Origin of the sequence: Pusillimonas sp. MFBS29 (genome assembly GCF_020687695.1) — a bacterium.
GTDB lineage: Bacteria > Pseudomonadota > Gammaproteobacteria > Burkholderiales > Burkholderiaceae_B > Pusillimonas_C.
On sequence record NZ_JAJEWL010000001.1, the window covers coordinates 280,990 to 511,675 of the forward strand.

Here is a 230,686-nt window from a genome sequence, read left to right on the forward strand (position 1 = left end):
TTCGATGCGCTGCACTTTCTGCGCATTGCAGACTTGTTTGGCAGTCACTCGGTATTTGATATCACCATCAGAGCTCCGGCTGCCGGCAGAACGGCAAGGCAGTCTGTATTGTGCCTGCGCAACCTTATTCCTGCCGGCTTTCTCGCACCGCGCTTTGATGCAGCCTGTTTCACGACGTTGTTTTCGGCCACGCTGACTCCAACACATTTCTACAGCGATACGCTGGGTATGCCGGCCGACAGCATCTGGATGGACGTGGAATCACCCTTCAAGCCCGAGCAGCTTCATGTTCAGGTAGCGCACAGCATCTCCACACGCTATCAGCACCGCAGCGCTTCCTTGCAGCCCATGGTCGATCTCATGGCCAGGCAATATGCTGCCAAGCCGGGCAATTATCTCGTCTTTCTCAGCAGCTTTGATTACCTGCAGCAGTTGGCGACCCTGTTCAAAAGCTGCCATCCGGAAGTCCCCGTCTGGGAACAGGCACGGCATATGCCTGAAGCCGGGCGCGACGCGTTCTTGGAGCGCTTTTCGGAAACCGGCAGCGGTTTGGGTTTTGCTGTGCTGGGTGGTGCCTTTGCTGAAGGTATTGATCTGCCAGGGCAGCGGTTGATAGGCGCCTTTATCGCTACCCTTGGCCTGCCGCAGCTCAATCCGTCCAACGAGCAGGTCAGGCAACGTATGGCCGCATCATTCGGCGGTGGCTATGAGTATGCCTATCTGTATCCAGGCATACGCAAGGTCGTTCAGGCTGCCGGACGCGTGATCCGCAGCACAGATGATCAAGGCGTCGTATTTCTCATGGACGAGCGCTACAACAGGCCGCAAGTGCGCAGGCTGTTGCCCAAATGGTGGCGTGTGACTTCTGCCTGAGCGGTAGAATTCATCTGATTACTGGCCCCCACCTGAGCTGGAAAGCCCACATGTCCTTGCCCCGCTTCAATTTCAATTATGTCGAGCCTGTCGTCATGCTGGCGACGATCATCCAGTGGCTGGTCCTTGCGACGATCGCAGGCGCGGTAGTGGGCAGCGGAACCAGCCTTTTTCTGCACGGACTGAATTTCTTTACTGACAAGACGGCTTCCATGCCTTTTTGGTTTCAGATGGTATTGCTGCCGGTGGGTGGGCTGTTGAATGGTCTGCTTCTGTATTATGGCTACCGCTTGAATAAAACCGGGCTGAAGGACTCGGGTATCGAGGCGGTGCACAGGCAAGCCGGACGCATGCCGTTCAAGACTATCGCCATCAAACCGGTTGCGGCGATCATCACCTTGGCGTCGGGCGGTTCGGCAGGAAGAGAAGGGCCGTGCTCCCATATCGGCGCGTCGCTGGCAGCGGGCATAGGCAGGGTATTCAAGTTGAATGGCGAGTTGCAGACCCGTCTGGTGGCATGCGGTGTCAGTGCCGGTTTTGCTGGCGTATTCGGTACACCGCTGGCGGGTGCCATCTATGGTGTTGAAGTGCTTACGATAGGGCGCATACGCCATGACTTCCTGTTTCCGGCCATCGTGGCAGGATTCGTGTCGTTCGAAATCAGCAAGTTTTGGGGCGTGCCGTACACCTACCTGACTGTACTTTCGCTACCCGAATTCTCCGAGATCCTGTTTCTCAAGACAATCGGCATAGGTATTGTGTGCGGTCTTGTCGCCTGGGTTTTTGTCGATATGATCACCTTCACGCGTACCGTCTTTTCGCGCATCGGAAACAGATTGCGGGTCTGGCCTCCGTTATTGCCGCTGATCGGGGGCTGTATGCTGTCTGTGCTGATTCTTGTCATACCCACTGATTATCTGGGGTTGAGCCTGCCGCTGATTACGCAGGCGCTGAACGGCGAGGCCATGCCGTATTTCGGGTTTCTGTGGAAAACGCTGTTGGTGGCAATTACCCTGGGCTCGGGCTTTTATGGTGGAGTGGCGACGCCGCAACTTGTTATTGGTGCGATCGCAGGCAACGCCTTCGCGCCGCTATTCGGGGTCAGTCCGTCGTTAGGGGCGGCAGTGGGGTTGGTCGCGGTAGTGGCTGCGGCATCGAATACGCCCATTGCCGCCATACTGATGAGTGTTGAGCTGTTTAGCGGAAATCTGGGTGCGGTATATGTGGCCGCGCCTTGCATTGCTGCTTACCTGATAATCGGACACCGCAGCATTTATCCGGACCAGGTCGTTGCTTATCCGAAAACTTCCTGGTTGCGCATGAGACAAGACATGCCATTGGGAGCCGAAAAGGTTTATTTGTCATACGGCCTGCTCAGATGGTGGAGCAGGTTTCGGCTAAGGCAAAGTGTGCGCCGCTGGTGGCAGTGGCTTGGAAGGCGCTGATCAGGCGGCGCTTGATGCAAAAAGGCCCAAACCGAAATTTGGGCCTTTTTCAATCATCTATGGACGTTGGTGGATACCCATAGACAAAAATTCTGGAGCGGGAAACCGGTCTCGAACCGGCGACCTCAACCTTGGCAAGGTTGCGCTCTACCAACTGAGCTATTCCCGCGAAAGAACAAGATATTAGCATGAAACCTATAGCTGTTGTCAAGTGGCCAAGGTTTTTCCATATCAGGCGGTGCAGGGCAGGGCATCACCTGAGCCGGCAGGGGTATGCTTATGCTTTTTCGCCGGCATATCGCCGGATAATTATTTCGGGCGGGGCTGCTTTTGCTGCAGGTAACTGATCAGGATCTGACTTCTTTCAACACGCTGGGCCTGCGCTCGCATGCTCGTGCTTTTGTGCGTTGCGAATCTGCGGACCAGGCGCCGGCATTGTCCGACCTGGCCGATCATTATCAGAATGTTTTCGTATTGGGCGGCGGCAGCAATGTGGTGTTGGCGCCCGAGCTTGATTGTCTGGTCATCAAGGTCGAGACATCTGGCGTACGGCTGCTTTCCGAAACAGACGATGCGTGGATTGTCGAGGCGCAGGCCGGAGAGCGATGGCATGATTTTGTTGAATACTGCATAACTCAGGGCTGGAACGGGCTGGAGAACCTGGCGTTGATTCCGGGAACTGTCGGTGCGGCACCGGTCCAGAATATCGGCGCTTATGGTGTGGAACTCGATCAGCGTTTTCACGGCCTGACCGCCTGGGACATGCGTGACAGACGACTGGTCGATATGTCAGTACAGGATTGCGGATTTTCTTATCGCAACAGTGTTTTCAAACAGGCGGAACCGGGCCGCTGGCTGATTCTGCAGGTGCGTTTCCGACTGCCCAAGGCATGGCGTCCTGTACTCGACTATCCCGACCTGCAGCGCCACGCAGTACTGCAGGCTGCAGGCGACAGGGTAACGGCGCGACAGATCTTCGATGCCGTATGCGAAATCCGGCAAAGCAAACTGCCTGACCCGGCGGTGCTGGGCAACGCCGGTAGCTTCTTCAAGAATCCGGTGGTCAGTGCTGCAGTCTATGAAAGGCTCAGGAAGGAACACCCCGACCTGGTGGCATATCGGCAGCCGGACGGCAGCTTCAAGCTGGCTGCCGGCTGGATGATAGACCGTGCCGGCTGGAAGGGCAGACACATGGGTGCTGCAGGCGTACACGAACGCCAGGCACTGGTATTGATAAATGGCGGCGGAGCAAATGCCAACGATATTGCCGCCCTGGCTGATATGATCAGGGCCGACATTCTCGCGCGCTTTGGTGTGCAGCTGGAGCAGGAGCCCGTTACGGTCGCTTAGGGCATGGAAGGCAGGCTGCCCCTATGGCCGGCCTGCCGGGCGGCGATCAGGTCGCCAGTACATCCTGCATGTCGAACAGACCGAACTCTTTGCGTGCAAGGTAGCGTGCCGCGCGCAGGCTGCCTTGTGCGTAGGTTGCACGGCTGCTGGAGCGATGGGTGATTTCTATACGTTCGCCGGTGCCACAGAAGTAGACAGTGTGGTCGCCCACAATGTCGCCGCCGCGCAGGACTGAAAAGCCGATCTTGCCGGTTTCCCGTGCACCGGTTTCGCCGTGTCGGGCCCAGTCGGCGATATCGTCAAGCTTTTTGCCCCACGCGTTTGCCACGGTTTCGCCCATGGCCAGAGCGGTGCCTGATGGCGCATCGACTTTATTGCGATGGTGGGCTTCGAAGACCTCGGCGTCGTAGCCGCTGTTAAGCAGCCTGGCCGCCATGTCCAGCAGCTTGAGCGTGGCATTTACACCGACGCTCATGTTGGGCGCGAATACCACAGCGATTTTCTGACTGGCGGCCTGTATTGCCTGCTTGCCTTGCTCGTCGAAGCCCGTGGTGCCGATGACGCACTTGGTACCGTGCCTGACGCAGGCCTGCAGATGGGCAAGCGTGCCTTCGGGCCTGGTGAAGTCGATCAGGCAGTCGGCGTTGGCCAGAGCGTCGAGGTCGTCTGTGATGAGCACGCCTGTGTCGCGACCCAGAAAGGCGCCGGCATCCTGACCCAGGCAGGCAGCGCCTGTGCGATCCAGTGCAACCGTAAGCTCCAGGTCCGGGCTCTCGGTAATGGCTTCAATCAGCATGCGGCCCATACGGCCGTCAGCGCCAGCGATGGCAATACGCATTTCTTCCCCCTAGCGTAGTGGTTCTGTAGTGTGTGTGCCGGGCACCTGTGCGCCCGGATTGGCAGGAGCAGACTCTTCAATATTGAGGAGGCGGCGGCGTCTGGTGCTGTTGGGCTCATCGGCCTCGGTGTCTTGCTGGCTGAGGCTTTCATCGTCGCTGTATGGCCCAGTGGCTCCTGCACCGCTGTCGGTTTTTTCATAGGGTTGACGATTGGGCTGGTCGTCGCCTTCCCAGCGCACCAGGCTGTCGCCCTCGAACCAGACGGTGAACTTGCGCTCTTCTTCGTCGCCGTACCCAGGCTTGTTATAGTAGGGATAGTCCCAGCGGTTGGTGCGGAATATGTCTTGCAGGGTAGGCGTACCCAGAATAAAGCGTACCTGTTCGCGCGTCATGCCTTGCTGCAGTTGGGCGACCTGTTCAGAAGTGATCCAGTTGCCTTGTTGGAGGTCTGCGCGGTATGGAAAGCCCCAATGCGTACCGCCGCACGCAGTCAGGGCGATGGCCAGCACACTTGCCGTCAAACCAGTGCGAAGCGTGGAAAGTCTTGGTTTTGCAGTAGTCAGCACTAAGCGCCCCTGTAATTCATCTTGGATAAAACCGTTATCATAAAGCCTGGATAATAAACGCATAATAGCGTTAGTCAGCGACAGGCGTATCGCAAGTCACCGATGCGCCTGATTCTCACCACTATTACTGCCAGAGATATTTTAGCTATGAACGATCAAAACGAATTGAAGAACATGGGTTTGAAGGCGACCTTTCCACGCCTGAAGATCCTTGATATTTTTCGACGAGCCGATCTTCGTCACCAAAGTGCCGAAGATGTATACCGCACACTCGTGGCTGAAGACGTCGATATCGGCCTGGCAACGGTTTATCGGGTGCTGACCCAATTCGAGCAGGCCGGCATTTTGGTGCGCAGCCAGTTTGATGGCGGCAAGGCGGTCTTTGAGCTGAACGACGGCGATCATCATGATCACCTGATCTGCACAAATTGCGGCACCGTTGTCGAGTTCTCGGATCAGGAAATCGAGAAGCGTCAGCACAAGATCGCCAAAGACCAGGGCTTTGTGCTTGAAAGCCATACCATGCTGCTGTATGGCATCTGCCCCGCTTGCAACCAGAAGGGCAGCCGCTAATATTTATCAGGGGGCGGTGCTTGTGAAAGCTGCCGCCCGCTTTTTTATTGTGAGCCCGACAGCATTTCGCGTGCGTGCCGGCGGGTAGTGTCGGTAATTTTCAGGCCGCCCAGCATGCGCGCAATTTCGTTGACACGATCTTCGGCATCAAGGGCTTCGATTTGCGACAGTGTTCCGGCATCAGAGCTGGACTTCCTGACTTCATAATGATGCGTGCCACGCGCAGCAACCTGCGGCAGATGCGTAACGCACAGCACCTGGTGACGATTGCCCAGCGTGCTTAACAGTTTGCCCACCACCTCGGCGACTGCACCCCCCACCCCGGTGTCAACTTCATCGAAGATTAGCGTTGGCACGCGTGCCGCCTGGCTGGCGATGACTGACAGGGCCAGCGATATGCGTGCGAGTTCACCGCCAGAGGCTACCTTGGCCAATGGTTTCGGGCTGGTGCCGGCATGCCCTGCGACCAGGAACTCGATGGACTCATTGCCATGGGATCCGGGCGGGCAGGACGACAGTTGAATTTCGAAACTGCCGCCGCTCATGGATAGATCCTGCATGGCGGTCGTGACCTGCTGCGAGATCTTCTTGCTGGCTTTCTGGCGAGCCTTGCTTAAAAGGCTGGCCTGGCTTTGATATTCGGCGGCGGCGGTGTCGCGCTGCCTGGCGAGTGCTTCGGTATCGGTCGCTGCCTGGCTATTGTTCAACTGATTGGTCAGGCTTTGGAAGAGGGCGTGCAGTTCTTCGGGTTCGGTCTTGAACTTGCGCGCGGCCTCGAAGAGTGTGGACAGGCGCTGCTCGGCCTGCGCCAGCCTTTCGGGCTCGAGTTCTAGCCTGTCGAGGTAGCTGTTCAGGTCGGAGACCGCCTCGGAGGCCGAGATGCGGGCCGATTCAATGGCGTCGTAGATGCCCTGCAGTTGCGGGTCGTGGCCAAGCTGCTGACTTATGGCGTGGGCGGCGCTGTTCAGGGCCTGCATGGCCGAGCCCTGATCGCTGTCGTGGTCAAGCGCGGCAAGAGCATGGTTGGCGCCGTCGAGCAAGGCCTGCGCATGAGCCAGCCGATTATGTTCGGCAGAGAGTGTTTCCCATTCGTTTTCCTGCATGCCGAGCTGTTCGAGTTCGGTTACCTGCCATTCCAGCTGCTCGCGGGCCGCCTGCAGCGAGGCAGCGTTGGTCAGGGCTGCTGCCAGGTTTTGTTCTGCCTGTTGCCATTGTTGCCAGGCTTGCTGTACCTGGCGTGCCAGGGGCAGGTGACCGCCTTGGGTATCGAGCAGTTCGCGCTGGCTGGCAGCTTTAAGCAGGCTTTGATGAGCATGCTGGCCATGAATGTCGACCAGGTGCTCGGCCAGTTCGCGCAACTGGCCAAGGGTAACCGGCAGGCCGTTAATGAAAGAGCGGCTGCGGCCTTGCGCATCGATAACCCGACGCAGGATAAGGTCGTCGTCGGTGGCGAACTCGTGCTCGTTGAGCCAGTCGTGCAGGCTGGCGGGCGGCTCGAAGACGGCGGAGATGTCGGCGCGCGGTGCTCCGTCGCGGATGACCGAGGTGTCGCCGCGCGCACCCAGCGCCAGCGACAGCGCGTCGATGAGTATGGATTTTCCGGCACCGGTTTCACCGGAAAACACGGTAAAGCCGCTGGTGAACGGTATTTCTGCCTGATCAACGATGACGAAGTCGCGTATATGCAGGGATCGCAGCATAGGGTTATTCGGCCTCGTCGGAAGGTTGAGGCATGTGATTCCAGTACAGTTTGCGGCGCAGTGTGGAGAAAAAGCTGTAGCCGGTGGGATGTATGAATCGAACGGTGTTCTGGGCCCGGCGCACGTCGATGCGATCGCCAGGCTGGCACTCGGACCAGGTCTGCATGTCGAAGTGGACGCTGGCTCCGGATTCGACCCGGCCCAGCGCCGTGATGGTCAGGCTGAGTGTGCCGTTATCGGGCAGCACAATAGGGCGGTTGGACAAGGTTTGCGGCGCAACCGGCACCAGCAGACAGGCGGCGAGCTTGGGGTGGACAATGGGCCCGTTGGCCGAAAGCGAATAGGCGGTGGAGCCGGTAGGGGTGGCTATGATGAGGCCGTCGGCACGCTGGCTGTACATGAATACGCCATCGAATTCGACCCGGACTTCTATCATGCCGCCGCGCCCCGCACGATTCAGCACGACGTCGTTCAGGGCCAGGCCCGAATACAGGGTTTCGTTGTCGCGTACCACGCGCCCTTCAAGCAATACGCGGTCTTCGGCATCGTAATTGCCCTGAATGACGCTGCTGATGGCATCACTGGCGCTGTGGAGCGGAATGTCGGTAATGAAACCCAGGCGGCCGTGGTTGATGCCTATCAGCGCGATATTGCTGTGTGCCAGCTGGCGGGCGGCACCGAGCATAGTGCCGTCGCCGCCCATGACGACGGCAAGATCTGCCTGCCGGCCGATTTCGTCGTAAGAGGCGATATTGTGTTCGGTGATGTCAGTGTTGCGGGCCGTATCGGCTTCGATCAGCACTCTGCACCCTTTTGCCTGCAGCATGTCGGCAAGCTTGCGCAGAGGGGCATCGAGACCGTTATCCTGGTATCGGCCTATAAGTGCGACAGTTTTGAAGTGCATAAAGCGCAACCTTGTTGATTGATGGAATAATACAGACTGATTGAGTAGATTGATTATATTGTCCCTGGGGTCGAATGACTGTAGGTAGAAAAACCCGGGTGTGCAACATTATTTGAAATTGCGTTATGGATGATCGTGCTAATGCGCTGTTGAAAGCGCTCATAGAGAAATACATTGACGATGGTCAGCCGGTAGGTTCCCGAACGCTTTCCAAAATGTTCGATTTGTCACCTGCGACCATACGCAACGTGATGGCTGACCTCGAAGACCTGGGCCTGATTCACAGCCCGCATACGTCGGCGGGGCGTATTCCTACGCCCAAGGGTTACCGGTTGTTTGCCGACCGCCTGCTGGCCGTGCAGCGCTTTCAGTCAGTACCTACCCAGATACGCCAGGCACTGCCGGCCGCCGAGCCAGGGCGTGCCGTAACTGCGGCAGCTACGCTGCTGTCTAATTTGTCCCAGTTCGCCGGCGTGGTGCTGGCTCCCAAGCGCGCCCAGATTTTCCGGCAGATTGAGTTCATCAGACTATCTGAAAAGCGCGTGCTGCTGATCATCGTTACGCCTGATGGCGACGTACAGAACCGGATTCTCTTTGTGGCGCGCGACTATCTGGAACAGGAACTGATCGAAGCCAGCAATTTCTTTAATCAGCATTTCGCGGGCATGTCGTTCGAGCAGGTCAAGATCGCGCTTGCCGACGAGCTCTCGTCATTGCAGGCTGACATTTCCCGACTCATGCAGGCCGCCGTTGAAGCCGGCACGGCTGCGGCTGATACCGATGAGTCACTGGTCATTTCGGGTGAAAGCAAGCTGCTCGATATCTCCGAGATTGCTTCCGACATGGATAAGCTGCGCCGCATGTTTTCCTTGTTCGAGAAAAAAACCGACCTGCTTCAGCTGCTCGATGTGTCCAGCCGGGCACAGGGAGTCCAAATCTATATTGGTGGCGATTCGCAACTGGTTCCCATGGACGATGTATCCGTCATTACTGCACCCTATGGCGTAGATGGCACGGTCGTCGGCACCCTGGGGGTCATTGGTCCTTCCCGCATGGCGTATGACCGGGTTATTCCCATCGTCGATATTACGGCACGCCTGCTTTCCAATGCCTTGAGCCACAATCAGTCCTGAGATCCATGTCCAAGCTGTTTGCTTCTTCTTATCTACCTGAACCCACGGATCCGCTTGCATTCAGCACCGAGCCGCCGCCCCGCGAGCCGGGTCCGGTCGGTGTGCTGCTGGTCAATCTGGGTACGCCCGACGAGCCAACCCCGAAATCCATACGCCGGTATCTGGGCGAGTTCCTGTCCGATCCACGTGTCATAGAAATCCCGCAGTGGCTCTGGCAGGTCATTCTCCGGGTTTTCATCCTGACGCGCCGCCCGGCTGCCCTTGCGCCGCGCTATAAGGAAATCTGGCTTGAGCAGGGCTCACCCTTGCTGGTCTGGAGTCAGCTCCAGGCGCAAGGCGTACAGGAGCATCTTCAGGCTGCAGGGCTGGATGCAAGGGTGGCGCTGGGCATGCGCTATGGCAATCCATCCATCGCCGCGGCCATCAATGAGCTCCGGGCCGCCGGCTGCGACCGCATCCTTACCGTACCCATGTATCCGCAATATGCGGCCAGTACCACCGCCACTGCCGTCGATTGCGTGGCTGCTCATGCTGCCAGGATGCGGGATCAGCCCGAGCTGCGTTTCATCAAGCGATTCCAGGATGACGACGCATACATCCAGGCACTGGCCCGCCAGGTGCGCACTTTCTGGGACCATAACGGCAAACCGCAGCGCCTGTTGCTCAGCTTCCATGGCTTGCCGCGCAAGTCGGTGGAGCAGGGCGATCCTTACTACCGCGACTGTATGGAGACGGCAGTATTGCTCAGGCAGGCTCTGGGCGATGACGGTGACCTCGTCCATGTTGCCTTCCAAAGCCGCTTTGGCGCCCAGCGCTGGCTGGAGCCCTACACCGAGCCTACCCTCCGGCAGTGGGCACGAGAAGGTATTACGCATGTCGACGTCATGTGCCCGGGTTTTCTGGCCGACTGCCTGGAAACCATGGAAGAGATTCAGATGCAATGCCGTGATGCCTTCCTGGGTGAGGGCGGGCAGCAGTTCCGCTACCTTCCTTGCCTGAATGACGACCCGGTCTGGGCCGCCGGTTTCGCTGTGCTGATACGAAAGTCGCTGGGGGGTTGGGTGTAAACTCGCTCCGGAGCATATTTGCTGTGCAAGAACTTGGTTTGCACAGGACTTGAAAATGGGGGCGGTCGCCCCCATTTTCATGACATTGGACAATTCAATTCAGATTTCAGAAGCGGAGATTTTTTATGTCGGCACCCCAAGAACCCCAGGATCCCAAGCAGCAGGACCCGGCGGTCGATACCCAGGAGCAGATGGAGGTCAATCAGGATCAGCAATCGGCTGACGATGCTGAGCAGGCCTTCCCGGCCCCCGAGGCGGAAGCACGCACCGATCTGGAGTGGGCAACGCTGTTGTCCGAAACACAGGAAAAGGTGGCCCAGTATCACGATGAGCTGCTGCGCGCCAAGGCCGAGGTCGAGAATATCCGTCGTCGCGCACAGGAAGACGTGGCCAAAGCCCGCAAGTTCGGTACCGAATCGTTTGCCGAAAGCCTGATTCCTGTAAAAGACAGCCTGGAAGCCGCATTGGCGCTGACCGAGCAAACGGCCGAGGCCTGGAAAGAAGGGGTCGAGGCCACCTTGCGTCAACTCAACACTGCCTTCGAGCGCAATGTTCTCAAGGATGTCGCACCGGCGCCGGGCGAGAAGTTCGACCCGCACCTGCACCAGGCCATTTCGGCTGTTCCTTCCGATTTGCCGGAAGGAACCGTCGCCCAGTTGCTGCAAAAGGGCTACACCCTGTCGGAGCGGGTCTTGCGCCCGGCACTGGTCATGGTGTCGTCAGGCCAGCCGGCCGCCTAGGTGCTTGCGCCGGATTCGTGTGGATTTGCGTGTTTTTTGCCGTTAAATGGCCTGGTTCTATGTGAAAAAACACAAAATTTCGAAAAAACAGGCTTGAAAACGCCGACGCGATCCCCACTTAACTACCATCGAGCAGTTTTCACACATTCAAAATTTTTAGCAGGGTTATAAGATTATGGGCAAGATTATTGGGATTGACCTGGGCACGACCAACAGCTGTGTGGCTGTTCTGGACGGCAGCAGCGTCAAGATCATTGAAAATGCTGAAGGCGCACGTACTACGCCTTCCATTGTTGCTTACATGCAAGACGGCGAAATTCTGGTCGGTGCACCGGCCAAACGTCAGGCGGTAACCAACCCGACCAACACACTCTATGCTGTCAAGCGCCTGATCGGCCGCAAGTTTGACGAAAAAGCCGTGCAGAAGGATATCGACCTGATGCCGTACAGCATCGTCAAGGCCGACAACGGCGACGCCTGGGTTGAAGCGCAGGGCAAAAAGCTCGCGCCTCCTCAAGTATCGGCCGATGTGCTGCGCAAGATGAAGAAAACGGCGGAAGATTACCTGGGTGAAGAAGTCACCGAGGCTGTGATCACCGTTCCTGCCTACTTCAACGACAGCCAGCGCCAGGCAACCAAAGACGCCGGCCGCATTGCAGGTCTGGACGTCAAGCGCATCATCAACGAGCCGACTGCGGCTGCGCTGGCCTTTGGCATGGACAAAACCGAAAAGGGCGACCGCAAGATCGTGGTTTATGACCTGGGCGGCGGTACTTTCGACGTCTCCATCATTGAAATCGCCGATGTCGATGGCGAAAAGCAGTTCGAAGTATTGTCGACCAACGGCGATACGTTCCTGGGCGGCGAAGACTTTGACCAGCGCATCATTGACTACATCATCAGCGAATTCCAGAAGGAAAGCGGTGTTGATCTGTCCAAAGACGTACTGGCGCTGCAACGCCTGAAAGAATCGGCCGAGAAAGCCAAGATCGAGCTGTCCTCGACCCAGCAAACCGAGATCAACCTGCCTTACATCACGGCAGATGCCTCCGGTCCCAAGCACCTGAATCTGAAGATTACCCGTGCCAAGCTGGAAGCGCTGGTCGAAGAGCTGATCGAACGCACTATTGCGCCGTGCCGTATCGCAATCAAGGATGCGGGCGTCAAGGTTTCCGAAATCGACGACGTGATTCTGGTCGGCGGTATGACCCGTATGCCCAAGGTGCAGGAAAAGGTCAAGGAATTCTTTGGCAAGGATCCTCGCAAAGACGTCAACCCCGACGAGGCTGTCGCCGCAGGCGCTGCCATTCAGGGTTCGGTACTTTCCGGTGATCGCAAAGACGTGCTGTTGCTGGACGTGACTCCCTTGTCCCTGGGTATTGAAACCCTGGGCGGCGTCATGACCAAGATGATCCAGAAGAACACCACGATTCCTACCCGGTTCTCGCAGGTGTTTTCTACGGCTGACGACAATCAGCCCGCAGTGACCATCAAGGTGTTCCAGGGCGAACGTGAAATTGCGGCCGGCAACAAGGCTTTGGGTGAATTCAACCTGGAAGGCATCCCGCCCGCAACGCGTGGTACGCCCCAGATTGAAGTTACCTTCGATATCGACGCCAACGGTATCTTGCACGTGTCGGCCAAAGACAAGGGTACCGGCAAGGAAAACAAGATCACCATCAAGGCCAATTCCGGTCTGAGCGACGAGGAAATCGAGCGCATGGTGAAGGATGCCGAGGTCAACGCCGAGGAAGATCACCGCATCGCCGAGCTGGCCCTGACACGCAACCAGGCCGACTCGCTGCTGCATTCCACGCGCAAGTCGCTGACCGAGTACGGTGACAAGCTTGAAGCGGCTGACAAGGAAGCCATCGAAGCTGCTTTGACAGAGCTCGAGGAAACCCTGAAGGACGGCGACAAGGCTGCCATCGAAGCCAAGGTCGAAGCGCTGTCCACGGCTTCGCAGAAACTGGGCGAAAAGATGTACGCCGACATGCAGGCCCAGCAGGCGGCTGAAGGCGGTGCCGACAAGCCCGCTGATGACGACGTGGTCGATGCCGACTTCAAGGAAGTCAAGCGCGATCAGTAAAAGTTGCCTGATGTGCAAATGAGCCCGGTTTCTGGTGTTTTACCGGAAATCGGGCCTTCTTATTCATAGCAAAAGAGCAGACGTCACAGACGCAAGCAATTCAAATGGCAAAACGCGACTATTACGAAATTCTGGGTGTGGCAAAGAACGCTACGGACGATGAGCTCAAGAAAGCCTATCGCAAGCTGGCGATGAAGTATCATCCGGACCGCAATCCGGACAGCAAGGAAGCCGAAGAGAAGTTCAAAGAGGTCAAAGAGGCCTACGAGATGCTGTCCGATGAGCAAAAGCGCGGCGCGTATGACCGGTTCGGCCATGCGGGCGTGGATCCTAACGCCGGCATGGGCGGCGGTGCCGGTGGCGCCGGGTTTGCCGATGCGTTTGGCGATATCTTCGGTGAAATATTCGGTGGCGCCGGTGGCGGCCGGCGCGGCGGCCCGCAAGTCTACCGCGGCGCCGACCTGAAATACACGCTGGACATCAGCCTTGAGCAGGCCGCCAATGGCTTCGATACCGAGATCCGGGTGCCCAGCTGGGAAACCTGCGATACCTGCCACGGCTCGGGCGCCAAGCCGGGTACCGAACCCAAGACCTGCCACACGTGTGACGGTGCGGGTACCGTGCGCATGCAGCAGGGTTTCTTCAGCGTACAGCAAACCTGCCCCACATGTCATGGCACCGGCAAGGAAATCACCGATCCCTGCAAAAGCTGCGACGGCGTCGGCCGCACGCGCCGAAACAAGACCCTGCAGGTCAAGATACCTGCCGGTATTGACGACGGCATGCGCATACGCTCGTCAGGCAATGGCGAGCCGGGTGTCAACGGCGGCCCTGCGGGCGACTTGTATGTGGAAATCCATCTCAAGCCCCATGGCATTTTCCAGCGTGACGGCGAAGACCTGCACTGCGAGCTGACCATCCCGTTTACCACGGCGGCATTGGGCGGCGAGCTTCAGGTGCCCACGCTTACGGGCAAGGGTGAAATAACCATACCCGAAGGCACGCAAACCGGAAAAACCTTCCGCTTGCGGGGCAAGGGCATACGCGGTCTGCGTGCCAGCTATCCGGGCGATCTGTATTGTCACGTTGTGGTCGAGACGCCGGTACGCCTGAGCGACGAGCAGAAGAAAATCCTGCGCGAGTTCGAGTCGTCGCTTGCCGATGGCGGTGAAAAACATTCGCCCAAGAGCGAATCCTGGACGGATCGCGTCAAGAACTTCTTTTCCTGACGAACTGATCTTTTTGCAAACAAAGCGCGGGCAGCGGTCAGGCCCGCGCTTTGTTTTGCCCGCGCCTTACTGCTTGCTTTGATCCGCTGCAATGGCGGTGCTGAAGCTGGCAGGGTCCAGCCATTTGCGCAGCGCCGCGTTCACCTTGTCGGCCGTGAGGGCCGACAGGGCCTTGTCGATATCGGCAGACCAGGTGAAGTCACGACCAAGCTGCATGTAATTGATCCAGGTCGATGCCAGCACACTGTCGCGCGTACGGGCCAGCTTGCGAAAGTTCAGCAAGGCCTGTACGCCTTCGCGCACTTCCTCTTCGGTAAAACCGTCCTGCAGTGCGCGCTGAAGCTCCTCGCTTATAGCCGCGCGCAGCTTTTCAGTATTCCCGGGGGCATGTATGGCGTAGATATCCCATTCACCCGACGGTTCGTAGGACGAGACGTCCAGGCTGCTGCGTACGTCGTACGACAAGCCCTCGCGGACGCGGATGCGCTCCCACAGGCGCGAGGTTTCGGTGCCACCCAGCAAGCGGTTTGCCATGTACAAGGCGGCATAATCCGGATCGGTGTCCTGCACTTCTACCCGTGCCGTCGACAAGTAGAACGCGTTAGCCTTGTCGGGTGCATTGATGTGGAAGGTTTCAGCAGGAACGGGGTGGTAGGGGTCGGGCACACGCTGATAGGCCGGGGCTTGTTTCCAGCCTTCCAGGCCATTGGTCAAGGCTGTCTTGACCGCGTCGGGATCGAAAGCGCCCACTGCCGAAAAGGCTATCGTGCCTGCACCGTAGTACTCATTGTGAAAGTCCAGCAGTTGCTCACGCGTCAGTGCGGCAACTTCATTGATGTCCTCTTCGAAACTCGGGGTATAGCGGATGTCGTCCTGGGGCCAGGGGTTGTCATGGCGTGCCAGCGCGCGAGATGCCAGGGCACTGGGCTCCGACATGGAATTCTTGATGGATGTGCTCACACGCGTCTGGTATTTGGTCAGCTCGTCCTCGGGGAAATTGGCCTCTCGTATCACATGCAGAACGAGTTCGACCAGAGCAGGCAGATTGTTACGGGTTGTAGACAAGCTGGCCACGACGATACCGGCGCCGCCGCCTATGCCGACATTGGCCTGCAGCTTGGTGTATTGATCCTGGATCTGCTGGCGGCTCATTGTAGTGGTGCCATGTTCAAGCAGATCAGCTACTGCACCCGAGACGCTGCGCTGGCCTTTCAGGCTTTCGACATCGCCAAACTGGATCAGCAGCTTGGCTTGCACCTGATCGCCACGGGTGGGTTTGGGCAGCAATGCAAGCTTGACGTCGCCATTGGGCAGGGCGAGCGAACTGCGTTGCGTCAGTTCGTTGATGCGCGCCGGAGTCGGATCGAAAGTGTCAATGGCCTGGTCAGCTTCCTTGCCTTTATAGTCCTTGAGCAGCGTGTCGAGCTGGCTGCTGCCGTCTTGTGGCGCGCGCACCGGCTGCTCGGTCGGTATATACATGCCGCTGGTGCGATTGTCGGCTACCAGGTAGGCGCGGGTAACGCGTCGGACGTCTTCAAGCTTGACCTGTTCGACCTGGTCGCGTTGCAGGAAGAATAGTCGCCAGTCACCATCGGCGACGCTTCCGGACAGTGCCGAGGCCAGATCTGCCGGGTCGGCCTGGATCTGAGACCAGTCAGTCAGCCACTGGTTACGTATGCGACCGAGTTCCTCTTCGGTGAACCCTTGCTGGCCGGCGGTATCGAGAGTCTCTTGCATGGCTTGCAGGGCCTGTTTCTGATTCATGCCTTCGTCAAGCTGTGCGGCGAAGAATGCATAGCCGGGCTGATTCAGACCCGCAGTAAAGCCAAGCACATTGGTGCTCAGGTGCTGGCCGACCAGCGACTTGTACAGTTGTCCCGAGGGCACGTCTGCCAGCATCGACACGCCCAGGTCAAGCGCAATGAAGTCGGGATGTCCGGCGGCGGGAGCATGGTACAGGGCGGCAATCAGGGGGCTGCCGCCTTGTCGGCGCAAGATGATCTGACGTTCGCCCTCCTGGACGGGCTCTATGGTGTACTCAGGCGGAAGCGGCCGGGTGGGGCGCGCGATAGGACCAAACGCGTCGGCAATGGTCTTCAGCGTTGCCTGGGTATCGAACTGGCCCGAGACGATCAGGACAGCATTGTCGGGCTGGTAATACTGTTGATAGAACGCCCGCAACTGCAAGATATCGACGTTCTCGACATCGGAGCGCGCCCCGATGGTGCTGTGGCCGTAATTGTGCCAGCGAAAGGCCGCGGACTGCATATTCTGCATCAGTACCTGTAGCGGACTGTTTTCACCGCGTTCCATTTCGTTGCGCACTACCGTCATTTCCGCATCCAGGTCTTCCTGGGCAATCAGCGAATTGACCATGGCGTCTGCCTGCCAGCGCAGATACCAGTCCAGTGTTTCGGGGTTGGCGGCAAAGCTGGCGTAGTAGTTCGTGCGATCGCTGGAGGTCGAGCCGTTGGCAGCCAGACCACGTCTGGAAAATTCTGCCAGGGCATTGCGCAGGCTGGGAGTGCCGCGGAACAAAAGGTGTTCCAGCAGGTGCGCCATACCGGTCTGGCCGTAGTTCTCGTGCCGTGAGCCAACCAGATAGGTCATGTTGACCGTGGTCATGGGTTTGGACGAGTCAGGGGCCAGCAATATGCGCAGCCCGTTGGGCATCACGTATTCGGTGACACCTTCCACGCTGTGTTGCTGCACCATGCCGGCGGGCAAGGTAACCCGCGCCGTTGGCTTGGCGCGGCCTATGGATGGAGACAGCAACAGAAGGCAGCTCAGCAGCAGAGCGTGAACCAGACGCAGACGGTACAGCATGTATTGTTCTCGAAAAGTAAGGTGACACCACATGATATCAGTGGCGTTACATAAGTTACATGAAAGAGTGGGTGAACGGCGGTGTCTGTGCGCTTTACTTGGACAGCATGCGCATGGCTTGTTCCAGACCGCTCACCGTAACGCCATACATGCGATTGTTCATGATGTTCTGGATCACAGCGATAGATTGGCGGTATTGCCAGTACGCCGAGGGCTCGGGATTCAGCCACACTGCCTTGGGCCAGTTATCCAGCAGGCGTTGCAGCCATGTGGCTCCGGTTTCCTTGTTGTAATGCTCGACGGAGCCCCCCGGCTGCAAAATTTCGTACGGACTCATGGTCGCATCTCCGACTATGATCAGTCGCCAGTCGTCGTTGTATTTGCGCAGAACGTCCCAGGTATCGAAGCGTTCTGAGTGCCGGCGGCGGTTATTGCGCCATAATGACTCGTACGGACAGTTATGAAAATAATAGACCTCGAGATGGCGGAATTCACTGCGTGCCGCGGAAAACAGCTCTTCGACACGAGTGATGTGATCGTCCATGCTGCCGCCCACATCGAGCAGCATGAGTACCTTAACGGTATTGTGCCGCTCAGGCACCATCTGCAGGTCCAGGAAGCCGGCATTTCTGGCTGTGCTGCTTATGGTGTGGTCCAGGTCCAGTTCCAGTTCGGCCCCTTCACGGGCGAACCGCCGCAGGCGGCGCAAAGCCATCTTGAAGTTGCGCGTGCCCAGTTCCTGCTGGTCATCGTAATCCTTGTACTCGCGCTTTTCCCATACCTTGACACCTGTCCGGTTTCCCGCAGACGGCCCGCCCAGACGTATGCCTTCGGGGTGGTAGCCGCCGTGACCGAAAGGCGAGGATCCTCCGGTACCTATCCATTTATTTCCACCGGCGTGGCGCTCCTGCTGTTCTTCCAGTCGCTCCTTGAACAGCTCCATCAGCTTGTCCCAACCGTGCTTTTCTATCGCGGCCTTTTCTTCCGGTGTAAGGTTCTTCTGAAACTGCTTGATCAGCCAGTCAAGAGGGATTTCCTTGGCGTCCGGCAAAGCGGCCTGCAGTGTGCGATAAAACTCGCCGAAAGCCTGGTCGTAGCGGTCGAACAGGGTCTCGTCCTTGATCAGCGTCATGCGGGCCAGGTGATAGAAGTCATCGACCGTGGGCGGCATGATGCGCGCCTGCAGCAGTTTGAGCAGGGTAAGGTACTCCTGTACTGAAACAGGGAGCTTGCGCGCGCGCAAATGATAGAAAAAATCAGTCAGCATGTCGGCTCAGCAGTTGATACTCCAGGTGTTTCTCGACCTCGGGCCATTCGCCCGCGAGCAAGCTGTACATGACGGTATCACGTACCGTGCCGTCACGACGCAATGCATGATGCCGCAACACCCCGTCTTTACGGGCACCCAGGCGCTCTATGGCTCGTTGCGATGCGATATTGAAATTATCGGTACGCCAGCCCACCACCTGCGCGCCCAGCGTGTCGAAGGCGTGGCGCAGCAGCAGTAATTTGCAGGCGGTATTGACATGGCTGCGCTGCCAGCGCTTTGCATACCACGTGTAGCCAATCTCAAGCCGGGCGACGGAAGGAATGATGTCGTGATATCTGCTGGTGCCGACCAGTTTTCCGGTACTTTCCTCAAATATTGCGAACGGCAGCATGTGGCCGTCTTGCTGACCTTGCAGTGCAGTGTCGATATAGGCGGCACTTGTTCCTGGCTCGGGGACCGATGTTACGCGCAGCTTCCATAATTCTCCGTCGGCGGCTGCCTGTTCCAGTGCTTCGGCGTGTGATTTCTGCAAAGGGAGCAGTCTTACCCCAAGGCCCTCAAGGGTGGTTGGGCTGGGCTGCTGACGAAAACCTTGTTTCGAACTCATTCAAAAACTCCGGGAGAGTCGGCTTTTGGCCGGGGCATGCGGCGTCTGGCCGGAAAATTCGGTGACTGGACCTTAGCGTCGCTGGCCGGCGCGAGTCATGGCGGCCAGGCGCTGCAGCAGCGTCAGGTCTTGTTCGTTCTTGAGCAGGGCGCCGGCCATCAGCGGCAGATCGCCCTGGGTTTTGCTGATTTGGTCGGCAGATACGGCTTCGTTGGTCAGCAGGCGCAGCCAGTCGAGGAATTCGGAAGTCGAGGGCTTCTTCTTGAGCCCTGGCGCATCGCGCAGGGCAAAGAAGGTATCGAGTGCAGCCCGCAACACGTCGGCCCGGATGTCGGGGTAATGGACTGCCACGATTTCCTTCATGGTCTCGGGCGTAGGGAAATTGATGTAATGAAAAAAGCAGCGCCGCAGGAAAGCGTCGGGCAGATCTTTTTCATTGTTGGATGTAATGATGATCAGCGGGCGGTGCCTGGCCTTGATGGTCTGGTGAGTTTCATAAACATGAAATTCCATGCGGTCCAGCTCGCGCAGCAGGTCATTGGGGAACTCGATGTCGGCCTTGTCGATTTCGTCGATCAGAACCACGGTGGGCTCATCGGATATGAACGCCTGCCACAGCACGCCCTTGACGATGTAGTTGCCAATGTCGCGTACCTTTTCGTCACCCAATTGCGAATCGCGCAGGCGTGAGACAGCATCATATTCATATAGCCCCTGGTGGGCTTTGGTCGTCGACTTGATATGCCACTGCAACAGTGGCCGGCCGAGTGCGGCGGCAACCTCTTCAGCCAGCATGGTCTTGCCGGTGCCGGGTTCGCCCTTGATCAGCAGCGGGCGCTCGAGTGCCAGGGCCGCGTTGACCGCCAGCTTCAGGTCGTCGGTGGCGACATAACGTTCGGTGCCTGTAAAACGTTCAGTAGAAAAATCGGGTGCCGCAGAAGTCATCGGGTGCTCCGGGTGTTGTATGTAATTGTGTAGTGGCCGTGCCATTCGTGTCTGGTTCATCACAATTATCGTACAATCTCAGTTTTTCGTTGGTCTGTTGATTTAGATCAACATCTATTCACCGCCAAATAAGAGCTATTATGAAGTTGCGAACTTACCTGACGCGCACCTTGTCTGCGCTAGCCGTTACGGCCTCCTGTGCAATTGCGGGCCAAGCCCATGCGGCCGACGCCGCGCCCGTGGGTGACGCTAAGGCCGCGCTATCTAAAACCTCCATGTGTATTGGGTGCCACGGGATTGAGGGCTATAAGTCCAGCTACCCCGAGATCTATCACGTGCCCATGATTGCAGGTCAGAATGCCGAGTACATCGTGGCAGCGCTGAAAGAGTACGCCAGTGGTGCACGCACTTTCCCCACTATGGAAGCCATCGCCCAAAGTCTTACCGAGCAAGACATGGCTGATTTGGCGGCTTATTACTCCAGTCTTAAATAATCGGGGGCCTGAATGAAAAAATTGATACTCGCCTTGGCAGGCTCCGCCGTTCTGACTATGGCTTCGGGCGTAAATGCCGCCGATCTGGAAGCAGGCAAAGCCGCATTTGAAAAATTCACCTGTGTGACTTGTCACGGCGCTGACGGCAAAACTTCCACATTGCCTTCCTACCCGATCCTGGCTGGTCAGCACCAAGACTACCTGGAGCACGCACTCAAGTCTTACAAGCGTGGCGCTGCCGGTGCTCCCGACACCGCCAACATTCGCAAGAATGCCATTATGGGTGCCATGGTGGCTCAATTGTCGCCAACCGACATCAAGAATATTTCGGCATGGCTTTCCAGCCTGCCGTCACCGCTGGCTGTGCGCAAGTAATACTTGGCTGCGGTAAAAAAATCCCTGTGCATCGTGCCAGGGATTTTTTTATGCGCGAGTTGCGTGCCTGCGGATCAGTTCCAGATATTTGTCGGTATCCAGGGGGGTGCCCAGGCGCTGGGATTCCCACACCGTTTCACCCAGCGCTTCCATAATCACGTGAGCGGCTTCATGCGCATCGCGCGTAGCCAGCAGGCCCTGAAATGCGGCCTTGATGCCCGGCGGCTGGTCTATCGACAGCTGTTCATTGATGGCCAGGTGCATCGACAAGTGCAAAAACGGATTGGTTTTGCCCTGCTCGACGGAAAAGTCGGCCTCTGCGGCATCCGGCCGCTCCAGATCAGCATGATACTCGGGATGTAATTCCATCAGGTCGACCGCCATGGTCTCAAGCGGCGTCAGAACCTTGGCGGTCTTGTGCTTGAGCCAGGCTTCGGTAAAGAAGGCACGAACCTGTTCCCGCGAGGGGTTAAACATAAAGCTTCCTGTAATAACAATCGCTGCGGCAATACGATGGCGTCGCGCTTGCCGCTAAAATACCCATTTTACCTGCTGCCATGCCTGGTTTCAGGCCGGAAAAGTGTGGCTGCCGTATCGGTGTCGTCAAATTTAGGATAAACTACTCTTATATAAGACTGAGCGTTTCTGCGCTGAGCGTTTATTCCCATTCGACAGATTTCTACTCCTTACGGAGCAAACTGGAGCATTCATGTCCTATCAGCATATCAAGGTCCCGGCTGCGGGCCAGAAGATCACGGTTAACGCCGATTTTTCGCTCAACGTACCCGACGAACCCATCATTCCTTACATTGAAGGCGACGGTACCGGCGGCGACATTACGCCCGTCATGCTCAAGGTTGTCGATGCGGCTGTTGCAAAAGCCTATGATGGCAAGCGCAAAATCCACTGGATGGAAGTTTATGCCGGCGAAAAATCCACCAAGGTTTACGGCCCTGACGTCTGGTTGCCCGAAGAAACCCTGGAAGCTGTCAAAGACTACGTTGTATCGATCAAGGGTCCCCTGACTACCCCCGTTGGCGGCGGTATTCGTTCCTTGAACGTTGCCCTGCGCCAGCAGCTCGACCTGTACGTCTGCCTGCGCCCCATCCAGTACTTCAAGGGCGTGCCTTCGCCTGTGAAAGAGCCCGAAAAAACCAATATGGTCATTTTCCGCGAGAACTCGGAAGACATCTACGCAGGTGTCGAGTTCGAAGCAGAAAGCGCCAATGCCAAGAAACTGATCGAGTTCCTGCAGAACGAGCTGGGCGTTACCAAGATCCGTTTCCCCGAAACGTCCGGTATCGGCGTCAAGCCCGTATCGCGCGAAGGTACACAGCGTCTGGTTCGCAAGGCCATCCAGTACGCCATCGATAACGACAGGTCGTCGGTTACCCTGGTGCACAAGGGCAACATCATGAAGTTCACCGAAGGTGGCTTCCGTGACTGGGGTTACGAGCTGGCTCAGAAAGAATTCGGTGCCGAACTGATCGACGGCGGCCCATGGTGCAAATTCAAGAATCCCAAAACCGGTCGTGAAATCACCGTCAAGGATTCCATCGCCGACGCCTTCCTGCAGCAAATCCTGCTGCGTCCCGCTGAATACGACGTCATCGCCACACTGAACCTGAACGGCGACTACGTCTCCGACGCCCTGGCTGCACAAGTTGGCGGTATTGGTATCGCCCCCGGTGCGAACTTGTCCGACTCCGTCGCCATGTTCGAAGCTACCCACGGTACTGCACCCAAGTACGCAGGCAAAGACTACGTGAACCCCGGTTCCGAGATCCTGTCCGCCGAAATGATGCTGCGTCACATGGGCTGGACCGAAGCCGCCGACCTGATCATCTCCAGCATGGAAAAATCCATCCTGTCGAAAAAGGTCACCTACGACTTCGCCCGCCTGATGGAAGGCGCTACCCAGGTATCGTGCTCGGGCTTTGGCCAGGTCATGATCGACAATATGTGAAATCACATTTCATTTATTAATGAAATGTGATTTTTAGGCCTCGGCTGAATTAGTCAGCCATGGTTTCTCAAACCCCGCTCCCAGAAGTTTGGCAGCGGGGTTTTTTGATGACGGCTTTGGATGAGGCTTGCATCTGGCTTACATGACATCCAGATTTTCGTGAATCCGCTGGATCAGGTCTGGAAAGGTCAGTTGTTCCTGGTAGTACAGACTGGATGTTCTCTGAAACTCCAGCGTGAAGCGTTGCAGCAAATCAGCATCAGTGAAGAGAAAAGCAGGGTTCTTGGCGATCATCTGTTCGTCATCGGTGCGAAAGCGCTGGGGGCCCTATAGGCAGGTTGCCGCATGAAGCTCTGAACCTCGTCCAGTACCAGCTTCCTGATGTCGCTTGACAGGGGTTGCCGCGGAGCCCTTGAGCGGCGGGCTGGAAGAGTAGGGCGCCGTCACCATATTGATTGCTGATGCATGAAATTCCATTGATATTTCATGAGTTTTATCATCCGGATCGGGGTTTTTGCTATGGTTTTGGTTATCTCAAGTGCGGCGGCCAAGCATTTTCCAATGGCACAGGCCCCCGACTTGCCTGTGTGGTTAAAGCCAGAGGCCTGCTCAACGCATGTTCATGCGTCCTTAGTGAGAAACATCAAAACTTTCCCAGTTCGGATGATTGAAATATGAACCGTAACTGTTCAGCGCCTGGGCCATCTTGATCAGCCCGTCTACCGGTTGCTCGCCCGACACCTTGCCCTCAATCACGTTAACGCCTTGACTGATATTGCCAAGCAGAATGTGAAGCTGAGCGTCGGCTTCAGGTTCCAGCTTGCAGTTTTCGACGATATAGGTGAATTGGGTCATAATTTCCCCGGACATTTTTTTATAGTCATCTGATTTCAATGCATTTGCGTGGGCACCGTCCAGACCTGCGGAAACGATCTGATGCAGCGCGCCCATGCCTTGGCGTAACGGTGCATCGGTCTCCCATTTCTGCCCCTGGTTCAGCTCCATAGTGCCATGGAGCTCATGGCCATGGCTATACGCAGATTCTGCAGCGATGGCCGTACCAGTCATAGTGGTCAGAGGAAGGGCCAACAGAGCGGCAAAAACTAGGTGTGCAGGTAATTTCATGATTAACTCCAGATTGAATTAAAGGATGTGTTCGTTCATGTGTGTTGCAACAACGCATTCGATCAACAGTAATCATGCTACTAAGCCTCGAGAAGAAAGAAATTGACGGTCGTCACTTTTTAACTAAAAGAAAGTTTTTATACGCCGGCCTCGCGATATGGATTCATATAACGCTGTCATAAATGAAATAGGCCTGTATCACCATCGGTTGCTTTCAATTCTGAAACTTGTCACCCGTCAATACTTGAAGTGTCTTGCTCGCTTAGGATGAAGTCATCAACTCATCAACCAGGAGCAAAAAATGAAAAAAGTCGTTTTCAACATGGAACCCTTCACCTGTCCTTCCTGTGTGAAGAAGATCGAGAATACGGTCGGAAAAGTCAATGGCGTAAGCGAGGTCAAGGTGATGTTCAACTCGGGGCGCGTACGGGCGGAATTCGATGAATCCAGGACGGATGCCGACACCTTAGAGAGCATGATCGTACGGCTCGGCTATCCGGTGTTGTCGAAGAAGGTCTTGTAAGCACGTTCGGATATGGGCCGTCATTGGCGACCCATATCCGGTCACCTTAACTTGGGTGCATTGGAGCATGACATGAATAAGCTTAAAAATTCCCATATTGCTGGCGTCACCGGCCTGATGCTGCTGATTGCTTTTGGTCTGCATTGGGCCGGGCTTGCGCAATGGAAGGACTATGTCCTGATCGCGTCCTCGCTGTTCGCGGGTTACTTTATTGCCATCAAGGCCTTCAAGGCACTGCGCATGAAGGCCTTCAGCATTGAGTTGCTAGTCACCATCGCCGTCATCGGCGCCTTGATCATCGGCGAGTATGTCGAATCGGCAGTAGTGACTTTTCTATTTATCTTCGGTGCCTACCTGGAATCACGCACGCTGGAGAAAACGCGCTCATCCCTGCGTAACCTCATCGATCAGACGCCGACCGAAGCCACGGTGATTCGTCCGGAAGGCCATGTCAAAGTTCCTGTCGAAGAAGTGATCAAAGGCGATAGGGTACTGATTCGCTCTGGCGAGAAGGTTGCCGTGGACGGCGCCATCGTTTCGGGCCGGGCGTTGATTGTCGAGGCGGCCATTACAGGTGAATCCGTCCCGGTCAGCAAGTCGATGGGCGACCGCGTGTTCAGCGGCACCATCATCGACAACGGCTACATCGAAGTCACCGCCGACCGTGTGGGCAATGACACCACTTTTGCCAAGATCATCGAGATGGTGGAAGAGGCTCAGGAATCCAAGACCACCACGCAAAAGTTCCTTGATCGTTTCGCCAATATCTACACACCGACCATCGTTGTGCTTTCCATTCTGGTGTACGTATTCTCGCGCAACGTGGAACTGGCACTTACTTTCCTGGTCATCGCCTGTCCTGGCGCGTTGGTCATATCGGCACCCGTTTCCATGGTGGCGGGCATAGGCAATGGAGCGCGTAACGGTGTATTGGTCAAGGGCGGCGAAATCATGGAGAAGCTCTCCAAGGTCGACCTCGTTATTTTCGACAAAACCGGCACCCTGACCAAGGGCAAGCCCGAAGTCACCGAAGTGAAAAGCTGGGGCATGGAAGAAAATACGCTGCTGCGCCTGGTGGCTGAGGCCGAGAGGCTTTCCGAACACCATCTGGGACAGACTATCGTGGCTGAAGCCAGAAAGCGTGAACTGGCCCTGAGCGAAGAACCACAAGATGTCGCCATCATCAAGGGTGGCGGCATGGTCGCCACTGTCGCGGGGCGGCATCTGGCTATTGGCAATCGCAAGCTCATGGCAGACCAGGGAGTATCTATTGCCGAGCAAGTCGATGCCTATGCCATCCAACGCGAGAAAGCAGGCAATACCGCCGTGCTGATCGCGGTAGACAAGCAACTGGCTGGCGTGATTTCGATTGCCGATCAGATCAAGCCGGAGGCCAAGAGCGCCATCCAGCAACTACGCCATGCGGGTGTGAAGCAGGCGATCATGCTGACGGGCGACAACCGCCATACGGCGCAATTGGTGGGTGATGAGCTGGGCCTGGATGCCGTGCACGCCGAACTGCTGCCGCAGGACAAAGTGAAGTGGGTCAACGAACTGAGAAGCCAAGGCTATCGCGTGGCCATGGTAGGAGACGGCATCAACGACGCGCCTGCACTCGCGACCGCTGATGTCGGTCTGGCCATGGGGGTCGGCGGTACCGATATTTCGATGGAAGCGGCCGATATCGTTCTGATGTCAGACCGGCTGGATCAGTTCGCACATGCCTATTCTCTTTCCAAGGCCACTGTGCGCAACATGCAGCAAAACACGATACTGGCCGTGGGCACTGTGATTCTGTTGCTCGCCGGCGTGCTGCTGGGCAAAATATTCCTGGCTTCGGGCATGCTCGTCCATGAACTGAGCGTACTGCTGGTGACGCTCAATGCCGTTAGACTCATACGTTACCGGGCACGTGGGAAATACGGAAACGAAACCCGCAGGCCCACAAGCCACAGCACGAGCAGCCAAACCGCCTGAAATTCAGCAAGACTGAACTGAAGTGAAACGAGACACTCCGGCCTATCGGGCCGGAGTGTCAGTTACAGCCCAATTGTCCAAGTGAGCACTAGCATGAACCTTACGCCCCGTTCTTCAACGTCTGACGCAAGCTGCGAACACATACCCGCGCTATGCGTGTCGCGTGTACCGATCTTCAACCATTTACCTTCCGAGGTGCTGGCTGTTGTTGCCGGTAAAGCAGCCATGCGTACCTATGAGCGCGGGCAGTTCATACATCGCGCCGGCGATCCATCCGATAAACTCTTTATCGTCCACAAAGGAAAGATTAAGGTGTATCGGCTTTCCGACACAGGTAAAGAGCAGCTTGTACGCATCCTGACTTCGGGCGATTTTGCCGGAGAGATGGCCTTGTTTTCATCCGCCGACCACGACGCTTACGCCGAAACCATGCAGTCATCAGAGGTCTGTACCATCTATCGGGCGGACTTGCGCGAGCTTTTGCTGCAATACCCTGACATCAGCCTGCACGTGCTGGCCGAACTGTCACGACGCCTGGCTACCAGCGAGAAGCAAACCGCAGCGATCGCCACGGCATCCATCAACGCCCGTCTTGCACAGTATTTGGCCGACCTGGCGGAACAAGAAAGCGCCGTCAACTTCAGCCTGCCCATGAGCCGCAGGCATCTTGCCTCGTTTCTGGGCACCACCCCAGAAACCGTCAGCCGCCGGCTTGGTGAATTTGAAGAGGCAGGATGGATTTTGCAGACCGGGCAGCGCAAGATCACCATCCTTGATCTTGATGCGCTCTTGCTTGTTGAATAAAGCATCTCGGAAGAACGACCATGAAACGACTTGAATTACTCATTCCGCCACCTTTAGTCATGCTGATTATCGGGCTGATCATGTGGTTGGTTTCCGAGATCTTTCCAACATTGACCGTAGCCTGGCTTCATAGCGTTGTGGCGGCAGTCGCCATAGCCCTGCTAGGTATTGCCGTCAGCCTGACAGGCATTGCCACATTCAGGCGTGCCCGCACCACCATAGATCCAAAAAACCCGGCAGAGGCGTCATCGCTGATCAATTCAGGCATCTATCGCTACAGCCGCAACCCCATGTATCTCGGTGTCCTGCTCGTGCTTGTTGGATGGGTGTTTTATTTAGGCAATCTCCTGTCGATACTCGGCATATTCATCTTTATTGCCTACATCACGCGCTTTCAGATCATTCCTGAAGAACGTCTGCTAGAGGAAAAATTCCAGGCGAAGTTCCTGTCTTACAAGAATAACGTTCGCAGGTGGCTATAGCACTAACCGAAAAATTACAAAATCCAGTTCCAGGCGGAACCGGTCAGTTGGTATGGCTTTAGCCGCGATTGCATGAAGCTGAGCCGCCTATTGATGCAGGGCTTTTATGACGGTTTTCGGTGCAGTTGCCATGACTTTCAGCAGAGAGGCTGCAGGTCCGGTAGGAGAGCGTTGGTGTTGTTCCCAGTTCTGAAGCGTACGCACACTGACGTTGATGGCCGCAGCAAACTCACCTTGCGAGCGCTTTGTGCGTTCGTGCACGGCTTTGACATCAATGGGATTGACTGTTGTGCGGCGACCTTCGAGCTTCCCGTCACGGATAGCCTTGGCTTGTCGCAAACTTTCTTTCAGGTTTTCAAAGAGTTCCGTGTCCATATCAGAGTTCCTTCACCAGCGACCGCAATTCCTCAATCTGTGCGGTTGTCGGATTCTCCTGCTTCGCCATTGGCGTACTTTAGCCAATGCCGGGTTGAGATGGGAGGAAAAGGGCTTTTCCGAGCGTAACATCAGCGCATGTTGGCGTTTTGCCATCTGCAGCTACGCCGTTACGTGGTGATTGAGCTCAAACGTGGCGACTTCAAACCGGAGTATGCCTGGAAAATAAATTTTTATTGCAGCGTGGTGGATGACCGAGTCTATTGGTGTATCAGCCTTTGAGTTAACGCAAGCGTTACCGCAGACCCTAGAAAGCAGCTTGCCCAGTATCGGAGGTACCGAACGTGAACTGGAGGGTGATAAGGAATCAAGCTCAATCACCTGTGAGACAGTGAGATCTGGCACCACTGAGCCTACAGCAACAGAGTGGGGCCATATTTGGGGCCATGATCTCAGTATCTAATTGTTATATTGTTGAAATTAAACAATTAAATCAGAGATCCCATATTTTGATCGACAATATGTAATCAGTTCTGAACTGATACATTGAAGTTCGGAAAGGCCCCGCTTTCATAGGAGAGCGGGGTTTTTTCTGTCCGGATCGTTCCGGTGAAAACTGGACTCTGAGAAGAGGTCCACAAGACTTGTTCGGAGCGCCCTTAGCCAATCAGCTTTTCGTACAGCACCCCGTGATCCAGCACTTTTTGATCGCTGTCCATGACGCGCATTGCATCTGCCGAGACTTCGTCGATCACCACGACCTGGCCGTCGATGAAGCCGATTTCGATTTTCATGTCGATCAGGCTCAGACCCTTGTCGGCCAGATTTGATTCGACGATGCGGCACACTTGGCGCGTAAGGTCTTTCGCCTGCTCCAGATGCTGCCGGGTGAGAAGACCAAGCGCAACAATGGTGTCGTCATTAATGAGAGGATCACCGCGCTCGTCGTCTTTGATCGTGATTTCGACGAGGTAGTCGAGCGTGCTTACGGTGTCGCCAATGTAGTTCTGGTAACGACGCCGGAAGCTGCCCCAGGGCCGGGTGCGGCAGATGAATTCGAAGCCGCCCTTGCCGTTGATATCCTTGCCCAGGGGTTCGGCCCGACGGACTTCCATGCTGGCTTGGTCGAGGTCAAGACGCACCAGGTGAGTAGGGATGCCTGCCGCATGAAGACACTTGAAGAAGTGGTCGGTCATGGCGAGCGACTTGCGGCCCTTGCCTTCGACCTGACCGATGACGGTGTTGGCACCCGGATCAATCACGCCGTTCTCGCCTGTGACATCGTCTTTGAAAACGAGGAGGATGTTGTCATTTGGCAAGGCGTACAGATCTTTGGTTTTGCCGGAATAGATTTTTTCGTTGGTCGTCATCAGTTTGCTCGCTGGTAGTTCCAGGTATCGTTGGGGGCGAAGAGCGGAGCATCCTGCTGCCCTTCATTTCCGGTAGATATCAATAGAACACTAAAGCCCTTATTTTACAGCGACCCAATCCTCACAAAAACTGAAACGCCCTAAATATCCTCCCGCTCGTCCGGCTACTTTGTGTTCAGCGCTTCAAACTATTTGTCTCGCTGAACAAGGCATTGAGTTCCGCGCCGGGCAGGGCGTTGGCAAAGCCGTCGAACCGGCCTTGGTCGGCGATGGCGCGTGCTGCTTGCATAAACCCTCCCCAGGCTGCGCGTGCCAATGCTCCACCCACACTGATGCGTCTGACGCCCAGGTCGGCAAGATCCTGTACCGTCAGGTCGCTAGCCCAGCCAATCAGCACATTCACCGGCGTAGGTGCAACGGCTGTCACAACTGCGGTGATCTGCTCGCGCGTCGTAATGCCAGGCGCGTAGACGCAATCCGCTCCGGCATCGGCATAGGCGTTCAAACGCTGGATCGTGTCGTCGAGGTCGGGGTGACCCACGATGAAGTTCTCGGCGCGCCCGATTAGCAAGGTGTCGCTGCCATGGGCATCAATCGCAGCTCGTGCTGCCTGCATCCGTTGAACCGATTCGGCTAATCCTCGCTGTGGCGCCTGTGGATTGCCGGTAGCGTCTTCAATTGAAATACCCGCCACGCCGGTGTCGACCGCCAGGCGCACACTTTCAGCTACCCCTTCCGGTGTATCGGCAAACCCGCTTTCGAAATCGGCGTTGATGGGTAAATCGGTGGCTTCGACCATTTGGCGCATGTGTGCCAGGACGGTCTCGCGCGATAGTTGCCCGTCGGCATGCGCTTGGGACCAGGCGTAGCCGGAGCTGGTCGTGGCCAAGGCTTTGAAGCCCAGCGCTGCCAGCATGCCGGCGCTGCCGGCGTCCCATGGATTCGGCAGCACAAAACAGCCCGATTGGTGCAGGTTGCGAAAGAGGGCACGCTTTTCGGAAACACTAGGCCTGGTCATGAAACCCCTCCAGAAACGAGGCAAGCTGTTTCCGATCTGCGTCTTGCAGAGCCAGCAATGGGGGTGGCAGGCAAGGGGAGGCTGTATGCCCGAGCAATTCCGCGGTGGTTGCTGCCACGCGCAGGCTACCGTACCGGCGGTACAGTGCCCAAAGAGGCTCCAGCCGTTCTGACCACTGCTGCACCTGTGCCGCATTGCCCGAATGCGCTGCCTGGGTGATCGCCAATGCAGTCTGGGGAAACAGCCCCGCGATCACCGAATACCAGCTGTCGCACCCTGCAAGCAGGCCGGTTGCTGCGACGGCATCGCCACTGATTCCGATGGTGACGTTAGAAGGGATGCGGGCGCGCAGGCGATCAACGCGTGCCGTAGCGGCATCGAGATCAGCAGGCACCGGCGGAATCTTGATTGAAGCAATATTGGGAAGTGCGGCGATACGACCATGCAGTTCATCACTGAACTCGAAGCGCGTGGTGCCGGGGTTGTCATAGACCACCAGCGGTACCGACAATGCCCCGGTGACCGTTTCATAGAGCTTGAAGACTTCCTGGGCCGATAGCGGCTGATAGGACATCGGTGCCAGAAGCACCGCCTTCGCCCCCACCTTTTGTGCGTGTTCAGCGTAGTCCAGCACGTCGCGCGTGCGCAGCGCACTGATGCCTATCATCACCGGCACATTGCCTGCGTGCCGCACTGCAAGTTCAGCTATCCGCTTGCGTTCTGCGTTATCGAGGTAAGCGTAGTTCCCGGTAGAACCCAGGGCGCAGATGGATCCAACGCCTGCTGCCGCGAGCCTTTCGGTCAGTTGCGCGAATGCGATTTCATCGAGATGTCCGTCACGCAGTGGGGACAGCGGAAATGCGCTAAGGCCGGTAAACATGATCTGGCACCATACAATTAAAAAGAATTGTTTGTTCCAGATCGTACCATCGCAGAACTGAAATCTGACGCTCCGGACTGTCTATTTTGCCTTCAAGTTTGCGTGTTTGATCACATCTCCCCATTTGTCCATTTCCGACTGGATAAATTGAGCAAACTGAGCGCTGGTGCCAGGACGGATATCCATGCCAAGGTCAACCAGCCGTTTCTTTATGGAGGGATCATCAAGCGCTTGCCCGACTTCATCATCCAGACGTTGCACGATGTCGTCTGGCGTACCGGAAGGAACCATGAAGCCATACCATCCTGCTGCCACAACGTTGGGCAACCCCTGGTCTTTCAAAGGCCGGGCATCTGGGTAAATGCCACTTGTGGTGTCTGAGGCCACGCCCAGCACACGTAGTTTGCCGGCCTGTATATGAGGAAGCGCGGCCGTAATGGCGGTTAAAGTTGCATCGACACGACCGGCAACCAAATCAGTGTATGCCGCGACATCCCCCTTATAGTGCACAACTATTCCTTTGGTACCCGCATCACGCAAGAAGAGTTCGGCGGCCAAATGTGGCAAGGAGCCGTGCCCGGGCGAACCAATTGTTAAACCGTCGCTATCGGATTTTCCATGCTTGATCAGCTCGTCGACGGTCTTGTAGGGGCTATTGGCATTGACGATAAGAAACAAAGGAACGGTTGCGACCATGGCAACAGCCTTGAGGTCTTTCTTGGGGTCATAGCTCAAGCTGCCGTGCAGGGCTTCCAGGGTGGAAAAAGGCGCTGCAGCATAAAGAATGGTGTAGCCATCAGGATCGGCTTTAGCGACAAAATTATTGGCCACGATGGTACCGGCCCCGGTCTTGTTTTCAACGACGAAGGTCTGTCCAAATTCGGTGCTCAAGCGGTCAGCCAGTACGCGGGCTGAGATGTCATTGGGTCCGCCCGCGCCGTAAGGTGAAATGATCTTGACCGACCGGTCAGGCCAGCTGTCCTGTGCCGCTGCGGTTGTCAGCGTCATGGCAAGCCCGGTCGCACCCGCAAACAATAGCAGTCTTTTCACTAGCTTCATATGTGTCTCCTGAGTGTGGTTCTTGGTTTGTTCTTGCTATAGGTTACGACCGGGAGTAAATTCGAACAAACTTTATTTAATTCATAATCTATCAGACATGCTTATAAGTAATAGCGTGCCAAAGATTGCGTAGGTGAAGATGGAAGTTACCTTAAGACAATTGCGGGCATTTATCGCTGTATTGGAATGCGGCAGCTTTTCCGATGCTGCCGACAGCATGCACTTATCGCAGGCAGCGCTTAGCGGTCTGATCAAAGAGCTGGAAAGCCGCCTGGGGGTGCGCTTGCTCGACAGAAGTACGCGTAAAGTATCTGTCTCTGTGGTGGGAGCGGCGTTCGAACCTTTAGTGCGTCGGGTGCTGGCCAATCTGGATGGTGCGCTTGAAAGCGTAGAGAACCTGAGGGAGCTCAGGCGTGGGGTGGTTCGTGTTGCTGCCCCCGAGACGCTTTCTTGCACCATGCTGCCGCAGTTGATTGCCAGCTACAGCAGTCGTTTTCCCGGCGTAGACGTGCGCTTTGAGGACGTTCCTATAGAGGAAGTGATCAGTGGCTTGTATAGCGGTAAATCTGATATAGGGTTTGGGCCCTCGGGGGTAGAGGTGGACGACAGCATAGAAGTACAAGGGCTGTTCACCGATCCGCTATGGGTGGCCTTGCGCCCTGACGACATACTGAGTTCGCAGGAGTCGGTCAGTTGGCGTGATCTGCATGACAAAACACTAATTAGCTATATGCCCAACTTAAGGGCAAACGTGCTTAGTCATATTCCGGCAAAAGTGCACCCGCATGACATTATGCCGGTGCATCGCGTTAATACGGCATTGGCGATGTTGCATGTAAGGCCGGGCTACGTGATTTGCCCTTCAATGGCGCGCAACCTCGTCCAGGGTTTTGGTCTGGTTTTTGTTCCTGTGACTCAGCCCACCGTGACCTGGCAGGTCACCATGTTTTTTCGTCACCGGGAGCTTCTGTCTCCCGCAGTAGAGAGTTTTCTTGATTTCACCTTGGGGTTGGGAGGTGATTGGCATACTGCAAGACCAGGATAAGGCATTTGGGCTGTGCCAAGATCATGAACTTATCGTTTAATCAGATAAATATATAGAAAATATCAGTTTGTTCGATTAACGGAAGGGCAAGTATATTCAATGACGTCTGCTGCAAACAGCGCGAACTTATCTCTTCCTGATGATGCTGCCCAACCTGGATTCCTTTCTCTCACCCGATGCCATTGCCATAGTCGGCGCCTCTTCCAAGCCGAACAAAATTGGAGCGGTCCCGATCCGTTATCTTATGGAGCACGGATACCAAGGGCGTATCTATCCTATCAATCCAGGCTCACAAGAGATTGCAGGCTTACGCAGCTACGCCAGCATGAAGACGGTGGGTGCTCCTATAGACATGGCGATTTTCGCGATTCCTGCGGATGCGGTCGACGCTGCGCTGGACGATGCCATTGCAGTCGGCGTGAAAAGCATCGTCATCTTTTCTGCCGGCTTCGCAGAAACAGGAGCCGCCGGCAAACAATTGCAAGACCAGATTGCTCAGCGTGCGAGCGAGGCAGGGATACGGATTCTGGGACCTAATTGCCTGGGTTTCATGAATATGGGACGGTCTGTTTATGCCACCTTCTCGCCGGTGGTTGCCATGGGGCTTGCTAAGCGAGGGCATATTGGGATGGTATGCCAGAGCGGTGCCTTTGGCGCATACGCGTATGCGATGGCGCGTGAACGCGGAGTCGGGCTTTCCAACTGGATTACCACGGGCAATGAAAGCGACATCAGTGTGTCTGACTGTATCGCATGGATGGCTGACGACCCTGAAACAAAAGTGATCATGGCTTATATCGAGGGCTGTCGGGACGGTTCCCTGTTGCGGCGTGCGCTGGATAAAGCCCGCATGGCAAACAAGCCGGTGGTTATCGTCAAGGTTGGCCGTACCGAGCTGGGAGCACTGACCGCATCGTCCCATACTGCGGCGTTGGCCGGCGAGGATGCTGTTTACGATGCACTGTTCAAGCAGCACGGCGCCTGGCGGGCGCGGAGTCTGGAAGAGTTTTTTGATATTGCTCATTGCCTGACGGTCTCTGGCATGCCCGAGAACGACACTGTAGGGATTCTGACCGTCTCTGGTGGTGTGGGGGTCATGATGGCGGACGATGCGGCGGAGGCAGGGCTGGCAGTCACGGAAATGCCGACCCAGGCCCAAGCCGGGATCAAGAGGCTGATTCCCTTTGCGTCTACGCACAATCCCATAGACCTGACGGGCCAGGTCACGGCTGACCCGGCTTTGCTGGATGTGGCATCACGACTGATGCTGGATCAGGCCGGCTATGGCAGCCTTTTGATTTTTCTGTCTGCATTTGGCATGGACCCTGTAATACGCTCCGCGCAAAGACGGTTGGCGCAGGATCTTCGCAGGGATTTCCCGGAACGCCTGGTTATATTCAGCACCTTGGCGGATGCAGAGCAGCAAGCCGAACTGGCAAAACACGGAAGTGTTTGCTTCGCAGATCCCGGTCGCGCTATCCGGGTTCTGGCAGCCATCACTTTCTTCCGCCGCCAGCACTCCCACGAACACGATCGCGGCGATCCTCCGGCCGCTCGCTACGTGGCCCTGGAGCACGGGGCCTATAACGAGGCTGAGGCCATGCAGGTGCTGGGTCAGGCAGGCCTTCCTATGGTGGCGACACGGCTTGCAGGCAACAGAGAGCAGGCCATCGCAAGTGCTAAAGAAATGGGCTTTCCGGTTGTCATGAAGGTGTTGTCCGGCCACATTGCACACAAAAGTGAGGTGGGTGGAGTGCGCTTGAATATTCAGAATGAGACCGAGGCGGGCCAGGCCTATGATGCGATCAAGCATGGTTTGTGTTCGGCCGGCATATGGGACAAGGCCGACGGCGTACTGCTGGCGCCTATGTGTGGCGGTGGCGTTGAAATGATAGTGGGTGCGCGCCAGGACCCCCACTTGGGCACCGTGCTTATGCTGGGTAGCGGTGGGGTCAACGTCGAGGTATGGGGTGACGTTGTCTTGCGGCTGGCCCCGGTCAACATGGAGCAGGCCCATGAAATGATCTCCGAGTTGCATAGCGTGGCGTTGTTGAATGGCTTCCGGGGTACGCCCAAGGCCGACATCCCGAGCCTGGCGCAGACGATAGTGCGGTTGTCCGAATTTGCCGTGGCGGCGGGTGGCGCACTGCAGTCGGTCGAGCTGAATCCTTTGCTTGTTTTGCCGGAAGGCCAGGGTGCGGTGGCTCTGGATGCGGTATTACTGACCCAGGATGCTGTCGCTTTACCGTCGCCAGGTCTGGAGCAGCAAGTTATACAGACGCTGCCTTTGTTCGAAATGGCTCGTATGCGTGCCGCCAACACGCAGCGCAAGCACGTGGAGCAAGGCTATGCGGGGGATCACCCGGCTTCCGGCATGCGATGGGTTAATCAGTTCACACATACCCGGGGCTTGCGCAGTCCAGCGGACACCGAGGTCGTCACCCCAAATAATGACACTTTGTTCACGAACGCCTGGCTGGATTTGTCGCAAGGCCCACTGGTCATTGATGTGCCGGCAATGGGAGAGCGCTATTGGGTATTGGGCTTTCTTGATGCGTGGACCAACCCATGGGCCTATGCCGGCCGCAGAACCACTGGGGGTGAGGCGCAGCGCTTGTTTGTGCATGGCCCGGCCTGGTCAGGTACCGTACCAGACGGCATGCACGTGATTAGTTCGCCCAGCCAGGATGTCTGGATCATTGGCCGTATCCTGGTAGATGCCGAGCCGGGCGATCTGGATCAAGTGCACACTTTGCAAGACCAATTCAAGATCTTGCGTCTTGACGGGACTCCAGCGCTGTCCCGGATCGACGCCTTGTTCAGCGAACCTCAAGCGGACGCCCCGGCAGCCGGGGAATACTTGCGTGTGCTGAACATTATGCTCCGGCGGAATCCGCCCGAGTCCCCCCTTGTGCACTGGCCGCCTTCGAAAGAAGCTTTGCAGCCAATGCTGAACCAGGTCTATGCGGATCTTCGCGACGTTGCGCAGAATTCGGAGCTGGGCGGGGGTTGGACGACCGCCGTTAAAGTGCGCGAGAGTTTCGGGTCGGATTTCTTGACGCGGGCTCGCGTTGCACGCAACTGGATCGGAACCCTGGGTATGGACGAAGCGATGTACATCATGGCGGAAGTCGATGCCGAAGGCCAGCCCTTGCGAGGCGAGCATTCCTATACGCTGCGTTTTCCCCAAGGCGGATTGCCTGATGTTGGTGCGTTCTGGTCAATTACCTTGTATGCGCGCAGCAATTGCTTATTGGTTGCCAACCCCATTGGTCGACATTCAATCGGCGACAGAACGCCCGGCTTGAGACTGGATGTAGATGGCGGGCTGACGATTGATATTGCGGCCGAAGACCCTGGCGAGGGAAAAAACTGGCTTCCAGCGCCGGCTGATGATGGCTTTTACCTGACCTTGCGCTTGTATCAGCCTGGCCCGGCTCACCTTGACGGCAGCTTCCAGTATCCCGCGGTCGACAGGAGCAACAGAAGGGACCGAGCGGAATAGGGTTATTGAACGCTGTCCGGCACGGCTGGCCTACACTGCAAAGACTTAACGCAAGGAATACAAGTGTCTGCAGATTTGAATCAAAAATATGGATTGAACCCGGCGCACAGCGAAGTGGTTGCCGCCTGTGAAGTGGTTAGCCCAGGCAAAGCCCTGGATATGGGATGCTCCAACGGGCGCAATGCGCTCTATCTTGCTCAGCGTGGTTTTGACGTTACCGCTGTCGACGTCAACCCGGCTGCGCTCGGGCAGCTGCAATCCATCGTCAGCCAGGAAGGTATCGCTACCGTTGCGCCCCAGGTTTATGACATCAGTCACGCAAACCTGGATGCCGACTACGATTTCATTGCATGCACGGTCACGCTCATGTTCATTCACCCGTCAAGGGTCGATGCCGTGCTGGCCGACATGCAGCAGCGCACCCGGGCGGGGGGCTATAACCTGATCGTTTGCGCCATGGATAGCCCCGACTATCCTTGCCCCATGAATTTTCCCTTTACCTTTCAGCCAGGCCTACTGAGTGCAGCCTACCAGGGTTGGGAACTGGTCAAGTACAACGAAGACGTCGGCACCATGCATAACGGGGCGCGGCTGCGGTTTGCCACAATGCTGGCGCGCAAGCCGGCGTAGAACTCGTTCGGCGCTGGCTCGCTTTCGAGGGAATTTCACCCGGGCAGATCGCCCGGAAGGGCGGTAAGTTGGCAACCCATAAATAATAATAAGAACGAATATCATTATGATGTATACTGCGAGCTTTCTTAAACTTCTCCAGTATCTATGCTGGAGTCACGCACGGAGCAGCAGTTGTCAGCCCCCCATTCCTTTTCTCGCGCAAGCCGTAGCCATGCCGCTGTCGGGTCGTCCTATTCGCTGAAAGCCATTCCGGCAGCCGCCTTGCTGATGCTGGCAGGTGTGGCCCAGGCCGATCCGCACTCTGCCGCAACAGAGCTGGACACCATTACCGTGACAGCAACCATGTCGCCGCATCAGACCCGCACGGCACCGGCATCGGTCACCATCGTGCCGCGCGAAGAACTTGAGATCCGTAATGCCAACAACGTTCTGGAAGCCGTGCGCGGACAGCCGGGGGTCACGATGACGGGGCAGGGTACGGCCGGGCGCAAGACGATTACTTTGCGCGGGATGGACGGCCGTCATGTTCTGACCATGGTCAATGGACGACGCATCGCGGCCAGTGACGATATCGTCGGCCACTCCGACTATCAGTACAACTGGACGCCGATGTCGTCGATCGAACGGATCGAGATTATCCGGGGGCCGATGTCCACGCTGTACGGTTCCGAGGCGCTGGGGGGCGTGGTCAATGTGATCACTCGCAGGCCCACGGACAAGTGGGAAGGCGAGCTGAGCCTGGGCGGTGCCACCCTGGCCAACAGTGCGGGCGGTGATCAAACGAATGCAGCCGTTTATCTGGGCGGTCCGGTAGGCGAGAAGCTGACGCTGCGTCTGACCGGTCAAACGGCCTATAACCAGTCCATTGCTTCTGAAAGCGATCCGGCTGTTTCCGGGATCGAGGGCAGCAAGATCAATATGGGAAGCATAGGTGCGACGATAGACCTGACCGCCAATCAGACCCTGGATCTGGACTACACAGGTGGGCTGGAGCGCCGCTTTTTCGATGCATCCTCTCGTGGCAAATACTATGAGAATCACTATGACATCCGTCGCGATCAGGGCAGCGTCGCCTGGAACGGTGATTTTGAAAAATGGAATGGCCAAATGCGGGCCTATCGCAGCGAAATCGATATCACCAACTATCGGACCAACGGCCAGTCGCCATCCGAACCGCAGAACATGAAGGAAGAAGTGGTCGACGGCTACGCCAGCACGACGTTCGGGCGCCATCGCCTGACCGGTGGCGGTGAGTTGCGTCGTGAAGAACTTACGCACGCCGAACTGGCGGGTGGCGACGACTCAGCACGCCATAACGCATTGTTTCTGCAGGATGAGATCGAGCTCGGTCACGGCCTGACGTTTACGGTGGGTGCTCGCTATGACGATCACGAGATCTTCGGCAACGAGATCAGCCCGCGAGCCTACCTGGTCTGGGAAGCGTCCGATGATCTGGTCGTCAAAGGGGGCTACGGCCACGCATTCAAGGCACCGACACTCAAGCAGATTTCGCCAAATTACCGTTACGAGGGTTCCAGCTATGATGTTCTGGGCAACCCCGATTTGCGTCCCGAATCGCTGGATTCATTCGAGCTGGGCGCCGACTGGCAAGTCGGCGATGTGGCATTGACCGGCACGGTTTTCTACAGCAAGGTGCGTGACCTGATCGCCAGTACCAAGATCAGTCCTGCCGGCCAGCGCAGCGTATACCAATACCAGAACGTTGATCGCGCCCGCATCATGGGGCTCGAAGCCGGTGCGGTGTGGGATATTTCACCGTCCTTCGCCTGGAGCACCAGCCTGACGCTGCTCAAGACCGAGGATCAGGATACCGGGGAGCAGCTCGAGTATCGTCCGAAACTGTCCGCGGCGTCCGCTCTGGATTGGTTTGGCCCGGCAGGGTGGTCCGCGCGCGTTGGGCTTGAATACACCGGCAAGCAATATACCGCGTCGGGAGATCTGCCTGATTACATCCTGTGGAATGCCAGCCTGGCCAAGGACTTCGGCAAGCAGGTGACACTGCGCATAGGCCTGGACAACATCGGTGACGTGAACCTTGAAGACAAGTCACCGGATTTTCAATATGCCGAGCGCGGCCGCACCGTGTTTGCCAACCTGCAGATGCGCTTCTAATCAATTACCGGATTCCTCTCATCATGCTTCAACTTTTTCCTGATGTACTTCAGCGCGCAAGGCAGATATGCCGCCCGGCGCTTTACACCGCTTTGATGGCGCTGGCCCTGGTGCAGTCGCCTGTGCACGCCACCGCGCCGAAAGACAAACCGGCTGATTACGCCTTGCGGGTCAACTATCTGGACGATGCCCAGGAAGGCCTGTATGAAGTGCAGTACAACCATGATCATGACCTGGTCATGACGGCAGTGATCAATCGTGTCCGGGCCAAGGATGACCTGGGTGCTGTGTATGCCTTCGATGCCGACACGCTGGAAAAGCGCTGGCGCCTGCCGGTACCGCAACAGGCTTTTGCGCTTGCCCAGGACCGAGCCCATGACAAGTTGTTTGTAACGCACGGAAAGAACAATGCCATCCGCATCAGTCGCATCGATATCGCCACGGGCAAGCTTGAAGCCACCAGTGAGCGCCTGACCAGGCAGCCGTCGACTTTCAAAGGCTTTGAGAGTCTGCGGCATATGGTGTTCGTGCCGGCCACCAATGAATTGTTCGTTGGCTACAGTGCCACGCGCCAATCCGGTGAAGAAGGTGAGCGTGACTATAAGCTGCTGGTCGTGAATGCGGATTCGCTGACGCTGCAGGGCGAAGTAGAAGGCGCTTTTCCCGGCACGGGATACGGGCTGATCTACGATGAAGAAAAGAATCTCATCTATACATCGGGCACCTACGTCAATGTCATCGATCCGGCCACGCGCAGCATAAGCCGATCGCTGAAGCTGGAAGGCGCCGATCCCAAGCCGGGGAATATCCTGAGTCTTGCCGTCGATAACACGCATGGCCGTATTTTCGCGGCGCAGAATATCTTCCGTTCCGAGGGCGACGACGATGGCGTTTACGTGTTTGACCTGGAAAGCGGCAAACAATTGGGTTTCGTACAAACTGGAATCGGAAGTATCAGCGTGACTTACAACCCTGAGCTGAACGAGGCCTATGTCAGCAACTTCCGTGTTGGCACGATCAGCGTCATTGATGGGCAGTCGTATGAAGTAAAACGTACGTTCAATGTGGGCGGCTTGCCCAACGAAATGGCCCTGGATGTTGCTGAACGCCGCTTGTATGTTGGGCTAAAAGACGTATACAGCGCCCGGTCTTCCACCGGAGATTTTCTGGCGGGCTCCAAAGAGCGGCTTCTGAAAATAGATCTTCCCGCACAACGCACGCAGAATTAAGCTCAACTGAGCGCGTGATGCGACGCGCCGAACCCTGATTGTGGCCCGGCACAAGTGCCAAGGTACTCCAGCACCGCCCGCTGATCGCCGCTGAATATCGTTCGTTCCCTGCTGCTTTTGCGCTGGTGCTCGTACATGGGATCGTAGTATTCGGAAAGCAGGGCTTCAATCCAGCCCACATGGGCCTGTACGCAGCCATTGCGCTTTTGCTGGTCCAGCGCCTGGTCCATGATGGCGGCCAGGCGCTGGTACCGCTCCATGCCCAGGCGCCTGGCGATATTTTTCAGGCTCTGTCGCAGCTGAGCGGCAAAGCGGGCGCTGCCCTGCTCATGCCCATCTACGGCAATGAATTCGGCGCACAGGTCGACCACATAGTCCTGCAGAATGCGTGCGGCGCGGTTGGCCAGGCTGTCGTGCAGCCATACCATTGGCGACTGTGACATGGTTTGCCGCAGTTCCAGAGGCAGGGCGCAGTGGCCTATCATGCGGCCTTCATCTTCCAGGATGAAAGTCTCATAACCCAGATCCCGCTTCTTCAGGAAATCAATGGCCAGTGTGTTCTCGAAGTTGATCTGTGTGGGCTGAGGAGTGGGATGCTTGCCGAAGCTTGAACCGCGATGGTGGGCGTGGCCTTCCAGATCGACGGCATTATCCAGCTGTCCAAGCAGGTCGGTCTTGCCGCAGCCGGTCAGGCCGCCGAGCACGATAAAGCGGGAGTCTGCCACGGCCGCCATGCGTGTTTCGATCAGGAAAGTGCGCATCGCCTTGTAGCCGCCCGGGACTAGCGGGTAGTGCAGGCCGGCTTCGTCCTTCAGCCATTGCTGGACTGTTTGAGAACGCAGGCCGCCGCGAAAGCAATACATATAGCCTTCGGGGTGTTTGCGGATAAAAGCTTCCCAGGCGGCAATGCGATCAGCCTTGACGCTACCCGACACGAGCTGCTGCCCCAGTGCGATTGCTGCCTGCTGGCCCTTTTGCTTAAAGCGAATGCCGACCAGATGCCGCTCTTCATCATTCATCAGGGGCAGGTTGCAAGCGCCCGGGAAGGCACCTTTATTGAATTCGACTGGCGCACGTACGTCGAGCAATGGCAGGTTGCCCAAAAAGATGGCTTCGTACTGATCGCGAGTGATGTGCATCAAATTTTCAATGGGTTGAAACAGCTTTAATGGGTTAAAACAGCCTGAACCTAGTGCATTCCCTAAGTGTTATATGAGTGATTATGGTGCACAATTCCGTTCATGCAGGTGAGGAGACAAGCCCTGCATGGGCAAAGCCGATAAATCGGTAATAAAAAAGTAGCAGGTCCCATAAAAAATAAAAACGCACAAAAGCCGACGACAAAATCGTCGGCTTTTGTCATTTCCAGGTTCGCCCATAATAATCACGATTCGTCGTGATTTCCAGAGGGCAGTTGCAGAAGAACCTGAACGGCGCCTGCTCCGCCGTCCTGTTCACTGCATTCGGCATAGGCCATTACAGCGTCTATCTGGCTCAGCCATCGCCTGGTGGTCTGACGCAGAACGGGCTCGCCATCTTTGGAACCATAGCCTTTGCCATGTACGACGCGCACGCACTTTATCTGATGGCTGATGCAGGTTTGCAGGAACCTGTCCAGCCGCGCACGGGCCTGTTCCAGTGTGCTGCCATGCAAATCCAGGCTGGCACCTATCGACCACTTTCCGCGTTTCAGGCCTTTGATCAGGTCTGGGCCGTATCCCCGGGCCAGATAAAAGGAATCGTCTGCGTCCATCCTGGCCGGGCTGTAGTGATCTGATGCTTGGGGCAGGGGGACCGGAGCGTTGCCTGCGGCATGCTCGCGCCGCTGGCGCAACAAATCACGTCCGGCAACAGGAGGCAGGGCCAGTGCGAGACGGTGACTATCCTTGATGGGCGTGACCGTTTTCATGGTGCGTCGAAAGAGCTGGATGTCTTCGCCGCTAAGTACGGGGGCTTCGGCTTTGGCTGCGCTGTGTGATGGCGAGGCAGCAGCGGCCGCTGCTGCCCGTTTGGCGGCAGCTTCTTTGGTTGCTTTTTTGCCGGCTTCTTTGCTCAGGCGCTTCAGGTCGGCCAAGCCGTGGGCTTGCCGGCCCGGGCGCCCGGGCTTATTCGCCGGCATTCTCCAGCCAGCGCTGTGCGTCGAGGGCAGCCATGCAGCCGGTGCCGGCGCTGGTGATGGCCTGACGGTATACGTGATCCTGTACATCGCCTGCTGCGAATACGCCGGGTACTGATGTCATGGTAGCCAGGCCGTTCAGACCGCTTTTGGTCACGATGTAGCCGTTTTCCATGGTGAGCTGGCCTTCGAAGATAGCAGTGTTGGGCTTGTGGCCGATCGCGATGAACACGCCCGTGACGGGCAGGTCTTCAGTGGTGTTCGTTTGATTGTTGCGCAAACGGGCACCGGTTACACCCGACTGGTCGCCCAGTACTTCTTCAAGCTCGTAAAAGAGCTTGAGCTTCATGTTGCCATTGGCCACCTTGTCCATCAGTTTGTCGGTCAGGATGGGCTCGGAGCGAAACTTGTCGCGGCGATGAACCAGGGTGACGGTACGGCAGATATTGGACAGATACAGGGCTTCCTCGACTGCTGTGTTGCCGCCGCCAACCACAATAACGTCTTGATTCTTATAGAAGAAACCGTCGCATGTGGCACAGCCTGAAACACCTTTTCCCATGAAATCCTGCTCGGAAGGCAAGCCCAGGTACTGTGCCGATGCGCCTGTGGCAATAATAAGCGCATCGCAAGTGTACTGAGCGCCCGTGTCGCCGGTCAGGGTGAAAGGGCGCCTGGACAAGTCTACGCTGGCGATATGGTCGAAGATCATTTCTGTATTGAAACGCTCGGCATGCGCCTGGAACCGCTGCATCAGGTCGGGCCCCTGGACGCCGTCGGCGTCTGCCGGCCAGTTGTCTACGTCGGTCGTGGTCATTAATTGACCACCTTGTTCCAGCCCGGTCACCAGCACAGGGTTCAGGTTGGCACGGGCCGCATAGACGGCGGCGCTGTATCCCGCCGGGCCGGAACCCAGAATCAGTACTTTGGCGTGTTTTGGAGTCGTCATTACAGAAAATCCGAAAATAGTGAACAGCCAATTATAATGAGTCCATGGCTAGATTACCTGCAACATCCCCTCGCTCTTCGCGCAACGTGCGTAACGGGCCTTCTCCCTTGCAGTCACGACTGTCGGGTTTGTTCCGTGAGGCACGCTGGATAGTGTTCGCCGCCCTGGCTGCATGGCTGGGTCTGGTGCTTGCCACCTGGAGCCCGGCAGATCCTGCCTGGTCGCATTCGGTGCACGCCACGACTACGCTGAATCGCGGCGGTACGCTGGGGGCATACATTTCTGATTTCCTGCTGTTTCTGTTCGGATACTCCGCCTGGCTCTGGGTGGTGTTGTTGGCCCAGCGCGTGGTTTTGGGCTTCTACCGACTGACGCACATCCTTCTGCCCAGCAAGGAAGATCCCTTGCCCCGGTTGCACTGGGAGGTCGCCATAGGGTTCTTCCTGCTGTTCATCGGAGTCATGGGTACCGAAGCGCTGCAAATGAAACAGCTGGGCGAGCACCTGCCGGCAGGCGCCGGAGGCCAATTAGGTCAATTGCTGGCCGGCGGCATGGCCATGGCCATGGGCAAAACAGGTTGCACCCTTTTGCTGCTCGTTTTTGTTGCGGTAGGCGCGAGCCTGTTCTTCGGGTTCTCCTGGTTGCACGTGTCCGAGCGGGTCGGGCTGGCCATCGAAAAAACCTTAAAGCGGCTTATCGACCTGAAAGCCGCCCGCGATGACCGCAAGGTTGGCCAGGCCAAGAAGGCCGAGCGCGACGAGACCGTGGTAGCCAAGCAGGAAAAGCTGGTGCACGAGCAACCGGTGCGCATTGAACCGGCCATTACTACCGTGCCCAAATCGGTAAGGGTAGAAAAAGAGAAGCAGAAAACGCTGTTTGCTGCCCCGCTGGAGTCTGGCTCAGCTGATCTGCCCGCAGTCAGCCTGCTTGACATGCCAATCGACAATCCCGAAACGGTTTCACCGGAAACCATTGAATATACCTCGCGCCTGATCGAGAAAAAGCTGTCGGATTTTGGCGTGAATGTGGTCGTAGTGGCGGCACAGGCCGGCCCTGTGATCACCCGTTACGAGATCGAGCCCGCCACAGGCGTGAAGGGTAGCCAGATCGTGAATCTGGCCAAAGACCTGGCCCGTGCGCTCAGTCTGGTCAGCATACGTGTGGTTGAAACCATACCAGGCAAGAATCTGATGGGTCTGGAATTGCCCAATCCCAAGCGTCAGATGGTCAAGCTGTCGGAAATTATCGGTTCGCAAACCTATCATGCCAGCAGTTCCGTGCTGACCATGGCGCTGGGCAAGGATATTGCGGGCAATCCGGTAGTCGCCGATCTGGCCAAGATGCCGCACTTGCTGGTGGCCGGTACCACGGGGTCGGGCAAGTCCGTGGGTATCAATGCCATGATCCTGTCGCTGCTGTACAAGGCCGATGCCAGCCAGGTCCGCCTTATCCTCATCGACCCCAAGATGCTGGAAATGAGCGTCTATGAAGGCATACCGCATCTGCTTGCGCCGGTGGTCACCGACATGCGTCACGCCGCCAACGCCCTGAACTGGTGTGTTGGCGAAATGGAAAAGCGTTATCGCCTCATGAGCAAAATGGGGGTGCGCAATCTGGCTGGCTATAACAACAAGATACGCGAGGCCATCAGGCGCGAAGAGCCCATACCCAATCCCTTTTCGCTTACACCTGATGCGCCCGAACCTTTGGCGCCATTGCCCATGATAGTGGTGGTCATCGACGAACTTGCCGACCTGATGATGGTGGTAGGCAAGAAAATCGAAGAGCTGATCGCACGTCTGGCACAAAAGGCCCGCGCCGCCGGCATACACCTGATCCTGGCCACTCAACGCCCCAGTGTCGATGTGATCACCGGCCTGATCAAGGCCAATATCCCCACGCGTATTGCGTTCCAGGTCTCATCGAAAATTGACTCACGCACGATACTTGACCAGATGGGTGCTGAAACCCTGCTGGGTCAGGGTGACATGTTGTATATGCCGCCAGGTACGGGTCTGCCGGTTCGTGTGCATGGCGCTTTTGTGCACGACGACGAGGTCCACCGTGTGGTCGAGTCGCTGAAGGAGCAAGGCGAACCCAACTATGTCGATGGTTTGCTGGAAGGTGCTCTGGAGGGTGAAACCGGCGACGGAGTGGGCAGTGTCACGGGCTTCGCCGATGCCGAGTCCGATCCGTTGTACGATCAGGCGGTCGAAGTTATTCTAAAGAATCGACGCGCGTCCATTTCGTCGGTACAGCGCCATCTGCGTATCGGCTACAACCGTGCGGCGCGTCTGTTGGAACAAATGGAACAAGCAGGGCTGGTGTCCGCCATGCAATCGAATGGCAATCGTGAGATCCTGGCGCCTGCGGGGGGTAGTTCAAATGAAGATTAAATCCGGTTTCAAGCAATTGGCGGCAACGCTGCTGCTGGCGCTAGGCCCTGTGGTGGCCTGGGCCTCGCAGGCACCCGAACAACTCGAGCATTTCATTTCTACCGTTAAGGCAGCTACCGGCGAGTTCACCCAGCAGCGGCTGGATCAGCAGGGCAGGCCGGCCCAGTCAGGGCAGTTCTCATTCAAGCGGCCAGGGCAGTTTAAATGGGCAGTCAAAAAACCCTACGAACAATTGATCATTTCAGATGGCAAACAGGTCTATCAATATGATCCCGACCTTGCCCAGGTCACCGAGCGCGGTGTCGATCAGTCCATAGGTGCGTCTCCCGCCGCCATACTGTTTGGTTCAGGCTCGCTGGAAGAAACCTTCACTGTTTCCAGTCTGCCGTCCAAAGACGGCTATGATTGGTTGCGTGCCTTGCCCAGGGCAGGCTCTGCCGGCTTCACCCATGTTGATATCGGCTTCAAGAATGCCATGCCGGCCCGGCTTGAGTTGCTGGATTCCTTCGGCCAGATCACGCGCATAGATTTAAGCAATATAGTTTCCAATCCCGATCTGCCTGCCGACGAATTCACCTTCACGCCGCCGGCCGACGTTGATGTCGTGAAAATGCAGTAGGTCTTGATGGCAACATCCGATCTGTTTTCCAACACATCTGCCACGCACGAGCATGCGCCACTGGCCGAGCGCATGCGGCCCAGAACGCTGGCTGACGTGGTGGGGCAGACTCATTTGCTGGGGCCAGGCAAGCCTTTGAAGGTGGCCTTCGACTCAGGGCGACCGCATTCCATGATTTTCTGGGGGCCGCCGGGCGTGGGCAAGACTACGCTTGCCCGCCTGATGGCCGACGGTTTCGATGCGCAGTTCCTGGCAATTTCAGCGGTGCTCGGCGGTGTCAAGGATATACGCGAGGCCGTTGTGTCGGCCCAGCTTGCGCAAGGGCAGGGGCGGCGCACCATACTGTTTGTCGATGAGGTACACCGCTTCAACAAGGCGCAGCAGGATGCTTTTCTGCCTTACGTCGAAAGCGGCCTGTTTACCTTTATTGGCGCCACCACTGAAAACCCGTCGTTTGAAGTCAATTCGGCCTTGTTGTCGCGCGCGCGCGTGTATGTGCTGCAGTCCTTGACGCTGGAAGAGCTGCTGCAACTGATAGAGCGAGCCATAGTTATCCTGAATCAGGATGACGAGCCGCTGGACTTTGATCCGGCCGCCTGCGAGAAGCTTGTCCGTTGGGCAGACGGCGATGCCCGCAGGGTGATCAATGCCATCGAAGTCGTGGCCGAATCGGCGCGCGGAGCAGGGCGTACGCTGGTCGACAGTGAATGGCTGGAAACGTCGCTGTCACAGGATTTGCGTCGTTTCGACAAGGGCGGCGATGCCTTTTATGACCAGATCAGCGCTTTGCACAAGGCGGTTCGTGGCTCGGATCCCGATGCGGCGCTGTACTGGTTTGCTCGCATGCTCGATGGCGGTGCCGATCCCAGGTATCTGTCGCGTCGCATCGTGCGCATGGCCATCGAGGACATAGGTCTGGCCGATCCACGGGCCACGGAACTTGCCTTGAATGGCGCCGATATCTACGAGCGACTGGGTTCGCCGGAAGGCGAGCTGGCACTGGCCCAGGCAGTGGTCTACCTGTCGTGCGCCGCCAAATCCAATGCGGTCTACAACGCGTACAAACAAGCCCGGCGTTTTGCAGAAGAGCATGGCAGTGCGCCCGTACCCATCCATTTGCGCAATGCGCCGACCAAGCTCATGAAAGAGCTGGGCCACGGGCGCGCATACCGTTATGCGCATGACGAACCACATGGTTACGCGGCGGGCGAGCAATATTTTCCCGATGGCCTGAAAGCCCGCTTTTACCAGCCCAGCGATCGTGGACTAGAGGGTAAAATCTCCGAGAAGCTTGCTTTCCTGCGAGAGCTCGACAAGCAACACCGCAAAGGCTGATAGCCTGTTCAATTCCTATTTTTTGGTTATTTATGCTAGATCCCAATCAGTTACGTAAAGATCTGCCTGCTGTCGTCAAGGCACTCGAGGTACGCGGTATCACTTTCGATGCCGAGCGGTTCAATCAGCTCGAGGCCCGGCGCAAATCGGTACAGGTTGAAACCGAGGCCTTGCAGGCGCGCCGCAATGCCGTGTCCAAGGCAATCGGCCAACTGAAATCCAGGGGTGAAGACGCCAGCGCGGAAATGGCCGAGTCCCAGCAGATACCGGCCCGCCTGAAAGAACTGGAAAATGACCTTGCCCAGGTGCAGGGCGAGCTGAACGGCTGGCTCATGACCATCCCCAATCTGCCGCATGCAAGCGTACCGGCCGGTAAAGACAGCGACGACAACATTGAAGTGCGTCGCTGGATCCCGCCCGGCGTCGCAACCGATGCCGATGGCAACCCGCAGCCTCTGGCCTTCGAGGCCAAAGATCACGTAACGCTGGGCGAGCCGCTGGGGCTGGATTTTGACACCGCGCGTAAATTGTCGGGTGCGCGATTCATGATGTTGCGTGGCCCCATTGCACGCCTGCACCGCGCGCTGGCGCAGTTCATGCTCGATCTGCAAACCACCAAACACGGCTACCAGGAATGCTACACCCCGTATATCGTCAATAGTTCGACGCTGTTTGGTACCGGTCAGCTTCCCAAGTTCAAGGACGACATGTTCTGGGTCACCAAGGGCGGTCAAGACGACGAGTCTGCGGCAGAACAGGACGATGACGCCGCCCAGGAAGACCTTTATCTGATTTCCACCTCGGAAATCACACTGGCCGGTTCCGTGCGGGACACGATCGTTGCCCACGACGAATTGCCTTTGAAAATGACGGCGCATACACCATGCTTTCGCTCCGAGGCAGGCAGCGGCGGGCGTGATACGCGCGGCATGATACGTCAGCACCAGTTCGACAAGGTCGAGATGGTGCAGATTGTTCATCCGGATCACTCCTACGATGCATTGGAAGAAATGGTCGGCCACGCCGAAGCCGTGCTGCAGCAACTGGGCGTTGCCTATCGCGTGGTCTTGCTGTGTGGCGGCGATATGGGTTTTGGCGCAGCCAAAACCTACGACCTGGAAGTCTGGCTGCCTGCTCAAAACACCTGGCGCGAAATTTCCTCGGTGTCCAACTGCGAAGCCTTCCAGGCCCGCCGCATGCAGGCACGCTATCGTCCTGAAAAAGGCAAGCCGGAATACCTGCATACCCTCAACGGTTCGGGGCTGGCCGTTGGTCGCGCTCTGGTCGCCGTGCTGGAAAATCATCAGCAGGCCGATGGCAGCATAGTTGTTCCCGAAGCCTTGCGGCCTTATATGGGCGGTGTGGAACTCATGACCGTGCAGGGCTAAGTTTCTGCACGCAGCGGCAATCCAAAAGCAAAAAAGGGCACACAGGCATGGATCTGGAACTTGGCGGTAAGGTTGTACTGATAACCGGTGGCAGCAAAGGCATTGGTCTGGCATGCGCCCATGTTTTTGCCCGAGAGGGGGCAAAAGTAGTCATTGCTTCGCGCAGTAACGACAATCTTGCTGCTGCCAGAGCCGAACTCGAGCAGGCAGGCCATCAGGTCCACACTTATGCAGCGAATCTGAGCGATGCGCCGGCAGCACAGGAACTGGTTGATTCCGTGGAAGCGCAGGTTGGGCCGATTGCCGTGCTGGTCAATTCTGCCGGAGCGGCCAAACGCTATGCGCCGGCATCATTAACTGCGCAAGCCTGGCGCGATGCCATGGACGCCAAATACTTCCCGTATATCAACGCCATGGATGCCGTCATCCGGAAAATGGTGCCGCGTGGAAACGGGGCCATCGTCAATATTATCGGCGCGGGCGGCAAGATGGCCAGCGCCTTTCATTTGCCGGGCGGTTCGGCCAATGCCGCCCTCATGCTCGCATCGGCCGGCCTGGCCAACGCCTGGGGCAGCAAGGGTCTGCGCATCAATGCGATCAATCCGGGTGCCACGCTCACAGGCCGCGTTCAGGGTGCCCTGGAGGCCGAATCCGAACTTACCGGCAAGTCGACGGATGAAGTGCTTAAGTCACGCGAGCAAAGCATTCCGCTGGGCCGTCTGGCCAGGCCCGAGGAAGTGGCGGATGCAGCGTTGTACCTTGCCTCTGCTCGCGCCAGCTATGTTACTGGCGCGTTGTTGACCATGAATGGCGGCATACATCCGATAGGCGGCTGATCACCAGAGTCGGTGGCAAGCTGCCCACGCAGCTACGCGCTTTGTGACGGAGGGGCGAGAAAGGGCGAAGCGTGCTCGGCCGCTTCGTTCTCCATAATGATCTGGGCCGTCAGTTTCACGTGATCCGTCAGTAGCGCAACCGCACGCTCCGTGTCTCGCTTGATCGCGGCTTCCGCGATGTCATGGTGTTCGGAATCCAGGTGGGGGCGGTCAAGATGTATAGACAACACACGGTAGCGTTCCGAGTGGATGAACAGAAGCTCGCGGATACGCATCAGCCAGGGGCTGTCGCATGCCTCGACGAGGGTGGCGTGGAAACGTACGTGTGTATTGATCCATGCCGGATTGAACTCATTTTCAAGGTACACACGGGTGCGACTCAGTTCGTGCAGACTGGCCAGCACACGCCCTTCCCAGGCCAGGTCGCCGTTCTGGATCGACCGTAGCAGGCACTGCCCTTCAATCGCGACTCGACGCTCGGTGAGATCGAGCAGGTCGGCAAGCGACACTGACGCCACGCGAAAGCCCCGTTGCGGTTCAGTGACGACGAATCCGTCTGAGCTCAGGCGGGCCAGCGCTTCACGCACCGCGCTGAGGCTGACACCCCGGTCTTTGGCTATGGATGCAATGTTCAACTTGGTTGCGGGCTTCAGGCGATAAGTCAGTATGTCGTCACGTAGCGAAAGGTAAACACTTTCAGTCAGACTTTTACCCGTTTTGACAATTGTGTACCCCATTTTCTATTTCTCTTTCTACCGAGTTTAGCAAGGCTACCACGGCCAGGTTTGAGCGTGGCCCTTGACAAGTCATCATAAAAAATCGATTATTACTACAAAATCGATTTTAACACCTTGGCGTATAGAATTTCCGAAAAATATCGCGCTCAAGAATTCGACCTCAGGACGGCTGCCCACAAGGCAACAGGAGAACAAGATGAGAGCAGTGATTATTGGCGCCGGTTCACTGGGCACCATCATCGGCGCACTGATGACCCACGGCGGTCGTCAGGTTGACCTTGTCGATGCCAATGAAGAACACGTCGCGGTGTTGAACCGTGTGGGCGCGCGGATTACCGGAGAAATGGATCTGCTTGTTCCCGTGCACGCCCTGACACCCGCTCAAATGTCAGGGCAGTATGACCTGGTCTTTTTGCTGAACAAGCAGACCGCCAACGATGCGGTGCTGCGGCACCTGCTGCCTTTCCTGCATGACGACAGCATCGTGTGCACCCTGCAAAATGGTATTCCCGAACCGAGAGTCGCCACGTTCGTTTCCGCGCAACGAACCATTGGTGGGGCGGTTGGCTTCGGCGCCACCTGGATCGGGCCTGGGGTCTCGCAATTGACTACCCGGGAAGAAGCGGTCAGGAAGTTTGCCTTCGAGATAGGCGAGATCGATGGGGTGACACGTCCGCGGCTGGCCCAGGTGCAAGCCTACCTTTCTTGTGTGGGCACCACGCAGATATTGCCCGACCTGTTGGGAATACGCTGGTCGAAGGTATTGATGAACGCCACGTTCAGTGGCATGTCCGCCGCGCTGGGCTGCACCTTCGGGGAAGTGATGGACGACCCGCGCGCCTTGCGTTGCATCGCATTTCTGGCCGACGAGACAGTGCGTGCCGCACATGCCGCAGGACATCGCATGGCGCCGATGCAGGGTGAAGACTTCGAGCAGTTTCTCCTGGCACCGTCGACTGAAGCGGATGCCCAGACCCCGCTGATCGAGCGGATCTGGAGTCAACATCGACAACTGCGTGCCAGCATGCTCCAGGATCTGGAGAAGGGCCGTGATACCGAGATCAACTTCATCAACGGCGTTGTCCGTGATACGGGTCGGCAGTTTGCCGTAGCCACCCCTTTCAATGATCGCGTCATCGAGTTGGTTCTCGAGGCGCAGAGTCGGCGTCAGGTTCCCACATTCTCAAACATTACTCGTTTCGACGATCTACTCGCTTCCCGCTCCGGTCAAGCTCAACAAGTCTAGGAAATATGCAATGGCTGCAAACCTGTCATCCAAAGTCATCATCACTTGTGCCGTTACTGGCGCCGTCCATACACCGTCGATGTCTGAGCATCTTCCCCTGACTCCGGATCAAATTGTCCGGAATGCAGTGGACGCAGCGAACGCCGGCGCGGCCATCGTGCACCTGCATGCGCGGGATCCGAACGACGGGCGCCCCACTGCCGACCCCGCTATATTCGACATGATTGTCCCGCGTATCCGCGAACAGACGGATGTGGTCCTCAATATAACGAGCGGTGGCAGCACGCGCATGAGTCTGGAAGAAAGGCTGGCCTATCCGCTCAAGCTCAAGCCCGAAATGTGCTCGCTCAATATGGGCTCCATGAACTTCTCGATCCATCCGGCTGCGCAAAAAATCAAGGAATGGAAGCATGCCTGGGAGAAGCCCTATATCGAAGGGATGGAAGATCTTATTTTCCGCAATACGTTCAAGGATATAAAACATATCCTGAAGGTGCTTGGCGAAGACTGTGGAACCCGGTTCGAATTCGAATGCTACGACCTTGGGCATCTGTACAACCTGGCGTACTTCGTTGATGCCGGTCTGATCAAGGGGCCTTTGTTCATTCAGATGATCTTCGGCATTCTTGGTGGAATGGGACCCGACCCCGAGAACCTGACGCTGATGCGCACCACTGCCGATCGTCTCTTTGGCCGCGAGAACTATCAATTCTCAGTTCTTGGTGCAGGGCGCCACCAGATGCCGCTGATCACGATGGGCGCCATCATGGGCGGCCACGTGCGCGTGGGGCTTGAAGATAGCCTCTATCTGGAATCAGGCAAGCTGGCACGCTCATGTGCCGAGCAGGTTCAGAAGATCAGGCGCATCGTCGAAGAACTTTCACTGAAAACGGCGACACCCGACGAGGCTCGCACGACGCTTGGCCTGAAAGGCAGCGCCCACATCTCGCTCTAGGAGTTTCAAAAGGGGGCGCAAGCGTTGCAGCCCTGGTGGCCAGGCTGAACCGATGATCACGAATCAACGATAGCAAAAATAATATAAACAATGATGTGTTGGGGACATGAATGGAGTTTTTTCTAATTTCTCTTTTGAATAGCTTGAGCTATGGGCTGCTTCTGTTCATGCTCTCTTCGGGGCTGACGCTTATATTCAGCATGATGGGGGTTCTGAATTTCGCCCACGCCAGCTTTTATATGATGGGGGCCTACTTTGCCTACACCATCAGCGGCATGGCCGGGTATTGGGCTGCCTTCATCCTTGCGCCATTGTTGGTAGGGTTGGCGGGCGTCATTGTGGAGCGTTATGGCTTGCGTGCCGTGCATAAGCACGGTCACGTGGCCGAACTTTTATATACCTTCGGTCTCTCGTATCTCATACTCGAAGCGGTACAGTTGATATGGGGACGCTCCGCCGTGCCCTACGGAATCCCTGAGATCCTGCAAGGCTCTCTGTTCACCATCTACACCACTACGTTTCCCAAGTACCAGGCGTTCATGATGTTGATTGCAGTACTGACGCTACTGGCTTTGTATCTTGTTCTCACCCGCACCAGAATCGGCTTGATCATACAGGCCTCGCTTACACATCCGGAAATGGTTGAGTCACTGGGGCACAACGTACCCCGGGTCTTCATGCTTGTCTTTGGCGGTGGTTGCGCACTGGCGGGGCTGGCGGGCGTGATCGGCGGCAATTCCCTGGTCACCGAACCGAGCATGGCTGAAACATTGGGCACCATCATCTTTGTGGTGGTTGTGGCCGGTGGGATGGGTTCGCTGATGGGGGCGCTTCTGGCATCGCTGCTTATAGGTGTGATTCAGACTTTTTCCGTTGCCATCGAGATTTCGCCGCTGGATGTGCTGTCAGCCGCAGGGTTGAGCGTGGGCCCTGATGCATTCGGGCATTCGGTACTGGCGGTCAGCCTGTCGGATGTGGCGCCCATGCTGCCATATGCGCTGCTGGTGCTGATCTTGATATTCCGCCCGCGCGGACTACTGGGTAAACGGGAGAACTGAGCATGACCACCCACTCATTGATGGCCAGCAAGGCTGAACGGCTGACTACTAACCGGATGTTGCTGATGTGGCTCGGCTTTGCCGCTCTGCTAATGCTGGCACCTCATGTATTTACATCATCACTGGCCCATTCCCACCTTATACAGATGGGTACGGGCATTGTGCTGGCCCTGTCTTACAACATACTGCTGGGCCAAAGCGGCATGTTGTCCTTTGGGCATGCCGCTTTTTCGGGACTGGGCGCCTTTATGTCGGTTCATGCAATGAATCTGGCCGGCGGCAGCGGCCTCTGGCTGCCGCTGCCATTGATACCTATTGTCGGTGCGCTGACCGGCCTGGCCTTTGCAGCATTGATAGGCTATGTCATTACACGGATCTCAGGGGTTGCCTTTGCGATGATCACCTTGGGAATCGGACAGATGGCTTATGCGAGTTCGCTGATGTTTCCCGGCTTCTTCGGAGGAGAGGGCGGCGTTTCCACCAACCGGGTATATGGCGAGCCCATCTTCGGCTGGAGCTTCGGCCCCCAGATACAGGTCTACTATCTTGTGGCGTTCTGGCTGCTCATCTGCGTGGCGGCAACCTTCTACCTGACCAGAACGCCCTTGGGCCGACTGTTGAATGGTGTGCGCGACAACGAGGAACGCATTCCGTTCATAGGCTTCAATCCTCACATGCTTCGATACATGGCGCTGATGACCTCGGGCTTGTTCGCGGGCATAGGTGGATCATTAATGGCCATCAACTTCGAGATTGCAACGGACGAGGTATTGAGCCTGCACGAGTCCGGAGCCGTATTGCTGTTCACCTTCATCGGGGGCACAACGAGCTTCTTCGGCCCGATACTTGGTGCGATCATCGGAGTGCTGCTGACCAAACTCCTGCCGGACTACACAGCAGGCTGGCAGATGTATCTTGGCATCGTTTTCATTCTTGTGGTGGTCTATGCGCCCGGGGGCATCATCAGCTTGTTGAGGCCCGGTGCGGATATGGTCAGAAAAACAATCGTTCACAAGCGATACGCATTGTTCTGCCGCCTTCTTCTGAGCATCACATCGTTGGCGGTGGGTGCTGTCGTCCTGATCGAGTTGCTGTATCACCGGGCCACAGGAACCTCGGACCCCGTGACGCTTTGGGGCTTCAGTCTGGATCATCAAGGTTTCATTGCATGGGCAATTGCAATAGTCATTCTCTTTGCGGGTCTGCTGAGCATCAAGCCCTTGGGGCGTGCGCTGTTCAGGCAACTGGAACAAGATACCGCGCTGCTTGAAGGAGAAGCGTAATGACAGAGAACATTCTTGAGCTGAACAATGTGCGGAAGCAGTTCGGTAAAACTGAAATCATCAGAGGACTGGATCTCAAGGTCAGAAAAGGCGAAAGGCTGGCAGTCATTGGACCCAATGGTGCAGGAAAGTCAACGTTGTTCCATCTTATTTCCGGTCGGTTGACCGTCAGCTCCGGCGAAATATGGTTCGATGGTAATCGAATCGACGAGTGCAACGCACAGCAAATATACCAGCGCGGATTGAGCCGCAGCTTCCAGATCACGAATCTGTTCAGCCGTCAGACCGTCTATGAAAATATCCTCTCGGCGGCGATGTGGGCTCAAGGCTACCGATATACCTTCTGGAGGCGTATCAGCCAGCTCAGGCCCTTGCACGATCGAGCACAGGAAGTGCTTGAGCTGATCGGGCTGGCCTCGCGTTGCAACGTTTCCGTGAACCTGCTTACCTACGCCGAGCAACGTGCGCTTGAAATCGGCATGGCTGTGGCGGGCGGGGGGCATACCATCTTGCTTGATGAACCCACTGCCGGCATGAGCCGCGGTGAAAGCGACGCCGCGATCGAGTTGATCAAAACCATCAGTACCGACAAGACGCTGCTCATTGTCGAGCATGATATGGGGGTGGTGTTCGGCCTGGCGGACCGAGTGGCCGTCGTGGTCTATGGTCAGGTCATCGCATGCGACACACCGGAAAATATTCGTGCCAATGCCCAGGTTCAGGAAGCCTACTTGGGAGTCAAAAAAGATCAGAGAAAAGAGGTGGCTGATGGCATTGCTTGAAATCTCGGGGCTGCATGCCTATTACGGAAAAAGTCACGTATTGCAAGGTGTCGATCTGCGCATTGAGCCGGGTGAAATAGTAAGCCTGCTGGGGCGTAACGGCGTCGGCAGATCGACTACGGTGAAAGCGGTCATGGGTCTGGTGCGTATGACCGGATCAGTCGTGTTCGATGGTAAAGAACTGAGCGGTATGAGAACCCATCAAATTGTGCATCAAGGCCTGGGCTATGTACCCGAAAGCCGGGACGTCTTTCCGGCACTGACGGTGGAGCAGAACCTGTTGCTGGGGCAGCAGCGTGGAAAACGTTCCCAATGGTCCGTTGATGACATGTATGAAATGTTTCCGCGCCTGAAGGAGCGCCGGCATACCGCCGCCGGGGTGATGTCGGGGGGAGAGCAGCAAATGCTGACCTTGTGTCGATCACTGATCGGTGATCCCAGGCTCCTCATGATTGATGAGCCTACCGAAGGGTTGGCGCCGCAAATCGTGGAGCAGGTGGCGAAGTACCTCGACATCCTGCGTGAGCGCGGGGTTGCTGTTCTGCTGGTCGAGCAAAAGCTGGCCATTGCACTCGATATTTCTCAACGGCTTTATGTCATGGGCCACGGAACCATTGTGTTTGAAGGATCACCAGGAGATCTGCGCGATGCATATCAGGTGCGCAAGGATTGGCTGGAAGTTTAGGGTGGGTTTTTAATCAATACAGGAGACATAATGAAATACGCAACAAAATTCAAACTGGGCGCATTGGCTTTAACCATGAGCCTGGCCACAGGTATGGCGCACGCCGATAACGTCAAGATTGCGCTTATCGACCCCTTGTCGGGATCGTTTGCTGCGCTGGGCGAGAATCAGCTTCGTACCTGGCAATACTTCAGCGAACTTGCGAACAAGGAAAAATGGGCGGGCGACCATACCCTTGAAATTGTTGGCTTTGACAACAAGGCAGGCGTTCAAGACAGTCTGAGCCAGCTCAAGCGTGCCATTGACCAAGGCTACCGTTATGTGGCCCAGGGCAATGGTTCGGGCGCGGCATTCGCACTGGTCGATGCCATCAACAAACATAATGCGCGTAATCCAGGTAAGGAGGTTCTGTATATCAACCACGGAGCCATCGATCCCGAACTGACTAACGGAAAGTGCAGCTTCTGGCAATTCAGCGTCGACTCCAACGTCGACATGAAAATGCAGGCGCTGGTCAACCACCTGGCGAAGAACAACGACGTCAAGAAGGTCTATATCATCGGGCAGAACTATGCGTTCGGACGCTCGGTCAGCGAAGCAGCCAAGAAGATGCTGGCCGAGAAGCGCCCTGATGTGCAGATCGTAGGCGACGATCTGCACCCCATCGGAGAGGTCAAGGATTTCTCGCCGTATGTGGCAAAGATCATTGCTTCGGGTGCCGACACCATCATCACCGGCAACTGGGGCTCTGATCTGGCTCTATTGATTCGCGCTGCCCGGGCATCAGGGCTGGAAGCCAACTTCTATACCTACTATGCCGTGCTGAAGGGGGCGCCAACCGCGATGGGGGAAAGTGGGCTTGACCGCGTGAAGTATGTAGGCGTGGGCAACGTAAATAATGAAGGCTACAAGGGACGCGAGCTTGTCGAAGAATTCAAGAAGAAGTACAACGACGATTTGACTTGGATGCAAGTGTATCCTGCAGTGGAACTGGTTTCGAAGGCCATCAAGGAAACTGGCTCCATCGACCCAATCGATGTGGCATTTGCCATGGAAGGCATGGAAGTCGACAGCCTGTCCGGAGGAAAAGCGAAGATGCGCGCCAGCGATCATCAGTTGCAGCAGCCTTTGTATGTTGCAACATGGTCCAAAACAGACGACAAGGCAGTACAGCTTGATCAGGAAGGTACGGGTTTCGGCTGGCGTACGGAAGAGGTCATCCCGGCTTCTGAGGCCGAACTGCCCACCACCTGCAATATGAAGCGGCCTTCGCGTTAATGCGGTAGAGCCGGCATGTCCTGGGCGGGATCCTGCCCAGGAATCGAAAATTACCAGAGTAGCCCTGCTGGTGAAAAGTTCGTGCCCGCCGCGACCAGCGCTGGGCAGGTCAGGTAATAACCAACCGGCGCTGACGCTTATGCCTGAGCGGCGCCTTGCCGGGCATCGCATAATTTGCCCGGCTGACCGGCAAATGCACTGGACGTCTGGCCGTCTGGCCCGCCGTTTTATCGGGGCCGGCAATTTGCCGTATGGTGGCCGGGTTGGTGCCAATCAGTGCGGGTTTTGATGCTGGAGGCCGTTCCGCGGCGGTATCGGAAGATGACGAGCGGCTAAGCACCGTGAAGATGGCGATTGCCCAGATCAATAATGACAATGACGCGGCCAGCCCGCTGTTCAGGCTGCTGTAGCCTGTGGCTTCGGATGCCTGGATATGCAGTACAGAGGAGACATAAGGAACATTGCCCAGGCCCTCAAGCAGCAGGTTGCCGGGAAGTCGAAAAGCCCACTTGACCGCTTCCACGATTTCCCATGGGCTGTAGGCCCCGTCACCGTTCAGGTCGGTGGCCCAAATAAAGGAGTGGACATTCATGACGCTTCCTTTCTTCAGCGGCACGGCACTCTGGTGCCTGAACCGAAACCGGGGCATATGGCCCCATTCCCAACGCACGACACACTTCTACTATATGCCTTTGCGGGAAGGCGCGCAACGAGATCGGAGGCAGTCAACCCTGCGTGCCAGAATAGGCCCGGCTGTATCATCAATACACAACACTCTGACAGAAAAATCATAAAAACAGGTTTTCTTGCTTTCAGTTATTAATGAGTAATGATTTAATAATCATTCTCATTAGTGTTTTGTAGCAAGGAAGAGCTGTAATGTCGTTGAAGCTGGATAGGCTGCCGCAAGAGGCAGTGACAAAAGGCCACCTGACCCGGGTGGCCGTTTTATGTGCGTTAGGCCTGGGGCCCATCTTTTGACCGGCCGGAGCCCAAACAACCGCCGGCGGTACGGTCACTCAAATGGAGTCCGTCGTGGTAACGGCTTCAGGGTTTGAGCAGGACATTATCGATGCACCGGCATCGATCTCGGTAATTCCCCGGGAAAAGCTTGAGCAAGGTGCCTACAAAGATCTGACCGATGCCTTGCGCGATGTGCCAGGGGTCATCATGACGCCTTCAGACAACAACACCTCGGACATATCGATACGCGGCATGAGTGCCAACTACACCTTGATCCTGGTGGATGGCAAGCGTGTCAGCACGCGCGAAACACAAACCAACGGCAGCACGGGTACCGACCAAAGCTGGATTCCGCCATTGGAAGCCATCGAGCGCATCGAGGTGGTGCGTGGTCCCATGTCGTCGCTGTACGGGTCCGATGCGATGGGCGGTGTCGTGAACATCATCACGCGCAAGGTACCCAAAGAGTGGGGTGGATCGCTGCGACTGGATTCCACGCTGCAGTCGCATTCGCGCTCGGGCAATATCTATCAGGGCAACTTTTATGTGGCCGGCCCGATCAAGGAAGATTTGCTGGGCTTGAGCGTGTACGGAGTCTATTCCTATCGCGGTGAAGATGATATCGAGCAAGGCTACAACCGGCATACAAACCAGGGTGTGACCGCCAAGCTGTCCCTTACACCCAATCGCAATCACGACATCATCCTGGAAGGGGGCGCATCCAAGCAGCTTTATCGCTCTACGCCCGGGCAGACATTGGCGCTGGACGACGATCCCAGTCATCGCACATTTGATCGGCAACACTACTCGCTGACCCATAATGGTCGCTGGGAGTTCGGGACATCGAATTCCTACGCCCAGCGGGAAGAAACCAAAAACGTTTCCCGCGACATGACCATCATCAACACCACGCTTAGCTCGAGCTGGACCATGCCGGTGCTGGATGATCATATCTTGACGCTTGGGGCCTACTACAGTAACGAAGACCTGAAAGACACAACGACCAATCGCATTTCGGATCGCTCCACGGTCGAGCGCTGGCAGTATGCTTTGTATGCCGAGGATGAGTGGCAGATTACGGATACGTTTGCCCTGACCGGTGGCATACGCATGGACCGCGACAAGAATGCGGGCCAGCATTGGAGTCCGCGCCTGTACGGCGTCTGGCACATGACCGACAACTGGACCCTCAAGGGCGGTGTCTCCACGGGCTTCCGGGCCCCATCCATGCGCCAAACCTTGCCGGATTGGGGCGCCACGAGCCGCGGCGGGAACATGTATGGCAATCCCGATCTGCAACCGGAAAAAACCCTGACGAAAGAAATCGCCCTGATGTACAGCGCGGATAATGGCCTGCTTGCCGGCATTACATTGTTCGACAATGAATTTACCGACAAGATCACGCGGGTTCCTTGCCCCGCGTGCGGCCCAGCCAACCAGTTCGGTCGTGAGGCAACGACCTACATCAACGTGGATGATGCCGTAACGCGTGGTATTGAGGCGACCTTGTCAACCCCGCTGTCCGACACCTTGTCGCTGACCTCCAGCTATACCTACACCTATTCCAAGCAGAAGACAGGCCAGTATGCCGGTAACCCCTTGAATCAGATGCCTGAGCATATGTTCAACCTGGGCCTGGACTGGCAACCTTCGGAAAGGATGAATGGCTGGGTGAAGGTGAGCTTCCGGGGCAAAGAGGGCGATCCCACCCAGGGCATCTCGTCCAGTTCCACCATGGCTCCGTCCTCGACCTTCATCGACTTTGGCGGCTCGTACGATGTAAGCAAGAAGGTGACACTATACGCAGGCGTTTATAACGTGCTGGACAAGCAGGTCATTTACGACGACTACGGCTATGTGGAAGACGGCCGCCGTTATTGGCTGGGCATGAACCTCAAGTTCTAAGTCGGATGCCAAATGGCTGCGGCAGTTTGCCGCAGCCTGTGCCATGCAATAAAAAAGCCGCTGACAAAGACACCAACAGGAACTGTATCGCCTTTCAACCTCAGGCCTGATGTAATTCCTCACGAATAATGCGACGCAGCGTGTCTTCCGTGACTGGCACTGCATCGCTGGATGACACAGCAGTACGCAACGCATCGTTGATCAAGGTCTGGTAGCCCCTGCCGCGCTCAACCGCACGCGCCTTGAACGTGTCGATCACCTCGTTGTCCAGCCAGATCGTAATGCGGGTCTTGCCTTCGCCAAGGGTCGCCGCCCCCAGCCTCGCACGCGCAAAATCCGCTTCCGTCATTTCGCGGGTGTCCCGGTCCTGTTTGATCGCGGCGTTGATGGCCGCATCCTCTTCGAGCGTGGGCGAGACATGGCCGGGTTTAAGTTTCGGCATAGCGCGCAACCTCCCTCTGGTTCGTCTTTCGTAAGCTGATGATGCGGCGAGTGACGCCCTGATCTACAAATACCACCACAGCGGTTTCCCACTCCAGACTTTCCGCCTCAAGCAGGCTGATGCCATGCTTGGCCAGATTGACTTGGTTCTTTTGAGGATCGAAGACAATATCCATGAGAAATTGTGCATATAATGTATGTATATGTCAAGTTCCAGCTACAAAAAAACCCGCATGTGTTTATGCGGGTTTTGTAGATTTCCATGGAACCCCATGGACGATGAATTGGCGGACAGGGTGGGATTCGAACCCACGGTACGCTATTCACGTACGCCTGATTTCGAGTCAGGTACATTCGACCACTCTGCCACCTGTCCGGTTTACTGCGGGTTTACTACTCATGCCTGGCCACAACGTTCGGCTTGGTCGAAAAAATCAAACGCGGCTACAGGCAAGTCCGCTATTCTAGCAAGAAATAAAAAAAACGCATAATGGCCTGAGATCGTGGCCGCAGGTGCCTAAAGTCTGCTTCCCCGGCGGTACACTAAGACGTAATTTGGAAGACGTAATCTGGACTTTTTGAACTCCATAAAGGAATACTATGCTTAAAGGTAGAAATGCTGTCGTAACAGGCTCGACCAGCGGCATTGGACTGGCAATCGCCCATGAATTGGCCGCCAACGGCGCGAATGTGGTGATCAATGGCTTTGGCGATCCTGCTGCCATAGAAAAAGAACGGGTCAACATCGAACTGGAATTTGATGTCAAGGCGCATTACATCAATGCCGACCTGATGAATCCGCAGGCAACGCGCGACTTCATCGAGCAGTCGGTGAAGGCTCTGGGAAGCATCGATATTCTGGTCAACAACGCAGGTATTCAGCATACCGACCTGATCGAGGATTTTCCCATTGAGCGCTGGGATGCCATCATTGCGCTGAACCTGTCGGCCGTTTTCCATGGCAGTGCTGCCGCACTGCCGCACATGAAAAAACAAGGCTGGGGGCGCATTATCAATATTGCATCGGCACATGGCCTGGTGGCGTCTGCGACCAAGTCGGCCTATGTTGCGGCCAAGCATGGTGTGGTAGGCCTGACCAAGGTCACGGCGCTGGAAAATGCCGGCAATGGCGTCACTTGCAATGCGATTTGCCCGGGCTGGGTGCGTACGGCGCTGGTGGAAAAGCAGATCGAGGCGCTGGCCCAGAAAAATGGTATTGATATCGATGCTGCGGCCAAGGAATTGCTGGCCGAGAAGCAGCCTTCGCTGCAGTTCGTAACGCCCAAGCAGCTGGGGGGCGCGGCGGTATTCCTGGCCTCCGAGGCAGCTGACCAAATGACCGGCACAACGTTGTCGCTGGATGGCGGCTGGACGGCGCGCTAAAGGAAAGATCCGACATGCTGTTGTTATTGTCTCCAGCCAAGAAGCTGGATTACGACTCGCCTGTGCGTACGGCTCTGCACACGCAGCCGTTGTTCGTCGAGCAATCGTCCGCTCTGATCAAGGTACTGAAGAAGAAATCAGCCTCGGAAATCGCGGCACTGATGAAGCTCAGTGATGCCCTGGCCAAGCTCAATGTCGAGCGCTACGCGGCCTGGAAACCTGTATTCGACCAGACTAACTCACGCCAGGCAGTGCTGGCTTTCAATGGTGATGTCTATGAAGGCCTTAATGCACCCAGCCTGTCCGACGCCCAATTGAAGTGGGCTCAGGAACACGTGGCGTTGCTTAGTGGCTTGTATGGGGTGTTGCGCCCGCTTGACCTGATGCAACCTTATCGTCTCGAGATGGGCACACGGCTGGAAACGGGCAAGGGCAAGAATCTGTACGAGTTCTGGGGCAGCACGATTGCGCATTATCTGAATCAGCGCCTGGCTGACCAGCCCAAGGGCAAGAAGCAGGAGTCTGTGGTGCTTAATCTGGCATCGGAAGAGTATTTCAAGGCAGTAGACCTGAATGTTCTGCAGGCACGGGTTGTGCAATGCGTCTTCCAGGACTACAAGAACGGTGCCTGGAAAGTCATCAGCTTTCATGCCAAGCGTGCGCGCGGGCTTATGGCGCGTTATGTCATTCAGAACAAAATCAGTGCCGTTGAAAAACTGCAGGGTTTTGCGGAAGAGGGCTACGCCTATGCCCAGGCCGAGTCCAGCGCCGACAAACTGGTGTTCCGCCGCAAGACATAACCATGGTCTGCTGCAGTGCTCGACCGGGCTGCCTTATGCGTTGCCCAGACCGCGCATTTCCTGGCGTATCAGCTGCGATGCCTTGACCATTTGTCGCAGGGGGTACGCCAGTGTGGCCAGCTCGCCTTCGGTTTCTATCGAAGCAGGCGGGTCGGCATCCTGGTCATTCAGGTAAAGCTCCACCGATTCCAGTGATTTCTGTATGCCTTCAGGTACAGCCGGCAGGCTGGCCAGAACGGGCATGGCCGAGGTTATCTGCGAGGCCAGCACATGATTCTGGATCAGCAGGTTGTTCAGTTCGGGCACATTGGCCTGACGTCTTATGGGTTCATCCATCATGCGGTAAAAAGCCGACGCAAAGTTGCTGAAGGCAATATGCATGTTCTTGCGCGCGACGCGCCAGGCCAGCTCGGCCTCTTGTTGCTCGGCATCCAGGGCCAGGGTTTGTTCTAAGCCTTCCGCATGGGCTGCGGCCTGCGCACGCGAAAGCCCGGCATAGCGCAGTCCGGTCAGGAAGAATTCCTGGTTGGCTTTTTTGGCAGCCTTGGCCAGCGAGCCCATATAGCGGTGTTCCCACCACGGCAGGATGTAGCTGCAGAGCAATGCCAGGCCGCAACCTATTACGGTATCGACCAGTCGTTCGCCTATGACTGCATTCGAGCCAGGTGACAGGAAGTGGAATACCAGCAGCACGAATACCGTGTTGAAAATGGCCGCGGCCATGAAATTCAGCTGTATCAGGCTATAGCCGAGCACACAGCAAACAATCAGCACAGCCAGGTAAATGTCGGTGTTTTGCGTAACGCTGAACAGCGCAAGAGCCAAGGCGCAGCCTATCAGTGTGCCGGTCAGGCGCCAGCCGTTGCGCTGGCGGGTCAGGGCAAAGCCCGGTTTCATGACGATCAGTACAGTCAGCACTATCCAGTAGCTGTGTGTACTCAGATTAGGCGCCACGCGTTCCAGCGTGCCCAGGTAGGGCCAGAGCCCCGAGATGCTCATGGCAAGCAGGGCGGCGATGGCGACGCGGCTGGCATAGCGAAAGTGCGACGAATCGAGCCTGAGATTGCTGGTCAGCATGCCCAGGCGCCATTTTTTGCGTGCAAGGAAGCGGTCCAGGGATTTATCCAGGCGTGTGTCTACCAGGCCGGCATCAGTCGTGCCGCTGGTGTGCGTGGCCATACGGTCAACCAGGCGGGTGGCGTTGCGCAGGCGGCGCAATACTTGCACAAGCAGTGCGTAGATTTCGGGGTCGCGGTCGATGATGCCGTCGCGGCGGTAAGTTTCAAGTTCGAACTCGAAAGCGCGCAGTTCAGCCTTGACGCTGTTGCGTTCCCGCACATGTTTGTCGCGAGCGATGTTCAGCGCGATGTGCTCGACGTTGGCGGATAACTTTTTCAAGGCGTCGCGGGCAAAAATCAGTGCGTCGCTGTCGGGCAGGCTGCGCCGCAATGTTGCGTAGTCGGTATGCGTTGCCACGAGGCTGTCGAGCAGGGCGACCATGTCAATAAAGACATTCAGCGATGTGGTGTGCAGACGGTCCGCCCGGGTGTGTCGCTTTGGCAGTTCGCGCAAAATGGTGTCACGCGCGGCCTGGTGCTTTTCGGTCATGTCCGACTGGGCATGGATGAGCAGCCGGTAGTTGTTTTCCAGGTCGGTGTTGACGTCGTAAAAGCGGGATCTTGCGGCCATGTACTCGGCGGTTGCAAAAAGCGCCACGGACAAGGCCTGCTGCTCTTCGCGGTGCCATAGCAGGCGGTGTGCGGCAAGGCTGTACAGGAAGTAGAAGACACCGCCCAGAAAAGAATAAAGGGTGTGCTCGAGTACTGCGTGCGGTGCAAGCGGCTCGCGCATGGTGAGCGCCATGATCAGCAAGCAAGCAAAGCCCAGCAGGCCACCCTGCTTGCCGAATACGGTGAACATCGAGAAAATGAAACACAGCAACGGCACGACGAACCAGATCAACAGGCTGTGCGATGACGCCATGCCTGCGATGAACGCAGTCAGCGACCCGAGCAATATGGCCGCCATCATGCCGTTGGTGCCATAGCGCCGGGGGCCGCCAGGCTGGTCAATAATTGCCACGCAGGCCGCACCGATGGCGGTAATCATGCCGATGGCGTGCATCTGGAATATGCCGGCCAGCACCAGTGCGGGTAACAGCACTCCTATGGCCTGGCGCAGCCCGCCGGAGAAGTAGTGGCTGTAGAAAAAACGCTGCAGCTGGGGAGTGTATGTGGCCATGTGCGATTCAAGGCAATCAATGGGTGCAGTATAGACAAGTTGGGCGCTGATTTGCCTCTTGCGCACTAACGCGCTACATTACCGTGTTGATTTATTCAATTATCCCGAGTAAATCTGCAATGGCACCGTTCACCGGGCTATCCGCCCGGTTTTTTGCGCCTGTAATACCTTGCTGCTGGCCGCGCCACAAGCGTGTGTTGCTGCGGCTTCCGTTTCTATCTCCCGCGTTCATGTGAACGTTAGTGCTGCGTTTCGATAAGTTCGGATCGGGTCAGCAATGTGTCTGGGTGGCATGGCTCCGTGAGCCATAAAGCGCCAGGTCATGTTGTTGCAGCCGGTTAAGGCTTGGGCCGTGTTGGCCAATCAAGGCGTTAGTGCTGGTTACGAAAGGAATAACATTATGGAACTCAATGGCGCCGATATCGTCGTGCGTTGCCTTGCCGAAGAGGGCGTAGACCATGTATTTGGCTACCCGGGCGGCGCGGTACTGTACATCTACGACGCAATTTACAAACAAGACAATTTCAAGCACGTTCTGGTTCGCCACGAACAGGCAGCCGTGCATGCGGCCGACGCCTATTCGCGTTCGTCCGACAAGATAGGTGTTGCGCTGGTCACCAGCGGTCCCGGGCTGACCAATGCCGTTACCGGCATTGCCACTGCGTATATGGACTCCATACCTATGGTGATCATCAGTGGTCAGGTGCCCACCGCCGCAATCGGCGAGGACGCTTTCCAGGAATGCGATACCGTCGGAATTACCCGGCCTTGCGTCAAGCATAATTTCCTGGTGCGTGATGTAAAGGATCTGGCCGAGACCATGCGTCGCGCCTTTTACATTGCCAAAACAGGCCGGCCCGGCCCCGTACTGGTCGACATTCCCAAAGACATCACTGTTGCAAGCTGCAAGTTCACGCCCAAGCGTGGCGAGGTCAAGATGCGGTCCTACGCACCGGTGGTCAAAGGTCATCAGGGTCAGATCAAGAAAGCAGTGCAGATGCTGCTGGCGGCAGAAAGGCCCATGATCTACGCGGGTGGCGGCGTGGTGCTGTCCGAAGCCTCGGAAGAGCTGCGCGAGCTGGTCGCACTGACTGGCGCGCCGTGCACCACCACATTGATGGGTCTGGGTGCCTTTCCGGCCAACGATGACAAGTATGTAGGCATGCCGGGCATGCACGGTACGTACGAAGCGAATATGTCCATGCAGAACTGCGACGTGCTGATCGCAGTGGGCGCACGCTTCGATGACCGTGTTATTGGCAATACCAAGCACTTTTCCCAAAACCCACGCAAGATCGTCCACATCGATATCGACCCTTCATCGATTTCCAAGCGCGTGCGCGTCGACGTGCCCATTGTGGGCAATGTGAAGGATGTTCTGCTCGAGCTGAACACTCTTTATTCGCAGGCTGCGGCCGAGACGCCGGCTCACAAAGAGGCGCTGGCCAAATGGTGGCAGCAAATCAATACCTGGCGTGGCAAGCAATGCCTGAGCTATGAAGGCTCAGACACGCTCATCAAGCCGCAGTTTGTTATCGAGAAACTGTGGGAAGTCACTGGTGGCAACGCATTCGTAACGTCCGATGTGGGGCAGCATCAAATGTGGGCCGCACAGTATTACCGCTTCAATCATCCGCGGCGCTGGATCAACTCGGGTGGATTGGGCACCATGGGAGTGGGCCTTCCCTACGCCATGGGTGTGCAAATGGCCAATCCCGACAGCGATGTCGCTGTGATTACCGGTGAGGGTTCCATACAAATGAATATTCAGGAACTTTCTACCTGCAGCCAGTATCGACTGAGCCCCAAGGTGTTGTGCCTGAATAACCGTTACCTGGGCATGGTGCGCCAGTGGCAGCAGATTGACTACGGTTCGCGTTACTCCGAATCCTACGTCGATGCCTTGCCCGATTTCGTGAAATTGGTGGAAAGCTATGGGCATGTGGGCTTGCGTATCGACAAGCCGGCCGATGTCGAACCCGCCATACGTGAAGCATTCATCAAGCACAAGGACAGGCTGGTTTTCCTGGATTTCATCACCGACCAGACAGAAAATGTCTGGCCCATGGTGAAGGCAGGGCGTGGCCTGACAGAAATGCTGCTTGGTTCAGAAGACCTGTAAGGAGAGAAAAAAATGAAACACGTCATTTCTATCCTTCTGGAAAACGAACCGGGCGCCTTGTCCCGTGTTGTGGGATTGTTCTCGGCCCGGGGCTACAACATTGAAACCCTTACCGTTGCACCCACCGAAGACTCCACCTTGTCGCGCATGACTATCGTGACCCAGGGGTCCGATGAGGTCATCGAGCAGATCACCAAACACCTGAACCGTCTGGTTGATGTCGTGAAGGTGGTCGATCTGTCCGAAGGGCCCCATATCGAACGCGAGCTCATGCTGATCAAGGTCAGGGCAGTGGGCAAGGAACGCGAAGAAATGAAGCGCATGGCTGATATCTTCCGTGGCCGCATCATCGACGTAACCGACAAGGTCTACACCATAGAGCTGACCGGCGACCAGGGCAAGATCGAGGCCTTTATCGGTGCGCTGGACCGCAGTGCCATACTGGAAACAGTACGTACCGGGGTGTCGGGCATAGGCCGCGGCGAACGCGTTTTGAAGCTTTAATTTATTATTCACCGGCCAGGCGGCGGCATATGCCGGCCATGTTTAACCTTAGTGCCGAACAACATCGTTCGGCATAGATCAAAAATACCTAAAGTCTTGGAGCACCTTAAATGAAAGTTTTTTACGATAAAGATTGTGATCTTTCCCTGATCAAGGGCAAAACCGTTGCCATCATCGGCTACGGCTCGCAGGGCCACGCTCATGCGCTGAATCTGCATGAGTCAGGCGTGAACGTTGTGGTTGGCCTGCGCAAAGGCGGCGCTTCCTGGAGCAAGGCCGAGAACGCCGGCCTGAAGGTTCAGGAAGTGGCTGAAGCCGTCAAGGGTGCCGATCTGGTCATGATTCTGTTGCCCGACGAGAACATCGCTGAGGTCTATCGCAATCAGGTTGCCGACAATATCAAGGCTGGTGCCGCATTGGCTTTCGCCCACGGCTTCAACGTGCACTATGGTCAGGTCCAGCCCCGTGCCGACATCGACGTCATCATGGTTGCCCCCAAGGCTCCCGGCCACACCGTTCGCGGCACCTACAGCCAGGGCGGCGGCGTTCCCTCGCTGGTCGCCGTGCATCAGGACAACTCCGGTGCTGCCCGTGACATCGCCTTGTCGTACGCATGCGCAATCGGCAGCGGTCGTGCCGGTATCATCGAAACCAACTTCCGTGAAGAAACCGAAACCGACCTGTTCGGCGAGCAGGCCGTTCTGTGCGGCGGTGCCGTTGAGCTGATCAAGGCTGGTTTCGAAACCCTGGTAGAAGCCGGCTACGCGCCTGAAATGGCTTACTTCGAGTGCCTGCACGAGCTCAAGCTGATCGTTGACCTGATCTACGAAGGCGGCATTGCCAACATGAACTACTCGATCTCGAACAACGCCGAGTATGGCGAGTACGTGACCGGCCCCAACATCGTTACCGAAGAAACCCGCAAGGCCATGCGCAAGTGCCTGGCAGACATCCAGACCGGCGAATATGCCAAGAGCTTCATCCTGGAAAATGCTGCCGGCGCGCCAACCCTGATTTCGCGTCGTCGTATCAACGCCGAATCGCAAATCGAGCAGGTCGGTGGCAAGCTGCGCGCCATGATGCCCTGGATTGCAGCCAACAAACTGGTTGATCAAAGCAAGAACTAAAACATCTTGCTCCCAGGAAACCGGCTTCGGCCGGTTTTTTTTGTCTGTTCATTTTGCATGGGCCCGGTTTGTAGACCAGGGCAGGTCGATTTCCCATCAGGCATTAACTTGATCTACATCAATTTTATATTGATATGGCGAATAAGAATTGTTATTATTCGCAATTATATTTATAAATATAAATGGGATGCCTTATGCGAAAGTCGACAGCCGCCTGGTGGTCAGGTGCGTTTCTTGCCGTTGTTGCCGCTCAAGCTGTTGCGCAAAGCGCCGCACCAGCGACCAACTCCAAAGATGATCAGCCGGTTCAGGCGCTGACACCCGTGCTGGTGCAAGGCCAGGTGGCCTCGGAACTGCCCGAAGGATCCACGGTAACGACGCGCAGGCAACTGGATGAGCGCGCCATCGAGAGCTGGGAGGATTTTTCCCGACGCGGCGAGCCTGGGGTTAATTTCAGCACTGCCAATAACAGCGTGAATATCCGCGGCATGGACGAAGACAGGGTGGTGACTCGTGTTGATGGCATTCGCATACCCTGGCTGAATGATGGCGCACGCGGGGAAAAGGGCGGGCTTAACACCGTCAATTTCAATGCCTTGTCCAGTGTGGACCTGGTGCGTGCCGCCGGTGCCCCGCAATCCGGCTCATTGGTGGGTTATCTGAATCTGCGCACATTGGGCCCGGATGACCTGCTCACGCCCGACCAAAACTTTGGCGCTCTGGTAAAAAGCGGCTATGACAGTGCCGATGACAGCTGGAGCATGGATGCCGCCCTGGCGGGCAGCATAGGGCAGACGGGCACGAGCTGGTTGCTGCTGGCAGGCCAGCGTAAAGGTCATGAGCTGGAAAATATGGGGAACGTTGGTGGATACGGTGCCTTGCGTGAAGAGCCCAACCCCGAGTCCTATACGCAGCGCAATGCCATGCTCAAGCTGCAGCATGACTTTACGCTGGAGCATCGCCTGACCTTGAGTGGCGAAATATTCAAGCGTACCGGTACAACGGAAAACCTTCATCAGCAGGGCACTTCCTCGTATGCCGTAGATGGCAACAGCACAGACGAGGAGTTCTCGCGCAAGCGTGCGGTGCTGGGCTACGAGTACCGCGCAGCGAATGAAAAATCGGCGGTCAGCCACGGCGAGATCAAGGCGTACTGGCAGCGCAGCTATCAGGACAGCGCCTTGAATGCAATGCGTCTGCCCGATCGCCGGGGCAGCATCAGCTTTGGCCCGATTCCCGTGGGGCAAATGTATGGTTACGCCTATCCCTATGGTCCTTACGGCCGGGACAACAGCGTTCAGGAAACCGGAAAAGGCGTCCTGACGGCGTGGCAGGGCTACTTGACGTCGACGGCTGTGCAGCATCACTGGGCGGCCGGAGCGGAATGGTATGGAAGCCGGCTGGAACAGCACTCGGGGGGCTACGATAACTGCCCCGCCAGTCTGCGTCCCATCACCAATCCCGCGTTCAGCCTTGGGCCGAGAAACTGCGAGATGCTGCATACCAATCAAAGCGATGTACCCCAGGTCGATGGCGATACGTGGTCATTGTGGGCGCAAGATGAAATATCGTGGGCCGACGGCAAGTACGCACTGACTCCCGCATTGCGATTTGATTCTTACAAATATTCGCCGGAAGCCGGCGGGGCCTACGATGCCAATCCGAACGCACAGGTCACGCCGCTGAACTCGGCCAGCGGCCAGCGTTTGTCTCCTTCATTGCTGGCCGCTTATCGAGCCAGCGAGACGCTTTCCTTCTACGGCAAGTATGGCTACGGCTACAAGGCGCCCAGCGCCACCCAGCTCTATACCAATTATGGTGCGCCGGGAACCTATCTGCGTGTCGGCAACCCCAACCTGGAAGCCGAGATCAGCCGTGGGTGGGAATTGGGTGTGGAGGCCGGCGACAACGAGCTGGGGGGCCGTCTGAGCGTGTTCGACAACCGCTATCGCAACTTCATCGAAGCAGAGGTGCCAGTAACGCCGGACTCGCCAGAGTGGAATCCCGCCTGGGACGGGCTGTATCCCATGGGGGTGACGGCATACGCCAACCGGGCTCGTGTGCGTATTTATGGCGCCGAGCTCAGTGGCCACTGGAGCATCAACGGCAATTGGTATACCTGGGGGTCACTGGCATGGGCGCGAGGCAAGGATCAGGACACCGACCGCTATTTGAATTCAGTGGCGCCGCTCAAGGCGATTCTGGCGCTGGGGTATCGTTCCGGTCAGTGGGGAGCTGAAGCCATTACCACTTTGGTCAAAAGACGTTCCGAGGTCGAGTATCCGGAAGCGGCCGACGGCGTTTCAACCCCCGACTTCCAGGCGCCGGGTTATGGCTTGCTGGATCTGACCGCATGGTGGACACCGCAGGCGGCCAAGGGGTTGCGCTTGCAAGCCGGTATTTACAATGCCTTTGACAAGAAGTATTGGAATGCCCTGGATGTTCCCCGGCCAGGCCGCGATGCCCGGCCAATTGACTACTACACCCAGCCAGGACGTAACTTTCGGGTTTCTCTGACTTATCAATACTAAATTAATTAAGAATCAATTTCATTGTTATTATAATTTATGTCAGCTTTAGGCATTGAAGGAAACAAGTTCATGAATACCTTGTTCGAATTGCAGGCGCGGCCTTTGCGTGAGCGCTATGCGTTGCTCAAACAGCAGAATCCGAAAGCCCGTATAAGAAATCTGGCCCAAGAGATGTCGGTCAGTGAAATGGAGCTTGTCGCGGCCGGCTGCGGGCAAATCGAATCGGTGCTGCTCAAGGCGCCGGCCCAGGATATCTTCAAGGAGCTGGGTAGTTTGGGGCGGGTCATGGCGCTAACGCGCAACGACTGGAGCGTACACGAGCGCCATGGCCAATATGAAGACATACGCGCGGGTAAGGTTATGGGCATCGTCCTGGGCCCCGATATCGACCTGCGCATGTTTTTCAGCTCCTGGAAATATACATTTGCCGTCAACGACGATGGCCGTCTCAGCCTGCAGTTCTTTAATGCTGCCGGAATGGCCATACACAAGGTGTTCATCACCGATGAAAGCGATGTGGTTGCCTATCATGAGCTGGTCGCCCGCTTCACCGACCCGAATCCGGTCTGGCCGGTGGCAACGGCCGAGCCGCCCAAGGCTGATGAAACCTTGCCTGAGGTACCCGCCGGCTTGCGTGAAGACTGGCTGGCCATGCAAGATACGCACGAGTTCTTTCAATTGCTCAAGCGGCACAATGTGGCGCGCCTGACGGCTTTGCGGGGCGTAGGTGTTGATCTTGCTCAGCAGATCGACAACGACGGCGCCGAGCGTGTGCTGACCGACGTGGCGGAACGCAACATCCCTTTCATGTGCTTTGTCGGCAATTCGGGCATGGTGCAGATCCATTCTGGGCCGATCAAGAAATTGTTGCGAACCGGGCCATGGTTCAACGTGCTTGAACCTCATTTCAACTTGCACCTGGATACCACGGCCATTGCCTCGACCTGGGTGGTCAACAAGCCCACGTCCGATGGCTGGGTCACTTCGCTGGAATGCTACAGCCCCGATGGTGAACTCATTGTTCAGTTCTTCGGTGCGCGCAAGCCCGGCGTGCCGGAGTTGACCAGCTGGCGGCAATTGCTGGTTGAGTATTGCCCCGAGCCTTTGGCAGCGTAACGATGTTTCGCTGCTTGCTTGCTGCTTGCCTGATGCTGCCTGGTTTGGTCTGGGGCGGGCAGACGGCGCCTGCGCGGGTGGTTTCCCTGGGCGGCAGTGTCACCGAGATTATCTATGCGCTGGGGCGTGGTGATGTGCTGGTTGCGAGCGATGCGTCCAGTCTGTATCCGAAGGCAGCCACTGTGCTGCCGCAAATCGGATACTACCGCGCCGTGCCCATAGAAGGTGTGGTGGCCCAGTCCCCCGATCTGGTGCTGGCCTCCGAGCATGCCGGGCCGCCCCAGGCGCTGGCTCGCCTGGACGAACTGGGCGTTCGTGTGAAAACTGTTACGGACAAGCCCGCGCTTGATTCTTTATATCAGCGTATCGGCCTGGTGGCCCAGGCGCTGATGGTGCCGAACGCCGGTCGGAGCCTGGTGCAGCAGGTTCGCCGTGACGTCGCCGCTGCGCAAGCGACAGCGGCGCCTTCTCGGCGTGCACTCGTGCTGGTGAACCGTTCCGGGCCCTTGATGGCGGCCGGTCAGAACACTGCGGCCAATGCGATTCTTGAGCTGGCCGGCCTGAGCAATGCGTTTTCGGATCAGACCGGCTACAAACCCGTGTCGGCCGAGGGGCTGGCCATGCTGGAGCCGGAGCTGATCATTATTACCGAGGCATCACTGCAAGCCAGCGGCGGCATGGAAAAATTGCGCGCCAGTGCGGGCATAGCCTCCACGCCGGCAGCAAAGCGTGGGCGCATGCTGGTTATGGATGATTTGCTCATCCAGGGGATAGGGCCCCGGGTGGCGCTGGCGATAGAGCAGCTCAAGGATGCGGCAAGGTAAGCGGCCATGGCTACAGTCTCGGGCTCACACAAATATGCTCCGCAGCCGGTCCTGATAGGTCTGCTGTGCTGTCTGGTGCTGGCCGGGCTGGTTTCCGGTGCCAGCGGCGCCTTGCAAATTCCCTGGAGCCGCATGCCTTACTTGCTGTGGGGCGATGTGGCGCCGGACGACGCTTTGATGCAAAACGTACTGTTGCAGATACGTTTGCCACGGGTTTTGTTCAGCGCGGTAACCGGGGCCGCGCTGGCTGCAACCGGCGTAACCATGCAGGCCTTGTTTCGCAATCCTCTGGCGGAACCCGGGCTGGTCGGCATTTCATCAGGCGCCGCCCTAGGCGCGGTGTGTGCCATTGTGATGACAGCCGGTGGTTTTTTCCTGGTTGCTGCGTTTGCCTTTGCCGGCAGCTTGCTTGCCACCTTCCTGGCCTATTCCGTGGGACGGCGATTTCCCGGGGTTGCCGGCTTGCTTCTGGCCGGCATAGCCATCAATACCGTAGCCGGCAGCGCGATCGGCATCTTCACCTTTCTGGCCAACGATACCGAACTACGCGACCTGGCGTTCTGGACCATGGGCAGCCTGGCGGGGGCGAACTGGAATATGGTGATGTGGCTGGGTCCCTGGACAGTGCTGCTGCTGTTCGGCGTGTGCAGTCAATGGCGTGTGTTGAACGCATTGCTGCTGGGGGAGCGTGAAGCCGCGCACCTGGGGTTTGAGCTGGTGGCCGTGCGTCGGCGGCTGATTGTGGTAACTGCCCTGATTATCGGGCCACTGGTCGCTGTGACCGGGGGGATAGGATTCATCGGGCTGGTGGTGCCGCATCTGGTACGTATGATTCTGGGGGCGCACCATCGCTATCTTTTGCCCGCGTCGGTATTGGCCGGAGCCCTGATGCTGACGCTGGCCGACTGCCTGTCGCGTGTGCTGATTAGTCCCGCCGAACTGCCTATCGGCTTGATTACCAGTCTGGTGGGCGGCCCCTTCTTTTTCTGGCTGCTCAGCCGTGGCCGCAGCGTATCAGCCTGAGCCTCTATGCGACACTTGCCCGAATCCAACTCCTTTTCTGCCTCTGGTTTGTCTGTGCGCCGAGGCCGGCGACAGGTCCTGGAGCAAGTGTCGTTGCAGCTGCGCCCGGGGCAGGTGCTGGGCCTGCTGGGGGCGAATGGCGCCGGAAAGTCCACGCTGTTATCGGCGCTGGCCGCCGAAATCAAGCCGCAGGAAGAGTCTTCGGACAACTACCCTATAGTGCTTAATGGCCAGGCCCTGTCGGCATTGAGCGCCGCGCAGCAAGCGCGCAGCCGCACCGTGCTGCCGCAAAAGTCCGGATTGGCTTTTGATCTGCAAGTGGCTGAAGTCATAGCCATGGGCGCCTATCCGTTTCCCGGGCTGGGCAGGCACGAGATAGATGCCTTGACCAGCGATGCCCTGCAGCGTACCGAAACCACTGACCTGGCGCAACGGCGCTACCTGGAGCTTTCAGGCGGCGAGCAGCAGCGTGTTCAGTTTGCCAGAGTCGTGTTGCAGATCCTGGCGCAGCGCGCAACCGAATCGCAAGGCCGGTATATGCTGCTTGATGAACCAACAGCCAGCCTGGACCCTTTGCACCAGCAGGCATTGCTGCGCATGGTTGTCGGCTTGTCGCGCAGCGCGGACATTGGCGTGCTGGTCATTCTGCACGATGTAAATCTGGCCGCCTTATGGTGCGACCGGATCGCACTTTTGGCGCATGGCGGGGTACTGGTCTGTGGCGAACCCATGTCGGTGCTGACAGCTGAAAATCTGAAAGCAGTGTACGACGTAGGTGTGCATATCATGCCGCATCCGACTCAACCGGAAAAACCGCTGGTAGTGTTTGGTTAACACTTGCCATATCGGGCGCCTGCGGCTTCTTGTTTCCTTATTTCGGTTATTCTTCGTCCTATCATGAATAAACCTTCTTATCCCCATCCGTTTATCGCGCGTGAAGGCTGGCCGTTCCTGGCCGGCATCGTGTTGATTTCCATCGCTGTCAGTTTCTGGTCCGGTCTGGCATCCATTCCGTTCTGGCTGCTGTCGGTGTTTGTATTGCAGTTTTTCCGTGATCCTTCGCGCATTGCGCCCGAGGGTGAGCTGAACGTGTTGTCGCCGGCCGACGGCCGCATCGTGGCTGTTGAAGAGGTTCACGATACCTACGCCAATCGTGATGCGCTCAAAATCAGCGTATTCATGAACGTGTTCAATGTTCATTCCAACCGCGCTCCGGTCCCGGGCAAAATCCAGACGGTTAATTATTTCGCCGGGCAGTTTTTCAATGCAGCGCTTGACAAAGCCTCGCTGGAAAACGAGCGCAACGCCATGGTGGTGCTTACCCCTCAGGGACATTTGGTTACGGCGGTGCAGGTTGCCGGTCTGGTGGCCAAGCGTATACTTTGCTATGTAAAGCCCGGTGATGAACTCTATGCCGGCCAGCGCTATGGCTTCATCCGCTTTGGTTCACGCGTCGACGTATATTTGCCGCCGGGGTCGCGTCCGCGTGTATCCATCGGCGACAAGGTGCAGGCCACCAGTACGGTACTGGCCGAATTGCCGGATCTGCCGAACCATACAACGGAGTAAGCCTATGCCCAACTCTGAAGAATCCCGCCGCCGCCGCAGCATTTATCTGCTGCCTAACGCGTTTACCACTGCCAATCTGTTTGCCGGTTTCTACGCGGTGGTGCAAGCCATGAACGGCCGCTTTGAAATGGCCGCCATAGCCATTTTTCTGGCGATGGTGTTCGATGGCATGGATGGGCGGGTAGCCAGGCTGACCAATACCCAGTCGGCTTTTGGCGAACAGTACGACTCGCTGTCCGACATGACTTCATTCGGCATCGCGCCGGCGCTGGTCATGTACGAATGGGCCCTGCAGGATCTGGGCCGCTGGGGCTGGCTCGCCGCCTTTATCTATGTGGTTGGGGCCGCATTGCGGCTGGCCCGCTTCAATACCAATATCGGCGTGGTCGACAAGCGGTTTTTCCAGGGCCTGCCCAGCCCGGCTGCCGCCGCGCTGGTCGCAGGCTTTCTGTGGCTGGTTATCGATAACAAGTTCACGCTCAGCGCACAGACCATTTCCTGGCTGAGTTTTGTTTTCACTGTTTATGCGGGTGTGGCGATGGTCACCAATGCACCTTTTTACAGTGGCAAATCCTTTGCCCTTGGGCGCAGTGTGCCGTTCTGGGTCATTCTGGTTCTGGTCGGCGCCTTTGTATTCGTATCCAGTGATCCGCCTATCGTGCTGTTCGGGCTGTTTGTGGTGTATGGCTTGTCAGGCTGGGTCATTATGGCGTGGCGCTGGCGCCGCGCGCGTCGTTTGTTGCGCCAGCGTCAGCACGTAACCGAGCACGTTGACACAGCCGGATCCGAGCCCTCATTCAGTGCCGACCACAGCTATCAGTCGCCCGAACTGGGTGGTTTGCCTAACAAACCCGAAGCGGGGCAGGATGGCAAGCCCCGCCAGCCTGATCAGCCTTTGTAAGTATCGGGCAGGATTCCCGTGACAGCCTTAGTTGAACCAAAGGTTGTCACGGTCGTACATGGGATCGGGGCCGGGATGGAATCGGGTAACTGTCTGGCCGTCTTTGTCGAAATAGACGTACATCAACGAGTTCCATGCGCCGGCTTGCCGGTAGCGGTAGCCCCAGACTATCTGGCGGCTTGAGGGCAACCCCACCTGTGTGATCTCGGCCGGCGGGCCAAATTCGCAGCGGACTCGTTCGGGCGTCCATACGCCCTTTGCAAGCGCATCGAAATGCCGGTCGGTCAGTATGGGTTCTATGCGACCGGTCATGCCGGCTGCATCGACATTTGTGCCCCAGGCATATTGCCCGTAAGGCTGCTGGGTCCAGATCAGTCGCCGGGCGCCGTCTTCGGTGGTGCAGGTGTAATTGGCGGCGCCAAACCTGGCTTCAACCTGGGATAAAGGCGTGCCAGGGGGGGTATCGGCCATATTCGCACAGGCGCCCAGCAGTCCAATTCCGAGGCCGGCCAGAGCAAATCGGGCAAGCCGTGTGAGCGTAGCATTCATGATTTTTGCCTTTGCAGTATAATGCTGACTTTCGTGGGCTGGCTGCGCCTTTTGGGGTGCAAGCCTGCCACAGCGAAAAGTCTGTAGATTGTAATTCCGTAATCATCTCACGTCAGGGCACCTCGGCTCTGTCGCATGTTCAAAGAGGCTAAATAATGTCTGTTGCAGAAATTAAAAAATCCGATATCGTCGCACAATTCCAACGTGCACAAGGCGACACCGGCTCTCCTGAAGTCCAGGTTGCATTGCTGACCGCTCGTATCAACGAACTGACCGGACACTTCAAAGCGCACATGAAAGACCACCACTCGCGTCGTGGCTTGCTGCGTATGGTCAGCCGTCGTCGCAAATTGCTAGATTACCTTAAGGGCCGCAATCCCGATTCGTACCGCGCGCTGATCGAAAAGCTCGGTCTGCGTAAGTGATACCCGGGGCTGGCTCCCCACGATGCAACCGTGCACACCGCGACTCGTGTCGTGGTGTGCACGGTTTTTTTATTGTAAGGATACATCCTAATGTTTAATAAAGTGAGCAAGTCGTTTCAGTACGGTCAGCACACGGTGGTTCTGGAAACTGGCGAGATTGCTCGTCAGGCCTCTGGCTCCGTACTGGTTTCGATTGACGATACCGTTGTCCTGGCAACTGTTGTTGGCGCAAAAAACGCCAAGCCCGGGCAAGACTTTTTCCCGCTGACCGTTGACTACGTAGAAAAAACCTACGCTGCGGGTCGTATTCCCGGCGGTTTCTTCAAGCGCGAAGGGCGTCCTTCCGAAAAAGAAATCCTGACCTCGCGCCTGATCGATCGTCCTCTGCGTCCATTGTTCCCCGAAGGCTTCTACAACGAAGTCCAGATTATCCTGCACACAGTATCCGTTAACCCCGAAATCGATCCCGATATCGCGGCAATGATCGGTGCGTCGGCAGCGCTGGCAGTGTCCGGCATACCTTTCAATGGCCCCATCGGTGCAGCACGTGTTGGCTACGTCGATGGCCAGTATGTCCTGAACCCCACTTCCACCCAATTGAATGATTCGCAAATGGACCTGGTCGTGGCCGGCACCGAAACCGCTGTGCTCATGGTTGAGTCCGAAGCCCAGAACCTTTCGGAAGAAGTCATGCTGGGCGGTGTGATGTTCGGTCACGAGCAAATGCAGGCCGCCATCAATGCCATTCACGACCTGGTCGCAGAAGCCGGCAAACCCGAGTGGGACTGGCAGCCAGCACCCGCAAACGAAGCGCTGGCCATCGCCATCGCGGCGGCTGCCCAGGAACGTCTGCAGGCTGCTTATCAGGTCCGTGAAAAGCAGGCCCGCACCAACCAGTTGCGCGAAGTTTACGCTGCAGTGAAAGAAAAGCTGGCCGAGCATGCTGCCGCCAAGGGTGAAAGCGCACCCGATAGCGTCGAAGTCGAAAATATGTTGTTCGACCTCGAAGCCAAGATCGTGCGTGGTCAGATCCTGAACGGCGAGCCACGTATCGATGGCCGCGACACCCGCACCGTACGACCCATCAGCATCAGCCTGGGCGTGCTTCCGCGTGCACACGGCAGCGCCTTGTTCACACGTGGTGAAACACAGGCATTGGTCGTGGCTACGCTGGGTACCAAGCAAGACGAGCAGATCATTGACTCCATCATGGGTGAAAGCCGTGATCGCTTCATGCTGCACTACAACTTCCCACCGTTCGCAACCGGCGAAACCGGCCGCTTCGGTTCGCCCAAGCGCCGCGAAATCGGCCATGGCCGTCTTGCCAAGCGCTCGCTGGTATCGTCCTTGCCCGAAGCACAAGACTTCCAGTACACGATACGTGTGGTGTCGGAAATCACCGAGTCCAACGGATCCTCCTCCATGGCATCGGTGTGCGGCGGCTCGCTGGCCATGATGGACGCCGGTGTGCCTGTCAAGGATCACGTGGCCGGCGTTGCAATGGGCCTGATCAAAGACGGCGGCAAGTTCGCTGTCCTGACCGATATCCTGGGCGACGAAGATCACCTGGGCGACATGGACTTTAAGGTAGCTGGTACCGTGAGCGGTATTACTGCCCTGCAAATGGACATCAAGATTCAGGGTATCACCCGTGAAATCATGCAGGTCGCTCTGGCTCAGGCCAAGGAAGGGCGTCTGCACATCCTTGGCAAGATGAAGGAAGCCATCGATGGTTCGCGTACCGAGCTTTCCGAGTTCGCGCCACGCATGCTGACCGTGAAGATCAATCCCGAGAAAATCCGTGACGTTATCGGCAAGGGCGGCGCAACCATCCGTGCGCTGACTGAAGAAACCGGTACTCAGATCGATATCGGCGATGACGGCACCATTACGGTTTCCAGCGCTGATCTTGACAAGGCTCGTGAAGCCGAGCGCCGCATCAAGGAACTGACAGCCGACGTTGAGGTGGGCCAGGAATACGAAGGTCCCGTCCTGCGTCTGCTGGACTTCGGCGCTATCGTTCAGGTATTGCCTGGCCGTGATGGCTTGCTGCACATTTCTGAAATTGCAAACTATCGTATTGCAAACATCAACGATGTGCTCAAAGTGGGTCAGGTCGTGCGCATCAAGGTCATCGAAGCCGATGACAAGGGTCGCTTGCGCTTGTCCATGAAGGCTATTGGCGGCATTGAGGCCCAGGGTGGCCCTCAGGCACCTGCGCCAGCCAGCGAAGACTGATCACCCTGAAGGCGGCTCATGGCCGCCTTCAGGTGCTTGCTGCATGTTTAAAACTCCCTGACGGTCCACGACTGTCAGGGAGTTTTTCGTTTAGTAGCGCAAGCTGGCGCTCAGGATAACCTGGCGACCAGGGCCAAAATCGGCGTGGTGTACACCGTTGGTGCGCCGGATATAAAGCTTGTCTGTGAGATTCAGTACATTGAGCTGGAACGAAAGCTTGTCGTTGTACTCATACGCAGCCATGGCATCAAAGCGCCAGTATGCCGGCATATAGACCTGGTTGGCACCGCCGCCGGCCCCGCCCTGGTTGCCGCCGAATGTCTTGCCTACATAGTAGGCGCCCGCGCCTACCGTCAGCGGAGGTGTCACCCTGTAAGTGGTCCACAGGCTGAAGCTGTGTTCAGGCGTGTTGGCCAGCGGATCGCCTTCGTTGACGCCATTGTAGGCGCCCTTGACCAGCTCGCTGTCCATATAGGTATAGCCCCCGTAGACCATCCAGCCCGGCAGTACTTCGCCTGAAATGCCCAGTTCCAGACCCCGTACCCGTGTCTTGCCGGCTTGCTCGTAGACATCGGGTGCCACGGCAATCTGTGCATCACGCCTTTCCGTCTGGAAAAGTGCGGCGCTCAGATTCAGCTTCTCGTCCAGTACGCTCCATTTGGTACCCAGTTCTATGGTGCTGCTTTTTTCGGGTTCCAGATCGTTCATGTCGGCGCTCAGTCCTTCCTGATCGCCGCCGCTGATGGTTGGGGGAGTCGAGGCCGTGGCGTACGACAGATAAATGCTGCCGTTCCTGACAGGTTTGTAAACCAGCCCCAGCTGATAATTGAACAGGGTCCACTCACCTTCGGCAGATTGCATCTCGCCACCGCGCGGTGTGTAGTCGCCGGAAATGCGATAGTTGTCCAGGCGCAGGCCGGCGTTAAGCTGGAATTTCTCCGAGAACTCTATGGTGTCAAACAGGTAAGCAGCACGCGTCTTCGAGGTGGTGTCCTGACTGATGGGATTGCGGGTAATGGTGCCGGCCCAGGGATCGCTGAAGCGCGGGTCCAGGTAGGGTGTGCAATCCAGGCTGCCGGGGGCGAAAACGGAAGGGCAGGCCGCACCTTGCGCGGTTTTGACGCTGTAGCTGGCATTCTTGTATGTCTCGCGCGAGAGTTCCAGGCCCAGGTTGTAGCTGTGCTTGAGCGACCCGGTATCCAGCGTGCCATACAGCTCAGTCACGTTGGCGAGCATGGTGCTTTTCTGCCAGCGCGACTTGGTGCCACGCTGCAGCCAGTATTGATTGCTTGCGGCGTCGAACTTCACCGATCCATCACCAGGGTTGGTGACCACATAATCGTTCAGCGTTTCACCATAGCGTATGGCGTTGCGCAGTGTCATGTTGTTGTTGAAATCGTGCTCGAATTCTATGGTACCTATATCGGCCCTGGTCTTCTGGAAATCACGCTCCAGACCATAGAAAGTATCGCGGTCGACATCAACAATGCCGGTGCCGTTGGTATTCAGCTCGGGTGTCTTGCGGGTTGTGGGTATGCCATAGTCAGGCATATCGTCTGTGTTCAGATGGTAATAGCTGAAGGTAACGCGAGTGGGCGTTCCCAAGCCCAGCGATAGTGAAGGCGCGATGCCGAATTTTTCGTAATCGACCTGGTTCCGGCCAGGGGTGTTGCCCTTGGCACCCAGCACGTTCAGCCTGAACGCAGAGTGCTCGCCGAATTGCCAGTTGCCGTCGACCGTGCTGCGCAGATAGCCATCGGTGCCATAACCCAATGTACCCTCGGCGAAATTTCCCAGACGGGCGCGCTTGCTGCTTAAGTTAATGCTGCCGCCTCCCGAGCCGCGACCGCCATATACCGAATCTGCACCTTTGATGACCTCGACGCTTTCCAGGTTGAAGACCTCGCGGGTTTGTCCGCCCGGATCGCGTATGCCGTCAACATAGACATTGTTGCCCGAGGAGCTGCCACGGATGAAAGGGCGGTCGGCCAGCGGTTGTCCGCCTTCGCCTGCGCCAAAGGTAATGCCAGGAACATTGCGCAATACATCTTCAAGCGAGGTGGCCGCACTATCCTGGATCACGGCATCGGGAATGACCTGGACTGTTTTTGGGGTGTCCAGCAAAGGGGCTGTGAACTTGGTCTGGGAGGCTTCACGTGTCTGGTAGGAATCAGGACGGTCGCCCGTCACTTTAACCGGGGCGAGCAGGGCGGCGCTCCCCTCGGTGCTTTGGGCGTGTGCGTGTGGCAAGAACACGCTGGATGACACCAGGGTCAGGGCCAGTGATGAGCCCAAAATTGCCTGGGGCGGTAGTTTTCCTAGGGACACGATAGCTTTCCTCTTGATATGGATCAATTTTATTGCGAGTAATAATAATTCGCATTTAAATTCGAGAAAAGAACTTTATGGTTAATTGTGTATATAACGCCACAAATATCTGTTTGCGATATATATCGGGTGGAGGTGTTTCGTGGTGGCGCGCGCTGACGTGCCATCAGGACGACGGGCGTTTAAGCGTGGATGGGGAGGTGCTGCCTGATGGTCAGCTCTGGATCAAATCGTGGTGCACCCAGCCGGAATCGAACCGGCACGACCAGTGGTCGAGAGATTTTAAGTCTCTTGCGTCTACCAATTCCGCCATGGGTGCACGGATCTGCCAGGCTTAAGTGGGGTGGCGGAAGGTCAGGGATTCGAACCCTGGAGGAGCTTGCGCCCCTGCCGGTTTTCCTTACTACTATAGTTTTCACTACCAGGCGCCAGGCGCCCGTTTGATAGTCTGGACTTTGTCTTCACCCTAGCTTTCAGCCTTAGGTGGGAGCCGTCAAGTCTCTACACGTTCCTGATAAATCAGGCTTCGCTCGGCATTACCTCGTATAAAACAGGGGCTTCACCGAATTTGACTCCTTACATCCAACTCGTTTCCAAATTGGCGCTCGAGTTAACAAGACCGGTGCATTCGACCACTCTGCCAACCTTCCGTCGGGCTGCATTATAGCGTAACGCACCGAGGGTTTAATGGGCTCAGCAAAAAAATGCACAGGCAGGCGATAATGGTTCTTTTAAATTGCGTGAAGGAGCCGTAATGAAAGCAGTGGAAATTACACAACCAGGTGGTCCCGAGGTGTTGGTGATGGTTGATCGACCCATGCCCGAGCTCAGGCCCGGCGAGGTCCTGATCAAGGTTTCCGCTGCCGGCATCAACCGGCCCGACGTATTTCAGCGCAAAGGAGCTTACCCGCCTCCCGCAGGCGAGTCCGATTTGCCCGGGCTCGAGGTCGTAGGTGAAATCGTATCCGGCGACACCGGCACTACCGGTTTGAAAGTGGGTGACAAGGTGTGTGCCCTGGTGGCGGGCGGCGGTTATGCTGAATATTGCGCTGCGCCGGCCGTCCAGTGCCTGCCTGTGCCCAAAGGGCTGTCTGATGCCGAGGCAGCAGGGCTGCCGGAAACCTACTACACGGTCTGGACCAACGTCTTTGATCGCGGCCAGTTGTCAGATGGTGAGTCCTTGCTGGTACATGGCGGCGCCAGCGGCATAGGAACAACGGCGGTGCAACTGGCAACGGCCATGGGTCACAAGGTATACGCCACGGTGGGCAGCGACGAGCGTGCCCGGGCGGTCGAAGCACTGGGCGCAGTGCAGGCCATCAACTACCGCAGCCAGGACTACGTGGAAGAAATCAAGAAGGCCACCGATGGCAAAGGTGTTAACGTTGTGCTGGACATGGTTGCCGGCGAATACATTAACCGCAACATTAACTGCCTGGCCGACGACGGCCGTATCGTCATTATTGCCTTGCTTGGTGGAGCCAAGGCAACCATAGACTGCAGCCAGGTGTTGCGTCGCCGCCTGACGGTAACCGGGTCTACGCTGCGCCCACGTCCGGTGGCGTTCAAGGCCCAGATCGCTCAGTCGCTCAAGACTCACGTCTGGCCCTTGCTGGAAAGCGGCAAGATCCGCCCCATCGTGCATGCTACCTTCCCCCTGGAGCGGGCGTGTGATGCGCATGCCATGATGGATTCAGGTGAACAGATCGGAAAAATCGTTCTGACAGTTTGATAATTTGCTGTTTGTGTCACGTTCAGCGGGCTGTCTGCCGGTTCTCCCGGCAGACAGCCCGCTAACGCGCTACAATACCGGGTTATCCAAATTTTTTATTTCGGGCCAATGAATACTGAACATACTCGTAGGCGCCTGGTAATAGGCAACTGGAAGATGCACGGTCAGCGGGCTGCAAATGCCAGCCTGCTCGACGGATTGCGTGCCAATGCGTCGGCTGCATCCGCGTGCGATCTGGCTGTGTGTGTGCCGTTTCCTTATCTGGACCAGGCCAGGGCCGGTCTGCAAGGCGGCAGCATTGCATGGGGCGCACAAGATGTCAGCAAGCACGAGCAGGGCGCTTTCACTGGCGAAGTCTCGGCCGCCATGCTGGCCGACTTCGGCTGCCAATGGGTACTGGTAGGTCATTCCGAAAGGCGCACGCTGCACGGTGAAACCGATCTGCTGGTAGCCGAGAAAGCCACTGCTGCCCTGGCTGCCGGGCTGACGCCGGTTGTGTGCGTGGGCGAGACCCTGGCCGAACAGGAAGCCGGCAAAACGCAAGAGGTTATTGCGCGGCAACTGGCCCCGGTTCTTGCACTGGGTGCGGAGCAAGTGGGTCGCGTTGTTCTGGCTTACGAACCTGTCTGGGCAATCGGTACGGGCCGTACGGCCACGCCCGAGCAGGCGCAGGCTGTGCACGCCGGCATCCGTTCGCAGTTGGCCGCCCTGGGTGTGCCCGAAGTTCGTATCCTTTACGGCGGCAGCGTCAAGGCATCGAATGCCGCCTCCTTGTTTGCCATGTCTGATATCGATGGCGCCCTTGTGGGTGGTGCGTCGCTGGTGGCAGAAGAATTTTTACGTATAGCGGCCGCCTAGGCCTCGGAGTTTTTTCATGCAATGGTTGTCACCCGTTCTTATGGCGATTCAGGTTATATCGTCGCTAAGCGTGATTGTGTTGGTCCTGCTGCAGCAGGGCAAAGGCGCCGATATGGGCGCGTCTTTCGGGGGCGGTTCGGCTGGCAGCCTGTTCGGCGCAACCGGCGCAGCCAATTTTCTGTCGCGTACCACCAAGTGGGCCGCCATCATCTTTTTTGCTTCTACGCTGGGTCTGGCCTGGGTAGCACACCATCCTGCCGGCGGTTCGTCGATTATTGATGGCGGTGTGATGCAAGGCTTCCAGGGTCAGGAAGTACCATCGGGCACGGGCTCCGCCGTTCCCTCGGCGCCTGGCGCTGCATCTTCCGGTGCTGCAGTACCTGCTGCACCGGCTCCAGTGCCTGCCGCGCCTGAATCCTCGGCTGTGCCGCAAGCGCCTGCGGCATCGGCAGTGCCAAGCGCACCGGCCGAGTCCGAAGCGCCCGCCGCAGCTCCCGCACAAGAAGGCGAGCCTGCAGCAAATAATTAAGGTGTACGGCAAGGCTGCGCAGGCAGGCGTGGCTTTGTTGATGTCGGGCGGTATCGGTCTGGAAAATACAGTTCCGGTTTCGTGCTAGAATACCGCTCTTTGCAAGCCGACGTGGTGGAATTGGTAGACACGCTATCTTGAGGGGGTAGTGGCGAAAGCTGTACGAGTTCGAGTCTCGTCGTCGGCACCACAGTTAAAAATCAGGTTGTTCCAGAACGGCCTGTAAAGTACCCGAAACCCGCATGAACATTAGCTTCATGCGGGTTTTTTTGGGTTTGAAATAACGCTTTTATCACGCAGGTTTCCAGGCTCTTCCCTTAAACTCCCCATTGTCCTCCCCATCCTGGCACTGGCGCCGACTTTTATTCGTCTCGGCGGCGCTTCCACAGTGTCGTGCGTGAGATCCCAAGCTTCCGGGCCGCTTCACCGATCCTTCCGCCACACTCTGCTATGACGCGTTCGATCTCTTCCTTTTCGGCTTCTGCCCTTGCTCGGGATAGCGACGGTTCAGCTATTTCCTGATCGGCCATTTCCGGGAAGATGTCACTTGATTCCAGCAAGGATTTTTCGGCTAGCGTGCAGGCTTGCACAATCCGGTTTGCCAGTTCCCGAACATTTCCAGGCCACGGGTGGGCCACCAATGCTCTTTTGGCCGCCTCGGAAAGCAAGAACGGAGACAATGGATTATTCACGCCATGGGCATCCAGGAGCTTTTCGGTAAGGGGAATGATGTCAGCGATTCGGTTCCTTAGCGCGGGTATAGTGATCTGGGCATTTTGCAGGCGATAGTACAAATCGGCGCGCAGCTTGCCGGATTGAAGCGCGGTCTCGAGGTCGGCGTTGGTCGCTGCCACAATACGCCCCTTGAAAGGAATCAATGTGTTTCCGCCGACGCGCCGGAAGCTGCTATCTTGCAGTGCCCGAGCAAGCAGGACCTGCATCTTCGGATGCATTTCACAGACCTCGTCCAGGAACAAGGTGCCGGATCCGACTTGTTCCAGTAAGCCTATCGTTGGAATTGTTGAGCCATCGGCGGTACTTGCTTCGATACCAAAATACTTCGCTTCCAGTGTCGCTTCGGCGATATCTGCGCAGCTGGCCGGAATGAAGGGGGCTGGCGCACGCCCGGATGCCTCATGGACGAGGCGGGCGGCCATCTCCTTGCCAGTGCCGCTTTCTCCAACTAGAAGAATGGAAATTTTTTCGCGTGCAAGCTTCTTGAGGTGCGACACAACCCGGTTCATTTCGGGTGTTTCGTAGTGAAAAGTGCGTAGGGGCGTTCTTACGCCCCGCAGGGGTACAGCGCGTGCAAGGCTGGTCTTGATTCGCCTGACAAGCTCGTTGATATCGTAGGGCTTGATCAAGTAGTCTGTGGCACCGGTCTTTACCAAGTCTATGGCCTGCTGAATATCGGCGTAGGCGGTTGCGAATATAACGTCGGTTTCCCAGATCAGCTTGCCGGCGCGTCTATATAGTTCCGTGCCAGTGCCGTCCGGGAGTCGAATGTCGCATAGCATCAGGGCCGGTTCATACCTCTCAAGACTTTCGAGCGCATCAGAGACAGTTTGCGACCAATGGACGGACATGCCCTCCAGGCGCAGGCGTTGGGCCACTGCGCCACCCAGTACGCCATCGTCTTCAATGACGAGCACATCTATGGTCTCACGGTTCATCGAGAATTGTCCTCCTTCACCGGGAATGTCAGCGTGATGGTCGAGCCGCCCTTAGCCGGGCGGTCTGCGGAAATGCTGCCATTCAATTCCTGCACGAGCCGGTGCACGACCTCCAGCCCGAGGGAGCGGTCATTACGCGTTGCCGCATTGCCCAGCAAAAAATCCCGAGCGTGGCGCGGCAGGCCTTCCCCCTCATCGCTTACTGTGAGCGAAAAGGTTCTTGGTAACGAAATGGCTTGGAGCGATACTGTGCCATTTTGCGGTGACGTTTGGATAGCGTTCAGCAGTAAATTCAAGGCAATCTGTCGAACCTTGAACGCATCCAGCCTTATGGGCGGATAGTGTGGAATATCCTTTGTGATTTTCACCCCGTTGCGCATGGCATGGGGTTCCACCAAGCGCAGCACATCGTCCAGATCTTGATTTCGCAAGTCAGGACCCGGCGAGCTTGGCCGGTAGGCATTCAAGGTTGCTTCGGCCACGCCTTGAAGTGATTGAACACCGCGGTCGATGAAATCCAACGCTTCCTTTCTGCTTCGAGCGTTGTTGCCATACATACGTATGGTTTGGAGTGCAGTCATCATTCCTGTAAGTGGGTTGCGAATCTCATGAGCCAGGGTCGCTGCAATGCGCCCGAGCAGCGCTTGCTGGTCTTGCTTGGCAAGCTTTTCCGAAAGCTGCTCCCTATCCTGGACTGCGGTGGTCATACGGTTGTAAGTGCGCATAAGAGCCGCTGTTTCGTCGTCATCCAGCGGAATATCCGACTCGTCGATCTGTTGGGGGCCGAACGCGACTGCGTGCGATAGATGCTCGCTCAGTGTTGTCAGTGGCCTTTGCATTCTGCGGATGACAAGATAACCCCCCAGAGCAGCGACCATACTCAGCACCGCGCTGATCAGAACAAGTCGGAAATGCAGCGCGGAACGCTCCTGAGCGAAAGCCGAAATATCCAGGTTGGCCGCGATAATGCCTTGATCATCCAACTCGCGCCACACCCAAATGCTTCGGGATTCTTGCTCATAGACATAGCCTTGGGTTGCATGGTACAGCGCATCCGGCGGTGGTGTGGGTGCTTCAAGATTTGGACCCGAAACATGGGCAACGATGCCTGTGTCGCGATCAATGAGTGCAAGTTGCCTGTCTACGACACCAAGGTAAAAATCCAGGGACTGTCGTAGCGCCCGGTTAATGCCCTCCAGGTCGTTTGCCTGATATGCGGGAAGGGCGGACGCAGAAAGCCCATCGAGGTAAACCTGCCCCACTCGTTCCGTCAAGAGCTCATACTGCCTGGACAGGCTTAACACCGAAATCTGGGTTACCAGCATGGCGATGGCGAAGATCATGACGGCGGCCAGCAGCGGGATCCTGACTAACAGAGGTAAACGAAGAAACCACTTCAATGTATCGTACTCCTCATGCCGGGTGGCAGCAGCTTATTTGCCGGGCTCCCTGGGCTTTGCTCAATGACCTCGTTGTTTCGCTGGCGAACCAGCCATGATATCAGCTCCCGGGTTTTCATCGGCTACCGCTGGCTCTGTTTCAATAAATTCGCAGGGCGACAAGACCTTTGCCAGATCATTGCGCGAAGTCCCTTGCCAAACATGCACGCCTCCCAGGAAGCCCGCTTTCCCTAACAGGTGCCCCGCGATTGGCGTAGTCATTGTCAAGAACAGAATCGCCAGCGTGATTTTGATCCAGGTGGGCAACGATGGCTCGTAGAAACCGGCGCCAATCAGCAGCAGGCTCGGTCCTACCACGCCGGCTTTGGTTGCGGCATGCATCCGCATGAAAAAATCTGGCAAGCGCAAGACACCCAAGGCGGCAATGAAGGTAATGATCGACCCGACAAGCACAAAGAGTGCGGATAGCCACATCAGCATGCTAGTTCTCCTCGCTTTGGTCGGATCCGCGTTCTATGAAGGCTGCGAAAGCCACTGTGGCGAGAAAGCCTATCAGTGCAAGGCCGAGGACCACATCGATGAATGCCATGGATCCACTCATGATCGCGGCCAGGGCGGCGATGCTGACTCCAAGCATGCATAGCATGTCCAGTGCAACGACTCTGTCGCCTGCATGGGGGCCGCGCACGATTCGTATGCATACCAGAATCATGGCGAGAAATAACAGGAACTTGCTGATCTCAAGGATGATCGAGAATACTGGGTCTATCATTCGAGCACCTTCAGTATCTGCCGTTCAAACCCTTGCTTGATATCGGGCACCACAGAGTCCGAGTAGTTCATGACGTGGGCATACAGGCATTTCTTATCCCCGGAAATGTGCAAGGTCGTCGTGCCCGGGGTCAGAGTCACCATATTGGCCAGAAGCGCAACGCCCAGATCGCTTTTGACATCCAGCGGCACCTCGACAATGGCGCTTTCTGATACACGTTTTGGGTTCACCACGCTCAGCACAACGTCAAGGACGGATTTCGCCAATTCCCTGCCGAAAGTGAGAATGAGTACAGCCCAGTTGAACAGCCAGCTAATCGTACGCATAAGACCCTCCCAGGACGGCGCTGATGTATTGCTTGTTGTTTGTCAGTTGTCCCGCCGCCTCTACTGAAAACGCAACAAACGGCTCCGGATTCAGGCCAATACACAAGGTGATCGCTGACAGCGCAACGATGGCGATGTACTGGGGAAATAGATTGCCTGGCCGCGCTTTTTCAATGACTGATACGGGCTCGGGGTGTGCCTTCCAAAACGCTTCGTTCCATATCTTCAGCATGGAATACAGGGTAAGCACGCCGACAAGCAAGGCGGTCGCGGCCAGATACCAGTCGCCTGCATCAAGACTTGGCTTGATTACAAGGTATTTGGCCCAGTAGCCCGATAACGGGGGCAGTCCGGCCAGCGACAGCGCAGGAATGCAGAACAAGATCGCCAGGAACGGCGCTGCCCTGTGCAAGCCTCCGATTTTCTTCAGCTGATAAGAGCCCGTCTTTCTTTTGATGACGCCGCCAATCAGGAACAGGTTGGCTTTCACAATGATGTGATGGACGATATACAGCACTGACCCCGCCAGGGCCAGGGGGGTAGCAATTGCCACCCCTACAAGCATGTAGCCGATCTGACTGATGATATGAAAGGATAGAATCTTTCGGATATCGAAGTGGGATGCAGCCCCTAACACACCGGTAATCATGGTAAGCGCCGCGACCACACCAATGGTTGTCGCCAAGCCTTCGGTAAGGGGGAAGATCAGGGTAAAGCAGCGCACGATGGCGTACACGCCTACCTTGGTTAACAAAGCTGCAAAGATGGCCAGAACGGGTGTGCTGGCAGTGTGATAAGAGGCCGGCAACCAGAAAAACAGAGGAAACAGTGCAGCCTTGGATGCAAATGCCAGGAAGAAAAGCAGGGCCAGCACTGAGGTCAGGCCGCTGTTTTCTATCATTGGAACCTTGTGCGCCAGGTCTGCCATGTTCAGTGTGCCGGTCGCACCATATAGAAAGGCGACCGCCGCCAGAAATATCGTCGTCATGACAAGATTCAGCATGACGTACTTTACGCCGGCGTCCAATTGTTCCTTAGAGCCTCCTAGCACAAGCAGGCCAAAGGACGAGATCAGCATGATCTCGAACCAGACGTACATGTTGAAGATATCGCCCGTCATGAAGGCACCGGTAACGCCGAGCAGCAAGCCATGGTACAGCGGGTGAAACATCGGGTGGCCGTGCTCTTCGGGATCCGTTAATTGGTAAATGGCGACCACCACGGCCATGATGGCCGTGATGAGCACCATTGTGGCTGTGAGATTGTCTGCAACAAAGCTGATACCGAAAGGCGCGTCCCATGAGCCAAACTGAGTCGCGAGGATGGTGCCGCCCTTTGTCACTCTGAGCAGCAGAACAGCACCCCAGAGAAAGACGGAACTTGCCGCAAGGCTGGTTATCTGTTGTAGCCGTGGTGCGCGCCAAAACAGCGTGGCCAGCGCCAAGCCCGCTAAGGGTGCCGCAATGGGAATGGTCAGCAGAGCGTCCGAAGATATCATTGCCCGGCCTTACTGCTGCTTTGGTCGGCGCGGGACTGTATTGGTTCGGCTTCTCTCATTTCCTCTGTATCGACGATATGCAGGCGTTGATGCGCTTTGTGCAATAGCACTACGGTAAAAGCCACCAGCGAGAATGAAATCACGATGGCGGTCAGGATGAGTGCTTGCGGCAAGGGATTCGCGCTTATGGCGATAGTGGTTTCGTCGCCGGTAATGAGTGGGGGTACATTCGACCCCAGTCGTCCAGCCACGAAGATGGTCAGATTCGCAGCGTTGCCCAGCAATAGCAGACCCAGAACCATCCGGAGCACGTTTCGCGACATCAATAAATAAGCAGCGACACCCGCCATGACTCCAATTGCAACGATGTATAGCGGTTCCATTCACTGCTCCAGGAAAAGGCTGAGAAAAGTGAGGATGGCCCCAATTACGGTAAGGTAAACGCCGATATCGAACAGCAGTGTCGTTCCAAGGGCCACGCCGCCTATTTCCGTCCAGGCATGCGTCAAGTACGCAGCCCTTTCCATCAGGCCGGCCACTCCGGATATCAGTGCCGCCCCAAGCCCCAGAGACAATAATTGCAAGGAGTCGATAGGCAGTACTTTCCTGAGAGCCGTGTGGCCTCGTGGCAAGGCGTAGCAAGCGTATCCGGCAGCGGCGATGAGTCCTCCGATAAAACCGCCGCCTGGTTCGTTATGGCCTCGCCAGAGCAAGTAGAGCGACAGCGCCAGGGCAAATGGAAGGATGACTGTGGAACCGACCCGAAAAATAACGGAACTCATTGCTTACCCCCGGGAATGGCATCCAGCTTGCTCACGATGGGCTTGTCGCGATGTCCCGCGCTGAAGAACACAGCGACGGCGGACAGTGCGGCCAGGGCTAGAACGGTGATTTCGCCCAAGGTGTCCAGGGCACGGAAGTCAACAATGATGACGTTGACCAGATTGCGCCCATGAGCCAGAGGCAGGCTGGCCTCTCTGAAGAAGTCAGACAAGGATTCATTGAAAGGCAATGCCACTACGCTGAACATCATAAGTACAAACATCAGCCCGAATATCACGCTGATAACGGCATCACGGCCACGTTGTCTGCGGGACCGCGCGTCTGCTGAGCGGAACGGCATATGGCCGATGACAGCCAGCAAGATAACGACGGACAGCGCCTCGACAGAAAATTGTGTGAAGGCAAGGTCGGGCGCCCCGCCTAGCAAAAATGCAACAGCCACCCCAAAACCCACCGTACCGGCGGATATGATCCCCTGGACGAAGCTATGGGAACGAAGCACCATGATGGAGGCGCCGATCAACAAGACCGGTAGTACAAGCTCAAGCCGGAACCCATCGGTGTGGAGCGGTGGAAGCACGAATGCGTCGTGGATGAATATTGTGGTAATTACTGCAAGCGCGACGATGCCGACGCTCATCGCCATGTAATGGCGCAAACTGCCCGTTTGGATGAGATTGGTCTGCCAAGTGGACAGCCTGGCCAATCCTTCCAGCACGCTGTCATACATGGCGTCGGGGCCATGGCGGTCAATAATATCCAGCGATTTCAACCAGCCTTGAAGGCGCGGCCACGACAAATAGATACCAACGCCGCAGGCGACTGTGAATATGCTGAGCGCCAGCATAGGCGTGAACCCATGCCAAAGACTGACTTGAACGTCAACAGCCTGGCCTTGCACTGTACTTGCCGCCGCGCTCATCAAGACTGCGGCCACCCCGGGGATCAAACCAAAGATAAGCCCCAATCCGGCCAGGGCCGCCGGCCCTATCCACATGAGAATGGAGGGGTCGTGTGCTTTCTCGTGAGTTTGGCCAAGAGCTTGCGGCGGCTGGCTGAAGAAGCATCGGCAGGCGATGATGCCGGCAACTACGACCATGCAGGCGTTGGCAAATATTGTTATTGCAAGTACGGCATAAGAAACTTCAGCGGAAAGCGTGGCTTCGTAAATGAGTTCCTTGCCGATAAATCCCAATAATGGGGGCAGGCCGGCCATGGAGAGTGACGCCACGCAGGCAATGGCGGCGGTAATTGGCATGGCACGCGCCAGGCCGCCGAGTATGGCGCTATCACGTGTCCCGACCGAGTGATCAATTATGCCGGCCACCATGAACAGGCATGCTTTATACAAGGCGTGAACCATGAGAAAGATCACCATGGCGGTGGTAGCGGTTGGATGGTCGATACCGATCAGGGTAATCAATGTGCCGAGCGAAACAATCGTGGTGTAAGCCAGGATGCGCTTCAAATCGGTTTCCCGCAGGGCAAGGATAGCCCCGCACAGCATGGTAAGGGCGCCGACCGAAACCAGCAGGGGTGTCCAAAGGGCGACATCGGAGAGCACCGGGCTCAGGCGAGCCATCAGGTAGACGCCAAGCTTCACCATGGTCGCCGAATGCAGGTAAGCCGATACCGGGGTGGGTGCAACCATGGCGTTGGCCAGCCAGGAGTGCAGGGGAAACTGTGCCGACTTGGAGAAAGCACCGAAGGCGATCAGGATAAGTATTCCTGTGCCCAAGGAGCCTGTCAGTGAGGAGCCCACGCCATCAGCCAAAAGCTCGGAAATACGGTAGGTGCCGGCAAATGTGCCAAGCAGCACGATGCCGGCAAGCATGGCAAGACCGCCGGCGACGGTTATAAGCAGTCCTTGCTGCGCTGAGCGTCTGGAGTCGGCCTGCTCTGGGGAGTATCCGATCAGCATGAATGATGACAGGCTGGTTAGCTCCCAGAAGACAAGCAGGCTCAGCAGATCGTCCGAAAGGACCGCCCCGAGCATCGAAGCCATAAACACTGTGAGGGTCGCAAAGAACCTTGGGGTGCGCCAATTTCCCGGAAGGTACGCAGAGGCGTAGAGAAATATGGCAGTTCCGATGCCGGTGATCAGCAGCGAAAAAATCAGTGACAGGCCATCGAGCTGAAACGAAAGCGTTATCCCCAGGGATGGAATCCAGTGAACATGCTGAACAATTGCGTTCAGTTGGGTAACGTCCTGCCCCAAAGCGCTGAAGCCCAAGAATAACAATGCGGGAACGAGCGCAATGGCTGCCGGGTTCCAGAACCGGGCAGCCAGATAAGCGATAGGCGTCGCCAAAAAGGAAAGCAGAATCAGGGAGAAGAGCGTCATGCCTAAGCAACATATGGTTTCAAGCGCAATGACGGTTATTTCATAACGAATCAGAACCTCGCATCAATGAACAGACTAAATGTTCATTAATGTGAACCGTTTTGTTTGCGTTGTTCTATATGGGTGACTTGGGGAAATTTAAATTGGAGAGTTGGTGTGACTGGCCCCCGCAGCAGTCGTCTGCGGGGGCAGAATGTTATTGATGAAGTGGGCCTTTTCCGTATGCAAAGGTTGAAGCAACTGCCGCTGGAGAACAATAGTGGAAGAACTACTCTACAACTGGTTTGGATTAAACGAGTGGATATTCAGCGTGCTCTATATGCTGAATTTTGCCGCCCTCGATATGGTTTGGCGTATCGGCAGCTATGGGTATAGCTATTGGGCTGTGGCCGGAGTCGTTACCGTAGTTTGCTTCCGATACATGCGTATTCGCCATACTGCGACAGAGCGGCAACTTGAAAGCATGGGCGAATTTTTGGCTGGGCTGATCATGGCATTCAGCTTGGTCTGGTGTGTTGTTTATACTTTTCAGAACATTACACTGATGCCGCGACCTTGGGCCGTCTTGCCCGGCATGGTTGCCGTTCAGACTCCCCCGTTATGGCATGAGGGCCTTCCCGCATCGGCCCCGGCTATCGCTATCATGCTTGTCTGCCTGGCATGGGCGCATGTTGGTCACCAGGCACGGCGTTGGCTGACCATCTATGCTGTCGCAGGGTGCTTATTGAGTGTTGTCTCGGGCGTTAACTGGCCTGTTGAAATTGTGGCAGGAGCAGCCGTCGGCTGGATGGGCGCCAGATTTGGGCAGTGGTATGCTCACTTTGGCAGACGTACTGTTGCCCCTAAGACATAGCTGTGCGATACGGCATGCAGCCTTAGCTCCCTTCAGTCAATCTATCCGCTACCGTGCATCAAGCCGCCTTCAGCGTCGTGCCTGTTTTCCCTGCCAGGTTACGGCGCTGCCACTGCGGCCGCTATCCTGGCTCTTCAAATGTAATCGTAATCGCAATTTGTTAGACTGCTAATGTTTTATGGTCAAATGATTTTTGCGGCAATGAGTCACTGCCTGTAGGTTGGGCAATACACAAGGAGTGGGGTTGATGGAAGAGCAACCAGAAGAAAAGGACCCAATGGTTCCCGACGGCGACGTCAATCCGATCGACACTGACTACAAAGTCGGTCAAGACAATATCATCGTCAATGTCGGTCCGTTCGGGCTCGACATCCATAATCCCGTATTTGGTGTTGCCGGCGGGTTGGTTATTTTGTTCGTGGCACTGACGCTGGGCTTTCATGACCAGGTCGAGGCCCTGTTCAGTGGTATCAAGAATTGGCTGACGTCCAGCCTCGACAGTTTCTTCATCATTGCCGGCAATGTTTTTGTGCTGGTGTGCCTGATTATTGTTGTTTCGCCACTGGGCAAAGTTCGCCTGGGCGGAACTGAGGCCAAGCCGGACTACACCTATGTTGGCTGGTTCTCCATGCTGTTTGCCGCCGGCATGGGTATTGGCTTGATGTTCTTTGGTGTTTCTGAACCATTGAGCCATTTCAGCTCGGCGTTTGGCGGCATACAGATGGAAGATGGCGTCCGCACCGACTGGGCGCCGCTCGGAGGCGCTGCCGGCGATGCATCGGCGGCAGCGCGCCTGGGTATGGCGGCTACCATTTATCACTGGGCATTGCATCCTTGGGCCATCTATGCCGTGCTGGCGCTCGGGTTGGCTCTTTTTTCGTTCAATAAAGGTTTGCCTTTAACAATTCGTTCGGTGTTTTACCCGCTATTGGGTGAGCGCGTATGGGGTTGGCCAGGGCACGTTATCGATGTTCTGGCGGTACTGGCCACCTTGTTCGGCCTGGCAACATCGCTGGGCTTTGGCGCATCGCAAGCCAGTTCCGGCCTGCACTTTCTATTCGGCCTGCCTGAAGGGCTTTTCACCCAGGTTGTATTGGTCACCGTCATTACCGCTATTGCCCTGGTTTCCGTCGTGGCCGGGCTGGACGCCGGTGTTAAGCGCCTGTCCGAAATCAATATGGCGCTGGCGTTGTTGTTGATGCTGTTCGTTATTGCCGTTGGGCCAACCCTGGACATACTGGGCGGCTTTTTCTCCAACCTGGGCGCTTATATCGAGTATTTCCCGGCGCTGTCCAACCCGATAGGCCGCGAAGACACCAATTTCCGGCAAGGCTGGACGGCCTTTTACTGGGCGTGGTGGATATCCTGGTCACCCTTTGTCGGCATGTTTATTGCCCGTGTCTCGCGGGGCCGCACCGTACGGGAGTTCATCATTTCCGTACTGATCGTACCTTCACTGGCATGCGTGTTGTGGATGACGGTGTTTGGTGAAACCGCTATCGGACAAATCGTGCGCGACGGCTACGAGGCTGCGCGTAATGCCGATTTGCCGCTGCAGCTGTTCCTGGTTCTGCAAGAATTGCCACTGGCATGGATTACCTCTTTGGTGGGCATCATATTGGTGGTTGTGTTCTTTGTAACCTCATCTGATTCCGGTTCGCTGGTTATCGACGTCATCTCGGCAGGCGGCAAGGTTGACGCGCCTGTGCCGCAAAGGGTGTTCTGGGCGATATTCGAGGGAGTGGTTGCCATCGCCTTGATACTGAGCGGTGGGTTGACCGCTCTGCAGGCGATGGCGGTATCGACGGGTTTCCCGTTCGCCATCGTGTTGCTCGTGGCCTGCCTGGCAATATTCAAGGGGCTGGCATCAGAGCCAAGGCGCTAGTTTTTCCGTCGTCGAAAACATGCAAGTCGAACAGCTTGAAATCGTAGATTTCCTTCGTGTCCGCCCCCCGTTCGACAAGCTTCCCAAAGAGGCTGTGGAGCTTGTCGCCACGACGATTGACGTGCGCTATTACAAGGCGGGGGAAAACATTGTTGAATTCGGCGAGCCAGGCGCGTTCTGGTACATCGTGCGTAGTGGCGCTGTCGAGGTCTTTCGTCGCAATGGCACGCTTTATAACCGCCTGACATCCGGCGGCTATTTCGGAGAATCCGGGCTGTTGCGTTCTGGCCGGATGCGTTTTCCCGTAAGAGCACTTGAAGATTCGTTGATTTATCTGGTTCCGCAGCAAGTGTTTCTTGACCTCTTCGACAACCACGACACCTTCGCCGATGTGCTTGAGGTCGAGAATCACGCGCGACTGCGGCAAGTGATATCGCGCCGTGAAGATGCCAATGACTTGATGTCTGCCACCATCGACACACTGGTCGGACGCGATGCCGTGACGCTAACCAGTGATGCAAGCGCAGCCGATGCAGCTCAGTTGATGACCCGGGAGGGTGTATCGTCTTTGCTGATCGTAGACGATCATCCCGAAGTTGCCGAGCTATCTCAGCTGTCCGGCATACTGACCGATCGCGACCTTCGCACCCGTTTGCTGGCACCGGGCTTGAGCCGCGATACGCCTTTGGCCAATATCATGACTCCCGATGTCGTGACGGTCGAGCATAATCAATTGATATTTGAAGCCATGCTGAAGATGGTGCGCCATAACGTGCATCATTTGCCTGTGATGAAGCACAAGTGGCCCATAGGCATTGTTGCGCTGTCAGACATCATTCACTATGAATCGCGCAATAGCTTGTTTGTCGTAGGCGGTATCTTTCGTGCGCAAAACGTGGATGAATTGGTTGCGCTGGTGCCGGATGTGCGCGCAACCTTTATACGCATGGCCAACGAGGACGCCAGCGCTCATATGATAGGTAGAGCCATGGCGGCAGTTGGTCGCAGCTTCAAGCAGCGTCTGCTCGAATTGGCAGAGGAGCAGTTGGGGCCGCCGCCCATACCCTATTGCTTTCTGGCCCTGGGGTCTATGGCGCGTCAAGAGCAATTGATCGTTACTGATCAAGATAACGCCTTGATTCTGGACGACAGCTACGATCCAGAACAGCACGGAGCTTGGTTTCAGGCATTGGGGCAGTTCGTTTCTGACGGATTGGCAAGCTGCGGTTATAGCTACTGCACCGGCGGCATCATGGCCAGCAACGAAAAGTGGCGCCAGCCCTTGAAAGAATGGAAGCGCCTGTTTACCGACTGGATAGAGCAGCCCAAGCCTGAGTCGCTGCTGCACGCCGGTATTTTTTTCGATATTGACGGCGTATGGGGTCGTACCGAATGGGCAACACAGCTGCGTGAACTGATTGCAGGCAAAGCCAAGGGCAACACGCGATTCCTGGCTTGTATGGCGCGCAATGCACTGCTGCGTACGCCGCCATTAGGCTTTTTCAAGGACTTCGTCGTGGAGTCTGATGGCCGGCATACTCGCGCCATCAATATCAAGCGCCGGGGCACGGCTCCACTGGTTGATCTGATACGTGTGCATGCCCTGGCCATAGGCTCCCGGGCCCTCACGTCATTCGACCGTCTGCACGAGATCATCGAGGCGGCGATCCTGCCCTTGGGGCGCGGGCAAGATATGCTGGATGCACTGGAATTCATCATGTTTGTGCGGGCACGGCGCCAAGCGGAGGATCTGGCCGCCGACAACGAGCCGGACAACAGCATCGACCCCGAGGCTCTTTCGCAATTTGAGCGGAAAAGCCTGCGTGATGCTTTTCTGGTCTTGAGCAACTCGCAGAAGTACCTGAAGTACCGTTATCAGCCGGGCCGGGCTAATTGAGCACAAAATAATATGCTGCATCTGGGCGACCTGAAACCTGCCGGCCAAGGCCGTTCTGCCAATCCGGCAGATTGGCAGCAGCACTTTGCCGTCTTGGCTGAAACGGCAAGGGATCCCCGTTTGAAAGCTTTCTACGGCCAAGGCGCGCCATCGGGCGATATGCCGTTGCAAGAAGTGCCGATGGTCGCCCTGGATGTTGAAACGACCGGCCTGAATCCACTGCAAGACGGCATCGTCAGCATTGGCGTCGTTCCCATGACCATGACCACGGTCCAATCCAGCCTGTCGCGTTATTGGGTCGTTCATCCGGACGTGGATCTGACGCCTGAGTCAGTAACGATACACTCGATCACACACGCACGGATTGACGCTGCGCCGGATCTGGATGTGATTCTTGAGGCAGTACTGCAAGCACTTGCCGGACGCATCATCGTTGTGCATTGCCGCGACATCGAACGCCGCTTTCTGAATGCGTCGCTCAAGGCGCGTATCGGTGAAGGCATACAGTTTCCTGTGGTCGACACGATGGCGCTCGAGGCCAGGCTGCATCGTAAACCGGCCAGCTTGTTGAGCCGTCTGTTGGGCCGGCGTGCCCGGCCAACCTCAATCCGGCTGGCTGATAGCAGGGCTCGTTATGGGTTGCCGCGTTACAGGTCTCATCATGCGCTGACCGACGCGTTAGCTTGCGCCGAGCTGCTGCAGGCGCAAGTCGCGCATCATTTTTCACCAGAAACGCTGCTGCGTGAAGTGTGGTCGTGAATTATGTCTGGCTTGCTTGCTTCCTGCCCGCTTCGCCATGTGTGGCGAACTGGCTGATTATGGTGGCGCTGGCCGCGTTCAGCCCAACTACCTCTACAGACCTGCCTTCGCGCCGCAGCTTGATAAGTACCTTATCGAGAGCACCAACAGCGGAGATATCCCAGAAGTGCGCAGCCGAGACGTCCAGCACAATATGGTCAAGAACCTCCTTGAAATCAATCGCTTCCGCGAAGCGTTCTGTAGAGGCGAAGAACACTTGTCCCGAGTAATAATAGGTACGTGTGAGGCCATCTGAAGAGAGTTGGGAGGTAACAGAGAATAGTCGTTTCACCTTGCCGGCAAAGAATACGCCGCTTAGCAGCACGCCGGCCAACACGCCTTGGGCGAGGTCATGCGTCCACACCACGACCACCACAGTCGTCAGCATCACGACCGACGACTGCCAGGGGTGCGAGCCCAGATCGCGAATAGATCTCCAGCTGAAGGTGCCGATGGAAACCATGATCATGACGGCGACGAGGGCAGGCATCGGGATTTTCGCGACCAGAGGCCCCAACACGACGATCAGGAACAAGAGAAATGCTCCGGCCACGAAGGTGGAAAGCCGGGTTGAGCCGCCTGATTTAACGTTGATGACGGACTGACCAATCATGGCGCAGCCACCCATGCCACCCAGAAAGCCGGTTACGAAATTGGCAATACCCTGGCCTTTGCATTCCCGCCGTTTATTGCTTGGTGTGTCGGTCAGGTCGTCCACTATTTGCGCGGTCATCATGGACTCAAGCAAACCGACGGCCGCCATGGTCAAGGAGTACGGAAAAATAATCCGCAGTGTTTCCAAGGACAATGGCACATTGGGAATCAGGAATGTCGGCCAGGATGAAGGCAGTTCACCCATGTCGCCAACGGTGTTGACGTTTAAGCCGCCATAGATCGAAATTGTCGTCAGTACGATGATGGCTATCAGGGGCGAGGGCACTGCTCTGGTCAGGCGGGGAAACAGGTAAATGATGGCCAGGCCGCCGGCAACCATCACATAGGTTATCCAGGTGACGTTAATCAGTTGGGGCAGTTGGGCAATGAAAATCAGGATGGCAAGCGCATTCACGAATCCTGTCACGACTGAGCGCGATACATATTGCATCAGCAGGTCAAGCCTGAGGAATCCGGCGATAACCTGAAAAATACCCATCAAAATGGTGGCGGCAAAAAGATAATCGACCCCATGCTCTTTCACCAAAGGCACGACCAGCACTGCGACCGCTGCGGTAGCGGCCGAGATCATGCCCGGCCTGCCACCGACCAGCGAGATAATCACCGCAATGGAAAATGATGCATAAAGCCCTATGCGGGGATCAACTCCCGCGATGATGGAAAAGCCTATGGCTTCGGGGATAAGTGCAAGCGCAACAACGATGCCCGCAAGAATGTCGGCGCGGGGACTGGCCATCCATTCGCGGCGAAAGGTGGAAGAAAAAGACATTGATTTCGCTAATTTGAAGTCAACAAGCGAGGTGTCGCATCGAGGATGGCGGTGAAATTGATCTCGGGGCGCACCATGATTCGCTTGGCATTGTCCGAGGGATAGGCGCCCGGCCGAGCCACCCGGCATCGCCGGGTCCACTGAAATTATTGCTATAGCGCCCATTGTGGCTGCTATAGCTTGAGATTGTACTCAATCTAAATAGCTCAGGAACAAGATGGTCACGAGTGCCGGCACCCCATGCGGCTCGGGCGTCTTGGTTCAAGGCGGGTTTGCTGAGAAAACCTCTGCCAGATAGTCGATCATGACACGAACCTTGGCCGGAGGGCGGCGGTCAGGCGGGTAGAGTACGTGAATGCCGCCAAGATCCATGGGCGGGTGGTCCAGTTTGAGCTCGACCAGCTCGCCCTGGTCCACCGCCCGGCCTGCGATGAAATGTGGCTGGTAGATAATGCCCTGGCCCTTGATCGCGGCGGCCAGCAAGGCATCGCCATTATTGGCCATCAGGTTGCCTTCGACCTCTACCGAGTACTCGCCCTGCGTGCCGAACTGCCATTTTTTGGGACTTTGCATGGCCGAAAGCGTGTAGCTCAGGCAGTTGTGCTGGGCCAGTTCGGCTATGCGGCGCGGCACGCCGCGTTCATCCAGGTATTTCGGGGCGGCGCAGACCATCATCGGACAATTGCCCAGGCGCCGTGCCTGCAGAGGGCTGTCGGCCAGGCGGCCGATGCGCACGGCCAGATCCCAGCTTCCGGCGATCAGGTCGACAGAAATATCGCTTAATCCCAGTTCCGTAATGACTTCGGGATGACGCCGGCTGAATTCAGGCATGAGCGGTGCGATATGGCGGCTGCCGAAGGACAGTGGCGCATTGATGCGCAACAGGCCGGTCGCCTTGACGCGTTGCGACGCGGCGGTGGCTTCGGCTTCGTCGATATCGGCCAGAATATGCAGGCACGCTTCCAGGTAGTTGCTGCCGGCTTCGGTCAGCGTCAGGCGCCGTGTGCTGCGGTGGAACAGCTTCACTCCCAACCGGATTTCCAGCGCATTCACATGCTTGGTGGCCATGGCGGGCGACATGCCCAGCTGGCGGGCCGCCGCCGACAGGCTGCCGGCTGATGCAGACCGCACGAAAACACGCATGCTGGTAACTCGATCCATTTTATTTCCTACGTTTAGTACGAAGTGTTAGTGAATTCTAGCCGGTTCTCTAATGATTACGATTGATTCATACTGTGAATCATTAAGTTTGAAGGAATCAAATCATGGCGATTGATCACAGCACAAGCCGCATGCCGGCTTACTATATTCCCCACGGTGCCGGCCCCTGTTTCTTTATGGACTGGAATCCCGCCGATACCTGGAACAACATGGCGGCCTTCCTGAAGGGGGTGAGGCAGACGCTGCCCGCCAAGCCGCGTGCCATCGTGCTGATTTCAGGTCACTGGCTGGAGCCGCATTTCAGCGTCACCGGCCATGCGCGTCCGGAGCTCATCTACGATTACTATGGTTTTCCGCAGCACACCTACGAGCTGGAGTATCCGGCGCCTGGCGAGCCCGGGCTGGCCGGCCAGGTGGCTGAACTGCTGGGCGCAAGCCATATCGAAGCGGGCGTTGACCCGCAGCGTGGTTATGACCACGGTATGTTTATCCCTTTGAAATTGATGTTTCCCGAGGCTGACATTCCTGTGATCCAGATGTCGCTGCGCAATAGCCTTGACCCCGAGGCTCACCTGGAAGCCGGTCGTGCCATTGCCGCGCTGCGCGACCAGGGTGTGCTGATCATCGGCAGCGGCATGAGTTTCCATAATATGCGCGGTTATGGGGATCCACGATATACACCGCTGTCGGCCGAATTCGATACCTGGCTTACCGCCGCCGTGGAAAGTGAGCCCGCCCGGCGCCATGATTTGCTGAAGCAGTGGGCCGATGCGCCTCAGGCGCGTCATTGTCATCCCCCGCGTGCGGAAGAGCATCTGCTGCCCCTGATGGTTGTGGCGGGCGCTGCCGGTGAAGGGAAAGGTAGCAAGGTGTATTCCGAGCAAATCATGAAAACCACGATCTCGGCGTTCCGTTTTGAATAGCGGCCGGATCTTCACAACACCGCCCGCTGCGCCAAAGGCCATTGCCGCCATACTGTAGCAATGAATATGGCCTAATATAAAGAAGCTCCAGTATTCGATTCGAGTGACAGGAAGAGAGATATGACAAACGATACACCGCAGCGCTATGGCAGTATTTCGCGCATTTTCCACTGGGGCATGGCCCTGCTGATTCTCTGGCAAGGCATGAAGTTCTTCGACCGCATCAACGAGGGTGAGCACTGGGTCGGCCAGAACCTGGCATCCTGGCACGTTTCTATTGGTGCATTGCTGTTGCTGCTTATCGTTCTGCGCATCTTCTGGGCCGCCAGCCAGAAAAACAACCGTCCCGTGCAGGACCCGGCCACCGCCACCCTGGTGAAGTCAGGCCATTTCCTGCTCTATGCCTGTATTCTGCTGATGCCCGTCACCGGAATTCTGTACCTGGTCGGCGCCGGTTACGGCCTGAATGCCTTTGGCATGCAACTGATTGCCGAGGGCCCGGAAATCCCCTGGATGTCCGGTATAGGCAGCACCCTGCATTCGCCGCTGGCATGGCTGCTGCTGATCATGATCGTCGGACACATCGGCATTGCCCTGATTCACCAGTTCGTCAAGAAAGACGACGTACTGAGCCGCATGCTTTAGCTTTCCTGGGCCAGAAAACCGCCGCTTTGGTGATGCCACAGGCGCGCATAGGTGCCGTTCAGCCGGAGCAGCTCTGCATGGCTTCCCTGTTCGATCACCCGGCCTTCGTCCATGACGATGAGCCTGTCCATGGCGGCAATGGTTGAAAGGCGGTGGGCGATGGCGATCACCGTCTTGCCCTCCATGATCTCATTCAGGCTTTGCTGTATGGCTACCTCTACCTCTGAGTCCAGGGCGCTGGTGGCTTCGTCCAGCAATAAAATGGGCGCATTCTTGAGCATGACGCGGGCGATCGCTATGCGTTGACGCTGACCGCCCGACAGCTTCACGCCCCGCTCGCCCACCAGCGTGTCATAGCCGCTATGGCCTTGCGTGTCGTTCAGTTGCTGAATGAACTCGTCGGCCTGGGCGCGTGTGGCTGCAGAAAGGATTTCCGCATCGCCGGCATCGGGTTGCCCATAGGCGATGTTCTCGCGTATCGAGCGATGCAGCAACGAGGTATCCTGGGTGACCATGCCGATGGCGCCGCGCAGGCTGTCCTGAGTGACCTGGGCAATATCCTGACCGTCTATGCGTATCTGGCCGCTGTCTACATCGTAAAAGCGCAGCAGCACGTTGATCAGCGTGGATTTGCCAGCGCCGGAACGACCGACCAGGCCGATCTTTTCGCCCGGTTGAACGGTCAGGCTCAGACCGTCAAGTACCTGGCGCTCGCCGTTGTAATTGAAGGAAACCTGATCGAACTCCACCTTGCCACGGGTCACCGCAAGTGCCGGTGCGTCGGGCGCGTCTTCTATCTTGCTTTCGCGGCTCAGGGTTTGAATGCCGTCTTGTACCGTACCGATGTTCTCGAACAAGGACGCCATTTGCCACATGATCCAGTGCGACATTCCGTTGACACGCAAGGCCATGGCCGTGACGGCCGCCACGGCTCCTGTTCCGATCTGGCCTGCGTGCCATAGCCAGAGTGCGTAGCCGCCTGCAGCAAGTATCAATGCTGCCACCAGCGCCTGATTGGTGATTTCAAACTGGCTGACCAGGCGCATCTGGCGAAAGCCGGTGATCTTGAAGTCTTCCATTGCCGCGCGCGCAAAATGCGCTTCGCGGCGGGTATGTGAAAACAGTTTTACGGTCGTAATGTTCGAGTAGGCGTCGGTGACACGGCCTGTCATGGATGAGCGGGCGTGCGCCTGTTCCTGTCCGACCTTGCCCAGGCGTGGCACGAAATAGAGCATGGCCAGGCCAAACAGCACGATCCAGCCAAGAAAGGGCAGCATCAGACGCATGTCGAAGCTTCCTGCCAGGGCAATGATGGTGATGAAATACACGCCTATGCCCAGCACGATTTCTACGAATGTCAGCAATACCTCGCGTACGGCAAGCGCCGTTTGCATCACTTTGGTGGTGACTCGTCCGGCGAACTCGTCGGAAAAGAAGGAAAGGCTCTGGCGCAGCATAAGGCGGTGGAATTGCCAGCGCAGCCGCAGCGGCAGATTGATGGCCAGTACCTGGTGCTGCACCATGGTGCGCAAGGCAACAAGCCCAATGCTGGTGACCAGCACGATGCCTATTCCCCACAGCACGCGACGCTCGTGCGTGGCCGCCGCGCCGCCGGCCTGCCAGGCCGAGAGCAGGTCAACCACCTGGCCAAGAAAGGCAAACAGCCAGGCTTCGTAGATCGATACGCTGGCGCTCAGCAGTGCGAGTGCTGCAAGATAGCGGCGCGAGCCGTAAGTGCAGGCCCAGAGAAAGGGCATCAGGCCCTTGGGCGGCAGGGGAGCTTCCTCGGGAGGGAAGGGATCCAGTAGTTGTTCAAACCGGCGAAACAAGCGGAGGCCTCCAGAGTTGTAGGGCGCAGTCTTAGATCAAGTTCCACCCAGGCGCACGACCAGTGCCGCCAGGGTGAGCAGCCAGCCACCCAGCCCGCAGCCCAGAACCACCAGCCACGGCGCAAGGCGCCAGAACGTCAGGGCGACAAAAGCCAACAAGCCCAATCCAAAGTCGGCCGGGCTATGGATAGCGCTGGTCCAGACCGGATCATAAAGCGCGGCCAGCAAGAGTCCGACTACAGCAGCGTTAATTCCGTTCAGTGCGGCACGCATGGAATGATTGGAGCGCAGCTGCTCCCAAAACGGCAGGGCGCCGGTCACGATCAGGAACGATGGCACGAAAATCGCGATCAGGCAGAGCAGGCCGCCGAGCCAGCCGTTGGGGGGTGTTGTCATTGATGCGCCTAAAAAAGACGCAAACGTGAACAGGGGTCCAGGCACAGCCTGGGCTGCTCCGTAACCAGCCAGGAAGGTTTCATTTGCAACCCAGCCATTGGGGACGACTTCCGCCTGCAACAGCGGAAGAATGACGTGGCCGCCGCCAAAAACCAGAGAGCCAGCCCGATAAAATACATCGAACATCGACAAGGCCTGGCTTGGCCATGCCTGAGCAAGCAAAGGCAAGACTATTAATAGTGCTGCGCAGATTGTCAGGAAGAAGGCGCCGGTGCTTCGGCTAATGGTGATGGTCAGCGGTTCGTGTGCTGAATTTTCGTGCTGCCGGAACAGAAACAATCCGGCAAAGCCTGCAGCGATAATGACACCAACCTGGCTGAGAACGCCGGGCCATGCCAGAACGGCACAGCAGGCGATGGCCATTATGCTTACGCGCAGGGCGCCAACGCAAAGGCTGCGGGCCATGCCCCATACCGCCTGTGCCACGACTGCGACGGCTGCAATTTTCAATCCTTGCAGCAGGCCTTGGGGAATCACTTCGCCCCAGGCAGATATACCCTGAGCAAAAAGAATGAGTGCAATTGCCGAAGGAAGGGTGAAGCCGGTCCAGGCCGCCAGCGCACCGGAGTAGCCGGCGCGAGACAATCCCAGTGCCAGACCGACCTGGCTGCTGGCCGGACCAGGCAGGAATTGGCAAAGTGCGACCAGGTCCGTGTAGCTGTGATCATTCAGCCAGCGGCGGCGATTGACGAACTCTTCGCGGAAATAGCCCAGATGGGCAGTCGGGCCACCAAACGATGTCAGGCCCAGCCGAAGAAATATAAGAAATACATGCCAGGCATTGGCCGCCCCGGCAGGAGGCTTGCCGGCCGTTAGTGATGCCATATCTTCGTCTACCTTGGGTTGCATTCCGGAGAAGGTGTCTGCTCGATGTGCAGCGTTCAGCATTGTAGGATTAAACGCGAGCGCTGGCCGTGGTGGCAGGGCAGACAACAAAGCGTGCCTGCGGCGTATGATCAGGGCTCGATTTCAACGGTACGGCACAGTAAATCTTTGAAAAGTGCACAGAAATTCAGTCTTGGGCAATAAACAGAAAATGCCGTAAAAACAAATGCTTGTGGGGTTTACTTAAAATCGAGCAGTAAGTTGCTGGGGTGCCTTCCTTGTGGCGCTCCAGCCACAATGAAAGCTCGGGTAAACCCCTACAAAATTAGCCAAAAAACTTACTTTTGTTGTTTAAAGCCTACACCAAGTGCAAAAAACGCGAGGTTTCCGAACAGGATAATAGCCAGAGGGCTGGAATTTTGATGCAATAGCAACAACTTCCCATCGCGGAGTTGGAAAGGGCAGCAGCACAGTGAAAACAAGTAGTCGCTGCTCTAGTTACTCAAATCTACGGAGATTTCTTACATGAAAAAGACTCTGCTCGCTGCTGCTCTCACCGTCGGCTTCTTCGGCGTTGCTCAGGCAGAAACATCAGTCACCCTGTACGGTGTTATCGATACCGGTATCGGCTACAACAAGGTTGAAGTCGGTAATTACGAAGCCAAGAAAGTTGGTCTGATCAACGGCGTTCAATCCGGCAGCCGCTGGGGTCTGAAAGGCACTGAAGATCTGGGCGATGGCCTGCAAGCTATTTTCCAACTGGAAAGCGGTTTCGACAGCTCGACCGGTGTTTCCGGCCAAGGTGGCCGTTTGTTCGGTCGTCACCTGACCATCGGTCTGCAAGGCGAAAGCTGGGGCCGTCTGGACTTGGGTCGTCAAACCAACATCGCATCCAAATACTTTGCCGACATCGCTAGCCCCTTCGGCGCCAGCTTCGGTCAAGCTAACGTTGGTGCTACCTTCGGTTCTTCCAACACCGTTCGTTGGGACAACATGGTTATGTACCAAACCCCCAACTTCTCGGGCTTCCAGTTCGGCGTTGGTTACTCCTTCAACACCAGCGGCAGCCAAGACTGGGACGTTGACAACACTGTTGACACCAACGACAAAGGCCTGACAACCGGTCTGCGTTATGCTAACGGCCCCATCGGTGCTGCCCTTACATACGACCAAATCGAAACTGACGTTAACGACGCCAAAGTTAAAGCATGGAACTTGGGTCTGAGCTACGACTTCGAAGTTGTCAAGCTGCACGCTGGCTTCGGTCAAACCAAAGACGGCTGGATCGCTGGTCAAAACTTCGGCCAAGGCGCTCCTAGCCACAGCCAGTATCTTGACGGCCTCGAAGCCAACCTGTACACCGTTGGTGTAAGCGCTCCTGTTGGTGCTGGTAAAGTTATGGCTTCCTGGGCCATGGCCGACTTCGACGACCTGAACGGTCAAGAGCTCGACAAGCAAAGCATCTACAGCCTGGGTTACACCTACGCACTGTCCAAGCGTACCAACTTCTACGCTTACGGTTCGTATGCTGACAACGTTTACGGTCTTGACGATGCAAAATCGACAGCCGTCGGCGTCGGTATCCGTCACCAGTTCTAATAGGCTGGCATAGCTAGTCTATGCCGCTGGTTGGCCCGGCTTGCCGGGCCAACAATAGAATTGCTGCAGATGTAAATCTGCAATCAAAAGCCACCCTCAGGGGTGGCTTTTGTATTGGATTCTGATCCGGGTTTCGGGTCTTCCATGTTTTTGCTGCAAAGATGTTTCACATCAGGGTTATTCAGCAGAATGACGCTCTCAAAATGATACAATCCAGAAGTTTACTTATCGTGATTGGATGCGCTGCATGAATCTGCAACAGTACTTCCCCGTCCTGCTGTTTATTATCTTTGCGACCTGTATCGGGTTCGCCTTGCTGGGCGCCGGCAGGCTGCTTGGGCCACATCGCCCCTACGAAGAAAAACTATCGCAATACGAGTGTGGTTTCGAAGCTTTCAGCGACTCCCGCATGAAGTTCGACGTTCGCTATTACCTGGTTGCGATCCTGTTCATTATGTTCGATCTGGAAATCGCCTTCTTGTTTCCGTGGGCCATGGCCAATGGCACTGTAGGCATGGTGGGTTTCTGGACGGTTCTTGTATTCCTGGCCATTCTGACCGTGGGCTTCATCTACGAATGGAAGAAGGGCGCCCTCGACTGGGAATAAGCAATGGTATCGGCGGCTTTCTACACCGGTACAACGCTAAAGGTAAATTATGGCTATTGATGGCATCATGAAAGAAGGTTTTATTACCACCAGCGCAGACAAGTTTCTGAACTGGGCCAAGACGGGCTCGTTGTGGCCCATGACTTTCGGTCTGGCCTGTTGTGCGGTCGAAATGATGCACGCGGGGGCGGCACGTTACGACCTTGACCAGTTTGGCATTATTTTCCGGCCCAGCCCACGTCAGTCCGACCTGATGATTGTTGCGGGTACCCTGTGCAACAAAATGGCGCCGGCGCTGCGCAAGGTCTACGACCAGATGCCTGAGCCACGCTGGGTGGTCTCCATGGGTTCCTGTGCCAACGGTGGTGGTTATTACCACTACTCCTATTCGGTAGTGCGCGGTTGCGACCGCATAGTTCCCGTTGACGTCTATGTGCCGGGTTGCCCGCCTACGGCAGAAGCCCTGGTGTACGGCTTGCTGCAAATGCAGAACAAGATCCGCCTGACAAACACCATTGCGCGCTAGGCTATGCCAGCTATTGCCACTAACGTTGAACTGCTTGAACTATGACTCGGCTCGAAACGCTACACACTAATTTGCAGGCCGCTTTCGGTGAATCTGTTACCCTGAAGCAGGCCCTTAATGAACTGACGCTCGAGGTCCCGGCCAAAAACTGGCTGGACGTCTGCACTGCCTTGCGTGACGACCCCAACCTTGCCTTTGATACCTGTATCGATCTGTGCGGCGTTGATTACTCGGCCTGGGGTGCGCCTACCTATCCGGCTGCTGCCGGCGTGCATCCGCATCGGTTTGCGATCGTTTTGCATCTGTTGTCGGTCAAGCGCAACTGGCGGTTGCGCGTACGCGTATATGTGCCTAATGACGAATTCCCGGTCATTCCGTCGCTGGTTAATGTCTGGCCTACGGTGAACTGGTTCGAGCGCGAGGCTTTTGACCTGTTCGGCGTGGTATTTGAAGGGCATCCCGACTTGCGTCGTATCCTGACCGATTACGGTTTTATCGGACATCCTTTCCGCAAAGATTTCCCGCTGTCGGGCAATGTGGAAATGCGTTACGACACAGAACAGAAACGGGTCGTTTATCAACCCGTAACCATCGAGCCGCGTGAGATCACACCGCGTGTCATACGCGAAGAAGGCTACGGAGCAGGGCGCTAGAACATGGCTGAAATTAAAAACTACACACTGAACTTTGGTCCTCAGCATCCGGCCGCGCACGGCGTGTTGCGCCTGGTGCTCGAGCTCGACGGCGAAGTCATCCAGCGTGCCGATCCGCACATAGGCCTGCTGCATCGCGCCACCGAAAAACTGGCCGAGCACAAAACCTACCTGCAGGCGTTGCCGTATATGGATCGCCTGGACTACGTCTCCATGATGTGCAACGAGCATGCCTACGTGATGGCGGTGGAAAACCTGCTGGGCATCAAGGCGCCTTTGCGCGCACAGTACATCCGGGTCATGTTCGACGAGATCACACGCTTGTTGAATCACCTTATGTCTTTGGGTTCGCATGCGCTCGACGTGGGTGCCATGGCTGTGTTCCTGTATGCCTTTCGCGAGCGCGAAGACCTCATGGACTGCTACGAGGCGGTGTCGGGTGCGCGCATGCACGCGGCCTACTATCGTCCTGGTGGCGTATACCGCGATCTGCCCGATACCATGCCGCAGTATGGCCAGTCCAGCAAATATCGCGGCGAGAAAGAATTGCGTGCCATGAATGAAGCACGCTCGGGTTCGCTGCTCGACTTCATTGAAGACTTCACCAACCGTTTCCCTACCTGCGTAGACGAATACGAAACCCTGCTGACCGATAACCGCATCTGGAAGCAGCGTCTGGTAGGTGTAGGGGTGGTTGATCCCGATCGCGCCAAGGCACTGGGCTTTACCGGCCCCATGCTGCGCGGTTCCGGTGTTGAATGGGACTTGCGCAAGCATCAGCCTTACGAAGTCTACGACCGTATCGATTTTGACATTCCCGTTGGCACGAATGGTGATTGCTACGACCGCTACCTGGTCCGCATTGCCGAGATGCGTGAAAGCAATCGCATCATTCGTCAGTGCGTTGAGTGGCTGCGCAATAATCCTGGTCCTGTCATTGTCGACAACCACAAAATTGCGCCACCCAAGCGCGAGCGCATGAAGACGGGCATGGAAGACCTCATCCACCACTTCAAGCTCTTTACCGAGGGCATGCACGTGCCGGCCGGAGAAACCTATGCGGGTGTTGAGCACCCCAAGGGCGAGTTCGGCATTTACATGATTTCCGATGGTGCAAACAAACCCTATCGCGTCAAGATTCGCGCCCCGGGTTTTGCCCACCTGCAATCACTCGATGAGATGTCTCGCGGGCACATGATTGCCGACGCCGTCACCATTATTGGGACGCAAGACATTGTTTTTGGCGAAATCGATCGTTAATCGACAGCCAAGGTAAATACCGGATTCAAACTATGCTGCTTTCCGAACAAGCCTACAAAAAAATAGATCGGGAACTTACCAAGTTCCCCGACGACCAGCAACAGTCGGCCATCATGGCCGCGCTGGCGATCGCCCAGACTGAAAAGGGCTGGGTTTCGAATGAAGTTATTGTCGATGTGGCCGCCTATCTTGGTGTGCCCGCCATTGCCGTGCAGGAAGTGGCGACCTTCTACAATATGTTCAATACCCACCCGGTCGGGCGCTTCAAGATCACAGTGTGCACGAACTTGCCCTGTGCGCTGCGCGACGGTGTCAAGGCGGCGGAATACGTCAAGGAAAAGCTGGGTATCGATTTTCATGAAACCACGCCTGACGGCATGTTTTCGCTCTTCGAGGGCGAGTGCATGGGCGCATGCGGCGATTCACCGGTCATGCTCATGAACAACCAGCACATGTGCGTACGCATGTCGCCCGAAAAAATCGACGCGATGATTGAAGAACTTAAACAGCACGGGGAGTCGGCATGAGCGCGCCGGGCCTATTGCAGCAGTTTTCCCAGGGACTGACGCCCAATCCTGGCACTGAACTGTCCAGGAGCATGATTTTCCACGACAGGCATATCAATCCACAAATCGTGGCCGGCCTGGATGGCACCAACTGGGGTCTGGAAGACTACGTCAAGCGCGGTGGCTACGAAGCCCTGCGCAAGATCCTGACCACCGGCATGACGCCCGACGAAGTCATTGCCGAAGTCAAGGCATCCAGCCTGCGGGGGCGGGGCGGTGCGGGCTTTCCCACCGGTCTTAAATGGAGCTTCATGCCGCGTACGTTGCCGGGCCAGAAGTATCTGGTCTGCAACTCCGATGAAGGCGAGCCTGGCACATTCAAAGACCGCGATATCCTGCGCTTTAACCCGCATATCGTCATCGAAGGCATGGCCATCGCTGCGTATGCCATGGGCATCACGGTAGGCTACAACTACATCCACGGCGAAATCTTCGAGATCTACGAACGCTTTGAAGAAGCGCTTGAACAGGCCCGCGCCGCAGGCTTCCTGGGCGACAAGATCCTGGGTTCGGAATTCAGCTTCCAGCTGCACGCCTTCCATGGCTACGGCGCCTATATCTGCGGTGAAGAGACCGCATTGCTGGAATCGCTGGAAGGCAAGAAAGGGCAGCCGCGCTTCAAGCCGCCATTTCCGGCCAGTTTCGGTCTGTATGGCAAGCCCACCACCATCAACAACACCGAAACGTTTGCTGCCGTACCCTGGATTTTCCGCAACAGCGCTCAGGAGTACCTGGACATCGGCGTGCCCAATGCCGGCGGCACCAAGTTGTTCTCGGTATCGGGCGACGTCGAGCTGCCAGGCAACTACGAGATTCCGCTGGGCACACCCTTCAGCAAATTGCTGGAGCTGGCCGGTGGCATGCGCGGTGGCCGTAAGCTCAAGGCGGTTATCCCGGGCGGTTCCAGTGCGCCAGTGTTGCCTGCCGACATCATGATGCAGACCAACATGGACTACGATTCCATCGCCAAGGCCGGCTCCATGCTGGGTTCGGGCGCGGTTATCGTCATGGACGAAACCCGCTGCATGGTGAAATCCCTGCTGCGTCTGTCATATTTCTATTTCGAAGAAAGCTGCGGGCAGTGCACGCCGTGCCGTGAAGGCACGGGCTGGCTGTATCGCATGTTGCTGCGTGTTGAAAACGGTCAGGGCCTGCCAGAAGATCTGGACGTGCTCGATTCGGTCGCGCACAACATCATGGGCCGCACGATTTGCGCCCTGGGCGATGCTGCTGCCATGCCGGTACGCAGCTTTATCAAGCATTTCCGCGACGAGTTCGCACACCACATCGAGCATAAAAGCTGTGTGGTGCCCAAATATCTGTAGGGTCAGGACACGCAATGGTTGAACTCACCATCGACGGCATCAAAGTAGAAGCCCCCGAAGGCAGCATGGTCATACAGGCTGCGCACAAGCTTGGGGTGTTCGTGCCGCATTTCTGCTATCACAAGAAGCTTTCCGTAGCGGCCAACTGCCGCATGTGTCTGGTCGACGTCGAGAAGGCGCCCAAGGCCATGCCGGCTTGCGCGACGCCGGTCACCAACGGCATGGTTGTGCATACCCGCTCTGAAAAAGCCATCGCCGCCCAGAAAAGCGTGATGGAATTCCTGTTGATCAACCACCCGCTCGATTGCCCCGTGTGCGATCAGGGCGGCGAGTGTCAGCTTCAGGATCTGGCCGTGGGCTACGGCGCATCCGCTTCGCGCTATCTCGAAGAAAAGCGCGTGGTCGTTGCCAAGGAAATGGGACCGCTCATTTCCACCGAAGCCATGCAGCGCTGCATACACTGCACCCGTTGCGTACGGGTAGGCCAGGAGATCGGCGGCATCATGGAAGTGGGCATGATCAACCGGGGCGAGCACTCCGAGATCACGACTTTCGTAGGCCAGGCGGTGGAATCCGAATTGTCGGGCAACATGATCGACGTCTGTCCCGTCGGCGCGCTCTTGTCCAAGCCGTTCAAGTTCAGCGCACGTACCTGGGAAATGGCACGCCGCCGCTCGGTCAGCCCGCACGATAGCCTGGGCGCCAACCTGGTGGTGCAAACCAAGATGGACCGCGTGTTGCGCGTGGTGCCCTTTGAAAACGAAGAGGTCAACGAGTGCTGGATCAGCGACCGTGATCGCTTCGCCTATGAAGGCCTTTACACAGAAGACCGCCTTGCCCATCCCATGCTCAAGGGTGACGACGGCGAATGGCGCGAAGCCTCCTGGACAGATGCGCTGCAAGCCGTGGTTCAAGGATTCAATACCGTACGGGAACAGTTTGGTTCCGAGCAGATCGGTGGCATAGGCAGCCCGCTGGCCACAACCGAAGAGCTGGCCCTGCTTGGCCGCCTGGTCCGTGCGCTGGGTTCCGAGAACGTTGACTTCCGTCTGCGCAATCTCGATCCATCTTTCGATCAGGCCGTCAAAGGCGCGCCGTGGCTGGGTATGCCGATTGCCGACCTCAATCTGGTCGACCGCGTGCTCGTGGTAGGTTCCTTCCTGCGCAAAGACCACCCGCTTATGGCGCAGCGTCTGCGTCAGGCTGTCAAACGCGGTACGCAGGTATCATTCATTGATTCGGCAGCCGAAGATCCACTGTTCCCTGTCGCTCACCGCATGACCGTTGCGCCTGGCGTCTTGCCCAATGCGCTGGCCGAGGTGCTGGTCGCTTTGGCTCAGGCGCAAGGTCAGCCTGTCCCAGACGTCTTTGCAGGCGTATCGGCTTCGGAAGCGGCCGCAAAGATTGCTGCCAGCCTGAGCTCGGGCGAGCGCGTGGCTGTGCTGATCGGCAATATGGCTGTTGCATCGCCACAGGCCAGCCTGATCGCTGCCAATGCGTCGGCACTGGCCAAGGCTGCGAACGCCACATTTGGTTTCCTCACTCCTGGCGGCAATACCGTAGGCGGCTATCTGGCCGACGCGTTGCCAGGGCAGGGTGGGCTGACCGCAGAACAGATGCTGCAGCAATCGCTCAAGGCCTACCTGGTGGTGCATGCCGAGCCGGCCTTCGACGCCGACAACGGTGCACAAGCCGTTCAAACCCTGAAAGATGCGGGCTTTGCTGTGGCGCTCACATCATTCAAGTCGGCTGCCCAGGACTGGGCCGATGTCATGCTGCCCATTTCGCCCTTTACCGAAACATCGGGAACCTTCGTCAACGCCGAAGGGCGGGTGCAAAGCTTCAAGGGCGTGGCCGCACCTTACGCCGATACGCGTCCGGGCTGGAAGGTACTGCGCGTGTTGGGTAATTTGTTCGACCTGCAGGGTTTTGACGACGAAACCTCGGAATCCATCCGTGACAGCGTGATGGTCGGCGGTCTGGAAGACCGGTTGTCCAACGAAATTTCAACTTTCCCCGGTCTGGCTGACGCGGCATCCGGATCCGGACTTGAGCGCGTGGCTGATGTGCCGATATATCGCAGTGATGTCCTGGTGCGTCGCTCGCAGCCATTGCAGGAAACGGCTGCATCCCAGGCACCCAAGGCACGGCTGGCCGCCGCGACACTGGCCGCTCTGGGCGCAGCATCGGGTGACTTCCTGCGCATCGGCAGCGCGCAAGGCCAGATTCAGTTGCCAGCGCTTGAAGATGAAACCGTAGCCCCAGGCTGCGTAAGAATAGCCGCCGCGTTCAACGAAACGCTGGCGCTGGGTAGTGGCTTTGGCCAACTGACGGTGGAGCGTGCGTAATGGAGTGGCTTGCATTGCTTGAGAATTTCGGCACCGACCTGCTTGGCCCTACCGGCTGGCTGGTGGTCTGGACTTTAATAAAAATAGTCATCGTTGCCGTACCCATCATTTTGTGCGTTGCCTACATGACGTACTGGGAACGCAAGATGATCGGTGCCATGCATGTGCGCCTGGGTCCGACCCGCGTAGGTTTCCGCGGTTTGCTTCAGCCGTTTGCAGACGTGTTCAAATTGCTGACCAAGGAAGTCATTGTTCCCAGCAAGGCCAACACCGTGCTGTATATCCTGGCGCCGGTCGTAACGCTGATGCCGGCCCTGGCCGCCTGGGCAGTGATTCCCTTCGGACCCGAGCTGGTCCTGGGCGATATCAATGCCGGGCTGCTGTTTATCATGGCCATTACCTCTATCGGGGTATATGGCGTGATCGTTGCAGGCTGGGCATCTAACTCCAAATATGCCTTTCTGGGCGCCTTGCGGGCGGCGGCGCAAATGCTGTCGTACGAGCTGGCGATAGGCTTTGTACTGGTCACGGTGCTGCTGGTGTCGGGTACCCTGAACCTTAGCGGTATCGTTACCGGGCAGGATGCAGGCTGGTTTGCCGACCGTGGCGTGAATTTCATGTCCTGGAACTGGTTGCCGCTGCTGCCTTTGTTTGTCATTTATGTCATTTCGGCAACGGCTGAAACCAACCGCCACCCCTTCGACGTGGTTGAAGGTGAATCCGAGATCGTGGCCGGTCACATGGTTGAATACTCAGGCATGGGCTTTGCGCTGTTCTTCCTGGGCGAGTACGCCAACATGATTCTGTTGTCGGCGCTGGCTTCGATCATGTTTCTGGGCGGCTGGCTGCCTCCGCTGGACATCGCTCCGCTGACCTGGATTCCGGGCTGGCTGTGGTTGGGTCTCAAGACATTCGTCGTGATTTCAATGTTCGTGTGGTTCCGTGCGACTTTCCCCCGTTACCGCTATGACCAGATCATGCGTTTGGGCTGGAAGGTATTCATCCCGATTACCGGTATTTGGTTATTGCTGGTGGCGATCTGGATGCAGACGCCCTGGAATATTTGGCACTAAGACGCAGGGGCTAAATTATGGAAGCTATTAAAGATTTCTTTGGCAGCTTGATGCTGACCGAAATGCTCAAGGGCATGCGCCTGACTGGCAAGTATTTTTTCAGGCGCAAGATAACCCTGCGCTATCCCCAGGAAAAAACGCCGACTTCGGCCCGTTTCCGCGGCTTGCACGCGCTGCGCCGCTACCCCAACGGGGAAGAGCGCTGCATTGCCTGCAAACTGTGCGAAGCAGTCTGCCCGGCACTGGCTATTTCCATCGAGTCCGCAGAGCGTGAAGACGGCACCCGCCGCACCACGCGCTACGACATCGATCTGGCAAAGTGCATTTTCTGTGGTTTCTGCGAGGAAAGTTGCCCGGTCGACTCCATCGTCGAGACGCATATCCTGGAATACCACGGTGAAAAGCGGGGCGATCTTTACTACACCAAAGACATGCTCCTGGCCATCGGCGACCGCTATGAACCCGAGATCGCGCGCCGCCGTTCTGAAGACGCCCCTTATCGTTGATGCCGGATCAGACACCTATGATTTTTTCTACTATTCTGTTTTATGTACTGGCGCTGGTGCTGGTGGTGGCGGCCTTTCGCGTCATCACCGCAAGCAGTCCGGTTACGGGTGTGCTGCACCTGATTCTGGCCTTTTTTACCGCATCCATGATCTGGATGCTGCAAGGCGCCGAGTTCCTGTCCTTGCTGCTGGTGCTGGTTTATGTCGGCGCAGTCATGGTGCTCTTCCTGTTCGTGGTCATGATGCTTGACGTACGCATGGATGCCCTGCGCGCGGGTATGAAGACTTACCTGCCCATGGGACTGATCATCGGTCTGGTCATGGTGCTGGAAATGGCCTTCGTTCTGGCCAAGAGCTGGCTGGAAGCCGGCCCCAAGGCAGTTATCGCCGATGACGTGGACAACACGCACGCTCTGGGTGTTGCCATGTATACCGACTACGTCTTTGCGGTGCAGATTGGCGGCGTGATTTTGCTGGTGGGCATGATTTCCGCCATTGCCCTGACCTTGCGTAAACGCGCTGACGTGAAACGCACCATTCCGTCCGAGCAGATCAAGGTACGTGCGCAAGACCGCTTGCGCATGGTCAGCATCCCCTCGCAAACCGAAGCTGCCCCTGTGGCTGGTGATGCTGCGGCCCCCGGAGAAAAACAATGACACTGACGCTGGCACACTACCTGATACTTGGCGCCATATTGTTCGCCATTGGCGTATTCGGCTTCTTCCTGAATCGCCGCAATCTCATCATTCTGTTGATGTCCATCGAGCTTATCCTGCTCTCGGCCAACATGAATTTCATTGCGTTCTCTACCTGGTTCGGTGATACGGCCGGGCAGGTTTTCGTCTTCTTTGTCCTGACGGTGGCAGCTGCAGAGGCGGCTATTGGCCTGGCGATTCTGGTGTTGCTGTTCCGCAACCTGAATACGATCAACGTTGAAGAACTTGACGAACTCAAGGGTTGATGGGATTGCACATACTATGAATTCACCTAATCTTTATCTACTGATTGCACTGGCACCGTTGGTCGGCGCCATATTGGCCGGCTTTTTCGGTACAGGTTTTCTGGGCCGTTTTGTCAGCCGCAGGGGCTCGCACCTGATCACGATTGCCGGTGTGCTGATCTCCTTCATTGGTTCGGTCATTGTCCTGTTCCAGGTTCTTGACGGACATACCTTCGACGGCGCACTTTATACGTGGTCGGTCATCGGTACGACCAAGCTGGAACTGGGCTTCCTGATTGATTCACTCTCGGCACTCATGATGGTCGTGGTGACTTCGGTATCGCTGATGGTGCATATCTACACCATAGGCTATATGGCCGATGATCCAGGCTACCAGCGCTTCTTCTCATACATTTCGCTGTTTACCTTTTCCATGCTCATGCTGGTCATGTCCAACAACATGGTTCAGCTGTTCTTCGGCTGGGAAGCAGTGGGTCTGGTGTCGTATCTGCTGATCGGTTTCTGGTACGAACGGCCAACAGCCATCTTTGCCAACATGAAGGCCTTTCTGGTCAACCGTGTGGGTGACTTCGGCTTTGTATTGGGCATAGGGTTGCTGTTTGCCTACGCAGGCAGCATGCACTACGGCGAAATTTTTGCGCAAAGCGATAAGCTGGCCACAACGATTTTCCCCGGCACTGACTGGCAGATGCTGACTGTAGCTTGCCTGTCCTTGTTTGTGGGCGCCATGGGCAAGTCAGCCCAAGTGCCTTTGCATAGCTGGTTGCCAGACTCCATGGAAGGCCCCACGCCTATTTCGGCGCTGATTCACGCCGCCACCATGGTGACCGCCGGTATCTTCATGGTTGCACGCTTCTCGCCCGTGTTCGAACAGTCTGATACAGCCTTGTCCGTCATTATGGTGGTAGGCGCTGTCGGTGCCTTGTTCCTGGGCATCCTGGGCATTATTCAGAACGACATCAAGCGCGTCATCGCCTATTCGACTTTGTCGCAGCTGGGCTACATGACTGTGGCGTTGGGTGCTTCGGCTTACTCGGTTGCCATCTTCCACCTCATGACGCACGCCTTCTTCAAGGCCTTGCTGTTCCTGGGTGCCGGTTCGGTCATCATGGGCATGCACCATGACCAGGACATCCGCAACATGGGTGGCTTGCGCAAGTACATGCCCATCACCTGGATCACATTCCTGCTGGGTACACTGGCATTGGTGGGTACGCCGTTCTTCGCAGGCTTCTACTCGAAAGAGCACATTATCGAAGCGGCCGGTGCTGCCGATGTATGGGGTGCGAGCTTTGGCTACTACGCCACGCTGATCGGTGTGTTTGTTACCTCGCTGTACTCGTTCCGTGTCTACTTCCTGGTCTTCCATGGCAAGGAACGCTTCGATACGCACGGGCACGCCGGACACGGCCACGACGATCACGGCCATCATGGCGGCACGCCGCACGAATCGCCCTGGGTGGTGACCCTGCCATTGGCGCTGCTGGCCATCCCGTCTGTGGTGGCGGGCGCCTGGCTCATCGACCCCTTGCTGTTTGGCAGCTTCTTTGACGGCGTCATTGCCGTATTCCCGGCGCATCCGGCCATGGCCGAGCTCGCCTCGCACTGGCATGGCTGGGTGGCATATGCCTTGCACGGTTTCGTAACGGTACCGTTCTGGCTCATGATTGCCGGCTTTGTGGTGGCCTGGTACTGCTATATGGTCAATCCCAAGCTGCCTGCAACCATTCAGCGCAGCCTGTCGGGCATCAATCGCATACTCGAAAACAAGTACTACGCCGACTGGTTCAATGAACAGGTGGTGGCACGCGGTGCGCGCTGCCTGGGTCATGGTTTCTGGAAGGTGGGTGATCGTGGTCTGATCGATGGCGTGCTGGTCAATGGCAGTGCCCGCGTAGTGGGCTGGGTAGCGGCGATCAGCCGGCACCTGCAGTCTGGCTATATCTATCACTATGCCTTTGCGATGATCATCGGGATCATGGCTTTACTCTCCTTTTTTGTACTGACGGTTAACTGATGGCTAGCGATATGGCGTCTTCTACTCTTCCCTGGTTAACGCTTTCAATCTTCGTCCCTATTGTGGCGGGGCTGATAGTCCTGCTGCTGGGTCGCGATGACCGGCCGGAACTTACACGCATGTTGTCGTTGGTGGGTTCGGTTGCCGGCTTTCTGGTAACACTGCCGCTGTATTTCGGTTTCAACCCCGATACGGCCGACATGCAATTCGTTGAGAAAGCGAGCTGGATCGAAACCTTTGCAGTGAACTACCATCTGGGCATTGATGGCATTTCGCTCTGGTTCGTACTGCTCACGGCCTTCATCACCATTATCGTGGTGCTGGCGGGCTGGCAGGTCATCACCAGCAGGGTCTCGCAATACATGGCGGCCTTCCTGATTCTGTCTGGCCTCATGGTGGGCGTATTCGCCGCACTCGACGGCATGCTGTTCTACGTGTTCTTCGAAGCCACGCTTATCCCCATGTACCTGATCATCGGTGTTTGGGGCGGGCCCAATCGTGTGTACGCAGCGTTCAAGTTCTTCCTGTACACCCTGATGGGCTCCTTGCTCACGCTGATCGCCTTCATTTATTTGTGGCACGCGGCAGACGGCTCATTCGACATCCAGGCCTGGCATCAGCTCCCGCTGGGCATGACGCCGCAAATACTGATTTTCATCGCCTTGTTTGCCGCCTTTGCCGTCAAGGTACCAATGTGGCCGGTGCACACATGGTTGCCTGATGCTCACGTCGAAGCCCCTACAGGTGGTTCGGTTGTGCTGGCCGCCATCATGCTGAAGCTGGGTGCCTATGGCTTCTTGCGCTTTTCGCTGCCCATCGCACCTGATGCGTCGCACAGCCTGGCCGGTATCGTCATTGCGTTGTCGCTGATTGCCGTCATCTACATTGGCCTGGTCGCCATTGTTCAGGACGACATGAAGAAACTCGTGGCGTACTCGTCGGTGGCGCACATGGGTTTCGTGACCCTGGGTTTCTTCATCTTCAATACTGCGGGCCTGGAAGGCGCCATCGTCCAGATGATTTCGCACGGTTTCGTGTCGGGCGCCATGTTCCTGTGCATAGGCGTGCTCTACGACCGCCTGCACACCCGCCGTATCGACGACTACGGTGGCGTCATCCACGTCATGCCGCGCTTTGCAACGTTCTTCCTGCTTTTTTCCATGGCCAACGCGGGCTTGCCTGCCACCAGTGGTTTCGTGGGTGAATTCACGGTCATCATGGGTGCCGTCGAGTACAACTACTGGATCGGCCTGCTGGCCGCGACCGCCCTGATACTGGGTGCGTCGTACTCGCTGTGGATGTACAAGCGCGTTACGTTCGGCGCCATTGCCAACGACAATGTCCGGGGTATGTCCGATCTGAGCTCGCGCGAGTTCTTCATCATGGGCATCATGGCGATTGCCGTCCTCTTCATGGGCATTTATCCCAAGCCGTTTACAGATGTTATGCACGTGTCGGTAGAAGCACTGCTGCAGCATGTCTCTATCTCGAAACTGTAGGCCTCAAATACTATGCAAAATCCATTTGACTTCGCCTTGGCTGCGCCCGAGATTACGCTACTTGTTCTGGCGACCATCGTGCTGTTGCTCGATGCCTTCAACAAGACCGAGTCCCGTCATACCACGTTCACACTCAGCATCGGTACGCTGCTGGTGCTTACCGTCGTTTCGCTGTGGCAGTGGAGCGGCGACGTGCAGGGCAACTCCTTCGGTGGCCTGTATGTCGTTGACTCGCTTTCCCACTTCCTGAAAGTGCTGTCTTATATTGCTGTTGCCGCCACGCTTATCTATGGGCGTGAATACGCGGAACAGCGCGATATGCTCAAGAACGGCGGTGAATTCTATTCGCTGACGCTGTTTGCCTTGCTGGGCCAGATGGTCATGATTTCAGCCGGCAGCATGCTGACCGTGTACCTGGGTGTCGAGCTCATGTCGTTCGCGCTGTACGCCCTGGTGGCTCTGCGCCGCGATGACGTCAAGGCCACTGAAGCAGCCATGAAGTATTTCGTTCTGGGTGCGCTCGCTTCCGGCGTATTGCTGTACGGCATGTCCATGATTTATGGCGCCACCGGCCAGCTTGACCTGCGTCTGATTGCCCAAGTCATCAGCAGCGGCAATGCCGAGCGCCTGCCTTTGGTATTTGGCGTGGTGTTCATTGTTTCCGGCCTGGCATTCAAACTGGCCGCGGCTCCTTTCCACATGTGGACACCCGACGTCTATCAGGGCGCTCCCACTGCCGTTACGCTGATCGTCAGCGCCGCACCCAAGCTGGCAGCACTGGCCATTACCTTGCGCCTGCTTATTGAAGGCCTGCACGGCATCGCGATAGACTGGCAGCCCATGTTGCTGGTTATGGCTGTCCTGTCGCTGGCGATTGGTAACCTGGCTGCCATTGCGCAAACCAACTTCAAGCGCATGCTGGCCTACTCGACGATTTCCCATATGGGTTTCGTCATGCTTGGGCTTTTGTCCGGTGTTGGTCAGGATCAGGCCGTGACAGGCTGGGCCTATGGCTCGTCGCTGTTCTACATAGTCATCTATGTACTGACCACTCTGGTGACCTTCGGTCTGATCATGCTGCTTAGCCGCCGTGGCTTCGAATGCGAAGAAATCAACGACCTGAAGGGACTGAACCGCCGTAGCCCCATCATGGCTGCCATGCTCTTGCTTGCCATGTTCTCGTTGGCCGGTATTCCGCCTCTGGCCGGCTTTTACGCCAAACTGGCTGTTCTGCAAGCCTTGGTCGGCGCGGGTCATGTAGCGATTGCTGTCGTTGCGGTGATTTTTTCGCTGATCGGCGCCTTCTATTACCTGCGTGTCGTCAAGGTGGCTTACTTCGATGAACCGGAAGGCGAAATCGCGCCCATCAGCAACGGCGTGATCACCAGCGGCCTGATGTCGGTCAATGGCCTGCTCATCATTGCCTTGGGCGTGCTGCCCAGCGGTTTGATGACACTATGCGTGCAGGTGATCGAAGGCTCGTTGAAGTTCTGATTCCATGAACCAGTCACTTGCCGTCTGGACAGTCATCGTACTGTCCTTGATTACTGCCAATCTGCCATTCGTGCTGCAGCGCCGCTTTCTTGTTTTGCCCTGGACGCAAGCAGGAGAGTCGCGCCGACCCGCCTGGCTGCAATGGCTGGTATCTCTGGTGTTTTTCGGTCTTCTGCTGGGCCTGGCGTATTTGGCCTACCTCACAATAGGGCGGGCCTATTTCATGGCCTCGGACCTTGCGTCAGTAGCGTTGTTCGTGGGCAAGCTGGTGCTGACCGTAGGCCTGGTGGCTCTCTTGCTGGCCTTGCCAGGCCGGCGCAATCAAGAACAGTCTGGCCAGAAGTCCTTTCTGGCACGCATGCTCGAACTTCTGGTTTTTTACGGCCTGGTCGGTGCGCTGGGGTTTGCCTTTGAAATCAATATGGGCAATCTGTTCACCCAGACCTGGGAGTTCTACGCGATTACGCTGAGCCTGTTCCTGGTGCTGGGTTATCCGGGTTTCGTGTACCGTTACCTGCTGCGCCGCCCCAAGCCGAAGCGCCAGCCGGCCTGAGTCTGACAGCGGTTGAGTTTTGCCGCGCGAGGCCGGCAGTTTTGAATCGTTTCTACCGCTATTTCCAGGCTTACTGCTCATTACGTCTATGACTCATCTTATTCTGCAGGCCCCCAATCTCGTATCGGCCAATATTGAAAAGATTGCTGCTATTGCCAGTGCTGCAGGGGTGCAGGAATTGGGCAATACGGCTGTGCGACTGCTGGATGTTGATGACCAGGCGCGTACTGAAGTACAGGCATGTTGTGAAGAATTTCGCATGGATTATGCTTTCTTCGAACAGATTACGCGCCTGCGTGATTGCCGGATACTGGCAATGGATATGGATTCGACGCTCGTCAATATTGAGTGCATAGATGAAATTGCCGATATGGTGGGTCGCAAGGAGCAGGTTTCGGCCATTACCGAGGCGGCGATGCGCGGCGAGATCAAGGATTTTTCAGAAAGTCTGATCAGGCGGGTAGCGTTACTGAAAGGCGTGCCTGTGTCGGCGCTGGAGCAGGTGTATGAAGAGCGTCTGCGCTTGAACCCTGGTGCCGGGAATCTGGTTGCCACTGCAAAGCGTAACGGTTTGAAGACGTTGCTGGTGTCGGGTGGATTCACCTTCTTTACCGAGCGTCTGAAGGAAAGGCTGGGCCTGGATGCCTGTCATGCCAATGTGCTGGAAGTGGCTGATGGTGTACTGACGGGCAGGGTGGTCGGCGATATCGTTGACGCTCAGGGCAAGGCAGGGCATTTGCTGGCCCTGGCCGGGCAGCTGTCAGCCGGTCCGGAGCAGATCATTGCCGTTGGAGACGGCGCCAATGATTTGAAGATGATGGCGCATGCTCATTTTTCGGTGGCTTACCGGGCCAAGCCGGTAGTGCGCGAGCAGGCCCGCTATGCCTTGAATGTTGCGCCCCTGGATGGGATTTTGAACTGGTTTCGGTTGAGTCACTGATACGTCAGCGCTCTATTTATGCGTCAGCAACCGTATCGCCGAGAACCTGGGCAAGCCAGGTTTCGGCATCAACGTCCTCTGGTATTTGGATCATGTCGTCCAACAGTAACAGCGACAGGCCATGCACCAATGACCAGCGACCCATTGCCTTGACTTTCCGTTTGTTGGCAGAGTCATCTGACTGAATGTTGCGCATCAAGGCACCGAAAGCGGCTGTCCGTGCCGCATCCAGCTCGGGGCTTCGGCCTTCTGGTATTTTCATACCGAACATCAGTCGGAACAGCGCGGGGCAATCCAGCGCAAACCGTACATAGGCAATGCCTTGCTGCAGCAGCGGGGCAGTCGTCGGTGCCGGGGCTTTCTCTGCGGCCTCAAGTCGCGACCGCAGTTGTTGGTAGCCGTCGGTCGCGATGGCGGCGAGCAACGCTTCTTTGTCTGCAAAATGACGGTAAGGCGCCATGGCTGACACATCAAGGCGACGCGCAAGTTCACGCAATGACCATTCGTGGGGACCCTTTTCGGCCACCAATGCCATGCCGTCGCTCAGCAAGGCGGCGCGCAGGTCCCCGTGATGATACTTTTTCTTTGAAGCTGACACTGTATACATTAATCCTTAAGATTTAATCCTGCATGATTACATTGTAAACATTATTCAGGAGTTCACCATGTCACTTCAACAAGTATTGCGTACGCAATGGGATGGTTATCAATGCACGCACGCGACTCGAGCCAATTTTGTCGTGCATTTAACTACAGTACCCGTCTTCATGGCGGGTACGCTAGGCTTTATATGTGGTGCGGTTACGCTGTCGATGGGCTACTGTGTGCTGGGGCTGTTTGCCATGGCGGTGGCTATGGCGGCGCAAGCATGGGGACACAAACACGAGGCACACTCACCCGCGCCATTTACCAGCCGCAGCAACGCATTCGCAAGAATCTTTCTTGAGCAGTGGGTTACGTTTCCCAAGTATGCGCTGCATGCAGCGTGGCGCACGCTGAGTCGGCGCTAGAGATCGTTAGTCGTGTCTCGGGTCGGTTAACTTCTGGATCGGGCCCTGTACGACTGGAAATACCACGCCAGGACGCTCGCGCTGCAGATGGCGGATAAGGCCAGCGGCAGAAGGAATATCATGTTTTCAAACTGCATGCCTGTGATGACCTGGTTAGGCATGAATGCAAACGCCGTCAGCATGCTTCCCAAGAACATGGCAATGACTATGCCTGCCACAAGAATAATAAGTTTGTAAAGACTAGGCTCGTGTATAGGTGCCTTGTTCATTGTCGTCCCCCGATTGGTTTAGGTTTTTGCCGCTGGCTGATTATGCCGCCGGTATTGCACGAATAATCATCTGCGAAATTTTTATGTGTTTTTTGCCAGCGTATGTCAAACTAGTTAACAGGTCAAGTCTCGTTTTCCATTGCTATTGCAGTCCAGGTCATTCATGCACGCTGTGTTCAATCCCATAAGCCCCGACGAAATATTGTTGCCTTTGCGCAGTGCCGAACTGCATCACGGTGCGGCCAGTGTTCAACAGTTGGAGCATCGCAGTTTCAATGCCTGGCCTGGCGCGCGATGCGCCGTAGCCGGCGATTGGCTGCTGCGTAGCACCAATGGATATACCAAGCGTGCCAATTCCGCTAATGCGTTGCAGCCGGCTGCGCAATTGGACCCCATGCTTCTGTGGCATATTGAAGCCTGGTACCAGCATCAGCGGCAGCCCAGCATTTTTCGTCTCAGCCCGTTGGCGGATTCCACCGTGGATACCGTGCTGGATGAGCATGGCTATCAGTTGATCGAGCCTTCGATCGTCATGCAGCGCGCCGGGCAGGCACAGGATGCCAATTGGCAGCCGGCGCGGAATGTATGTTTTCGCGTGCAAACGCAGTTGAGCGAACAGTGGCTGAATAGCTACTGTGCTGCCGGCGGGCTCACGCCAACCCGGCAAGATGCTCTACGCTTGATTCAGCAGTCCATAACCATGCCATGTGCATACGCCTCTATCGAGTACGAGGGCGAGTGCTGTGCCTGGGGTTTGGCAGTGCTGGAGCGGGAAGCGGCCGGGCTTTACGAGGTGATGGTGCTCCCGTCGTGTCGTGGCAAGGGGTTGGGGCGGCAGTTGCTGTACGGTTTGCTGCAATGGGCGGCCAGGCAAGGCGCTACGCACACAGACCTTCAGGTGACCGGCGGCAATGCGACCGCGCAGCAGCTTTACACCAGCCTGGGCTTTCAGGCGGTGTATGGGTATCACTATCGGGTGAAGCCGCGCTGAACGGAGTGCCGCCGAAAACTACACCAGCGCCCGCAACACATTGCGCACGGCATCGATACGTGCTGCCACCTGCTGGCCTTGCTTGATTTCCACTTTCAGCTTGTCCTGGCCTGCCAGCTTTACATCGCGCCGTGTCTGAACCAGCTGGATGATGCGCAAGGGGTCCACATTGGGTTTGGCCGAGAACTGTATCAGGGCCTGCGTTTCGCTGGCGTCGATCTTGTTGATACCCAGCGGCTCTGCGTTCAGCCGCAGCCGGTGGGTTGCCAATAGCGTTTTTGCAGCTTCGGGCAGCTTGCCGTAGCGGTCTATCAGTTCTTCCTGGATATGGATCAGGTCGTCTTCATGCTTGGCGTGCGACAGCTTCTTGTACATGCCCAGCCTGGCGTGTACATCCGGGCAATAGTCTGACGGCAGTAGGGCTGACGCGTGCAGGTTGACTTCGCAAAGGGACGAGAAAGGTGAGTCCAGGTCGGGCTCTTCGCCCGACTTGAGCGCCCGCACGGCGGCATTGAGCATGTCGGAGTACATGGAGAAGCCGATCTCGTGAATGTTGCCCGACTGCGATTCGCCCAGTACTTCACCGGTGCCCCGAATTTCCAGGTCGTGCATGGCCAGGAAGAAGCCGGCGCCCAGTTCTTCCATGGCCTGGATGGCTTCCAGCCGCTTTTTGGCATTGGAGGTCATGGCGTCTTCGCCCGGCGTCAGCAGGTAAGCGTAGGCCTGGTGATGCGAGCGTCCGACACGACCACGTAACTGGTGCAGTTGTGCCAGGCCCAGGCGGTCGGCACGATGAATGACAATTGTGTTGGCTGACGGCACGTCGATGCCGGTTTCGATAATGGTGGTGCACAACAGCACGTTATAGCGCTGCTGATAGAAGCCTTTCATGACTTCTTCAAGCTCGCGTTCGGGCATTTGCCCGTGGGCGACGGCGATACGTGCTTCGGGCACCAGTTCTTCCAGGCGGGCGCGCCGGTTGTGTATGGTGTCGACTTCGTTGTGCAGGAAATAAACCTGGCCGCCGCGCTTGAGTTCGCGCAGCAGGGCTTCGCGTATGGTGCTGTTGTCTTCGCGCCGAACGAATGTCTTGATGGCCAGCCGTTTCTGCGGCGCCGTGGCGATAACGGAAAAGTCGCGTATGCCTTCCAGAGACATGCCCAGCGTGCGCGGAATGGGGGTGGCCGTCAATGTGAGCACGTCGACCTCTGCGCGCAGGGTTTTCAGTGCTTCTTTCTGCCGGACACCGAAGCGGTGCTCTTCATCAATGATGACCAGTCCCAGTTGTTTGAATTTGACATCTTTGGACAGAATCTTGTGGGTACCGATGACGATGTCCACCTGTCCTTCATTCAGGCCCTTGATGGCCGCGGCGACTTCTTTGGACGACCTGAAGCGTGACAACTCCACGATCTTGACGGGCCAGTCGGCGAACCGGTCGGCAAAAGTCTGTGCATGCTGTTCGGCCAGCAGGGTGGTCGGGCATAGCAGGGCCACCTGCTTGCCGTTCATGACGGCAAGAAATGCCGCGCGCAAGGCGACTTCGGTCTTGCCGAAGCCTACGTCGCCGCAGACGAGTCTGTCCATGGGGCGACCCGATGTCATGTCACCGATGACGGCTTCGATGGCGGCAGCCTGGTCGGGTGTTTCTTCGAATCCGAAACCTTCGGAGAATGCCTGGTAGTCGTTGGGCGAAAGCTTGAAGCGATAGCCTTCGCGTGCTGCACGCTGGGCATACAGGGCCAGCAACTCGGCTGCGGCATCGCGAACTTGTTTGGCCGCTTTGCGGCGTGCCTTGTCCCACTGGCCCGAGCCCAGCTGGTGCAGCGGTGCGTGTTCGGGATCCGATCCGCTATAGCGTGCAATGACATGCAGCTGTGCCACGGGCACGTACAGTGTGCTGCCGTTGGCATATTCCAGATGCAGGAATTCCATCTGGCCTTCGCCCAGGTCCATTTCCTTCAGTCCGCAGTAGCGGCCTATGCCGTGCTGGGCGTGAACCACCGGATCGCCTTCGCGCAGCTCGGACAGGTCGCGCACCATGGCTTCGACGTCGCTGCTTTGCTCTTGCGATCGCTTGCCACGGCGCAGGGTGCGTGCCTGTGTTGGATAGAGATCGTTTTCGGTGATCAGGACAAGCGCCTGCGCTGTGATGCCAAAGCCGTTGCCAAGCGGGGCGACAATGACGGCGAAGCGTGCACGGTTCTGTGCGCTCAGGAAGTCTTGCAGTGTTTCGCTGCCGGAATCCGGCGTAATGCCGAATTCGGCGAGCATCTGCAACAGTGTTTCACGGCGACCGGCTGAGTCGGCGCACAGCACTACGCGCTGGTCGGGCTGATTCAGCAAGGTGCGCAAGCTGGCAACCGGGTCGTCAGCGCGCCGGGAGACGGCGACCTGGGGTGCTGGCTGGAAGTCAGGGTGAGACTTGTCGGCGGCCAATGCCAGCCGTGCGAATGACTTAAGGTGGCCGAACAGGCTTTCCTCATCCAGGAACAGCTGGTCTGGTGGCAGCACTGGCCGTTCGCGGTCGCTTTTCAGGAACTGATAGCGGCTGTGAGTGTCTTGCGCAAAACGCTGAATGGCCTGGTTGATGTCACCCAGCGTAACGGTGATGGATTGCTCGGGCAGATAGTCGAACAGTGTGGCTGTCGCGCTGAAGAACAGGGGCAGGTAATACTCGATGCCCGCAAAGGCAATTCCGTTACCGATGTCCTTGTAGGGCAGTGCGCGTGACGGGTCGCCTTCGAACACTTCGCGAAACCGTGCACGGAATTGATTGCGTGCGGTTTCGTCCATGGGGAATTCGCGGCCGGGCAGCAGTTGCACGTCTTTGACCGGGTACAGGCTGCGCTGCGTGTCGATGTCGAAACTGCGTATGGATTCGATTTCGTCATCGAACAGATCCAGCCGGTAGGGCAGGGCCGAGCCCATGGGAAACAGGTCGATCAGACCGCCTCGTATACAGAACTCACCGGGCGCGGTAACCTGTGTTACGTGGGTGTAGTTGGCACGCGTCAGTTGTTTGCGCAGACCGTCTTCATCCAGTTTGTCGCCCTGGCGAAAAGCGAAGGTGTAGGCTGCCAGAAACTCAGGGGGCGCAAGCCGGTACAAGGCGGTGGTAACGGGTACGGTCAGTATGTCTACCTGCTCCTGCATTAATGCATGCAGCGTGCGCAGGCGTTCCGAGATCAGATCCTGGTGTGGCGAAAAGCCGTCGTAGGGCAGGGTCTCCCAGTCGGGTAGCTGGCGCACTCGCAGGTCGGGTGCGAAAAGCAATACCTCATCGGCGAGCCTCTGGGCAGCAAGGGGATCGGCACAAAGCACCACGATAGTCTGGCTGGCTGCGCGCGCCAGGTCTGCCAGCAACCATGCGTCGCCCGAGCCGGGTGGCAAGGCTTGCACATGCCTTTGCCCTGGTTTCAGGCAGGCCAATACAGTTTGAGTGGTGGGAATCGTCAATGAGGTAGCAGTTTCTGTATTCATGTGGTCCTCTATTATAAAATGCCTTTCCTTATGCCAAGAAAATTGATTGCTATCGTTCCTGCCGCCGGTATTGGCGCGCGCGCCCAGTCGGGTGGGGCAGGTGGTGCCAGCCCCGATCGCGGCAAGTTGCTGGCTGCCGATTCGCTACCCAAGCAATATCGCTTGCTCAAGGGTGAGCCTATGCTGCGCTGGGCCGTGAAGGCCTTGCTGGCTGACGCGCGCATCGAGCAGGTCAGGGTGGCGGTTGCTGCGCACGATGGGTGGGTAGAGCAGGCGCTGGCCGGCTTACCGCGTACCGTGTGGCGACCTTGTGGCGGGCCTACACGGGCCGCCACGGTGCTGGCAGCGCTGCATGATGCGGCGCTGGATTCTGATGACTGGGTGTTGGTGCACGATGCGGCCCGACCTGGGCTGCCGGCCAGTGCCTTGCGCAGCCTGATTGATGTTTGTCTGCGCCAGAATGCCGGGGGTCTGTTGGCACAACCCGTGGCCGATACCGTGAAACTGGCTGGTGCGTTTGCCGTTGATGATGCCGGTTCTGCGCCGGTGGTTCACAACGGACAGGCACTGGCAGGCGTCGAGAAGTCGGTACCGCGCGAGCGGCTTTGGCTTGCACAGACACCACAGATGTTTCCTGCTGCCCGATTGTCCGATGCCCTGCAGGCTGGTACGCAGTTTACTGACGAGGCGTCGGCCATCGAGGCTGCCGGCTTTACTCCGCTATTGGTTCCGGGGTCGGTGCGCAACTTCAAGGTCACCTGGCCCGAGGACTTCGAGCTCATGGAAAAATGGCTTTAAGCAAACGATAAAACAGGAGTGGTAATGAGTTTTTCCCTAAGGGTTGGGCAAGGGTTTGATGTGCATGCGCTGGTAGAGGGACGCCCGCTCATCATAGGTGGTGTGACCATTCCGCATACGCATGGCCTGCTTGGTCATTCCGATGCCGATGTTCTGCTGCATGCCTTGACTGATGCCATTTTGGGTGGAGCCGGATTGGGTGACATCGGCCGCCATTTTCCTGATACCGACCCAACCTACAAAGGCGCAGACAGCCGCGTCTTGCTGCAGGCGGCCATGGCCAAGGTGGCGCAGGCAGGCTGGTCGGTGGTCAATGTGGATGCAACAATACATGCCCAGTCCCCGAAGATGGGGCCGCATGCAGGAGCCATGGCGGCCAATATTGCTCAGGACCTGACCATCAGGCCGCAAGAGGTCAATATCAAGGCCAAGACCAACGAGGGTCTTGGGTATCTTGGCCGCAAAGAAGGTATCGCCGCCACGGTGGTGGTGTTGCTGACGGCGTCATAACAGCGAAATTAAAGCGTGTCGCCGCCCACCGCACGGTTGCAGGGGCACAGCTCTTCCGTTTGCAGCCCGTCAAGTATGCGGAGTATTTCTGCAGGGTTGCGCCCGACGTTCATGCTGTTCACCGACACATGCTGGATGATGTTGTCGGGGTCGACGATAAAGGTCGCCCGCAGTGCAACGCCTTCGTGTTTTTCGCGTATGCCCAATTGATCGATCAGGGCGCCGGCGGTGTCGCCAAACTGGTAGTGGCTGAGTTTGTTCAGCTCTTCGTGCTCACGGCGCCACGCCAGTTTGACGTGCTCGTTGTCGACCGAGCCGCCCATCAGGACGGCATCGCGATCCTCGAAGTCCTGGGCCAGGTTGTTGAAACCCACGATTTCGGTCGGGCATACAAAGCTGAAGTCTTTGGGATAGAAATAAATGATCTTCCACTTGCCCGGGAACGAGCTTTCGGTGATGTCTTCAAAGGCCGAAACGCCATTTTCCTCGGGCTGATTAAAGCCCGGTTTGACGCCCGCAACCTTGAAGGGGTCAAGCTTATCGCCTACTGTTTTCATTATTGAACTCCGTGTTGACGCACTATGCTTTGGGCAGCTGGCGGACAGCAACCGCTTCCTTGCCACGCACTCTGGGGATCTCTATGCGTGCAGTCAGTCCGCCCGTAGACCGTGGAATAAGTTCAAGCGTACCATCAACCTGGCCCAACAGGCGTTCTACGATGGCCAGACCAAGTCCGGCACCACTGACGCCGGTACGGGCAGTTTCACCACGTGAGAAGGGGCGCAACAGGCGCTGGACATCGGTAGGCGCTATCCCTGTGCCGCTGTCGCGGACTTCGATGGCGATGATGTTGCCTTCATGGGCGACCGATAGCTGTATATGGGCCCGGTCATCAGAGGGAGAGCGTCCATAACGACGGGCGTTTTCTATAAGATTGCTGACGATGCGTTTCAGGTCGTGAGCATTGATCCTGGCATACAGATTTGGCTCGATATTGCCGGTAAGTTGTCCGCCCAACGACTCGGTATGGCTGCGTTCGCGCTCGTACAGCTCATTTAGCGCCGAAGAAATGTTTATGCCTTGCTCGGGCGCGGCGGTGGCCGGCCTGGCGTATTGCATGAGCTGCCCGATGCTATGGTCAATCTGGCCCAGGTCTTCGTTGATGGCCTGCCTCGTTTCGTCCGAGACATTGCTCATTTCGATTTCCAGACGCATGCGGGCCAGGGGGGTGCGCAGATCGTGCGAGATCCCGGCCAGCATGATTTCGCGGTCGGCTTCGGTTTGCCGGATATCGCGTGCCATGCGGTTGAAGGCGATATTCATGTCGCGGATCTCGGCCGGGCCCTTTTCGGGTAGTGGCGAAGGTGTTTCTCCGCGGGCCAATTGCTGTGCCACCTTGCCTAACTGAGACAGCGGTCGATTGATGAAACGTGCACTGATGGCCGCGCCTATCAGGGCGAGCAGCAAGGCGGTTGCACCCCAGCCAAACCATTCTATGCCTGAAGTCAGGCTTAGTTGCTCCCTGTCAAAAACCAGCCAGTACTGATCTTCGTTGATGTCGAAGCTGACCCATACCCCCGGGGTGTCGTTGACAGTCCATTTGATGCGGGTGGTTGGGCCCAGACGGTGCCTGACCTCGATGGTTACACGGTTCCAGTAATTGGTGTCGGGCAGGGGCTCATAGACGTCGGTGGGCTCCATGGGCTGGACCCGCAGGCTTTCTTTGGTGGCCAGATCCAGCAACAGGGCAGGACGTACGCTGGTGGGGGCGTAGATCAATGCACTGCGCGTAATACTGACTGCGGTGGTGATGCGTCGCGCCATCTGGGCCGCGCGCGGTCCTTCTTCCATGCTGAAGAATACTTGCAGCCATGCGCCCAGGCTGACCAGCATCAGGCCTGCCAGCAGAAGAAAGGATCTGCTGAACAGGCCTAGTCGGAACCGTGATTTGTGTTTGGTTCTGGGCTTTGGTGTAGACGCCATGAAGGTAGGTGCCGCCTTATACCTTCAAACTGTTAGTGGCCGCCGTCGGGTACGAACACATATCCCAGACCCCATACGGTCTGGATGAAAACGGGCTTGGACGGGTTGGGCTCTATCAGCTTGCGCAGCCTTGAGATTTGTACGTCGAGACTGCGGTCAAAGGCTTCGTATTCGCGTCCGCGCGCAAGCTCCATGAGTTTGTCGCGTGACAGCGGAATTTTAGGATGGCGGGCGAAAACCTTGAGCACCGAGAATTCGCCGGTAGTGATGGGTACCTGCTCGTCGTCGCGGGTCAGGGTGCGGGTTGACAGGTTCAGCACATAGGGGCCGAATTCGATGGATTCGTTTTCCTGGCTGGGTGCGCCGGGATGTTCTTCGGTGCCACGGCGACGCAGGATGGCGTTAACGCGTGCAAGCAGCTCGCGCGGGTTGAAAGGTTTGGACAGGTAGTCATCGGCGCCCATTTCCAGGCCGACGATACGGTCGATTTCTTCAGCTTTGGCTGTCAGGATGATGATGGGGGTGTTGTCGTGCCCGCCACGTAGACGTCGACAGATGGATAGCCCGTCTTCGCCGGGAAGCATGAGATCGAGCACGAGCAGGTCGAAGTGCTCACGTTGCCATAGTTTGCCCATTTCCTTGGCGTCTTCGGCGACGAAGACATTGAAGCCTTGTTCGGACAGATAACGGCGCAGCAGGTCGCGCAGTCGCGGATCGTCGTCAACGACGAGAATTTTTCGAGCTAGAGAGGGATTTTGTGTGTTCATGGAGAAAATGTAACAGGGTCGAGTGAGGCCGTACAGAGTGCGTAGCAAGATATTACACATTAAGCTTCTGGTACGAATTCAGGTTACAACTTGGCGCAAATGCTTGACTTAACTTGCTTTAAACCGGGGTGTTACTGGCTATTGCAAGCTATTCTATACTTTCAAACCTGAGAGCGGTATGGTTTCTGTCGCAAGGCAGCTGTCCCTGTTGCCGCAATGGTCTTGAGACTAAAATGCCTGCCTATGACTTTACACCTTCTTGCCTTAGAAACTTCATCCAGCCTGTGCGGCGTAGCACTGCTGTCCAGGGTCGACGATGGGGCCATCACGCTGAACGTACTCGAGCATGACGCGGTATCCGAGCATGCCGAACGCATGCTGCCCATGGTCGATGAATTGTTGGAGCAGGCAGGAATCAGGCCCGAACATCTCTCGGCCGTGGCATTCGGCCAGGGGCCCGGGGGGTTTACCGGCTTGCGTGTTGCCTGTGGCGTGGCACAGGGCATGGGGTTTGCATTAAACGTGCCAGTCATCCCCATACCGTCGTTGCTGGCTGTTGCCACACGCGACCATGTTGCTCTGTCCGCAACAGCGCCAGTACAGATTGTGGTCCAGGATGCCCGCATGGGCGAGGTCTATCTGGCTGCCTACCAGGCCGGCCTGACGGCGGGTCGGGCTACCTGGGATGAATTGCAGGCGCCAACCCTGATTGATGCAGGGCAGTTGGGAGCCTGGCTGGATTTCGCCGCCGGTACATGGGGGCTGGGTGCTGACCGTGGCGCCCGCTTGCTGGGCGACGCCATACAGGCGTACCCTGCGGTAGCCGCGGTGGCCGATGACAGGAGCTGGCTGAAGGTTGGCGGGGCGTTGCGTGCCGATGTCAGCAGCGTGGCCAGGCTGGCCCTGCAGCGCTGGCAGGAAGGAAGCAGCGTTGCGCCGGATCTGGCGGCACCCTTGTACGTGCGTGACAAGGTGGCCTACACCACACTTGAGCGCGACGCGGGCGCCGGAGGCAATCCCAGGGCGCCTGAACAGTTCCAGGTGCTCGAGCGCATGCAGGAGTCTCATCTTGACGCGGTTGCCGGTATCGAAGCGGCCGTGCAGGCTTTCCCCTGGACACGCGGAAATTTCGCCGATGGCCTGAAGGCCGGCTACGATGCCTGGGTAGCCATGCAGTCAGGCGCTGTGGTGGGCTTTTGCATGTCGATGTTTGCGCCAGATGTGGCACATTTGCTGGTGATAGCAGTGGATCCGGGCTGCCAGCGAACCGGTGTGGGCGCGCAGTTATTGCATCGCTGCGAACAAGAAGCCTTGAAGCGTGGCTTGCCTGCAATCGTGCTTGAAGTCCGGCCATCGAACGAGCAGGCTTTGTGTTTTTATCGTCATCGGGGGTTTGAACAACTGGGCATGCGTAAAGATTACTATCCGGCGGCGGGCGGTCAGCGTGAAGACGCCTGCGTCATGCAGAAAAGGCTGGCGTGATCCACGATATGCAAGCGCCACGCCTGAATCCGCTGCAGCAAGCCTGGTTGCAAGAGCTTGGGCTCGACAAGCGCATGCTTGCGCGCTTTGTGGCGCCGCTTGCCGGGCCGGAGTCCACCACGGAACAGGTCGCGCAGGTCATGGTGCAACCTTCTGTACCCAAGCCGGTGCCACCTCAAGTCACGGCTATATTGCCGCGGCGCGTAAAGGCTGAACCCGCAGAACCCGCTGTGGTTGTAAAACCGGCTCAACCCATTCCGCAGGTTTGGGACGATCTGATTGCTCATGTGGCGCAATGCCAGGCTTGTGAATTGCACAAGGGCCGCAGCCACGCTGTTGCGGGTACAGGAGCCCTGAGCGCACCTGAGTGGATGGTGGTTGGCGAGGCGCCTGGCAGCGTTGACGACCGTACCGGACTGCCGTTCCAGGGCAAGGCGGGCCAGTTGCTGCAGGCAATGCTCGCGTCAATACAAGTAACCGGCCAGACGACGGTTTTTTATACGAATCTGATCAAATGCCGGCCCCTGGGCAATCGTACGCCTACGCCGGAAGAGATCGCCGCGTGCCTGCCTTATCTGCAACGCCAGATTGCCCTGATCGCTCCGCGCAGGATACTGGCCCTGGGAGGGCTGGCTGCGCAAGCCTTGCTGGGTGTTGAGGATGATCTGGAGGCCCTGCGCGGTAAAGAGCACACCATGCGCAGCGAAGACGGGCGCAGCATTCCTGTCATCGTTACCTATCATCCGGCGGCGTTGCTGTTGCGCCCGCAGCACAAACTCGATGCCTGGCGTGATCTGAGCCTGGCGGCTGCTGTGCCTGCGGCCGACAGCCAGGGCTGATCGGCAAACCTCAATGACGCAGGGCCTGTCCGTGGCCATGCTGTCCGATCGTGTTGGTCAGGCCCGGATCGGCGCGGTGATTGAGCCGGTTCCAGTAGATGAACACTAGCATCAGGCTGGACACCATCAGACCGAAGAGGATGATGATGGCGTTGATCGGCAGATTCAGCCAGAGCATCAGGCTGTAGATGGCCAGCATCAGCAGGATATTCAGCTGTTCATTGAAGTTTTGTACTGCAATAGAGTGCCCGGCCGACAGCAGCACGTGGCCTCGATGCTGCAGCAGCGCATTCATGGGCACCACAAAAAAGCCAGACAAACCGCCAATGAGCAGCAGAACGCTGTATACCGCCCATGTTTCATGCACGATAGGCATGAGCATTACGGTGAAGCCCATGACGACCCCCATGGGTAATACAGCAAGCGCCCGTTTTAGCGGAACACGCCCGGCCAGTATCGAGCCGCCCACCGTTCCTACGGCGGCCACGCCCATCAGTATGGATGCCTGATCAAGCCGGTAGCCCAGATGCTGGGCGCCCCATTCAATGACAATGAATTGCAGAGTGGCTCCGGCACCCCAGAACAGTGTGGTGACTGCCAGCGATATCTGCCCCAGCTTGTCGCGCCAGAGAATGCGAATATATTTTTTGAATTCACCGATCAGCTTCAGCGGATTGGTCTGCTGGCGTGGGTAGCGCACGTTGGTGCGCGGTATCAGCAAATTGGTGCCGGCGGCCAGGAAGTACACCACGGCAATGACCAGAATGGCTGCCTCGGTTCGAGTCTCGGCCAGATGGTGTATCCAGGCGTGTGATTGCAGGGCCGCCGAGACGGTTGGATGGATCAGTATGCCGCCCAGTACCGTGCCTATGATGATGGACAGCACGGTCAGGCCTTCTATCCAGCTATTGCCCTTGACGAGCTGCTCGGGCGGGAGCATTTCGGTAACGATGCCGTATTTGGCCGGCGAGTAGGCCGCCGCGCCTATGCCCACCAGGGTGTAGGCACAAAATACCAGCAAAAGCTGGTCGGTATGGCTGGCGCCGAAGTTTTGATAATTGAACATCAGCAAACAACCCGTTACCTTGATGGCGTTGGTGATGAACATGACGCGGCCTTTCGGGAAGGAGTCCGCAAAAGCGCCAACGAAGGCGGCGAGCACGACATATGCCAGCGCGAACCACCATTTCATCATGGGAGCCATCCAGTCGGGCCCATGCAGGTCGGCGATCAGGGCTATGGCAGCGATCAGCAGCGCGTTGTCAGCCACAGACGATAACGCCTGGGAGATCATGACCAGATAAAAGCCTCGTTTCAATGGGGATCCCGACTCGTGTTGTAAGGTGTAGCGCTTGCTTTCAATGGCAACTAAATGTTGGTGAGTATAGCGACTACGGCCAGCATAAACGGAAAATCATAGCGCAGTTTGCTTGCAGGACGAGTATGAGCCACCGGGTGCGTTATCATACGAACCGGTTGTCGAACAGAATGAAAGTACTGTCCGTTATTTGCTTTTGCAGCTCCCCTGTCCGTAGCGGCAGGGGCCGCCGACTTTTTTCATTGCTCGCTTATTGTGCGTCTGACCCAGATAAAACTAGCCGGTTTCAAATCCTTTGTCGAACCGACAGTCATTCCTACGCCCAGCCAGTTGGTTGGCGTCGTGGGGCCCAACGGCTGTGGTAAATCCAACATTATCGATGCGGTTCGCTGGGTGCTGGGCGAAAGCAAAGCGTCCGAACTGCGTGGCGAGTCCATGCAGGACGTCATTTTCAACGGTTCTGGCCAGCGCAAGCCGGCTGCACGCGCTTCCGTCGAGCTGGTCTTTGACAACAGCGAAGGCCGGGCGGCCGGGCAATGGAGCACATACTCTGAAATTGCCGTCCGTCGTGTGCTTACCCGCGACGGCACCAGCAGCTATCTGATCAACAATCAGCAGGTACGCAGGCGCGATATTCACGACATTTTCCTGGGTACCGGCCTGGGAGCCCGTGGCTATGCCATTATCGGCCAGGGCATGATCAACCGCCTGATTGAGGCTCGCCCCGAAGAATTGAGGGTTTTTCTTGAAGAAGCGGCAGGCGTGTCGCGCTATAAAGAGCGGCGACGCGAAACGGAAAATCGCCTGGGTGACACGCGCGAGAATTTGACTCGGGTCGAAGATATCCTGCGCGAACTGGGCAATCAGCTTGAAAAGCTCGAGTCGCAGGCACAGGTCGCAACGCAATACAGGGCGTTGCAGGAAGACGGCGAGCAAAAGCAACATGCCTTGTGGCTGCTGAAAGAAGACAAGGCCCGGGAAGACCAGAAAAGCAAGTTCCTGGCTATCGAGCAGGCCCAGACCGAGCTGGAAGCGGCCACGGCGGGCTTGCGCGCCGGTGAGGCTGCGCTGGAATCGCGCCGGCAGGCCCATTACGCCGCCGGTGATGCCGTGCATGCCGCACAAGGCCTGCTTTTCGAGGCCGGGGCCCAGGTCAGCCGCCTCGAGGCCGAGATCCGCCATGTGGTCGATGCGCGCAACCGCGTGCAGTCGCGTCGTGGCCAGCTGCAGCAGCAAATGCAGGAATGGTCTGATCAACAGACGCATTGCACCGAGCAGATCGAGCAGGCCGAAGCCGACCAGGAGGTTGCCGCGGCGCGCACTGAAGAACTGCGCGGGCAGGTTGACGAAGCCCAGGCTCGCTTGCCCGATATGGAAAGCAAAGTACGCGCAGCCGCGCTTTCCCGCGATGAAATGCGTGTCGGGCTGGCCAAGGTAGAACAGGAACTCGCGCTGGTGGCGCAGTCCCAGCGCGAGGCCGACCGGCAGTTGCAGGCGCTGGAGCAGCGTCAGGAGCGCCTGAATCAGGAATTGCGCGACTTGAATGCGCCGGATCCTGAAAACGTTGAACGGCTGGCCGGCGACAGCGCAGCCCTGCAGGAGCAGCTGGAAGAGGCGCAAGCACAGTTACTTGAGCAGGAAGAACGCCTGCCTGAGCTGGACGAGCAACGCCGTCAGGCGCAGGCGCTTGCGCAGACCGAGTCCCAGGCGGTGTCGCGCCTGGACGCCCGCTTGTCGGCCTTGAGCAAGTTGCAGGAAGATGTCCAGAAGCAGGGCGCGCTCGAGCCCTGGCTGGCGCATCACGAATTGAATGGCCTGGGCCGCTTATGGCAAAAACTGCATATCGAGCCAGGCTGGGAAACCGCCCTGGAGGCTGTGCTGCGCGAACGTATGGCCGGCCTGGAGCTGCGTCAGCTCGAGCATGCCCGTGCCTTTGCCGGTGATCCTCCGCCGTCACGGCTGGCTTTCTATCAGTTGTCTGCTACGGCATCTGCTCCTGCATCCGTGCCGGGCAGACAGGCGCTGGCGAGTTTGCTGCGCGTTAGCGAACCCGAATTACTGGCCCTGTTGAACGACTGGTTAAGCCATGTGTATGTCTGTGACGATATCGATCAGGCCCTGGCGCAGCGCTCGGAACTGCCGGCGGGCGGGTTGTTTGTTGTACGTGGCGGGCACCTGGTCGATCGGCACAGCATACGGTTCTATGCCGCAGATTCCGAGCAAGAGGGCCTGTTGGCACGCCAGCAGGAAATCGAGAACCTGCAGCGTGATCTCAAGGCCCGTCAGCTCATCGCCGATGAAACCATAGGGCAGGTGAGCCGCGCCGAAAGCGCCTGGCAGCAGGCGTCCGCATCGTTGGTGCCGGCCCGGCAAAGGGTGGCTGAACTGACACGTCGTTTGCACGATGTGCAGCTCGAGTATTCCAAGGTCAGGCAGCAGGCCGAGCAGTCGCATGAGCGGGCCGGGCGCATCCACGAAGACCTGGCCGAGATAAAGCTTCAAACCGAAGAGCTGATGGCAACCAAGGAAGAGGCCGAGGCCCGCTTCGAGGAGCTGGATGTTCAGTTGGGCGAACATCAGATGCGCTTCTCCGACGCAGAGATCTCGGGTGAAGGTCTGCAGGAAGAGGCTGAGCGGGCCAGACAAGTATTGCGTGATCTTGAGCGCAGCGTGCACGAGGCCGAGTATGCCGAGCGTGCCTTGCAAACCCGTATTGCCGACTTGCGACGCAATCTGCAGTTGGCCAAAGACCAGGCACAGCGAGCCCACGATGAGCTCGAAGGCCTGCAGGGCGAGCTGTTCGAGCTGGATGCCTCGGCCTCCCAGGCCGGCTTGCAAGAGGCGCTGGCGCTGCGCCTGGAACGGGAAGAAGCCCTGAATCTCGCCCGTGTTGAACTTGACAACCTGGCTGCAGATTTGCGTAGTGCCGATGAGGAACGCGTTTCGATGGAACGTTCACTCGAGCCGCGCCGTGCCCGCATCATGGAGCTGCAGTTGCAGGAGCAAGCTGCACGCCTGGCCATAGAGCAGTTCGCCGAGCAGCTCGACGGCCATGAGGTCGATCGCGAGCAGCTGCATCAGTTCCTGGCCGAGCAGCCGGAAGAGTGGCGTCGTGCCAACTGGCTGCAGTCCGAAGTGCAAAGGATTTCACGCGCTATCGAGGCGCTTGGTTCAGTGAACCTGGCTGCCCTGGATGAGCTGAATGCCTCGCGCGAGCGCAAGGGCTTTCTGGATGCACAGCATGAAGACCTGACGCTTGCCATCGAAACACTGGAAGATGCGATACGCAAGATCGATCGGGAAACGCGTGCACTGCTGCAAGAGACCTTCGACACCGTGAACGGCCATTTCGGCGATTTGTTTCCGCGTCTATTCGGTGGCGGAGAGGCCAAACTGTCGATTACCGGCGACGAGATCCTCGATGCCGGCGTGCAGGTCATGGCGCAGCCGCCGGGCAAGCGCAACAGCACCATACACCTGCTTTCGGGGGGCGAGAAGGCGCTGACCGCCACGGCATTGGTTTTCGCTTTGTTCAAGCTGAATCCGGCACCGTTTTGCTTGCTCGACGAGGTGGACGCGCCGCTTGATGATGCCAATACCGAGCGTTATGCGAACCTGGTCAGCAGCATGAGTGAACAGACGCAGTTCCTGTTCATATCGCATAATAAAATTGCCATGCAGATGGCCAGGCAACTGGTCGGCGTTACCATGCAGGAGCAGGGGGTTTCGCGCATTGTTGCGGTTGACATAGACTCTGCACTGCAACTGGCTGAGGCCTGAGATGAACACGAGTAAACGTTTGATGATACGGCGAGGCTGATAATGAGCGACTTGCAGATTGGTTTGATTATTCTTGGTATTGCCTTGATCCTGATCGTGCTGCTCTTTAATTGGTGGCAGGATTTGCAGGTACGCAGGAAAATGCAGGAGCATTTTCCCGAGCGCGAGCATGATCCACTCATGGGTGGCAGTACAGCGTCGCAGGGCCGTCGTGAGCCGGGTCTGGGCATACGTCCGCCCGAAGAGGAAACCCAGGCCGATGATGCTGCAGAGGTCGATTCCGCCACAGAGGTCGTGATCGACATTGCTTTTGCGCAGGCCGTACCCAGTGCGTCGCTGCATGCTGCCTTGCAGTCCTTGCTCAAGCCGGGCAGCAAGGCGGTGCGGATCTTCGCTGAACGCGAAGGCGGCGGGCATCGCGCACGCTTGCGGCCAGGAGAGTCCTACGTGTCCATGCAGCTGGCGGTACAGCTGGCCAATCGCAGCGGTCCGCTGACTGACATCGAGTGGTCGCAACTCTGGACGGCGGCTCAGGGCCTGGCTGAACGTTTCGACGGCGCCATCGAAGCGCCTGAGCAAGACGAGGTGTTGTCACGCGCACAGGAACTCGACGCGCTTTGTGCAGCGCTTGATGCACAAGTGGGCCTGGTTCTGCGTCTGCAGGACGTCCTGACTGTTGCGGAAGTATCCAGCGTGCTCAAGGAAGTGGGCTTCCTGCCTTACGGGCAACAGCTGGCCTGGATGTCTGACACCGGCTTGCCACGCTTTACCGCGCTGCTTGACGGCGCTCCAGCGCTGGATGCCCCATCGGCCAGTGTGAGCCGTGTCGATTTGCTGCTGGACCTGCCCAACAGCCCGGCCGATGAGCAGGCTTTCAGCCGCATGGCCAGCGTCGGGCGCGACCTGTCACGTCGTCTGAAGGCGGAACTGCTGGATGACCAGGGTCATCTGGTGTCCGATAACTCCGACCAGGCTATCGATGCACAGCTGCTCGAGCTGTATGGCAAGCTGGGGCAGGTAGGTTTCGAGGCCGGTACAGAGCGCACGGTACGGGTTTTTTCGTGACAAATTCCATGCAGGAAAGTACACCGGCCCAGCAGGCTGAGGCCTTGCGGGCGGAAATCAACGAGCACAATCACCGCTACTATGTGCTGGATGCACCGGTGGTTTCCGATGCGGCCTACGACAAGCTGATGAACAGCCTGATAGCGTTGGAGCAGGCGCATCCTGAATTGATTACACCCGAATCACCCACACAGCGTGTAGGCGCGCAGCCGGTGTCGGCCCTGGGCAGCATCCGGCACGCGGTTCCGATGCGATCGCTGGGCAATGCGTTCGAAGAGGAGGATGTGCAGGCCTTCAGCAAGCGTGTGTTCGACACGCTGTACGGCGCCGGGCTGGCCCGGGCCGAGGATCAGGTGCAGTATATGGCCGAACTCAAATTCGACGGCCTGGCGGTGAGCCTGCGCTACGAAGACGGCAAGCTGGTGCAAGCTGCTACGCGTGGCGATGGCCAGACGGGTGAAGACATCACCAGCAATATCCGTACCTTGCGCTCGGTCCCCCTCAAGCTGAAAGGCGATTACCCGCAGGTGCTGGAAGTGCGGGGTGAAGTCTTGATGAACCGGCGCGATTTCGAAAAACTGAATCAGGCTCAGCAAGAACGCGGTGACAAGGTTTTCGTCAATCCGCGCAATGCCGCGGCGGGCAGCCTGCGCCAGCTTGATCCGCGCATTACTGCCAAACGGCCACTACGTTTCTATGCCTATGGCTGGGGTGAAATCCGCAAGGTCCACGATGGCCAGCTGGAAGTATTTCGCCAGGAGTCGGGCAGCCCGGACATGCCTCGCAAGACCCATGCGCAGATGCTCGATTGGCTGCAGGCCCTGGGCTTGCCGGTAAGTGATACGCGCAAACTGGTTTGTGGTGCGGAAGGCTTGCTGGAGTATTACAGACATATTGGCGAGACCCGCAGTACCTTGCCTTTTGATATCGATGGCGTGGTCTACAAGGTGGACTCGCTGCAGGCGCAGGAAGTGCTGGGCTATGTGGCCCGCGCGCCGCGTTTTGCGGTTGCCCACAAGTTTCCTGCGCAGGAAGAAACCACACGATTGCTGAGCATAGAAGTGCAGGTGGGTCGTACTGGTGCCATCACCCCGGTAGCCCGGCTTGAGCCGGTATTTGTAGGCGGTGTCACGGTGACCAACGCCACGCTGCACAATGAAGACGAGATACGTCGCAAGGACGTCCGGGTAGGGGACACGGTTGTGGTCCGCAGAGCCGGCGATGTTATTCCCGAGGTGCTGGCGCCGGTGCTGGACCTGCGTCCGCCCGGCACCAGTCTGTTTGTCATGCCGACTGAGTGTCCAGTGTGCGGTTCAGCGATAGAGCGCCCTGAAGACGAAGCCGTCTCGCGCTGTACCGGTGGTTTGTTCTGCGCGGCTCAGCGCAAGCAAAGTCTCAGTCATGCTGCGGGTCGCAAGGCGCTTGATATCGACGGCCTGGGTGAAAAGCTGGTCGAGCAACTGGTCGACAGTGGTCGAGTAAAGTCACTGGCAGATCTGTTCACACTGACCAGCGATGAGCTGGCGGCCTACGAGCGTATGGGACGCAAGTCCGCCGATAATCTGGTGGCCGCGCTCGACAAGGCGCGTACGCCCGATCTGGGGCGCTTGCTTTACGCTCTGGGTATACGTCACGTCGGCGAGACCACCGCGCGCGATCTGGCCTTGCATTTTGGTTCGGTGGAGGCTGTGATGGCAGCCGACGAGGCAGCCTTGTTGCAGGTGCATGATGTGGGGATGGTGGTGGCGGCGTCGATACTGAATTTCTTCGGCGAGCCTCATAACCGTGAAGTGATAACGCAGCTGGTTGAAGCAGGTGTGCATGCCTCGGCGCCGGAGCAGGCCTCGGGATCCGACCTGCCCCTGGCGGGCAAGACACTGGTGCTGACAGGCACCATGCCCAACTGGACGCGTGATGAAGCGACGCGGCATATCCTTGCCGCAGGCGGCAAGGTCAGCGGCTCGGTTTCCAGGAAGACTGCCTATGTGGTGGCCGGCGAGGAGGCCGGCAGCAAGCTGACCAAGGCGGCGGAGCTGGGGGTGGCTGTTCTTGATGAGGATGGGTTGAAGGCGTTGCTGGGAGTCGGGTGATTGGCCGGGAACTCCGGAGTGTTCCGGAGTCCGGCAATGCTCAGAGTTTCGTAATCTCCCTGATATTCGGTACTTAAGAAAGCCATGCGTATCAGGGGCCGTTCCGGCTTCACGCGCTACGTCCCTGGCTGCGTTGCGCCAGGGATACCCGATTTATGCGGGGCAGGCGAGGCGCCTCCACAACCCCTGATACGCATGGCTTTTTAGTACATGAATGTCGGGAGGTCATTGGCGGCGTGAGCCCTGGACCTGGTCTGTGCCTGCGTCTGGCCCAGTCTTGGCACTGACTCTGGTGCTGGACCAGGCGCCGGCTCTGGCCCCGAGTTCGGAGTCACGATGTGGGTTGTACCGGCCGTCGCCATGGGGGTATGGGGCATAAGCCGGCCGTTCGGCCAGCGCCGCATGCTGACGAAGGGAAGGTGGGGGCTGTCGTCGGGCGCTGTTTGACCGGAGCGTAGCGTAGGGAGTTCGCCCGACGCCCACTTGGACGAGGCAGATGCGGGAAGTCAGGCTGCGCAGCAGACTGACCGCAGGACGGGCCGGCGTTGCCCCATACCCCCATGGCGACGGCTACCCCACATAAGAGCTCAGTTCAAGCTCAGCAAAGTGGCCCATGCATAAAAAAGGCCTCTGCAAACAACACAGAGGCCTGAATACCATACCGACTGTTCGTTACTTGATGTCGGCATCCTTCATCAGTTTGTCCTGGAACTCAGCCAGTTGTTGCTGACGCAGCATTTCCTCGATTTGAGGCTTGACCTCGGCCAGCTCAGGGAACTTGACGTCGCGGGCATCGTCGACCTGGATAATATGCCAACCGAACTGGCTCTGCACAGGAGCGGCACTCATTTCACCCTTTTTCAGCTTTTCGACTGCCTGGGCAAACTCGGGGACATAGTTGCTGGACGGAGCCCAGCCCAGGTCTCCACCGTTCTTGCCACTGCCGGGATCGATAGAATCTTTCTTGGCAGCATCTTCAAAAGTGACCTTCTTGGCTTTGATTGATGCGATCAGATCTTCGGCAGCCTTTTGCTCCTTGACCAGAATGTGACGTACCTTGTATTCCTGCTTGCCGGCTTGCAGACCTTTGATCTTGTCATATTCAGCCTGGATCTTGGCATCGGTGACCGGATTCTTCTTCAATTGATCAGCCATGAGTGCGCGCACCAGGATACCCTGGCGTGCCAGTTCTATTTCCTGCTTGACGTCGGCCTGCTTGTCTATGCCTGCCTTCTCGGCAGCCTGCACCGCTACCAGGCGGTTGACCATTTCCTGCTTGACCTGGGTGCGCAGCTCGGGAGTGTCCTGGGCACCTTGCTGAACAAGCAGCGCCACGAATTGGTCGAGTTTATCTTGCGTGATGGCCTTGCCATTGACCGTGGCAACGGTTTGCGCATAAGCGGGGATGGCAATGGCGCATGCAGCAGCCAGTACAGCGAGTCGTTTCATGTAATTCCTTTAGGCTTTCAAAAATTTTCTTTGGCGATGATGGCCAAGGCGTGAATCGGGTAAGGCATCAGGTCGTGAACGCGATCATACACAAGTCTGTGGCGCGCAAGCGTTGAAAGTCCTGTGAATTGGGGTGACCAGATGTACAGACGAAAGTGGCTGGCCCCGTCTTTGCTGCCGGCATGGCCTGCATGCAGGTGAGACTCATCGACGAGGTCAAAGTGAGTGGGTTGCAGGGCCTGCAGCCTCTCGGTAAGCAATTGCTTGCGCTCTTCCGACATTATGAGTGCTCCTTGGAGTCGGTGGGGCCGGCAAGTGTATTCGATGCATCGTCTTTCATGTGCTTGCCCAGCCAGATGGATTGCACAATCACAAACACAAGCAGCAGGGCCATCAGGCCGAATACTTTGAAGTTAACCCATTGTGCTTCAGTGAAGTTGCCAGAAAACGCTACATACAGATTCAGGGCGCCCGACAGGAAAAAGAAGGCGGACCAGCTGTAGTTGAGCTTGTCCCAGACGACGGCAGGCATTTCAACTTTGCCGCCCATCAGCTTATGCATGAGATTGCGGCCGAAAAAAAGCTTGCCGCCAATCAGGATCGCTGCGAACAGCCAATACAGGACGGTCGGTTTCCACTTGATGAAGGCATCGTTGTGAAAAAACAGCGTTGCCCCGCCGAAGATCACGATGACGGAAAGGTTGATCCAGTGTGTGGCTTCTATGGCTTTGCCGGTGGCCTTAAGCCAGATGAATTGCCCGACGCCGGCGGCAATAGCCACTGCGGTCGCCGTATAAATATCCGAAAACTTGAACGCCAGGAAAAACAGGATCAGCGGAAATAAGTCGAACAGGAATTTTTTCATTACGCGGGCTCGAAGGTGAGCGAGACGGAATTGATGCAGTAGCGCAGGCCGGTGGGCGGAGGGCCATCGGGAAAGACGTGCCCGAGGTGAGAGTCACAGATATTGCACAGAACCTCTGTGCGGACCATGCCGTGGCTGGTGTCGGTTTCCTCGCGGACGTTATCGGGATCCAGGGCCTGGAAATAGCTGGGCCAGCCGCAACCGGCGTCAAACTTGGTGTCTGAGGCGAACAGGGCGGTGCCACAGCCCACGCAGCGGTAAATGCCGGCATCGGTGGTGTTCCAGTAGCGCCCGCTGAAAGGCCGTTCGGTGCCTTTCTGACGTGCAACCACGTATTCTTCCGGAGTAAGCTCGGCGCGCCATTGTGCGTCGCTCTTGGTGATTTTGTTCACATCAATACCTTAAAAGCATGAGTTTTTCCATCTGCCATGTTAATCGACTTTCGGAACATGAATAAGTTGCAGGCGTTTCAGTTTATTTTTGGTCATGTGTTAGGGGGAAGCCTGGCAGCTGCACGGTGATGCAGGGAATCCCCTAAAAGACTTGTCTATTGATTTTATCGATAATGCCGGGTCGTCCGTCTGCTGTTTTCGTACGGCGAGGTGCGCCATATTTCAGCGTTTACACGCTGTTTTCCCTGTAGTTTCTTAATCCATATCAGGAAAACACTAATAGTTTTTCCTTGATTTAAAGTGATACTCTTATTTCACAAACAGAGCAGATTCTGTATAACTTTCTGAATAACAACTTTTTAAGGCCGGCTACCACTTCTGATGGCGGCTACCGTCTACCACGGAGACAATCAATGAAAATGAATCAGTCAATCAGGCTTTCGGTAGTTGCCGGCGCTGTGGCCCTGGCCATGCCCCTGCTCGCTTCAGCCCAGATCAAGGTCGGTGTGACCGTTGCAAGTACCGGGCCGGCGGCATCGCTGGGTATCCCCGAGCGCAATACGGTGGCGCTGCTGCCCACCGAGGTCGCCGGTCAGAAAATTGAATACATCGTGCTCGACGACGGCACCGACACCACGGTAGCCGTCAAGAACATGCGCAAGCTGATTACTGATGACAACGTCGATGTGATCATCGGCACGTCGGTCACGCCTGGCTCGCTGGCCATGGTCGACGTGGCTGGTGAAACCAAAACGCCCATGATCAGTGTGGCTGCCAACGCCAAAATCGTCGAACCCGTTGAAGGCCCGCGTCAGTGGGTATTCAAAACGCCCCAGAACGACCAGTTGATGGCGGGTGCATTGGCCGACGCCATGGCCAAGCAAGGCATCAAGAAGCTGGGCTTCATCGGTTACAACGACGCCTACGGCGAGGGCTGGCTCAATGTGATGACCGCGGCCGCCAAGGCCAAGGGCATCGAAATGGTGGCTGTCGAACGCTACGGCCGCACTGACACCAGTGTTACGGGTCAGGCGCTGAAGCTGGTTGCGGCCAAGCCCGACGGTATTCTGGTGGCCGGTTCGGGCACACCGGTAGCCTTGCCACAGCGCGAACTCAAGAGCCGCGGCTACAAGGGCATCATGTATCAAACCCACGGTGCGGCCAACAACGACGTGCTGCGCGTATGTGGTAAAGATTGCAACGACATGATCCTTCCTGCCGGTCCCTTGCTGGTCGCCGACCAGCTCCCCGACAGCAACGTGGTCAAGAAAAGCGCACTCGAGTACAAATCCAAGTACGAAGCCAAATATGGTGAAGGCACCATCAACACCTTTGGTGGCCATATGTGGGATGCCGGCCTGCTGGTTTCAACCGCAATCCCCGCAGCTCTGAAAACGGGTGCCAAGCCGGGCACGGCCGAGTTCCGCAAAGCCTTGCGCGACGCGCTCGAGCAAGTCAAGGATCTTCCTGCATCGCAAGGTGTCTTCAACATGAGCCCAACCGATCACGCCGGCTTCGATGAACGCGCCCGCGTTATTGTCAAGGTCGTCGACGGCAAATGGACCTACCAGCCTGATCTATAAGGTTGCTCGCTTTCAATCCGGCCTTGCGCGGCAGCGGACGGCTGGATTGATATTTCGGATTGAAGCGCGGAGCGTTTCTTTTCCCAACGTGATGGCTGGTCCGGAATGGATACAACGATAGTACTGATTTTGTTGCAGGATGGCGTCATGAACGGCGCCATCTATGCCTTGCTGGGCTTGGCTTTGGTGCTGGTGTTCGTCGTAACACGCGTCATTTTCATTCCGCAAGGCGAATTCGTAGCCTTTGGTGCCCTGACGCTCGCTTTCATGGTTAACGGACGAATGCCAGGCACCGTCAATCTGCTGCTGATCATCGGCGCACTGGTGTTTGCAGTCGAATGCCTGTCGGCGGCACGCAGTCGCAACTGGAGCGGTATAGGCAAAACCTTTGCCTGGACTCTGTTGCTGCCCCTTGTCCTGTATTTCCTTGCCCCTTATGTCGTAAGCACAGATACGTCCTTGTGGATCAACGTGCTGTTCTCTCTTGCTCTGGTCATTCCCCTGGGGCCCATGCTGTATCGCCTGGCCTATCAGCCCGTAGCCGAAGCCAGCGTGCTGGTATTGCTGATCATTTCTGTGGCGGTGCACTTTGCCCTGACCGGCCTCGCACTGGTTTTCTTTGGCGCGGAAGGCTGGCGCACACCCCCCTTCATGGAAGGCGAAATACAAATGGGGCCCGTCAGCTGGTCGGCACAAACGTTTTTTGTACTCGGTACCTGTCTGGTGCTGATACTCGGACTCTGGATATTTTTCGGCAGAACGCTCTATGGCCGGGCCTTAAGGGCAACCGCGGTCAATCGGCGTGGTGCACGACTGGTGGGCATCAGCACCAATATGTCGGGTAGCCTGACCTTCACCCTGGCGGCTGCCATCGGCGCCTTGTCGGGCATGCTGATCGCGCCGGTTACCACCGTTTACTACGATACGGGCTTCCTGATTGGCCTGAAAGGCTTTGTGGCAGCGATTTTCGGCGGGCTGGTCAGCTATCCCATTGCGGCCGGCGGGGCTTTGTTCGTCGGCATACTCGAAGCCTTTTCTTCGTTCTGGGCCAGTGCCTACAAAGAGGTCATTGTGTTTACGCTGATCATTCCAGTGTTGTTGTGGCGTTCGTTTGGCAGCCACCACATCGAGGACGAGGAGTAAGCCCATGAACCGTATTCTGCTGATCGCTGTCGTCCTGCTGCTGGCTGCGCTGCCCTTGTTGTCTGCCACGCCTGAATTCTGGATCACACATCTTAATTACATTGGCCTGTCCAGCCTGGTAGTGCTGGGGTTGATTCTGCTTACCGGCATAGGCGGGCTGACTTCCTTCGGCCAGGCAGCCTTTGTGGGCATCGGCGCCTATACCACTGCCGTACTGACGACCGACCTGGGCTTGTCGCCCTGGCTGACCCTTTTCCTGGGGCTTGTAATTACGTTCGTGGTGTCCTATGTGCTGGGGGCCATCACCTTGCGCCTGTCGGGGCACTACCTGCCATTGGGCACCATTGCCTGGTGTCTGTCTTTGTACTACCTGTTTGGCAACATGAGCTTTCTGGGTCAATACGACGGCATTGCGGGTATTGAACCCATAGAGATCTTCGGATTCTCGCTGGGCCAGGGGCGGCATATTTACTATCTGATCTGGGCCTTTGTGCTGCTGTCCATGTGGACCACGCGCAACCTGCTTGACTCGCGGCCCGGGCGAGCCATACGCGCCCTGAAGTCTGGCGGTGGCATGGCCGAGTCCTTTGGCATCAACATGGCTGCCTATAAAGTCATTATTTTTGTCTATGCGGCATTGCTGGCCAGCATTTCGGGTTGGCTGTATGCGCACATGCAGCGTGCCGTAAGCCCCAGTCCCTTCGGTTTGAACTACGGCATTGAATACCTGTTCATGGCTGTAGTGGGCGGTGCGGGCAACGTGTGGGGTGCGGTCGTGGGCTCAGGACTCATCCTGACCCTTAAGGATCAGCTGCAGAACGTACTGCCCAAGATTCTTGATACCACTGCCAACTTCGAGCTGATTGTATTCGGCGTACTGATGATATTGGTTTTGCAATATGCGCGTGATGGCGTGTGGCCGATACTGGCGTCATGGTGGTCGATACTGACCGGCCGGACCGAAAGGCGGCGCATTGCTCCACCGGCGCCCGCTCAGGCGTTGCCTCAACGCCGGCGCCCCGAAAAAGGAACGCTGGTGCTCGAGGTCGACGCGATCCGCAAGGAATTTGGCGGTCTGGTTGCAGTCAATGACATCAGCTTCCGTCTGAAGGCGGGCGAGATCATGGGTTTGATCGGCCCCAACGGCGCCGGCAAAAGTACGACCTTCAATCTTATTACCGGCGTGTTGCCTGCAACGCGCGGCAAGGTACGCTTTCTCGACGACCGCCTCGATACTTTGTCGGCGCGCGATATCGCCAAGCGGGGTGTCGGACGAACATTCCAGCACGTACAGCTGCTGCCCACCATGACAGTGCTCGAGAACGTGGCGCTGGGTGCCCATTTGCGCAGTAACGTAGGCGTACTGTCAGCCGCGCTGCATACGGAGCGACGTCAGGAAGCCGAGCTGTTGCACGAGGCGGCCAAGCAACTTGAGCGCGTAGGCCTGGGAGATTACTTGTACGAACAAGCGGGCAACCTGGCTCTGGGCCAGCAGCGCATTCTGGAAATTGCGCGTGCGCTGGCGGCCGATCCCGTCCTGCTGTTGCTGGACGAGCCTGCTGCCGGCCTGCGTTACAAGGAAAAGCAGGAACTGGCCGAGGTGCTCGATCAATTGCGCCAGGAGGGCATGAGCATTCTCCTGGTTGAGCATGACATGGATTTTGTGATGAATCTGACCGATCATCTGGTCGTCATGGATTTTGGTACCAAGATTGCGGAAGGCATGCCGGCTGATATTCAAAAGCATCCGGCCGTGCTTGAAGCCTATCTGGGTGGCATCGATGATGATTTTGATTTTGATGAAGACACCGCCCAGCCGACCGCTGGGGCAACCGTAGGCGCGGGGGCACTATGAGTACGAACAAGCCCAGGCATCCTATCTTGCAGGTAACTGACCTGACGGCCCGTTATGGCAAGGTCACTGCTGTGGCGGGCGCCAGCATCGCGGTAACCCGGGGCAGCATTGTCACGGTCATTGGCGGCAACGGCGCGGGCAAGTCAACGTTGCTCAATTCGATCATGGGTGCCTTGCCTGCAACGGGCAGCTGCACGGGTTCGGTGCAGTATCTGGGCTCCGAGATCGGTTCCTGGCAGGTTGAGCGGCGTGTTTCCGATGGTATTTCGCTGGTACCCGAGCGGCGTGAGCTGTTTGGCAGCATGACAGTCGAAGATAACTTGCTGCTTGGCGGTTTTCGTTTGTATCGTGCCGGCAAGCATGGCTGGAAGGCAACGATAGACGAGGTTTATGATTTGTTCCCGCGTTTGCGCGAGCGCCGTACGCAGCAGGCGGGAACGTTGTCAGGTGGTGAACGCCAGATGCTGGCTGTGGGTCGCGCACTGATGGCGCAGCCGCAATTGCTGATGCTCGACGAACCCAGTCTGGGCCTGGCACCGCGTATTGTCCGTGAGATTTTCCAGATTATTGCGCGTTTACGCAGTACGGGTGTGGCAATTCTGCTGGTCGAGCAGAACGCCCGTGCGGCGTTGCAGGTGGCCGATTATGGCTATGTGCTGGAAACGGGGGAGGTGATCCTGGAAGGCAAGGCCAAAGAGCTGGCGGGCAATCCGAGGGTTATCGAAAGTTATCTGGGACTGGGGAATGCGCAGAAGGTGACCGAGCAGGTTTCCTGATCACCGGGGATTTATGGCGGTCCGAAGAGGCGTTCGCGGATGGATATTACCCCGTTCTAAATAAAGGCACATGTGGCTGGGGCCACTCCGGCTTCACGCGCCACGACCCCGGCTGCGCCGGGGTTTCCCGTTCAATTCACGCTGCCCGGAGCGATCGCAGAACTCGCGCCGTCGGGCCGGTGGCCCGAAAACCGGCGCTCACACAACTGCGATCTTGCCTCTCCGGTCAGCGTGAATTGAACGGCGTGCGCGAGGCGCCTACGCAGCCCCAGCCACATATGCCTTTTTAGAATGGCGACTATCCGAAGGGCCATCGCCACGGCTGGTTCCACCATGGCCTGCGCGATGAAATGATGCAAAGCACTTCCAGCGCGACGCGCCAACCAACTGCCCCAAATAGGCCGCTGCCCCACAAAAAGTACCGTTGACCGGCTGGTGCTTCATGGTGTGGTGTGGGTGTCTGGGCCGGGCTGGGCGACGTTTGAGCAAGCCGCAGCGGGTGTCAGGCGGCGGGGCGCAAGAGGGCCTGCTGTTTGAGTCATCCATCAGCCCACAGGCGGCTGATGGATGGCGAGTTCAGGCCCGACCCCGCCGAATGGCGCCTGCAAGGGTACCCCCGCAGGGGGCGCAGCGATCGGAGCACAGTTCGGCCCAGACACCCACACCATGCAAGCAACCGGTCAACGGTACGAACATAGCGACCGCGTCGCAAGCAACCAGTCAACGGTACAAAGACAGCGACCGCGTCGCAATAAACCTGTTAACGGTACAAATAACAAAGGCCGGCAATACCTCTACAGGTACTGCCGGCCTTAAGCTTGAATGCCCGGCCCTTAAGCCTTGCCGGCCTTCATCTTGTGCACGAGTTCACCGACGATACCGCGCCGGAACGACATAACGCAGATGATGAAGATCAGGCCGATGACGATGGTTACCGATTCGCCCAGCACCTTGAACCATTCAATACCAGTGGTGGAACTGAGGAAACGCCCGAATTCGCCGACCTTGTTTTCCAGCACCACGACGATGATGGCGCCGATCACTGGCCCTGTAAACGTGCCCATGCCTCCGATCAGTGTCATCAGGATGACCATACCTGACATCTGCCAGGTTGCATCCGACAGCGTGGCCGAAACAAAGACCAGGGCCTTGGTTGCGCCGGCCAGGCCTGCCAATGACGCCGACAGCACGAAGACCAGGAGCTTGAAGTTGTCGACGTTATAGCCCAGCGAGATGGTACGCGGCTCGTTTTCGCGGATGGCCTTGAGCACCTGACCGAACGGGGAATTGATGGTGCGCCAGCAGATGGCATAGCCAAAGATAAAGATAGCCATCACCACGTAGTACAGATTGATGTCCTGCGACAGATCCAGGCCGAACAGTGTGCCGCGTGGAATGCCCTGGAGGCCATCTTCCCCGTGAGTGAAGGGTGCCTGAAGAAAGAAGAAAAATACCATCTGCGCCATGGCAAGCGTAATCATGGCAAAGTAAATGCCACTACGACGTATTGCCAGGGCGCCCATGACCAGGCCCATGAGCGCAGCCACGGCTGTACCGAACAGCAGCCCCGTCAGTGTGGAGAAGCCCCACACGGCCAGGGCGTGCCCGGTCGCGTAGGCGGCGCCGCCCAGGAAGGCGGCATGTCCGAATGACAGCAGCCCGGTATAGCCCAGCAGCAGATTGAAGGCGCAGGCAAACAAGGCGTAGCACATCACCTTCATGACAAAGATGGGATAAGCGCCTATTGCCGGCAGTATGGCAATAATGATCGCAACCAGTATGTAGCTTATTAATTGACGATTCATTTTTCTTTTCCAAATAGGCCGGCGGGGCGCAGCAACAGCACAATAACCATAATGATGAACACAACGGTGTTGGAGGCCTCAGGCCAGAACACCTTGGTGAAGCCCTCGATGATGCCCAGCCCCAGTCCGGTGACGATGGAACCCATGATGGAGCCCATTCCGCCGATAACCACCACGGCAAACACCACGATGATGAGGTTGGAACCCATCAGGGGTGAAACCTGCATGATAGGAGCGGCCAGTACACCGGCAAAGCCGGCCAGTGCCACACCGAAGCCGTAGGTCAGCGTTACGACCAGCGGCACGTTGACGCCAAAAGCCTCGACCAGTTTGGGATTTTCGGTACCGGCGCGCAGCAGGGCGCCAAGACGGGTTTTTTCAATGACGAACCAGGTGGCCAGGCAAACGATCAGCGAGGCAACGACTACCCATGCGCGGTAAATGGGCAGGTACATGAAGCCCAGGTTAACGCCGCCCTTGAGCAGGGCTGGTGTTGCGTAGGGTTGGCCGGAAACGCCATACAGGCTGCGGAACAGGCCTTCTATCAGAAGAGTGAGGCCGAACGTCAGCAGGAGTCCGTAGAGGTGATCCAGTTTGTAGAGGTGTCTGATCAGCGAGCGTTCGATAATGATGCCGAACAGGCCCACCAGCAAAGGTGCGATGAGCAGCATCAGCCAGTAGTTCAGGCCAAGATAGTGCAAGCCCATCCATGCAACGAAAGCGCCCAGCATGTAGAGGGCGCCATGCGCAAAGTTGATGACGTTGAGCAGCCCGAATATAACGGCCAAGCCTAATGAAAGTACGGCGTAAAACGAGCCGTTGACCAGGCCCAGTAACAGTTGCCCGAGTAAGGCCTGGATGGGAATGCCAAAAATTGCAGTCATAACGTGTCAGTAATCCGTGACGGAGGACGGACAGCCCCCCGAGATGAAGCTAGAGGCCATTTGCACTGGTGGTGCAAAGGCCTCTTCGGGTTTATTTCTTTATGAGCTTGCAGGTAGACTCTTCGAGCGAAGCATAGACTTGGTCGCCGGGCAACTTCTTGACAACCTTGTAGTAGTCCCATTCGCCTTCGGACTCGGAGGGTTTCTTGACTTCCATGAGATACATGTCGTTGACTACACGGCCATCGGCGCGCACGACAGCGTCTTTGGCGAAGAAGTCATTGACCTTGTTGGCTTTCATCCACTTCATGATTTCATCGCCATCGTCAGTGCCGGTTTCCTTGACGGCACGCAGGAAGTAGCTGGCGGCCGAGTAGTCACCTGCCTGCAGGAAGGATGGCATGCGCTTGGTTTTTTCATGGAAGCGCTTGGCCCATGTGCGGGATTCTTCGTCTTGATTCCAGTACCAGGCGGTGGTCAGGTTCATGCCTTGTGTGGCTTCCAGACCCAGAGCGTGAACGTCGTTGATGAACACCAGCAGGCCGGCCAGTTTCATGGTCTGGGTAACGCCGAATTCGTTGGCTGACTTGACCGAAGCGATGAAGTCGCCGCCGGCATTGGCCAGGCCAAGAATTTTCGCGCCGGAAGACTGAGCCTGAACCAGGAAGGAGGAGAAGTCTGCGGTGCCCAGCGGAACGCGGACCGTACCAACGACTTCGCCGCCGGCTTTCTTGACCACTTCGCTGGTATCGCGCTCAAGTGAGTGGCCGAAGGCGTAATCGGCAGTCAGGAAGAACCAGGATTTGCCGCCTTCAGACACAATGGCTGAACCTGTGCCACGTGCCAGGGCGATGGTGTCGTAGGCGTAGTGGACGGTATAGGGCGTGCATTGGGAGTTGGTCAGGTTCGAGGAACCCGGGCCAATGGCCATGAATGGCTTTTTCTTTTCTTCGGCTACGGCGGCCATGGCCAGCGCGGTTGCCGAGTTGGTGCCACCGATCAGCATGTCGATTTTTTCTTCATCGAACCATTCGCGTGCGCGAGCCGAAGCGATATCTGCTTTGTTCTGGTGGTCGGCGATCATGAATTCGATCTTTTTGCCGTTGATTTCGCCGCCAGCGTCTTCGATGGCCAGACGTACGGCTTCGCCGCCTCCGGGGCCGTCGATGTCGGAGTAAACACTGGACATGTCGGTAATCATGCCGATCCGGATGACATCGTCAGAGATGCCGGCCGCCTGTCCCGGAAGGGTAAAGCCGAGCCCGGCTACGGCAAGCGCTGCTGATAGAGTGCGTAGTTTCATAAGTAAGTCTCCTTGGTGATGTTCTGGAGGTAATGGTTGGGCAAGGCCTGGTTTATACGCCCAGTAGCGTGTTAAGGGTGTCTTGTTTGGAGGCCAGTTCGGAGGAAGCGATCTCTTCGACGATCTGACCGTGTTCCACGACGTAGAAGCGGTCGGCCAGCGGAGCGGCGAAGTGAAAGTTCTGTTCGACCATGACAATGGTGTAGCCCTTGGCTTTGAGAGTGGAAATCATGCGTGCCAGTGCCTGAACGATGACGGGCGCAAGCCCTTCGGAGATTTCGTCGAGCAGCAGCAGATTTGCCCCCGTGCGCAGGATGCGTGCCACGGCCAGCATTTGTTGTTCGCCCCCTGACAGACGGGTTCCTGGAGAGTGCTTGCGCTCTTCGAGGTTGGGGAACATGTCGTAGATTTCGGATAAGGACATGCCGCCGCCCAGGGTGTCGCCTACGACGGGGGGCAGCAGCAGGTTTTCTTCGCAGGAAAGGCCTGCAAAGATACCGCGCTCTTCGGGGCAGTAACCTATGCCCAGGTGTGCAATGCGATAGGTGGGCAGGTCGATGGACTCGGTGCCCTGTATGCGTATCGAACCTTTGCGTGAGCCGGTAAGCCCCAGGATGGCGCGCAGCGTGCTGGTGCGTCCGGCGCCGTTGCGTCCGAGCAGGGTAACGACTTCACCCTTGTTGACATTGAAGGTGATGCCATGAAGTACGTGTGATTCACCGTACCAGGCGTGCAGGTCGGTGACTTCGAGTGCGCTTGCCATCAGTGAGCCCCTTCAAGTTCGCCGGTTGTGGTGCCCATATAGGCTTGCATGACGTCGGCGTTGCGTGAGACCTCTTGATAATTGCCTTCGGCCAGCACCGAGCCGCGGGCAAGTACTGTGATTTTGTCTGCGATTTGCGAGACGACATTCATATTGTGTTCGACCATGAGGATAGTGCGGCCTGTGCTGACTTTCTTGATTAGTTGTGTGACGCGGCTGACGTCTTCGTGACCCATGCCCTGGGTGGGCTCGTCGAGGAGCATGAGTTCGGGCTCCATGGCGAGGGTAGTGGCAATTTCCAGCGCGCGCTTGCGGCCATAAGGCAGGTTGACGGTGATTTCGTCGGCGAAATCGGTCAGGTCTACCTGCTCGAGCAGTTCGCGTGCGCGGCCTTCAAGATGGGAAAGGCTGCGGTCGCTGCGCCAGAAATGGTAGGACGTGCCTGTGGCGCGCTGCAGACCGATGCGGACATTCTCGAGCACGGAAAGCTGGGGGAAGACGGCGGAAATCTGGAACGAACGGATAATGCCAAGCCGCGCGATTTGTGCGGGCTTTTCGTTGGTGATTTCCGTGCCTGAGAAAAATATCTTGCCCGATGTGGGGGTAAGAAATTTGGTGAGCAGGTTGAAGCAGGTGGTTTTGCCTGCGCCGTTCGGGCCGATCAGGGCGTGAATGCTGCCACGTTGAACCTGCAGGTTGACATCGCTTACTGCGACGAAGCCACGGAATTCTTTTGTGAGGTTTTTTGTTTCAAGGATGTTTTCGCTCATGCCAACCATCTGCCGCTATTTAAGGTTGGAACGAGTATGCGAGTATCGGAGTTAAAACTCCATGCGGGTTTTACATAGGTCTCTGGAAAACCCTAGGTCACCTTGTCTTTGTACTCGCACAAATCCGATATTCCGCATTGCGGGCATTTGGGCTTGCGAGCTATGCATACGTAGCGTCCGTGAAGTATCAGCCAGTGGTGGGCATCCAGCAGATAGGGCTTGGGTATGACTTTAATTAACTTGTGTTCTACTTCGAGCACATTCTTGCCCGGAGCAATGCGGGTGCGGTTGGCGACCCGGAAAATATGGGTGTCCACGGCCATGGTCGGATGGCCGAAAGCGGTGTTCAGGACGACGTTGGCGGTCTTGCGTCCTACACCTGGCAAAGCCTCGAGTGCCTCGCGGTCTTCGGGGACTTCGCCCTGGTGCAGGTCCAGCAACATCTGGCAGGTCAGGATTGCATTACGAGCCTTGGTCTTGTACAGGCCTATGGTTTTGATGTGGTCGGCGAGCCCGGCCTCACCCAATTCGAGCAGGCCTTGCGGCGTGCCGTAGCGGGGAAAGAATTTGCGTGTGGCCAGGTTGACCGATTTGTCGGTGGCTTGTGCCGACAAAAGCACGGCTATCAATAGCTGGAAGGTACTGTCGTACTCAAGTTCGGTGGTGGGTTCCGGGTTTGCGGCCTGCAGACGCCGGAAGATTTCGGTGCGTTTGGCGGTATTCATGTTTTTTGGCGACGCGCACGCGCGCGCTCCAGTGCCTGGGCTATGACGGCCTGGCGAGTTGTGCTGTCAGTGTTGGCCAGAGCGGCCACCGGTGCCTTGTTGGCCAGGGTTCTTGCGGCCAGGCCTGATAATTCGGAATGCTGTGCTTGCAGCCTGCGCTGGCGCTGTTCGTAGCGCATGCGTGCCGTATCGGCGTCCTGGCTTGTCCATTCGCGGCCGGCATCGACCATGACGATGCAGTCGACCGGACAGGGTGCCACGCACAGGTCACAGCCTGTGCAGTCGGCGGCCAGCACGGTATGCATCAATTTGTTGGCACCTACGATGGCATCAACCGGACAGGCTTGTATGCAAAGCGTGCAGCCTATGCAGTGGGCTTCGTCAATGACGGCGACCTGTAGAGGGCGATGCTCGCCGCAACTGCTGTCAAGCCCGGATTCGGGACGGCCCAACAGTTTTGCCAGTGCTTGTATGCCTGGCTGCCCGCCGGGTGGACAGCGGTTGATGGGCGCATCTTCAAGAGCCATGGCGCGTGCGTAGGGGCGGCAGCCATCGTAGCCGCATTTCGTGCACTGGGTTTGAGGAAGCACCGCGTCGATGCGGTCGATAAGCAAGGAAGAAGGCATAAAAAAACAGGGGCCGTCAGGGCCCCTGCATTGGAGTGGTGAGCCAGAGCCTTACGGAGTCTCGCGTATGAATTGCGCTATTTTAGGACATATTGTTTCGCGCCAGCGTCGGCCCGAGAAAATCCCATAGTGTCCGCAGTCTGGCGCGGTGTAGTGCTGCCGTATGGCTTGCGGAATACCGCTGCACAGTTCATGTGCTGCCTGGGTTTGCCCTTGTCCGGAGATATCGTCGAGCTCGCCTTCGATGGTAAGCAGCGCGACATTGCTGATGGCGGCTGGATTGACCGTCTGGCCATCGATCTGCCATGTGCCGCGCGGCAGTTGATATTCCTGGAACACGGTTTTGATGGTGTCGAGATAGAACTCGGCGGGCATGTCGAGCACAGCGTTGTACTCGTTGTAAAAGCGGCGGTGCGCTTCGGCGTCTTCGTTGTCGCCCTTGACCAGATGCGCGTAGAAGTCGTAGTGCGACTTGACGTGGCGATCGGGATTCATGGCAAGAAAGCCGGCGTGCTGCAGGAAGCCGGGGTACACGAGCCGGCCGGCGCCCGGATAGCGGTGGGGCACACGGTGGATGACGTTGTTCTGGAACCAGGAGTATGGCTTGGTGGTGGCCAGGCGGTTGACCTGCGTAGGTGATTTACGGCAGTCGATGGGCCCGCCCATCATGATCATGCTGCGCGGCAGACAGGGGTCATTGTTGGCGGCCATGAGCGATATCGCTGCCAGCGTGGGTACGGTGGGCTGACAGACCGACATTACGTGTACGTCGGGACCCAGCAGGCGGATGAAATCCTGAACGTAGCGCACATAGTCGTTCAGCGTAAAGGGGCCCGCCGAAGCCGGTACCATGCGGGCGTCGATCCAGTCGGTGACATAAACGTTGTGCGACGGCAGCAGGGCGCGCACGGTGTCGCGCAGCAGGGTGGCGTGGTGACCGGAAAGTGGTGCGACCAGCAGGATTTTCGGGTCGCTTTGTGCGGCTTTGCCGGCATCGCGCTGGAAATGAACCAGGTTGCAGAAGCTTTTCTGCATGACTGTATGTTCGCTTACTGCGACCATCTTGCCCTTTATCCGGGTTTGTTCAAGGCCCCACTGCGGTTTTTCGTAATCTTTGCCCAGCCGGTGCACCAGCTCGTACATGGCTGAAATCTGCCGGGACATGGGCGTGTAGGCCAGGGGACTGTACGGATTGGAAAATATCTGTGATCCGGTGTCGGTGAAGTTGGCCAGAGGGGTCAGGAAAGACCTTTGAAGCTCGTGCAGGTCATACAACATAGGAAAGCCTTGTATGTGAGGATGCTTATTCTTTTGAAATCAGATCAAGCTTGTTCGGGGTCGAAAAACAGTTTGGAAGTTTACTTTTACTTATTAGCTAATCACAAATCGATCTGAAACGCCAGAAAATATCTGTCAATCCAGCCCGAGAGACCTGAGGGTTATCACCGACGGCTGCACGCGTGCCGCTTGGGGGAAACAGCAGGAAAAGCCCGTTGCGCGGGCGCGCACGGGCTGACGTTTTCAAACAACACGGAAGGGGTACAGGCGGCGGCAAGCAGGGCGGCCGGTAGAGTTGTCAGGCCCCGCATGGGGCCGGTCGACTAGCGCTCGAGGTGCTGAAGCTTGTCGGGCACGCCGTTCCAGTCGTCTGCCTCGGGCAGAGGTGTTTTGGACCGGTTGATCATGCCAAATTCGGGCGTGAGTTCTGCATTCAGCGCTATGAACGAGATCTGATCCTGCGGCACATCTTCTTCGGCAAAGATGGCATTGGCGGGACATTCGGGCACACAGACTGCGCAATCGATACATTCGTCGGGATCGATGACCAGAAAGTTGGCGCCTTCACGAAAGCAATCTACAGGACAGACATCGACACAGTCGGTGAATTTGCATTTAATACAGTTTTCGGTGACCACGTGTGTCATTTTGGGACTCCAACATCAGATGCAGGGGATTTTACCCAATAAATGCAGGTAAGCCCGGATTGACCTGATGCCAAGGCAGGTTTTTGACAGTGATCCTTGTTCATAAGGCAAGTGAGCTGGCAAAATCCATTATGGCCCGCAGGCTCAAGGCGGGAACTGTCTGCTGAAATAACGCCGTACGGTGTGCTATGGTAGGCAAAACTTCACCTGTTACGCGATGATAATCACCTCTTTACTCGACACCGATCTGTACAAGTTCAGCATGATGCAAGTGGTGCTGCATCATTTTCCGGCCGCCCAGGTTGAGTACCGGTACAAGTGCCGCACGCCGAATATCAATCTGGCGGCCTATCTGGACGAGATCAGGAATGAAATTCACGAGCTGTGCCAGCTGCGCTTCACCGAGCCGGAGCTGCAATATTTGCGCAGCCTGCGTTTCATCAAAAGTGATTTTGTCGACTTCCTGGGCTTGTTCCACCTGCCCGAAAAATGCATCAGTGTGACTGAATCTGCGGTGCCCGGTGAGCTGGACATCACGGTCAAGGGGCCGTGGCTGCACACCATACTGTTCGAGATCCCGGTGCTGGCGATTGTCAACGAAGTGTATTTCCGTAATGTTTGCAAGGAACCGGGCTGGGAAGAAGGTCGCGAGCGTTTGCAGAGAAAAATGCAGCTGGTCACCGACGATCCGGCCCTGGCCGACTTTCGCGTGGCTGAATACGGCACCCGCCGCCGTTTCTCCAAGCAGTGGCACGAAGAGGTCGTGGTCACAATGAAGGCCCAGATGGGCGTGCATTTTGCAGGCACCAGCAACGTGCGACTGGCCATGAAGCACGGGGTCACGCCACTGGGAACCATGGGCCATGAATATCTGCAGGCCTGCCAGGCACTGGGTCCGCGCCTGCGTGATTCACAGGTTTATGCGCTGGAGGTCTGGGCCAAGGAATACCGTGGCGACCTGGGCATTGCCTTGTCTGATGTGTACGGCATGGATGCGTTCCTGCGTGACTTCGATATGTATTTCTGCAAGCTCTTCGATGGCGCCCGCCATGACTCCGGCGATCCCTTTGTCTGGGGGGAGCGTTTGCTGGCGCATTATGCCGCCAACCGTACCGATCCCCGCACCAAGATTCTGGTGTTCTCCGACGGGCTGACTATTCCCAAGGCGATCGAGCTGGCGCAACGTTTTGCGGGCCGTTGCAAGGTGTCTTTCGGCATAGGCACGAACCTGACCAACGATCTGGGACACGAGCCGCTGCAGATCGTCATGAAGATGGTCAGATGCAACGGTCAACCTGTGGCCAAGGTGTCGGATGCCCCGGAAAAAACCATGTGTGATGATCCCGCCTATCTGGCCTACCTGCGTCAGGTATTTCAGCTGCCACCCGCCTGACGTGCCTGGTGCTAATATCGACTTCTTTTATTTTCTCCAGCGGAGCATGCAATGAGCGACATCAAACGGTTCAATGTCGAGAAACGACTGTCAGACATGGCCATATACAACGGCGTGGCCTATCTGGCCGGTCAAGTGCCCGACGACAGTTCCTTGAACATCGAGGGCCAGACGGCCCAGGTGCTGGCAACTATTGATAAATTGCTTGAAACCGCCGGTACTGACAAGTCGCGCATTTTGATGGCGCAGATTTTTGTTGCCAACATGGCTGAATTCCCCGGCATGAACAAGGCCTGGGACGCCTGGGTTGCTGATGGCAACGCACCGCCGCGCGCCACCGTAGAAGCGCGCCTGGCCAATCCGGATTTCAAGGTTGAAATCGTAGTGACCGCAGCCTTGCGCTAGCACCTCGCGTTACAGCAACAGGGCGGCCATAGTGCCGCCTATTGTCTTGCAGGCTTCGCGGTCAGGTTCGCCCAGGGTTTTGGGGGCCAGGATTTCTTCGGCTGTCTGGGCGCGCATCATGGCAATATGCGTGGGGGCGATGAGTTTAAGGCGCCAACCTGTGCAAATGCGTTCGGTCTGTCTTGCGGCATTGCTGCCATCTGATCCCGCACTGATCATCAGTGCATAAGGCCGTCCGTTCAGGCGGTCCAGCACCTCGTAGTAACAACGATCAAAAAACTCTTTCATCGCACCGCTCAGGGCTGCCAGGTTCTCGGGCGCGCAAAACAGCATGCCGTCGGCCTGCAGCAAGTCGGAAGGCCCGGTCTCGTGGGCTTTTTTTACAATGATGTTCAGCTGATCGCCGGCTTGCAGTTCGGCAACCACCTCGCGTGCGCCGTCGGCCGCAGCCATGGCCATTTGCCTGGCCGCTCCGGTGCGCGAGTGCCAGACGACACACAAGGTTTTTTTTCCTGTTGGATCCATAGTGCTTGATACATGGCTGGCGTCAGACACGTTAGTATAGAGCCGCAACGACCCGCGTATTATTTCTTGCAACGAACACTTGATCATGGCTAGAACAGACTCACCACCGTCCGGCGCATTACCGTTTGATGCGGCCTGGTTCACGCACGCCAGTACCGGCCTGGACGACGAGGGTGTGGATACGCTGGCACGGGCGGTGCAGTGGGTACGTGAACCGCTGGCCGGACTGACGGCGAGCACGGGCGAAGCCCTGGACGGGCATTGTGCTGAAGTCGTCAGGATTCTGGCCGATCTGGGTACCGACGCGGAAACGCGTGCCAGTGCGCTGATTACGGTCCTGCCCCTGGACAAGACCGAGAGCGCGGCGGGTACGCGCCAGGATCCCTTGCGCAAGGCCTTTGGCCCCAAGATCGTGTCGCTGGTGCAGGGCACGCGTGCCTTGCTGCGACTGGGTCAGCTGACCGGGCAGGCAGCCGACGCGACGTCATCGGGCACCGACCAAAAGGAAATGCAACGCAAGATGTTGCTGGCCATGGCGGCCGACCTGCGCATTGTGCTGATGCGTCTGGCTTCCCGCCTGCAATCCTTGCGCTGGTATGCGGCCAGCAAAGAGCCGTGTCCGGCCGGTTTCGCCCGGGAAACCATGGAGTTGTACACGCCGCTGGCCAATCGTCTGGGGATCTGGCAGGTCAAATGGGAGATGGAAGATCTGGCTTTCAGGTTTCTTGAACCTGCCACCTATAAATCCATTGCCCGTCAGCTGGAAGAAAAGCGGGTGGAGCGCGAAGCCTTCATCGCGGCAGTGGTGAGCCGGCTTGAGCAGGAGTTGGCCGAGGCCCATATTCCTGCACAGGTAAGCGGACGGCCCAAGCACATTTACAGCATATGGAACAAGATGCGCAACAAGGGGCTGGCCTTCAGTCAGCTGTTTGATCTTCGTGCCCTCAGAATTATTGTCCAGGACGAACGTGCCTGTTATGCGGTATTGGCGCTGGCGCACTCCCTTTGGACGCCGGTCTCTGATGAGTTCGATGATTACATCTCGCGCCCCAAGCCCAACGGCTATCGATCCTTGCATACGGTGGTGACCGATACCCAGGGACGCACCTTCGAAATCCAGATACGTACCCAGGAGATGCACGAGTTCGCCGAGTACGGTATGGCTGCTCACTGGCGTTACAAGGAAGCGGGGCCGCGCGGTGGTCAGGTCGCTGCCGCAGGCGGCTATGATCAGAAAATCGCCTGGATGCGTCAGCTGCTGGCCTGGGAAAAAGACGGTGGCCAGAGCACTGAAAAGCCTGAAACCGGGTCACCGGCTGCATCAGGTTCCGATGCTTCCGATCGCATCTATGTCATGACACCGCAGGCGCGCGTTATCGAGCTGCCCGCCGGCGCGACGCCTGTTGACTTTGCCTATTATCTGCACACAGACCTGGGGCATCGTTGCAGGGGAGCACGGGTCGATGGCCAGCTTGTGCCCTTGCTGACCAAGCTGCGTACCGGCCAGACGGTGGACATAATTGCTGCCAAATCGGGAGGGCCTTCACGCGACTGGCTCAATCCGCAGCTGGGGTTTCTTGCCAGCCCGCGCTCGCGCGCAAAAGTCAGGGCCTGGTTCAATGCCATTGAACTGCAGCAGCGCATTGCGCAGGGCCAGTCCATGGTGGAAAAGGAGTTGCAGCGCCTGGGCAAGACGGCTATCAATATGGAGCAGCTGGCTCAGCAGCTCGATTTTGCCAAGGCTGACGACCTGTATGTGGCTGTGGCCAAGGAAGAGTTCAGTCTGCGGCAGATTGACTATCTGCTCGGTGCCGCCAAGGCGCGCAGTGCCGAGCCCCTTAGCGATGAGGATGTCGCCGCCGTTGCGTTAAGCCGCAACTATGCCAGTGGCCAGGGCAGTGTTGAAAAGACCGGCAAGAGCGGTGTGCTGGTCGTTGGCGTCGATGCGCTCATGACGCAGCTGGCGCGTTGCTGCCGTCCGGCGCCCCCCGATCGTATCGCCGGGTTTGTCACGCGAGGACGCGGGGTATCCATTCATCGTCACGACTGCACCGCTTATGCGGCCCTGGCCGCGCGGCACCCCGAGCGGCTCATTGACGTAGACTGGGGCGATACCGGCGATGCCTTGTACCCGGTCGATATCAGCATACACGCGCAAGACCGGGCTCATCTGCTGCGCGATCTGTCCGATGTGTTTGCCAAGCTGCGCCTTAACGTCATCAGCATCAATACCCATAGCCGGCGATCGCTGGCGCACATGGTGTTTACGGTGGAAGTGAAGAGCGGCGACCAGGTCAGTCGCGCCCTGACGGCACTGAATGAATTGCCGGGAGTCAGTGCAAGCCGGCACTAACGCGGCCGCCTGTGGCCGCATTGTGCTTCACACTGTTAAAATGAAGAGGTTCTGTCTATTGGCCGCCCTGGCGGCCCTGCAATGTTCTTGCGTAACCAGAGAGTAATGCTTTGAAATCCTATACACAGCCTGATCAAAACGGGCATTTTGGCCAGTATGGCGGCTCGTTTGTCGCCGAGACGCTGGTGCATGCACTGAATGAACTGCGCGCAGCTTACGATAAGTATCGCAACGACCCTGACTTCCTGAATGAGTTCGCCTACGAGCTCAAGCATTTTGTCGGTCGCCCCAGCCCCGTCTATCATGCGCGACGCTGGTCGGAAAAGCTGGGTGGCGCGCAAATCTGGTTCAAGCGCGAAGATCTCAACCATACCGGCGCCCACAAGATCAACAACTGTATTGGTCAGATGCTACTGGCGCGCCGCATGGGCAAGCCGCGCATTATTGCCGAAACCGGAGCTGGCCAGCACGGCGTGGCTACTGCCACCGTGGCGGCGCGTTATGGTCTGGAATGCGTGGTGTACATGGGTAGCGAAGACGTACGTCGTCAGGCGTCCAATGTCTATCGCATGAAGCTGCTTGGCGCTACGGTGGTGCCGGTAGACTCGGGTTCGCGCACGCTTAAAGATGCGCTGAACGAGGCCATGCGCGACTGGGTCACCAACGTCGAGAACACCTTCTATATCATCGGCACAGTGGCCGGACCGCATCCCTATCCTTCAATGGTGCGTGACTTCCAAAGTGTCATCGGCAACGAGTGCCTCGAGCAGATGCCCGCCGAAACCGGCCGTCAGCCTGATTACGTGCTCGCTTCTGTGGGGGGCGGCTCCAATGCCATGGGTATTTTCCATCCCTACATCAATCACCAGGACGTGAAGCTGGTGGGCATCGAGGCTGCCGGCGAGGGGCTCGAGACCGGCCGTCATGCCGCCTCGTTGAACATGGGTAGCCCAGGGGTGCTGCACGGTAACCGCACCTATGTCATGCAAGACGACAACGGCCAGGTTCTGGAAACCCATTCAATCTCGGCAGGGTTGGACTATCCCGGCGTTGGCCCCGAGCATGCGTGGCTTAAGGACGAGGGCCGTGCCGAATACGTGTGCATCAACGACCAGGAAGCGCTGGCGGCATTCCACGACTGCTGCCGTACCGAAGGAATTATGCCCGCACTGGAATCGTCGCACGCAGTGGCTTATGCGCTTAAACTGGCGCCCACCCTGCCCAAAGACAAGATCATTCTTGTGAATTTGTCCGGGCGAGGCGATAAAGACATGCATACGGTTGCTGATGCCAGCGGCATCAGTCTGTGAAGGATAGCTCGATAATGACTGCTTCGAACGAACGGCTCAAAGCCGCGTTTGCCAGGAATCCGGGGCGCACTGCGCTGATTCCCTATATAACTGCCGGCGATCCCTCGATTGCCGCCATGCCCGAGTTGATGCATGCACTGGTCGGGGCGGGTGCTGATGTTATTGAACTGGGCGTGCCTTTTTCCGATCCCATGGCCGACGGCACGGTGATCCAGCAGGCCGCGGAACGTGCGATCAAGCGCGGTACAGGTTTGCGCCAGGTATTCGATATGGTGGCCCGGTTCAGGCAAAAAGACGACACCACGCCCGTTGTACTTATGGGTTACGCCAATCCCATCGAGCGCATGGGGCAAGCCACTTTTGTGCAACTGGCCGCACAGGCCGGTGTCGACGGTGTGCTGGTGGTCGATTATCCACCTGAAGAAATCACCGATTTTGCCGTTCAGCTGAATGAAGCCGGCATAGACCCCATCTTCCTGCTTGCACCTACTTCTACCGAAGAGCGCATGAAGAAAGTCGGACAAGTGGCACGCGGCTATGTTTATTATGTTTCCCTGAAAGGGGTTACGGGCGCGGGTACGCTCGATACTGATGACGTGGCCGCACGCCTTGAAACCATCCGGCGTCATGTTTCATTGCCGGTAGGAGTCGGATTTGGCATACGTGACGCCGACAGCGCCAGGCGTCTGGCGGCAAGTGCCGATGCCGTTGTCATCGGTAGCAAGCTGATCCAGGTCATGGAGGAAGCCGTTGCCGCTGCTAAAAAGGCGGGGCAGGATGACCAGGCCGTTGATGGCGCCGCCATTGCTGCAGCCGCCGACTGGCTTGGTGGCATACGTCAGGCATTGCCAAGCGGGCAGTAAGGCCTGCGTGCGCAATCCAGGCCCGTTATATGACGGGCCTATAAGAATAGAACAAAGCCTGCTGGAAACCAGGTGTTCATTGGGAATAAAACATGAGTTGGATAGAAAAAATTCTGCCGCCACGGATCAATCGCAGCAACGACGGGGGTCGGCGCGTTCCCGAGGGGGTCTGGGTCAAGTGCCCGTCCTGTGAGTCTGTTCTTTACAAGGAAGACCTCAAGGCAACGCTAAATGTCTGCCCGAAATGCAGCCATCACATGCGTATTGGCGCCCGCGAACGCATCGATGCATTGCTCGACGCCGAAGGCCGGGTAGAAATCGGGCAGAACACGCGACCCATGGATCCGCTCAAGTTCAAGGACAGCCGCAAGTACCCGGAACGCGTAAGCGAAGCGACCAAGCAAACCGGCGAAAGCGAAGCCATGGTCGTGATGAGCGGCTCCATCCTGTCGGTATCGGTGGTTCTGGCGTGTTTCGAGTTCAATTTCATGGGCGGTTCCATGGGCTCTGTGGTCGGAGAGCGTTTTGCTCGCGGGGCGCAGGAAGCCCTGAAGAACCGTACTCCCTTCATTTGCGTTGCCGCGTCTGGTGGTGCGCGCATGCAGGAAAGCCTGTTCTCACTGATGCAAATGGCCAAGACCAACGCCATGCTTACGCAGCTCTCGGCCGCCGGCCTGCCTTTCATCAGCGTCCTGACCGATCCCACGATGGGCGGCGTGTCGGCAAGCTTTGCCTTTATGGGTGATGTCGTTATTGCTGAACCGCGCGCACTGATCGGTTTTGCCGGTCCGCGAGTGATCGAGCAGACCGTGCGCGAGAAGCTGCCCGAGGGCTTTCAGCGCTCGGAATTCCTGCTCGAGAAGGGAGCCATCGATATGGTGGTCGACCGCCGCGAGATGCGCAGCGAGCTGGCACACTTGCTGGCTTTGCTGATGCGCCAGCCTGATGATGTGGTGGCAAAGGCGTCCTGACCGCATATAGGGCCAGTTTGCCGGCCCTCAGTCGCAACAAAAAACCTTGTTGAGCCATCGGGCCAACAAGGTTTTTTAATGTTTGCCGTGCGCGTCTGAGCGTAGCAGCTGGCTGGGGGCCTGACGTTGCGGCCAGGCCCCTGGTGCCTTAATGGGTTTCGACTTGCTGCAGCACTTCTTCTGCGGCCACGTTTACTACGGGCTTGCGAGTCCGGCCCAGACGAACCGGCGCAACTGGCGGCGTTGGGCTGGCGGTCGAAGTGGTTTCGATCAACTGCATGCCTGCCGTTTCCAGCATTTGCTGAATCGAGTTTGCTGCCGGCTTGTCTTCTTTCGCTACGGAGTTTGTGGCAACTGGAGCAATTTCAGTTTCGGCAGGTTCCGTTTCGGTGCTGCTGGCAACGGGTTCGACGACCGGTGCGGGTTCTGCAGCAACTGGCGTGTCGGCTGCAGAGGTTTCGACGGCCTGAGCATTAACTGCCTGAGCCTCGACTGCCTGAGCTTCAGCAGCCTGGGTTTCTGCCGCCTGTACTGCTGCAGGCGTAACTGCTTCAGCTGCCTGTTCCGGTGCCAAAACCGACTCGGTGACAACTGCGTCCTGGCTGGCGCCATTGTTACCGACCAGTTCTTCGGCCTCGGCAGGTTCTTGTGCCGCTGCAGGTTCGGCGGGCGCCGGGGCCGGCGTGGTCTCGCTGGTGACTGCAGACGGGGCGGCTGTTGCCTGTTCGACCAATTCACCGGCTGTGGCGGCGACGACGGGCAGGGCGGCGGGGTTGAAGGCCGGTGTTTCGTGCGACTGGAAGGCAGGCGCCTCGTTGTCGTCCGTATTGCCGGCTTCTTCACCTTCTGCTGTGGCATTGACCTCGGTGTTGTTTTCACCGCTGCGGCGACCGCGGCGGCTACGACGACGACGGCGTTTGCGCTCTGGATCTGCCTGTTCACCGTCTGGCGTAGCGATCTGATCCTGAGTGGTCTCATTGGTCTCGTCGGTCGAGGCATCGGCTGCGGCCTGGCTGACGGTTGCTGCTGTGTCGGCGGCTACGGCTGCCGGAACCAGTACCTCTTCAGTTTCTGCCTGGTTGTTTTGCGTTTCCTCGCGACGATTGCGTCCGCGGCCCCTGCGGTTGCGGCCGCCACGGCTGCCGCCCTCGGTGCTTGCGCTGTCGGTGCTACGGCTGCGGGTGTTCTGATTGTCGCTTGTTGCTGCGCTGTCTTCGGTTTGCGCAGCAGATTGACGACGGCCGCGTGCAGCCTGCACGTCATCGGACTTGCCTTCGGCATTTTCTTGCCGACGTTCACCGCGACGATTGCGGTTGTTACGCTCGCCCTGGCCGCGTTCACGACGCTCGCCGTGACGGCTGTTCTTGCCGCGACTGCCCTGGGGCTTGCTGCCGGTGGTTTCGGTTTTGGGCTTTTCTGGTGCTTCAGCGGTGGAGCCGCCGGTCAGCCAGTTGATCAGACGCTTGAACAGACCAGGCCCTGCGGCGGCTGCCGGGGTGGCAGCGGCGGCGGGAGTGGAGGACATCGGAGCGGGCTGGGCGGGTGTGATGCCCTTGACCAGCGCTTCTGGACGGCTGCTCTTGGTTTCCTGGGCCTTGTTGGCGACCAGCGTAAGCTGCTCTTCGGGCTGGCTGACGAGCTCGATGCTGCTCTTGCTTTCTTCCAGGCGGGGATCGTCGTGACGCAGACGCTCGATGTGGTGGTGCGGTGTTTCCAGATTCTTGTTGGGAATCAGGACCAGATTGACCTTGAGTCGGGCTTCGATCTTGGTGATGTCGGCGCGCTTTTCGTTCAGCAGGAAGGTGGCGACGTCGACCGGAACCTGGGCGTGCAGGGCGGCAGTGCCTTCCTTCATGGCTTCTTCCTGCAGCAGGCGCAGGACGTGCAGTGCGCTGGACTCGGCATCGCGCACCACGCCGGTGCCATTGCAGCGCGGGCAGGTGACATGGGAGCCTTCGTTCAGGGCCGGACGCAGACGCTGACGTGACAATTCCATCAGGCCGAAGCGTGAAATCTTGCCCATCTGGACGCGGGCACGGTCAAAGTGCAGGGCATCGCGCAGGCGTTGCTCGACAGCACGCTGGTTCTTGGCCTCTTCCATGTCGATGAAGTCGATCACGATCAGGCCGCCCAGGTCGCGCAGTCGCAACTGGCGTGCGACTTCATCGGCGGCCTCGAGGTTGGTGCGCGTAGCGGTTTCTTCAATATCGGAGCCGCGTGTCGAGCGGGCCGAGTTTACGTCTATGGCCACCAGCGCTTCGGTGTGATCGATGACGACCGAGCCGCCCGATGGCAGCTGCACGGTGCGCGAGTAGGCGGTTTCGATCTGATGTTCGATCTGGAAGCGCGAGAACAGGGGGATGTCATCGCGGTACATCTTGACCCGCTGGACGGTATCGGGCATGACCACGCTCATGAAGGCGGTGGCTTGTTCGTGGATATCGTCGGTGTCGATCAGGATCTCGCCAATTTCGGGCGAGTAGTAGTCGCGGATGGCGCGAATGACCAGGCTGGATTCCAGGTAAATGAGTATGGGAGCTGCATTTTCGCGGGCGGCGCTGTCGATGGCAGCCCAAAGTTGCATCAGATAAGACAGGTCCCATTGCAGTTCCTCGACGCTGCGACCTATGCCGGCCGTGCGTGCGATGATGCTCATGCCGGCGGGAATGTCCAGCTGATCCATCGTGTCGCGCAGTTCCTGGCGATCTTCGCCTTCGACGCGTCGCGAAACGCCGCCGCCACGAGGGTTGTTGGGCATCAGGACCAGATAGCGGCCTGCCAGCGAAATAAAGGTGGTCAGGGCTGCGCCCTTGTTGCCGCGTTCTTCCTTTTCGACCTGGATGATAAGTTCCTGGCCTTCGGACAAGGCGTCCTGGATACGGGCGCTGCGTACATCAACGCCTTCTTTGAAATAGCTGCGGGCTACTTCTTTGAAGGGCAGGAATCCGTGACGGTCTTCACCATAGCTGACAAAGCAGGCTTCCAGACCAGGTTCGATGCGGGTGATGACACCTTTGTAGATATTGCCTTTACGCTGTTCGCGCCCGGCCGTTTCGATGTCGAGGTCTATGAGTTTTTGACCGTCGACAATCGCAACGCGTAGTTCTTCTTGATGCGTTGCATTGAACAACATTCGTTTCATGAGTGTGTTTCTCCGTAGTCATGGCGCACCGAATTTCGGCGCACGACCGCGGGTCACTGGGTGTGTGGCGCTAAATCTGCAGGGGGCATGGCTGACGGCGTCAGGCAGTGCCCATCTTGAGTCGGATAGGCACTGTGTACCGGTAGGTACTTAGTTCAGTCAGCAGGGAGGTCAGTTGCACTGTAGTGGTTGACAAAAAAAGTTGCTGGGAACGGCAGACGCGCATGTGAGTTCGCGGCTGGTGCATTAAACGAGGACAAACTTTGCAAAAGATTCAGCGTCGCACGCGGTTGGCAGAGAACGGGAAAATAGCGGGCTTTACGCCACACCACTATTTGCGCGTCGGCACTGCGCCGGCGACCTAATGACCCAGAAGCTGAAGCCGGGCATACAATACGACCTTTACTCGTGTAACGGAGACGCACCCTTGCATCTCTACGTTAGACGTTTTTTTCAGCTTCTATAGGCTGACGCGATTATATGCCGCTTTTCCCTATGAGCAAAACAGTTATTGCCAAAGATGACATTCCCAGCGTGCGTTTCGTCGATATCGGCGAGGAACAGGCCGGGCAGCGCATAGACAATTTTTTGCTGCGTTTATGCAAAGGTGTGCCCAAAAGTCACCTGTACAAGGCCATTCGCAATGGCGAGGTCAGGGTAAACAAGGGCCGCATCGGTGCCGACTACCGTCTCGAGCGGGGTGATACCGTGCGTGTGCCTCCATTGCGACTGCCCAGGGCCGACGAGCCCCGCCGCGTACCGCCGGCTGCCTTTCCCGTGGTTTTCGAGGATGACGCCATCGTCGTCGTGAACAAGCCCGCAGGTGTTGCGGTGCATGGCGGCAGTGGCGTGTCTTTCGGTGTTATCGAGCAAATGCGCGCCGCTCGCCCTGATGCTCCTTTTCTGGAGCTTGCACACCGGCTGGATCGTGAAACCTCGGGTTTGCTGATGATTGCCAAGAAACGCAAGGCCTTGCTGCGCTTGCACGACATGATGCGCGAGGGTGGCGGGCGCAAGCATTACCAGGCCCTGGTGGTCGGTGACTGGGTCAATGACAAGCAGCACATGCGCCAGCCGCTGCTCAAGTGGCTGACGGCGTCTGGTGAACGGCGGGTCAAGGTCGACGCGCTGGGCAAACCGGCCCACACCATCATCACCTTGCAGAAGCGCTATGGGCGTTACAGTTTGCTGGGGGCCGAATTGCGTACTGGTCGCACACATCAGATACGGGTGCATCTGGCCTCGGCCGGCTTTCCTATAGTGGGCGATGATAAATATGGATCCGACGAGGTGCGCGCTCACTTTGCCCGTCTGGGTCTGGATCGCATGTTTTTGCACGCCTGCAGGCTGGAGATTCCTCATCCCCTTACGGGCGAACCCATGGTGCTGACGGCGGATCTGCCGCCGGTGTGCCTGAATATTCTTGATTACCTGGAGCAACATCGGTGAAACGTTACGAGGCCGTTATTTTTGACTGGGACGGCACGGTTATGGATTCGACGCATTCGATAGTGGGCGCCATCCAGGGTGCTTGTGCAGATCTGGAATTGCCGGTCCCATCTGACAGCGATGCCAGCTGGGTGATCGGGCTTTCCCTGGAAAGCGCCCTGTATCACTGTGTTCCGACGCTGACGGAGCACAATATGCAGGCGTTTCTGGATCGCTATCGCTTCCATTATCTGAGCCGTGATCCGCATATCCGGATGTTTGAGGGGATTCCTGAGCTGTTGCTGGAGTTGCGGGCGAGCCGGGTGCGTCTCGGGGTGGCGACGGGCAAGAGCCGGGTGGGGCTGGACAGGGTTCTGGATGCGATGAAGCTGCGCGATCATTTTGATGCGACGCGTTGTGCGGATGAGTCGTTCAGCAAGCCTCATCCGGGGATGTTGCTGGAGCTGATGGAGGAGTTGCAGCTGGCGCCGGAGCGGGTGCTGATGGTGGGGGATACGTTGCATGATGTGCAGATGGCTGTGGCGGCGGGGGTGGACAGTATGGCGGTGACTTATGGTGCGCATCATCGTTCGATTCTGCAGGAGGCGGGGCCTACGGTGCTTGTGGGTAGTGTGGGGGAGATGCGGTCGTGGTTGATTGAGCGGGTTTGAGTTTTTTCGGCCGTGAGTTTCGTGGCTTTCAAAGCCTGGGGGTATTTGGTCGGGAGGCTGTCTGGTTCTTAGTATCTGGTTCTTAAGCAAGGCCTGTGTCTCAGGGGCTGTGGAGGCGCCTCGCGCACGCCGATTTAGGCGGGGCTGGCGAGGAGGCAAGGTTGCTGCTGTTCGAGCCCAGTGCTTATGGGCAGCCAGTGGCTGCCCATTCGGGCGAGTTCAGCAACCGCCTCGCCAGCCCCGCCTAAATCGGGCATCCCAGCGCAGCTGGGACGTAGCGCGTGAAGCCGGAACGGCCCCTGAGACACAGGCCTTGTAAGAGCCGGATATCTTGTGAGGGACGGATATTTTGTAAACGCCGAACGTGTTGTCCTTACAGTCGAAGGCCTTACAACAGCCGAACATCCTGTTAACGCCAGATGTCTTGTAAGCGCGGACATCTTGTAGGGACAGCAAAACTCGTCGCGTCAAAACCCGTCGTCGGCCAGCCACTGTCAGCCCGACCACCGTTGTCCGCGGTGTGCTGCCTCTGGTGTGCTATCTGCAGTTGTCTATGCCAGGTGGGGGTGGGGAGGCGTTTAGGCGTGCGCCGCGGGCTACGGAAGGGAAGCCGGGGGGTGTCGTCGGGCGCTGTCTGACCGAACGCAGTGAGGGAGTTCGCCCGACGCCCGGCTGGACGACGTAGACGCGGAAACAAGCACGCCGTGCCGGACTACCCCCACCTGGCATAGACAACGTGTAAATAGCCAAGGCAGCACGCCACAGCAAGTAGCGGCGTCGCCGTGCAGTGAATAATGTGGCTCTGGTCCAGGAACTTTTTGCAGCCGCGGCCCGTCATATCCAGACACTGTTACGGAGTGGAACGTCATGTCCAGACTCAAGTTGCCGACCATTGCACCTTCCGAAATTACGCCTGAAGAGGTCTGGCGGTCGCGGCGGGTGTGGCTCAAGCACGCAGGCATGGGTGCGGTGGCTGCGGGGGCTGGGGCGTTTGGGGTGCCGTCTTGGGCACAGGATGCGCGCAGCGTATTGGCGGCCACGCCTAATCCAAACTTCCGGTTGCCCGACGAGGCCACGTCCGAAAAGGACATTACCTCGTACAACAATTACTACGAGTTCGGTACCGGCAAGGCCGACCCCTTTGAAAATGCCCACAAATTGCAGGTGCGTCCCTGGACCGTCAGTGTCGAGGGCGAGGTGGCGCGGCCGCGCACGTTTGATATTGATGAGCTGCTCAAGCTGGCGCCTATGGAAGAGCGTGTGTACCGGATGCGCTGCGTCGAGGCGTGGTCCATGGTTATTCCATGGTCAGGTTATTCGCTGTCGCACTTGCTCAAGGCCGTCGAGCCCACCAGCAAGGCTAAGTTTGTGGAGTTCACGACTGTGCTTCAGAAGGAAAACATGCCCGGAACCAGAAGCCGCATCATCGACTGGCCCTATGTCGAGGGGCTGCGCATGGACGAGGCCATGCATCCGCTGAGCATGCTGGTGTTCGGCGTATATGGCAAGCAGTTGCCCAGCCAGAATGGTGCGCCGATGCGTCTGGCTGTGCCCTGGAAATATGGTTTCAAGTCTGGCAAGTCCATCGTGCGCATACGTTTGCTTGAAAACATGCCGCTTACCAGCTGGGTGAAGATAGCCCCCCACGAATACGGGTTTTATGCCAACGTTAATCCGGATGTGCCGCATCCGCGCTGGAGTCAGGCCACTGAACGACGCATAGGCGGCGGCTTTTTTGCGCCCCGTGTCGATACCCTGATGTACAACGGCTATGGCGAGCAGGTGGCGTCGCTGTATGCCGGCCTGGATCTGCGCGAGAACTACTAGGTTTCAGTCAGACCTGTTCAAGGAGATCGCGTTGGAAACGGAACTGGCTGACCGCAAGCCGCCCGGCCGGCCCAACTGGACGGCCCGGCAGGTGGGGCGTATCAAGCCCCTGGTGTTTCTGCTGGCGCTTTATCCTGTGTCGCGCTGGTTCTGGCTGGGCACCCATGACGGCCTCAGCGCCAACCCTCCCGAGTTCCTGATCCGGTCCTCGGGCATTTGGGCGCTGGTGCTGCTGGGGCTGACGCTATGCATTACGCCATTGCGTCGTCTGATCAGGCAGCCGGCACTGGTGCGCCTGCGCCGTATGCTGGGTCTGTTTGCCTTTTTTTATACCTGCCTGCATCTGCTGGGCTGGGCCTTCTGGGAGCGGGGCTGGTCTCTGGCATCCATGTGGGACGACATCGTCCAGCGCACCTTCATTCTGGTGGGGGTGATCGCCTTTCTGCCCATGGCCGCGCTGGCGCTGACCTCGACACGCGGGTGGATACACCGCCTGGGCCGTCGCTGGCAGCAATTGCACCGCAGTGTTTATGTGGTGGCTGCCTTGTCTGTCTGGCATTTCTGGCTGGTGCGGGCGGGCAAGAATGACTTTGCCGAGCCTTATCTGTACGGTGTTTTGCTGGCTGCATTACTGGGGATACGGCTGGTTTACTTCTTGCGGCGCCCTGGGGCCTGAAGGCATTCAGGCGCAAAGGGTGGCGCGATCACCCGGCCGGAGGTCAGCGCAGTGCTTTCATGATGGCGAGGGTTTGCGCATCGGGTACGCCGTCGTAGCGGTCCGGCCGATAGTGCATCTGAAAGGCTGCGATCACATTCCGGGTCTTGGAGTCCAGCTGGCCGGTGTCGGGCACGGTATAGCCCAGGCGTTGCAGGGCTGCCTGAGTCCAGGCGGCATCGGGCAGGCCCTGGGCCAGGAATTCCTGCTCATATTGCCTGGCCAGATCTTCGTCGTACCAGCGGCCTATGCCCTGATCGGCCAGTTGCTTCCAGGGAAAGCGGGGGCCTGGGTCGATTTTGCGCTGCGGTGCGATGTCACTGTGGCCGACAATGTTGTGGGGCTTGATCTGGTGACGTTTGATGATTTCGTGCAGCAGGCTTGCAAGTACCTGCATTTGCACGGGGTCGTAGGTATCCCACTGTTCGCCTTCCAGCCCCTGGTTCACGATCTCTATGCCTATGGATCCGCTGTTCATGTCGCTGCGGCCAAACCATGCGCTGACGCCCGCATGCCAGGCGCGACGGCTTTCATCGACCAGCTGATACACGTGTGGCCGCTCTTCACGGGTGATCAGGTAATGGCTGCTGACATTGCGTCTGGAAAGGATGTTCAGGGAAGCCTCGTTGCCGGTCGAGGTGTAGTGCAGCACGATGAACTCCACGCGACTATTCTGGCTGGTGGCCTGTATGCTGCGGTCTATGTCGAGCACGTTCGGGTTGTAGGTGCTGCATGCCGTCAGCAGCAGTACCAGGGCAGCCAGCACGCCGTGGCGCGCAAAACGGCGGCAGCTTGCCAGGGCGCGGGGGCGATTGGGCATCACCGGTCCGCCAGAAACAGGAAAATAGTCGGTTTTTTGGCCAGATCGGGTGCCGGCAGCGTTTTCCAGTGGCTGACGGTGTGGGTTTGTATCCATTCCTCAGCCGTGGTCAGCGCGCTGGCGATGCACAGGCGGGTATTCCCTTTCAAGGCCTGTTTCAAGGTGTCGAACATGGCGCCGTTGCGATAAGGCGTTTCGATCAGGATCTGGGTTTGCTGCTGCTTTTGCGAAGTGACTTCCCAGGCCTTGAGCTGTTTGGCGCGTTCGGTTGCGTCGACCGGTGCATAGCCGTGAAATGCAAAGCGTTGCCCGTCGAGCCCGCTGGCCATCAGACTGAGCAATATTGACGAAGGGCCAACCCAGGGAACCACTCGCAAGCCCATAAGGTGTGCCTGGGCCACGACCTTGGCGCCCGGGTCGGCGACGGCCGGGCAGCCGGCTTCGGATACAAGGCCGATATCGCCGCCCGCCAGCAGAGGCTGTAGCCAGCTTTTGATTTGTCCGGCATCGACCTTGTCGTTGAGGGTGTGTATGGTGATCTCTTGCAATGGCCGGCTGGTGCCTATGAGCTTGAGGAAGGCACGGGCAGTTTTGGCGTTCTCGGCAATATAGACGGTCAGTTGCGACGCCAGCTCGTGGGCGGCCTGAGGCAGCCAGTTGGCGGGTGCCGATTCGCCCAAAGAAACGGGAATCAGGTGCAGGGTGCCGGTAGGTTTCAAATTTGCTCCAGGGGATTAAGGCCAAATGACCGCAGCATGCGGCACAGGGCAATCAGTGGCAGGCCGATAATGGCAGTCGGGTCGTCTGACTGCATGCTGTCCATCAGGGCTATGCCCAGGCTCTCGGCTTTGGCGCTGCCGGCGGTATCGTAGGGCTGTTCTCGCTGCAGGTAGTTTGTGATTTCCTGCGCGCCAAGGTGGCGGAACTGACAACGGGTGATGATGTCGGCCGTTATGTCGCGATTGCCGTCGCTGACGCACAATGCGCTGTGAAATTCTACCGCCTTGCCGCTCAGCTGTTCAAGCTGGGCCTTGGCGCGTTCGAAGTTGCCGGGCTTGCCTATGGGCAGGTCGCCCATGGTGGCTACCTGATCCGAGCCTATAATCAGGCTGTCCGGATGGGCCTGGGCAACGGCACGCGCCTTGGCTACGGACAGTCGCAGGGCAAGGTCGGCGGGAGACTCGCCGGGCAAGGGGCTTTCGTCTATATCAGGGGAAATGGCGGTAAAGGGAATGCCCAGGCGCGTAAGCAATTCGCGACGGTAGGGTGAACTTGAGGCTAAGATGAGACGCATAGACAGTATTTTGCCTGGTTTGGTTTGACTGGAAATGGCTGGACACGTTATTATCTAACGTTTTTCCTTGCGCTTGAAATGTTCGGGTGCGGTTTGACTACATAGCAGGGCATGCCATTTGCGTGCCGCGCAGTGTGGTTGCAGGAAATCCGGGGTGCAGGCATGCAATACATTGATACCTACGAACTGGCCCGTTCAGGTGCAACGGTACGGGGTGAAGCGCCATTGGTGCAGTTTGCGCGTCTGGCAGAAGGCTTGCCTTCGCAGGCCGATGCTCATGCCGAATGGACTGTAACCGGCGAAAAAGACATGCATGGGCGGTATTTTCTGCATACTTGGGTGCGGGCTAATCCTGTGCTCGAGTGCCAGCGCTGCATGCAGCCGTTTACCTGGCAAATGGAAGCCGGAAGTCGCATGCAAGTGGTAAAGTCCGAAGCAGATCTTGATGTTGAAGGCGACCACGATGTCGACGACGAAGATTTTCTCGAGCGTATCGTGGGATCGGCGCGGCTTGATGTGCGGGAATTGATCGAGGATGAAATCATCCTTGGTCTGCCTTATGTGCCCAAGCACGACGTTTGTCCGACGCTGCCAGCACCGCTCGCGGAAGATGAGCCGGCCCCCGATTCGGGCAAGCCGTCACCTTTCGCAGTCTTGAGCCAGCTCAAGAAAAATTGAATTTTAGTATTTACTTGATTATTAACGCACTTAACTTGCGGGATCATCGCGTACAATAGCGACCCGTTTTCAGGAGTCATCATGGCCGTTCAGCAAAACAAAAAGAGCCCGTCTAAACGCGGTATGCATCGTTCGCACGATTTCATTTCGACGCCTCCCACGGCAGTTGAGCCTACAACCGGCGAACTGCATCTGCGTCATCACATCAGCCCCAACGGCATTTACCGTGGTCGTAAAGTGCTGAAAACCAAAAACGACGAGTAATTGTCGATTTTTGTAGCGCAGCAATAAGCACGCCAACGTTCGCGTTTGATGTCGAAAACCGAGATTCGAATCGCCATCGACTGCATGGGGGGAGACTTCGGCTTGCCGGTGACCATTCCCGCAGCATGCCGATTCGTCCAGCAGTATCCCGATACCCGCTTCCTGTTGGTCGGCGATGCAATGGCTATCGAAGCTCATTTGCGTGATGCCGGCAGTACTGGAAAAGATTGGTACGAGATCGTGCCGGCCTCCGAGGTCGTTCTTATGGATGACCCGGTCGAGGTTGCATTGCGGCGCAAAAAAGATTCATCCATGCGCCTGGCGGTTCAGGCCGTCAAGGAAGGCCGCGCCGATGCCTGTATCTCGGCAGGCAATACCGGTGCCTGGATGGCGATCTCACGCTATGTGCTCAAGACGCTCGATGGTATCGACCGTCCGGCGATCGCTACATCCATTCCCAACCAGAAAGGTGGCGCCACTACGGTGCTCGACCTGGGTGCCAACGTTGATTGCTCGGCCGAGCATTTGCTGCAGTTTGCCATCATGGGCTCGGCCCTGGTTTCCACGGTCGATCAGCGTCAGCAGCCTTCCGTAGGCTTGCTGAATATCGGCGAAGAAGTCATCAAGGGCAACGAGGTCGTCAAGCAGGCCGCAGAGCTGCTGCGTTGCAGCGGGCTTAACTTCCACGGGAACGTCGAAGGCGACGATATCTTCAAGGGTACGGTCGACGTGGTGGTGTGCGACGGTTTCGTGGGCAACGTTGTGCTCAAGTCCGTCGAGGGCCTGGCCAAGTTGATTGCTACCATGCTGCGCGCCGAGTTCACGCGTGACGCCTTGTCCATGGCTGCAGGTGCACTGGCCAAGCCGGTGTTGAACCGTTTGCGCGATCGGGTCGATAATCGCCGCTACAATGGAGCGGCCTTGCTGGGTTTGCGCGGTATCGTCATAAAAAGCCATGGCTCGGCCGATGCCTATGCTTTTGGCTTTGCCTTGCAAAGAGCGCGCGAAGCTGTGCAGAATGGCTTGCTCGAGGGCACTACGGGTGCCATAGATCACCTTCGCCAGAGCTTGCAGGCTGCCGCCGCGCAATCGGCGAAGCTCTCCAACGACTTATCTGATCCTGCCTCATAACCAGGTATCTGGAAGCTACTATGCCTTATGCCAAGATAATAGGGTCGGGCGGTTATTTACCACCCCGGGTTGTCACTAACGACGAGCTTGCGGCCGAACTGGCTACGCGCAATATCGAAACTTCCGATACCTGGATCGTCGAGCGCACCGGTATCCGTCAGCGCCACATCGCTGATCCGGGCGCGACAACCAGTCAGTTGGCAACCAGGGCTGCGCAAGCCGCGCTTGCAGACGCCGGTATCGACGCCGGTGAGCTTGATCTCATCATTGTTGCAACGTCAACGCCTGATTTTGTGTTTCCAAGCACGGCCTGCCTGGTGCAGGCCAATCTGGGTGCCAAGGGCGGGGCGGCTTTCGACGTTCAGGCGGTTTGCAGTGGCTTTGTGTACGCTTTGGCCACCGCAGACGCCTTTGTTCGCGCCGGCCGCGCCAAGACGGCGCTGGTGATCGGCGCCGAGGTGTTTTCCAGCATCCTCGACTGGAGCGACCGCAGTACCTGCGTGTTGTTCGGCGATGGCGCCGGCGCGGTAGTGCTCAAGGCCTCCGAAGAGCCGGGCATCATGGCGGCCCAATTGAATGCCGATGGCAGCCAGATGAAGATTCTGTGCGCGGCAGGCAATGTAGCCCATGGCAAGGTTGTGGGTGATCCCTTCCTGCGTATGGACGGTCAGGCAGTATTCAAGCTTGCCGTCACTTCCCTGACGCAGTCGGCCCTGGATGTCTGCAAAGAGGCTGACGTCAGCCTTGAAGCCATAGACTGGCTGGTTCCGCACCAGGCTAACGTACGCATCATCAATTTCCTGGGGCGCCGCCTTAATATTCCCGATGAAAAGGTCGTGGTGACTGTCGATCATCATGCCAATACTTCCGCGGCCAGCGTACCGCTGGCTTTCGACGAGGCGCGCCGTGACGGGCGCATCAAACCGGGCCAGACCGTCCTGATGCAAGGTGTCGGCGGCGGATTTACCTGGGGCTCGGTCCTGACCAGGGTATAGCGCCAAACATAGGCTGGACCGGTACCTTAAGGTTCCGGAATTACTTTCAACTTTTTGTTTGCATGTTATGAAAATTGCTTTTGTTTTTCCGGGACAGGGTTCTCAATCGGTAGGCATGCTTGATGCCTGGGCTGATCATGCCGTCGTTGGCGATGTGGTCGCGCAGGCTTCGGCCGCGCTGGGCCAGGATCTGGGCGCACTCATTGCCTCGGGTCCCGCCGAAGCACTTAATCTGACTACCAACACCCAGCCTGCCATGCTGACGGCTGCCGTGGCGGTATATCGCGCCTGGCTCGAGGCCGGTGGCCGGCAGCCCGCGTTGGTGGCTGGTCACAGTCTGGGCGAGTATTCCGCCCTGACCGCTGCCGCAGCAATAAGCCTTGAGGACGCCGTGCGTGTCGTACGTATCCGTGCCGATGCCATGCAGGCAGCGGTTCCGGTCGGCACGGGTGGCATGGCGGCCATATTGGGCCTCGATGACGACGTCGTGCGCGCCGTGTGCGAGCGCGCTGCCCAGGGCGAGGTGGTCGAAGCCGTTAACTTCAACGCGCCGGCACAAGTGGTTATTGCCGGGCACAAGGGTGCTGTGGAACGTGCCTGCGAACTGGCAAAGTCGGAAGGCGCCAAGCGTGCGCTGGTACTGCCGGTGTCCGCGCCGTTTCACTCGAGTTTGCTCAAGCCTGCCGCCCAGGTGCTGGAGCAGGCGCTGGCCGCCATTGAAGTGAGCGAGCCGTGCTGCCCATTGATCAACAATGTCGATGTGGCCAGCCCTGCGGCTGCGGCCGCGATCAAAGACGCATTGGTACGCCAGGCTTGGCATCCGGTGCGCTGGGTTGAAACCTTGCAGGCCATGAAGGCGCAAGGCGTTACACACGTGGTGGAGTGCGGCCCGGGCAAGGTCCTGGCCGGTCTGACCAAACGCATAGATCGTGATCTGGTGGCTCTGTCCATCACCGATCCGGCTTCGCTGCAGGCAGCGCTTGAAACTTTACAGGGATGACACTCATGCAAGACAAGCAACTCGAGGGCAAGCTTGCCCTGGTAACCGGTGCTACCCGGGGCATAGGCAAGGCCATAGCCCAGGAACTGGCGGCTCGTGGTGCCACGGTAGTGGGCACGGCAACCTCTGAAACTGGTGCGCAATCCATCTCCGAGATGCTGGCTGCTTCCGGCGGGCGCGGCGTGGTGCTGAACGTGGACGATCCCGCAGCTTGCGAAAGCCTGATAGCGGAATTGACCAAACAGGACGGCGGCCCTCATATTCTGGTGAATAACGCCGGTATTACGCGCGACAACCTGGCCATGCGCATGAAAGACGAAGACTGGCAGGCGGTGCTGGACACCAACCTGTCGGCGGTTTTCCGTCTGTCGCGTGCCGTTACCAAGCCCATGATGAAAGCCCGTTGGGGTCGCATCATCAATATCACTTCGGTTATTGGTTCCAGCGGCAATCCGGGGCAGGCCAATTATGCGGCTGCCAAGGCGGGTGTCGCAGGCATGTCCCGCGCGTTGGCGCGCGAGCTCGGCAGCCGTAATATCACGGTTAATTGCGTGGCACCAGGATTTATCGAAACTGACATGACACGGGCACTGAATGAAGCCCAGGCTTCGGCCATTTTGTCCCAGATTCCGCTGGGCCGGCTGGGTGCTGCCCAGGACGTCGCCCAGGCCGTTGCCTTTCTTGCAGGGCCTCAGGCCGGGTATATCACCGGCACGACGCTGCATGTAAACGGCGGCATGTATATGTAATCACCCGAACAGGCCCGTTGGTAGGGTAAAATCTGTTCAGCCAGAGGTATTCCGATCTGGGCCTGCAACGAAATGCAAAAATGGTCCATATACGGTAATGCTGTTTTTTTAGTCACGGCCAACACCAATAATATTTTCGTTTGGCTATAATTCGCGGGAAATTTTTTCCCACTTGGAGATCTGCATGGAAAGCATCGAACAGCGCGTCAAGAAGATCGTCGCTGAACAACTTGGCGTTAACGAAGCCGAGATCAAAAACGAATCTTCCTTCCTTGACGACCTCGGTGCCGATTCGCTCGATATGGTCGAGCTCGTGATGGCACTTGAAGATGAATTCGAAACTGAAATTCCCGACGAGGAAGCCGAGAAGATCACGACGGTTCAGCAAGCTGTTGACTACATCTCGTCGCACAGCAAGCAGTAATTTCAACCTTACAGATGTGTGGCCTGCAGTTGGCCACGGCATCTTAAGGCGGTTTCCGGCAACCTTCGCTGCGGATTTTCCAGATAGCCGTGTCCTTGCTTGGCACATTGCGGCTGGTTGACCCGACCAGGTGGTTACCGGGATGTGGCTCCGCCGTTATTCCAAATCGCACAACGATTTGGAATAACGGCGTGTTTGCTCGCATAATGCCGTCAATCTATTTTAGGAGTCATCCGTGAAACGACGTGTCGTCATCACTGGCCTGGGCATAGTTTCGCCAGTCGGCAACGATATTGGCAGCGCATGGGACAATATCGTCAATGGGCGTTCCGGCATCGGGCGCATTACACGCTTCGATCCTTCAGGGTTCAACGCCCAGATTGCGGGTGAGGTCAAGGATTTTGATGTCACGCAGTACATGTCGGCCAAAGAAGCCAAGCAAATGGATACCTTCATCCATTATGGTGTGGCAGCAGGCGTACAGGCATGGCGTGACAGCGGTTTGGAAGTAACCGAAGAAAATGCCGATCGTATCGGCACGATCGTTGGTTCGGGCATAGGCGGTCTGCCACGCATCGAAGAAACACAGATCGAGTACCTGGATCGTGGTCCTCGCCGTATTTCGCCTTTTTTCGTCCCGGCTTCGCTCATTAACCTGATTTCAGGTCAGTTATCCATCATGCTGGGCCTGAAAGGGCCAAGCTATGCGGTCGTTTCGGCCTGCACCACTGGCCTGCACTCCATCGGTGATGCCGCGCGCCTGATTGAATACGGTGATGCCGACATCATGGTTGCAGGTGGTGCGGAATCCACTGTGTCGCCACTGGGCGTTGGTGGTTTTGCCGCCATGCGTGCATTGTCCACGCGCAACGACGATCCCACCACCGCGTCGCGCCCATGGGATCGCGATCGCGATGGTTTCGTGCTGGGCGAGGGTGCCGGTGCACTGGTGCTCGAAGAATACGAGCATGCCCGCAAGCGCGGCGCACGCATCTATGGCGAGTTCTCGGGTTATGGCATGAGCTCCGACGCTCACCACATCACGTCGCCCGACCGTGATGGTCCGCGCCGTGGCATCGTCAATGCCCTGCGCAATGGCGGCATCAATCCCGAGCAAGTCGATTACGTCAATGCTCATGGTACATCCACGCCATTGGGCGACAAGAACGAAAGTGAAGCGCTCAAACTGGCATTTGGTGAACACGCCCGCAAACTGGTCGTGAACTCCACCAAGTCCATGACCGGGCATTTGCTGGGTGCTGCGGGGGGTATTGAAGCGGTCTTTACTACACTGGCCGTCTATAACCAGGTGTCCCCGCCCACCATCAACATCTTCAATCAAGACCCTGAGTGCGATCTGGACTACTGCGCCAACGAAGCCCGTGACATGAAAATTGATGTCGCGCTGTCGAATTCGTTCGGGTTCGGTGGCACCAACGGTTCCATGATTGTCCGAAGGGTCTAGGCTGGGACGCCCGGTGTCTCCCGTCAGGCAATGGCCAGTCTGTCCTGCACGCAGGGCAGGTCTGGCTGGTGTCCTGACACGGTCAACCCAACCACAACACACCCTGTCATTGCTGGATTCGGGGCTTTGGTCGCTTGACGGCCCCGACGGCGCCCCGGATTTGCGGCTGGCCCATGCCTGGCCGGCGTTTGCCTGGATGACACTGCGCTTTCACAAAAGCGATACGGCCGCGTGCCGTCCCCTTGAACTCACCATCAAAAAGCGAGGCCTGCCTGACGGCGCCTGGCGCGAACTGCGCATTTGCGTAGCGCGCCAGCAGGCCCTGCCAACGCGCCGTGCGCACAAGGATCCGGCATGAGTGAACGCGATGTCGATGCAGAACTGGTAGCGCGTGTTCAGCGGGGCGACAAACGGGCGTTCGATTTGCTGGTATTGAAGTATCAACGCAAGATCATGCGCTTGCTCTCGCGCATGATCCGCGATCCGGCCGAGATCGAGGATGTAGCCCAGGAGGCGTTCATCAAGGCCTACCGGGCCTTGCCACAGTTTCGTGGTGACAGCGCGTTCTACACCTGGCTGTACCGCATTGCCATCAACACCGCGCGCAACTGGCAGGCCGCCAGCGGGCGCCGTCCGACTACGCTAAATGCAATAGAAACGGAAGATGGTGAAACTTTTAGCCAAATTGACAACCTAACTGACAACAACACCCCGGAATCAATGGCAACCAGCCGTGAGATCGTCGAGACTGTGAACGCAGCCATTAATGCGTTGCCCGAAGATCTGCGTACAGCCATTGTCTTACGTGAAATTGAAGGCATGAGCTACGAAGATATCGCCCAAAGCATGGCTTGCCCCATCGGTACTGTCCGTTCGCGGATATTCCGTGCGCGGGAAGCCATAGCCGCGCAGTTACGGCCTGTTTTGGGCAGCGATTCCGAGCGTCGTTGGTAAGGAGCCAAGCATGCAAGCCGTTCAACGAGCCACTACCCCCGAATCCGACCAGGATCAGCATTCCTGGGAAGCGTCCGTGTCCACCTGGATAGATGGTGAGGGCGAGATGCGTCCCGAAGAACTCGATACGCCATACGGCCGTCAGGTCTGGGACAGCTATCATCTGATCGGTGATGTCATGCGCAACCCCGACCTGGCCATCAAGCCTACCGATTTCTTCTACGCACGCGTGTCCAAGGCCATAGACGCCGAGCCGCATATTGTGGCGCCGGGCATGCTGCGCCGGCATCGGCACGTGCGTCTGGGGTTGTCAGGCCTGGCAGTGGCTGCCGCGGTGGTGTCGGTTGTGTGGGTTGCCTTGCCGTATATGTATGGCAGTGAATCCGGCCAGGATGGCTCAGTGCAGGTGCTGGCCAATGCCGGCCCCGAGGTCAATGCCATGCACGATTATCTCGATGCGCATCGTGAAATCGCGGGCGTCAATGCGGTTCGCCAGGCTTCCTTCGAGGTTCCACGCTAATGAGTATCATGTGTCGGCAGGCAGCAGGGCGCCGGCGGTCAGGCGCTACTTTCCAGCACTGGGGCCTGAGCAGCATCTACGGCGTTTTCCTGATCGCAACCGCCTGTCTGCTGGCGCAGCCTGTGCTGGCCGCCGAGGCCGGGCAGAAAGCACCGCAAACACTCGAGATACTTCAGAAGATACAGGCTGCCGCCCGAACGCTGGACTACGCTGGCGTCTATACCTACCAGCAAGGTCCGGTGATGCTTTCTTCGCGTATCGTGCATCTGGTCGATGGCACCGGAGAACGCGAACGCCTGGAACTGCTTGACGGTGCGCCCCGGGAATACCTGCGCCACAACGAAGTCACGCAGTGCCTGATCCCCGAAAAAAAACACATCGTCATAGAACAGCGACGCGGAGACCGCTTTCCCGCCCTGATCATGGGCTCCGGAGAGGGCATTGCCGAGCACTATCAGATCAATGTCGTACCGACGATACATCGCATCGCCAACCGTGAATGCACAATGATCGAGCTGCTGCCCGGCGATTCGCATCGTTACGGCTATCGTTTGTGCATAGATAATGAAACTAATTTGCTGCTCAAGGCTCAAACGGTTAGTGCAGAGCATGGATTGATTGACCAGATTTCCTTCACCAGCCTGCAACTGGGTGACAAGGTCGAGCCAGGGCAATTGGTCTCCAGCTGGAATACCAAGAACTGGCAAGTGGTTGAAACAGTCATGGAACCCGTTGACCTGGCTGCAAACGGATGGCGTATTCCATTTCCGCCCGGCTTCCAGCCGGTCACGGAAGTTAGCAGAACCATGCAGCGCAGCCGTAAGGTCAGTCAACTGGTCATCAGTGATGGTCTGGCTGCCATTTCGGTCTTCATCGAGCCGTATGGGTCCGGGCCCGAGCCACCGGCCAATGGCATGGCAAGTGCCGGCGCGATGAATATTTTTCAGGCCCGCATAGGCGGTCACAGGCTTACGGCACTGGGTGAGGTGCCTGCCGGAACGTTGCGCGACATTGTCGAGCGTACCGAATACGTGCCAGGTGCAGGTCGCCCGTAGTCCAGGCAAACATAATTAACAACCTAGGAGTTTCATGATGTTTTCTAATGATCTAGGACATAATAAATTTAAAAGAATTCTTGCTGCAGCTTCCACCAGTCTGCTGGTGGCCTGCTCTGCAGTGGGTGCAACCGGTAGCGAACAGCCTTCTGCGGTCCCGGTCTTGTCGGTGCCCGATTTCACGCAAGTAGTTGCCCAGACGGAAGGCTCGGTGGTCAATATCCGCACCACTGAAGCCGTGCCTGTGCGCGCTTCGCGCCCCGGCCCCGGCAGCAACGATCCCTACGAAATGTTCCGCTGGTTTTTCGGGCCCGACTTCATGCCCCCCGGCATGCCCGGTCCGCGCGGACGCAATGCGCCGGACGCCGAGCAGCAGGAACGCACCGTACCGCGTGGCGTAGGTTCGGGTTTCATCATCTCTGAAGATGGCTACATTCTGACCAACAATCATGTGGTCACCAAAGCCAACGGAATTTTCGTTACCCTGACATCGGGCAAGGAATACAAGGCAGAAGTGATCGGTACCGATCCGCGTACCGATGTGGCCCTGATCAAGATCGACGCCAAGGATCTTACTCCGTTGCCCATTGGCGATTCGGCCAAGCTCAAGAAAGGGCAGTGGGTGCTGGCCATAGGTTCGCCCTTCGGCCTGGATTCCACCGTTACATCGGGCATAGTCAGCGCCATCAATCGCGATACGGGTGACTATCTTCCTTTCATACAGACCGATGTGGCAGTAAACCCGGGTAACTCGGGCGGTCCGCTGATCAACCTGGCCGGTCAGGTGGTGGGCGTAAATTCGCAGATCATCTCCCAGAGCGGCGGGTTCATGGGCATTTCGCTGGCCATTCCTATCGATGAAGCCATGCGTGTGGTCAAGCAGCTGAAGGAACACGGCAAGGTAACCCGGGGTCGCATCGGTGTGCAGATCAGCACAGTACCCGATGACGTGGCCAAGGCCATAGGGCTCGACGAAGCCAAGGGTGCGATGGTCAGCAATGTCGAGCAAGGCGGCCCGGCAGCCGAGGCCGGCATACGCTCGGGTGATGTCATCATCAAGTTTGATGGCAAGGACATCAAGCACATGTCCGACTTGCCACGCATTGTTGGCGCCACCAAGCCCGACAGCCGTGTTGATCTTGAAGTATGGCGCAAGGGTAAGGCAGTCGAACTGCGTGTGAAAGTAGGCGAGATGCCCAGCCCCGATGCGGCAACCCCTGACAGCAAGTCTGAAGCTCCCAAGGCGATCCCCGCTGATGCATTGGGCCTGAAGGTTACCGAAGTTCCCGAGCAGGAACGTGAGAAACTGGGTTTCAAGGGTGGTGTGCAGATTGTCGAGGCTGAAGAACCTGCCGCGACGGCCGGCCTGACGGAAGGCGACATCATCGTGACCATCAATGACACCGATGTGACCGATCCCGGGCAATATGCCAAGATCGTTTCGGGTCTGGATAAATCGCGCGCCGCTGCCTTGCTGGTGGTCCGTGGCGAGCAATCTCAATGGGTTACCATCACGCCTAAAAAATAATCTGCAGAATACGGCTAAAATGGCGCAGAGCCGAAAGGGGCGCCGGGTAGCAAAGGTCTGAACACGCCGGCCCAGGCGGGCTGTTCAGATTGCTCCCGGCGCTTCTTTTTTGTGCCTGTTTTCTAAATATTGCTCAGGCTGTGCCGAGCTTCTTTGTGCTGGTTTATGGATCACATCCGCAACTTTTCCATCATTGCCCATATCGATCATGGCAAATCCACGCTTGCCGACCGCCTGATTCATCGCTGCGGAGGCCTGGCCGATCGCGAAATGTCCACGCAAGTGCTTGATTCCATGGATATCGAGCGTGAACGGGGTATTACCATCAAGGCCCAGACGGCAGCCCTGAGCTATAAGGCAAGGAACGGAAAGACTTATGCCCTTAACCTCATAGACACTCCCGGCCACGTTGACTTTTCTTACGAGGTCAGTCGTTCCCTGTCGGCCTGTGAGGGTGCGCTGCTGGTGGTAGATGCTTCGCAAGGCGTCGAGGCCCAGACCGTGGCCAACTGTTATACCGCCATCGAGCTGGGTGTCGAGGTGTTGCCCGTCCTGAACAAAATGGATCTGCCCTCGGCCGAGCCCGAGAACGCCAGGCAGGAAGTCGAAGACGTCATCGGCATCGATGCCTCCGAGGCGATATTGTGTAGCGCAAAAACCGGGATGGGCATAGACGATATCCTTGAGACCATCGTTGCCAAGGTTCCGGCACCGGTGGGTGATCCGGGCAAGCCCCTGCAGGCCCTGATCGTCGATTCGTGGTTTGACAACTACGTGGGCGTCGTCATGCTGGTGCGCATCGTCAATGGTGTGCTCAAGCCCAAAGACAAAATCCTGCTCATGGCGACCGGTGCCTCGCATCTGTGTGAACACATTGGTGTCTTCACGCCCAAATCCGTGCCTCGTGACCAGCTTTCAGCCGGCGAGGTAGGCTTTGTTATTGCCGGCATCAAGGAACTCGAACATGCCAAGGTGGGTGATACGATCACGCTGGCAGGTAAGCCGGCAGACCGGGCCTTGCCAGGTTTTAAAGAGGTCAAGCCCCAAGTCTTTGCCGGCCTGTATCCCGTGGAAAGCAGTGAGTACGACCAGTTGCGTGATTCCCTCGAGAAGCTGAAGCTTAACGATTCATCGTTAATGTTCGAGCCCGAGGTGTCGCAGGCACTGGGCTTTGGCTTTCGCTGCGGCTTCCTGGGTCTGCTGCACATGGAGATCGTCCAGGAGCGTCTCGAGCGTGAGTTCGACATGGACATCATCACCACGGCGCCTTCCGTGGTGTACGAGGTCGAGCAACGCGATGGCTCGGTCATCATGATAGAAAGTCCTTCGCGCATGCCCGAAGTGGGCAACATTACCGAGATTCGCGAGCCTATCGTCAACGTCACCTTGTTCATGCCACAGGAGTACGTCGGGCCGGTCATGTCGCTGTGCATGGCCAAGCGAGGCATACAGCTGAACATGACTTATCATGGTCGCCAGGTGCATTTGTCTTACGAAATGCCGCTGGCCGAGATCGTGCTGGATTTCTTCGACAAGCTCAAGTCGGTTTCACGCGGCTATGCATCGATGGACTACGAATTCAAGGAATATCGTGCTGCCGATGTGGTGCGCGTAGACCTTCTGATCAACGGAGACCGGGTCGATGCCCTGTCCATGATCGTGCACCGCTCCAATGCGCGCTATCGTGGCCGCGAAGTGGTGTCCAAAATGCGCGGCCTGATTCCGCGTCAGATGTTTGATATCGCCATACAGGCTGCGATCGGTGCCGAAGTCGTCGCCAGGGAAAACGTCAAGGCCTTGCGCAAGAACGTATTGGCCAAATGCTATGGTGGCGACATTACCCGCAAGAAGAAACTGCTCGAGAAGCAGAAGGCGGGCAAGAAGCGCATGAAGCAGGTAGGTAACGTGGAAATCCCCCAAGAGGCATTTCTTGCCATCTTGCAAGTTGAAGACAAGTAGCGTGAAACACAATAAGGTATATCTGGCATGAGTTGGGATTTCGCCCTGATTTTGTTTGTTCTGCTGGTGCTGACCGGTGTGGTCTGGTGTCTGGATTTCTTTTATTTGCGTGCCAGGCGACGTGCCAAAGGCGTGGCCGCCATGGCGGCAGTGGAACCGGCCGTCGCCGGCATGGGGCAGGCCGAGGCCACCCGTATGCGTCAGGAAGCCTATGACAAGGCGAATCGCGCTCCGTGGTGGGTAGAGTATTGCGTCAGCTTCTTTCCCGTCATTCTGTTCGTATTTGCCTTGCGGTCGTTTGTGGTCGAGCCTTTCCGCATTCCTTCGGGCTCCATGCTGCCCACCTTGCAAAATGGTGACCTCATCCTTGTTAACAAATTCCAGTACGGTATTCGTTTGCCCGTGCTCGACAAGAAAGTCATTGAGCTGGGCTCGCCCCGCCGTGGCGACGTCATGGTGTTCCGCTATCCGGTCGATACCGATGTCGACTATATCAAGCGGGTGGTTGGCCTGCCTGGCGATGTCGTGCAGTACCGCAACAAGGTGCTTACCATTAACGGACAGGTAGTACAGAGCGCTCGCGATGGCGACTTTTTCGAACCCGATCGTTCCGCCTATGTGGGTCGTTACACCGAAAAGCTGGGTGAAAAAGAGCACAAGATCCTGCTGAACAAGCAGACCTCGCAGGATTACATGGCGATTTCCAATTTTCCCTACCGCGAGAATTGCGAGTACCTGGGCAACGGAGTGCGGTGCACCGTGCCAGAGGGGCATTATTTCATGATGGGTGATAATCGCGACAATAGCCTGGACAGCCGCTATTGGGGCTTTGTGCCAGATGAGTACATCGTCGGCCGGGCATTCTTCATCTGGATGAACTTCAGCGAACCCAGCCGCATAGGCGGGTTTGATTGATGAGCAGTCTGACGACCCTGCAGGCGGCCCTGGGCCATCAGTTCCAGGACGCCTCTTTGCTGGAGCTGGCGCTTACCCATCGCAGTCACAGCGCGCATCATAATGAGCGTCTCGAATTCCTGGGCGATTCGGTGCTTAATTTCGTCGTGGCATCTTTGTTGTTCGCGCGCTTTCCGCAAATAGACGAAGGCGATCTGTCGCGCCTGCGCGCCAACCTGGTCAAACAGGCTTCCCTGGCCGATATTGCGGGCAAGCTTGATCTTTCGCAGCATTTGCGTCTGGGCGAGGGTGAGCTCAAAAGCGGCGGTTTTCGCCGTCCATCGATTCTGGCTGACGCACTGGAAGCCTTGTTCGGAGCGGCTTATCTGGACGGCGGTTTCGAGTGTGCCCAGAAGGTGATAGAGCGTCAGTACACGACCATACTCGAAAACGTCGACGAAAAGACGCTGGGCAAAGATCCCAAGACACTGCTGCAGGAACTGCTGCAGGCACGCAAGCTTGACCTGCCCGTCTATGCGGTTGTCGCCACGCATGGCGCGGCGCATAATCAGTTATTTGAAGTCGAGTGCCGGATTCAGGCGCTTGATGTGAAGGTTTCCGCAGGCGGAGCCAGTCGCCGGGCCGCCGAGCAGTCTGCTGCCGAGCTTGCTATTGCCGCCATCAAAGCCATACCGCAAGCCAAGGGGCAGCGTAAGCCGCGCGCTCGCAAGTCGACCCAGCTTTCCCTGCCGGTAGCCGTCTCCCAGGAGAAAAAATGACTGCACCTTTCCGTTGTGGTTTTGTGGCGGTAGTTGGCCGTCCCAATGTTGGGAAATCGACCCTGACCAATGCACTGATTGGCAGCAAGATATCCATTGTCTCGCGCAAGGCGCAAACCACACGTCATCGCATACACGGCGTGCTGACGCGTGATAACGAGCAATTCGTCTTTGTTGACACCCCGGGCTTCCAGACTCGCCACGGTGGCGCCATGAACCGCATGATGAATCGCGTGGTCACACAGGCGTTGGCCGAGGTGGATGTCACCGTGCATGTGGTCGAGGCGGGCAAGTGGTCGGCCGGAGACGAACAGCTGCTGCCTTTGCTGCCCAAGGGCGGCAATACCATACTGGTCGTGAACAAGGTCGATGCGCTCAAAAGCAAGAACGACATGTTTGCCTACGTCAGCAAGATCATGGCCTTGCATCCGTATTCGGCTGTGGTGCCGGTCAGTGCATTGCGCGGCATACAGCTTGAGAACCTGTTGCAGGAAATCGCTGCGCGGTTGCCCGAAAGCGAACCCATGTTCGAGGTCGATACCCTGACTGACCGGCCCATGCGTTTTATCGCTGCCGAACTGATCCGCGAGAAAATATTCCGCCTGGTGGGTGATGAGCTCCCTTACGGGTGCACGGTCATCATCGAGCAGTGGGATGAGAACGAGTCGGGCGCCCGTATCGCTGCCTGCGTTGTGGTCGAGCGCGAAACGCACAAACCCATATTGTTGGGCACGGGTGGTGCACACATGAAACGCATAGCCTCTGAAGCACGGCAAGACATGGTCAAGCTGCTGGAAAAGCCGGTATTCCTTGATGTCTATATCAAGGTACGCAAAGGGTGGTCCGATCGCGAGAGTGCCCTGCGCGAATTGGGATATGAGTAAACGGGCACAGCGCGTTCAAGATACTGCCGCCTATCTGTTGCATTCGGCACCCTGGCGGGAAACATCGCTGATCATTCAGGTGTTCAGCCGCCAGCATGGTGTGCTGGCACTGGTTGCCAAGGGCGCCAAGCGGCCTTATTCGGTGCTGCGGCCTGTATTGTCGGCCTTCCAGCCCCTGGCCTTGTCCTGGAGCGGCGCCAATGAAGTCAAGACCCTGACACGGGCCGAATCGGCAGGCATACGAAAACTGGGTGGCCAGGCTTATATGTCGGCCTGGTACATGAATGAGCTGGTCCTGCGCCTGCTGCCGCGCGAAGATCCCCATCCTGTGCTGTACGACGCATACGAGCACGCACTTCAAAGACTGGCGTTGCAGCAGTCGGCCGCCAGCGCCTTACGCCGCTTCGAATGGATGTTGTTGCAGGAAACCGGCTATGGTCTGGAAGAAGAGACGCCGGATTTTGATGACCCCCGTACAGAGCCGGCCTTGCGCCAGTCCTTGCGTGCACGGCTGAATGAGCTGCTGAGCCGGCCCTTGCAGACCCGCAAGGTCTTGATGGAGTTGCAGAGATATTGAAAGTGCGCATTCCCCGGATCATTGTGCTGGATACCTGTGTGCTCATATCCAATGTGCTGCGCCAGGGATTCCTGCATTTGGCGCAGCAAGGCTGTTTCGAGCCGGCATGGAGCCGTATTATCGGTGACGAATGGTGCCGTACTGCTGCGCGCCTGTGGGCAGTGGACCAGGCTGATATAGACGCACAGTGGCGAGCCTTGCAGCAGGATTTTCCGGCTGCGGACTGCGGTGAAATCAGCACATTCAAGGAAGGCCTGAAGCGCAGCGACCCCAAAGACTGGCACGTAATTGCGGCAGCACGCGCCGCGCAGGCGGCGCGACCGGACACCAGCGTGGGCATCGTGACACGCAATATCAGAGACTTCAATCGTTCTGAAATGCATCACCTGGGCCTGGTGTTGCTGGATCCCGACCAACTGCTGCTGCGTTGCCAGGAAGAGTATCCGCAACACATAAAGGCCTTGCTGGAAAGTCTGCCCGCATACGCCCAGGCTCCTGGCAGGCCGCTGGAGTCCGTATCGGACATCCTCAAGCGTGAGCGCCTGTTTCGATTCAATAAGGTGTGTTTATGCAGCCCATAAGACAGGGCGTCGCGCTGTCGGTCTTGTCGTCATTCCTGTTTGCCACGCTTTACTACTACACGACTGTTCTGCCGCCATTGAAGGGCACAGAGGTTTTTGCATGGCGGATATTGCTTTGCCTGCCGGTGCTTGCCCTGGCTATCCACCGTGCGCGGGGATGGAATGAGATTTCCGCGCTGCATGCGCGCCTGCGGCATGAGCCTCGCCTGTGGCTGCTGTTCATGCTCAGTGCAGGCCTGATCGGTGTGCAGCTGTGGCTGTTTGCCTGGGCCCCGCTTAACCAGAAAGGCCTGGATGTTTCGATGGGCTATTTTCTGCTGCCCATGGTCATGGTGCTGGTTGGAAGGGTGTTCTATGCAGAGCGCCTGAGCAGGGTGCAAACCATTGCTGTGCTGGTGGCAGCGGTCGGTGTTGCTAACGAACTGTGGCGCCTGGGCTCGTTCTCCTGGGCCACGGCGTTGGTCATGTTTGGCTATCCACCGTATTTCATGCTGCGTCGGCGCCTGCATATAGGTTCGCTCAGCACATTGTGGTTTGACATGATGTTCATCACTCCGGCCGCCTTGTTCATACTGCTCAGCCAGGACTTCAGTGTGATGCAACAGTTTTCACAATTTCCACGGCTGTTTGGCCTGGTGCCGTTACTGGGCCTGATCAGTTCGGCGGCCCTGTTGGCCTATATTTCCGCCAGCCGGCTCCTGCCGCTGGGCCTGTTTGGCATACTGGGCTATGTCGAGCCTGTGCTGCTGTTCTGGGTTGCCTATCTGTTCCTGCACGAGGCTGTGTCGTACCAGGCGTGGTTTACTTACGTGCCAATCTGGATAGCCGTGGTATTGATCGCAGGCGAGGGCGCCGTGGCCTGGGTGCGTACCGGCAACAGCAAAAAAGAAACGCCCAGGCAACAAACCTGAGCGTTTCTGTACCGCAAGGGCCGGGCTGATGCCGGCGCCTGTTGCGAGGCTGTATCAGTCGCGGTCGCCGCCAAAGATGCCAAGCAGCATCAGCAGGTTGGCGAAAATATTGTAGACATCAAGATAAACGGCCAGGGTGGCGGTCACGTAGTTGGTTTCGCCGCCGTTGACGATGCGTTGCAGGTCGACCAGCAGCAGTGCCGAGAAAATGGCTACTGCCATGACCGAGATGGTGAGCATCAGGGCGGGCATTTGCAGGAAGATGTTGGCCAGCGAGGCAACGATAAGAATAATGACACCAATGAACAGGAACTTGTGCATGGTGGAGAAATCGCGCTTGCTGGTCGATGCCACGCTGGCCATGGCGCCGAACACGATGGCCGTGCCGCCGAACGCAAACATAATGAGCTGTGACCCGTTGGCAAGGCCCAGTACATGGCCCAGCAGACGGGACAGCATGATGCCCATGAAGAAGGTGAAGGCCAGCAGCAGGGCAACGCCTACCGAGCTGTTCTTGTTGCGTTCGATCAGGAACATGAGGCCGAAGGCGCCGGCCAGAAAGACGATGGCACTTACACCAGGGCTGGACCCCATGATCTGGTTGATGCCGGTATTAAGGCCGACGATGGCGCCCAGCACGGTGGGAACCATGCTCAGGGCCAGCAGCCAGTACGTATTGCGCAGGACGCGGTTACGCGCCACGGCTGACGCGTTCGTGCCGTATCCGCCTGATGTAACGGGTTGACGTAGATCGCTCATTTGGAATCCTTTTCGTGTGCTGTGCTTGGGTCGCCGACGATGGCGAAGTATGGGCTTAGGTTAACTGACATTCAGCTGAACATGCAAATGGTTTTTGCCATGCCCGCTCAGGACAGCTTATGCGCCCGCAGCGCGTGCCCGGCGGTTTTATATTGTGTCCATCGTTGCCGGGCCGCGAGCTTGTCTTCCTCGTGTTCGGAAACGATTTCCAGTATGCGGTCAAAGTGTTCATAACCGGGTGGACAGGCCAGGTCGAGATTAACGAGCCATGGCTGTTGCAGCGTTGCATCCTGGGGAAGGGTGGGTGCGCTGGAGGTCAGGCAGACCCGGGTCTGGCCGGCCAGGGGGTCGTCGACCATGACGTGCGGGACAAATGCCGTGGGATCGAAACTCCAGAGCAAGCGATCGAAACGCTCAAGTTTCTGTTTGTCTTGCGTGTAGATCAATACGTGGCGACCCGCGTCATAGTGCTTGCGCACGACCTCGCAGGCCGTGCGCAAGCGATGAGGGGCACCGAAAGCGAAGTCGATTCGGCTCATGCTCGGGTATCAGGCATGGTCGAGCAGATACTGGACCAGCATGGGTACCGGACGACCCGAGGCGCCTTTGTCTTTGCCGCTGCGCCAGGCTGTGCCGGCAATATCAAGGTGCGCCCAGGCATAGCTTTTTGTAAAGCGTGACAGGAAGCAGGCAGCTGTGACGGCACCTGCGGGTGGCCCACCGATATTGGCGATGTCGGCAAAGTTGGAACGCAGCTGTTCCTGATAGGCGTCGTCGAGGGGCATGCGCCATGCGGTGTCGTTGGTTTCGCGGCCGGCTTGCAGCAGGCCTTCGGCCAGGGCGTCGTCGGTGCTGAACAGACCGGTGTTGACATTGCCCAGCGCCACCACGCAGGCACCAGTCAGGGTGGCAACGTCGATGACAGCTGCCGGTTTGAATCGCTCGGCATAGGTCAGGGCGTCGCACAGGACCAGACGGCCTTCTGCGTCGGTATTCAGGATTTCTATGGTTTTGCCCGACATGCTGGTGACGATGTCGCCTGGCTTGTTGGCGCGTCCGCTGGGGAGGTTTTCGCAAGAAGGAACGATGGCAATGACGTCGCGATCGAGTTCCAGTTCAGCGATCGAGCGCATGGTGCCCAGCACACTGGCTGCGCCGCACATGTCGTATTTCATTTCGTCCATATTGGCAGCCGGCTTGAGCGAGATACCGCCCGCATCGAAGGTGATGCCTTTGCCGACCAGTACGATGGGCGCCTTGCGGTCTTTGGCTGCGACTTTCGTGCCGGCAGTGTGCTTCAGGACAATGAAGGCAGGAGGTTCGTAGGAGCCGCGGGCAACCGAAAGGAAGGAGCCCATTTTCAGGGCTTCGATCTGTTTCAGACCCAGGACTTCTGCCTTGAGGCTCTTGAATTCCTTGCTTAGTTTCTTGGCCGTGTTGCCCAGATACGTGGGTGTGCAGACGTTGGGGGGCAGATCACCGAGCAAGCGGGTGAGGTTCATGCCGTTGGCAATGGCCTTGCCTTCGCGCAGGCCTTGTTGCGCTTCATTGGCCTTGTTGCGGGCGACCCATAGGGCGATTTTCCTGAGCTTGGGGGCCGCGTCGGTTTTTTCGCTTACCGTGGCGGTGTAGCGGTAGGTTGCGCGGCCAGCTGCGATTGCAGCGGCTTTTGCACGGCTGCGCAGTTTGACGTTGCCGCAGTCGATCGACGCCAGGGCCGAAACGCCTTCTGTAAGGCCGGCATTTGCGCAATAATTTGCAAAGACGAGTTCTGCGCCGGCATGGGTTGCGGCGTTATAAGTGTCTTGTTTGCCCAAGCCGACTAAAATGACCCGGGTAGCCACAACACCAGCAAGGTTTCTAAGTACCAGATGGGTATTGGGCTTGGCCTTGAATTCGGCGTTGATGACGGCACGCAGTGCGCCGTTGCTGGCATTGTCCAGGACGTCGGCGGCAGGGCTCAGGATGCCGTCCGAAAAAACGCCCACGGCGAGGGCTGCTGTTTTGATTTGATGCAAAGAAGCAGTGGTCTGTGTGCTAAATTCCATTCCAGTTTCCAGTAGGTGTCGAGACAAGATACTTACGATTATCCCGTATATTCTCTCATGTCACTATTCAAACGTTCAGTTGTCTCCGAAATCATGAGCCACGCCGGTGTCGTGTTCTCGACGCTGCTGGTCGTTTGGTTGAGCGTTTTGCTGGTCAGGTTGCTGGGAGAAGCGGCCAACGGCACCATAGGCGCCAACGTGGTGTTTGGTCTTGCCACGTTTTCCAGCATCACGGCTTTGCCGGTCATCTTGTCGGTGTCGCTGTTCATCGCGGTGTTGACGACGGTTACCCGTAATTTTCGCGAGTCCGAGATGGTGGTGTGGTTTGCCAGCGGGTTATCGCTGAAAGACTGGATCCGCCCTGTGCTGCGCTGTGCGGTGCCGGTGGCGATCATTATTGCGGTGCTGACGCTTATGGCGTCGCCCTGGGCTTATCGTCAGATCAGTGAGTACCGGCAGCGTTTTGAGCAGCGCTCTGATTTGTCGAAGGTGACGGCGGGGCAGTTCATAGAAACGGATGATGGCGCCCGTGTTTTCTTTGCCGAGGAGCCTGCCGAGCCTGGCGAGGAGATGGGCAAGATTATTGCCAGGGTGGTGTCGCCGGATTGGCTTAGCGTGGTCACGGCGCAAAGTGCGCGTATCCAGACCGAAGATAACGGGGATCGCTTTCTGGTGCTCAGTAATGGGCACCGGTATGACCTGAAGCCCGGTGCACCTGATTTCCGGCTGATGGAGTTCGAGAGCTATGGCTTCCGGCTCGAAAGTGATTCGGAAGCGAGTTCAGCCGAGGCGGTGCGCAAGATGGCCGAGGGTCAGATCAAGGCCAGGCCGACGCTGAGGTTGTTTGCCGACAATACGGATCAGTCCAGGTCGCAGATTATGTGGCGTCTGGCTTTGCCGCTGGCGGCGCTGAATCTTGCGTTGCTGGCGATTCCGCTGGGGGCGGTGAATCCCAGGCTGGGCCGCTCGGGTGATTTCCTGATCGCGGGGCTGGTGGGGTTGTTGTATATGAATCTGATCAATCTGTCGCGGGGGTGGATAGGGAGTGGCCAGTTGAATTTCGGCGTGGGGATATGGCTGGTGCATGCGATATTCACGGCGCTGATGTTTTATATGATGTGGCGCAAGTTACGGGTGAAGGCGCCCAAGGATCCTGGGCCGGCGTCGGCGGCCTGATCTGGTTCTATGCTGCTGGTACCTTTTGACGGGGCACGTGGCAGGTCAATTTTTTTGCAGCCTTTTCGGCTTTTTTGCAGCCTTTTCGGTTTCTTAAGAAAGCGGGGTGTCTCAGGGGCCGTTCCGGCTTCACGCGCTACGTCCCAGCTGCGCTGGGATACCCGATTTAGGCGGGGCTGGCGAGGCGGTTGCTGAACTCGCCCGAATGGGCAGCCACTGGCTGCCCATAAACGTCGGGCTCGAACAGCAGCAACCTTGCCTCCTCGCCAGCCCCGCCTAAATCGGCGTGCGCGAGGCGCCTGCACAGCCCCTGAGACACCCCGCTTTTTAAGATATCGAATGGTGGAAGGCTGTTTCTTTGTTTCAAGATGACTCCAGGATCGTATTTCGCTGGACTACGCCAAGGCTGGATATAGCAGGTTTATCAATCACTTAGGCGAGTTCAACAAATGCCGGTGCCTTCCGGAACTTGCCCCTGCATCTGACGCATGGCGAACGCTATGGCGGCTGGAAGCGTGCGCTCAAGGCCGCTGGCGTGCCGCATGCTGGCGCGCACGGCATCCGCCATCGGGCCACGACCGATATTGCCAACTCGGGCGTGCTGACCGAGGCGGGCAAGAGGCTCACAGGCCACAAGACCGTGGCGATGTTCATGCACTATGTTCATACCGAGGGCAAGCCGGTGCGGGATGTGACGGAACTGGTGACGAATCGACGGTTGACGATTACCGGGGTATCCCGTTCTATGGAGGCAACAGCATGACAAGGAAAACGGCTGCGACAGTGGGGAAACCTACTGCCTTACCTGTCGGCTATGCCGGCATCCACGGCGGCATAGTGGAACTGCTGGATGCGGCGCGCAGTGTCAACAACCTGGAGAGTATGCGGCGTTTCTTTATCTTATAGCCTCCACCCCCAATTTCCCAGACAGTGTCTAGGAAATTGGGAAATGAGTCGTCTGCCGAGAAATCCCAGACGGTGTCTCGGAAATTTGACCTCTCCGAACTGGCCCAGGCCTTCACCCTGCCGTGGTCGGCCTACGTCCGGCTTCTGTCGGTCAAGGATGACCATGCTCGCCAGTTCTACGAGGCCGAGGCGCTGCGTGGCGGCTGGAGCGTGCGCCAGCTCGACCGGCAGATTGGCAGCCAGTTCTACGAGCGCACGACCTTGTCCAAGGATAAGTCTGCGATGCTGGTCAAGGGTTCGGTGGCTAAGCCCGAGGATATCGTCACGCCCAATGACGCCATCAAAGACCCGTATGTGCTGGAGTTCCTCGACCTCAAGGACGAGTATTCGGAGTCCGATATGGAGGCGGCCTTGATCCAGCGGCTGGAAGACTTCCTGATGGAACTGGGGGAAGGCTTCACCTTTGTCGGGCGGCAGCGGCGCTTGCGCATTGACCAGTCCTGGCATCGGGTGGATCTGTTGTTCTTCCATCGCAAGCTGCGTTGCCTGGTCATCATTGACCTGAAGCTGGGCAGTCTGACCCATGCCGACGTGGGGCAGATGCATATGTACTGCAATTATGCCAAGGAGCATTGGGTCTACCCGGGTGAGAATCCACCGGTGGGCCTGATTCTGTGCGCTGACAAGGGCCATGCCCTGGCCCGGTATGCGCTGGATGGTCTGCCGAACAAGGTAATGGCGGCGAACTACCGGACCGTGCTGCCCGATGCCGAGTTGCTGCAAAAGGAACTGGAGAGCACGCGGCGGCTACTCGAATCTCACGGAGCGCCGTGCTGACCAGTCCGCGGTACTTGAGTATCACTTGTCCAAGCAAATACATGGCGGCCGATGCGCCGTCCTCATGCGAAGCCGTAACGGATCGAGTCAGCCCACGATTTAGCCCACGATTCAGGCGCCCCGGTACTCGAGTATCTAAGCGCTGGGGTGTGCCGTGCCGGGTGGAGAGCCGTTTGAGCCAGCCGGCGCTTCGTCTGAGACGGGGGCGTAAGAGGGCGTGCTGTCTGAGGCATTCATCAGCCCACAGGCGGCTGATGAATGGCGAGTTCACGCCCGACCCCCGACTCGGGCGAGGTGCTGGGTAGTCCCGGCGCAGCCGGGACCGCAGCGATCGGCTCGTAATCCGGCACGGCACACCCCAGCGCCTTTAGAAACCCGAAGTATCCGCCAGGATCCACATCATCGCTTAAGAACGAACAGCATCGCTCAAGAACCTCCCGTCTACGGCAAATACCGCAGCGTACTGGCTTCCCCCTGCAGCAGCCCCTGATTCAACTGCACCGACTTCTTCAGGAAATCCCATAACGCCATCACCCGCCTGGAATGCCGCAGATCCTCGTGGCAATACATCCAGAAACTGCGCGTCACCACGATATCGTCTTCAAGTACCGGCTGCAGACGTTCATCCTGCGCGGCCATGAAACACGGCAGGATGGCCAGTGACTGGCCTTGCAACGCCGCATGGTACTGCGCGATCACGCTGGTGCTTTTGAAAATGACCCGGCTGTTGGACACGATATCGTCCAGATAGCGCAAACGGTCACTGAACAGCAGCTCTTCCACATAGCCGATAAAAGTGTGCCCGGCCAGGTCAGCCTTCTTTCGTACCGGCGCGCTGCGGGCCAGATAGTCCTTGTTTCCATAGAGCTTCAGCGAATAATCCAGCAGCTTGGTGCACAGATAGGGACCGCGCTGCGGGCGCTCCAGGGCGATGGCGATATCGGCCTCGCGCTTGGACAGACTGATGAAGCGGGGCACGGGCATGATGTCCAGCGTGATGGCCGGGTAGCGCCGCTGAAAATCGGTCATGAGGGGCGCCAGCACATAATTGCCGAATCCCTCGGTTGAGCCTACCCGCAGATGTCCTGACAAGGCCTGTGATTGCCCGGCGATGTCCTCCCTGGCGCTGGTCAGCGTGCCTTCAATTTGCTCGGCGTAGGCAAAGAAACGTATACCTTCCTCGGTAAGGGTAAAGCCCGACGATTTGGATTTGTCAAAGAGCAGGGTGCCAAGCTCCAGTTCCAGGGCGTGTATGCGACGCGATACCGTGCTGTGCCTGACGCCCAGACGTAATGCAGCGGCGCTGACCCGCTGTGTGCGGGCCACTTCCAGAAAATATCGTAAACCGTTCCAGTCCAGCATGATTTCGTTGTGCAATTTTTAGCATTGAATGTGCAAATATTTTGATGGAATTTGTTTTTTTACACAACTACACTGGGACAAGGGCGGTTTCCCGCCCTTGTCATGCCAGAAAGGCCTGACCTACAAAAAATCATAATGACAACGGAGACACAGCATGCAGAAATTTTCTTTCTCATTGGCCGCAAGCTTGTGCGTGGGGTTGAGCAGCGCCGCGTATGCGGCAGCACCGCCGGTCAAGATAGGCATCCTGACCGACATGTCGGGTACTTACGCCGCGATGGGCGGGCCCGGATCGGTTGCTGCGGCCAAGCTTGCCGTCGAGGACTGTCTGGCGGCGGAATGCAAGGGTATGGATATCGAGGTAGTGTCGGCCGACAACCAGAACAAGGCAGACATCGGTGCGGCCAAGGCGCGTGAGTGGTTTGACCGCGATGGTGTCACGGCAATTGCCGACCTGACCAACTCTGCCGTAGCGTTGGCCGTACAGGGCATTGCCAAGGAAAAGAACAAAGTGGCGCTGTTTTCCGGTCCGGCTACCACAGGGCTGACCAACGACAGCTGTTCGCCCGTGGGCTTTCACTGGATGTTCGACGTGTATTCGCAGTCGATAGGCGGTGTGCGGGCCATGGTGAACAAGGGTGGCAAGTCCTGGTTCTTCATCACTGTTGATTATGCTTTTGGCCATTCCTTGCAGAAGGGCTCTGAAGAAATGGTCAAGAAGCTGGGCGGCACGGTGGCCGGTTCTGTATTGCATCCATTGGGTGTCCCGGATTTTGCGTCTTATTTGCTGCAGGCACAAAGCTCCAAGGCTCAGGTCGTTGCACTGGCCAACAGCGGTGCCGACGTCGTCAATGCCATCAAGCAGGCACGTGAATTCGGTATTGTGGCCGGCGGCCAGCGCCTTGCCTCGTTGCTGATCTTCCTGTCCGACCTGCGTGCGCTCGGTCTGGAAAACGGTCAGGGCCTGACTTATGTCGATGGCTTTTACTGGGACTTCGACGATAACTCGCGCAAGTGGTCCGACCGCTTTGCCAAGGCTTTTGACGGCCTGAAGCCGACCATGACGCACGCGGGTGTCTACTCCAGTGTGTTGCACTACCTGAAAGCCGTGGCAGCCGCACAATCCACAGACGGCAAGGTCGTTGCCGACAAAATGCGCGAAATTCCCATCGACGATCCGGTCATGCATAATGCTTCGATACGTCCTGATGGTCGCGTGATTCACGATATGTATTTGTATGAAGCCAAGAAGCCGTCGGAGTCGACTGGTGACTGGGATTTGTCCAAGCTGGTCGCCACCATTCCTGCCGAAGAAGCGTTCCAGCCTTTGTCCGAATCCACCTGCCCGTTAGTCAAGAAGAGCTGACCGGGGGCGGGTCCGGCCTGCGTGGCACATCATGATGTGCCGGCGGGCCGGGCAAGGATTATTTAATTTATATGCATCATGTATGCCAGAAGGAGACCTTAATGAGTGCAGTTCCACGTATTCCACTGCTTATCGGCGGTGAGCTTGTTCAGTCCAAGACTACTGAATGGCGTGACGTTATCAACCCCGCTACCCAGGAAGTCGTGGCGCAAGTGCCTTTCGCGACGCAGGAAGAGCTGGATCTGGCGGTCTCCAACGCCAAAGAGGCTTTCAAGACCTGGCGCAACACCAGCCAGGCTGCGCGTACCCGCATCATGCTCAATCTGCAGAAGTTGGTGCGTGACAATACCGCGGCTATTGCAAAATCCATTTCGCTCGAGCACGGCAAGACGCTGCCCGATGCGGAAGGCGAAGTCGGACGCGGGCTGGAAGTGATTGAACACGCATGCTCGATGGCTTCCCTGCAACTGGGCGAGTATGCCGAGAACGCCGCTACCGGTATCGATGTTTATACGCTGATACAGCCGCTGGGTGTCTGCGCTGGCATCACGGCCTTTAACTTCCCCATCATGCTTCCGTGCTTCATGTTCCCCATGGCAGTCACGGCGGGCAATACTTTTATTCTCAAGCCTTCCGAGCAGGATCCAAGTTCTACCCTGATGCTGGCGAAACTGGCTCTGGAGGCCGGTTTGCCACCCGGCGTGCTGAACGTTGTGCATGGCGGGCCCGACACGGCCAATGGCTTGTGCGATCACCCCGACATCAAGGCGATTTCCTTTATCGGCTCCACGCATGTGGGTACGGAAATCTACCAGCGCGCCTCCAAGGCAGGCAAGCGTTGCCAGGCCATGATGGGCGCCAAGAACCATTGCGTGATCCTGCCTGATGCCGATCGCGAAGTGGCGCTTAACCAACTGGTGGGTGCCGCTTTTGGTGCAGCGGGTCAGCGCTGCATGGCGACTTCGGTAGCCGTGATGGTGGGCGAAGCGCGTGACTGGCTGCCCGACTTCATCGAGCGTGCAAAGAAGCTCAAGGTGAACGTAGGTTCCGATACGCAGGCTGATCTGGGTCCGTTGGTTTCGCCTCGTGCCAAGCAGCGTGTGGAAAGCCTGATTCAGCAAGGCGTGGATGAAGGTGCCGAGCTGCTGCTTGATGGCCGCAACCTGACGGTGCCCGGCTACGAGAACGGCAACTTTGTCGGCCCGACGGTGTTCAACGGGGTAACGGCCAACATGACCATTTATCGCGAAGAAGTCTTTGGGCCGGTGCTGTGCGTGGTGGGTGTCGACACCCTGGAAGAAGCAGTCGAGTTCATCAACAACAACCCCAATGGCAACGGCGTGGCGGTATTTACGCAGGATGGCGGGGCTGCGCGTTACTTCCAGCACAATATCGATGTGGGTCAGATCGGCATCAATATTCCCATTCCCGTGCCTGTGGCATGGTTCAGCTTCACCGGCTCGCGTGCCTCGAAGCTCGGTGACCTGGGGCCCAACGGCAAGCAGGCCGTGCATTTCTGGACGCAAACCAAAACCATTACCGCACGCTGGTCAGCGCATGCGGCGGGCGTTAATACGACTATCTCCATGAAGTAAGCTTATTACCATAAAGAATATATATTTATTTCTTTATTACCTATAATGGCCCTTAATGACTAAGGGCCATTTTTTATGAATCTGCAGCAATTTCGTTTTGTCCGGGAAACCATACGCCGTAACTTCAACCTGACCGAGGCTGCACGTACCTTGTATACGTCGCAGCCGGGCGTATCCAAGGCCATTATCGAGTTTGAAGACGAGCTGGGCGTCAAGATCTTCGAGCGGCACGGCAAGCGGATCAAAGGGCTGACCAAGCCGGGTCAGGTGGTGGCACAGGTCATAGACCGCATCATGCGTGAAGTCGACAACCTGAAGAAGGTCAGTGACGAGTTTGCCCGACGCGATGAAGGCGGCCTGACCATAGCCTGTACGCACGCGCAGGCCCGCTACATATTGCCCAAGGTCATCCCGGCGTTTCGCGAGCGCTTTCCCAAGGTGCGGCTTTCCCTGGCCGAGGGCAATCCGCCTCACCTGGCAAGAATGGTCCTGCATGAACAGGCTGATGTTGCCATCGCCACCGAGACGCTGGCCCTGACTCCCGGCCTGGCAGCTTTGCCGGTGTATTCGTGGGAGCACACCATTGTCGTGCGTCCGGATCATCCTCTGGCACAACTGACTTCAAGCCAGGCCAGGGCGATTACCCTGAAGCAGCTGGCCGAATATCCCATCGTGACATACGACCATGCATTTTCGGGCCGGGGCACTCTGGATGAAGTCTTTGCCGCGGCCGATGTTACGCCCGATATTGTGCTGGAAGCCATCGACGCTGACGTCATCAAGACTTATGTGGACGTAGGCCTGGGCATAGGCATTATTGCCGGCATGGCTTTCGACCCGCGTCGCGACCAGGGGCTGGTCGGCTTGCCGGCGGGTCATCTGTTTGGCACGCATGTGACGCGTGTTGCGGTCAAATCGGGCGTATTCCTGCGCGACTATGTCTATGTGCTGCTCGAGATGCTGGCGCCCGAGCTGACCCGCGAAGTTGTACAAGAGGCCATAGAAAAAAATCCCAGACCCGAACTCTGATTCTGCAGAAAAATTCACCTGCCACACAATTTAAGTTGACATTGATAATAAGAATGATTATCGTTATCGAAATAACTTGTGTGGAGCAAACATGTCTCAGTATGTCAGCGCAGTCGTGGTAGGAGCCGATAGGCTGGGCAATATCCCCGAGCTTCTGAAGGGGCACAATATTGCCATTCGTCATCACATCAGCGGCAGGGATCCGTCGCACCAGAAGAAAACCCTGCAATTGCCGTCGGGAACCGAGTTATTGATCTTGTTGACCGATTTTCTGGGTCATAACGTCATGAAGACCTTTCGTGCTGCGGCTCAGCGCGCAGGAATAAGGGTGCTGGCGTGCAGGCGTTCGGTGTGCAGCATGAAGCAGGCGCTGGATCAGTGTGGATACTGTGAGGCCTGCGATAAGTCGGTTGTGTCGGAGAATGCCAGGCCGTCGCGTGGCGGGCGCCCGGGAGTAAGGGCGGCCTAAAAGGCCCACGCCCTTAGTTGCTGACCGCCTGGTGTGCCATGTTTGCGGCCAGGCGGCGTGCGCCGTTGTAGCGCTTCTTCCAGTAAGAAATATTCATGCTTTCTATGCGTACCACGCTGCCGGTGCGGGGGGCATGCACGAATTTGTGATCACCCAGATAGATACCGACGTGTGAAAAGCGGCTGCCGCGCGTGTTGAAGAACACGAGGTCGCCTTTACGCAGTTCGTCGCGCTTGACCGAGGTGCCCAGCCGTGCGAGTTCGACTGAACGACGTGGCAGTTTCAGGCCCAGGGATTTTTCGGCCGCGTAGGTAACCAGCCCGCTGCAATCGAAGCCGGTATCGGGCGTTTCACCACCATAGCGATACTTGATACCCAACACGCTAAGGGCCGTAGAGGCCAATGCTGATGATGATTTCGGGGGATTGCGCCTGGCGTAGCTGAGTTCGCGGTTGGCAAGATAGGCGCCAAGTGGATCAGATTGGGTTTGTGCCAAGTAGAGATCACGTTCTGCACGTATGAGCATGCTGCTGTCGGCATGCTGCTTTTGACTTGCCTGGTTGGTTGCGCAGCCTGCCAGGACCAGGCTGGATAGCAGAACCATGGCTTTGGCGCCGCGCCATAAATTTTGAGAGCTGATGTACGGAGATAGGCGGAATAGTCGGTGCGGCGGCATAATATACGGGTTTAGCTTGCGTAAGGTCACCCCGCCGGTTTGTCGATTTAGCTTCAGTTAGTGATGAAATCGATAAATTTAGGCGAAAAATATAAGCTGAAGGGGGAACTTTACACAAATTTAACGTGAGAACTGCCAAAGTTTAACGAATAGCGATGTAAACGTAAAGAAGTTTTGCCCTCAAAAGGATGATTTTCGTATGCAGGTATACCCTAGTATTGCCTTTACTAGCAGGGACGCGCAGGCTAGTCTATAGGCCGCGCCGATCTACTGCAGCGGCACTTGATGTAACAATTTATCCATTCGCATAGGGAAAAACATGAATACCAAACCCGTACTGAGTCTTGCTGATGTCCAGGCGATATTGTCTGCTGCCCAGAATCATGCTGTTACCAATAATTGGGCCGTGACCATTTCGGTGGTTGATGACGGTGGTCATCCGCTGGGCATGCTGCGGCTCGACGGTGCGGCGCCTGTCTCGGCACATATTGCGCCGGCCAAGGCCCAGACGGCGGCCTTGGGGCGGCGTGAATCAAAAAGCTACGAAGACGTCATCAATCAGGGCCGTACTGCCTTTTTGTCGATTCATGCATTACCAGGCATGCTGGAAGGGGGCGTACCTGTCGTAGTCGATGGGCAGGTGGTTGGCGCGGTTGGCGTATCGGGTGTGAAATCCTCGGAAGACGCCGAAATTGCCCGTGCGGGCATTGCGGCGCTGCAGGCGTGAACTCTGCGCTGCCTGCATCGCAGTCTGCGCTGAACCCAGGCGTTGCCAGACGTGAGGTCTGGGCCTGGGCCATGTACGATTTTGCAAATTCGGGTTTCACCACGGTTGTTCTCACGACGGTATTCAGCGTTTATTTCGTTGGTGTCGTGGCTGAAGGCAAGACCTGGGGAACCCTGGCTTTCACAGTAGCCTTGTCGCTGTCGTATTTGCTGATCATGCTGACCATGCCTGCCCTGGGTGCCCGTGCCGATGCGCGGGCCGGCAAGCGCCGGCTGCTGTTCAGCAGCACCATCGGCTGCGTGATCGGAACGGCCATGCTTGCCTTCACGGGGCCGGGCGACATCGCCTGGGGGCTGATTGTGATCGCCCTGGCCAATTATTGTTATTGCGTGGGCGAGTCCATCGTTGCGGCCTTTCTGCCGGAAATTGCCCGGCCACACGCATTGGGGCGAGTCTCGGGCTGGGGCTGGAGCTTCGGCTATTTTGGCGGCATGCTGGCGCTGGGTCTTTCTCTGGTACTGGTATCCTGGGCCAGCGCACAGGGGCAGACCGCAGGCCAGTACGTGCCTTATGTCATGGTGCTGACAGCGGTTATTTTTGCGCTGGCTGCCATACCGTCCTTCCTGTTCCTGCGTGAACGCACACCTGCTACCCACCAACCGGTGCAAGGCATGCTGGCGCGCCTGAGGGCGGCATGGCATGACACGTCCACAAATTTTCCTGATTTTCGTATTTTGCTGATTTGCGGTGCTTGCTATCAGGCCGGTATTGCCGTCGTGGTCACGCTGGCGGCGGTTTATGCTACCGAGGCCATGGGTTTCAGCATGGCACAGACCATGATGCTGGTCTTTACCGTAAATATTGCGGCGGCGGCGGGCGCTTTCCTGTTTGGTTACGCTCAGGATCGCATGGGTCACAAGCGTGCGCTCACTGTTACGCTGGTGGGCTGGATTGTCATGGTCCTGCTGGCCTATAGCGCCGTTCAGGTGTGGGTGTTCTGGCTGGCAGCAACGATTGCCGGCCTGTGCATGGGCACCAGCCAGAGCGCAGGGCGGGCTATGGTTGGTGCGCTCGCGCCCGGCAAGCGGCTGGCCGAATTTTATTCGCTCTGGACGTTTGCCATACAGCTTGCCGCAGTGGTGGGGCCCTTGTCCTACGGACTGGTTACCTGGATAACGGGTGGCAATCATCGGCTGGCGCTATTATGCACAGGTGTGTTTTTCGTGGCCGGCCTGGCCGTCATCAGCCGTCTGGATTTCGCCCGTGGTATGCGAGCGCGCGAGTTGTCAGCGTGATGTAAGACTTGTGAGCTACGGTAATTGAATAATTCGACTAAGAAGGAGCCAAAAGAATGTCTAATGAGATTGAATCCGTATTGATCGAGAATCGGGTATTTCCCCCTTTCGAAAATCTGGTGCAGGGAGCGGCCATATCCGGTATGGATGGTTACCGTGCCTTGTGCGAGCAGGCAGACAAGAATCCGGATGAGTTCTGGGCGAGTCTTGCACGCGAAAACCTGAACTGGACCAAGCCGTTCAGCACCGTGCTCGATGAGTCGGAAGCGCCGTTTTATCGTTGGTTTGGCGATGGTGAGCTGAATGTTTCAGCTAACTGCCTGGACAAGCATCTTGACACCCCAACCGCCGACAAAACCGCGCTTATCTTCGAGTCTGACGACGGCAAGGTCACCAAGATTACCTACAGGCAATTGCATGCCCGCGTGTGTGAGTTTGCCAACGGCATCAAGGCCCTGGGCCACAAAACCGGCGAGCGCGCCATTATTTACATGCCCATGTCCATCGAGGCGGTGGTGGCCATGCAGGCCTGCGCCCGCCTGGGCATTATCCACTCGGTGGTGTTTGGCGGCTTTTCGTCGAAAAGCCTGCACGAGCGCACCCTTGATGTTGGTGCCACGCTGATCATTACCGCCGATGAACAGGTGCGGGGTGGCAAGACCATACCCCTGAAGAGCGCGGTCGACGAAGCCCTGGGCATGGGCGGTTGTGAAGCCGTTAATCATGTGATTGTTTACAAGCGTACCGGAGGCCAGGTGGCCTGGCAGGAAGGGCGCGACTTGTGGATGCACGATGTGGCAGCGAATCAGTCCGGCGACTGCACACCGGTTGCGGTAAACGCCGAGCATCCCTTGTTCATTTTGTATACCTCGGGCTCCACGGGCAAGCCCAAGGGTGTCCAGCATGCCTCGGCAGGTTTCCTGCTGTGGGCGTTGATGACGGTGAAGTGGACATTCGACGCCAAGGACAGCGATGTGTTCTGGTGTACGGCCGATGTGGGCTGGGTAACAGGTCATACCTATATCACCTACGGGCCGCTGGCTGCCGGGCTGACTCAGGTGGTATTTGAAGGTGTGCCGACCTATCCCGACGCAGGTCGCTTCTGGGAAATGATACAGCGCCATAAGGTCACCGTTTTCTATACGGCGCCCACGGCAATCAGGTCGCTGACCAAGGCCGCTGAAAGTTCGCCCGATCACCATCCGCGCAAATACGACATGAGCTCGCTGCGCATCATCGGTTCGGTGGGTGAGCCCATCAACCCGGAAGCCTGGATGTGGTATTTCAAGAACGTGGGTGGCGAGCGCTGCCCGGTGCTGGATACCTGGTGGCAGACCGAAACCGGCGCGCATATGATCACGCCTTTGCCGGGCGCCACACCGCTCAAGCCAGGTTCCTGCACATTGCCACTGCCCGGCATTGCGGCAGCCATTGTCGACGAGGCCGGCGAGGAAGTCGGCCGTGGCAAGGGCGGCTTCCTGGTGATCAAGCGTCCGTGGCCGGCCATGATACGCACCATCTGGGGCGATCCGGAGCGTTTCAAGAAAAGCTATTTTCCGCCAGAGCTCAAGGGCCATTACCTGGCAGGTGACGGCGCACAACGCGACCAGGACGACTACTTCTGGATCATGGGCCGCATAGACGACGTATTGAATGTGTCGGGCCACCGCCTGGGCACCATGGAAGTGGAATCGGCCCTGGTGTCGCATGAACTGGTGGCCGAGGCTGCTGTGGTGGGCCGTCCCGATGCGACGACTGGCGAGGCCGTGGTGGCCTTCGTGGTACTTAAGCAGGCCTTGCCGGAAGGCGAAGAGGCCGCCGACATAGCCCGGCTGTTACGCGCCTGGGTGGCCAAGGAAATAGGCCCCATCGCCAAGCCGAAAGACATTCGTTTCGGTGAAAACCTGCCCAAGACCCGATCGGGCAAGATCATGCGCCGATTGCTGCGTGTGGTGGCCAAGGGCGAAGCGGTTACGCAAGACGTGTCCACACTCGAGAATCCTGCGATTCTCGATCAGTTGTCTCAGGCACACTGATTGGCGGAAGGCTTGTGTTTGGTTGGTTGCGATTCTAATTAACCAAACACGATCACGTCCGTATTATCATTGCTTCTTTCTGAATCAGGCTTCGGCCTGATTTTTATTTGGCCGGGCCACGGCAGGTCTTGCGCCGCATTGGAGTAGAGCGTGGAAACAAAGCAGAACGATCATATTGCGTTGCTGTTGATGGGATTGACAGTGGCCATGTGGGGGTTCAGCTGGATCGCCATGAAAAGCCTGGTGCCGTATATCGGGCCTTTCGATCTGGTCATGTGGCGCTATGCCCTGGCCTTTGTCGCTTTGCTGGTCGTTTTGCTGGTTACCCGGCAGCCGTTGAAGTGTCCGCCCTTCATGCTGACGCTTGGTATTGCCGTTTTCCAGACTACCGCGTTTCAATGCTTGTGCCAGCTTGCGCTGGTCACGGGGGGCGCCGGTCATGTCGTCATGCTGGCCTACACCATGCCGTTCTGGGTGGCGCTGTTTGCCTGGCCTTTGCTGGGTGAGCGTCCTACACGCCGCCATGTGCTGGGCTTTATCTGTGCGGGCGTGGGCCTGATTGCAATTATTGCGCCCTGGCAGGGGCTGGGCTCGCTTACCGGATCCTTGCTGGCGCTGCTGGGGGGCGTCAGCTGGGGCCTCGGGGCGGTACTGTCCAAGATCATGTTCCAGCGCCATGCGCCCAAGGTGCTGACCTTGACGATGTGGCAGATGGCCTTGGGAACGCTGCTTACTTTTCCGGTAACCCTGATTTTTCCGCAGCAGGAGATGATCTTGTCACCCGAACTGTTCTGGGGACTGGCCTACACGGCGATCGGCGCATCGGCGCTGGGCTGGTGGCTGTGGATGTCGGTGGTGCGACGCGTGAGTGCCACGGTGGCGGGGATGTCCAGCCTGGGTGTTCCTGTACTGACGGTGTTGCTGGCCTGGCTGTTTTTGTCGGAGCAGCCCAGCACCGCCGAACTGTTCGGCGTCGCCTTCATCATGATGGGGTTGGTGATCGTGAATCTGGAAGGCAGCCGGGGCAGCGCGCGGCCCTGAAGCCACGCGCTTTGCTGCGCCGCTTTACATACCGTTGTAAACGGGGCCTTCACCGCCCTGGGGCGCGACCCATACGATATTCTGGGTAGGATCCTTGATGTCGCAGGTTTTGCAGTGCACGCAGTTCTGCGCGTTGATCTGCAGGCGATCCTCGCCGTTGTCGGTCTTGACGAACTCGTATACGCCGGCGGGGCAGTAACGCGCTTCGGGGCCACCGTATTTGGCCAGATTCACCGACACCGGTATGGAAGCGTCTTTGAGCGTAAGGTGTATGGGCTCGTCTTCCTCGTGGTTGGTGTTCGAGATAAACACCGAACTGAGGCGGTCGAACGTCAGCTTGCCGTCGGGTTTGGGGTAGTCGATGCGAGCGCATTCGGCTGCCGGCTGCAGACAGGCGTGATCAGGCTTGTTATGACGCAAGGTCCAGGGCATCTTGCCCTTGAGCAGCCATTGCTCGACACCGGTCATGATGGTGGCGATGGTGCGCCCTTTCTTGAACCACTGTTTGAAATTCCGGGCTTTGTTCAGCTCGGCGTGCAGCCATGAGTTCTGGAACGCAGTGGGATAGGCCACCAGCTCGTCGTGGCGGCGATCAGCCACGATAGCCTCGAAGGCGGCTTCGGCTGCCAGCGCACCGGTCTTGATGGCCGAGTGACTGCCTTTGATGCGCGATGCGTTCAATACGCCGGCTTCGCAGCCGACCAGCACGCCGCCCGGGAAACACAGCTTGGGCAGAGACATCAAACCGCCTGCGGTAAGCGAACGGGCGCCATAGGCGATGCGCTTGCCGCCTTCGAAGGAGGGACGGATGGAAGGGTGGGTTTTATAGCGCTGGAATTCTTCGAAGGGCGACAGCCAGGGGTTGGCGTAATCAAGACCGACCACCAGGCCCACGACCACGATGTTGTTGGGCAGGTGATAAAGGAAGGAGCCACCATAGGTGTCGGAATCCAGGGGCCAGCCTGCCGTGTGGACGACCAGGCCAGGCTGGGATTGGGCGGGGTCGACTTCCCACATTTCCTTGATGCCTATACCGTAGCTTTGCGGGTTGCGGCCGGCATCAAGCTTGTAGCGCTCGATAAGCTGGCGGCCCAGCTGTCCGCGCGAACCTTCGGCGAAGATGGTGTAGCGTGCCAGCAATTCCATGCCCGGCTGGTAATGTGCGGTATGAGTGCCGTCGCGGGCGACACCCATGTCGCCGGTGGCCACGCCTTTTACCGCGCCATCGTCGGTATACAGGATTTCAGCGGCTGCAAAACCCGGGAAGATATCGATTTCCAGCGCTTCGGCCTGCTCGCCCAGCCAGCGTGTGACATTGCCCAGCTGAACAATGTAGTTGCCATGGTTCTGAAAGCATTCCGGCAATAGCCAGTTGGGTGTCTTGCGCGATCCTTTTTCGGTGAGGAACAGGAATTTGTCTTCGGTGACGGCGGTTTCCAGCGGGGCGCCTTTTTCTTTCCAGTCGGGGATCAGTTCGGTCAGCGCCTGAGGGTCCATGACTGCACCCGACAGGATATGTGCACCGATTTCGGGGCCTTTTTCAAGTACACAAACGCTGATTTCATGGTCGTGCTGGGCCGCCAGTTGCTTAAGCCGGATCGCGCTGGACAGGCCAGCCGGCCCGCCACCGACGATGACGACGTCGTACTCCATTGATTCACGTTCGGACATTACGAAATTCTCCCTGTGTCTTGCATGAGGTGCTGCGCCTCGAAACTGCGACGCTTCAAATAAATGTTAGTGGCTGGCGTCAAGTTATACTCATTGATACTGTTGAGCCCGCAAAAGGACGCCGAGACAATGCAAATAATAACCTCATCTACACAGCCGCCCACCGGAAGCTGCTATCGTTGTGCGGTGAAAGTACGCTGGGGTGATCTCGACGCCTTGAATCATGTGAATAATACCGTGTATTTTCGCTATTTCGAGGAGGCGCGGATGCAGTTGTTCACACAGATGAACGCGACCCGGCCTGCGCGTACCGTAACATTGCTGGCCCACACTTCATGCGATTTCATGAAGCAGCTGCTGTATCCGGCTACCGTGGTGATTACCCAGGTACTGGTTCGCACAGGCCGGTCCAGCATGGAAATGGAAGCCCTGCTCGAGCGTGACGATGAACCCGGTGTACTCTATGCAAAAGGCCGGTACGTGCTGGTGAACGCAGATGCGGATACCGGCAAGTCTGTGCCGTGGTCTGAACAGCAGTTGGCAGATCTGGCAGAATTGATGACAGCACAATGATTTTTCTGGCCGAAGGTATTGCAACCCCAGGTCGATGAATGACACTTGAATAAGGATAGGAGTAATGGATAAAGTCTATGCCAGCGCCGCAGAAGCGCTCAAGGGCGTCGTTGCCGACGGCCAGACCATAGCGGTTGGCGGCTTCGGTCTTTGCGGCATCCCTGAGGCCCTCATTGCCGCGCTGCGTGATTCAGGCGTGCAGAACCTGACCTGCGTCAGCAATAACGCGGGGGTCGACGATTTCGGCCTCGGTCAGTTGCTGGCTACCCGCCAGATCAAAAAAATGATTGCCTCGTATGTGGGCGAAAACAAAGAGTTTGCGCGTCAGTATCTGGCCGGCGAGCTTGAGCTGGAATTCACGCCCCAGGGCACGCTGGCCGAAAAACTGCGTGCCGGCGGTGCAGGCATTCCCGCTTTCTTCACCCGTACGGGTGTGGGCACCGTGGTGGCCGATGGCAAAGAGTTGCGCGAGTTCGACGGCGATACCTATGTGATGGAACGCTCCATCGTGCCCGACGTATCACTGGTCAAGGCCTACCGGGCCGACCGCAGCGGCAACCTGCAATTTCGCAAGACTGCCCGCAACTTCAATCCCAACGTGGCCATGGCGGGCAAGATCACCATCGTCGAGGTCGAAGAAATCGTTGAACTGGGCGCCATGGATCCTGACGAGGTACATCTGCCAGGTATTTACGCACACCGCATCGTGCTTAATACCAGCCCTGAAAAACGCATAGAACAACGTACTGTCCGCAACGCGCAAGGAGCATAACAATGGCTTGGAATCGTGATGAAATGGCAGCGCGCGCTGCGCGTGAACTGCAAGACGGTTTTTATGTGAATCTGGGCATAGGCCTGCCCACGCTGGTGGCCAACCACGTGCCCGAAGGCATGGAAGTGTGGCTGCAGTCTGAAAACGGCTTGCTGGGCATAGGCCCGTTCCCGACCGAAGAAGAGATCGATGCCGACCTGATCAACGCCGGCAAGCAAACGGTTACCACGTTGCCGGGGTCATCCATATTCGCCTCGGCCGACTCCTTTGCCATGATACGTGGCGGCAAGATCAATCTGGCCATCCTGGGCGCCATGCAAGTGTCTGAAAAGGGCGATCTGGCCAACTGGATGATTCCTGGCAAGATGGTCAAGGGTATGGGCGGTGCGATGGACCTGGTGGCCGGCGTCGGCAAGGTCGTCGTGCTGATGGAACACGTTGCCCGCAAGAAAGACGGCACGGAAGACATCAAACTGCTGCCCGAATGCACCTTGCCCCTGACAGGCCTGGGTGTGGTGAACCTGATCATCACTGACCTGGGTGTCATGGAAGTGACTGACAACGGGCTCAAGCTGATTGAACTTGCGCCGGGCGTCACCGTGGAAGAAATCCAGTCCAAAACAACTGCCAAGCTCGATGTCTCATCCGTTGCCTGATCCGGTTCAACGTATCCGGGCCCTGCGCGCGGCCCTGCGGTCGCGCCAGGTACAGGCCTGCGTCATTCCTACCTCTGATCCGCATTTGTCGGAATATCTGCCGGAACGCTGGCAGGGCCGGCAGTGGCTCAGCGGCTTTGACGGCTCGGCCGGTACGCTGGTGGTCACTGACACCTTTGCCGGCCTCTGGACCGACAGCCGATACTGGGAGCAGGCCGCAAACGATCTGCAGTCGACAGGCATTACGCTGATGCGTGCAGGCCAGCCTGATGTACCGGGGCCGGCCGCCTGGCTGGCCGATCACCTTGCGCGGGCCGACCGTGTTAGTGTCGATGGCCAGGTACTGGCGCTGCAAACGTTCAGGCAATGGCAGGAAACGCTGGCCGCAAAGGGTGTTGCGTTACTGACCGACGTCGATGTGCTGGATGACATCTGGGAGCAGCGTCCGTCGCTTCCGCAGGGCAGTGTGTTCGAGCATCTGCCGCCGTTTGCATGCCGCAGCCGGGCCGATAATCTGGCCGGAGTGCGTGCTGCCATGGCCAGTCACAAGGCTGACTGGCACTGGCTGTCATCGCTTGATGATATTGCCTGGGTGTTTGGCCTGCGCGGCAATGATGTGCCGTATAACCCGGTATTCCTGGCGTATGCGCTCATAGGGGCTGACAGCGCCCGCCTGTTTGTTGCGCCCGAAAAAATTTCCGATGACTTGCGGCAACGCCTGCTGGAAGATGGTGTCACGATCGCGCCCTATTCAGAGGCGGCCGGGGCGCTGGCTTGCCTGCCCGAAGGTCAGGTCCTGCTGGTCGACCCGGCACGAGTCACGGTCGGCACGTATGGTGCGGCGGCTTTCGTCGACGTAACCGAGGCCATCAACCCCTCGCAGCTGCTCAAGTCGCGCAAGAATCAGGCTGAAGCCGAAAACGTGCGCAGAACCATGGAGCGCGATGGTGCGGCCTTATGCGAGTTTTTTGCCTGGTTCGAGGCGGCGCAAGGTCGCGAGCAGATCACTGAAATCACCATCGACGAGCAGATCACTGCAGCGCGCGCGCGGCAGCCCGATTTCGTCACACCCAGCTTTGGCACGATTGCGGCCTACAACGCGAATGGCGCGATGCCGCACTACCATGCCACGGAACAGGCCCATGCCGTGATCCAGGGCGATGGTCTGTTGCTGATCGATTCCGGCGGACAATACCTGGGCGGGACTACCGATATCACCCGCGTCGTGCCGGTAGGGCAGGTCAGCGATGCGCAAAAGCAAGATTACACCGCCGTGCTCAAGGGCATGATCGCCTTGTCGCAGGCGGTGTTTCCGCGCGGTACCGCATCACCTTTGCTCGACACCATTGCACGCATGCCGATCTGGCAGACGGGGGCGGATTACGGTCATGGTACCGGCCACGGTGTGGGGTATTTCATGAACGTGCATGAAGGTCCGCAGTCCATCGCCTATCGTGCCGGCATCACGCCCAATATGGCCATGGAGCCGGGCATGATCACCTCGAACGAACCCGGTCTTTACCGGCCAGGCAAATGGGGCATACGCATAGAAAACCTGGTGTTGGCCGTAGCCGGTCCGCAAACCGAGTTTGGCGAATTCCTGAAGTTTGAAACCCTGACCTTGTGCCCGATCGACACCCGTTGCGTCAATGTGGGGCTGTTGTCCGAGGGCGAGCGGGGCTGGCTCAACAGCTATCACGAAGAGGTTTGCCGGCGTTTGTTGCCGCTGGTCCAGGGCAATGCAAAAGAATGGCTGCTTGAACGCACCCGCCCGATTTGATCGGGCTATAATCCAAATTTCCCGCTCCTGCCCGCTAGCCCCGGGCATGTAAATTCACAATGACCAAATACGTATTTGTCACCGGCGGCGTCGTTTCTTCCCTCGGTAAAGGCATTGCTGCAGCCTCGCTGGCAGCCATTCTTGAATCGCGTGGCCTGCGTGTCACCATGCTGAAGCTCGATCCGTACATCAACGTCGATCCGGGCACCATGAGCCCCTTCCAGCACGGTGAGGTCTTCGTTACCGAAGATGGCGCCGAAACCGATCTTGATCTGGGCCACTACGAGCGCTTCATCAGCACGCGCATGCGCAAGGTCAACAACTTCACCACCGGCCAGATCTACGAGTCTGTGCTGCGCAAAGAGCGCCGTGGTGATTATCTGGGCAAGACCGTGCAGGTCATTCCCCATATCACCAACGAGATCCAGGATTTCATATCGCGGGGTGCCAAGGCAGCCCACGACGGCGCCACCGACGTGGCCATTGTCGAAATCGGTGGTACCGTGGGTGACATCGAATCGCTGCCTTTCCTGGAAGCGGCACGCCAAATGAGCCTGCGCCTGGGGCGCAACAATGCCGCGTTCGTGCACCTGACCCTGGTGCCTTTCATTGCTTCGGCCGGCGAACTGAAAACCAAGCCCACCCAGCACTCCGTGCAAAAGCTGCGCGAAATTGGTATTTATCCGAATGCGCTGCTTTGCCGTGCCGACCGGCCCATTCCGGCCGACGAGCGGGCCAAGATTTCGCTGTTCTCCAATGTGCCGCTAGACGCCGTTATTTCTGTTTGGGACGCAGATTCCATTTACAAGATTCCCGCCATGCTGCATCAGCAAGGCCTGGATAATCTGGTGTGCGATGCCCTGGGCATCACGCCGCCGCCCGCCGATTTGTCCATGTGGGATCGTCTGGTCGACGCTATCGAAGGTCCTCAGCACACCGTGCGCATAGGCATGGTGGGCAAATATGTAGACCTGACCGAATCGTACAAGTCGCTCAGTGAAGCGCTGGTGCACGCAGGCATCCACACCCGCTCACGCGTGATTGTCGAATACCTTGATTCTGAAGAAATCGAAATGCAGGGTACCGACTGCCTGAAGGGGCTTGATGCCATTCTGGTTCCGGGCGGCTTTGGCAAGCGCGGTACCGAAGGCAAGATTATGGCCATCCGCCATGCCCGCGAGAACGGTGTGCCTTATCTGGGCATTTGCCTGGGCATGCAATTGGCCGTTGTCGAGTTCGCACGCAATGTGGCGGGCCTGGGTGGCGCCAACAGCACAGAGTTCGATCCGGCGGCACCTCATCCGGTTGTTGCCCTGATTACCGAATGGCAAGACCAGGAAGGCAAGGTCGAGAAGCGTGACGCAAGTTCCGATCTGGGCGGCACCATGCGCAAGGGTGCCCAGCGCTGCCCGATCAAGCCTGGCTCGCGCGCCAGCCAGATATACGGCAAGGAAGTCAACGAGCGCCATCGTCATCGCTACGAAGTCAACAACGTCTATGTGCCCCGGCTCGAAGAGGCAGGCATGGTCATCAGTGCGCGCACGCCTACCGAAAACCTGCCCGAAATCATGGAGCTGCCCAACCACCCCTGGTTCATGGGCGTCCAGTTCCATCCGGAATTCACCTCTACGCCACGCGACGGCCATCCCCTGTTTTCCAGCTATATCCAGGCGGCCATCGATTACCAGGAGCAGCGCAAGGCGGATCACTAAGGAGTTGCCATGAAATTGTGCGGATTTGAAGCCGGCCTTGAGCATCCGTTTTTCCTGATTGCAGGGCCGTGCGTCATTGAGTCCCGGCAAATGGCCTTTGACACCGCCGGGCGTCTCAAGGAAATCACCGATAAGCTGGGCATTCCCTTCATCTACAAAAGCTCGTTTGACAAGGCCAACCGCAGCTCGGGTCAGTCTTATCGTGGCCCGGGTCAGGAAGAAGGCCTGCAGATCCTGGCTGATGTCAGGGCACAGTTGCAGGTGCCGGTGCTGACCGACGTGCACACCACCGAACAGGTGGCCGAAGTGGCGGCCGTGGTTGATGTCCTGCAGACGCCGGCCTTCCTGTGCCGCCAGACTGATTTCATTCATGCCTGTGCCGCCACGCTTAAGCCGGTCAATATCAAGAAGGGGCAGTTCCTGGCTCCGCACGATATGGCCCAGGTGGTGGCCAAGGCCAGGGCTGCGGCCCTTGAAGCAGGTGGTGACGGCCACAACATCATGGTTTGCGAACGCGGCGCCTCGTTTGGCTACAACAATCTAGTCTCCGACATGCGTTCGCTGGCCATCATGCGCGAAACCAGCTGCCCGGTCGTATTCGACGCCACCCATTCGGTACAGTTGCCGGGCGGGCAGGGCACCAGTTCGGGTGGTCAACGCGAATTCGTGCCCGTTCTGGCGCGCGCCGCCGTTGCTGTGGGTATTGCCGGCATCTTCATGGAAACCCATCCCAATCCGGATCAGGCGCTTTCCGATGGCCCGAATGCCGTACCGCTGGATCAGATCGAAAGTCTGCTTGCCACGCTGGTGAATATCGATCGCTACGTAAAAAGCAGCGGCGCCCTCGATTAAAAACAAAGTCAGCCGCATCCTCGATTGCGAGGGCGTGGCGCTTTTGCTAAAATTGTTGACTTATCAATGATTGATTAGTCAATAGATCTGTATATGTCACCGCCCTCCGATCATTCCTTTGCGGAAACCGGGCGGGTGCTGTCCGTCAGACGGTCTTTGCTGGCCATGCTGGGGTTGGCCTTTGTCAGCGTCATGGTGGCCATAGACCAGACCGTTGTCGGTACCGCCCTGCCCACGATAGTTGCCGAGCTGAACGGGTTCGACTTGTACGCCTGGGTGGCGACCGCCTATCTGCTCACTTCCGTCATCACCATACCCATCTTCGGGCGGCTGGGTGATTACTATGGCCGCAAGCCTTTCGTTCTGGCGTCGTGTCTGGTTTTTATGTCGGCTTCGGTGCTGTGCGGCATCGCCGACAGCATGCTGCAACTGGTATTTGCGCGTGCCCTGCAAGGGGTGGGAGGCGGGATGCTGGTGGGAACGGCCTTTGCCTGCGTTCCCGACTTGTTTCCTGATTCACATGTACGCTTGCGCTGGCAGATCCTGCTGACCAGCGCCTTTGGTATTGCCAACGCCGTGGGCCCCACGCTGGGCGGTGTACTGACCGAGTACGCCGGCTGGCGCTCGATATTTTTCGTGAATCTGCCCGTAGGTTTTATCAGCCTGTTTTTCCTGTGGCGTTATTTGCCCCGGATCAGGCAGGTTCAGGCCAGCAACATACGGCTGGATTGGCAAGGGGCGATATTGCTGGCCTTGGGCCTGGGCAGCCTGCAGTTCTTTGTCGAGATGCTGCCGCGTTACGGCGCCGGCATGCCCATGGTGGCGCTGGGCGTGTTCTCGTGCCTGATATTCGCCGGGCTTATCGTCTGGGAAAAACATTCTCCGCATCCCCTGATTCCCCTGGACATGTTCCGCAACAAAAGCCTGGCGGTCTTGTTCTGTCTGTCGCTGTTTACCGGCTTTATCCTGTTCGGGCTTTTGTTTTACCTGCCGCTGATGCTGCAGGGCGGATTTGGCTTGACGCCCCGGCAGGTCGGCTTGCTGATTACGCCGCTGGTGGTTTGCATTACCGTGGGCAGTGCCGTTAACGCACGCATCATCATACGGATGCCCAAACCCAATTACATGCTGTACGCCGGCTTTGCGCTTCAGGTCGTGTCCTGTGTGGGCATGGTGACGTCACACGAAGATACTGCCCGCTGGCTGCTGGTGGTGTATATGGTGCTGGCCGGGGTAGGACTGGGCTTTGTCATGCCCAACCTTACCGTCTTTGCCCAGGAGACCGCGGGTCGCGCCTTGCTGGGAATTTCCACGGCCATGCTGCAATCGGTGCGCATGGTCGGTGGCATGCTGGGGACGGCGGTGGTGGGCTCCCTGGTTACGCATTACTATGTCGAGGCGGTGCGTCATGCCGTGCCGGAGGGGCAGGGTACATCGTGGCTCAAGCTGCTTGAAGATCCCCAGATGCTGGTTAACGAGATCATTCAGGCCGACTTTCTGGCCACCCTGCAGGTGCAGGGCTTGTCGGGCGCCAGGCTGATCGAGCTGGCGCGCCTCTCGCTGGTCGAGGCCATACATTCCGGCTTGATGACCACTTTGTTGATTGCGCTGATCGCGCTGTTCTGGGTATACAGATTGCCGGTGATCCGGTTTACGCGTACGACCCTGCCCAAGCCGGCCCCCAAGGATTCCGCCGATGCATGAACTTCCGCAACTGCAGGCTGTACAACAGCTTGGCCGTACCTATCGCGCACTGATGTCTTCGTTTGAAAGCAGTACCGGTCATTCGATGCCGCGCTGGCGGATATTGCTGGCATTGCACCGGCAAGGCGAATTGACTCAAAAGCAATTGGCACAGGATCTCTCGCTGGATCCGGCTGCCCTGACCCGGCATATCAAGGCCATAGAGGGTGATGGCTGGGTCGAGCGTCATAGCGATGTAAACGACAACCGATTGACCAATGTGGCCCTGACCGATGCCGGCCGTAAAGTGGTGGCGGATGTCATGCCCAGACGCCTGGCTTTTATAGAGCAGGCCTTTGGTGACATGCCGCTGGAAAAGATTCAGGAGCTGAGCACCACATTGCAGGCACTGGAGCGGGGCTTGCGTCAGTCGGGGGCGTGACTGTATGTAAATTCCGGACTTTTGACTGCAATATAATCCGTGGCGTGGCCTGCGCAGGTACAATCGGGCGATTACGTAACTTTATACATTCGGGCAGGACTGTCAAAATCATGAGTGCAATTGTAGATATCATTGGTCGCGAAATTCTGGATTCGCGTGGTAACCCCACCGTTGAATGTGATGTGCTGCTTGAGTCTGGCGCGATGGGGCGTGCGGCGGTGCCGTCGGGGGCCTCCACCGGCTCGCGTGAGGCCGTCGAACTGCGCGATGGCGACGACGCGCGTTATCGCGGCAAAGGCGTGCTGCGTGCGGTCGAGAACCTGAATACCGAAATTTCGGAAGCGCTGATGGGCCTTGATGCCCAGGAACAGACTTTCGTCGATCGTACCCTGATCGACCTTGACGGCACCGAAACCAAAAGCCGCTTGGGCGCCAATGCCATCCTGGCCGCCAGCATGGCGGTTGCGCGTGCCGCAGCCGACGACTCTGGTCTGTCGCTGTACCGCTATTTCGGCGGCAGCGGCCCCATGCAGATGCCTGTTCCCATGATGAACGTGATCAATGGCGGCGCGCACGCCAACAACACGCTCGACATGCAGGAATTCATGATTCTGCCCATAGGTGCCGGCAGCTTCCGCGAAGCACTGCGCATGGGTGCCGAAGTTTTCCATACGCTGGCCAAGCTGATCAACAAGCAGGGCATGTCTACTGCCGTGGGCGATGAAGGTGGCTTTGCCCCCAACGTGGCCAACCACGAAGCGGCCATTCAGCTTATTCTCCAGGCTATTGCCGAAGCCGGCTACGAGGCGGGTTCGCAGATTGCCCTGGGTCTTGATTGCGCCAGCTCCGAGTTCTACCGCGACGGTAAATACCATCTGGCCGGCGAAGGCGGCATTGCCCTGGGCGCGGCCGACTTTGCCAACCTGCTGGCCGGCTGGTGTGACAAATATCCCATCATCTCCATTGAAGACGGCATGGCCGAAAACGACTGGGAAGGCTGGAAGCTGTTGTCCGATCAGCTGGGCAAGAAAGTCCAGCTGGTGGGCGACGATCTGTTTGTCACCAACACCAAAATACTGAAGCAGGGCATCGACCAAGGCATTGCCAACTCCATTCTGATCAAGATCAATCAGATCGGCACCCTGACCGAAACCTTTGCTGCCATAGAAATGGCCAAGCGTGCAGGCTATACCGCGGTCATATCCCACCGTTCGGGCGAAACCGAAGACGCCACCATTGCCGATCTTGCCGTGGCAACCAATGCCATGCAAATCAAGACAGGCTCGCTCTCCCGTTCCGACCGCATGGCCAAGTACAACCAGCTGCTCCGTATCGAGGAAGAGCTGGCAGAAGTGGCTTCCTATCCTGGCCGCGACGCCTTCTACAACCTGCGCTAGTAGTACTGGCTGCAGAAACAACCCGGCCCGGCCGGGTTGTTTGTTGGTAAAAAATGCGACTGCTATTCATTGTTCTGGCCGTACTCACCCTTCTTACCCAGTATCCTTTGTGGTGGGGTAAGGGTGGCTGGCTGCGGGTCAAGGAATTGCAAGATAAAGTCGCGGCCCAGCAGGAAACCAACGAAGCGCTGCTTGCCCGCAACAATGCCTTGCAGGCGGAAGTGCAGGATTTGAAGTCGGGTACCGATGCCATCGAAGAGCGTGCCCGCGGTGAGCTGGGCATGATTCAGGAAGGCGAGGTCTATGTACAGATTCTTGCGCCCAACGAGCACGAGCCGCGTGTCAAGACTCCACAAATTCCCGATAAAAAAGGCAATTAGCCGGGTTTAACCGCTTGCGGCGAGTGCTGTGCCGGCGGCAGATGTACAGCACAGCGTCAGCCCGCAATCGGGGTGATCAGGCGTGACGGCCAGGCCATCGCCGGAGGCAGGGTCGGGCGCTGATGCATCGGGCTGTGCCGGCGTGTGCGGAGCGCCGCTGTGTTCCCCGGATGCCGGCGGACGCCAGGGCACATTGGGCAGACCCGGGGTGGTGCTGGCGGGCTGGGGCGCCATGCACCATAACCCTGTGCAGGGCAGTATGGCTGCGGGGGTTGTGAGCGCCGGGGCTTCGGGCTGTATGACGTTGTTGCCTGCCAGGCTTGGCCAGCGCACCGGATGGGACTGCATCATCAGGCTGATTTCCCGGCTTAAAGGCAGATAGCCGTGCGCCATGGCGTGCTGGGCGTAGCTGCCGCCTGACCGACCCAGCAGACGCATGAGACCTTTCATGCCAGGCACTACGGGTTCATGCAGATAGTTCAGGCGCAAGGTAAGCGTATTTGCCTGGTAAATACTGGATCTGGATTCGGGCCCCAGCCCGTTGGCCCAGCCCTGGGCCCGGCGCCGTTGATCCTGTTCGAACAGATAATGATTATTGATGGTTGGCAGGCCGTCGTGGGATGCCCGGCCAAGTTGCAAATCGGCGAAATCATTGAAGGCGGCCATGGTGGGCGACACGACAACCATTTGCCAGGGGGCGCCGGCGGTATCGTGACGGCGTTTTTGAAATGCCAGGTCGAGGTTCTGCCTGGCGCTGCGGCTGGCCGAGGCAGGGAAGAGCGGCAGCAGCGCCTTTTCAAAGGCCTGTACGATAGTCTGGGGCCGGGCGTGGTTGCTGATGCCTGCCCGGGCTGCTTCCAGCAGCGCCAGGCTGACGACTTGCCGGGTGAGCAGCCAGTGCGCGGTTTCGATACTGCCCAGCCCCAGCAGCAACACCGGAACAGCAACGACAGAGAATTCGATCATGCCTGTGCCGCGCTGACGCCGCCGGCATGGCTTGCCGCAAGGGCAGGCCGCAGACGGCAAGGCGTGGGTGCCGTGGCGGAGCACGGCCCGGGAAGGTGGCAGGCGGGACGACATGGCAGCTAGTGTGCCGCCATGGCTGCAGGCGTGTCGAGTGTGGAAACTGCTTAGTGAATGCCGCCGTCGGTGTCGTGCGTCATGCCCGGCGAGCTCACGAAAAGCCCGGCACAATCGACGGCGTCGAACTCATACGGCTTGCCGCAGAAATTGCACAGGATATCGATTTTCCGACGCTCGTGAAGAATGCTCTCGATTTCTTCCCGGCCCAGTGATTGCAGCATGCCTGCCACCCGCTCACGCGAACATGGGCAATACCAGCGCACGCTCTGTGGTTCGAAAATCAGCAGCTCTTCTTCCCAGAACAGGCGCTTGATCAGGGTGTCGATGTCCAGGGTCAGCAGTTCTTCCTGCTTGAGGGTAGAGGCAAGGTGCCCGACGCGGTCCCAGGATTCTTTCTGTTGCTCTGGTGTCGTGCTTTCGTGACCGCCGTGTGCCGGCAGGCGTTGCAGAAGCAGACCTGCTGCATGCTCGGTGTCGGAACCCAGCCAAAGGCGGGTATCGAGCTGTTCGGAGTCTTGCATATAGCGCTCAAGCACTTGGGCAACCGTGTCGCCTTCCAGGGGGATGATGCCCTGGTAGGGCTTGAGATCGGCATTCTTGCTGCCTGGATCGAGGGTGACCACGAAACGGCCGGTGCCGCCGGTATTGAGCAGCGTTTGCAGCGTGCCATCGGCAGGGATCTCGTGATCTTCGCGCACAGTCACGGTCGCGCGTATAGACAGCTCGGTGGTGCACTCGACCACGATCAGTGCGATAGGGCCGTCGCCGTGCAGCTGCAGCACCAGGGCACCGTCGAACTTGATGTTGGAGGTGAGCAGGATAGAGGCAGCGACGAGCTCTCCGAGCAGGGTTTCGACGCAGGCGGGGTAGTGCTGGTGGGCCATGCCTGTTTTCCAGGCCTGGCTTAGCCTGACGGCCTGAATGCGTGTGCTGTGATCGGACAGCAGGTATTTTTTAAGTTCATCAGTCATGGCTGAATTTTAGCCTACGACCGTCGCGCTTTTCAGGCCGGCGCGTCGTTGTTGGGGCCGGCATACCAGTAATAGCCCTGGTCATCGACCCTGGCCATTTCGCCGCTCAGGCACCAGTCGTCTTTGAACTTTGCCTGGGTGGCCAGATCGTTGCGCCAATAGCCCAGGAAAAGCAAGGGATCGGGGTGGCCGTGAATGTCGTGGCGATTCAGGGCGATTTCCCCGGTCTGGCCTGTGCGGCATGGGTTGCCGGCTTTGTCCAGGACAGCAACCTGATGGCCGGGATAGGGGCGCCCCATGCTGCCCGGCCGAACCGGCCACTTCTTGTGGCTGTTGCCAATCAGGTGGTTCATTTCGGTGCAGCCGAACGTCTCGTTGGGCGTAACGCCAAGCGCTTCCGTACACCAGGCGGCTACCTGCGGTGACAGGCTGGCGCCGCTGCTTGCGATGGCGCGCAGGCCCAGCGGGTATTGTTCGCGCGGCAGCGGGGTGTGCTGCATCATGGCCTGCAGCAAGTCGGCGGGCAGGAAGACATTGCTGACCTGATAGCGTGCCATTACTTCAAAGGCGTGTCCCGGGGTGGACTGACCCGACGTGCTGACGATGGCGTGGCCGAAATACAGCGTGGGCAGCAGTGCGCTCATGATGCCGTCGGCGCTGTTCCAGTCGGCTGGGCTCCAGAGCACATCACCCGATTGCGGGAACCAGTTCTGTGCGG

The 230,686-nt window shown here is 57.5% G+C and carries 208 protein-coding genes, 4 tRNA genes, 4 pseudogenes and 1 other annotated feature (2 of these 217 running past the window's edge); of the genes and pseudogenes, 141 read left to right on the forward strand and 75 right to left on the reverse strand.

Translation table 11 applies throughout. From position 1 onward, the window contains the following. Both LKR43_RS01375 and LKR43_RS01380 read left to right on the forward strand, forming a co-directional pair. A protein-coding gene (locus tag LKR43_RS01375; protein WP_227682048.1) for an ATP-dependent DNA helicase crosses the window boundary here: on the forward strand, positions 1–873 show its 3' portion. It extends 1,395 nt beyond the left edge of the window; only the last 873 of its 2,268 coding nucleotides appear in the window; the start codon falls outside the window, past its left edge; the stop codon is at positions 871–873. A 50-nt stretch (positions 874–923) separates the two neighbouring features. Beyond that, positions 924–2,318 carry a chloride channel protein gene (locus LKR43_RS01380; protein ID WP_227682049.1) on the forward strand — a complete coding sequence of 465 codons (1,395 nt, stop codon included), beginning with the start codon at positions 924–926 and terminating at the stop codon, positions 2,316–2,318. Positions 2,319–2,411: 93 nt separating this feature from the next. Here the strand turns inward: LKR43_RS01380 and LKR43_RS01385 are convergent. Beyond that, positions 2,412–2,487, reverse strand: a tRNA-Gly gene (locus tag LKR43_RS01385). Between the two features lie 161 nt (positions 2,488–2,648). On the opposite strand from LKR43_RS01385, the gene murB reads away from it, so the two are divergent. Further along, positions 2,649–3,668: a UDP-N-acetylmuramate dehydrogenase gene (gene murB, locus LKR43_RS01390; protein WP_227682050.1), complete on the forward strand. Its 1,020-nt coding sequence runs from the start codon at positions 2,649–2,651 to the stop codon at positions 3,666–3,668. A gap of 46 nt (positions 3,669–3,714) precedes the next feature. Here murB and dapB read toward each other — a convergent pair whose 3' ends face one another. Together dapB and LKR43_RS01400 are read right to left on the reverse strand one after the other, a co-directional pair. Further along, positions 3,715–4,506 (reverse strand): 4-hydroxy-tetrahydrodipicolinate reductase, encoded by a 792-nt coding sequence (gene dapB, locus LKR43_RS01395; RefSeq protein ID WP_227682051.1) that lies wholly within the window; start codon positions 4,504–4,506, stop codon positions 3,715–3,717. A gap of 9 nt (positions 4,507–4,515) precedes the next feature. Next, the gene (locus tag LKR43_RS01400) at positions 4,516–5,073 is read right to left on the reverse strand and encodes an outer membrane protein assembly factor BamE (protein WP_227682052.1); all 558 of its coding nucleotides are present in this window, start codon (positions 5,071–5,073) and stop codon (positions 4,516–4,518) included. 147 nt (positions 5,074–5,220) lie between these two features. Between LKR43_RS01400 and fur the strand changes: the two genes are divergently transcribed. Then, positions 5,221–5,646 (forward strand): ferric iron uptake transcriptional regulator, encoded by a 426-nt coding sequence (gene fur, locus LKR43_RS01405; protein WP_227682053.1) that lies wholly within the window; start codon positions 5,221–5,223, stop codon positions 5,644–5,646. A 44-nt stretch (positions 5,647–5,690) separates the two neighbouring features. Here the strand turns inward: fur and recN are convergent, their stop codons facing one another. Together recN and LKR43_RS01415 are read right to left on the reverse strand one after the other, a co-directional pair. After that, complete coding sequence (gene recN, locus LKR43_RS01410) at positions 5,691–7,346, reverse strand: DNA repair protein RecN (protein ID WP_227682054.1); 1,656 nt, start codon at positions 7,344–7,346, stop codon at positions 5,691–5,693. 4 nt (positions 7,347–7,350) lie between these two features. Continuing rightward, on the reverse strand, positions 7,351–8,250 hold the full coding sequence (locus tag LKR43_RS01415) for an NAD kinase (protein ID WP_227682055.1): 900 nt from the start codon (positions 8,248–8,250) through the stop codon (positions 7,351–7,353). 125 nt (positions 8,251–8,375) lie between these two features. Here LKR43_RS01415 and hrcA point away from each other — a divergent pair, with 125 nt between their 5' ends. From hrcA to dnaJ, 5 genes are all read left to right on the forward strand, one after another. Then, the gene (gene hrcA / locus LKR43_RS01420) at positions 8,376–9,383 is read left to right on the forward strand and encodes a heat-inducible transcriptional repressor HrcA (RefSeq protein WP_227682056.1); all 1,008 of its coding nucleotides are present in this window, start codon (positions 8,376–8,378) and stop codon (positions 9,381–9,383) included. Between the two features lie 5 nt (positions 9,384–9,388). Further along, on the forward strand, positions 9,389–10,450 hold the full coding sequence (gene hemH, locus LKR43_RS01425; RefSeq protein WP_227682057.1) for a ferrochelatase: 1,062 nt from the start codon (positions 9,389–9,391) through the stop codon (positions 10,448–10,450). Between the two features lie 125 nt (positions 10,451–10,575). Next, positions 10,576–11,190, forward strand: a complete 615-nt coding sequence (grpE, locus tag LKR43_RS01430; protein WP_227682058.1) for a nucleotide exchange factor GrpE — start codon at positions 10,576–10,578, stop codon at positions 11,188–11,190. A 175-nt stretch (positions 11,191–11,365) separates the two neighbouring features. After that, a complete protein-coding gene (gene dnaK, locus LKR43_RS01435) occupies positions 11,366–13,279 on the forward strand; it encodes a molecular chaperone DnaK (RefSeq protein ID WP_227682059.1) in 1,914 nt (637 codons plus the stop codon). Positions 13,280–13,383: 104 nt separating this feature from the next. Then, positions 13,384–14,508 carry a molecular chaperone DnaJ gene (gene dnaJ / locus LKR43_RS01440; RefSeq protein ID WP_227682060.1) on the forward strand — a complete coding sequence of 375 codons (1,125 nt, stop codon included), beginning with the start codon at positions 13,384–13,386 and terminating at the stop codon, positions 14,506–14,508. Positions 14,509–14,574: 66 nt separating this feature from the next. On the opposite strand, the gene LKR43_RS01445 is transcribed toward dnaJ, so the two are convergent. The 4 genes from LKR43_RS01445 to LKR43_RS01460 all read right to left on the reverse strand — a co-directional run bounded on the left by LKR43_RS01445 (position 14,575) and on the right by LKR43_RS01460 (position 20,156). Beyond that, positions 14,575–17,334 (reverse strand): pitrilysin family protein, encoded by a 2,760-nt coding sequence (locus tag LKR43_RS01445; protein WP_227682061.1) that lies wholly within the window; start codon positions 17,332–17,334, stop codon positions 14,575–14,577. Positions 17,335–17,428: 94 nt separating this feature from the next. After that, on the reverse strand, positions 17,429–18,601 hold the full coding sequence (locus tag LKR43_RS01450; protein WP_227682062.1) for a VWA domain-containing protein: 1,173 nt from the start codon (positions 18,599–18,601) through the stop codon (positions 17,429–17,431). Further along, positions 18,591–19,211: a GNAT family N-acetyltransferase gene (locus tag LKR43_RS01455; RefSeq protein WP_227682063.1), complete on the reverse strand. Its 621-nt coding sequence runs from the start codon at positions 19,209–19,211 to the stop codon at positions 18,591–18,593. Before LKR43_RS01455 ends, LKR43_RS01450 begins: the two co-directional genes overlap by 11 nt. A gap of 72 nt (positions 19,212–19,283) precedes the next feature. Further along, the gene (locus LKR43_RS01460; protein ID WP_227682064.1) at positions 19,284–20,156 is read right to left on the reverse strand and encodes a MoxR family ATPase; all 873 of its coding nucleotides are present in this window, start codon (positions 20,154–20,156) and stop codon (positions 19,284–19,286) included. A gap of 140 nt (positions 20,157–20,296) precedes the next feature. Between LKR43_RS01460 and LKR43_RS01465 the strand changes: the two genes are divergently transcribed. Both LKR43_RS01465 and LKR43_RS01470 read left to right on the forward strand, forming a co-directional pair. Continuing rightward, positions 20,297–20,650 (forward strand): cytochrome c, encoded by a 354-nt coding sequence (locus LKR43_RS01465; protein ID WP_227682065.1) that lies wholly within the window; start codon positions 20,297–20,299, stop codon positions 20,648–20,650. A gap of 12 nt (positions 20,651–20,662) precedes the next feature. Next, positions 20,663–21,025, forward strand: coding sequence for a cytochrome c (locus tag LKR43_RS01470; RefSeq protein ID WP_227682066.1), 363 nt, complete (start codon positions 20,663–20,665; stop codon positions 21,023–21,025). 48 nt (positions 21,026–21,073) lie between these two features. Here LKR43_RS01470 and LKR43_RS01475 read toward each other — a convergent pair whose 3' ends face one another. Further along, on the reverse strand, positions 21,074–21,502 hold the full coding sequence (locus LKR43_RS01475) for a DUF1841 family protein (RefSeq protein ID WP_227682067.1): 429 nt from the start codon (positions 21,500–21,502) through the stop codon (positions 21,074–21,076). A 232-nt stretch (positions 21,503–21,734) separates the two neighbouring features. Between LKR43_RS01475 and icd the strand changes: the two genes are divergently transcribed. After that, positions 21,735–22,991, forward strand: coding sequence for an NADP-dependent isocitrate dehydrogenase (gene icd / locus LKR43_RS01480; RefSeq protein WP_227682068.1), 1,257 nt, complete (start codon positions 21,735–21,737; stop codon positions 22,989–22,991). 138 nt (positions 22,992–23,129) lie between these two features. Here icd and LKR43_RS01485 read toward each other — a convergent pair whose 3' ends face one another. Together LKR43_RS01485 and LKR43_RS01490 are read right to left on the reverse strand one after the other, a co-directional pair. Further along, complete coding sequence (locus LKR43_RS01485) at positions 23,130–23,285, reverse strand: hypothetical protein (protein WP_227682069.1); 156 nt, start codon at positions 23,283–23,285, stop codon at positions 23,130–23,132. 336 nt (positions 23,286–23,621) lie between these two features. Next, positions 23,622–24,116 (reverse strand): hypothetical protein, encoded by a 495-nt coding sequence (locus LKR43_RS01490; RefSeq protein ID WP_227682070.1) that lies wholly within the window; start codon positions 24,114–24,116, stop codon positions 23,622–23,624. A 301-nt stretch (positions 24,117–24,417) separates the two neighbouring features. On the opposite strand from LKR43_RS01490, the gene LKR43_RS01495 reads away from it, so the two are divergent. From LKR43_RS01495 to LKR43_RS01510, 4 genes are all read left to right on the forward strand, one after another. Next, complete coding sequence (locus tag LKR43_RS01495) at positions 24,418–24,639, forward strand: heavy-metal-associated domain-containing protein (protein WP_227682071.1); 222 nt, start codon at positions 24,418–24,420, stop codon at positions 24,637–24,639. A 72-nt stretch (positions 24,640–24,711) separates the two neighbouring features. After that, positions 24,712–26,616 carry a cation-translocating P-type ATPase gene (locus LKR43_RS01500; protein ID WP_227682072.1) on the forward strand — a complete coding sequence of 635 codons (1,905 nt, stop codon included), beginning with the start codon at positions 24,712–24,714 and terminating at the stop codon, positions 26,614–26,616. Positions 26,617–26,709: 93 nt separating this feature from the next. Then, positions 26,710–27,420 carry a Crp/Fnr family transcriptional regulator gene (locus tag LKR43_RS01505; RefSeq protein WP_227682073.1) on the forward strand — a complete coding sequence of 237 codons (711 nt, stop codon included), beginning with the start codon at positions 26,710–26,712 and terminating at the stop codon, positions 27,418–27,420. A gap of 20 nt (positions 27,421–27,440) precedes the next feature. Beyond that, complete coding sequence (locus tag LKR43_RS01510) at positions 27,441–27,902, forward strand: isoprenylcysteine carboxylmethyltransferase family protein (protein ID WP_227682074.1); 462 nt, start codon at positions 27,441–27,443, stop codon at positions 27,900–27,902. An 87-nt stretch (positions 27,903–27,989) separates the two neighbouring features. Here LKR43_RS01510 and nadS read toward each other — a convergent pair whose 3' ends face one another. Then, positions 27,990–28,277: a NadS family protein gene (gene nadS, locus LKR43_RS01515; RefSeq protein ID WP_227682075.1), complete on the reverse strand. Its 288-nt coding sequence runs from the start codon at positions 28,275–28,277 to the stop codon at positions 27,990–27,992. 138 nt (positions 28,278–28,415) lie between these two features. On the opposite strand from nadS, the gene LKR43_RS01520 reads away from it, so the two are divergent. After that, on the forward strand, positions 28,416–28,559 hold the full coding sequence (locus LKR43_RS01520; RefSeq protein WP_227682076.1) for a PDDEXK nuclease domain-containing protein: 144 nt from the start codon (positions 28,416–28,418) through the stop codon (positions 28,557–28,559). 377 nt (positions 28,560–28,936) lie between these two features. Here the strand turns inward: LKR43_RS01520 and LKR43_RS01525 are convergent, their stop codons facing one another. From LKR43_RS01525 to LKR43_RS01540, 4 genes are all read right to left on the reverse strand, one after another. After that, entirely contained in the window at positions 28,937–29,647 is a 711-nt protein-coding gene (locus LKR43_RS01525; RefSeq protein WP_227682077.1) for a phosphoribosylaminoimidazolesuccinocarboxamide synthase, read from the reverse strand. A 175-nt stretch (positions 29,648–29,822) separates the two neighbouring features. After that, positions 29,823–30,665 carry an oxaloacetate decarboxylase gene (locus tag LKR43_RS01530; protein ID WP_227682078.1) on the reverse strand — a complete coding sequence of 281 codons (843 nt, stop codon included), beginning with the start codon at positions 30,663–30,665 and terminating at the stop codon, positions 29,823–29,825. Next, positions 30,652–31,545, reverse strand: coding sequence for a dihydrodipicolinate synthase family protein (locus LKR43_RS01535; protein WP_227682079.1), 894 nt, complete (start codon positions 31,543–31,545; stop codon positions 30,652–30,654). Before LKR43_RS01535 ends, LKR43_RS01530 begins: the two co-directional genes overlap by 14 nt. Before the next feature lie 81 nt (positions 31,546–31,626). After that, positions 31,627–32,604, reverse strand: a complete 978-nt coding sequence (locus LKR43_RS01540) for a tripartite tricarboxylate transporter substrate binding protein (RefSeq protein WP_227682080.1) — start codon at positions 32,602–32,604, stop codon at positions 31,627–31,629. Between the two features lie 139 nt (positions 32,605–32,743). Between LKR43_RS01540 and LKR43_RS01545 the strand changes: the two genes are divergently transcribed. The 5 genes from LKR43_RS01545 (at position 32,744) to LKR43_RS01565 (ending at position 41,149) form a co-directional block, all read left to right on the forward strand. After that, positions 32,744–33,649, forward strand: coding sequence for a LysR family transcriptional regulator (locus LKR43_RS01545; RefSeq protein WP_227682081.1), 906 nt, complete (start codon positions 32,744–32,746; stop codon positions 33,647–33,649). Positions 33,650–33,788: 139 nt separating this feature from the next. Continuing rightward, the gene (locus tag LKR43_RS01550; RefSeq protein WP_227682082.1) at positions 33,789–37,154 is read left to right on the forward strand and encodes an acetate--CoA ligase family protein; all 3,366 of its coding nucleotides are present in this window, start codon (positions 33,789–33,791) and stop codon (positions 37,152–37,154) included. A gap of 63 nt (positions 37,155–37,217) precedes the next feature. Next, entirely contained in the window at positions 37,218–37,784 is a 567-nt protein-coding gene (tehB, locus tag LKR43_RS01555) for a tellurite resistance methyltransferase TehB (RefSeq protein ID WP_227682083.1), read from the forward strand. A gap of 147 nt (positions 37,785–37,931) precedes the next feature. Continuing rightward, on the forward strand, positions 37,932–39,920 hold the full coding sequence (locus LKR43_RS01560; protein WP_227682084.1) for a TonB-dependent siderophore receptor: 1,989 nt from the start codon (positions 37,932–37,934) through the stop codon (positions 39,918–39,920). Between the two features lie 23 nt (positions 39,921–39,943). Then, a complete protein-coding gene (locus tag LKR43_RS01565; protein WP_227682085.1) occupies positions 39,944–41,149 on the forward strand; it encodes a YncE family protein in 1,206 nt (401 codons plus the stop codon). 2 nt (positions 41,150–41,151) lie between these two features. Here the strand turns inward: LKR43_RS01565 and mnmH are convergent, their stop codons facing one another. The 3 genes from mnmH to trxB form a co-directional block, all read right to left on the reverse strand. Next, the gene (mnmH, locus tag LKR43_RS01570; RefSeq protein ID WP_370632045.1) at positions 41,152–42,288 is read right to left on the reverse strand and encodes a tRNA 2-selenouridine(34) synthase MnmH; all 1,137 of its coding nucleotides are present in this window, start codon (positions 42,286–42,288) and stop codon (positions 41,152–41,154) included. Positions 42,289–42,533: 245 nt separating this feature from the next. Then, a complete protein-coding gene (locus tag LKR43_RS01575) occupies positions 42,534–43,268 on the reverse strand; it encodes a Smr/MutS family protein (RefSeq protein WP_227682087.1) in 735 nt (244 codons plus the stop codon). Then, positions 43,255–44,214, reverse strand: a complete 960-nt coding sequence (gene trxB / locus LKR43_RS01580) for a thioredoxin-disulfide reductase (RefSeq protein ID WP_227682088.1) — start codon at positions 44,212–44,214, stop codon at positions 43,255–43,257. The genes LKR43_RS01575 and trxB overlap by 14 nt, the downstream gene beginning before the upstream one ends. A gap of 44 nt (positions 44,215–44,258) precedes the next feature. Here trxB and LKR43_RS01585 point away from each other — a divergent pair, with 44 nt between their 5' ends. From LKR43_RS01585 to LKR43_RS01605, 5 genes are read left to right on the forward strand one after another with little or no spacing between them, the layout of a single operon-like run. Beyond that, positions 44,259–46,610, forward strand: coding sequence for a DNA translocase FtsK (locus LKR43_RS01585; RefSeq protein WP_227682089.1), 2,352 nt, complete (start codon positions 44,259–44,261; stop codon positions 46,608–46,610). Then, complete coding sequence (gene lolA / locus LKR43_RS01590) at positions 46,600–47,229, forward strand: outer membrane lipoprotein chaperone LolA (protein WP_227682090.1); 630 nt, start codon at positions 46,600–46,602, stop codon at positions 47,227–47,229. The genes LKR43_RS01585 and lolA overlap by 11 nt, the downstream gene beginning before the upstream one ends. Positions 47,230–47,235: 6 nt before the next feature. Then, positions 47,236–48,564: a replication-associated recombination protein A gene (locus LKR43_RS01595; protein WP_227682091.1), complete on the forward strand. Its 1,329-nt coding sequence runs from the start codon at positions 47,236–47,238 to the stop codon at positions 48,562–48,564. Positions 48,565–48,596: 32 nt separating this feature from the next. Then, positions 48,597–49,952 (forward strand): serine--tRNA ligase, encoded by a 1,356-nt coding sequence (serS, locus tag LKR43_RS01600; protein ID WP_227682092.1) that lies wholly within the window; start codon positions 48,597–48,599, stop codon positions 49,950–49,952. 47 nt (positions 49,953–49,999) lie between these two features. Beyond that, entirely contained in the window at positions 50,000–50,788 is a 789-nt protein-coding gene (locus tag LKR43_RS01605; protein WP_227682093.1) for an SDR family NAD(P)-dependent oxidoreductase, read from the forward strand. 32 nt (positions 50,789–50,820) lie between these two features. On the opposite strand, the gene LKR43_RS01610 is transcribed toward LKR43_RS01605, so the two are convergent. Further along, positions 50,821–51,525 (reverse strand): GntR family transcriptional regulator, encoded by a 705-nt coding sequence (locus LKR43_RS01610; protein WP_227682094.1) that lies wholly within the window; start codon positions 51,523–51,525, stop codon positions 50,821–50,823. Positions 51,526–51,721: 196 nt separating this feature from the next. Between LKR43_RS01610 and LKR43_RS01615 the strand changes: the two genes are divergently transcribed. From LKR43_RS01615 to LKR43_RS01645, 7 genes are all read left to right on the forward strand, one after another. Further along, entirely contained in the window at positions 51,722–52,771 is a 1,050-nt protein-coding gene (locus LKR43_RS01615; RefSeq protein ID WP_227682095.1) for a ketopantoate reductase family protein, read from the forward strand. A 10-nt stretch (positions 52,772–52,781) separates the two neighbouring features. After that, complete coding sequence (locus LKR43_RS01620) at positions 52,782–53,726, forward strand: 3-keto-5-aminohexanoate cleavage protein (RefSeq protein ID WP_227682096.1); 945 nt, start codon at positions 52,782–52,784, stop codon at positions 53,724–53,726. A gap of 110 nt (positions 53,727–53,836) precedes the next feature. Further along, on the forward strand, positions 53,837–54,784 hold the full coding sequence (locus LKR43_RS01625) for a branched-chain amino acid ABC transporter permease (protein WP_227682097.1): 948 nt from the start codon (positions 53,837–53,839) through the stop codon (positions 54,782–54,784). 2 nt (positions 54,785–54,786) lie between these two features. Beyond that, on the forward strand, positions 54,787–56,067 hold the full coding sequence (locus LKR43_RS01630) for a branched-chain amino acid ABC transporter permease (RefSeq protein WP_227682098.1): 1,281 nt from the start codon (positions 54,787–54,789) through the stop codon (positions 56,065–56,067). Further along, positions 56,067–56,849, forward strand: a complete 783-nt coding sequence (locus LKR43_RS01635) for an ABC transporter ATP-binding protein (protein ID WP_227682099.1) — start codon at positions 56,067–56,069, stop codon at positions 56,847–56,849. Before LKR43_RS01630 ends, LKR43_RS01635 begins: the two co-directional genes overlap by 1 nt. Further along, positions 56,836–57,534: an ABC transporter ATP-binding protein gene (locus tag LKR43_RS01640; RefSeq protein ID WP_227682100.1), complete on the forward strand. Its 699-nt coding sequence runs from the start codon at positions 56,836–56,838 to the stop codon at positions 57,532–57,534. Before LKR43_RS01635 ends, LKR43_RS01640 begins: the two co-directional genes overlap by 14 nt. Positions 57,535–57,564: 30 nt before the next feature. Beyond that, positions 57,565–58,812, forward strand: coding sequence for a branched-chain amino acid ABC transporter substrate-binding protein (locus LKR43_RS01645; protein WP_370632046.1), 1,248 nt, complete (start codon positions 57,565–57,567; stop codon positions 58,810–58,812). A gap of 109 nt (positions 58,813–58,921) precedes the next feature. Here the strand turns inward: LKR43_RS01645 and LKR43_RS01650 are convergent, their stop codons facing one another. Then, positions 58,922–59,404, reverse strand: a complete 483-nt coding sequence (locus LKR43_RS01650) for a hypothetical protein (protein ID WP_227682101.1) — start codon at positions 59,402–59,404, stop codon at positions 58,922–58,924. 431 nt (positions 59,405–59,835) lie between these two features. On the opposite strand from LKR43_RS01650, the gene LKR43_RS01655 reads away from it, so the two are divergent. Beyond that, entirely contained in the window at positions 59,836–61,680 is a 1,845-nt protein-coding gene (locus tag LKR43_RS01655; protein WP_227682102.1) for a ligand-gated channel protein, read from the forward strand. Positions 61,681–61,780: 100 nt separating this feature from the next. On the opposite strand, the gene LKR43_RS01660 is transcribed toward LKR43_RS01655, so the two are convergent. The 3 genes from LKR43_RS01660 to LKR43_RS01670 form a co-directional block, all read right to left on the reverse strand. Beyond that, on the reverse strand, positions 61,781–62,122 hold the full coding sequence (locus LKR43_RS01660) for a BrnA antitoxin family protein (RefSeq protein ID WP_227682103.1): 342 nt from the start codon (positions 62,120–62,122) through the stop codon (positions 61,781–61,783). Next, entirely contained in the window at positions 62,109–62,297 is a 189-nt protein-coding gene (locus LKR43_RS01665; RefSeq protein ID WP_227682104.1) for a BrnT family toxin, read from the reverse strand. Before LKR43_RS01665 ends, LKR43_RS01660 begins: the two co-directional genes overlap by 14 nt. 109 nt (positions 62,298–62,406) lie before the next feature. Next, positions 62,407–62,497: transfer RNA gene (locus LKR43_RS01670), tRNA-Ser, on the reverse strand. 224 nt (positions 62,498–62,721) lie between these two features. On the opposite strand from LKR43_RS01670, the gene LKR43_RS01675 reads away from it, so the two are divergent. Both LKR43_RS01675 and yaaA read left to right on the forward strand, forming a co-directional pair. Further along, entirely contained in the window at positions 62,722–63,504 is a 783-nt protein-coding gene (locus tag LKR43_RS01675) for a 3-hydroxybutyrate dehydrogenase (protein WP_227682105.1), read from the forward strand. A 14-nt stretch (positions 63,505–63,518) separates the two neighbouring features. Then, positions 63,519–64,304 (forward strand): peroxide stress protein YaaA, encoded by a 786-nt coding sequence (gene yaaA / locus LKR43_RS01680; protein WP_227682106.1) that lies wholly within the window; start codon positions 63,519–63,521, stop codon positions 64,302–64,304. Between the two features lie 33 nt (positions 64,305–64,337). Here the strand turns inward: yaaA and LKR43_RS01685 are convergent, their stop codons facing one another. After that, positions 64,338–66,545: an FUSC family membrane protein gene (locus tag LKR43_RS01685; protein WP_227682107.1), complete on the reverse strand. Its 2,208-nt coding sequence runs from the start codon at positions 66,543–66,545 to the stop codon at positions 64,338–64,340. A 400-nt stretch (positions 66,546–66,945) separates the two neighbouring features. Here LKR43_RS01685 and LKR43_RS01690 point away from each other — a divergent pair, with 400 nt between their 5' ends. The 10 genes from LKR43_RS01690 (at position 66,946) to pssA (ending at position 78,262) form a co-directional block, all read left to right on the forward strand. Continuing rightward, positions 66,946–68,667, forward strand: coding sequence for an acetolactate synthase 3 catalytic subunit (locus LKR43_RS01690; protein ID WP_227682108.1), 1,722 nt, complete (start codon positions 66,946–66,948; stop codon positions 68,665–68,667). Between the two features lie 12 nt (positions 68,668–68,679). Continuing rightward, positions 68,680–69,171, forward strand: a complete 492-nt coding sequence (ilvN, locus tag LKR43_RS01695) for an acetolactate synthase small subunit (RefSeq protein WP_227682109.1) — start codon at positions 68,680–68,682, stop codon at positions 69,169–69,171. Positions 69,172–69,281: 110 nt separating this feature from the next. Further along, positions 69,282–70,298, forward strand: a complete 1,017-nt coding sequence (gene ilvC / locus LKR43_RS01700) for a ketol-acid reductoisomerase (RefSeq protein WP_227682110.1) — start codon at positions 69,282–69,284, stop codon at positions 70,296–70,298. A 194-nt stretch (positions 70,299–70,492) separates the two neighbouring features. Further along, positions 70,493–72,829, forward strand: a complete 2,337-nt coding sequence (locus tag LKR43_RS01705) for a TonB-dependent hemoglobin/transferrin/lactoferrin family receptor (RefSeq protein WP_227682111.1) — start codon at positions 70,493–70,495, stop codon at positions 72,827–72,829. A gap of 69 nt (positions 72,830–72,898) precedes the next feature. Continuing rightward, on the forward strand, positions 72,899–73,945 hold the full coding sequence (locus LKR43_RS01710) for a hemin-degrading factor (protein WP_227682112.1): 1,047 nt from the start codon (positions 72,899–72,901) through the stop codon (positions 73,943–73,945). A 2-nt stretch (positions 73,946–73,947) separates the two neighbouring features. Then, on the forward strand, positions 73,948–74,769 hold the full coding sequence (locus LKR43_RS01715; protein WP_227682113.1) for a hemin ABC transporter substrate-binding protein: 822 nt from the start codon (positions 73,948–73,950) through the stop codon (positions 74,767–74,769). 6 nt (positions 74,770–74,775) lie between these two features. Further along, positions 74,776–75,792 carry a FecCD family ABC transporter permease gene (locus tag LKR43_RS01720; protein WP_370632047.1) on the forward strand — a complete coding sequence of 339 codons (1,017 nt, stop codon included), beginning with the start codon at positions 74,776–74,778 and terminating at the stop codon, positions 75,790–75,792. Between the two features lie 6 nt (positions 75,793–75,798). Then, the gene (locus LKR43_RS01725) at positions 75,799–76,626 is read left to right on the forward strand and encodes a heme ABC transporter ATP-binding protein (protein ID WP_227682114.1); all 828 of its coding nucleotides are present in this window, start codon (positions 75,799–75,801) and stop codon (positions 76,624–76,626) included. 63 nt (positions 76,627–76,689) lie between these two features. Then, on the forward strand, positions 76,690–77,361 hold the full coding sequence (locus LKR43_RS01730) for a phosphatidylserine decarboxylase (RefSeq protein WP_227682115.1): 672 nt from the start codon (positions 76,690–76,692) through the stop codon (positions 77,359–77,361). 4 nt (positions 77,362–77,365) lie between these two features. Further along, the gene (gene pssA / locus LKR43_RS01735) at positions 77,366–78,262 is read left to right on the forward strand and encodes a CDP-diacylglycerol--serine O-phosphatidyltransferase (protein ID WP_227682116.1); all 897 of its coding nucleotides are present in this window, start codon (positions 77,366–77,368) and stop codon (positions 78,260–78,262) included. Positions 78,263–78,289: 27 nt separating this feature from the next. On the opposite strand, the gene LKR43_RS01740 is transcribed toward pssA, so the two are convergent. Beyond that, the gene (locus tag LKR43_RS01740) at positions 78,290–78,811 is read right to left on the reverse strand and encodes a hypothetical protein (protein WP_227682117.1); all 522 of its coding nucleotides are present in this window, start codon (positions 78,809–78,811) and stop codon (positions 78,290–78,292) included. Positions 78,812–78,966: 155 nt separating this feature from the next. Between LKR43_RS01740 and rpsO the strand changes: the two genes are divergently transcribed. Together rpsO and pnp are read left to right on the forward strand one after the other, a co-directional pair. Then, positions 78,967–79,236 (forward strand): 30S ribosomal protein S15, encoded by a 270-nt coding sequence (gene rpsO / locus LKR43_RS01745; protein WP_013742964.1) that lies wholly within the window; start codon positions 78,967–78,969, stop codon positions 79,234–79,236. Positions 79,237–79,326: 90 nt separating this feature from the next. Then, positions 79,327–81,474 (forward strand): polyribonucleotide nucleotidyltransferase, encoded by a 2,148-nt coding sequence (gene pnp / locus LKR43_RS01750; protein ID WP_227682118.1) that lies wholly within the window; start codon positions 79,327–79,329, stop codon positions 81,472–81,474. Positions 81,475–81,564: 90 nt separating this feature from the next. On the opposite strand, the gene LKR43_RS01755 is transcribed toward pnp, so the two are convergent. Together LKR43_RS01755 and LKR43_RS01760 are read right to left on the reverse strand one after the other, a co-directional pair. Further along, complete coding sequence (locus LKR43_RS01755; protein ID WP_227682119.1) at positions 81,565–83,802, reverse strand: TonB-dependent siderophore receptor; 2,238 nt, start codon at positions 83,800–83,802, stop codon at positions 81,565–81,567. 233 nt (positions 83,803–84,035) lie between these two features. Then, positions 84,036–84,121, reverse strand: a tRNA-Leu gene (locus tag LKR43_RS01760). Positions 84,122–84,556: 435 nt separating this feature from the next. Between LKR43_RS01760 and LKR43_RS01765 the strand changes: the two genes are divergently transcribed. The 4 genes from LKR43_RS01765 (at position 84,557) to LKR43_RS01780 (ending at position 87,111) form a co-directional block, all read left to right on the forward strand. After that, on the forward strand, positions 84,557–85,534 hold the full coding sequence (locus LKR43_RS01765; protein ID WP_227682120.1) for an NAD(P)H-quinone oxidoreductase: 978 nt from the start codon (positions 84,557–84,559) through the stop codon (positions 85,532–85,534). Positions 85,535–85,642: 108 nt separating this feature from the next. Then, positions 85,643–86,392 carry a triose-phosphate isomerase gene (tpiA, locus tag LKR43_RS01770; protein ID WP_227682121.1) on the forward strand — a complete coding sequence of 250 codons (750 nt, stop codon included), beginning with the start codon at positions 85,643–85,645 and terminating at the stop codon, positions 86,390–86,392. A 16-nt stretch (positions 86,393–86,408) separates the two neighbouring features. After that, complete coding sequence (gene secG, locus LKR43_RS01775; protein ID WP_227682122.1) at positions 86,409–86,921, forward strand: preprotein translocase subunit SecG; 513 nt, start codon at positions 86,409–86,411, stop codon at positions 86,919–86,921. A gap of 105 nt (positions 86,922–87,026) precedes the next feature. Next, positions 87,027–87,111 (forward strand) — tRNA-Leu (locus LKR43_RS01780). 172 nt (positions 87,112–87,283) lie between these two features. Here the strand turns inward: LKR43_RS01780 and LKR43_RS01785 are convergent. Genes LKR43_RS01785 through mbhE form a run of 9 tightly spaced genes read right to left on the reverse strand, consistent with a single transcriptional unit; the run spans position 87,284 to position 95,717 of the window. Further along, the gene (locus tag LKR43_RS01785; protein WP_227682123.1) at positions 87,284–88,594 is read right to left on the reverse strand and encodes a sigma-54 dependent transcriptional regulator; all 1,311 of its coding nucleotides are present in this window, start codon (positions 88,592–88,594) and stop codon (positions 87,284–87,286) included. Further along, positions 88,591–89,994 carry a HAMP domain-containing sensor histidine kinase gene (locus LKR43_RS01790; RefSeq protein WP_227682124.1) on the reverse strand — a complete coding sequence of 468 codons (1,404 nt, stop codon included), beginning with the start codon at positions 89,992–89,994 and terminating at the stop codon, positions 88,591–88,593. Before LKR43_RS01790 ends, LKR43_RS01785 begins: the two co-directional genes overlap by 4 nt. A gap of 60 nt (positions 89,995–90,054) precedes the next feature. Beyond that, positions 90,055–90,474 carry a monovalent cation/H(+) antiporter subunit G gene (gene mnhG / locus LKR43_RS01795; RefSeq protein ID WP_227682125.1) on the reverse strand — a complete coding sequence of 140 codons (420 nt, stop codon included), beginning with the start codon at positions 90,472–90,474 and terminating at the stop codon, positions 90,055–90,057. A 1-nt stretch (position 90,475) separates the two neighbouring features. Next, complete coding sequence (locus LKR43_RS01800; RefSeq protein WP_227682126.1) at positions 90,476–90,766, reverse strand: monovalent cation/H+ antiporter complex subunit F; 291 nt, start codon at positions 90,764–90,766, stop codon at positions 90,476–90,478. Then, positions 90,763–91,092: a Na+/H+ antiporter subunit E gene (locus tag LKR43_RS01805; protein WP_227682127.1), complete on the reverse strand. Its 330-nt coding sequence runs from the start codon at positions 91,090–91,092 to the stop codon at positions 90,763–90,765. The genes LKR43_RS01800 and LKR43_RS01805 overlap by 4 nt, the downstream gene beginning before the upstream one ends. Then, positions 91,079–92,590, reverse strand: coding sequence for a proton-conducting transporter membrane subunit (locus LKR43_RS01810; protein WP_227682128.1), 1,512 nt, complete (start codon positions 92,588–92,590; stop codon positions 91,079–91,081). Before LKR43_RS01810 ends, LKR43_RS01805 begins: the two co-directional genes overlap by 14 nt. Then, positions 92,587–92,973 carry an NADH-quinone oxidoreductase subunit K gene (locus LKR43_RS01815; protein ID WP_227682129.1) on the reverse strand — a complete coding sequence of 129 codons (387 nt, stop codon included), beginning with the start codon at positions 92,971–92,973 and terminating at the stop codon, positions 92,587–92,589. The genes LKR43_RS01810 and LKR43_RS01815 overlap by 4 nt, the downstream gene beginning before the upstream one ends. After that, positions 92,974–93,372, reverse strand: coding sequence for an MnhB domain-containing protein (locus tag LKR43_RS01820; RefSeq protein ID WP_227682130.1), 399 nt, complete (start codon positions 93,370–93,372; stop codon positions 92,974–92,976). Further along, positions 93,369–95,717: a hydrogen gas-evolving membrane-bound hydrogenase subunit E gene (gene mbhE / locus LKR43_RS01825; RefSeq protein WP_227682131.1), complete on the reverse strand. Its 2,349-nt coding sequence runs from the start codon at positions 95,715–95,717 to the stop codon at positions 93,369–93,371. The genes LKR43_RS01820 and mbhE overlap by 4 nt, the downstream gene beginning before the upstream one ends. 259 nt (positions 95,718–95,976) lie before the next feature. Here mbhE and LKR43_RS01830 point away from each other — a divergent pair, with 259 nt between their 5' ends. The 4 genes from LKR43_RS01830 to LKR43_RS01845 all read left to right on the forward strand — a co-directional run bounded on the left by LKR43_RS01830 (position 95,977) and on the right by LKR43_RS01845 (position 101,111). Further along, entirely contained in the window at positions 95,977–96,570 is a 594-nt protein-coding gene (locus tag LKR43_RS01830) for a hypothetical protein (RefSeq protein WP_227682132.1), read from the forward strand. A gap of 247 nt (positions 96,571–96,817) precedes the next feature. Continuing rightward, the gene (locus LKR43_RS01835; protein WP_227682133.1) at positions 96,818–98,455 is read left to right on the forward strand and encodes a BCCT family transporter; all 1,638 of its coding nucleotides are present in this window, start codon (positions 96,818–96,820) and stop codon (positions 98,453–98,455) included. Between the two features lie 19 nt (positions 98,456–98,474). After that, on the forward strand, positions 98,475–100,352 hold the full coding sequence (locus tag LKR43_RS01840) for a DUF294 nucleotidyltransferase-like domain-containing protein (protein WP_227682134.1): 1,878 nt from the start codon (positions 98,475–98,477) through the stop codon (positions 100,350–100,352). A 12-nt stretch (positions 100,353–100,364) separates the two neighbouring features. Next, positions 100,365–101,111 carry a 3'-5' exonuclease gene (locus tag LKR43_RS01845; RefSeq protein ID WP_227682135.1) on the forward strand — a complete coding sequence of 249 codons (747 nt, stop codon included), beginning with the start codon at positions 100,365–100,367 and terminating at the stop codon, positions 101,109–101,111. Between the two features lies 1 nt (position 101,112). On the opposite strand, the gene LKR43_RS01850 is transcribed toward LKR43_RS01845, so the two are convergent. Both LKR43_RS01850 and LKR43_RS01855 read right to left on the reverse strand, forming a co-directional pair. Beyond that, a complete protein-coding gene (locus LKR43_RS01850) occupies positions 101,113–102,594 on the reverse strand; it encodes a SulP family inorganic anion transporter (protein WP_227682136.1) in 1,482 nt (493 codons plus the stop codon). An 88-nt stretch (positions 102,595–102,682) separates the two neighbouring features. After that, positions 102,683–102,736: a sequence feature (sul1 is cis-regulatory element that is thought to sense ions involved in sulfur or methionine metabolism; They are found in Alphaproteobacteria), on the reverse strand. A gap of 119 nt (positions 102,737–102,855) precedes the next feature. Continuing rightward, positions 102,856–103,755: a LysR family transcriptional regulator gene (locus LKR43_RS01855; RefSeq protein WP_227682137.1), complete on the reverse strand. Its 900-nt coding sequence runs from the start codon at positions 103,753–103,755 to the stop codon at positions 102,856–102,858. A 104-nt stretch (positions 103,756–103,859) separates the two neighbouring features. Here LKR43_RS01855 and LKR43_RS01860 point away from each other — a divergent pair, with 104 nt between their 5' ends. Both LKR43_RS01860 and LKR43_RS01865 read left to right on the forward strand, forming a co-directional pair. Then, on the forward strand, positions 103,860–104,678 hold the full coding sequence (locus LKR43_RS01860) for a class III extradiol ring-cleavage dioxygenase (protein ID WP_227682138.1): 819 nt from the start codon (positions 103,860–103,862) through the stop codon (positions 104,676–104,678). Positions 104,679–104,798: 120 nt separating this feature from the next. Continuing rightward, positions 104,799–105,323, forward strand: a complete 525-nt coding sequence (locus tag LKR43_RS01865; protein WP_227682139.1) for a cytochrome b — start codon at positions 104,799–104,801, stop codon at positions 105,321–105,323. Here the strand turns inward: LKR43_RS01865 and LKR43_RS01870 are convergent. After that, positions 105,320–107,152 (reverse strand): ABC transporter ATP-binding protein, encoded by a 1,833-nt coding sequence (locus LKR43_RS01870; RefSeq protein WP_227682140.1) that lies wholly within the window; start codon positions 107,150–107,152, stop codon positions 105,320–105,322. The two genes, LKR43_RS01865 and LKR43_RS01870, sit on opposite strands and share 4 nt — an antisense overlap. A 36-nt stretch (positions 107,153–107,188) precedes the next feature. Next, on the reverse strand, positions 107,189–108,433 hold the full coding sequence (gene chrA, locus LKR43_RS01875; RefSeq protein ID WP_227682296.1) for a chromate efflux transporter: 1,245 nt from the start codon (positions 108,431–108,433) through the stop codon (positions 107,189–107,191). A gap of 525 nt (positions 108,434–108,958) precedes the next feature. Here chrA and LKR43_RS01880 point away from each other — a divergent pair. From LKR43_RS01880 to serB, 18 genes and pseudogenes are all read left to right on the forward strand, one after another. Then, positions 108,959–110,032: a porin gene (locus LKR43_RS01880; protein WP_227682141.1), complete on the forward strand. Its 1,074-nt coding sequence runs from the start codon at positions 108,959–108,961 to the stop codon at positions 110,030–110,032. A gap of 247 nt (positions 110,033–110,279) precedes the next feature. Further along, a complete protein-coding gene (locus LKR43_RS01885; RefSeq protein ID WP_227682142.1) occupies positions 110,280–110,639 on the forward strand; it encodes an NADH-quinone oxidoreductase subunit A in 360 nt (119 codons plus the stop codon). Positions 110,640–110,688: 49 nt separating this feature from the next. Beyond that, a complete protein-coding gene (locus LKR43_RS01890) occupies positions 110,689–111,165 on the forward strand; it encodes an NADH-quinone oxidoreductase subunit B family protein (RefSeq protein ID WP_013742839.1) in 477 nt (158 codons plus the stop codon). Positions 111,166–111,206: 41 nt separating this feature from the next. Beyond that, the gene (locus tag LKR43_RS01895; protein ID WP_227682143.1) at positions 111,207–111,818 is read left to right on the forward strand and encodes an NADH-quinone oxidoreductase subunit C; all 612 of its coding nucleotides are present in this window, start codon (positions 111,207–111,209) and stop codon (positions 111,816–111,818) included. A gap of 3 nt (positions 111,819–111,821) precedes the next feature. Continuing rightward, positions 111,822–113,078 carry an NADH-quinone oxidoreductase subunit D gene (locus LKR43_RS01900; RefSeq protein WP_227682144.1) on the forward strand — a complete coding sequence of 419 codons (1,257 nt, stop codon included), beginning with the start codon at positions 111,822–111,824 and terminating at the stop codon, positions 113,076–113,078. A 32-nt stretch (positions 113,079–113,110) separates the two neighbouring features. Next, a complete protein-coding gene (nuoE, locus tag LKR43_RS01905) occupies positions 113,111–113,605 on the forward strand; it encodes an NADH-quinone oxidoreductase subunit NuoE (protein ID WP_227682145.1) in 495 nt (164 codons plus the stop codon). Further along, a complete protein-coding gene (gene nuoF, locus LKR43_RS01910; protein WP_227682146.1) occupies positions 113,602–114,969 on the forward strand; it encodes an NADH-quinone oxidoreductase subunit NuoF in 1,368 nt (455 codons plus the stop codon). The genes nuoE and nuoF overlap by 4 nt, the downstream gene beginning before the upstream one ends. A gap of 14 nt (positions 114,970–114,983) precedes the next feature. Continuing rightward, positions 114,984–117,317, forward strand: coding sequence for an NADH-quinone oxidoreductase subunit NuoG (gene nuoG / locus LKR43_RS01915; protein WP_227682147.1), 2,334 nt, complete (start codon positions 114,984–114,986; stop codon positions 117,315–117,317). After that, positions 117,317–118,390 carry an NADH-quinone oxidoreductase subunit NuoH gene (gene nuoH / locus LKR43_RS01920; RefSeq protein WP_227682148.1) on the forward strand — a complete coding sequence of 358 codons (1,074 nt, stop codon included), beginning with the start codon at positions 117,317–117,319 and terminating at the stop codon, positions 118,388–118,390. Before nuoG ends, nuoH begins: the two co-directional genes overlap by 1 nt. A gap of 17 nt (positions 118,391–118,407) precedes the next feature. Continuing rightward, the gene (gene nuoI, locus LKR43_RS01925; RefSeq protein ID WP_227682149.1) at positions 118,408–118,896 is read left to right on the forward strand and encodes an NADH-quinone oxidoreductase subunit NuoI; all 489 of its coding nucleotides are present in this window, start codon (positions 118,408–118,410) and stop codon (positions 118,894–118,896) included. Positions 118,897–118,913: 17 nt separating this feature from the next. After that, positions 118,914–119,552, forward strand: coding sequence for an NADH-quinone oxidoreductase subunit J (locus LKR43_RS01930; RefSeq protein WP_227682150.1), 639 nt, complete (start codon positions 118,914–118,916; stop codon positions 119,550–119,552). Next, the gene (gene nuoK, locus LKR43_RS01935) at positions 119,549–119,857 is read left to right on the forward strand and encodes an NADH-quinone oxidoreductase subunit NuoK (protein ID WP_227682151.1); all 309 of its coding nucleotides are present in this window, start codon (positions 119,549–119,551) and stop codon (positions 119,855–119,857) included. The genes LKR43_RS01930 and nuoK overlap by 4 nt, the downstream gene beginning before the upstream one ends. A 16-nt stretch (positions 119,858–119,873) precedes the next feature. Next, positions 119,874–121,874, forward strand: a complete 2,001-nt coding sequence (nuoL, locus tag LKR43_RS01940; RefSeq protein WP_227682152.1) for an NADH-quinone oxidoreductase subunit L — start codon at positions 119,874–119,876, stop codon at positions 121,872–121,874. A gap of 11 nt (positions 121,875–121,885) precedes the next feature. Further along, positions 121,886–123,373, forward strand: coding sequence for an NADH-quinone oxidoreductase subunit M (locus LKR43_RS01945; protein ID WP_227682153.1), 1,488 nt, complete (start codon positions 121,886–121,888; stop codon positions 123,371–123,373). Positions 123,374–123,385: 12 nt separating this feature from the next. Beyond that, positions 123,386–124,867, forward strand: a complete 1,482-nt coding sequence (nuoN, locus tag LKR43_RS01950; RefSeq protein ID WP_227682154.1) for an NADH-quinone oxidoreductase subunit NuoN — start codon at positions 123,386–123,388, stop codon at positions 124,865–124,867. Positions 124,868–124,871: 4 nt separating this feature from the next. Next, a pseudogene (locus LKR43_RS16260) lies at positions 124,872–124,964 on the forward strand (DUF2818 family protein); the annotation flags it as partial. Positions 124,965–125,090: 126 nt separating this feature from the next. Further along, a complete protein-coding gene (locus LKR43_RS16265) occupies positions 125,091–125,420 on the forward strand; it encodes a DUF2818 family protein (protein ID WP_370632054.1) in 330 nt (109 codons plus the stop codon). Between the two features lie 88 nt (positions 125,421–125,508). Then, the gene (gene serB, locus LKR43_RS01960; protein WP_227682156.1) at positions 125,509–126,360 is read left to right on the forward strand and encodes a phosphoserine phosphatase SerB; all 852 of its coding nucleotides are present in this window, start codon (positions 125,509–125,511) and stop codon (positions 126,358–126,360) included. A 16-nt stretch (positions 126,361–126,376) separates the two neighbouring features. On the opposite strand, the gene LKR43_RS01965 is transcribed toward serB, so the two are convergent. Beyond that, positions 126,377–126,967 (reverse strand): TetR/AcrR family transcriptional regulator, encoded by a 591-nt coding sequence (locus tag LKR43_RS01965; protein ID WP_227682157.1) that lies wholly within the window; start codon positions 126,965–126,967, stop codon positions 126,377–126,379. A 58-nt stretch (positions 126,968–127,025) separates the two neighbouring features. On the opposite strand from LKR43_RS01965, the gene LKR43_RS01970 reads away from it, so the two are divergent. Further along, a complete protein-coding gene (locus LKR43_RS01970) occupies positions 127,026–127,370 on the forward strand; it encodes a terminase (protein ID WP_227682158.1) in 345 nt (114 codons plus the stop codon). A gap of 432 nt (positions 127,371–127,802) precedes the next feature. Beyond that, positions 127,803–128,630: an N-acetyltransferase gene (locus LKR43_RS01975; protein WP_227682159.1), complete on the forward strand. Its 828-nt coding sequence runs from the start codon at positions 127,803–127,805 to the stop codon at positions 128,628–128,630. 18 nt (positions 128,631–128,648) lie between these two features. Here LKR43_RS01975 and mfd read toward each other — a convergent pair whose 3' ends face one another. After that, the gene (mfd, locus tag LKR43_RS01980) at positions 128,649–132,113 is read right to left on the reverse strand and encodes a transcription-repair coupling factor (RefSeq protein WP_227682160.1); all 3,465 of its coding nucleotides are present in this window, start codon (positions 132,111–132,113) and stop codon (positions 128,649–128,651) included. 30 nt (positions 132,114–132,143) lie between these two features. Between mfd and LKR43_RS01985 the strand changes: the two genes are divergently transcribed. Continuing rightward, positions 132,144–132,911 carry a 2-C-methyl-D-erythritol 4-phosphate cytidylyltransferase gene (locus LKR43_RS01985; protein WP_227682161.1) on the forward strand — a complete coding sequence of 256 codons (768 nt, stop codon included), beginning with the start codon at positions 132,144–132,146 and terminating at the stop codon, positions 132,909–132,911. 24 nt (positions 132,912–132,935) lie between these two features. Then, the gene (gene ispF / locus LKR43_RS01990; protein ID WP_227682162.1) at positions 132,936–133,421 is read left to right on the forward strand and encodes a 2-C-methyl-D-erythritol 2,4-cyclodiphosphate synthase; all 486 of its coding nucleotides are present in this window, start codon (positions 132,936–132,938) and stop codon (positions 133,419–133,421) included. A gap of 8 nt (positions 133,422–133,429) precedes the next feature. Here the strand turns inward: ispF and LKR43_RS01995 are convergent, their stop codons facing one another. The 3 genes from LKR43_RS01995 to ompR are packed head-to-tail and all read right to left on the reverse strand — an operon-like array spanning position 133,430 to position 136,171. Continuing rightward, positions 133,430–133,978: a peroxiredoxin gene (locus LKR43_RS01995; RefSeq protein WP_227682163.1), complete on the reverse strand. Its 549-nt coding sequence runs from the start codon at positions 133,976–133,978 to the stop codon at positions 133,430–133,432. A gap of 22 nt (positions 133,979–134,000) precedes the next feature. Next, positions 134,001–135,404: a sensor histidine kinase gene (locus tag LKR43_RS02000; protein WP_227682164.1), complete on the reverse strand. Its 1,404-nt coding sequence runs from the start codon at positions 135,402–135,404 to the stop codon at positions 134,001–134,003. Between the two features lie 32 nt (positions 135,405–135,436). Beyond that, positions 135,437–136,171 (reverse strand): two-component system response regulator OmpR, encoded by a 735-nt coding sequence (gene ompR / locus LKR43_RS02005; protein WP_227682165.1) that lies wholly within the window; start codon positions 136,169–136,171, stop codon positions 135,437–135,439. Between the two features lie 243 nt (positions 136,172–136,414). Here ompR and tsaB point away from each other — a divergent pair, with 243 nt between their 5' ends. Together tsaB and LKR43_RS02015 are read left to right on the forward strand one after the other, a co-directional pair. Then, complete coding sequence (gene tsaB, locus LKR43_RS02010; protein ID WP_227682166.1) at positions 136,415–137,653, forward strand: tRNA (adenosine(37)-N6)-threonylcarbamoyltransferase complex dimerization subunit type 1 TsaB; 1,239 nt, start codon at positions 136,415–136,417, stop codon at positions 137,651–137,653. An 8-nt stretch (positions 137,654–137,661) separates the two neighbouring features. Continuing rightward, positions 137,662–138,492, forward strand: a complete 831-nt coding sequence (locus LKR43_RS02015; RefSeq protein ID WP_227682167.1) for a uracil-DNA glycosylase — start codon at positions 137,662–137,664, stop codon at positions 138,490–138,492. Positions 138,493–138,502: 10 nt separating this feature from the next. On the opposite strand, the gene lplT is transcribed toward LKR43_RS02015, so the two are convergent. After that, positions 138,503–139,810, reverse strand: a complete 1,308-nt coding sequence (gene lplT, locus LKR43_RS02020; RefSeq protein WP_227682168.1) for a lysophospholipid transporter LplT — start codon at positions 139,808–139,810, stop codon at positions 138,503–138,505. A 255-nt stretch (positions 139,811–140,065) separates the two neighbouring features. Between lplT and smc the strand changes: the two genes are divergently transcribed. The 3 genes from smc to ligA are packed head-to-tail and all read left to right on the forward strand — an operon-like array spanning position 140,066 to position 146,745. Beyond that, the gene (smc, locus tag LKR43_RS02025; RefSeq protein WP_227682169.1) at positions 140,066–143,590 is read left to right on the forward strand and encodes a chromosome segregation protein SMC; all 3,525 of its coding nucleotides are present in this window, start codon (positions 140,066–140,068) and stop codon (positions 143,588–143,590) included. A gap of 42 nt (positions 143,591–143,632) precedes the next feature. Beyond that, positions 143,633–144,655: a cell division protein ZipA C-terminal FtsZ-binding domain-containing protein gene (locus LKR43_RS02030; RefSeq protein ID WP_227682170.1), complete on the forward strand. Its 1,023-nt coding sequence runs from the start codon at positions 143,633–143,635 to the stop codon at positions 144,653–144,655. Between the two features lie 8 nt (positions 144,656–144,663). Next, positions 144,664–146,745, forward strand: a complete 2,082-nt coding sequence (ligA, locus tag LKR43_RS02035) for an NAD-dependent DNA ligase LigA (RefSeq protein WP_227682297.1) — start codon at positions 144,664–144,666, stop codon at positions 146,743–146,745. A 672-nt stretch (positions 146,746–147,417) separates the two neighbouring features. Here ligA and LKR43_RS02040 read toward each other — a convergent pair. Genes LKR43_RS02040 through msrB form a run of 4 tightly spaced genes read right to left on the reverse strand, consistent with a single transcriptional unit; the run spans position 147,418 to position 149,451 of the window. Further along, positions 147,418–148,194 carry a peptidylprolyl isomerase gene (locus LKR43_RS02040; RefSeq protein WP_227682171.1) on the reverse strand — a complete coding sequence of 259 codons (777 nt, stop codon included), beginning with the start codon at positions 148,192–148,194 and terminating at the stop codon, positions 147,418–147,420. A 17-nt stretch (positions 148,195–148,211) separates the two neighbouring features. Continuing rightward, complete coding sequence (locus tag LKR43_RS02045; RefSeq protein WP_227682172.1) at positions 148,212–148,475, reverse strand: BolA family transcriptional regulator; 264 nt, start codon at positions 148,473–148,475, stop codon at positions 148,212–148,214. After that, complete coding sequence (locus LKR43_RS02050) at positions 148,475–149,059, reverse strand: septation protein A (RefSeq protein WP_227682173.1); 585 nt, start codon at positions 149,057–149,059, stop codon at positions 148,475–148,477. The genes LKR43_RS02045 and LKR43_RS02050 overlap by 1 nt, the downstream gene beginning before the upstream one ends. After that, positions 149,059–149,451, reverse strand: a complete 393-nt coding sequence (gene msrB / locus LKR43_RS02055) for a peptide-methionine (R)-S-oxide reductase MsrB (RefSeq protein WP_227682174.1) — start codon at positions 149,449–149,451, stop codon at positions 149,059–149,061. The genes LKR43_RS02050 and msrB overlap by 1 nt, the downstream gene beginning before the upstream one ends. Before the next feature lie 419 nt (positions 149,452–149,870). Here msrB and LKR43_RS02060 point away from each other — a divergent pair, with 419 nt between their 5' ends. The 4 genes from LKR43_RS02060 to LKR43_RS02075 all read left to right on the forward strand — a co-directional run bounded on the left by LKR43_RS02060 (position 149,871) and on the right by LKR43_RS02075 (position 154,808). Further along, the gene (locus LKR43_RS02060; protein ID WP_227682298.1) at positions 149,871–151,034 is read left to right on the forward strand and encodes an ABC transporter substrate-binding protein; all 1,164 of its coding nucleotides are present in this window, start codon (positions 149,871–149,873) and stop codon (positions 151,032–151,034) included. Positions 151,035–151,139: 105 nt separating this feature from the next. Then, the gene (locus tag LKR43_RS02065; protein WP_227682175.1) at positions 151,140–152,177 is read left to right on the forward strand and encodes a branched-chain amino acid ABC transporter permease; all 1,038 of its coding nucleotides are present in this window, start codon (positions 151,140–151,142) and stop codon (positions 152,175–152,177) included. A gap of 4 nt (positions 152,178–152,181) precedes the next feature. Then, entirely contained in the window at positions 152,182–154,032 is a 1,851-nt protein-coding gene (locus LKR43_RS02070) for an ATP-binding cassette domain-containing protein (protein ID WP_227682176.1), read from the forward strand. Beyond that, complete coding sequence (locus LKR43_RS02075) at positions 154,029–154,808, forward strand: ABC transporter ATP-binding protein (RefSeq protein ID WP_227682177.1); 780 nt, start codon at positions 154,029–154,031, stop codon at positions 154,806–154,808. The genes LKR43_RS02070 and LKR43_RS02075 overlap by 4 nt, the downstream gene beginning before the upstream one ends. Before the next feature lie 833 nt (positions 154,809–155,641). Here the strand turns inward: LKR43_RS02075 and LKR43_RS02080 are convergent. From LKR43_RS02080 to fdxA, 9 genes are all read right to left on the reverse strand, one after another. Then, positions 155,642–156,613 (reverse strand): branched-chain amino acid ABC transporter permease, encoded by a 972-nt coding sequence (locus LKR43_RS02080; protein ID WP_227682178.1) that lies wholly within the window; start codon positions 156,611–156,613, stop codon positions 155,642–155,644. Then, positions 156,610–157,497, reverse strand: a complete 888-nt coding sequence (locus LKR43_RS02085; RefSeq protein ID WP_227682179.1) for a branched-chain amino acid ABC transporter permease — start codon at positions 157,495–157,497, stop codon at positions 156,610–156,612. The genes LKR43_RS02080 and LKR43_RS02085 overlap by 4 nt, the downstream gene beginning before the upstream one ends. 91 nt (positions 157,498–157,588) lie before the next feature. Then, on the reverse strand, positions 157,589–158,800 hold the full coding sequence (locus LKR43_RS02090; protein ID WP_227682180.1) for an ABC transporter substrate-binding protein: 1,212 nt from the start codon (positions 158,798–158,800) through the stop codon (positions 157,589–157,591). Positions 158,801–158,852: 52 nt separating this feature from the next. Beyond that, the gene (locus LKR43_RS02095) at positions 158,853–159,566 is read right to left on the reverse strand and encodes an ABC transporter ATP-binding protein (RefSeq protein WP_227682299.1); all 714 of its coding nucleotides are present in this window, start codon (positions 159,564–159,566) and stop codon (positions 158,853–158,855) included. Beyond that, positions 159,563–160,333 carry an ABC transporter ATP-binding protein gene (locus tag LKR43_RS02100; protein ID WP_227682181.1) on the reverse strand — a complete coding sequence of 257 codons (771 nt, stop codon included), beginning with the start codon at positions 160,331–160,333 and terminating at the stop codon, positions 159,563–159,565. The genes LKR43_RS02095 and LKR43_RS02100 overlap by 4 nt, the downstream gene beginning before the upstream one ends. A gap of 92 nt (positions 160,334–160,425) precedes the next feature. Further along, positions 160,426–161,058 carry an endonuclease III gene (gene nth / locus LKR43_RS02105; protein WP_227682182.1) on the reverse strand — a complete coding sequence of 211 codons (633 nt, stop codon included), beginning with the start codon at positions 161,056–161,058 and terminating at the stop codon, positions 160,426–160,428. Next, on the reverse strand, positions 161,055–161,684 hold the full coding sequence (gene rsxB, locus LKR43_RS02110) for an electron transport complex subunit RsxB (RefSeq protein ID WP_227682183.1): 630 nt from the start codon (positions 161,682–161,684) through the stop codon (positions 161,055–161,057). Before rsxB ends, nth begins: the two co-directional genes overlap by 4 nt. Before the next feature lie 51 nt (positions 161,685–161,735). After that, on the reverse strand, positions 161,736–162,962 hold the full coding sequence (locus tag LKR43_RS02115; protein WP_227682184.1) for a polyhydroxyalkanoate depolymerase: 1,227 nt from the start codon (positions 162,960–162,962) through the stop codon (positions 161,736–161,738). A 323-nt stretch (positions 162,963–163,285) separates the two neighbouring features. Then, complete coding sequence (gene fdxA, locus LKR43_RS02120; protein ID WP_227682185.1) at positions 163,286–163,609, reverse strand: ferredoxin FdxA; 324 nt, start codon at positions 163,607–163,609, stop codon at positions 163,286–163,288. 217 nt (positions 163,610–163,826) lie between these two features. Between fdxA and pncB the strand changes: the two genes are divergently transcribed. Together pncB and LKR43_RS02130 are read left to right on the forward strand one after the other, a co-directional pair. Continuing rightward, a complete protein-coding gene (gene pncB, locus LKR43_RS02125; protein ID WP_227682186.1) occupies positions 163,827–165,002 on the forward strand; it encodes a nicotinate phosphoribosyltransferase in 1,176 nt (391 codons plus the stop codon). 51 nt (positions 165,003–165,053) lie between these two features. Next, a complete protein-coding gene (locus LKR43_RS02130) occupies positions 165,054–165,407 on the forward strand; it encodes a RidA family protein (protein WP_227682187.1) in 354 nt (117 codons plus the stop codon). Positions 165,408–165,416: 9 nt separating this feature from the next. Here the strand turns inward: LKR43_RS02130 and LKR43_RS02135 are convergent, their stop codons facing one another. Next, on the reverse strand, positions 165,417–165,932 hold the full coding sequence (locus LKR43_RS02135; RefSeq protein ID WP_227682188.1) for a flavodoxin family protein: 516 nt from the start codon (positions 165,930–165,932) through the stop codon (positions 165,417–165,419). An 85-nt stretch (positions 165,933–166,017) separates the two neighbouring features. Here LKR43_RS02135 and LKR43_RS02140 point away from each other — a divergent pair, with 85 nt between their 5' ends. The 4 genes from LKR43_RS02140 (at position 166,018) to accD (ending at position 171,429) form a co-directional block, all read left to right on the forward strand. Beyond that, on the forward strand, positions 166,018–168,285 hold the full coding sequence (locus LKR43_RS02140) for a bifunctional (p)ppGpp synthetase/guanosine-3',5'-bis(diphosphate) 3'-pyrophosphohydrolase (RefSeq protein WP_227682189.1): 2,268 nt from the start codon (positions 166,018–166,020) through the stop codon (positions 168,283–168,285). Between the two features lie 110 nt (positions 168,286–168,395). Continuing rightward, the gene (gene trpB / locus LKR43_RS02145; RefSeq protein WP_227682190.1) at positions 168,396–169,595 is read left to right on the forward strand and encodes a tryptophan synthase subunit beta; all 1,200 of its coding nucleotides are present in this window, start codon (positions 168,396–168,398) and stop codon (positions 169,593–169,595) included. 14 nt (positions 169,596–169,609) lie between these two features. Then, positions 169,610–170,458: a tryptophan synthase subunit alpha gene (trpA, locus tag LKR43_RS02150; RefSeq protein ID WP_227682191.1), complete on the forward strand. Its 849-nt coding sequence runs from the start codon at positions 169,610–169,612 to the stop codon at positions 170,456–170,458. A 92-nt stretch (positions 170,459–170,550) separates the two neighbouring features. Then, positions 170,551–171,429, forward strand: coding sequence for an acetyl-CoA carboxylase, carboxyltransferase subunit beta (accD, locus tag LKR43_RS02155; protein WP_227682192.1), 879 nt, complete (start codon positions 170,551–170,553; stop codon positions 171,427–171,429). Between the two features lie 148 nt (positions 171,430–171,577). Here accD and LKR43_RS02160 read toward each other — a convergent pair whose 3' ends face one another. After that, on the reverse strand, positions 171,578–174,571 hold the full coding sequence (locus LKR43_RS02160) for an Rne/Rng family ribonuclease (protein ID WP_227682193.1): 2,994 nt from the start codon (positions 174,569–174,571) through the stop codon (positions 171,578–171,580). A gap of 480 nt (positions 174,572–175,051) precedes the next feature. Here LKR43_RS02160 and LKR43_RS02165 point away from each other — a divergent pair, with 480 nt between their 5' ends. The 4 genes from LKR43_RS02165 to LKR43_RS02180 all read left to right on the forward strand — a co-directional run bounded on the left by LKR43_RS02165 (position 175,052) and on the right by LKR43_RS02180 (position 179,173). Then, on the forward strand, positions 175,052–176,020 hold the full coding sequence (locus LKR43_RS02165; RefSeq protein WP_370632048.1) for an RluA family pseudouridine synthase: 969 nt from the start codon (positions 175,052–175,054) through the stop codon (positions 176,018–176,020). Beyond that, on the forward strand, positions 176,017–176,670 hold the full coding sequence (locus tag LKR43_RS02170; protein WP_227682195.1) for an HAD-IA family hydrolase: 654 nt from the start codon (positions 176,017–176,019) through the stop codon (positions 176,668–176,670). Before LKR43_RS02165 ends, LKR43_RS02170 begins: the two co-directional genes overlap by 4 nt. Positions 176,671–177,537: 867 nt before the next feature. Beyond that, complete coding sequence (msrP, locus tag LKR43_RS02175; RefSeq protein WP_227682196.1) at positions 177,538–178,497, forward strand: protein-methionine-sulfoxide reductase catalytic subunit MsrP; 960 nt, start codon at positions 177,538–177,540, stop codon at positions 178,495–178,497. Further along, entirely contained in the window at positions 178,466–179,173 is a 708-nt protein-coding gene (locus tag LKR43_RS02180) for a sulfite oxidase heme-binding subunit YedZ (RefSeq protein ID WP_370632049.1), read from the forward strand. Before msrP ends, LKR43_RS02180 begins: the two co-directional genes overlap by 32 nt. Positions 179,174–179,216: 43 nt before the next feature. On the opposite strand, the gene LKR43_RS02185 is transcribed toward LKR43_RS02180, so the two are convergent. From LKR43_RS02185 to LKR43_RS02195, 3 genes are read right to left on the reverse strand one after another with little or no spacing between them, the layout of a single operon-like run. Next, positions 179,217–180,032: an N-acetylmuramoyl-L-alanine amidase gene (locus tag LKR43_RS02185; RefSeq protein ID WP_227682198.1), complete on the reverse strand. Its 816-nt coding sequence runs from the start codon at positions 180,030–180,032 to the stop codon at positions 179,217–179,219. Next, positions 180,032–180,751, reverse strand: coding sequence for an SAM-dependent methyltransferase (locus tag LKR43_RS02190; protein ID WP_227682199.1), 720 nt, complete (start codon positions 180,749–180,751; stop codon positions 180,032–180,034). Before LKR43_RS02190 ends, LKR43_RS02185 begins: the two co-directional genes overlap by 1 nt. Further along, positions 180,748–181,326, reverse strand: a complete 579-nt coding sequence (locus LKR43_RS02195; RefSeq protein WP_227682200.1) for a Maf family nucleotide pyrophosphatase — start codon at positions 181,324–181,326, stop codon at positions 180,748–180,750. Before LKR43_RS02195 ends, LKR43_RS02190 begins: the two co-directional genes overlap by 4 nt. Before the next feature lie 162 nt (positions 181,327–181,488). On the opposite strand from LKR43_RS02195, the gene LKR43_RS02200 reads away from it, so the two are divergent. The 20 genes from LKR43_RS02200 (at position 181,489) to rarD (ending at position 198,674) form a co-directional block, all read left to right on the forward strand. Further along, positions 181,489–182,004, forward strand: a complete 516-nt coding sequence (locus tag LKR43_RS02200) for a DUF177 domain-containing protein (RefSeq protein ID WP_227682201.1) — start codon at positions 181,489–181,491, stop codon at positions 182,002–182,004. An 81-nt stretch (positions 182,005–182,085) separates the two neighbouring features. Further along, positions 182,086–182,268, forward strand: a complete 183-nt coding sequence (gene rpmF / locus LKR43_RS02205) for a 50S ribosomal protein L32 (RefSeq protein WP_013742773.1) — start codon at positions 182,086–182,088, stop codon at positions 182,266–182,268. Positions 182,269–182,316: 48 nt separating this feature from the next. Further along, the gene (gene plsX, locus LKR43_RS02210; RefSeq protein WP_227682202.1) at positions 182,317–183,399 is read left to right on the forward strand and encodes a phosphate acyltransferase PlsX; all 1,083 of its coding nucleotides are present in this window, start codon (positions 182,317–182,319) and stop codon (positions 183,397–183,399) included. Positions 183,400–183,419: 20 nt separating this feature from the next. After that, positions 183,420–184,394, forward strand: coding sequence for a beta-ketoacyl-ACP synthase III (locus LKR43_RS02215; protein WP_227682203.1), 975 nt, complete (start codon positions 183,420–183,422; stop codon positions 184,392–184,394). A 67-nt stretch (positions 184,395–184,461) separates the two neighbouring features. Next, on the forward strand, positions 184,462–185,394 hold the full coding sequence (fabD, locus tag LKR43_RS02220) for an ACP S-malonyltransferase (protein WP_227682204.1): 933 nt from the start codon (positions 184,462–184,464) through the stop codon (positions 185,392–185,394). 5 nt (positions 185,395–185,399) lie between these two features. Then, positions 185,400–186,143 (forward strand): 3-oxoacyl-ACP reductase FabG, encoded by a 744-nt coding sequence (gene fabG, locus LKR43_RS02225; protein WP_227682205.1) that lies wholly within the window; start codon positions 185,400–185,402, stop codon positions 186,141–186,143. A gap of 184 nt (positions 186,144–186,327) precedes the next feature. Next, on the forward strand, positions 186,328–186,567 hold the full coding sequence (gene acpP / locus LKR43_RS02230; RefSeq protein ID WP_013742768.1) for an acyl carrier protein: 240 nt from the start codon (positions 186,328–186,330) through the stop codon (positions 186,565–186,567). Between the two features lie 235 nt (positions 186,568–186,802). Next, a complete protein-coding gene (fabF, locus tag LKR43_RS02235) occupies positions 186,803–188,032 on the forward strand; it encodes a beta-ketoacyl-ACP synthase II (RefSeq protein ID WP_227682206.1) in 1,230 nt (409 codons plus the stop codon). After that, positions 188,016–188,390: a hypothetical protein gene (locus LKR43_RS02240; RefSeq protein ID WP_227682207.1), complete on the forward strand. Its 375-nt coding sequence runs from the start codon at positions 188,016–188,018 to the stop codon at positions 188,388–188,390. The genes fabF and LKR43_RS02240 overlap by 17 nt, the downstream gene beginning before the upstream one ends. After that, positions 188,387–188,986 (forward strand): RNA polymerase sigma factor RpoE, encoded by a 600-nt coding sequence (gene rpoE / locus LKR43_RS02245; protein ID WP_227682208.1) that lies wholly within the window; start codon positions 188,387–188,389, stop codon positions 188,984–188,986. The genes LKR43_RS02240 and rpoE overlap by 4 nt, the downstream gene beginning before the upstream one ends. Positions 188,987–188,996: 10 nt before the next feature. Continuing rightward, positions 188,997–189,506: a sigma-E factor negative regulatory protein gene (locus LKR43_RS02250; protein ID WP_227682209.1), complete on the forward strand. Its 510-nt coding sequence runs from the start codon at positions 188,997–188,999 to the stop codon at positions 189,504–189,506. Next, positions 189,506–190,561: a MucB/RseB C-terminal domain-containing protein gene (locus LKR43_RS02255; RefSeq protein ID WP_227682210.1), complete on the forward strand. Its 1,056-nt coding sequence runs from the start codon at positions 189,506–189,508 to the stop codon at positions 190,559–190,561. Before LKR43_RS02250 ends, LKR43_RS02255 begins: the two co-directional genes overlap by 1 nt. Positions 190,562–190,598: 37 nt before the next feature. Next, positions 190,599–192,089 carry a DegQ family serine endoprotease gene (locus LKR43_RS02260; protein WP_227682300.1) on the forward strand — a complete coding sequence of 497 codons (1,491 nt, stop codon included), beginning with the start codon at positions 190,599–190,601 and terminating at the stop codon, positions 192,087–192,089. Between the two features lie 165 nt (positions 192,090–192,254). Next, a complete protein-coding gene (gene lepA, locus LKR43_RS02265) occupies positions 192,255–194,048 on the forward strand; it encodes a translation elongation factor 4 (RefSeq protein ID WP_227682211.1) in 1,794 nt (597 codons plus the stop codon). Between the two features lie 27 nt (positions 194,049–194,075). Next, complete coding sequence (lepB, locus tag LKR43_RS02270) at positions 194,076–194,963, forward strand: signal peptidase I (RefSeq protein WP_227682212.1); 888 nt, start codon at positions 194,076–194,078, stop codon at positions 194,961–194,963. Then, positions 194,963–195,721 (forward strand): ribonuclease III, encoded by a 759-nt coding sequence (gene rnc, locus LKR43_RS02275; protein WP_227682213.1) that lies wholly within the window; start codon positions 194,963–194,965, stop codon positions 195,719–195,721. The genes lepB and rnc overlap by 1 nt, the downstream gene beginning before the upstream one ends. Then, on the forward strand, positions 195,718–196,605 hold the full coding sequence (era, locus tag LKR43_RS02280; protein WP_227682214.1) for a GTPase Era: 888 nt from the start codon (positions 195,718–195,720) through the stop codon (positions 196,603–196,605). Before rnc ends, era begins: the two co-directional genes overlap by 4 nt. Further along, on the forward strand, positions 196,598–197,182 hold the full coding sequence (recO, locus tag LKR43_RS02285) for a DNA repair protein RecO (RefSeq protein ID WP_227682215.1): 585 nt from the start codon (positions 196,598–196,600) through the stop codon (positions 197,180–197,182). The genes era and recO overlap by 8 nt, the downstream gene beginning before the upstream one ends. A 2-nt stretch (positions 197,183–197,184) precedes the next feature. Continuing rightward, positions 197,185–197,763 carry a PIN domain-containing protein gene (locus LKR43_RS02290; protein WP_227682301.1) on the forward strand — a complete coding sequence of 193 codons (579 nt, stop codon included), beginning with the start codon at positions 197,185–197,187 and terminating at the stop codon, positions 197,761–197,763. Continuing rightward, positions 197,751–198,674 carry an EamA family transporter RarD gene (gene rarD, locus LKR43_RS02295; protein ID WP_227682216.1) on the forward strand — a complete coding sequence of 308 codons (924 nt, stop codon included), beginning with the start codon at positions 197,751–197,753 and terminating at the stop codon, positions 198,672–198,674. The genes LKR43_RS02290 and rarD overlap by 13 nt, the downstream gene beginning before the upstream one ends. Positions 198,675–198,728: 54 nt before the next feature. Here the strand turns inward: rarD and LKR43_RS02300 are convergent, their stop codons facing one another. From LKR43_RS02300 to LKR43_RS02310, 3 genes are all read right to left on the reverse strand, one after another. After that, positions 198,729–199,433 carry a Bax inhibitor-1/YccA family protein gene (locus LKR43_RS02300; protein WP_227682217.1) on the reverse strand — a complete coding sequence of 235 codons (705 nt, stop codon included), beginning with the start codon at positions 199,431–199,433 and terminating at the stop codon, positions 198,729–198,731. A gap of 107 nt (positions 199,434–199,540) precedes the next feature. Continuing rightward, the gene (locus tag LKR43_RS02305; RefSeq protein ID WP_227682218.1) at positions 199,541–199,972 is read right to left on the reverse strand and encodes a DNA polymerase III subunit chi; all 432 of its coding nucleotides are present in this window, start codon (positions 199,970–199,972) and stop codon (positions 199,541–199,543) included. Positions 199,973–199,981: 9 nt separating this feature from the next. Beyond that, positions 199,982–201,481: a leucyl aminopeptidase gene (locus LKR43_RS02310; protein ID WP_227682219.1), complete on the reverse strand. Its 1,500-nt coding sequence runs from the start codon at positions 201,479–201,481 to the stop codon at positions 199,982–199,984. A gap of 57 nt (positions 201,482–201,538) precedes the next feature. Between LKR43_RS02310 and lptF the strand changes: the two genes are divergently transcribed. The 3 genes and pseudogenes from lptF (at position 201,539) to LKR43_RS02325 (ending at position 204,400) form a co-directional block, all read left to right on the forward strand. Beyond that, entirely contained in the window at positions 201,539–202,657 is a 1,119-nt protein-coding gene (lptF, locus tag LKR43_RS02315; protein WP_227682220.1) for an LPS export ABC transporter permease LptF, read from the forward strand. A gap of 478 nt (positions 202,658–203,135) precedes the next feature. After that, positions 203,136–203,420, forward strand: a pseudogene (locus LKR43_RS02320) (tyrosine-type recombinase/integrase); the annotation flags it as partial. Then, positions 203,417–204,400, forward strand: a pseudogene (locus LKR43_RS02325) (YhcG family protein). The pseudogenes LKR43_RS02320 and LKR43_RS02325, both read left to right, overlap by 4 nt. A 441-nt stretch (positions 204,401–204,841) precedes the next feature. Here the strand turns inward: LKR43_RS02325 and LKR43_RS02330 are convergent. Next, positions 204,842–205,762, reverse strand: coding sequence for a LysR family transcriptional regulator (locus tag LKR43_RS02330; protein ID WP_227682221.1), 921 nt, complete (start codon positions 205,760–205,762; stop codon positions 204,842–204,844). A 154-nt stretch (positions 205,763–205,916) separates the two neighbouring features. Here LKR43_RS02330 and LKR43_RS02335 point away from each other — a divergent pair, with 154 nt between their 5' ends. From LKR43_RS02335 to LKR43_RS02350, 4 genes are all read left to right on the forward strand, one after another. After that, positions 205,917–207,128: an ABC transporter substrate-binding protein gene (locus LKR43_RS02335; RefSeq protein ID WP_227682222.1), complete on the forward strand. Its 1,212-nt coding sequence runs from the start codon at positions 205,917–205,919 to the stop codon at positions 207,126–207,128. A 101-nt stretch (positions 207,129–207,229) separates the two neighbouring features. Continuing rightward, positions 207,230–208,723, forward strand: coding sequence for a CoA-acylating methylmalonate-semialdehyde dehydrogenase (locus LKR43_RS02340; RefSeq protein ID WP_227682223.1), 1,494 nt, complete (start codon positions 207,230–207,232; stop codon positions 208,721–208,723). A gap of 75 nt (positions 208,724–208,798) precedes the next feature. Then, complete coding sequence (locus tag LKR43_RS02345) at positions 208,799–209,752, forward strand: CysB family HTH-type transcriptional regulator (RefSeq protein WP_227682224.1); 954 nt, start codon at positions 208,799–208,801, stop codon at positions 209,750–209,752. 91 nt (positions 209,753–209,843) lie between these two features. Next, a complete protein-coding gene (locus tag LKR43_RS02350; protein WP_227682225.1) occupies positions 209,844–210,221 on the forward strand; it encodes a DUF2325 domain-containing protein in 378 nt (125 codons plus the stop codon). Between the two features lie 13 nt (positions 210,222–210,234). Here LKR43_RS02350 and LKR43_RS02355 read toward each other — a convergent pair whose 3' ends face one another. Further along, positions 210,235–210,825, reverse strand: coding sequence for a C40 family peptidase (locus tag LKR43_RS02355; RefSeq protein WP_227682226.1), 591 nt, complete (start codon positions 210,823–210,825; stop codon positions 210,235–210,237). A gap of 391 nt (positions 210,826–211,216) precedes the next feature. On the opposite strand from LKR43_RS02355, the gene LKR43_RS02360 reads away from it, so the two are divergent. The 4 genes from LKR43_RS02360 to LKR43_RS02375 all read left to right on the forward strand — a co-directional run bounded on the left by LKR43_RS02360 (position 211,217) and on the right by LKR43_RS02375 (position 215,996). Further along, positions 211,217–211,624: a heme-binding protein gene (locus LKR43_RS02360; protein WP_227682227.1), complete on the forward strand. Its 408-nt coding sequence runs from the start codon at positions 211,217–211,219 to the stop codon at positions 211,622–211,624. Beyond that, the gene (locus LKR43_RS02365; RefSeq protein ID WP_370632051.1) at positions 211,621–212,919 is read left to right on the forward strand and encodes an MFS transporter; all 1,299 of its coding nucleotides are present in this window, start codon (positions 211,621–211,623) and stop codon (positions 212,917–212,919) included. Before LKR43_RS02360 ends, LKR43_RS02365 begins: the two co-directional genes overlap by 4 nt. 56 nt (positions 212,920–212,975) lie before the next feature. After that, positions 212,976–214,955 carry an acetate--CoA ligase gene (gene acs, locus LKR43_RS02370; protein WP_227682228.1) on the forward strand — a complete coding sequence of 660 codons (1,980 nt, stop codon included), beginning with the start codon at positions 212,976–212,978 and terminating at the stop codon, positions 214,953–214,955. A 150-nt stretch (positions 214,956–215,105) separates the two neighbouring features. Continuing rightward, on the forward strand, positions 215,106–215,996 hold the full coding sequence (locus LKR43_RS02375) for a DMT family transporter (RefSeq protein WP_227682229.1): 891 nt from the start codon (positions 215,106–215,108) through the stop codon (positions 215,994–215,996). A gap of 24 nt (positions 215,997–216,020) precedes the next feature. Here LKR43_RS02375 and LKR43_RS02380 read toward each other — a convergent pair whose 3' ends face one another. Next, positions 216,021–217,667 carry an electron transfer flavoprotein-ubiquinone oxidoreductase gene (locus LKR43_RS02380; RefSeq protein ID WP_227682230.1) on the reverse strand — a complete coding sequence of 549 codons (1,647 nt, stop codon included), beginning with the start codon at positions 217,665–217,667 and terminating at the stop codon, positions 216,021–216,023. A gap of 129 nt (positions 217,668–217,796) precedes the next feature. Here LKR43_RS02380 and LKR43_RS02385 point away from each other — a divergent pair, with 129 nt between their 5' ends. From LKR43_RS02385 to ftsB, 10 genes are all read left to right on the forward strand, one after another. Continuing rightward, a complete protein-coding gene (locus LKR43_RS02385; protein ID WP_227682231.1) occupies positions 217,797–218,240 on the forward strand; it encodes a thioesterase family protein in 444 nt (147 codons plus the stop codon). Between the two features lie 64 nt (positions 218,241–218,304). Continuing rightward, the gene (locus LKR43_RS02390) at positions 218,305–219,012 is read left to right on the forward strand and encodes a CoA transferase subunit A (protein WP_227682232.1); all 708 of its coding nucleotides are present in this window, start codon (positions 218,305–218,307) and stop codon (positions 219,010–219,012) included. 2 nt (positions 219,013–219,014) lie between these two features. Further along, positions 219,015–219,668: a CoA transferase subunit B gene (locus LKR43_RS02395; protein ID WP_227682233.1), complete on the forward strand. Its 654-nt coding sequence runs from the start codon at positions 219,015–219,017 to the stop codon at positions 219,666–219,668. Continuing rightward, the gene (locus LKR43_RS02400) at positions 219,649–221,448 is read left to right on the forward strand and encodes an aminopeptidase P family protein (RefSeq protein ID WP_227682234.1); all 1,800 of its coding nucleotides are present in this window, start codon (positions 219,649–219,651) and stop codon (positions 221,446–221,448) included. Before LKR43_RS02395 ends, LKR43_RS02400 begins: the two co-directional genes overlap by 20 nt. A 59-nt stretch (positions 221,449–221,507) precedes the next feature. Beyond that, a complete protein-coding gene (locus tag LKR43_RS02405) occupies positions 221,508–223,160 on the forward strand; it encodes a CTP synthase (protein WP_227682235.1) in 1,653 nt (550 codons plus the stop codon). 9 nt (positions 223,161–223,169) lie between these two features. Further along, positions 223,170–224,012 carry a 3-deoxy-8-phosphooctulonate synthase gene (kdsA, locus tag LKR43_RS02410; protein ID WP_227682236.1) on the forward strand — a complete coding sequence of 281 codons (843 nt, stop codon included), beginning with the start codon at positions 223,170–223,172 and terminating at the stop codon, positions 224,010–224,012. Between the two features lie 93 nt (positions 224,013–224,105). After that, a complete protein-coding gene (locus tag LKR43_RS02415) occupies positions 224,106–225,716 on the forward strand; it encodes an MFS transporter (RefSeq protein ID WP_227682237.1) in 1,611 nt (536 codons plus the stop codon). Beyond that, the gene (locus tag LKR43_RS02420; protein ID WP_227682238.1) at positions 225,709–226,137 is read left to right on the forward strand and encodes a MarR family winged helix-turn-helix transcriptional regulator; all 429 of its coding nucleotides are present in this window, start codon (positions 225,709–225,711) and stop codon (positions 226,135–226,137) included. The genes LKR43_RS02415 and LKR43_RS02420 overlap by 8 nt, the downstream gene beginning before the upstream one ends. Positions 226,138–226,247: 110 nt before the next feature. Then, positions 226,248–227,534: a phosphopyruvate hydratase gene (gene eno, locus LKR43_RS02425; protein ID WP_227682239.1), complete on the forward strand. Its 1,287-nt coding sequence runs from the start codon at positions 226,248–226,250 to the stop codon at positions 227,532–227,534. Between the two features lie 53 nt (positions 227,535–227,587). After that, positions 227,588–227,914: a cell division protein FtsB gene (ftsB, locus tag LKR43_RS02430; RefSeq protein ID WP_227682240.1), complete on the forward strand. Its 327-nt coding sequence runs from the start codon at positions 227,588–227,590 to the stop codon at positions 227,912–227,914. 6 nt (positions 227,915–227,920) lie between these two features. Here ftsB and LKR43_RS02435 read toward each other — a convergent pair whose 3' ends face one another. The 3 genes and pseudogenes from LKR43_RS02435 to LKR43_RS02445 all read right to left on the reverse strand — a co-directional run. Then, positions 227,921–228,880, reverse strand: a complete 960-nt coding sequence (locus LKR43_RS02435) for a TadE/TadG family type IV pilus assembly protein (RefSeq protein ID WP_255675915.1) — start codon at positions 228,878–228,880, stop codon at positions 227,921–227,923. A 164-nt stretch (positions 228,881–229,044) separates the two neighbouring features. Beyond that, a complete protein-coding gene (gene hslO, locus LKR43_RS02440) occupies positions 229,045–229,968 on the reverse strand; it encodes an Hsp33 family molecular chaperone HslO (protein ID WP_227682242.1) in 924 nt (307 codons plus the stop codon). 44 nt (positions 229,969–230,012) lie between these two features. Continuing rightward, positions 230,013–230,686: pseudogene (locus LKR43_RS02445) on the reverse strand (acyl-CoA synthetase) (its annotated part continues 652 nt past the right edge of the window); the annotation flags it as partial.

Coding starts and splice junctions, on each gene's coding strand:
- LKR43_RS01380 (WP_227682049.1), top strand. CDS start 924: ATGTCCTTGCCCCGCTTCAATTTCAATTATGTCGAGCCTGTCGTCATG.
- dapB (WP_227682051.1), bottom strand. CDS start 4,506: ATGCGTATTGCCATCGCTGGCGCTGACGGCCGTATGGGCCGCATGCTG.
- fur (WP_227682053.1), top strand. CDS start 5,221: ATGAACGATCAAAACGAATTGAAGAACATGGGTTTGAAGGCGACCTTT.
- recN (WP_227682054.1), bottom strand. CDS start 7,346: ATGCTGCGATCCCTGCATATACGCGACTTCGTCATCGTTGATCAGGCA.
- LKR43_RS01415 (WP_227682055.1), bottom strand. CDS start 8,250: ATGCACTTCAAAACTGTCGCACTTATAGGCCGATACCAGGATAACGGT.
- hrcA (WP_227682056.1), top strand. CDS start 8,376: ATGGATGATCGTGCTAATGCGCTGTTGAAAGCGCTCATAGAGAAATAC.
- hemH (WP_227682057.1), top strand. CDS start 9,389: ATGTCCAAGCTGTTTGCTTCTTCTTATCTACCTGAACCCACGGATCCG.
- grpE (WP_227682058.1), top strand. CDS start 10,576: ATGTCGGCACCCCAAGAACCCCAGGATCCCAAGCAGCAGGACCCGGCG.
- dnaK (WP_227682059.1), top strand. CDS start 11,366: ATGGGCAAGATTATTGGGATTGACCTGGGCACGACCAACAGCTGTGTG.
- dnaJ (WP_227682060.1), top strand. CDS start 13,384: ATGGCAAAACGCGACTATTACGAAATTCTGGGTGTGGCAAAGAACGCT.
- LKR43_RS01445 (WP_227682061.1), bottom strand. CDS start 17,334: ATGCTGTACCGTCTGCGTCTGGTTCACGCTCTGCTGCTGAGCTGCCTT.
- LKR43_RS01450 (WP_227682062.1), bottom strand. CDS start 18,601: ATGCTGACTGATTTTTTCTATCATTTGCGCGCGCGCAAGCTCCCTGTT.
- LKR43_RS01455 (WP_227682063.1), bottom strand. CDS start 19,211: ATGAGTTCGAAACAAGGTTTTCGTCAGCAGCCCAGCCCAACCACCCTT.
- LKR43_RS01460 (WP_227682064.1), bottom strand. CDS start 20,156: ATGACTTCTGCGGCACCCGATTTTTCTACTGAACGTTTTACAGGCACC.
- LKR43_RS01465 (WP_227682065.1), top strand. CDS start 20,297: ATGAAGTTGCGAACTTACCTGACGCGCACCTTGTCTGCGCTAGCCGTT.
- LKR43_RS01470 (WP_227682066.1), top strand. CDS start 20,663: ATGAAAAAATTGATACTCGCCTTGGCAGGCTCCGCCGTTCTGACTATG.
- LKR43_RS01475 (WP_227682067.1), bottom strand. CDS start 21,502: ATGTTTAACCCCTCGCGGGAACAGGTTCGTGCCTTCTTTACCGAAGCC.
- icd (WP_227682068.1), top strand. CDS start 21,735: ATGTCCTATCAGCATATCAAGGTCCCGGCTGCGGGCCAGAAGATCACG.
- LKR43_RS01485 (WP_227682069.1), bottom strand. CDS start 23,285: ATGATCGCCAAGAACCCTGCTTTTCTCTTCACTGATGCTGATTTGCTG.
- LKR43_RS01490 (WP_227682070.1), bottom strand. CDS start 24,116: ATGAAATTACCTGCACACCTAGTTTTTGCCGCTCTGTTGGCCCTTCCT.
- LKR43_RS01495 (WP_227682071.1), top strand. CDS start 24,418: ATGAAAAAAGTCGTTTTCAACATGGAACCCTTCACCTGTCCTTCCTGT.
- LKR43_RS01500 (WP_227682072.1), top strand. CDS start 24,712: ATGAATAAGCTTAAAAATTCCCATATTGCTGGCGTCACCGGCCTGATG.
- LKR43_RS01505 (WP_227682073.1), top strand. CDS start 26,710: ATGAACCTTACGCCCCGTTCTTCAACGTCTGACGCAAGCTGCGAACAC.
- LKR43_RS01510 (WP_227682074.1), top strand. CDS start 27,441: ATGAAACGACTTGAATTACTCATTCCGCCACCTTTAGTCATGCTGATT.
- nadS (WP_227682075.1), bottom strand. CDS start 28,277: ATGGACACGGAACTCTTTGAAAACCTGAAAGAAAGTTTGCGACAAGCC.
- LKR43_RS01520 (WP_227682076.1), top strand. CDS start 28,416: ATGTTGGCGTTTTGCCATCTGCAGCTACGCCGTTACGTGGTGATTGAG.
- LKR43_RS01525 (WP_227682077.1), bottom strand. CDS start 29,647: ATGACGACCAACGAAAAAATCTATTCCGGCAAAACCAAAGATCTGTAC.
- LKR43_RS01530 (WP_227682078.1), bottom strand. CDS start 30,665: ATGACCAGGCCTAGTGTTTCCGAAAAGCGTGCCCTCTTTCGCAACCTG.
- LKR43_RS01535 (WP_227682079.1), bottom strand. CDS start 31,545: ATGTTTACCGGCCTTAGCGCATTTCCGCTGTCCCCACTGCGTGACGGA.
- LKR43_RS01540 (WP_227682080.1), bottom strand. CDS start 32,604: ATGAAGCTAGTGAAAAGACTGCTATTGTTTGCGGGTGCGACCGGGCTT.
- LKR43_RS01545 (WP_227682081.1), top strand. CDS start 32,744: ATGGAAGTTACCTTAAGACAATTGCGGGCATTTATCGCTGTATTGGAA.
- LKR43_RS01550 (WP_227682082.1), top strand. CDS start 33,789: ATGATGCTGCCCAACCTGGATTCCTTTCTCTCACCCGATGCCATTGCC.
- LKR43_RS01560 (WP_227682084.1), top strand. CDS start 37,932: ATGCTGGAGTCACGCACGGAGCAGCAGTTGTCAGCCCCCCATTCCTTT.
- LKR43_RS01565 (WP_227682085.1), top strand. CDS start 39,944: ATGCTTCAACTTTTTCCTGATGTACTTCAGCGCGCAAGGCAGATATGC.
- mnmH (WP_370632045.1), bottom strand. CDS start 42,288: ATGCACATCACTCGCGATCAGTACGAAGCCATCTTTTTGGGCAACCTG.
- LKR43_RS01575 (WP_227682087.1), bottom strand. CDS start 43,268: ATGCCGGCGAATAAGCCCGGGCGCCCGGGCCGGCAAGCCCACGGCTTG.
- trxB (WP_227682088.1), bottom strand. CDS start 44,214: ATGACGACTCCAAAACACGCCAAAGTACTGATTCTGGGTTCCGGCCCG.
- LKR43_RS01585 (WP_227682089.1), top strand. CDS start 44,259: ATGGCTAGATTACCTGCAACATCCCCTCGCTCTTCGCGCAACGTGCGT.
- lolA (WP_227682090.1), top strand. CDS start 46,600: ATGAAGATTAAATCCGGTTTCAAGCAATTGGCGGCAACGCTGCTGCTG.
- LKR43_RS01595 (WP_227682091.1), top strand. CDS start 47,236: ATGGCAACATCCGATCTGTTTTCCAACACATCTGCCACGCACGAGCAT.
- serS (WP_227682092.1), top strand. CDS start 48,597: ATGCTAGATCCCAATCAGTTACGTAAAGATCTGCCTGCTGTCGTCAAG.
- LKR43_RS01605 (WP_227682093.1), top strand. CDS start 50,000: ATGGATCTGGAACTTGGCGGTAAGGTTGTACTGATAACCGGTGGCAGC.
- LKR43_RS01610 (WP_227682094.1), bottom strand. CDS start 51,525: ATGGGGTACACAATTGTCAAAACGGGTAAAAGTCTGACTGAAAGTGTT.
- LKR43_RS01615 (WP_227682095.1), top strand. CDS start 51,722: ATGAGAGCAGTGATTATTGGCGCCGGTTCACTGGGCACCATCATCGGC.
- LKR43_RS01620 (WP_227682096.1), top strand. CDS start 52,782: ATGGCTGCAAACCTGTCATCCAAAGTCATCATCACTTGTGCCGTTACT.
- LKR43_RS01625 (WP_227682097.1), top strand. CDS start 53,837: ATGGAGTTTTTTCTAATTTCTCTTTTGAATAGCTTGAGCTATGGGCTG.
- LKR43_RS01630 (WP_227682098.1), top strand. CDS start 54,787: ATGACCACCCACTCATTGATGGCCAGCAAGGCTGAACGGCTGACTACT.
- LKR43_RS01635 (WP_227682099.1), top strand. CDS start 56,067: ATGACAGAGAACATTCTTGAGCTGAACAATGTGCGGAAGCAGTTCGGT.
- LKR43_RS01640 (WP_227682100.1), top strand. CDS start 56,836: ATGGCATTGCTTGAAATCTCGGGGCTGCATGCCTATTACGGAAAAAGT.
- LKR43_RS01645 (WP_370632046.1), top strand. CDS start 57,565: ATGAAATACGCAACAAAATTCAAACTGGGCGCATTGGCTTTAACCATG.
- LKR43_RS01650 (WP_227682101.1), bottom strand. CDS start 59,404: ATGAATGTCCACTCCTTTATTTGGGCCACCGACCTGAACGGTGACGGG.
- LKR43_RS01655 (WP_227682102.1), top strand. CDS start 59,836: ATGGAGTCCGTCGTGGTAACGGCTTCAGGGTTTGAGCAGGACATTATC.
- LKR43_RS01660 (WP_227682103.1), bottom strand. CDS start 62,122: ATGCCGAAACTTAAACCCGGCCATGTCTCGCCCACGCTCGAAGAGGAT.
- LKR43_RS01665 (WP_227682104.1), bottom strand. CDS start 62,297: ATGGATATTGTCTTCGATCCTCAAAAGAACCAAGTCAATCTGGCCAAG.
- LKR43_RS01675 (WP_227682105.1), top strand. CDS start 62,722: ATGCTTAAAGGTAGAAATGCTGTCGTAACAGGCTCGACCAGCGGCATT.
- yaaA (WP_227682106.1), top strand. CDS start 63,519: ATGCTGTTGTTATTGTCTCCAGCCAAGAAGCTGGATTACGACTCGCCT.
- LKR43_RS01685 (WP_227682107.1), bottom strand. CDS start 66,545: ATGGCCACATACACTCCCCAGCTGCAGCGTTTTTTCTACAGCCACTAC.
- LKR43_RS01690 (WP_227682108.1), top strand. CDS start 66,946: ATGGAACTCAATGGCGCCGATATCGTCGTGCGTTGCCTTGCCGAAGAG.
- ilvN (WP_227682109.1), top strand. CDS start 68,680: ATGAAACACGTCATTTCTATCCTTCTGGAAAACGAACCGGGCGCCTTG.
- ilvC (WP_227682110.1), top strand. CDS start 69,282: ATGAAAGTTTTTTACGATAAAGATTGTGATCTTTCCCTGATCAAGGGC.
- LKR43_RS01705 (WP_227682111.1), top strand. CDS start 70,493: ATGCGAAAGTCGACAGCCGCCTGGTGGTCAGGTGCGTTTCTTGCCGTT.
- LKR43_RS01710 (WP_227682112.1), top strand. CDS start 72,899: ATGAATACCTTGTTCGAATTGCAGGCGCGGCCTTTGCGTGAGCGCTAT.
- LKR43_RS01715 (WP_227682113.1), top strand. CDS start 73,948: ATGTTTCGCTGCTTGCTTGCTGCTTGCCTGATGCTGCCTGGTTTGGTC.
- LKR43_RS01720 (WP_370632047.1), top strand. CDS start 74,776: ATGGCTACAGTCTCGGGCTCACACAAATATGCTCCGCAGCCGGTCCTG.
- LKR43_RS01725 (WP_227682114.1), top strand. CDS start 75,799: ATGCGACACTTGCCCGAATCCAACTCCTTTTCTGCCTCTGGTTTGTCT.
- LKR43_RS01730 (WP_227682115.1), top strand. CDS start 76,690: ATGAATAAACCTTCTTATCCCCATCCGTTTATCGCGCGTGAAGGCTGG.
- pssA (WP_227682116.1), top strand. CDS start 77,366: ATGCCCAACTCTGAAGAATCCCGCCGCCGCCGCAGCATTTATCTGCTG.
- LKR43_RS01740 (WP_227682117.1), bottom strand. CDS start 78,811: ATGAATGCTACGCTCACACGGCTTGCCCGATTTGCTCTGGCCGGCCTC.
- rpsO (WP_013742964.1), top strand. CDS start 78,967: ATGTCTGTTGCAGAAATTAAAAAATCCGATATCGTCGCACAATTCCAA.
- pnp (WP_227682118.1), top strand. CDS start 79,327: ATGTTTAATAAAGTGAGCAAGTCGTTTCAGTACGGTCAGCACACGGTG.
- LKR43_RS01765 (WP_227682120.1), top strand. CDS start 84,557: ATGAAAGCAGTGGAAATTACACAACCAGGTGGTCCCGAGGTGTTGGTG.
- tpiA (WP_227682121.1), top strand. CDS start 85,643: ATGAATACTGAACATACTCGTAGGCGCCTGGTAATAGGCAACTGGAAG.
- secG (WP_227682122.1), top strand. CDS start 86,409: ATGCAATGGTTGTCACCCGTTCTTATGGCGATTCAGGTTATATCGTCG.
- LKR43_RS01785 (WP_227682123.1), bottom strand. CDS start 88,594: ATGAACCGTGAGACCATAGATGTGCTCGTCATTGAAGACGATGGCGTA.
- mnhG (WP_227682125.1), bottom strand. CDS start 90,474: ATGCTGATGTGGCTATCCGCACTCTTTGTGCTTGTCGGGTCGATCATT.
- LKR43_RS01800 (WP_227682126.1), bottom strand. CDS start 90,766: ATGATAGACCCAGTATTCTCGATCATCCTTGAGATCAGCAAGTTCCTG.
- LKR43_RS01805 (WP_227682127.1), bottom strand. CDS start 91,092: ATGCGTACGATTAGCTGGCTGTTCAACTGGGCTGTACTCATTCTCACT.
- LKR43_RS01810 (WP_227682128.1), bottom strand. CDS start 92,590: ATGATATCTTCGGACGCTCTGCTGACCATTCCCATTGCGGCACCCTTA.
- LKR43_RS01815 (WP_227682129.1), bottom strand. CDS start 92,973: ATGGAACCGCTATACATCGTTGCAATTGGAGTCATGGCGGGTGTCGCT.
- LKR43_RS01820 (WP_227682130.1), bottom strand. CDS start 93,372: ATGAGTTCCGTTATTTTTCGGGTCGGTTCCACAGTCATCCTTCCATTT.
- mbhE (WP_227682131.1), bottom strand. CDS start 95,717: ATGACGCTCTTCTCCCTGATTCTGCTTTCCTTTTTGGCGACGCCTATC.
- LKR43_RS01835 (WP_227682133.1), top strand. CDS start 96,818: ATGGAAGAGCAACCAGAAGAAAAGGACCCAATGGTTCCCGACGGCGAC.
- LKR43_RS01840 (WP_227682134.1), top strand. CDS start 98,475: ATGCAAGTCGAACAGCTTGAAATCGTAGATTTCCTTCGTGTCCGCCCC.
- LKR43_RS01845 (WP_227682135.1), top strand. CDS start 100,365: ATGCTGCATCTGGGCGACCTGAAACCTGCCGGCCAAGGCCGTTCTGCC.
- LKR43_RS01850 (WP_227682136.1), bottom strand. CDS start 102,594: ATGTCTTTTTCTTCCACCTTTCGCCGCGAATGGATGGCCAGTCCCCGC.
- LKR43_RS01855 (WP_227682137.1), bottom strand. CDS start 103,755: ATGGATCGAGTTACCAGCATGCGTGTTTTCGTGCGGTCTGCATCAGCC.
- LKR43_RS01860 (WP_227682138.1), top strand. CDS start 103,860: ATGGCGATTGATCACAGCACAAGCCGCATGCCGGCTTACTATATTCCC.
- LKR43_RS01865 (WP_227682139.1), top strand. CDS start 104,799: ATGACAAACGATACACCGCAGCGCTATGGCAGTATTTCGCGCATTTTC.
- chrA (WP_227682296.1), bottom strand. CDS start 108,433: ATGGCATCACTAACGGCCGGCAAGCCTCCTGCCGGGGCGGCCAATGCC.
- LKR43_RS01880 (WP_227682141.1), top strand. CDS start 108,959: ATGAAAAAGACTCTGCTCGCTGCTGCTCTCACCGTCGGCTTCTTCGGC.
- LKR43_RS01885 (WP_227682142.1), top strand. CDS start 110,280: ATGAATCTGCAACAGTACTTCCCCGTCCTGCTGTTTATTATCTTTGCG.
- LKR43_RS01890 (WP_013742839.1), top strand. CDS start 110,689: ATGGCTATTGATGGCATCATGAAAGAAGGTTTTATTACCACCAGCGCA.
- LKR43_RS01895 (WP_227682143.1), top strand. CDS start 111,207: ATGACTCGGCTCGAAACGCTACACACTAATTTGCAGGCCGCTTTCGGT.
- LKR43_RS01900 (WP_227682144.1), top strand. CDS start 111,822: ATGGCTGAAATTAAAAACTACACACTGAACTTTGGTCCTCAGCATCCG.
- nuoE (WP_227682145.1), top strand. CDS start 113,111: ATGCTGCTTTCCGAACAAGCCTACAAAAAAATAGATCGGGAACTTACC.
- nuoF (WP_227682146.1), top strand. CDS start 113,602: ATGAGCGCGCCGGGCCTATTGCAGCAGTTTTCCCAGGGACTGACGCCC.
- nuoG (WP_227682147.1), top strand. CDS start 114,984: ATGGTTGAACTCACCATCGACGGCATCAAAGTAGAAGCCCCCGAAGGC.
- nuoH (WP_227682148.1), top strand. CDS start 117,317: ATGGAGTGGCTTGCATTGCTTGAGAATTTCGGCACCGACCTGCTTGGC.
- nuoI (WP_227682149.1), top strand. CDS start 118,408: ATGGAAGCTATTAAAGATTTCTTTGGCAGCTTGATGCTGACCGAAATG.
- LKR43_RS01930 (WP_227682150.1), top strand. CDS start 118,914: ATGATTTTTTCTACTATTCTGTTTTATGTACTGGCGCTGGTGCTGGTG.
- nuoK (WP_227682151.1), top strand. CDS start 119,549: ATGACACTGACGCTGGCACACTACCTGATACTTGGCGCCATATTGTTC.
- nuoL (WP_227682152.1), top strand. CDS start 119,874: ATGAATTCACCTAATCTTTATCTACTGATTGCACTGGCACCGTTGGTC.
- LKR43_RS01945 (WP_227682153.1), top strand. CDS start 121,886: ATGGCGTCTTCTACTCTTCCCTGGTTAACGCTTTCAATCTTCGTCCCT.
- nuoN (WP_227682154.1), top strand. CDS start 123,386: ATGCAAAATCCATTTGACTTCGCCTTGGCTGCGCCCGAGATTACGCTA.
- LKR43_RS16265 (WP_370632054.1), top strand. CDS start 125,091: ATGGCCTCGGACCTTGCGTCAGTAGCGTTGTTCGTGGGCAAGCTGGTG.
- serB (WP_227682156.1), top strand. CDS start 125,509: ATGACTCATCTTATTCTGCAGGCCCCCAATCTCGTATCGGCCAATATT.
- LKR43_RS01965 (WP_227682157.1), bottom strand. CDS start 126,967: ATGTATACAGTGTCAGCTTCAAAGAAAAAGTATCATCACGGGGACCTG.
- LKR43_RS01970 (WP_227682158.1), top strand. CDS start 127,026: ATGTCACTTCAACAAGTATTGCGTACGCAATGGGATGGTTATCAATGC.
- LKR43_RS01975 (WP_227682159.1), top strand. CDS start 127,803: ATGCACGCTGTGTTCAATCCCATAAGCCCCGACGAAATATTGTTGCCT.
- mfd (WP_227682160.1), bottom strand. CDS start 132,113: ATGAATACAGAAACTGCTACCTCATTGACGATTCCCACCACTCAAACT.
- LKR43_RS01985 (WP_227682161.1), top strand. CDS start 132,144: ATGCCAAGAAAATTGATTGCTATCGTTCCTGCCGCCGGTATTGGCGCG.
- ispF (WP_227682162.1), top strand. CDS start 132,936: ATGAGTTTTTCCCTAAGGGTTGGGCAAGGGTTTGATGTGCATGCGCTG.
- LKR43_RS01995 (WP_227682163.1), bottom strand. CDS start 133,978: ATGAAAACAGTAGGCGATAAGCTTGACCCCTTCAAGGTTGCGGGCGTC.
- LKR43_RS02000 (WP_227682164.1), bottom strand. CDS start 135,404: ATGGCGTCTACACCAAAGCCCAGAACCAAACACAAATCACGGTTCCGA.
- ompR (WP_227682165.1), bottom strand. CDS start 136,171: ATGAACACACAAAATCCCTCTCTAGCTCGAAAAATTCTCGTCGTTGAC.
- tsaB (WP_227682166.1), top strand. CDS start 136,415: ATGACTTTACACCTTCTTGCCTTAGAAACTTCATCCAGCCTGTGCGGC.
- LKR43_RS02015 (WP_227682167.1), top strand. CDS start 137,662: ATGCAAGCGCCACGCCTGAATCCGCTGCAGCAAGCCTGGTTGCAAGAG.
- LKR43_RS02030 (WP_227682170.1), top strand. CDS start 143,633: ATGAGCGACTTGCAGATTGGTTTGATTATTCTTGGTATTGCCTTGATC.
- ligA (WP_227682297.1), top strand. CDS start 144,664: ATGCAGGAAAGTACACCGGCCCAGCAGGCTGAGGCCTTGCGGGCGGAA.
- LKR43_RS02040 (WP_227682171.1), bottom strand. CDS start 148,194: ATGAAACGACTCGCTGTACTGGCTGCTGCATGCGCCATTGCCATCCCC.
- LKR43_RS02045 (WP_227682172.1), bottom strand. CDS start 148,475: ATGTCGGAAGAGCGCAAGCAATTGCTTACCGAGAGGCTGCAGGCCCTG.
- LKR43_RS02050 (WP_227682173.1), bottom strand. CDS start 149,059: ATGAAAAAATTCCTGTTCGACTTATTTCCGCTGATCCTGTTTTTCCTG.
- LKR43_RS02060 (WP_227682298.1), top strand. CDS start 149,871: ATGAATCAGTCAATCAGGCTTTCGGTAGTTGCCGGCGCTGTGGCCCTG.
- LKR43_RS02065 (WP_227682175.1), top strand. CDS start 151,140: ATGGATACAACGATAGTACTGATTTTGTTGCAGGATGGCGTCATGAAC.
- LKR43_RS02070 (WP_227682176.1), top strand. CDS start 152,182: ATGAACCGTATTCTGCTGATCGCTGTCGTCCTGCTGCTGGCTGCGCTG.
- LKR43_RS02075 (WP_227682177.1), top strand. CDS start 154,029: ATGAGTACGAACAAGCCCAGGCATCCTATCTTGCAGGTAACTGACCTG.
- LKR43_RS02080 (WP_227682178.1), bottom strand. CDS start 156,613: ATGAATCGTCAATTAATAAGCTACATACTGGTTGCGATCATTATTGCC.
- LKR43_RS02085 (WP_227682179.1), bottom strand. CDS start 157,497: ATGACTGCAATTTTTGGCATTCCCATCCAGGCCTTACTCGGGCAACTG.
- LKR43_RS02090 (WP_227682180.1), bottom strand. CDS start 158,800: ATGAAACTACGCACTCTATCAGCAGCGCTTGCCGTAGCCGGGCTCGGC.
- LKR43_RS02100 (WP_227682181.1), bottom strand. CDS start 160,333: ATGAGCGAAAACATCCTTGAAACAAAAAACCTCACAAAAGAATTCCGT.
- nth (WP_227682182.1), bottom strand. CDS start 161,058: ATGAATACCGCCAAACGCACCGAAATCTTCCGGCGTCTGCAGGCCGCA.
- rsxB (WP_227682183.1), bottom strand. CDS start 161,684: ATGCCTTCTTCCTTGCTTATCGACCGCATCGACGCGGTGCTTCCTCAA.
- LKR43_RS02115 (WP_227682184.1), bottom strand. CDS start 162,962: ATGTTGTATGACCTGCACGAGCTTCAAAGGTCTTTCCTGACCCCTCTG.
- fdxA (WP_227682185.1), bottom strand. CDS start 163,609: ATGACACACGTGGTCACCGAAAACTGTATTAAATGCAAATTCACCGAC.
- pncB (WP_227682186.1), top strand. CDS start 163,827: ATGATAATCACCTCTTTACTCGACACCGATCTGTACAAGTTCAGCATG.
- LKR43_RS02130 (WP_227682187.1), top strand. CDS start 165,054: ATGAGCGACATCAAACGGTTCAATGTCGAGAAACGACTGTCAGACATG.
- LKR43_RS02135 (WP_227682188.1), bottom strand. CDS start 165,932: ATGGATCCAACAGGAAAAAAAACCTTGTGTGTCGTCTGGCACTCGCGC.
- LKR43_RS02140 (WP_227682189.1), top strand. CDS start 166,018: ATGGCTAGAACAGACTCACCACCGTCCGGCGCATTACCGTTTGATGCG.
- trpA (WP_227682191.1), top strand. CDS start 169,610: ATGACTGCTTCGAACGAACGGCTCAAAGCCGCGTTTGCCAGGAATCCG.
- accD (WP_227682192.1), top strand. CDS start 170,551: ATGAGTTGGATAGAAAAAATTCTGCCGCCACGGATCAATCGCAGCAAC.
- LKR43_RS02160 (WP_227682193.1), bottom strand. CDS start 174,571: ATGAAACGAATGTTGTTCAATGCAACGCATCAAGAAGAACTACGCGTT.
- LKR43_RS02165 (WP_370632048.1), top strand. CDS start 175,052: ATGCCGCTTTTCCCTATGAGCAAAACAGTTATTGCCAAAGATGACATT.
- msrP (WP_227682196.1), top strand. CDS start 177,538: ATGTCCAGACTCAAGTTGCCGACCATTGCACCTTCCGAAATTACGCCT.
- LKR43_RS02180 (WP_370632049.1), top strand. CDS start 178,466: ATGCCGGCCTGGATCTGCGCGAGAACTACTAGGTTTCAGTCAGACCTG.
- LKR43_RS02185 (WP_227682198.1), bottom strand. CDS start 180,032: ATGCCCAATCGCCCCCGCGCCCTGGCAAGCTGCCGCCGTTTTGCGCGC.
- LKR43_RS02195 (WP_227682200.1), bottom strand. CDS start 181,326: ATGCGTCTCATCTTAGCCTCAAGTTCACCCTACCGTCGCGAATTGCTT.
- LKR43_RS02200 (WP_227682201.1), top strand. CDS start 181,489: ATGCAATACATTGATACCTACGAACTGGCCCGTTCAGGTGCAACGGTA.
- rpmF (WP_013742773.1), top strand. CDS start 182,086: ATGGCCGTTCAGCAAAACAAAAAGAGCCCGTCTAAACGCGGTATGCAT.
- plsX (WP_227682202.1), top strand. CDS start 182,317: ATGTCGAAAACCGAGATTCGAATCGCCATCGACTGCATGGGGGGAGAC.
- LKR43_RS02215 (WP_227682203.1), top strand. CDS start 183,420: ATGCCTTATGCCAAGATAATAGGGTCGGGCGGTTATTTACCACCCCGG.
- fabD (WP_227682204.1), top strand. CDS start 184,462: ATGAAAATTGCTTTTGTTTTTCCGGGACAGGGTTCTCAATCGGTAGGC.
- fabG (WP_227682205.1), top strand. CDS start 185,400: ATGCAAGACAAGCAACTCGAGGGCAAGCTTGCCCTGGTAACCGGTGCT.
- acpP (WP_013742768.1), top strand. CDS start 186,328: ATGGAAAGCATCGAACAGCGCGTCAAGAAGATCGTCGCTGAACAACTT.
- rpoE (WP_227682208.1), top strand. CDS start 188,387: ATGAGTGAACGCGATGTCGATGCAGAACTGGTAGCGCGTGTTCAGCGG.
- LKR43_RS02250 (WP_227682209.1), top strand. CDS start 188,997: ATGCAAGCCGTTCAACGAGCCACTACCCCCGAATCCGACCAGGATCAG.
- LKR43_RS02255 (WP_227682210.1), top strand. CDS start 189,506: ATGAGTATCATGTGTCGGCAGGCAGCAGGGCGCCGGCGGTCAGGCGCT.
- LKR43_RS02260 (WP_227682300.1), top strand. CDS start 190,599: ATGTTTTCTAATGATCTAGGACATAATAAATTTAAAAGAATTCTTGCT.
- lepA (WP_227682211.1), top strand. CDS start 192,255: ATGGATCACATCCGCAACTTTTCCATCATTGCCCATATCGATCATGGC.
- lepB (WP_227682212.1), top strand. CDS start 194,076: ATGAGTTGGGATTTCGCCCTGATTTTGTTTGTTCTGCTGGTGCTGACC.
- rnc (WP_227682213.1), top strand. CDS start 194,963: ATGAGCAGTCTGACGACCCTGCAGGCGGCCCTGGGCCATCAGTTCCAG.
- era (WP_227682214.1), top strand. CDS start 195,718: ATGACTGCACCTTTCCGTTGTGGTTTTGTGGCGGTAGTTGGCCGTCCC.
- recO (WP_227682215.1), top strand. CDS start 196,598: ATGAGTAAACGGGCACAGCGCGTTCAAGATACTGCCGCCTATCTGTTG.
- rarD (WP_227682216.1), top strand. CDS start 197,751: ATGCAGCCCATAAGACAGGGCGTCGCGCTGTCGGTCTTGTCGTCATTC.
- LKR43_RS02300 (WP_227682217.1), bottom strand. CDS start 199,433: ATGAGCGATCTACGTCAACCCGTTACATCAGGCGGATACGGCACGAAC.
- LKR43_RS02305 (WP_227682218.1), bottom strand. CDS start 199,972: ATGAGCCGAATCGACTTCGCTTTCGGTGCCCCTCATCGCTTGCGCACG.
- LKR43_RS02310 (WP_227682219.1), bottom strand. CDS start 201,481: ATGGAATTTAGCACACAGACCACTGCTTCTTTGCATCAAATCAAAACA.
- lptF (WP_227682220.1), top strand. CDS start 201,539: ATGTCACTATTCAAACGTTCAGTTGTCTCCGAAATCATGAGCCACGCC.
- LKR43_RS02330 (WP_227682221.1), bottom strand. CDS start 205,762: ATGCTGGACTGGAACGGTTTACGATATTTTCTGGAAGTGGCCCGCACA.
- LKR43_RS02335 (WP_227682222.1), top strand. CDS start 205,917: ATGCAGAAATTTTCTTTCTCATTGGCCGCAAGCTTGTGCGTGGGGTTG.
- LKR43_RS02340 (WP_227682223.1), top strand. CDS start 207,230: ATGAGTGCAGTTCCACGTATTCCACTGCTTATCGGCGGTGAGCTTGTT.
- LKR43_RS02345 (WP_227682224.1), top strand. CDS start 208,799: ATGAATCTGCAGCAATTTCGTTTTGTCCGGGAAACCATACGCCGTAAC.
- LKR43_RS02350 (WP_227682225.1), top strand. CDS start 209,844: ATGTCTCAGTATGTCAGCGCAGTCGTGGTAGGAGCCGATAGGCTGGGC.
- LKR43_RS02355 (WP_227682226.1), bottom strand. CDS start 210,825: ATGGTTCTGCTATCCAGCCTGGTCCTGGCAGGCTGCGCAACCAACCAG.
- LKR43_RS02360 (WP_227682227.1), top strand. CDS start 211,217: ATGAATACCAAACCCGTACTGAGTCTTGCTGATGTCCAGGCGATATTG.
- acs (WP_227682228.1), top strand. CDS start 212,976: ATGTCTAATGAGATTGAATCCGTATTGATCGAGAATCGGGTATTTCCC.
- LKR43_RS02380 (WP_227682230.1), bottom strand. CDS start 217,667: ATGTCCGAACGTGAATCAATGGAGTACGACGTCGTCATCGTCGGTGGC.
- LKR43_RS02385 (WP_227682231.1), top strand. CDS start 217,797: ATGCAAATAATAACCTCATCTACACAGCCGCCCACCGGAAGCTGCTAT.
- LKR43_RS02390 (WP_227682232.1), top strand. CDS start 218,305: ATGGATAAAGTCTATGCCAGCGCCGCAGAAGCGCTCAAGGGCGTCGTT.
- LKR43_RS02395 (WP_227682233.1), top strand. CDS start 219,015: ATGGCTTGGAATCGTGATGAAATGGCAGCGCGCGCTGCGCGTGAACTG.
- LKR43_RS02400 (WP_227682234.1), top strand. CDS start 219,649: ATGTCTCATCCGTTGCCTGATCCGGTTCAACGTATCCGGGCCCTGCGC.
- LKR43_RS02405 (WP_227682235.1), top strand. CDS start 221,508: ATGACCAAATACGTATTTGTCACCGGCGGCGTCGTTTCTTCCCTCGGT.
- kdsA (WP_227682236.1), top strand. CDS start 223,170: ATGAAATTGTGCGGATTTGAAGCCGGCCTTGAGCATCCGTTTTTCCTG.
- LKR43_RS02415 (WP_227682237.1), top strand. CDS start 224,106: ATGTCACCGCCCTCCGATCATTCCTTTGCGGAAACCGGGCGGGTGCTG.
- LKR43_RS02420 (WP_227682238.1), top strand. CDS start 225,709: ATGCATGAACTTCCGCAACTGCAGGCTGTACAACAGCTTGGCCGTACC.
- eno (WP_227682239.1), top strand. CDS start 226,248: ATGAGTGCAATTGTAGATATCATTGGTCGCGAAATTCTGGATTCGCGT.
- ftsB (WP_227682240.1), top strand. CDS start 227,588: ATGCGACTGCTATTCATTGTTCTGGCCGTACTCACCCTTCTTACCCAG.
- LKR43_RS02435 (WP_255675915.1), bottom strand. CDS start 228,880: ATGATCGAATTCTCTGTCGTTGCTGTTCCGGTGTTGCTGCTGGGGCTG.
- hslO (WP_227682242.1), bottom strand. CDS start 229,968: ATGACTGATGAACTTAAAAAATACCTGCTGTCCGATCACAGCACACGC.